General features: G+C 68.1%; 143 protein-coding genes, 6 tRNA genes and 9 pseudogenes (1 of these 158 cut by a window edge). 98 read left to right on the plus strand and 60 right to left on the minus strand.

Translation table 11 applies throughout. The annotated features are described in order from the left end of the window. Together CBM2586_RS05650 and CBM2586_RS05655 are read right to left on the minus strand one after the other, a co-directional pair. Nucleotides 1-501, minus strand: the beginning of a protein-coding gene (locus CBM2586_RS05650; RefSeq protein WP_115662492.1) for an Hsp33 family molecular chaperone HslO. Its footprint begins 501 nt before the window's first position; the window shows 501 of its 1,002 coding nt (coding positions 1-501); the start codon lies at nucleotides 499-501; its stop codon lies beyond the left edge, outside the window. Between the two features lie 36 nt (nucleotides 502-537). Further along, nucleotides 538-1,062, minus strand: a complete 525-nt coding sequence (locus CBM2586_RS05655; protein ID WP_018006882.1) for a gamma carbonic anhydrase family protein — start codon at nucleotides 1,060-1,062, stop codon at nucleotides 538-540. 131 nt (nucleotides 1,063-1,193) lie between these two features. On the opposite strand from CBM2586_RS05655, the gene CBM2586_RS05660 reads away from it, so the two are divergent. Continuing rightward, the gene (locus tag CBM2586_RS05660) at nucleotides 1,194-2,075 is read left to right on the plus strand and encodes a ferritin-like domain-containing protein (RefSeq protein ID WP_115686997.1); all 882 of its coding nucleotides are present in this window, start codon (nucleotides 1,194-1,196) and stop codon (nucleotides 2,073-2,075) included. Here CBM2586_RS05660 and CBM2586_RS05665 read toward each other — a convergent pair. After that, nucleotides 2,072-3,811, minus strand: a complete 1,740-nt coding sequence (locus CBM2586_RS05665; RefSeq protein WP_115686998.1) for an acyl-CoA synthetase — start codon at nucleotides 3,809-3,811, stop codon at nucleotides 2,072-2,074. The genes CBM2586_RS05660 and CBM2586_RS05665 overlap by 4 nt on opposite strands. Before the next feature lie 153 nt (nucleotides 3,812-3,964). Between CBM2586_RS05665 and CBM2586_RS05670 the strand changes: the two genes are divergently transcribed. Next, nucleotides 3,965-4,864 (plus strand): alpha/beta fold hydrolase, encoded by a 900-nt coding sequence (locus CBM2586_RS05670; protein WP_115686999.1) that lies wholly within the window; start codon nucleotides 3,965-3,967, stop codon nucleotides 4,862-4,864. 27 nt (nucleotides 4,865-4,891) lie between these two features. Here the strand turns inward: CBM2586_RS05670 and CBM2586_RS05675 are convergent, their stop codons facing one another. Next, the gene (locus CBM2586_RS05675; protein ID WP_115662488.1) at nucleotides 4,892-5,977 is read right to left on the minus strand and encodes an NAD(P)/FAD-dependent oxidoreductase; all 1,086 of its coding nucleotides are present in this window, start codon (nucleotides 5,975-5,977) and stop codon (nucleotides 4,892-4,894) included. 168 nt (nucleotides 5,978-6,145) lie between these two features. Here CBM2586_RS05675 and CBM2586_RS05680 point away from each other — a divergent pair, with 168 nt between their 5' ends. The 7 genes from CBM2586_RS05680 to CBM2586_RS05710 all read left to right on the plus strand — a co-directional run bounded on the left by CBM2586_RS05680 (nucleotide 6,146) and on the right by CBM2586_RS05710 (nucleotide 12,185). Next, complete coding sequence (locus CBM2586_RS05680; RefSeq protein WP_115662487.1) at nucleotides 6,146-6,991, plus strand: 3',5'-nucleoside bisphosphate phosphatase; 846 nt, start codon at nucleotides 6,146-6,148, stop codon at nucleotides 6,989-6,991. A gap of 69 nt (nucleotides 6,992-7,060) precedes the next feature. Then, nucleotides 7,061-7,684 (plus strand): L-threonylcarbamoyladenylate synthase, encoded by a 624-nt coding sequence (locus CBM2586_RS05685; protein ID WP_115662486.1) that lies wholly within the window; start codon nucleotides 7,061-7,063, stop codon nucleotides 7,682-7,684. Between the two features lie 76 nt (nucleotides 7,685-7,760). Then, complete coding sequence (locus CBM2586_RS05690; RefSeq protein ID WP_115662485.1) at nucleotides 7,761-8,426, plus strand: site-2 protease family protein; 666 nt, start codon at nucleotides 7,761-7,763, stop codon at nucleotides 8,424-8,426. An 11-nt stretch (nucleotides 8,427-8,437) separates the two neighbouring features. Then, a complete protein-coding gene (locus CBM2586_RS05695) occupies nucleotides 8,438-9,016 on the plus strand; it encodes a class I SAM-dependent methyltransferase (RefSeq protein WP_115662484.1) in 579 nt (192 codons plus the stop codon). A 137-nt stretch (nucleotides 9,017-9,153) separates the two neighbouring features. Further along, nucleotides 9,154-10,038: a 4-hydroxy-tetrahydrodipicolinate synthase gene (gene dapA, locus CBM2586_RS05700; RefSeq protein WP_092313767.1), complete on the plus strand. Its 885-nt coding sequence runs from the start codon at nucleotides 9,154-9,156 to the stop codon at nucleotides 10,036-10,038. A gap of 49 nt (nucleotides 10,039-10,087) precedes the next feature. Then, nucleotides 10,088-11,329, plus strand: a complete 1,242-nt coding sequence (gene bamC / locus CBM2586_RS05705; protein ID WP_115662482.1) for an outer membrane protein assembly factor BamC — start codon at nucleotides 10,088-10,090, stop codon at nucleotides 11,327-11,329. Nucleotides 11,330-11,396: 67 nt separating this feature from the next. After that, nucleotides 11,397-12,185: an MBL fold metallo-hydrolase gene (locus tag CBM2586_RS05710; RefSeq protein WP_115687000.1), complete on the plus strand. Its 789-nt coding sequence runs from the start codon at nucleotides 11,397-11,399 to the stop codon at nucleotides 12,183-12,185. A gap of 88 nt (nucleotides 12,186-12,273) precedes the next feature. Here CBM2586_RS05710 and CBM2586_RS31970 read toward each other — a convergent pair whose 3' ends face one another. Both CBM2586_RS31970 and CBM2586_RS05715 read right to left on the minus strand, forming a co-directional pair. Further along, entirely contained in the window at nucleotides 12,274-12,519 is a 246-nt protein-coding gene (locus CBM2586_RS31970) for a hypothetical protein (RefSeq protein WP_082818866.1), read from the minus strand. A gap of 198 nt (nucleotides 12,520-12,717) precedes the next feature. After that, nucleotides 12,718-13,923 carry a cupin domain-containing protein gene (locus CBM2586_RS05715; protein ID WP_172587062.1) on the minus strand — a complete coding sequence of 402 codons (1,206 nt, stop codon included), beginning with the start codon at nucleotides 13,921-13,923 and terminating at the stop codon, nucleotides 12,718-12,720. Between the two features lie 11 nt (nucleotides 13,924-13,934). Here CBM2586_RS05715 and CBM2586_RS05720 point away from each other — a divergent pair, with 11 nt between their 5' ends. Beyond that, nucleotides 13,935-14,462, plus strand: coding sequence for an FKBP-type peptidyl-prolyl cis-trans isomerase (locus tag CBM2586_RS05720; RefSeq protein WP_025582242.1), 528 nt, complete (start codon nucleotides 13,935-13,937; stop codon nucleotides 14,460-14,462). Nucleotides 14,463-14,528: 66 nt separating this feature from the next. Here the strand turns inward: CBM2586_RS05720 and CBM2586_RS05725 are convergent, their stop codons facing one another. The 6 genes from CBM2586_RS05725 to CBM2586_RS05750 all read right to left on the minus strand — a co-directional run bounded on the left by CBM2586_RS05725 (nucleotide 14,529) and on the right by CBM2586_RS05750 (nucleotide 21,370). Further along, nucleotides 14,529-15,566: a hypothetical protein gene (locus tag CBM2586_RS05725; protein WP_115687002.1), complete on the minus strand. Its 1,038-nt coding sequence runs from the start codon at nucleotides 15,564-15,566 to the stop codon at nucleotides 14,529-14,531. Next, nucleotides 15,563-18,256, minus strand: coding sequence for a DNA mismatch repair protein MutS (mutS, locus tag CBM2586_RS05730; protein ID WP_115662478.1), 2,694 nt, complete (start codon nucleotides 18,254-18,256; stop codon nucleotides 15,563-15,565). Before mutS ends, CBM2586_RS05725 begins: the two co-directional genes overlap by 4 nt. Before the next feature lie 216 nt (nucleotides 18,257-18,472). Beyond that, the gene (locus CBM2586_RS05735) at nucleotides 18,473-18,907 is read right to left on the minus strand and encodes a universal stress protein (protein WP_115687003.1); all 435 of its coding nucleotides are present in this window, start codon (nucleotides 18,905-18,907) and stop codon (nucleotides 18,473-18,475) included. Nucleotides 18,908-18,989: 82 nt separating this feature from the next. After that, entirely contained in the window at nucleotides 18,990-20,099 is a 1,110-nt protein-coding gene (gene ppk2 / locus CBM2586_RS05740) for a polyphosphate kinase 2 (RefSeq protein ID WP_115687004.1), read from the minus strand. Between the two features lie 13 nt (nucleotides 20,100-20,112). Continuing rightward, nucleotides 20,113-20,328 (minus strand): YdcH family protein, encoded by a 216-nt coding sequence (locus tag CBM2586_RS05745; protein ID WP_115662475.1) that lies wholly within the window; start codon nucleotides 20,326-20,328, stop codon nucleotides 20,113-20,115. 220 nt (nucleotides 20,329-20,548) lie between these two features. Further along, complete coding sequence (locus CBM2586_RS05750; protein ID WP_115662474.1) at nucleotides 20,549-21,370, minus strand: inositol monophosphatase family protein; 822 nt, start codon at nucleotides 21,368-21,370, stop codon at nucleotides 20,549-20,551. A 203-nt stretch (nucleotides 21,371-21,573) separates the two neighbouring features. Here CBM2586_RS05750 and CBM2586_RS05755 point away from each other — a divergent pair, with 203 nt between their 5' ends. Both CBM2586_RS05755 and cysE read left to right on the plus strand, forming a co-directional pair. Beyond that, on the plus strand, nucleotides 21,574-22,392 hold the full coding sequence (locus tag CBM2586_RS05755; RefSeq protein ID WP_373424195.1) for an RNA methyltransferase: 819 nt from the start codon (nucleotides 21,574-21,576) through the stop codon (nucleotides 22,390-22,392). A 303-nt stretch (nucleotides 22,393-22,695) separates the two neighbouring features. Continuing rightward, nucleotides 22,696-23,439, plus strand: coding sequence for a serine O-acetyltransferase (gene cysE / locus CBM2586_RS05760; protein WP_092314140.1), 744 nt, complete (start codon nucleotides 22,696-22,698; stop codon nucleotides 23,437-23,439). A gap of 25 nt (nucleotides 23,440-23,464) precedes the next feature. Here cysE and CBM2586_RS05765 read toward each other — a convergent pair whose 3' ends face one another. From CBM2586_RS05765 to CBM2586_RS05780, 4 genes are all read right to left on the minus strand, one after another. Next, the gene (locus tag CBM2586_RS05765; RefSeq protein ID WP_115662472.1) at nucleotides 23,465-24,262 is read right to left on the minus strand and encodes a UDP-2,3-diacylglucosamine diphosphatase; all 798 of its coding nucleotides are present in this window, start codon (nucleotides 24,260-24,262) and stop codon (nucleotides 23,465-23,467) included. Between the two features lie 66 nt (nucleotides 24,263-24,328). Continuing rightward, nucleotides 24,329-24,829: a peptidylprolyl isomerase gene (locus CBM2586_RS05770; protein WP_012352488.1), complete on the minus strand. Its 501-nt coding sequence runs from the start codon at nucleotides 24,827-24,829 to the stop codon at nucleotides 24,329-24,331. A gap of 22 nt (nucleotides 24,830-24,851) precedes the next feature. Next, the gene (locus CBM2586_RS05775; RefSeq protein WP_115687006.1) at nucleotides 24,852-25,436 is read right to left on the minus strand and encodes a peptidylprolyl isomerase; all 585 of its coding nucleotides are present in this window, start codon (nucleotides 25,434-25,436) and stop codon (nucleotides 24,852-24,854) included. Nucleotides 25,437-25,506: 70 nt separating this feature from the next. Then, nucleotides 25,507-26,223: a tetratricopeptide repeat protein gene (locus tag CBM2586_RS05780; protein ID WP_115687007.1), complete on the minus strand. Its 717-nt coding sequence runs from the start codon at nucleotides 26,221-26,223 to the stop codon at nucleotides 25,507-25,509. Between the two features lie 244 nt (nucleotides 26,224-26,467). Between CBM2586_RS05780 and cysS the strand changes: the two genes are divergently transcribed. From cysS to CBM2586_RS05830, 10 genes are all read left to right on the plus strand, one after another. After that, nucleotides 26,468-27,859, plus strand: coding sequence for a cysteine--tRNA ligase (gene cysS / locus CBM2586_RS05785; protein ID WP_115687008.1), 1,392 nt, complete (start codon nucleotides 26,468-26,470; stop codon nucleotides 27,857-27,859). After that, entirely contained in the window at nucleotides 27,856-28,704 is an 849-nt protein-coding gene (locus CBM2586_RS05790) for a DNA-3-methyladenine glycosylase family protein (RefSeq protein ID WP_115662468.1), read from the plus strand. The genes cysS and CBM2586_RS05790 overlap by 4 nt, the downstream gene beginning before the upstream one ends. A 115-nt stretch (nucleotides 28,705-28,819) precedes the next feature. Next, a complete protein-coding gene (locus tag CBM2586_RS05795; protein WP_115662467.1) occupies nucleotides 28,820-29,791 on the plus strand; it encodes an acetyl-CoA carboxylase carboxyltransferase subunit alpha in 972 nt (323 codons plus the stop codon). Next, nucleotides 29,757-31,208: a tRNA lysidine(34) synthetase TilS gene (gene tilS / locus CBM2586_RS05800; protein WP_368667197.1), complete on the plus strand. Its 1,452-nt coding sequence runs from the start codon at nucleotides 29,757-29,759 to the stop codon at nucleotides 31,206-31,208. Before CBM2586_RS05795 ends, tilS begins: the two co-directional genes overlap by 35 nt. A gap of 143 nt (nucleotides 31,209-31,351) precedes the next feature. Beyond that, nucleotides 31,352-32,605 carry an aspartate kinase gene (locus CBM2586_RS05805; RefSeq protein ID WP_092313717.1) on the plus strand — a complete coding sequence of 418 codons (1,254 nt, stop codon included), beginning with the start codon at nucleotides 31,352-31,354 and terminating at the stop codon, nucleotides 32,603-32,605. A 129-nt stretch (nucleotides 32,606-32,734) separates the two neighbouring features. Further along, nucleotides 32,735-32,828 (plus strand) — tRNA-Ser (locus CBM2586_RS05810). A gap of 278 nt (nucleotides 32,829-33,106) precedes the next feature. After that, nucleotides 33,107-34,036, plus strand: a complete 930-nt coding sequence (locus tag CBM2586_RS05815; RefSeq protein ID WP_115663779.1) for an adenylate/guanylate cyclase domain-containing protein — start codon at nucleotides 33,107-33,109, stop codon at nucleotides 34,034-34,036. Between the two features lie 217 nt (nucleotides 34,037-34,253). After that, nucleotides 34,254-37,757 carry a pyruvate carboxylase gene (locus CBM2586_RS05820; RefSeq protein ID WP_115687009.1) on the plus strand — a complete coding sequence of 1,168 codons (3,504 nt, stop codon included), beginning with the start codon at nucleotides 34,254-34,256 and terminating at the stop codon, nucleotides 37,755-37,757. 269 nt (nucleotides 37,758-38,026) lie between these two features. After that, a complete protein-coding gene (locus CBM2586_RS05825) occupies nucleotides 38,027-38,602 on the plus strand; it encodes an acyloxyacyl hydrolase (RefSeq protein ID WP_115662464.1) in 576 nt (191 codons plus the stop codon). Nucleotides 38,603-38,735: 133 nt separating this feature from the next. Then, nucleotides 38,736-39,611 carry a pirin family protein gene (locus CBM2586_RS05830; RefSeq protein WP_115662463.1) on the plus strand — a complete coding sequence of 292 codons (876 nt, stop codon included), beginning with the start codon at nucleotides 38,736-38,738 and terminating at the stop codon, nucleotides 39,609-39,611. Between the two features lie 74 nt (nucleotides 39,612-39,685). On the opposite strand, the gene CBM2586_RS05835 is transcribed toward CBM2586_RS05830, so the two are convergent. Together CBM2586_RS05835 and CBM2586_RS05840 are read right to left on the minus strand one after the other, a co-directional pair. Continuing rightward, the gene (locus CBM2586_RS05835) at nucleotides 39,686-40,084 is read right to left on the minus strand and encodes a Zn-ribbon domain-containing OB-fold protein (protein WP_115662462.1); all 399 of its coding nucleotides are present in this window, start codon (nucleotides 40,082-40,084) and stop codon (nucleotides 39,686-39,688) included. A gap of 17 nt (nucleotides 40,085-40,101) precedes the next feature. Beyond that, entirely contained in the window at nucleotides 40,102-41,268 is a 1,167-nt protein-coding gene (locus tag CBM2586_RS05840; RefSeq protein ID WP_115687010.1) for a thiolase domain-containing protein, read from the minus strand. Between the two features lie 247 nt (nucleotides 41,269-41,515). On the opposite strand from CBM2586_RS05840, the gene CBM2586_RS05845 reads away from it, so the two are divergent. The 8 genes from CBM2586_RS05845 (at nucleotide 41,516) to CBM2586_RS05880 (ending at nucleotide 50,029) form a co-directional block, all read left to right on the plus strand. Next, nucleotides 41,516-42,274 carry an IclR family transcriptional regulator gene (locus CBM2586_RS05845; RefSeq protein ID WP_115687011.1) on the plus strand — a complete coding sequence of 253 codons (759 nt, stop codon included), beginning with the start codon at nucleotides 41,516-41,518 and terminating at the stop codon, nucleotides 42,272-42,274. 147 nt (nucleotides 42,275-42,421) lie between these two features. Further along, nucleotides 42,422-44,035, plus strand: a complete 1,614-nt coding sequence (locus CBM2586_RS05850; RefSeq protein WP_115687012.1) for an ABC transporter substrate-binding protein — start codon at nucleotides 42,422-42,424, stop codon at nucleotides 44,033-44,035. Nucleotides 44,036-44,063: 28 nt separating this feature from the next. Beyond that, the gene (locus tag CBM2586_RS05855) at nucleotides 44,064-45,035 is read left to right on the plus strand and encodes an ABC transporter permease (protein WP_115687013.1); all 972 of its coding nucleotides are present in this window, start codon (nucleotides 44,064-44,066) and stop codon (nucleotides 45,033-45,035) included. Between the two features lie 60 nt (nucleotides 45,036-45,095). Further along, nucleotides 45,096-46,043, plus strand: coding sequence for an ABC transporter permease (locus tag CBM2586_RS05860; RefSeq protein ID WP_115687014.1), 948 nt, complete (start codon nucleotides 45,096-45,098; stop codon nucleotides 46,041-46,043). Nucleotides 46,044-46,053: 10 nt separating this feature from the next. Then, a complete protein-coding gene (locus tag CBM2586_RS05865; RefSeq protein ID WP_115687015.1) occupies nucleotides 46,054-47,016 on the plus strand; it encodes an ABC transporter ATP-binding protein in 963 nt (320 codons plus the stop codon). Continuing rightward, the gene (locus CBM2586_RS05870) at nucleotides 47,013-47,972 is read left to right on the plus strand and encodes an ABC transporter ATP-binding protein (protein WP_115687016.1); all 960 of its coding nucleotides are present in this window, start codon (nucleotides 47,013-47,015) and stop codon (nucleotides 47,970-47,972) included. The genes CBM2586_RS05865 and CBM2586_RS05870 overlap by 4 nt, the downstream gene beginning before the upstream one ends. A 162-nt stretch (nucleotides 47,973-48,134) precedes the next feature. Beyond that, nucleotides 48,135-49,178, plus strand: a complete 1,044-nt coding sequence (locus CBM2586_RS05875; RefSeq protein ID WP_115687017.1) for a porin — start codon at nucleotides 48,135-48,137, stop codon at nucleotides 49,176-49,178. A 2-nt stretch (nucleotides 49,179-49,180) separates the two neighbouring features. Continuing rightward, nucleotides 49,181-50,029, plus strand: coding sequence for an N-formylglutamate amidohydrolase (locus CBM2586_RS05880; protein ID WP_115687018.1), 849 nt, complete (start codon nucleotides 49,181-49,183; stop codon nucleotides 50,027-50,029). A gap of 12 nt (nucleotides 50,030-50,041) precedes the next feature. Here the strand turns inward: CBM2586_RS05880 and CBM2586_RS05885 are convergent, their stop codons facing one another. Genes CBM2586_RS05885 through wrbA form a run of 3 tightly spaced genes read right to left on the minus strand, consistent with a single transcriptional unit; the run spans nucleotide 50,042 to nucleotide 52,486 of the window. Continuing rightward, nucleotides 50,042-51,460 carry an FAD-binding oxidoreductase gene (locus CBM2586_RS05885; protein ID WP_115687019.1) on the minus strand — a complete coding sequence of 473 codons (1,419 nt, stop codon included), beginning with the start codon at nucleotides 51,458-51,460 and terminating at the stop codon, nucleotides 50,042-50,044. 19 nt (nucleotides 51,461-51,479) lie between these two features. After that, the gene (locus CBM2586_RS05890) at nucleotides 51,480-51,887 is read right to left on the minus strand and encodes a DUF2069 domain-containing protein (RefSeq protein WP_115687020.1); all 408 of its coding nucleotides are present in this window, start codon (nucleotides 51,885-51,887) and stop codon (nucleotides 51,480-51,482) included. Further along, nucleotides 51,884-52,486 carry an NAD(P)H:quinone oxidoreductase gene (wrbA, locus tag CBM2586_RS05895; protein ID WP_115662451.1) on the minus strand — a complete coding sequence of 201 codons (603 nt, stop codon included), beginning with the start codon at nucleotides 52,484-52,486 and terminating at the stop codon, nucleotides 51,884-51,886. Before wrbA ends, CBM2586_RS05890 begins: the two co-directional genes overlap by 4 nt. A gap of 182 nt (nucleotides 52,487-52,668) precedes the next feature. On the opposite strand from wrbA, the gene CBM2586_RS05900 reads away from it, so the two are divergent. From CBM2586_RS05900 to CBM2586_RS05915, 4 genes are all read left to right on the plus strand, one after another. Then, the gene (locus CBM2586_RS05900; protein ID WP_115662450.1) at nucleotides 52,669-54,009 is read left to right on the plus strand and encodes a YihY family inner membrane protein; all 1,341 of its coding nucleotides are present in this window, start codon (nucleotides 52,669-52,671) and stop codon (nucleotides 54,007-54,009) included. Nucleotides 54,010-54,234: 225 nt separating this feature from the next. Continuing rightward, entirely contained in the window at nucleotides 54,235-54,885 is a 651-nt protein-coding gene (locus CBM2586_RS05905) for a response regulator transcription factor (RefSeq protein WP_115687021.1), read from the plus strand. Then, entirely contained in the window at nucleotides 54,885-57,842 is a 2,958-nt protein-coding gene (locus tag CBM2586_RS05910) for a hybrid sensor histidine kinase/response regulator (RefSeq protein ID WP_240988080.1), read from the plus strand. Before CBM2586_RS05905 ends, CBM2586_RS05910 begins: the two co-directional genes overlap by 1 nt. A 293-nt stretch (nucleotides 57,843-58,135) precedes the next feature. Then, a complete protein-coding gene (locus CBM2586_RS05915; protein WP_115687022.1) occupies nucleotides 58,136-58,642 on the plus strand; it encodes a glycine zipper family protein in 507 nt (168 codons plus the stop codon). Between the two features lie 77 nt (nucleotides 58,643-58,719). Here CBM2586_RS05915 and CBM2586_RS05920 read toward each other — a convergent pair whose 3' ends face one another. Next, nucleotides 58,720-59,196, minus strand: a complete 477-nt coding sequence (locus tag CBM2586_RS05920; RefSeq protein WP_115687023.1) for a hypothetical protein — start codon at nucleotides 59,194-59,196, stop codon at nucleotides 58,720-58,722. 283 nt (nucleotides 59,197-59,479) lie between these two features. Between CBM2586_RS05920 and CBM2586_RS05925 the strand changes: the two genes are divergently transcribed. From CBM2586_RS05925 to CBM2586_RS05940, 4 genes are read left to right on the plus strand one after another with little or no spacing between them, the layout of a single operon-like run. Then, nucleotides 59,480-59,941, plus strand: a complete 462-nt coding sequence (locus CBM2586_RS05925; RefSeq protein ID WP_115687024.1) for a hypothetical protein — start codon at nucleotides 59,480-59,482, stop codon at nucleotides 59,939-59,941. Nucleotides 59,942-59,998: 57 nt separating this feature from the next. Continuing rightward, nucleotides 59,999-60,424, plus strand: coding sequence for a DUF3302 domain-containing protein (locus tag CBM2586_RS05930; protein WP_231942498.1), 426 nt, complete (start codon nucleotides 59,999-60,001; stop codon nucleotides 60,422-60,424). Further along, entirely contained in the window at nucleotides 60,425-61,603 is a 1,179-nt protein-coding gene (locus tag CBM2586_RS05935) for an HlyD family secretion protein (protein ID WP_115687025.1), read from the plus strand. Nucleotides 61,604-61,613: 10 nt separating this feature from the next. Further along, nucleotides 61,614-63,011: an efflux transporter outer membrane subunit gene (locus tag CBM2586_RS05940; RefSeq protein WP_240987893.1), complete on the plus strand. Its 1,398-nt coding sequence runs from the start codon at nucleotides 61,614-61,616 to the stop codon at nucleotides 63,009-63,011. A 12-nt stretch (nucleotides 63,012-63,023) separates the two neighbouring features. Here the strand turns inward: CBM2586_RS05940 and CBM2586_RS05945 are convergent, their stop codons facing one another. The 3 genes from CBM2586_RS05945 to CBM2586_RS05955 form a co-directional block, all read right to left on the minus strand. Beyond that, a complete protein-coding gene (locus CBM2586_RS05945; RefSeq protein WP_115687027.1) occupies nucleotides 63,024-63,341 on the minus strand; it encodes an Mpo1-like protein in 318 nt (105 codons plus the stop codon). 99 nt (nucleotides 63,342-63,440) lie between these two features. Next, on the minus strand, nucleotides 63,441-64,265 hold the full coding sequence (locus CBM2586_RS05950; RefSeq protein WP_115662442.1) for an alpha/beta fold hydrolase: 825 nt from the start codon (nucleotides 64,263-64,265) through the stop codon (nucleotides 63,441-63,443). Beyond that, nucleotides 64,265-65,581, minus strand: coding sequence for an O-acetylhomoserine aminocarboxypropyltransferase (locus CBM2586_RS05955; RefSeq protein ID WP_115662441.1), 1,317 nt, complete (start codon nucleotides 65,579-65,581; stop codon nucleotides 64,265-64,267). The genes CBM2586_RS05950 and CBM2586_RS05955 overlap by 1 nt, the downstream gene beginning before the upstream one ends. Before the next feature lie 243 nt (nucleotides 65,582-65,824). Between CBM2586_RS05955 and CBM2586_RS05960 the strand changes: the two genes are divergently transcribed. The 5 genes from CBM2586_RS05960 (at nucleotide 65,825) to CBM2586_RS05980 (ending at nucleotide 71,545) form a co-directional block, all read left to right on the plus strand. Continuing rightward, on the plus strand, nucleotides 65,825-66,271 hold the full coding sequence (locus CBM2586_RS05960; protein WP_115662440.1) for a CBS domain-containing protein: 447 nt from the start codon (nucleotides 65,825-65,827) through the stop codon (nucleotides 66,269-66,271). A 151-nt stretch (nucleotides 66,272-66,422) separates the two neighbouring features. After that, entirely contained in the window at nucleotides 66,423-68,321 is a 1,899-nt protein-coding gene (locus tag CBM2586_RS05965; protein ID WP_115687028.1) for an MFS transporter, read from the plus strand. A gap of 21 nt (nucleotides 68,322-68,342) precedes the next feature. Continuing rightward, nucleotides 68,343-69,077 (plus strand): glutathione S-transferase family protein, encoded by a 735-nt coding sequence (locus CBM2586_RS05970; RefSeq protein WP_115662438.1) that lies wholly within the window; start codon nucleotides 68,343-68,345, stop codon nucleotides 69,075-69,077. An 85-nt stretch (nucleotides 69,078-69,162) separates the two neighbouring features. Then, the gene (gene aroC, locus CBM2586_RS05975; RefSeq protein WP_115662437.1) at nucleotides 69,163-70,272 is read left to right on the plus strand and encodes a chorismate synthase; all 1,110 of its coding nucleotides are present in this window, start codon (nucleotides 69,163-69,165) and stop codon (nucleotides 70,270-70,272) included. A gap of 1 nt (nucleotide 70,273) precedes the next feature. Continuing rightward, entirely contained in the window at nucleotides 70,274-71,545 is a 1,272-nt protein-coding gene (locus CBM2586_RS05980; protein ID WP_115662436.1) for an MFS transporter, read from the plus strand. Here CBM2586_RS05980 and CBM2586_RS05985 read toward each other — a convergent pair. Both CBM2586_RS05985 and CBM2586_RS05990 read right to left on the minus strand, forming a co-directional pair. Continuing rightward, nucleotides 71,467-72,573 carry an NAD(P)/FAD-dependent oxidoreductase gene (locus tag CBM2586_RS05985; RefSeq protein ID WP_115687029.1) on the minus strand — a complete coding sequence of 369 codons (1,107 nt, stop codon included), beginning with the start codon at nucleotides 72,571-72,573 and terminating at the stop codon, nucleotides 71,467-71,469. The two genes, CBM2586_RS05980 and CBM2586_RS05985, sit on opposite strands and share 79 nt — an antisense overlap. Before the next feature lie 38 nt (nucleotides 72,574-72,611). Then, on the minus strand, nucleotides 72,612-73,328 hold the full coding sequence (locus CBM2586_RS05990) for a FadR/GntR family transcriptional regulator (RefSeq protein WP_115687030.1): 717 nt from the start codon (nucleotides 73,326-73,328) through the stop codon (nucleotides 72,612-72,614). A gap of 243 nt (nucleotides 73,329-73,571) precedes the next feature. Here CBM2586_RS05990 and CBM2586_RS05995 point away from each other — a divergent pair, with 243 nt between their 5' ends. Beyond that, on the plus strand, nucleotides 73,572-74,459 hold the full coding sequence (locus CBM2586_RS05995; RefSeq protein ID WP_115662433.1) for a flagellar brake protein: 888 nt from the start codon (nucleotides 73,572-73,574) through the stop codon (nucleotides 74,457-74,459). Between the two features lie 627 nt (nucleotides 74,460-75,086). Here CBM2586_RS05995 and CBM2586_RS06005 read toward each other — a convergent pair. Beyond that, nucleotides 75,087-76,775: an electron transfer flavoprotein-ubiquinone oxidoreductase gene (locus CBM2586_RS06005; protein ID WP_115662432.1), complete on the minus strand. Its 1,689-nt coding sequence runs from the start codon at nucleotides 76,773-76,775 to the stop codon at nucleotides 75,087-75,089. A gap of 351 nt (nucleotides 76,776-77,126) precedes the next feature. Between CBM2586_RS06005 and CBM2586_RS06010 the strand changes: the two genes are divergently transcribed. The 5 genes from CBM2586_RS06010 (at nucleotide 77,127) to CBM2586_RS06030 (ending at nucleotide 81,629) form a co-directional block, all read left to right on the plus strand. Continuing rightward, nucleotides 77,127-77,912, plus strand: a complete 786-nt coding sequence (locus CBM2586_RS06010) for an SDR family oxidoreductase (RefSeq protein WP_018006823.1) — start codon at nucleotides 77,127-77,129, stop codon at nucleotides 77,910-77,912. A 265-nt stretch (nucleotides 77,913-78,177) separates the two neighbouring features. Further along, on the plus strand, nucleotides 78,178-78,780 hold the full coding sequence (locus tag CBM2586_RS06015) for a TRAP transporter small permease (protein WP_115687031.1): 603 nt from the start codon (nucleotides 78,178-78,180) through the stop codon (nucleotides 78,778-78,780). Further along, nucleotides 78,777-80,081: a TRAP transporter large permease gene (locus CBM2586_RS06020; RefSeq protein ID WP_172583263.1), complete on the plus strand. Its 1,305-nt coding sequence runs from the start codon at nucleotides 78,777-78,779 to the stop codon at nucleotides 80,079-80,081. Before CBM2586_RS06015 ends, CBM2586_RS06020 begins: the two co-directional genes overlap by 4 nt. A 65-nt stretch (nucleotides 80,082-80,146) precedes the next feature. Further along, nucleotides 80,147-81,175 (plus strand): DctP family TRAP transporter solute-binding subunit, encoded by a 1,029-nt coding sequence (locus tag CBM2586_RS06025; protein ID WP_115687032.1) that lies wholly within the window; start codon nucleotides 80,147-80,149, stop codon nucleotides 81,173-81,175. Nucleotides 81,176-81,227: 52 nt separating this feature from the next. Beyond that, nucleotides 81,228-81,629, plus strand: coding sequence for an acyl-CoA thioesterase (locus tag CBM2586_RS06030; RefSeq protein ID WP_115662429.1), 402 nt, complete (start codon nucleotides 81,228-81,230; stop codon nucleotides 81,627-81,629). Between the two features lie 166 nt (nucleotides 81,630-81,795). Here the strand turns inward: CBM2586_RS06030 and CBM2586_RS06035 are convergent, their stop codons facing one another. Continuing rightward, nucleotides 81,796-82,341: a PAS and helix-turn-helix domain-containing protein gene (locus CBM2586_RS06035; protein WP_115662428.1), complete on the minus strand. Its 546-nt coding sequence runs from the start codon at nucleotides 82,339-82,341 to the stop codon at nucleotides 81,796-81,798. Nucleotides 82,342-82,511: 170 nt separating this feature from the next. Here CBM2586_RS06035 and CBM2586_RS06040 point away from each other — a divergent pair, with 170 nt between their 5' ends. The 3 genes from CBM2586_RS06040 to CBM2586_RS06050 all read left to right on the plus strand — a co-directional run bounded on the left by CBM2586_RS06040 (nucleotide 82,512) and on the right by CBM2586_RS06050 (nucleotide 84,454). Beyond that, nucleotides 82,512-83,213: a CoA transferase subunit A gene (locus tag CBM2586_RS06040; protein ID WP_115662427.1), complete on the plus strand. Its 702-nt coding sequence runs from the start codon at nucleotides 82,512-82,514 to the stop codon at nucleotides 83,211-83,213. Nucleotides 83,214-83,225: 12 nt separating this feature from the next. Then, nucleotides 83,226-83,864 carry a CoA transferase subunit B gene (locus CBM2586_RS06045; protein WP_018006816.1) on the plus strand — a complete coding sequence of 213 codons (639 nt, stop codon included), beginning with the start codon at nucleotides 83,226-83,228 and terminating at the stop codon, nucleotides 83,862-83,864. 209 nt (nucleotides 83,865-84,073) lie between these two features. After that, entirely contained in the window at nucleotides 84,074-84,454 is a 381-nt protein-coding gene (locus CBM2586_RS06050; RefSeq protein ID WP_115687033.1) for a putative zinc-binding protein, read from the plus strand. Between the two features lie 42 nt (nucleotides 84,455-84,496). On the opposite strand, the gene CBM2586_RS06055 is transcribed toward CBM2586_RS06050, so the two are convergent. Beyond that, a complete protein-coding gene (locus tag CBM2586_RS06055) occupies nucleotides 84,497-84,988 on the minus strand; it encodes a DUF411 domain-containing protein (protein ID WP_115662425.1) in 492 nt (163 codons plus the stop codon). Nucleotides 84,989-85,025: 37 nt separating this feature from the next. Continuing rightward, nucleotides 85,026-85,802 (minus strand): 3-hydroxybutyrate dehydrogenase, encoded by a 777-nt coding sequence (locus CBM2586_RS06060; RefSeq protein WP_115662424.1) that lies wholly within the window; start codon nucleotides 85,800-85,802, stop codon nucleotides 85,026-85,028. A 205-nt stretch (nucleotides 85,803-86,007) separates the two neighbouring features. Here CBM2586_RS06060 and CBM2586_RS06065 point away from each other — a divergent pair, with 205 nt between their 5' ends. The 14 genes from CBM2586_RS06065 (at nucleotide 86,008) to CBM2586_RS06130 (ending at nucleotide 98,572) form a co-directional block, all read left to right on the plus strand. Continuing rightward, entirely contained in the window at nucleotides 86,008-86,889 is an 882-nt protein-coding gene (locus CBM2586_RS06065; RefSeq protein WP_115662423.1) for an alpha/beta fold hydrolase, read from the plus strand. 83 nt (nucleotides 86,890-86,972) lie between these two features. After that, nucleotides 86,973-87,335, plus strand: a complete 363-nt coding sequence (locus tag CBM2586_RS06070; RefSeq protein WP_115662422.1) for a RidA family protein — start codon at nucleotides 86,973-86,975, stop codon at nucleotides 87,333-87,335. Nucleotides 87,336-87,350: 15 nt separating this feature from the next. Further along, nucleotides 87,351-89,579 (plus strand): RelA/SpoT family protein, encoded by a 2,229-nt coding sequence (locus CBM2586_RS06075; RefSeq protein WP_115662421.1) that lies wholly within the window; start codon nucleotides 87,351-87,353, stop codon nucleotides 89,577-89,579. Nucleotides 89,580-89,600: 21 nt separating this feature from the next. Further along, nucleotides 89,601-89,677 (plus strand) — tRNA-Val (locus tag CBM2586_RS06080). A gap of 358 nt (nucleotides 89,678-90,035) precedes the next feature. Continuing rightward, nucleotides 90,036-91,943, plus strand: coding sequence for a threonine--tRNA ligase (gene thrS / locus CBM2586_RS06085; protein ID WP_115687034.1), 1,908 nt, complete (start codon nucleotides 90,036-90,038; stop codon nucleotides 91,941-91,943). Between the two features lie 47 nt (nucleotides 91,944-91,990). Then, complete coding sequence (infC, locus tag CBM2586_RS06090) at nucleotides 91,991-92,512, plus strand: translation initiation factor IF-3 (RefSeq protein WP_081479471.1); 522 nt, start codon at nucleotides 91,991-91,993, stop codon at nucleotides 92,510-92,512. A 167-nt stretch (nucleotides 92,513-92,679) separates the two neighbouring features. Then, the gene (gene rpmI, locus CBM2586_RS06095) at nucleotides 92,680-92,877 is read left to right on the plus strand and encodes a 50S ribosomal protein L35 (RefSeq protein ID WP_006575466.1); all 198 of its coding nucleotides are present in this window, start codon (nucleotides 92,680-92,682) and stop codon (nucleotides 92,875-92,877) included. 28 nt (nucleotides 92,878-92,905) lie between these two features. Next, nucleotides 92,906-93,262 (plus strand): 50S ribosomal protein L20, encoded by a 357-nt coding sequence (gene rplT, locus CBM2586_RS06100; protein WP_008650487.1) that lies wholly within the window; start codon nucleotides 92,906-92,908, stop codon nucleotides 93,260-93,262. 250 nt (nucleotides 93,263-93,512) lie between these two features. After that, nucleotides 93,513-94,544 carry a phenylalanine--tRNA ligase subunit alpha gene (gene pheS, locus CBM2586_RS06105; protein ID WP_115687035.1) on the plus strand — a complete coding sequence of 344 codons (1,032 nt, stop codon included), beginning with the start codon at nucleotides 93,513-93,515 and terminating at the stop codon, nucleotides 94,542-94,544. 72 nt (nucleotides 94,545-94,616) lie between these two features. Then, complete coding sequence (gene pheT / locus CBM2586_RS06110) at nucleotides 94,617-97,064, plus strand: phenylalanine--tRNA ligase subunit beta (protein ID WP_115687036.1); 2,448 nt, start codon at nucleotides 94,617-94,619, stop codon at nucleotides 97,062-97,064. Nucleotides 97,065-97,163: 99 nt separating this feature from the next. Then, nucleotides 97,164-97,574, plus strand: a complete 411-nt coding sequence (locus CBM2586_RS06115) for an integration host factor subunit alpha (protein WP_026200608.1) — start codon at nucleotides 97,164-97,166, stop codon at nucleotides 97,572-97,574. 116 nt (nucleotides 97,575-97,690) lie between these two features. After that, a complete protein-coding gene (locus CBM2586_RS06120; RefSeq protein ID WP_115662417.1) occupies nucleotides 97,691-98,116 on the plus strand; it encodes a MerR family transcriptional regulator in 426 nt (141 codons plus the stop codon). A gap of 55 nt (nucleotides 98,117-98,171) precedes the next feature. Then, nucleotides 98,172-98,248 (plus strand) — tRNA-Pro (locus tag CBM2586_RS06125). A gap of 183 nt (nucleotides 98,249-98,431) precedes the next feature. After that, nucleotides 98,432-98,572, plus strand: a complete 141-nt coding sequence (locus CBM2586_RS06130; protein ID WP_165835159.1) for a hypothetical protein — start codon at nucleotides 98,432-98,434, stop codon at nucleotides 98,570-98,572. A gap of 15 nt (nucleotides 98,573-98,587) precedes the next feature. Here CBM2586_RS06130 and CBM2586_RS06135 read toward each other — a convergent pair whose 3' ends face one another. The 3 genes from CBM2586_RS06135 to CBM2586_RS06145 form a co-directional block, all read right to left on the minus strand. After that, entirely contained in the window at nucleotides 98,588-98,812 is a 225-nt protein-coding gene (locus CBM2586_RS06135; protein WP_115662392.1) for a DUF2188 domain-containing protein, read from the minus strand. Between the two features lie 268 nt (nucleotides 98,813-99,080). Further along, the gene (locus tag CBM2586_RS06140) at nucleotides 99,081-99,584 is read right to left on the minus strand and encodes a cupin domain-containing protein (protein ID WP_115662391.1); all 504 of its coding nucleotides are present in this window, start codon (nucleotides 99,582-99,584) and stop codon (nucleotides 99,081-99,083) included. 44 nt (nucleotides 99,585-99,628) lie between these two features. After that, complete coding sequence (locus CBM2586_RS06145) at nucleotides 99,629-99,889, minus strand: hypothetical protein (protein ID WP_112775428.1); 261 nt, start codon at nucleotides 99,887-99,889, stop codon at nucleotides 99,629-99,631. 185 nt (nucleotides 99,890-100,074) lie between these two features. Here CBM2586_RS06145 and CBM2586_RS06150 point away from each other — a divergent pair, with 185 nt between their 5' ends. Continuing rightward, nucleotides 100,075-100,461 carry a hypothetical protein gene (locus CBM2586_RS06150; protein ID WP_115662390.1) on the plus strand — a complete coding sequence of 129 codons (387 nt, stop codon included), beginning with the start codon at nucleotides 100,075-100,077 and terminating at the stop codon, nucleotides 100,459-100,461. Between the two features lie 491 nt (nucleotides 100,462-100,952). Then, complete coding sequence (locus CBM2586_RS06155) at nucleotides 100,953-101,306, plus strand: hypothetical protein (RefSeq protein ID WP_115662388.1); 354 nt, start codon at nucleotides 100,953-100,955, stop codon at nucleotides 101,304-101,306. A gap of 21 nt (nucleotides 101,307-101,327) precedes the next feature. Here the strand turns inward: CBM2586_RS06155 and CBM2586_RS06160 are convergent, their stop codons facing one another. Beyond that, nucleotides 101,328-106,181 carry an NAD-glutamate dehydrogenase gene (locus tag CBM2586_RS06160; RefSeq protein ID WP_115687037.1) on the minus strand — a complete coding sequence of 1,618 codons (4,854 nt, stop codon included), beginning with the start codon at nucleotides 106,179-106,181 and terminating at the stop codon, nucleotides 101,328-101,330. A gap of 178 nt (nucleotides 106,182-106,359) precedes the next feature. After that, nucleotides 106,360-106,911 (minus strand): MarR family transcriptional regulator, encoded by a 552-nt coding sequence (locus CBM2586_RS06165; RefSeq protein WP_115687038.1) that lies wholly within the window; start codon nucleotides 106,909-106,911, stop codon nucleotides 106,360-106,362. A 387-nt stretch (nucleotides 106,912-107,298) separates the two neighbouring features. Here CBM2586_RS06165 and CBM2586_RS06170 point away from each other — a divergent pair, with 387 nt between their 5' ends. Continuing rightward, a complete protein-coding gene (locus CBM2586_RS06170) occupies nucleotides 107,299-108,816 on the plus strand; it encodes an acetyl-CoA hydrolase/transferase family protein (protein WP_115687039.1) in 1,518 nt (505 codons plus the stop codon). Nucleotides 108,817-108,881: 65 nt separating this feature from the next. On the opposite strand, the gene CBM2586_RS06175 is transcribed toward CBM2586_RS06170, so the two are convergent. From CBM2586_RS06175 to CBM2586_RS06185, 3 genes are all read right to left on the minus strand, one after another. Beyond that, nucleotides 108,882-109,241, minus strand: a complete 360-nt coding sequence (locus CBM2586_RS06175; protein ID WP_115662384.1) for a hypothetical protein — start codon at nucleotides 109,239-109,241, stop codon at nucleotides 108,882-108,884. Nucleotides 109,242-109,564: 323 nt separating this feature from the next. Further along, nucleotides 109,565-110,545, minus strand: coding sequence for a tripartite tricarboxylate transporter substrate binding protein BugE (locus CBM2586_RS06180; protein ID WP_115662383.1), 981 nt, complete (start codon nucleotides 110,543-110,545; stop codon nucleotides 109,565-109,567). Nucleotides 110,546-110,885: 340 nt separating this feature from the next. Continuing rightward, a tRNA-Lys gene (locus CBM2586_RS06185) sits at nucleotides 110,886-110,961 on the minus strand. Nucleotides 110,962-111,103: 142 nt separating this feature from the next. Here CBM2586_RS06185 and CBM2586_RS06190 point away from each other — a divergent pair. Both CBM2586_RS06190 and CBM2586_RS06195 read left to right on the plus strand, forming a co-directional pair. Continuing rightward, the gene (locus tag CBM2586_RS06190; protein ID WP_115663772.1) at nucleotides 111,104-112,012 is read left to right on the plus strand and encodes a LysR substrate-binding domain-containing protein; all 909 of its coding nucleotides are present in this window, start codon (nucleotides 111,104-111,106) and stop codon (nucleotides 112,010-112,012) included. A gap of 141 nt (nucleotides 112,013-112,153) precedes the next feature. Then, on the plus strand, nucleotides 112,154-113,542 hold the full coding sequence (locus CBM2586_RS06195) for an 8-oxoguanine deaminase (protein WP_115687040.1): 1,389 nt from the start codon (nucleotides 112,154-112,156) through the stop codon (nucleotides 113,540-113,542). Between the two features lie 126 nt (nucleotides 113,543-113,668). Here CBM2586_RS06195 and CBM2586_RS06200 read toward each other — a convergent pair. Beyond that, nucleotides 113,669-113,744 (minus strand) — tRNA-Lys (locus CBM2586_RS06200). 227 nt (nucleotides 113,745-113,971) lie between these two features. Here CBM2586_RS06200 and CBM2586_RS06205 point away from each other — a divergent pair. Next, nucleotides 113,972-114,235 carry a DUF1488 domain-containing protein gene (locus tag CBM2586_RS06205; RefSeq protein ID WP_018006788.1) on the plus strand — a complete coding sequence of 88 codons (264 nt, stop codon included), beginning with the start codon at nucleotides 113,972-113,974 and terminating at the stop codon, nucleotides 114,233-114,235. 187 nt (nucleotides 114,236-114,422) lie between these two features. On the opposite strand, the gene CBM2586_RS06210 is transcribed toward CBM2586_RS06205, so the two are convergent. The 5 genes from CBM2586_RS06210 to folD all read right to left on the minus strand — a co-directional run bounded on the left by CBM2586_RS06210 (nucleotide 114,423) and on the right by folD (nucleotide 120,754). After that, a complete protein-coding gene (locus tag CBM2586_RS06210) occupies nucleotides 114,423-116,216 on the minus strand; it encodes a SulP family inorganic anion transporter (protein ID WP_115687041.1) in 1,794 nt (597 codons plus the stop codon). Nucleotides 116,217-116,235: 19 nt separating this feature from the next. Next, entirely contained in the window at nucleotides 116,236-116,754 is a 519-nt protein-coding gene (hpaR, locus tag CBM2586_RS06215) for a homoprotocatechuate degradation operon regulator HpaR (protein WP_172583262.1), read from the minus strand. A 109-nt stretch (nucleotides 116,755-116,863) separates the two neighbouring features. Next, entirely contained in the window at nucleotides 116,864-117,694 is an 831-nt protein-coding gene (gene xth / locus CBM2586_RS06220) for an exodeoxyribonuclease III (RefSeq protein WP_172583261.1), read from the minus strand. Beyond that, nucleotides 117,691-119,775: a M3 family metallopeptidase gene (locus CBM2586_RS06225; protein WP_115687042.1), complete on the minus strand. Its 2,085-nt coding sequence runs from the start codon at nucleotides 119,773-119,775 to the stop codon at nucleotides 117,691-117,693. The genes xth and CBM2586_RS06225 overlap by 4 nt, the downstream gene beginning before the upstream one ends. A gap of 127 nt (nucleotides 119,776-119,902) precedes the next feature. Next, entirely contained in the window at nucleotides 119,903-120,754 is an 852-nt protein-coding gene (folD, locus tag CBM2586_RS06230) for a bifunctional methylenetetrahydrofolate dehydrogenase/methenyltetrahydrofolate cyclohydrolase FolD (RefSeq protein ID WP_092313523.1), read from the minus strand. Nucleotides 120,755-120,911: 157 nt separating this feature from the next. On the opposite strand from folD, the gene CBM2586_RS06235 reads away from it, so the two are divergent. Beyond that, on the plus strand, nucleotides 120,912-121,592 hold the full coding sequence (locus CBM2586_RS06235; RefSeq protein WP_115662377.1) for a hypothetical protein: 681 nt from the start codon (nucleotides 120,912-120,914) through the stop codon (nucleotides 121,590-121,592). A 102-nt stretch (nucleotides 121,593-121,694) separates the two neighbouring features. Here CBM2586_RS06235 and CBM2586_RS06240 read toward each other — a convergent pair whose 3' ends face one another. Then, complete coding sequence (locus CBM2586_RS06240) at nucleotides 121,695-122,327, minus strand: response regulator transcription factor (protein ID WP_115662376.1); 633 nt, start codon at nucleotides 122,325-122,327, stop codon at nucleotides 121,695-121,697. 158 nt (nucleotides 122,328-122,485) lie between these two features. Further along, on the minus strand, nucleotides 122,486-125,098 hold the full coding sequence (locus CBM2586_RS06245) for a PAS domain S-box protein (RefSeq protein ID WP_115687043.1): 2,613 nt from the start codon (nucleotides 125,096-125,098) through the stop codon (nucleotides 122,486-122,488). A gap of 424 nt (nucleotides 125,099-125,522) precedes the next feature. On the opposite strand from CBM2586_RS06245, the gene aceE reads away from it, so the two are divergent. From aceE to mdcH, 14 genes are all read left to right on the plus strand, one after another. Next, nucleotides 125,523-128,210: a pyruvate dehydrogenase (acetyl-transferring), homodimeric type gene (gene aceE / locus CBM2586_RS06250; protein WP_115687044.1), complete on the plus strand. Its 2,688-nt coding sequence runs from the start codon at nucleotides 125,523-125,525 to the stop codon at nucleotides 128,208-128,210. A 166-nt stretch (nucleotides 128,211-128,376) separates the two neighbouring features. Continuing rightward, the gene (aceF, locus tag CBM2586_RS06255; RefSeq protein WP_115687045.1) at nucleotides 128,377-130,059 is read left to right on the plus strand and encodes a dihydrolipoyllysine-residue acetyltransferase; all 1,683 of its coding nucleotides are present in this window, start codon (nucleotides 128,377-128,379) and stop codon (nucleotides 130,057-130,059) included. 72 nt (nucleotides 130,060-130,131) lie between these two features. Continuing rightward, nucleotides 130,132-130,794: an MFS transporter gene (locus tag CBM2586_RS06260; protein ID WP_115662373.1), complete on the plus strand. Its 663-nt coding sequence runs from the start codon at nucleotides 130,132-130,134 to the stop codon at nucleotides 130,792-130,794. A 33-nt stretch (nucleotides 130,795-130,827) separates the two neighbouring features. Next, complete coding sequence (gene lpdA, locus CBM2586_RS06265) at nucleotides 130,828-132,612, plus strand: dihydrolipoyl dehydrogenase (RefSeq protein ID WP_115662372.1); 1,785 nt, start codon at nucleotides 130,828-130,830, stop codon at nucleotides 132,610-132,612. A gap of 991 nt (nucleotides 132,613-133,603) precedes the next feature. Then, nucleotides 133,604-135,004: an SLC13 family permease gene (locus tag CBM2586_RS06270; protein WP_115687046.1), complete on the plus strand. Its 1,401-nt coding sequence runs from the start codon at nucleotides 133,604-133,606 to the stop codon at nucleotides 135,002-135,004. A gap of 34 nt (nucleotides 135,005-135,038) precedes the next feature. Then, the gene (gene acs, locus CBM2586_RS06275; RefSeq protein ID WP_115687047.1) at nucleotides 135,039-137,021 is read left to right on the plus strand and encodes an acetate--CoA ligase; all 1,983 of its coding nucleotides are present in this window, start codon (nucleotides 135,039-135,041) and stop codon (nucleotides 137,019-137,021) included. A gap of 62 nt (nucleotides 137,022-137,083) precedes the next feature. Further along, entirely contained in the window at nucleotides 137,084-138,001 is a 918-nt protein-coding gene (locus CBM2586_RS06280; RefSeq protein ID WP_115687048.1) for a LysR family transcriptional regulator, read from the plus strand. A gap of 145 nt (nucleotides 138,002-138,146) precedes the next feature. Continuing rightward, nucleotides 138,147-139,805 carry a malonate decarboxylase subunit alpha gene (gene mdcA, locus CBM2586_RS06285; protein ID WP_115687049.1) on the plus strand — a complete coding sequence of 553 codons (1,659 nt, stop codon included), beginning with the start codon at nucleotides 138,147-138,149 and terminating at the stop codon, nucleotides 139,803-139,805. After that, a complete protein-coding gene (locus CBM2586_RS06290; RefSeq protein WP_115687050.1) occupies nucleotides 139,805-140,773 on the plus strand; it encodes a triphosphoribosyl-dephospho-CoA synthase in 969 nt (322 codons plus the stop codon). Before mdcA ends, CBM2586_RS06290 begins: the two co-directional genes overlap by 1 nt. Then, complete coding sequence (locus tag CBM2586_RS06295) at nucleotides 140,773-141,090, plus strand: malonate decarboxylase subunit delta (protein WP_115662366.1); 318 nt, start codon at nucleotides 140,773-140,775, stop codon at nucleotides 141,088-141,090. Before CBM2586_RS06290 ends, CBM2586_RS06295 begins: the two co-directional genes overlap by 1 nt. Then, nucleotides 141,087-141,938 (plus strand): biotin-independent malonate decarboxylase subunit beta, encoded by an 852-nt coding sequence (locus CBM2586_RS06300; protein ID WP_115687051.1) that lies wholly within the window; start codon nucleotides 141,087-141,089, stop codon nucleotides 141,936-141,938. The genes CBM2586_RS06295 and CBM2586_RS06300 overlap by 4 nt, the downstream gene beginning before the upstream one ends. After that, nucleotides 141,935-142,771 (plus strand): biotin-independent malonate decarboxylase subunit gamma, encoded by an 837-nt coding sequence (mdcE, locus tag CBM2586_RS06305; protein WP_115687052.1) that lies wholly within the window; start codon nucleotides 141,935-141,937, stop codon nucleotides 142,769-142,771. Before CBM2586_RS06300 ends, mdcE begins: the two co-directional genes overlap by 4 nt. Continuing rightward, complete coding sequence (locus tag CBM2586_RS06310) at nucleotides 142,772-143,428, plus strand: malonate decarboxylase holo-ACP synthase (protein ID WP_115687053.1); 657 nt, start codon at nucleotides 142,772-142,774, stop codon at nucleotides 143,426-143,428. It abuts the gene before it with no gap. Next, the gene (mdcH, locus tag CBM2586_RS06315) at nucleotides 143,416-144,345 is read left to right on the plus strand and encodes a malonate decarboxylase subunit epsilon (RefSeq protein ID WP_115662362.1); all 930 of its coding nucleotides are present in this window, start codon (nucleotides 143,416-143,418) and stop codon (nucleotides 144,343-144,345) included. The genes CBM2586_RS06310 and mdcH overlap by 13 nt, the downstream gene beginning before the upstream one ends. Before the next feature lie 365 nt (nucleotides 144,346-144,710). Here mdcH and phaP1 read toward each other — a convergent pair whose 3' ends face one another. Next, complete coding sequence (gene phaP1, locus CBM2586_RS06320) at nucleotides 144,711-145,289, minus strand: TIGR01841 family phasin PhaP1 (protein ID WP_115662361.1); 579 nt, start codon at nucleotides 145,287-145,289, stop codon at nucleotides 144,711-144,713. Between the two features lie 363 nt (nucleotides 145,290-145,652). Between phaP1 and CBM2586_RS06325 the strand changes: the two genes are divergently transcribed. The 5 genes from CBM2586_RS06325 (at nucleotide 145,653) to pbpG (ending at nucleotide 150,281) form a co-directional block, all read left to right on the plus strand. Continuing rightward, nucleotides 145,653-146,585, plus strand: a complete 933-nt coding sequence (locus CBM2586_RS06325) for a histone deacetylase family protein (protein WP_115662360.1) — start codon at nucleotides 145,653-145,655, stop codon at nucleotides 146,583-146,585. Further along, complete coding sequence (locus tag CBM2586_RS06330; protein WP_115687054.1) at nucleotides 146,582-147,508, plus strand: DMT family transporter; 927 nt, start codon at nucleotides 146,582-146,584, stop codon at nucleotides 147,506-147,508. The genes CBM2586_RS06325 and CBM2586_RS06330 overlap by 4 nt, the downstream gene beginning before the upstream one ends. Before the next feature lie 84 nt (nucleotides 147,509-147,592). Further along, on the plus strand, nucleotides 147,593-148,051 hold the full coding sequence (locus CBM2586_RS06335) for an acyl-CoA thioesterase (RefSeq protein ID WP_115662358.1): 459 nt from the start codon (nucleotides 147,593-147,595) through the stop codon (nucleotides 148,049-148,051). Nucleotides 148,052-148,067: 16 nt separating this feature from the next. Next, entirely contained in the window at nucleotides 148,068-148,790 is a 723-nt protein-coding gene (locus CBM2586_RS06340; RefSeq protein WP_115687055.1) for a nitroreductase, read from the plus strand. Nucleotides 148,791-149,063: 273 nt separating this feature from the next. After that, a complete protein-coding gene (gene pbpG / locus CBM2586_RS06345; RefSeq protein ID WP_145987392.1) occupies nucleotides 149,064-150,281 on the plus strand; it encodes a D-alanyl-D-alanine endopeptidase in 1,218 nt (405 codons plus the stop codon). Nucleotides 150,282-150,346: 65 nt separating this feature from the next. Here pbpG and CBM2586_RS06350 read toward each other — a convergent pair. From CBM2586_RS06350 to CBM2586_RS06360, 3 genes and pseudogenes are all read right to left on the minus strand, one after another. Continuing rightward, nucleotides 150,347-151,758 (minus strand): annotated as a pseudogene (locus CBM2586_RS06350) (FAD-binding oxidoreductase). 15 nt (nucleotides 151,759-151,773) lie between these two features. Then, nucleotides 151,774-152,523, minus strand: coding sequence for a FadR/GntR family transcriptional regulator (locus CBM2586_RS06355; RefSeq protein WP_115687056.1), 750 nt, complete (start codon nucleotides 152,521-152,523; stop codon nucleotides 151,774-151,776). Nucleotides 152,524-152,661: 138 nt separating this feature from the next. After that, nucleotides 152,662-153,447 carry an IclR family transcriptional regulator gene (locus CBM2586_RS06360; RefSeq protein ID WP_012352591.1) on the minus strand — a complete coding sequence of 262 codons (786 nt, stop codon included), beginning with the start codon at nucleotides 153,445-153,447 and terminating at the stop codon, nucleotides 152,662-152,664. A gap of 236 nt (nucleotides 153,448-153,683) precedes the next feature. Between CBM2586_RS06360 and CBM2586_RS06365 the strand changes: the two genes are divergently transcribed. Genes CBM2586_RS06365 through CBM2586_RS06375 form a run of 3 tightly spaced genes read left to right on the plus strand, consistent with a single transcriptional unit; the run spans nucleotide 153,684 to nucleotide 156,117 of the window. Then, nucleotides 153,684-154,409, plus strand: a complete 726-nt coding sequence (locus CBM2586_RS06365) for a (Fe-S)-binding protein (protein WP_115687057.1) — start codon at nucleotides 153,684-153,686, stop codon at nucleotides 154,407-154,409. 29 nt (nucleotides 154,410-154,438) lie between these two features. Further along, nucleotides 154,439-155,851, plus strand: a complete 1,413-nt coding sequence (locus tag CBM2586_RS06370) for a LutB/LldF family L-lactate oxidation iron-sulfur protein (protein ID WP_115687058.1) — start codon at nucleotides 154,439-154,441, stop codon at nucleotides 155,849-155,851. Continuing rightward, nucleotides 155,848-156,117 carry a hypothetical protein gene (locus tag CBM2586_RS06375; protein ID WP_115662353.1) on the plus strand — a complete coding sequence of 90 codons (270 nt, stop codon included), beginning with the start codon at nucleotides 155,848-155,850 and terminating at the stop codon, nucleotides 156,115-156,117. Before CBM2586_RS06370 ends, CBM2586_RS06375 begins: the two co-directional genes overlap by 4 nt. Before the next feature lie 46 nt (nucleotides 156,118-156,163). Here CBM2586_RS06375 and CBM2586_RS06380 read toward each other — a convergent pair whose 3' ends face one another. Beyond that, nucleotides 156,164-157,051 carry a LysR substrate-binding domain-containing protein gene (locus CBM2586_RS06380; protein WP_112775453.1) on the minus strand — a complete coding sequence of 296 codons (888 nt, stop codon included), beginning with the start codon at nucleotides 157,049-157,051 and terminating at the stop codon, nucleotides 156,164-156,166. Nucleotides 157,052-157,166: 115 nt separating this feature from the next. On the opposite strand from CBM2586_RS06380, the gene CBM2586_RS06385 reads away from it, so the two are divergent. The 3 genes and pseudogenes from CBM2586_RS06385 to CBM2586_RS06395 all read left to right on the plus strand — a co-directional run bounded on the left by CBM2586_RS06385 (nucleotide 157,167) and on the right by CBM2586_RS06395 (nucleotide 160,072). Then, nucleotides 157,167-158,168, plus strand: a complete 1,002-nt coding sequence (locus CBM2586_RS06385) for an ornithine cyclodeaminase family protein (RefSeq protein ID WP_115662352.1) — start codon at nucleotides 157,167-157,169, stop codon at nucleotides 158,166-158,168. A gap of 46 nt (nucleotides 158,169-158,214) precedes the next feature. Continuing rightward, nucleotides 158,215-159,027, plus strand: coding sequence for a phosphate/phosphite/phosphonate ABC transporter substrate-binding protein (locus CBM2586_RS06390; protein ID WP_346777685.1), 813 nt, complete (start codon nucleotides 158,215-158,217; stop codon nucleotides 159,025-159,027). 71 nt (nucleotides 159,028-159,098) lie between these two features. After that, nucleotides 159,099-160,072: pseudogene (locus CBM2586_RS06395) on the plus strand (tripartite tricarboxylate transporter substrate binding protein). Between the two features lie 216 nt (nucleotides 160,073-160,288). On the opposite strand, the pseudogene CBM2586_RS06400 reads toward CBM2586_RS06395, so the two are convergent. The 8 genes and pseudogenes from CBM2586_RS06400 to CBM2586_RS06435 all read right to left on the minus strand — a co-directional run bounded on the left by CBM2586_RS06400 (nucleotide 160,289) and on the right by CBM2586_RS06435 (nucleotide 167,143). Then, nucleotides 160,289-161,081: pseudogene (locus CBM2586_RS06400) on the minus strand (ABC transporter ATP-binding protein). A 1-nt stretch (nucleotide 161,082) separates the two neighbouring features. After that, a pseudogene (locus CBM2586_RS06405) lies at nucleotides 161,083-161,975 on the minus strand (ABC transporter permease). Between the two features lie 170 nt (nucleotides 161,976-162,145). After that, a pseudogene (locus CBM2586_RS06410) lies at nucleotides 162,146-163,119 on the minus strand (ABC transporter substrate-binding protein). Between the two features lie 424 nt (nucleotides 163,120-163,543). Beyond that, nucleotides 163,544-164,560, minus strand: a pseudogene (locus CBM2586_RS06415) (quinone-dependent dihydroorotate dehydrogenase). Nucleotides 164,561-164,666: 106 nt separating this feature from the next. Continuing rightward, nucleotides 164,667-165,454 (minus strand): annotated as a pseudogene (locus CBM2586_RS06420) (arginyltransferase); the annotation flags it as partial. Continuing rightward, nucleotides 165,451-166,269 (minus strand): annotated as a pseudogene (gene aat / locus CBM2586_RS06425) (leucyl/phenylalanyl-tRNA--protein transferase). The pseudogenes aat and CBM2586_RS06420, both read right to left, overlap by 4 nt. A gap of 259 nt (nucleotides 166,270-166,528) precedes the next feature. Next, nucleotides 166,529-166,885, minus strand: a pseudogene (locus CBM2586_RS32625) (NUDIX hydrolase); the annotation flags it as partial. A 191-nt stretch (nucleotides 166,886-167,076) separates the two neighbouring features. After that, nucleotides 167,077-167,143 (minus strand) — tRNA-Met (locus tag CBM2586_RS06435). Nucleotides 167,144-167,295: the final 152 nt, after the last annotated feature.

Genomic DNA, 167,295 nt, shown 5'->3' on the forward strand with positions numbered 1-167,295 from the left:
GAGCTGCTCCGAGGCCTGCATGTAGTGCTCCAGCACGGCGCTGATCGAGCCCAGCGGGCCGTGCGCGTCGGCCAGCGGCACGATGCCCTGGTACGGCTGCTGGCCCGGCAGCTTGTCCTTCGGGTCCAGCGTGATGGCAAAGCGGCCATGGCCGTGGAGGTTGACCATTTGTGCCAGCGTGGCGTCGTCGGCCAGCTGCGCGCCCTCGGCCAGCTTGGCGGTGGCGCGCATCGACAAGTCGGACAGGCATTCCACCACCAGCATGCGCACCGGGCCGTCGCCGTGCAGCTGCATCACCAGCGCCCCGTTGAATTTCAGGTTGGCCGACAGCAGCGCCGCGGCGGCCATCATCTCGCCCAGCAGCCGGCGCACCGGTGCGGGGTAGCGGTGGCGGCCGAGCACTTCTTGCCAGGTGGCTTCCATGCGCACCAGCTCGCCGCGCACGGGGGCCGCGTCGAACAGGAACTTCTGCAGGGTGTCGGGGGTGGTGGTATCGGTCACAATAATCGGTCGGTTTCGGTAGAGGCGCGGCGGTCGTCAGCCGATCCGCTTGAGCTGTTGCTTGTACAGGGCCTGCCGCGTGGCGTAGGTCTCGGCGTTGCGATACAGGTTGGCGACGTCGGCATCGGTGAGCTGGCGCACCACCTTGGCCGGCGCGCCCAGGATCAGCGAACGGTCGGGGAAGACCTTGCCCTCGGTCACCACGGCGCCGGCGCCTACCAGGCATTCCTTGCCGATCACGGCACGGTTCAGCACCACGGCCTGGATCCCGATCAGCGAGCCTTCGCCCACGGTGCAGCCGTGCAGCATGGCCTGGTGGCCGATCGAGACCTTGTCGCCCAGCGTCAGCGGGCAGCCCGGGTCGGTATGCAGCACCGAACCTTCCTGGATGTTGGTGTCCGCGCCGACCACGATCGGCTCGTTGTCGCCGCGGATCACGACACCGGGCCAGGCGCTGGCGCGGGACTTGAGGGTCACGTTGCCGATGATGGTGGCTTCGGGGGCCACGTAGGCTTCGCTGTCGATACTGGGCTTGACGTCGCCGAGCTGGTAAAGCGCCATGAGGTCTCCTGCACGATTGGCTTTGGTTGAAGTGGGGGTTGCCGCCGGACTTTAAAGGGCCGGCGCGGGGAACCGGGTGGCGCCCAGGCTGCGCGGCTTGCGCGGCAGGCGGGCGCCGGCCAGGCCCTACAATGGCGGCAGACCCGGATTTTACGCCCATGCCAGAAAAAACACTTGCCGCCACGCCGCCTGATCCGTCACCTTCACCACGCCGCCAGGCGCTGGCGGTGCTGTGCCAGACGGAACCGCGCGACAAGGCCGTGGCGGCACGCGCACTTTATCGAAGCGTCATGACGCTGCCCGATGCCGCCCTCGGCGCAGGCGAGGCAATCCACGCCGAGGCCGCCCACGACATCCCCGGCCGGCCGGCACGGCCGGCGCTGGTGGCGCCGCAGCAGGTCGAGCGGCGCCGCTCGCTGCAGACTCCGGCCGGGCGCGCGGCGATGATCCACGCGCTGTGCCATATCGAGTTCAATGCCATCAACCTGGCGCTGGACGCGGCCTGGCGCTTTGCCGGCATGCCGCCCGCGTATTACCGCGACTGGCTGCGCGTGGCCGATGAAGAGGCGTACCACTTCACGCTGCTGGCCGACCACCTCGGCACGCTCGGCGCCGCCTACGGCGATTTCCCGGCCCACAACAGCCTGTGGGAGATGACCGACAAGACCGCCGGCGACGTGCTCGCGCGCATGGCGCTGGTGCCGCGCACGCTCGAGGCGCGCGGGCTCGATGCCTCGCTGCCGGTGCGCGCGCGGCTGGCCGGCGCCGGCGACCATGCCGCCGCGGCCATCATCGACATCATCCTGCGCGACGAAGTCGGCCACGTCGCCATCGGCAACCACTGGTACCGCTGGCTGTGCGCGCAGCGCGGGCTCGATCCTGTTGCCACCTACGCGCAACTGGCCGGGCAGTACCGCGCGCCCAAGCTGCGCGGGCCGTTCAACCTCGAGGCGCGCCGCGCCGCGGGCTTCGACGAAGACGAGCTGGCCTGGCTGGAAGCATCGGCCGGCTAGGCTGACCGGCGCTGTTCGGCGGCGCGTTCCTCTTCCAGCAGCCGCAATACCCGCCGCTGGACCTTGCCGGTGGTGGTCATCGGCAACTGGTCGATGAATTCGATCGCCTTCGGATATTCGTACGGCGCCAGCTGGCCGCGCACATGCGCCTGCAGTTCCGCGACCAGCGCCGCGTCGCCGTCGAACGAACGCGCCACCGACGGCGTCAGCACCACGAAGGCCTTGACCACCGCGCCGCGCTCCGGATCGGGCGACGGCACCACGGCGCAGTTGGACACCGCCGGATGCTTGAGCAGGCAGTTCTCGATCTCGCTCGGCCCGATGCGGTAGCCCGAGGACTTGAACACATCGTCGGCGCGCCCCTGGTACCACAGGTAGCCGTCGGCGTCGACGCGCGCCAGGTCACCAGTGCGGCACCAGCGCAGGCCATCGCGCTCGGCGTACTTGGCCGCGGTGGCGGCTTCGTTCTTCCAGTAGCCGAGGAAGAACACCGGGTCCGGATGCCCGGCGCTGTCGGTGGCGCACACCGCGACCTCGCCGTCCTCGCCCGGCGCGCAGGGCCGGCCTTCGTCATCGATCACCTGCACGCGGTGGCCGGGATAGGGGCGTCCCATCGAACCCGGCCGGGCCGGCCAGCCCAGCCGCTCGTCGTCATTCTGCGCGGTGCAGTTGCCGACGATGTAGTTGATCTCGGTCTGGCCGAACATCTCGTTGACGAGCACGCCGAGCGCGTCGCGGCACCAGCCGAATACGGTCTCGCCGACCGCCTCGCCGGCGCTCATCAGCGCGCGCAGGCGGATGTCGTAGTGCCGGCGCGGCTCGGGGCAGGCCTTCATCATCTGCTTGAGCGCGGTCGGGAACAGGAAGGTGTTGGTGACGGCGTAGCGCTCCAGCAGCTCGAAGGCGCGCTCGGCGGAGAAGCGGCCCTGGTAGCCGACGATCGGCTTGCCGAAATACAGCGCCGGCATCAGCGCATCCCACAGGCCGCCGGTCCAGGCCCAGTCGGCCGGGCTCCAGAACACGTCGTGGTCCTGCGGATACCAGTTCTGCGAACAGACAAAGCCGGTCAGGTTGCCGATCAGCGCGCGGTGCGGGATCAGCGCGCCCTTGGGTGGGCCGGTGGTGCCGCTGGTGTAGATCAGCACCGCGGCTTCGTCGGCCTTGGTCTGCTCGGCGACGAAGGTCGGCAGCTGCGCCGCGAGCAGCTGGTCCCAGTCGTGGTCGCCGCGGCCTCGGGCGTCGCCGGCGGCGATCACGGTGGCCAGCGTCGGGCATTCGGGGCGCGCCGCCAGCAGGTTGTCGATCGAGGTCTCGTCGGCGATCGCCACGCCGGCTTCGCTGTGCGCGATACGGTAGGCCAGCGCCTCCGGCCCGAACAGCATCGACAGCGGCATGGCGATGGCGCCGAGCTGGTAGATCGCCATATGCGCGATCACGGTCTCGATGCGTTGCGGCATCACGATCGCCACGCGCTCGCCGCGCGCCACGCCCAGCGCGCGCAGCGCCGCCGCCAGCCGGTTGGCCTCGGCCTGGATATAGGCAAAGCTATGCGCGTTGCGGCGGCCGTCCTCGTGCTCGGTATAGACCGCGATGCGGTCCATGGTGGCCGGGTCGCGGGCCCAGCGGCCGCAGCAGGCTTCGGCGATGTTGAACTGCGGCGGAATCTCCCAGCGGAAGGATTCATACAGGGCGCGGTAGTCGTCGCGCCGGCTTGCCGGCAAGGCAGCTGCGGCCATTCAGGGTCTCCATTGGGTTAGCGCCGCGCCAGCGGCCCGGCGGCGCTGGCGGCCGCTGCCGCTATAATGCGCGCAAGCGAACGATCGTTCTATTTTGTCGTGGCTTCCTCGCCGACCCCGCGGCGGGCAAGACCCGACACATGGGTGGAGACAATGACAATCAAGGAAACCTCGCGGTCTGAATTTATCACGGTGCGCGGCCTGCGCTACCACGTGCGCCACTGGGGCACCCCCGGCGCGCGCAAGCTGTTCATGCTGCATGGGTGGATGGACGTGGCCGCGTCGTTCCAGTTCCTGGTCGACCACCTGCGCGGCGACTGGCACGTGATCGCGCCCGACTGGCGCGGCTTCGGCGCGACCGACTGGCCCACGCGCTACCCCGGCACGCAGTCGTACTGGTTTGCCGACTACCTCGCCGACCTCGAGGCGCTGCTCGACCACTATGCGCCCGCGGGCCAGGTCGACCTGGTCGGCCACAGCATGGGCGCCAACGTGATCTGCCTGTATGCCGGCATCCGCCCGCAGCGCGTGCGCCGCGTGGTGGACCTGGAAGGCTTCGGCATGACCGCGACGCGGCCGGAGCAGGCGCCCCGGCGCTATGCGCGCTGGCTCGACGAAGTACGCGCAGGCACCGAGCTGAAGACCTACGACAGCCTCGACGGCGTCGCCGCGCGCCTGCAGAAGACCAATCCGCGCCTGCCCGACGAGCGCGCCGCGTTCCTGGCCGCGCACTGGTCGCGCCGCAACGCCGAGGGCCACTGGGAGATCCTGGGCGATCCCGCACACAAGCTGGTCAATCCGATGCTGTACCGGCTCGATGAAGTGATGGCGGTGTGGGAGCAGGTCACCGCGCCGGTATTGCACGTCGAGGCGCGCGCTTCGGAGACGCTGCGCCATATTGCCCACAAGCAGGCCATCGATGAATTCAGGCAGCGCTTCCGCGCTTTCCGCGATTTCCGCGAGGCGGTGGTGGAGGACGCCGGCCACATGCTGCACCACGACCAGCCCGCGGCCGTGGCGGAACTGGTGGAATCGTTCTGCGCCGGCACCTGATACCGGCCCCGAGCGGCAGTTCGGGCGTCAGGCGTGGGTGAGCTTTTCCTTCAGCGCGGCGTTGTTGCTGGTGTGCACGTGCACCAGCGCCTTTTCCGGGAAGGCATAGTGGTAGGCGCGGCGCAATGCCAGCGCGGCCTCGTGGAAGCCTGACAGGATCAGCTTCTGCTTGTTCGGGTAGAACGCGATATCGCCGGCGGCGAAGATGCCGCGGCGCGAGCTTTCGTAGGTAGTGGTGTCGACCAGGATGCGGCCGGCGCGCATATCCAGATCCCACTGCGCGATCGGGCCGGGTTCGGACACCAGGCCGTACAGCGCCACCAGTTCCTCGGCGGGCAGTACGGTGCTGCCGTCGCGGGTCCGCACTTCGACTGCACTGAGCGCGCCGTCCGCGCCCTCGGTGCGCAGTGCGCCCAGCATGCCGACCACGAAATCCATCTCGCCCTCGGTCACCGCGCGGCGCATCTCGGCGACGGTGCCGTCGGCGGCGCGGAAGCCCTCGCGCCGGTGCAGCAGCGTCACGCGCGCGGCCACCTTGCGCAGCGCCAGCGCCCAGTCCAGCGCCGAGTCGCCGCCGCCGGCGACGATCACGCGCTTGCCGGCGAAGTGCGACACGTCGCGCACCGCGTAGTGGACGTGGCGGCCTTCCAGCGCGGGCGCCTCGGGCAGCGATACGCGCTGCGGCGCGAACGCGCCCGCGCCGGCGCAGACCAGCACGGCGGCGACATCGAAGCGCTTGCCGCCGTCGGTCGTCACCAGCAGGCGTTCGTGCCCGGCATGGCCGTCCGGCGCGGCGATTTCGGCGACGCTTTCGGCGCGCTGGCCGAAGTGCATCGGGAAGTCGAACGGGGCGCATTGCTCCAGCAGCCGGTCCACCAGTTCCTGCGCCAGGCAGCCCGGCACGGCGGGAATATCGTAGATCGGCTTCTCGGGATAGAGCTCGGTGCACTGGCCGCCGGCGCGGTCGAGCACATCGATCAGTTCACATTTCAGGCCGAGCACGCCGGCCTGGAACGCGGCGAACAGGCCGACCGGGCCGGCACCGACGATCAGGACATCGGTGGTGGTGACCGTGGCGGTGGCGGAAGCGGTGGCTGGGGTAGCGGTGGACATGGGGCATGGCAGGCACGCCTGGTGCCCGCGAATCGACGATGCAAAGCCCGACTATACCCCGCAGCCAGCGGCTTTCCGCCGACGCCAGCGTTGCCGGCATGGCTTTGCGTGGCCCGCCGGGAGCGGCGCCGCCGCGCAGTCCAGGAGCGACGGGAGTAGAATTGCCCCATGCAAAACGCCCACGCCATCAATGCCGACCTGCATTGCCATTCCACCGTTTCCGACGGCACGCTCGCGCCGCGCGCCGTGGCCCAGCTCGCCCGCGACGCAGGGGTTGCGTTCTGGGCGCTGACCGACCACGACGAGCTGGGCGGGCAGGCCGAGGCACGCGCCGCCGCCGAGGAATTCGGCATGCGCTATGTGCCGGGCGTCGAGATCTCGGTGACCTGGGCCGGACAGACGGTGCATATCGTCGGGCTGCAGATCGATCCGTTCTGTCCGGAACTGATCGATGGACTGACCGAGACCCGCTCGGGCCGCGCGAGGCGGGCGCGCGATATCGCCGATGCGCTGGCCAGGGTGGGCATCGACGGTGCCTATGAAGGGGCCCTGCGGTACGTCGGCAACCCCGACCTGATTTCGCGCACGCATTTCGCACGCTGGCTGGTCGATCAGGGACGTTGCGCCAGCATCGGCGATGTCTTCAGCGAGTACCTGTCGGAGGGCCGCCCGGGCTATGTCGGCCACCGCTGGGCCAGCCTGGCCGAAGCGGTGGGCTGGATCCGCACCGCCGGCGGCATCGCGGTGATGGCGCACCCGGGACGCTACCACTACACCGACACCCAGCACGACGCGCTCTTCGATGAATTCACCGCGCTGGGTGGCGGCGCGGTCGAGGTGGTGACCGGCAGCCATACGCCCGACCAGTACCGACGCTACGCCGAGGTGGCGCGGCACTACGGCTTGCTGGCTTCGCGCGGCACGGACTTCCACGGGCCCGGCGAGGGCCGGGTGGAACTCGGCACGCTGCCGCCGCTGCCGCCTACGGTCACGCCGGTCTGGCACGACTGGTAGGCGCGCCCCTGCCTGGCCGGGGCCTGCCCCGGATGCCGCTCCGTTCCATCCGAATCCGCTCCCTGGCCCATGTCCCAATACTTTGAGATCCATCCGCTCAACCCGCAGTCGCGCCTGCTCAAGCAGGCGGCCCAGATCCTGCAGAAGGGCGGGCTGATCGCGCTGCCGACCGACTCCAGCTACGCGCTCGCCTGCCGGCTCGACGACAAGGCCGCGGTCGAGCGCCTGCGCCGGCTGCGCGGCATCGACGACCGCCACCACCTGACGCTGATGTGCCGCGACCTGTCCGAGCTCGGCAACTTTGCCCGCGTCGACAACCGCCAGTACCGCTGGCTCAAGGGTGCCACGCCGGGCCCGTACGTGTTCATCCTGGAGGCGACCAAGGAAGTGCCGCGGCGGCTGTCGCACCCGGCGCGCAAGACCATCGGCGTGCGCGTGCCCGAGCACGCCATCCCGCTGGCGCTGCTGGGCGAAACCGGCGAGCCGCTGATCTCGGCGACGCTGCAGCTGCCGGGCGACCACGAACCCCTCAACGATCCGGCGCAGATCCGGGCGCGGCTGGAAAAACAGCTCGACCTGGTGGTGGATGGCGGGCCGGCCCCCGCGCAGCCGACCACGGTGATCGACCTGACCGGCGGCGAGCCCGAACTGGTCCGCGCCGGCCGCGGCGACATCGCCCGCTTCGGCCTCTGACACGCGGCGCCGCCGCGCCTTCGGCCGGGTGCATCAGCGTGCGCCCGGGCGCCGGCGGGCCGCTACAATAGCGCTCATGGATTCCTCCCTTATCCAGACCTTCGCGGTCTATGCCCTGCCGGTGCTGTTCGCCATCACGCTGCACGAGGCCTCGCACGGCTACGTGGCCAAGCTGTTCGGCGACAGCACCGCCTATGCGCTCGGGCGCGTCAGCCTGAACCCGATCCGCCATATCGACCCGATCGGCACCATCGCCGTGCCGCTGCTGTTGTACATCATGACCAGCGGCCAGTTCGTGTTCGGCTACGCCAAGCCGGTGCCGGTGGTGTTCGAGCGCCTGCGCAACCCGCGCTGGCATGGCATGTGGGTGGCGCTGGCCGGGCCTGCCAGCAACGTGGTGCAGGCCTTCGTCTGGGTGCTGCTGGCGATCGGCCTGACCTGGGGCGGCGTGCGCGAGCCGTTCTTCGGCGAGATGGCGCTGGCCGGCGTGCGCGTCAACCTGGTGGTGGCGGCCTTCAACCTGTTCCCGGTGCCGCCGCTGGATGGTGGCCGCGTGCTGACCGCGCTGCTGCCGCAGGGCATTGCGCGCGCGGTGTCGCGCATCGAGCCCTACGGCATCTTCGTGGTACTGGCGCTGGTGGCCGCGGGGGTGATCACCACCATCTGGATGACGCCGGTGGTCAATGTGCTGATGTCCCTGATCGAGATGCTGCTGCGCCCGATCGTGCTGTTGCTCAATTGACGGGGACGGCCATGACGCTGTCGCATGCCGGCATTGCCGCCCCGTCCGCCTGGGTCACGCGCTGGGCCCATCTGCTGCGTCCGGGCGCGCGGGTGCTGGACCTGGCCTGCGGCAGCGGCCGCCATGCCGCCTGGCTGGCGGCGCGCGGCCACCGGGTGCTGGCGGTCGACCGGGATGCCGACGCCATCGCCAGCCTGCCCGCCGGCGTGGCCGGGCGCGTGGCCGACCTGGAGCAGGGCGACTGGCCACTGGCCGGCGCGGAGCCGTTCGACGCCATCGTCGTCACCAACTACCTGCACCGGCCGCTGTGGCCACACCTGGCGGCCGCGCTGGCGCCGGGCGGGTGCTGGATCTATGAGACCTTCGCCGCCGGCAACGAGACCGTGGGCAAGCCGTCGCGGCCGGATTTCCTGCTGCGCCCCGGCGAGCTGCTGGAGGTGGCGCGCGCCCATGGGCTACGCGTGGTGGCCTACGAGGACGGCGTGATCGAAGTGCCGAAAACAGCCTTCGTGCAGCGCCTATGTGCGGTGCGCGAGGCGGCGCCGGCGGCCGGTGCGGCCGCGCCGCCACGCTACCGGCTCGATCCCTGAGCCGCGCGCCGCGATGTCGGCGCAAACGGCGCCGCATGCGTTGAAACAGTTGGTATCAACCCCCGTCCGGGCAGCGCTCGAAGCGGCCTGCGGTTCCGGTACAATCCCGTTATTCGCATCCCGAATTCCCTAACGTTATGACACAGATTACCGGCAGCATCGTTGCCATCGTCACCCCGATGCAAGAGGACGGCAGCCTGGACTTCCCGGCCCTGCGCGCACTGGTCGACTGGCACGTTGCCGAAGGCACCGACGCCATCGTGATCGTGGGCACCACTGGTGAGTCCCCGACGGTGACCGTCGAGGAGCACTGCGAACTGATCCGCGTTGCCGTCGAACAGGCCGGCAAGCGCATCCCGATCATCGCCGGGACCGGTGGCAATTCCACCAAGGAAGCCATCGAGCTGACCGCCTTTGCCAAGAAGGTGGGCGCCGATGCCTCGCTGCAGGTCGTGCCGTACTACAACAAGCCGACCCAGGAAGGCATGTACCGGCATTTCCGCACCATCGCCGAGGCGGTGGACCTGCCGGTGCTGCTGTACAACGTCCCCGGCCGCACGGTCGCGGACATGAACAACGAAACCATCCTGCGCCTGGCGCAGGTGCCGGGCATCGTCGGCGTCAAGGAAGCGACCGGCAATATCGACCGTGCCGCGCAGCTGATCAAGGGCGCGCCGGAAGGCTTCGCCATCTACAGCGGCGACGATCCCACCGCGGTGGCGCTGATCCTGCTGGGCGGCCACGGCAATATCTCGGTGACCGCGAACGTGGCGCCGCGCAAGATGCACGAGATGTGCGCGGCGGCACTGAAGGGCGACGTCGTCACCGCGCGCCGCCTGCATATGGAACTGATCGGGCTGAACCAGGCCATGTTCATCGAAGCCAATCCGATCCCGGTCAAGTGGGCGCTCCAGCAGATGGGCAAGATGGCTGGCGGTATCCGCCTGCCGCTGACCCCGCTGTCCGAGGGCAACCACGACTACGTACGCAAGGCACTGGCCGCCGCCGGCCTGCTGGCCTGATTCTTCGCGGCGTCCTGCTGTCCGCCTTACCTACTAGGATTGCGTGTCAATGAAACTGAAGCTTAACCGCCGTGGCGCGACGCAAGTCCGCCGCGCCGCCCTGGTTGTGCCCGTGCTTGCCGCCGGTGTGTTGACCGGCTGCAGCAGCCTCAACGAGGCCATGCAGCCCGACAAGATCGACTACAAGTCGTCGGCGTCGAAGCGTACGCCCACGCTCGACGTGCCGCCCGACCTGACCAAGCTGGAAGGCGACCGCCGTTACTCGGTGCCCGATGCCAACGGCACCTCGACGCTGTCGACCTACAGCCAGGCCACCAAGGTGCGCGAGCAATCGCCGACAGAGAACGTGCTGCCGTCGGCGCAGGGCATCCGCATGGAGCGCGACGGCAACCAGCGCTGGCTGGTGATCAGCAACGGCATGCGCGGCGACCAGTTGTGGCAGCAACTGCGCGGCTTCTGGCAGGAAAGCGGCTTCCTGCTGGTGCAGGACTCGCCCGAGACCGGCATCATGGAAACCGACTGGGCCGAGAACCGCGCCAAGATCCCGCAGGACATCATCCGCAACACCATCGGCAAGGTGTTCGACGGCCTGTACTCGACCTCCGAGCGCGACAAGTTCCGCACCCGCGTCGAGCGCGCGCAGAACGGCACGCTGGAAGTCTTCATCAGCCACCGCGGCGCGCAGGAACAGCTGACCGGCATCGACAAGTCGAGCACGGTGTGGACCCCTCGCCCGGCCGATCCCGAGCTGGAAGCCGAATTCCTGTCGCGCCTGGCGCAGCGCCTGGGCGTGCAGAAGGAGCAGGCCGACCGCATGGCCAAGAACCCGACGCCGGCCGGCAATACGGCCGCGGCGGCGGGCGCTGCCGCCGACACCACGGCCGCCGCCGCGGCCGCCACGACCGGCGCCGAGGGTGCCGCGCCGAACAAGTCGTACCTGGCCCAGGTCAACGGCGCCCCGGCGCTGCAGCTGCCCGAGCCGTTCGACCGCGCCTGGCGCTCGGTGGGCCTGTCGCTGGATCGCGTCAACTTCACCGTCGAGGACCGTGATCGCGCGCAAGGGCTGTACTACGTGCGCTATGTCGACCCGCGCAACACGGTCGACAACCGCGGCTTCTTCTCCAAGCTGTTTACCAAGCCGGACGATCCCAAGACCGCCAAGAAGTACCGCGTTTCGCTCAAGGGCACGGGCAGCGGCACGCTGGTGACGGTGCTCAACGATGCCGGCCAGCCCGAGAACGGCGAAGTCGGCAAGCGCATCCTGTCGCTGCTCGACGAGCAACTGCACTGAGCCGGCGCATGATTGCTGGCTTGCCAGCCGGCCGTCCTGGCCGGTGCCTGGCGGGGAGGGCGCGGCCATGATGCGCTTCGCCTTCCTCGGCAGCGGCAGCGAGGGCAACTCGCTGCTGATCGAATCCCGCGAAGAAACCACCACCACCCGCGTGCTGCTGGACTGCGGCTTCGGCATCCGCGAGACCGCCCGGCGCCTGGAGCGCCTGGGTGTCACGCCGGACCAGCTCGACGCCGTGCTGGTCACGCACGAGCATGGCGACCATGTCGGTTCGGCCTACGCCTTTGCCGCGCGCCATCGCCTGACGGTCTATGCCAGCCACGGTACCTGGCTGGCCACCTCGCACCTGCGCGGCGCCGACGTGGCCGACGTGCGGGTTTGCTGCGCCGACCATGGCTTCGCCATCGGCGGCCTGCAGGTGCTGCCCTACACCGTGCCGCACGATGCGCGCGAGCCGGTGCAGTTCGTGCTGTCGGACGGTCAGGCTCGGCTGGGCGTGCTGACCGATGCGGGGATGGAAACCCCTTACGTGACCTCGCGCCTGGCGGGCGTCGATGCGCTGGTGCTCGAATGCAACCATGACCGCGAGATGCTGCGCAATTCCGTCTATCCGGCCTCGCTCAAACGGCGCATCGGCGGCGACTTCGGCCACCTGGCCAATGAAGTGGCGGCCAGCATCCTGGCGCAGATTGCCCATGACGGGCTGAACCGCGTGGTGGCGGCCCATCTGAGCAAGCAGAACAACACGCGCGCGCTGGCCACCGGCGCGCTGGCGGCGGCGCTGGGCACCCGGCCGAGCGAAGTGCTGGTGGCGGATCAGGACGAAGGTCTGGGGTGGCAGGCGGTGCGCGCCTGAGGCCTGCGGCAACAGGGACCGCGCGAGGGTGCGGCCCAAAAACAAAAACCGGCCCGAAGGCCGGTTTTTTTTATCGGTGAGAAACCGATTACTGCTTGGCGGCCGGAGCCGAAGCGTCAGCAGCCGGAGCCGAAGCGTCGGCAGCCGGGGCCGAAGCCGCGTCAGCAGCCGGAGCGGCCGGGGCCTCAGCAGCCGGAGCCGAAGCTTCAGCAGCAGGAGCGGTAGCAGCCGGAGCAGCCGTGTCAGCGGCCGGGGCGGCAGCTTCTTCCTTCTTGCCGCAAGCAGCGAGAGCAACAGCGGCCAGCAGCGATGCGATCAGGAGAGACTTCTTCATTGTTCGTCCTTTAACTTGTAATAACGAAAAACAGGCGATGAATAATTACCGGTAATTATCGCTCTTGAACTGCAAAATTAGGCCCTCCCGGGTGCCGACATATGCAGTGGTCCACAGTACTAGCCAGCCGACGATTATATCCGCGTTTTCCCGGCTTGTGTAGCGCCGAAATTTGCTGATTCGCAATGTTACGCATTATTACAGCCGCGGCCCCAATTGCAACCATCCTTCCAGGGTCCAGTGATGGAAGGTTTCCATCAGATCGGGCAGGTCGGCACAGGTCCCAACTTCCTGGGCGCTAAGCTGCCGATTATCGGCCAACTTCTTCAGCCACGGCGTCAATTCGGCCGGCGGCTCGTAGGCTTCTCCATTCAGGAAGAAATTGGCCCGGTCGTAAAGCGCAATCGACGCCGGCGCCAGCACCACGCCATGCCGGGACGCCAGTGTCGCATAACGACGCAACGGCATGTCGGCGATCTCTGCAAATTCAACGCCAGGCTTGGGCTCGGACAGATGGCTGCCGAGGAATTCCGACACCATCTGGCTGTTCCATTGCAGTGCCTTGAGCCGTTCCGCCACCGCCCTAGCCATGCCCGCCGGCAATTGCGCGGGGCGCGTCGCGGCGCGCTCGCCGGCATCGGCATAACGGCCGCCGAGATCTTCGTTGTCTTCGACCGTTTCCGACAGCCACGCCAGGAAGTGCCCGGCCAATTCGCGATAGGCGGGCGCGCGGAAACCGATCGAGCAGGTCATGCATTCGCCCTCGGCAATACCATCGTGCGCATATTGCGGCGGCAGGTACAGCATGTCGCCGGGCTCCAGTACCCATTCCTGTTCGGCGCTGAAGTCGGCGAGAATCTTCAGCGGCATGTCGGGAATCAGCGCGAGGCTGGTCTGTGACGAAATGCGCCAGCGACGCCGGCCCGAGACTTGCAGCAGGAACACGTCATACGAGTCGAAGTGGGGGCCCACGCCGCCGCCGTCGGTGGCGTAGCTGATCATCACGTCGTCGAGGCGGGCGTCGGGGACGAAGCGGAAGCGACCCATCAGATCCGCCGCGGCGGCATCGTGCAGGTTGACGCCCTGCACCAGCAGGGTCCACTGACGGGTCTTGACGCCGGGCAGGTTTTCGCGCGCAAATGGACCATGCGCGAGTTTCCAGCGGTTGCGGAAGTGCGTCACCAGGCGCGATTCGACATCGTCGCGATCGGCGAGATCGAAAAGCGCATCGCGCGACACCGGCGGCACAATTCCCGGCACCGCCTGTCGAATGAGCATGGGCTTGCGATGCCAGACATCCCGCATGAATGCAGCAGGCGTCATGCCACCAAGCAGGTCGAGCGGAGTGTCTGGATCGACGGGGCCAGGGGGCAGGGCCTGCGCGTATAATGCGGAATCGTTCATGGAGTCAAGAATTGAAAATCGCTAAGAACACGGTGGTGTCCGTGATGTACAAGCTATCGGACGCGCAGGGCAATCTGATCGAGGAGTCAGATGAAGCCATGGTCTATTTGCACGGCGGCTATGATGGCACGTTCCCCAAGATCGAGGAAGCGCTCGACGGCCATGACACCGGCTTCGAGACCCAGCTGCAGCTGGAACCGGAAGACGCGTTCGGCGACTACGATGCCGACCTGGTGAAGGTCGAGCCGCGCAACCGCTTCCCGGAGCCGCTCGAGGTCGGCATGCAGTTCGAGGGCATGCCCGAGGACGGTGACGAAGAAGACTCCGTCATCTACACCGTGACCGACGTGGCCGAGGACAAGGTCGTGCTGGATGGCAACCATCCGCTGGCCGGCATGGCGCTGCGCTTCTGGCTGAAGGTTTCGGAAGTGCGCGAAGCCACCGCCGAGGAAGTCGAGCATGGCCACGCCCACGGCGCCTCGGGCGTTGAAGTGGTGGACGAAGACGAGGACGACGATACCCCACGCACGCTGCACTGAGCCTTCGCTTGCAGTGCTGTCATCAGGAAGCCGGCCGTTGCCGGCTTCTTTGCTTTGGCGCGCGCGTCAGTTCGGTGCCGGGGCATCCTTCAGCACCACCGCGAACGGCGATGCCGCGGCCGGCGTGATCACCAGCTCGGCCCATTGCGAGATCGAGCTGGCTGGCAGCGACACGCGCGTGAAGTTTTGCATCACCTTGCCGGCCGCGTCGCGCATCGGCTTGTCGATGCCGAAGCCGCTGTCGGCGCCGCTGCCGGCGGCGTGCACCAGCAACACCTGGCCGTTGAAGCGCGCGCTCAGGTCGCGCAGCTGGCGCTTGAATTCCAGGTAGCCATCGCGCGTGCGATGGCGCATGAAGCCGTCGAGCAGCGTGGGCCGTCCCTTCTTCTCCCAGCCGTTGGCGAAATGCGGATCGGCGTGGGCCACCACGACGATGCCATTCATGTCGCGCTGGCGCGCCAGCGAGAACGCACGGGCCAGCCACTGCCGGTTGGCTTCGCGCCGGTCCTCGAACTCGCTGTTGCGGCCGCCTTCGTCGCGGTAGTGGTTGTTGTCGCCCGGCACGTTGAGACCGACGATCAGCACGTCGCCGACACTGATGCGCATGTTCTCGCGGAAGCTGCGGAACAGCGCCTGGTCCGACTGCCGCACCAGCGGCCGCGTCTGCCGTCCGAGCGTGGCGTCCTCCGGAAAGAACAGTTCGCGCAGCCGGCTCAGCCGCTCGACCGGGTCGAAGCTGCCGTTGACCGGCAGCCTGCATTCTGACCAGTCGGTTTCGCCCGGCACATAGATCAGCGGCAGCGGCGACTGGTTCAGCAACTGCTGGCGGCTGCCGAGCACGGCGTCGCTGCATGACTCCGTATCGCCCTTGACGCCGCCGGCATGGATCACCAGGTTCAGCTTGCGCTCGGCGAAGTGGTCGAGCAGCGCCGCCAGATTGGCTTCCGCGGCCGGCCACTGCGGCAGGTCGGCGATGAGCGCGACGCGCACCACCTGCGGCTTGGCCGGTGGCCGCGCCGCCAGCGCCTGCGGTGCGGCAGCCGCCATCGCGGCCAGGCACAGCCCGGGCAGCAGCGTCGGCAGGGCCCGGCGCAGCGCCTTCATGCCGTATCGACCGCCTCGCCCGCCAGCGCCTTGAGCCGGTACAGCGCCTCCAGCGCCGCGCGCGGCGTCAGCGTGTCCGGATCCAGGTCGGCCAGGGCGTCGATCACGGCGGCCTGCTCGGGGGCCAGCGCGGGGGAGGGGGCAGCCATGGCGGCATCGTCGTCGTCCCAGGCCTCGTCGCCGTCGGGCGTCGGCGGCGCGGCGAACAGGTCGAGCTGCGGCGTGGGCGTGGCGTCGGCGGATTGCTGCTCCAGCCAGGCCAGGTGCTTGCGCGCGGCGCGGATCACCGGCTGCGGCACGCCGGCCAGCTGCGCCACCTGCAGGCCGTAGCTCTGGCTGGCCGGGCCGTCCTGCACCGCATGCAGGAACACGATGCCGTCGCCATGCTCGACCGCCGACAGGTGCACGTTGGCCGCCTGCGGGAACTCCTGCGGCAGCTGCGTCAGTTCGAAGTAATGCGTGGCGAACAGGGTATGGCTGCGGTTGTGCGACAGCAGGTGGCGCGCGATCGCCCAGGCCAGCGCCAGGCCGTCGAAGGTCGAGGTGCCGCGGCCGATCTCGTCCATCAGCACCAGCGATGCCGGCGTGGCGTGGTGCAGGATGCCGGCAGCCTCGGTCATTTCGACCATGAAGGTCGAGCGGCCGCCGGCCAGGTCATCGGCGGCCCCGATGCGGGTGAAGATGCGGTCGATCGGCCCGATCACCGCCCGCCGCGCCGGCACATAGGCGCCCACGCAGGCCAGCAGCACGATCAGCGCGGTCTGGCGCATGAAAGTCGATTTACCGCCCATGTTGGGGCCGGTGATCAGCAGCAGCTTGCGGGCCTCGTTGAGCTGGCAGTCGTTGGCGATGAACGCCACCGACTCCGCCGCGAGCTGGCCTTCGACCACCGGATGGCGGCCCTGCACGATGTCGACCACGTTCTCGGCGACGCGCTCCGGCGCTGACCAGTCCAGCGTTTGCGCGCGCTCGGCCAGTGCCGCCAGCACGTCCAGCCGCGCCAGCGCGGCAGCCACGCGCTGCAGCTCGCCGATATGCGGCAGCAGTGCCTGCAGCAGGCCATCGTAGAGCTGCTTCTCGCGGGCCAGCGCGCGGTCCTGCGCCGACAGCGCCTTGTCCTCGAAGGCCTTCAGCTCGGGCGTGATGTAGCGCTCGGCGTTCTTCAGGGTCTGGCGGCGGCGGTAGTCGTCGGGCACCTTGTCGGCCTGGCCGTTGGTGACCTCGATATAGAAGCCGTGCACGCGGTTGAACTCGACGCGCAGGTTGGCAATCCCGGTGCGCGCGCGCTCGCGCGCTTCCAGGTCGATCAGGAACTGCCCGCAGTTCTCGGAGATGTCGCGCAGCTCGTCGAGCTCGGCATCGAAGCCGCGCGCGATCACGCCGCCGTCGCGCACCACGGTGGCGGGCTCTTCGGCCACGGCGCGCACCAGCAGGTCCAGGCAATCCTGCGGCACGGCCAGGTCCTGCAGGGTCTGCACCAGCAGCAGGCTGCCCTGGTCGTCCTGCAGGCAGCCCTGCACTTCAGGCAGTGCGCGCAACGTGTCGCGTAGCGACGACAGGTCGCGCGGACGCGCATTGAGCAGCGCCAGCCGCGAGGTGATGCGCTCGACGTCGGCGAGCCGGCGCAGCGCCGTGCGCAGCGCGTCGGTGCCCTGGTCGATCAGCACGCCGATGGCCTGTTGGCGCGCCTGCGGCACCGCCGCATCGCGCAGCGGGTGGTGCAGCCAGTGGCGCAGCGCGCGGCTGCCCATGGCGGTGCAGCAGGTGTCCAGCAGCGAGAACAGCGTCGGCGACTCGCCGCCGCGCAGGGTTTCAGTCAGTTCCAGGTTGCGCCGCGTGGCGGAGTCCAGTCCGACATACTCGGACTCGCGCTCGACCTTCACGCCCTGCACATGGCGCAGCGACTGGCCCTGTGTGGTGGCGGCGTAGTTCAGCAGCGCGCCGGCAGCGCCCAGCGCGGCGCCCAGCCCGGCACAGCCGAACGGGTCCAGGCTGGCCACGCCCAGTTGCTCGCGCAGCCGGCGCGTGCCGGCGTCCTGGTCGAAATGCCATTCCGGCAGGCGCGTGCGTGCGCACGCCAGCGCGGGCAGTTCGATGCCATCGGCATACAGCAGCTCGGCCGGGCGGATGCGCTCGAGCTCCCGGCCCAGCAGCGCCGCTTCGCATTCCATCAGGCGCAGTTCGCCGCTGGCCAGGTTCAGCCACGCCAGGCCGGTCTTGCTGACGCCGCGGCGCGTGGTCTGCTGGTGCACGGCCATCAGGAAGGTATCGGCCTTGTCGGGCAGCAGCGCGGCGTCGGTCAGCGTGCCGGGGGTGACGATGCGCACCACCTTGCGCTCCACCGGCCCCTTGCTGGTGGCGGGGTCGCCGATCTGCTCGCAGATCGCCACCGACTCGCCCAGCTTCACCAGCCGCGCCAGGTACTGGTCCGCCGAATGGAAGGGGATGCCGGCCATGCGGATCGGCACGCCATTGGACGAGCCGCGCGCGGTCAGCGTGATGTCGAGCAGGCGCGCGGCCTTCTCGGCATCGTCATGAAAGAGTTCATAGAAATCACCCATGCGGTAGAACAGCAGGGTGTCGGGGTGGTCTGCCTTGATGCGCAGGTACTGCTGCATCATGGGGGTATGGCGGCTGCCTGTGGCGTCTGCCTGTGCCTGTTCAGGGTCGGTTTTCTTCTGCAATCCCATTGCCATTTAGCCTGTCTGGCGGTGGGCCTGCGTCGTGCCGCCCGATCCGCGCCGAGCGCTCCTTGCGTGCCCAGGAAAAGCGCCTCCGCGGGGGCGGGCCGGGCGCTGGTCCGGCGGCCTGTGGCCGCGGCACGAAGGGGCGTTTTCGAATATGGGCGATATGGTACAGCACGGTGCTGCCGCCGCAGGCCCGCAGACCGCTGCGCCGGCCGCGGATCAGCGGAACACCAGCACCGGGATGTCGCTATGGGTCAGCACTTTCTGCGTTTCACTGCCCAGCAGCAGGCCGCTGAGTCCGCGGCGGCCATGCGAGGCCATGAAGATGACATCGCAGCCCAGGTCCCGGGCGGCATGGATGATGCCCTGGTACGGCGCCGAAGCGCTGGAGACGTGGCCGGTACAAGGTACCCCGGCCAGCGCTGCAGCGGATTCGACCTTGGCCAGTTCCCGGCGCGCCCCGGCTTCCACGCGCTGCTGGTAGGCGTCGCGCTTTTCGTGCGAGCTGTCGCTGGTCAGCACATAGGGATAGCTCTCCACGCACATGTACGGCGTGAGCCGTGCCCCCGCGGTGCGGGCGAACTGGATGGCGGCGGAGACGGCCTGGTGCGAAAGCTCCGAGCCGTCGACCGGGAGCAGGATGTGCTTGAACATGGGGTCCTTTTCTGTTGTGTGAGGCAAGGGCGCGAAGCGAAGCGGACGCCAGCGGGTAGCATCCTGCGCTTCGGCGCCGCGTTCAGTTGGCCAGCGCGCGGCCGACGATCAGCGGATCCGGCTGGCCGATCGCGGTGGTGTCCCGGTTGGCATAGGGAAAGCGCGCCAGGATGTAGCGCAGCGCATTGAGCCGCGCGCGCTTCTTGCAATCGGAGCGGATCACCGTCCAGGGCGCATCGGCGGTATCGGTATGCGCGAACATCGCTTCCTTTGCGCGGGTGTACTCGTCCCATTTGTCGAGCGAGGCGACATCGACCGGGCTGAGCTTCCATTGCTTGAGCGGGTGGATTTCGCGCTCGCGGAAGCGCCGGCGCTGCTCCTTCTGGCTGACCGAGAACCAGAACTTGAACAGGTGGATGCCGCTGCGCACCAGGTGCCGCTCGAAATCCGGCGCCTGCTGCAGGAAGTCCTGGTATTCGCGCGTGGAGCAAAAGCCCATCACGTGCTCGACGCCGGCCCGGTTGTACCAGGAGCGGTCGAACAGCACGATCTCGCCCGCGCAGGGCAGGTGCTGTACGTAGCGCTGGAAGTACCATTGCCCGCGTTCGGCGTCGGTGGGTTTTTCCAGCGCCACCACGCGCGCGCCGCGCGGGTTCATGTGTTCCATGAACCGTTTGATGGTGCCGCCCTTGCCGGCGGCGTCGCGGCCTTCGAACAGGATCACCACGCGCTGGCCGGTCTCGCGCACCCAGGCCTGGAACTTGAGCAGCTCCACCTGCAGGCGGTACTTCTGCTTCTCGTAATTGCGGCGCGACATCAGGTTCTGGTACGGGTACGCGCCTTCGCGCCAACTGGCGGACAGCTCATCGTCCGGGTGGCGCTGGCGGCCGGCCTGCCATGCGGCCGGGTCGCCCTCGAGGATCAGGCTGCGCAGCTGCGCGGCCTCGTCCGGCGCCAGGCCGTCGAGCAGCGTGCGCACGGCGCCAAGCATGCCGGTGCCATCGCCGGCCCGGCTGGCCAGGATGTCCTGCATGCCGCTTGCCGCCAGTTGCACCGCGGCTTCGACGGCGCTGTCGACTTCATTGCGCTGCGCCGAGAGTGCCGAGCGGGTGGGCAGCACATCGCCCCTGGCGGTGGCGCGGGGCCGTGTTGCGGTGGGGCTACGGGCCGGCCGGAGTTCGCGATCGGTCATCTGCGCGTCTCCGTCAGGCGGTGGTCCGACGCAGGATCTGGTAGAGCTGGTCCTTGAGCAGCAGCTTCTCTTTTTTCAGCCGCTCGATCTCGAAGGTGGAAGCCGGCACCAGGCCGGCTTCCATGTTGTGGATTTCCTGGTCGAGCGAATTATGGCGGTGGAACAGCCGCGCAAAGTGGGCGTCATGCGTTTTCAGGGCAGTGATCTGGTCGCGGTACTCGGGAAACATGCTGGCTCTCCTGTGGCTGGATCCGCGCGCACATGGCGTGGCGCATGGATTCATTCTGGTGAGCGCGGGGCGGCACGGCCTTGACCAGGATCATGGCTCGCCGGGGAATGAGACAAGGCCGCAATGCGCGACGCACGGCCGTGCGACGCCGGAAAACAAACGCCCGCCGGGGTGCGGCGGGCGTGCTTTCTGGGATGGCCGCTCAGGCCATGTGCCAGCGTCAGACGGCGCCGGGCTTGACGTTGTCCAGCGAGTACGGCGACAGCAGACGCACCATCTGGGCAAAGGCCTTGGGGTTGCCGGCCAGCACTTCGCCTTGTTCCAGCTGGCGCGGCTCGCCGGCGTAGTTGCCGACCAGGCCGCCCGATTCGGTGATCAGCAGCATGCCGGCGGCCATGTCCCACGGCTGCAGGCCGCGTTCGAAAAAGCCGTCGAGGCGACCGCAGGCGACGTAGGCCAGATCCAGCGCGGCGGCGCCCGGGCGGCGCAGGCCGGCGCAGCTGCGCGTCATCAGCGCGAAGATCTCGAGGTACTCTTCCACCCCTTCCAGGTCGCGGAAGGGGAAGCCGGTCCCGATCAGGCAGTCGGCCAGCTTGTCGCGACGGGTGACGCGGATGCGGCGGTTGTTAAGGAAGGCGCCGGCGCCCTTGGTGGCGGTGAACAGTTCGTCGCGGGTCGGGTCGTAGACCACCGCCTGCACCGGCGTGCCGCGGTGCAGCTGGGCGATCGAAACCGCGTATTGCGGAAAGCCGTGGATGAAGTTGGTGGTGCCGTCGAGCGGATCGATGACCCAGGTGTACTCGTGGGTGGCTTCTTCTTCGGTCCAGGACTGGCCGGACTCTTCCGCTAGAATGCCGTGTTCCGGGTAGGCGGTGCGCAGGACCTCGATGATCGCGGCTTCGGCGGCGCGGTCCACCTCGGTAACGAAATCGTTGTGTTGCTTGCGCGAGACGCGCACCAGATCGACGTCGAGCGACGCGCGGTTGATGATGGATCCCGCCTTGCGGGCCGCCTTGATGGCGATATTGAGCATCGGATGCATGAATCTCTCCAGGCCGGCCACGACCGCGCGGCGGGGCGCCAAAGCGCCGCACGCCCGCTCATGGGCAGCTGACAACACAACGGATTGTAGAAGAACGTGGGGCGTCGCCGGCCTTGCTGCAGGACGCTTCGCAAATGTGTCGCGAACGTCTCGCGGGCATGCATAAACCTGGCGCCGCGCCAAAGAAGAACCCCGAATTGTATATGAACCCGGCAATTGATACGAGCCAGCCCGCCACCCCCACGCCAGGCGGGGATAACTTCGGCCGCGTGCGCTTCGTGCTGGTCGAAACCAGCCATCCCGGCAACGTCGGCTCGGTGGCGCGGGCCATCAAGACCATGGGCTTCGGCAGCCTGGTGCTGGTCTCGCCGCGCGAGCCAGAGGTGCTGCGGCATCCCGATGCCGTCGCCATGGCCAGCGGCGCCGACGACGTGCTGGCCGCCGCCGTGATTGTCGGCCAGTTCGACGCAGCCCTGGCCGGAGCCGCGCTGACCGTTGCCATGACCGCGCGCCTGCGCGAGTTCGGCCCACCGCGGCTGCTGCCGCGCGCCGCCGCCGCACGTGCGCGCCAGACGCTGTCGGGCAGCGGTGGCGTCGCCTTTGTGTTCGGCAACGAGCGCTATGGCCTGCCCAACGAGGTGGTGGAGCGCTGCAACGCCGTGACCCATATCCCCGCCAATCCCGCCTATGCCTCGCTGAACCTGGCGCAGGCAGTGCAGCTGGTCGCCTACGAGATGCGGCTGGCGCTGCTGGAGGCCGCCCCGGACGCGGGCGCCAATATCGGCTATGCTGGCGAGCCGGCCACGGCCGAACAGGTCGAGGCCATGTTCGGGCACCTGCAGAGCGGGCTGGAGGCGATCGGCTTTCTCGATCCGTCCAATCCGCGCAAGCTGATGACCCGGCTGCGCCGTCTGCTGGCGCGCAGCGGCCTCGAGCGCGAGGAAGTGAACATCCTGCGCGGCATCGCCAAGCACATGCTGATTGCCGCGCAGAACCAGTCGGGCCCGCAGGCCGACCGGTGACAGGAGCAAAGGACTGTGGCAGCAACCCCTAGCAATGCGATGTGGGACCGGAACGGTGCATGCCGAGGCGGCGTGGCCAGGCGTCCTGCCGCCGCGGGTGGGCGTATGCCTGGTCGATGTTGATCACAGCATCGCAGCAATGTCCCTGGCGGATCAGGGGCCAAACGCCGGCACCGCAAGGCGGGCCGGCAAATCCCTTACACTCCTGATCCTCTGCACCGGCCCCCGACCGCGCCGGCGACCCCGCCCCGGGCCCTGGCCCGCGTGTCGTGGCGCACGTCGCGGCACCACGACACGACCAAGATGTTCTCTCGCCTGAAGGAAGATATCGACACCATCATGCTGCGCGATCCCGCCGCGCGCAGCCGCCTGGAGGTCCTGACCTGCTATCCGGGCCTGCATGCCGTACTGCTGCACCGGCTGGCGCACGCGTGCTGGCGCGCGGGCTGGCACTGGCTGGGCCGCTGGATTTCGCACTGGTCGCGCTTTTTCACCGGCATCGAGATCCATCCGGCAGCGACGCTGGGCCGGCGCGTGTTCATCGACCACGGCATGGGCGTGGTCATCGGCGAGACCGCGCAGATCGGCGACGACTGCACCATCTACCAGGGCGTGACGCTGGGCGGCACGTCGCTGTACAAGGGCCAGAAGCGGCATCCGACCCTCGGCGTCGGCGTGGTGGTCAGCGCTGGCGCCAAGGTGCTGGGTGGATTCGAGGTGGGCGACGGCGCGCGCGTGGGCTCCAACGCGGTGGTGCTCAAGCCGGTGCCACCGGGCGCGACCGCGGTCGGCATTCCGGCCCGCATCATCCTGCCGGATGCGCCGTCGGTGCAGCAGGGGGCGAAGCAGGAGTTCTCTGCCTACGGCATCACGCCGAATGCCGACGACCCGGTGTCGCTGGCGCTCAAGAGCCTGATCGACAATGCCGCGCTCCAGCATGACCGCATCGAGGCAGTGCTGGCTGCGCTCGACCGGCTCGGCGAACACCTGGAGAACACGCCGAACGATCCGTTCGATGCCAGCGAGCTGCGCAAGCTGATGAAGTAACGGCGCGCAGCAATGATCGCGCCGGTCAGTCCGTCTGCGGCAGCAGCCGGAAGCCGTCGCGGTCGAGCTGCAGCACCGCCGCGCGCGGGTGCGCGCCGTCCAGGTCCCAGTCGGTCAGCACCCAGCGCACGCCCGCGGCGTCTTCATGGCGGGCAGGGCGATGGGTATGGCCATGGACCAGCAGCGACGCGCCGGCGGCACCGAGCAACTCCGCCGCGGCCGCGGGGGCCACATCACCATAGATCACCGGTACCGCCGCGTCCGCGCTGCGCTGCCGGGCGCGGTTGCCTTCGCTGTCCGCGCGCAGCTTGCGCGCGACCGCCTGGCGCGCCTGCAGCGGCAGCGCCAGGAACACGCGCTGCACCCAGTGCTTGCGGGTCCAGCGGCGAAAGCGGTTGTAGCGTTCATCGTCGATGCACAGCATGTCGCCGTGGCTCAGCACCACGCGCTGGCCGGCGCAATCGATCAATGTGGGGTCGGGCAGCAGCGTGGCGCCGGCGGCGCTGGCGAAGCGCCGGCCCAGCAGGAAGTCGCGGTTGCCGTGCATCAGGTACACCGCCACCCCGCGCGCCGCCAGGGCGCGCAGCGCCAGCGCCACGCGTTGCGCGAACGGCGCCTCGGTTTCTTCGTCGCCGACCCAGAATTCAAAGAAGTCGCCCAGGATGAACAGCGCGCGCGCGTGCGTGGCGGCGCGCTCGAGCGCGCGCTCGAAGGCGGCCAGCGTGCGCGGCATGCCGGGCGTGAGATGCAGGTCTGAAATGAACCACGCCGGCGCCTGTACCTGGAGGGGACCGGCCACCGGCGTGTGGGAGATTGCGGTCATGCGTGGTGTCGGGAGGGAAAGGCCGGCACGCGGGCGCGCACGGGACCGCAATCGGCAGGCATCGGCTTACTCGACCACGACGGCCTTTTCGATCACGACGTCTTCCAGCGGCACGTCCTGGTGGAAGCCCGAGCTGCCGGTGCGCACGCCCTTGATCTGCTCGACCACGTCGGTGCCGTCGACTACCTTGCCGAACACGGCATAGCCGAAGCCCTGCGGGGTCGGCGACGAGAAGTTGAGGAAGTCGTTGTCGACCACGTTGATGAAGAACTGCGCGGTGGCCGAGTGCGGCGCATTGGTGCGCGCCATCGCCACGGTGTAGCGGTCGTTCTTCAGGCCGTTGCCGGCCTCGTTCTCGATCGGGGCGTCGGTGTCCTTCTGCTTCATGCCGGGCTCGAAGCCGCCGCCCTGGATCATGAAGTTCTTGATCACGCGGTGGAAGATGGTGTTGTCGTAGTGGCCCTTGCGGACATACGACAGGAAGTTCTCAACCGTTTTCGGGGCCTTTTCGGCGTCGAGTTCCAGGGTGATCACACCCTTGTTGGTCTGCAGCTGTACCTTGGACATGGCGGTTTCCTCTGTTCGGTAATTATTTGACGACGGTGGCCGACTCGATCACGATCGGCGCGGCCGGCACGTTGCGCATCGGGCCGTAGGCCGTGGTCGGCACGGCCTTGATCTTGTCGATCGTGTCCATGCCTTCCACCACCTTGCCGAAGACGGCATAGCCATTGCCGTCCGGCTGCGGGTAGTCGAGATTCGGATTATCCACCACATTGACGAAGAACTGCGCGGTGGCCGAATCCGGGTTGCTGGTGCGCGCCATGGCAACCGTGCCGACCTTGTTCTTCAGGCCGTTGCGGGCTTCCAGCGGGATCGGCGCGCGCGTGGGCCTTTCCTTCATGTCGCGGTCGAAGCCGCCGCCCTGCACCATGAAGCCGTTGATCACGCGGTGGAAGATGGTGCCACTGTAGAAGCCGCTCTTCACATATTCCAGGAAGTTGGCGACGGTCTTGGGCGCGGCCTCGGGATAGAGCTCGACCGTGAACTTGCCGGCGCTGGTGACGAACTGGACGCGCTCGGCGGCCTTCTGCTGGGCCAGCGCGCTGAACGAAGACAGCGCCAGGGCGCCTGCGGCCAGTCCGGCCAGGAGGATGCGACGGGAACGGATCATGAAGGAAACTCCGGTAAGTCGGGATGGACACGGCCCGGGCGTGCCGCGCCGGGCCTGCGGATGCATGCTGTCAGTTGGCCACGGGGGCGCTGGCAGGCGACTGGCGCCCGCCCGGCGCCGCCTTGCGGCCGGTGGCCGCCGGTGCGGCCGGCTTCGGAGGCGCTGCCACGGCGGAAGCCGGGGACAGCTGGCGCAGGCCGGCACTGGCGCGGGCATCGCCGGGATTGCGGCGCAGGGCTTCGGTGTAGGCCTGCTCGGCCAGGCGGCGGTAGACGTCGCCCAGGTTGGTGTAGCCGACGGCGAAGGCGGGCTTGACCTCGGTGGCGAGCAGCAATTCGGCCTCGGCGCGCTTCAGGTCGCCGCGCTTGGCATAGAGCAGCGCCAGGTTGTTGTGCGGCTCGGGCAGTTCGGGAAAGTCCTGCGCCATCTCGCTGAAGGCCTGGATCGCTTCGTCCTCGCGGCCCGCCTGGGCCAGCGCCCAGGCGCGCTGGAAGCGGGCCTGCGCATTGCGCGGGTTGGCGGCCAGCACGCGGTCGAAGTTTTTGATGGCGTCCTCGTAGCGGCGCGCGTTGGCGGCTTGCTGGGCCTCGCCCATGCCCGGGTCGCTCGACTGGATGCCGCCGACCGGCGAGTTCGGCACCGCCAGCGACAGCGGGCCGTGCTGCGCGGACGCGGGGCCTGCCAGCGCCGCGGCCAGGGCCAGCAGCGGCAGGACGGTGCGAACTCCGCGCCGGCGCACGCGCGCAGCGGAAACGGCGAAAAACGGGGTGGTCAGCGGCAGGCTCATTGAGGACGGGTCCGTTATACTCCGCGGCATTCTAGCAAAGCGGCAAGTGCGGCACGAAGGCGATGCCGCGGCGCGCCCGGTGCGTGATTGCGCGTGCGCCGGCCGGTGAAGCCGCATGCCCGACTCGCGCACCGCCTTCCGGTAAGATATGGGGCGCGACGGCATTGCGCCAGTGGCGGCGTTCGCGGCCCGCGCTGCCTGCCGTGTGGAACCGGCAGTCTCCTCTCACCACTCACTTCGTTTCATGCAGCCTTTGAACATCTACAACACGCTCGCGCGTGAGAAGCAGCCATTCGTGCCAATCGAACCCGGCAAGGTCCGCATGTACGTGTGCGGCATGACCGTGTACGACTACTGCCACGTCGGCCACGCGCGCGTGATGGTGGTGTTCGACATGGTGCACCGGTGGCTGCGCGCTGCCGGCTACGAGGTGACGTATGTGCAGAACATCACCGACATCGATGACAAGATCATCCGCCGCGCGGTCGAGAACGGCGAGACCATCGGCGAGCTGACCACGCGCTTCATCCAGTACATGCACGAAGACGCCGCCGCGCTGGGCGTGATCCGTCCCGACCATGAGCCGCGCGCCACCGACTACGTGCCGCAGATGCTCGACATGATCGGCAAGCTGGAAGCAAAGGGACTGGCCTACCAGGCCAGCGACGGCGACGTGAACTACTCGGTGCGCAAGTTCGATGGCTACGGCAGTCTCTCCGGCAAGTCGCTGGAAGACCTGCGCGCCGGCGAGCGTGTCAGCGCCAACGATGCCAAGCAGGACCCGCTCGACTTCGTCCTGTGGAAATCCGCCAAGGCCAGCGAGCCGCCCGAGAGCAAGTGGGACTCGAAGTGGGGCGCCGGCCGGCCGGGCTGGCACATTGAATGCTCTGCAATGAGCTGCGCGCTGCTGGGCGAGCATTTCGACATCCATGGCGGCGGGGCCGACCTGCAGTTCCCGCACCACGAAAACGAGATCGCGCAGTCCGAAGGCGCCAGCGGCAAGCCCTTCGTCAACCTGTGGATGCACAACGGCTTCGTGCGCATCAACGACGAGAAAATGTCCAAGTCGCTTGGCAATTTTTTCACTATCCGCGAGGTGCTGAAGGCGTACGACGCCGAGGTCGTGCGCTTCTTCATCCTGCGCGCGCACTACCGCAGCCCGCTGAACTACAGCGATGCGCACCTGGACGATGCGCGCCACGCGCTGACGCGCCTGTACACGGCGCTCAAGGACAACCAGCCGGGCGGCTGCGCGGTGGACTGGGACGAGCCGCACGCAAAGCGCTTTGCCGAAGCCATGGGCGACGACTTCAACACGCCGATCGCGATGTCGGTGCTGTTCGACCTGGCCAGCGAGATCAACCGCACCGGCTCGACCGCGGCCGCGCGCCAGCTCAAGGGGCTGGCCGGCACGCTGGGCCTGCTCGAGCGTGACCCGCATACCTTCCTGCAGGGCGGCGGCAAGGCCGACGCTGGCCCGGCGCCGGACGAGATCGAAAAACTGATCGCGGCGCGCAAGGCCGCCAAGGCCGAGCGCAACTTTGCCGAGGCGGACCGCATCCGCGCCCAGCTGCTGGAAGCGGGCATCGTGCTGGAAGACAAGCCGGGCGGTGCCACCGAGTGGAGGCGTGCTTGAACGCTGCCGCGCGCAAGCCCGCCACCGCCACGCCGCCCGCCGCCGCGGGGCGGGCGAAGGCGGCCGGCCCGCGCCCGGCCAAGGCCGGCGCCAGGGAGGCGCCGCTGCCCGACGGCAAGGACAGCAGCAAGGACGCACGGCCCGCGGTGAGGGCCGCGCGCAACGCCAAGGCCGTGCTGCCCGAGGCGCAGGCGGTGCCGCTGCCGGTCGAGACCGTGGTCGACGCGGTGCGCCCCGCCTACTGGGACGAGGCCTGCGCGGACCTGATGAAGCGCGACCGCATCCTGCGCAAGATGATCCCGACCTACGGCCCGGCGCACCTGGTCTCGCGCGGCGACCCGTTCGTCACGCTGGCGCGCGCGGTGGTGGGCCAGCAGATCTCGGTCAAGGCGGCGCAGTCGGTGTGGGAGCGGCTGCACGCGGTCTGCCCGCGGCTGGCGCCGGCGCAGTTCCTGCGCGCCGGTCCCGAGAAACTGGCGGGCTGCGGCGTGTCCAAGCGCAAGGCGGAATACCTGATCGACCTGGCCGGGCATTTCAAGGCCGGCACCGTGCACGTCGCGCAGTGGGCGCAGATGGACGACGAGGCCGTGATCGCCGAGCTGACGCAGATCCGCGGCATCGGGCGCTGGACCGCCGAGATGTTCCTGATGTTCAATCTGATGCGGCCTAACGTGCTGCCGCTTGACGACATCGGCCTGATCAACGCGATTTCCGCCAATTACTTCAGTGGCGAGCCGGTCACGCGCAGCGAGGCGCGCGAGGTGGCGGCCAACTGGGAGCCGTGGCGGACCGTGGCAACCTGGTATATGTGGCGTAGTCTGGACCCGCTGCCTGTGACGTACTAGGCATCGGAACAATAAAAATCAGAGGCAGGTGCATGGCTGGCAACCTGGCAGGCGCTAAGATAGCGGCCAATTTCCGGTAGAATGCGCCCCTTCACAGACAGGTACGTGTGATTTTATGAAAACCACCTTCCTGGATTTTGAGCAGCCCATTGCCGAACTCGAGGCAAAGATCGAAGAACTGCGCTTCGTGCAGGACGATTCGGCTGTCGATATTTCCGAAGAGATTTCGCGGCTGGCCGGCAAGAGCCAGCAGCTGACCAAAGACATCTATGCCAACCTGAGCCCGTGGCAGGTTGCGCAGATCGCCCGCCACCCCCAGCGCCCCTACACGCTGGACTACGTGCGCGAGATCTTTACCGATTTCCACGAACTGCACGGCGACCGCACCTTCGCCGACGACCTGTCGATCATCGGCGGCCTGGCACGCTTCAATGGCCAGTCGTGCATGGTGATCGGCCACCAGAAGGGCCGTGACACGAAAGAGCGCGCCATGCGCAATTTCGGCATGCCCAAGCCCGAGGGCTACCGCAAGGCCAAGCGCCTGATGGAACTGGCCGACAAGTTCGGGCTGCCGATCTTCACCTTCGTCGACACCCCGGGCGCGTTCCCCGGCATCGACGCCGAAGAGCGCGGCCAGTCCGAGGCCATCGGCCACAACCTGTATGTGATGGCCGGCCTGAAGGTGCCGCTGATCGCCACCATCATCGGCGAGGGCGGTTCGGGCGGCGCGCTGGCGATTGCCGTCGGCGACGTGGTGCAGATGCTGCAGTTCGCCACCTACGCGGTGATCTCGCCGGAAGGCTGCGCCTCGATCCTGTGGAAGACCGCCGAGAAGGCGCCGGAAGCCGCCGAGGCGCTGGGCCTGACCGCGCACCGCCTGAAGGCGCTGGGCCTGATCGACAAGATCGTGAGCGAGCCGCTGGGCGGCGCACATCGGGACTACAAGGGCATGGCGGCGCTGCTCAAGCGCTCGCTGGCCGAGTCGCTGCGCCAGTTCCAGGGCATGAGCGTGAAGGAGTTGCAGGCGCGCCGCTACGAGCGCCTGCTGGCCTATGGCAAGTTCAAGGAAACCGGCGCCCAGCAGTGACCCGTCCGCCCGGCTGACCGACAAGGTCGCACAGGCCCTGCAGGCCGGTGCGGCCTTTGTTGTTTCTGGCGGTGCCGCGGCGGCAGCGCCGACGGTGGCGGTGGCGCTGTCGGGCGGGCGCGACTCGGTCGCGCTGCTGCACGCCGCGCGTGCGGCGCTGGCGCAGGCGGGCGACGGCGCGCGCGTGGTGGCGCTGCACGTCCACCACGGCCTGCAGGCCGAGGCCGATGACTGGGACCGCTTCTGCGCCGCGCTGTGCGCGCACTGGCAGGTGGGCTATTTCGTGCGGCGCGTGTCGGTGCGGCCGGCGGCGGGCGAGGGCGTCGAAGCGGCCGCGCGCCGCGCGCGCTATGCCGCGCTGGCGGCGATGTGCGCCGACAGCGGCGCGCGCCTGCTGCTGTTTGCCCACCACCAGGACGACCAGGTCGAGACCGTGCTGCTGCGGCTGTTCCGCGGCGCCGGCGTGGCCGGCATGGCAGGCATGCCGGCGCTGCGCGCGCTGGATCCGCGCAGCGGCGTGACGCTGCTGCGTCCGTGGCTCGACGTGCCCCGCGCGGGCATCGAGGCATACTGCGCCGCCAACGCGCTGCAGTGGGTCGACGATCCATCCAATGCCGACGGCCGCTACGCGCGCAACGCCTTGCGCCAGCATCTGCCGGCGCTGCAGGCGGCGTTTCCGGCGCTGGCGCTCAACGTGGTGCAGGCCGCCGCGCATTTTGCCCAGGCCGGCGCGCTGATCGACCAGCTCGCCGGCACCGCGCTGGCGACGCTGGCGCGTGCCGGCCGCGATGCCGACACCCTGTCCGAACTCGACCTGCCCGGCCTGCGCGCGCTGCCGGCGGCGCAGGCCGATGCGGTGCTGCGCCTGTGGTTGCGCGACCTCGGTGTGCGCGCGCCGTCCACCGCCCGGCTGGCGGCGATGCGGGAACAACTGATTGCACACGCGGGCGGCGAGCCGGCCATCGCCCACGAAGGCCTGGTGCTGCGCCGCTTCCGCGAGCGCGTGCTGGCCTGCGTTCCGCCGCCGGCGGTGGCGCCCGCGCCCGTGCTGCTGGACTGGCGCGGCGAAGCGCGCATCGTCGTGCCCGCCTGGCGCGGCGAGCTCCGGTTTTTCCGCGACGACAGCTTCGGCGTGCCCGAAGCCGTGCTGCGCCAGCCGCTGCGCCTGGCCGCGCGCAGCGGCGGCGAGCGCATCGTGCTGCGCCCAGGCGGCCCGGCGCGGGCGCTGAAGCAGGCCTGCCAGGAAGCCGGCATCCCGGCCTGGCGCCGGGCCTGGCTGCCGCTCCTGTGGGCCGGCGACACGCTGGTGCTGGCCGCCGGCCTGGGCATGCATCGCCGCTGGCCCGAAGCCGCACCGGCACCGCGCTGGCGCGTGGCCTGGCACCCGCAGGCGCCAGTGGCACTGCCGCCGCGCTGACCTTGCCGAAGGGCGGTTCGATGGCGTGCGCCAGCCGCCGGCATCACATCCGGTCCGCGGCAGAATATCCCGTGCGCCTTGCCTGACCGGGCCGCTTCGTGTATTTTCAAGGGCTTTGCATAATCGCTGGCGTCGACAAGAAGATGGCTCTCATCGTTCACAAATACGGCGGCACTTCGATGGGTTCCACGGAACGCATCAAGAATGTCGCCAAGCGCGTGGCCAAGTGGCACCGCGCCGGTCACCGCGTAGTCGTGGTGCCTTCGGCCATGTCGGGCGAGACCAATCGCCTGCTGGGACTCGCCAAGGAAATTTCGCCGCAGCCCAATCCGCGTGAACTGGACATGCTCGCCTCTACCGGCGAACAGGCCAGCGTGGCACTGCTGGCGATCGCCCTGCACGGCGAGGACATCGACGCCGTCAGCTACACCGGCTGGCAGGTTCCGGTGAAGACCGACTCGTCGTACACCAAGGCCCGCATCGAATCGATCGACGACGAGCGCATCCTGGCCGACCTCGACGCCGGCCGCGTGGTCGTGATCACCGGCTTCCAGGGCATCGACGACGACGGCAACATCACCACGCTGGGCCGCGGCGGCTCGGACACCTCGGCCGTGGCCATCGCCGCCGCGATCGAGGCCGACGAGTGCCTGATCTACACCGACGTCGACGGCGTCTACACCACCGACCCGCGCGTGGTCGAGGACGCCCGCCGCCTGGACCAGATCACCTTCGAGGAAATGCTGGAAATGGCCAGCCTCGGCTCCAAGGTGCTGCAGATCCGCTCGGTGGAGTTCGCCGGCAAGTACCGCGTCAAGACCCGCGTGCTGTCGTCGCTGACCGACCCGCTTATGCCGCTCGAGCAGGAAATGCACTCGGGCACGCTGATCACTTTTGAGGAAGAAGACTCCACCATGGAAGCCGCTGTCATCTCCGGCATCGCCTTTGCCCGCGACGAAGCCAAGATCACCGTCCTGGGCGTGCCCGACAAGCCCGGCATCGCCTACCAGATCCTGGGCCCGGTCGCCGACGCCAATATCGACGTCGACATGATCATCCAGAACCAGTCCGTCGACGGCAAGACCGACTTCACCTTCACCGTGCCGCGCGGCGAGTACCAGCGCGCGCTGGCCATCCTGAACGATGGCGTGAAGGCGCACATCGGCGCCGGCAGCGTCTCGGGCGACCCCAAGGTGTCGAAGGTGTCGGTGGTGGGCGTGGGCATGCGCTCGCACGTCGGCATCGCCAGCAAGATGTTCCGCACGCTGTCGGAAGAGGGCATCAACATCCAGATGATCTCCACCTCGGAAATCAAGATCTCGGTGCTGATCGACGAGAAGTACATGGAGCTGGCCGTGCGCGCGCTGCACAAGGCCTTCGAACTGGAACAGGCGTGATCCGTTCGTAAGCTTTTCTGGCGAGGCCGCAAAATTTGTGTTGAGTCATCGATTTTTCATTGACCAACCCTGGTGGCATCGCTAGAATACGCGCTTCGTTGTGTGGCTCCCTCACACAACGCAAGTTTGGGAGACGTGGCCGAGAGGTCGAAGGCACTCCCCTGCTAAGGGAGCATCCGGGCCAAAACCTGGATCGAGGGTTCGAATCCCTCCGTCTCCGCCAATGACAACCGTCCTTGGCGGCGGAACCCCGGAAGATCGCGGTCTTCCGGGGTTTTGTTTTTTGTGCCCACGCAGGGCGCATCCCGCACCAGCGGCCATCCATCCGCGCTGCCTTGCGCCGCTCTCCTCATGCGTGCGCCGGTCTCCTCCCACGCCTTGTCCCGGCTTCATCCAGATTCATATTGAGCATCGGCCTTGCCGGTGCCAGAATTCCCTGCATGCGGGGCGTGGCGCCGGCACCTGGCCGGCTCACTGCGCGGGATGGGCGGACAGATCGGGATGCACATGGACCGGGAACTGCTGCACCAGGCGTCGGAGGGATCGGTACTGTTCGCGGATGTCAGCGGCAGTACGCGGCTCTATGAACGGGCAGGCAACGCGGCCGCCCTTGCCGCGGTCGGCCGTTGCATCGGTGCGATGAAATCCTGTTCCGAGGCCTCGCAAGGCCGGCTGGTCAAGACCATCGGCGACGAGGTCATGGTGCTGTTCCCGTGCGCCGAGCAGGCCTTGCAGGCGGCATTGGACATTCAGCGGGCGGTTGCCGAGCTGCCTCCCGTGGCCGGCTTCACCATGTCGTCGCACATCGGCTTCCACCATGGCCCGATCCTGTCCGACGCCTCCGGCGATGTCTTCGGCGATGCCGTGAACCTGGCCGCGCGGCTGTCCGGCCTTGCCGCGCGCGGCCAGATCATCACCAGCAAGGATGCGGTCGCGGACCTGCCCGCGCCGCTGCGCCAGCTGACGCGCTACCTGTACCCGATCCACGTGCGCGGCAGGGCGCAGCCGGTCGAGTTGTACGAGGCGATCTGGCAGCACGCCACCGACCTGACCCTGGTTGCGGGGTTCAAGGAGCCGCTGTCGCATGCCGCCTTCCTCACCTTGCGCTATCGGGACACCGTGATCGAGATGAACGCTGTCTCGGCGCCGGTCACCATCGGGCGGGACGCCGGCATGACCATCGTGGTGTCGGACCGCCTCGCGTCCCGGTTCCAGGCCATGGCCGAGCCGCGCGCCGGCCGCTATGTGCTGATCGACAGAAGCTCGAACGGCACCCATGTCAGCATGGACGGCGCCGAGCCATTCATTTTGCGCCGCGATGAGGTCACGCTGAGGGGGCATGGCTGGATCGGGTTTGGCCAGTGGACGGGGCCGAGCGCGGAGTGCATCGAGTTCGCCCTGCAGGTGGACAAGACCGGTGCGGCGCGATAGCGGGCATTCGCAGCAAGCGCCGCGGAATTTCAGTTTTGAATTCCATATGGACGTGGCGGGGTTGAAAAACCTCTTGTAAATCAACAAGAGCGGCGGTGGCTCGGTTCTTGCGCCCATCCGGATGCAGGCGCATGCTGGTTCCCGCCTGTCATCCGCCATTCCCGATCATCTGACTTTCCGTTTGCCACCGCGCACGGAGGGCTATTTTCTTGCCGCCATGGACTACCGCCCGATCCAATCCCTGCTGATTGCCAACCGTTCCGAGATCGCGATCCGCGTGATGCGCGCGGCTGCCGAGATGAATGTGCGCACGGTGGCGATCTATTCGAAGGAAGACCGCCTCGCGTTGCATCGCTTCAAGGCCGACGAAAGCTACCTGGTCGGCGAGGGCAAGAAGCCGCTGGCAGCCTATCTCGATATCGACGACATCCTGCGCATTGCGCGCCAGGCCGGGGTCGACGCGATCCATCCCGGCTATGGCTTCCTGTCGGAGAATCCGGAGTTCGCGCAGGCGGTGATCGATGCCGGCATCCGCTGGATCGGCCCGTTGCCGGAGGTGATGCGCAAGCTCGGCAACAAGGTCGCGGCGCGCAACGCGGCGATCGCCGCGGGCGTGCCGGTGATGCCGGCCACCGATCCGTTGCCGCATGACCTGGACGCGTGCAAGCGCCTCGCCGCCGGCATCGGCTATCCGCTGATGCTCAAGGCCAGCTGGGGCGGCGGCGGGCGCGGCATGCGCGTGCTCGAAAGCGAGCAGGACCTGGAGGGCGCGCTGGCCGCGGCGCGGCGCGAGGCGCTGGCGGCGTTCGGCAACGACGAGGTCTACGTCGAGAAGCTGGTGCGCAATGCGCGCCACGTCGAAGTGCAGGTGCTGGGCGATACCCACGGCAGCCTGGTGCACTTGTACGAGCGCGACTGCACCGTGCAGCGGCGCAACCAGAAGGTGGTCGAGCGCGCGCCGGCGCCGTATCTCGACGATGCCGGACGCGGCGCGCTGTGCGAGTCGGCGCTGCGGCTGATGCGCGCGGTTGGCTACACCCATGCCGGCACGGTCGAGTTCCTGATGGATGCCGACTCGGGCCAGTTCTACTTCATCGAAGTCAATCCGCGCATCCAGGTCGAGCACACGGTCACCGAGATGGTCACCGGCATCGATATCGTCAAGGCGCAGATCCGCATCACCGAGAGCGGCCATATCGGCATGACCGAGAACACGCGCGATGCCGACGGCAAGATCGTAGTGCGCGCCGCGGGCGTGCCGGTCCAGCAGGATATCCATCTGAACGGCCACGCGCTGCAGTGCCGGATCACCACCGAGGACCCGGAGAACGGTTTCCTGCCGGACTACGGTCGCCTGACCGCGTATCGCAGCGCCGCGGGCTTCGGCGTGCGGCTCGATGCGGGCACCGCCTATGGCGGCGCGGTGATCACGCCGTACTACGACTCGCTGCTGGTCAAGGTCACCACCTGGGCGCCGACCGCGCCGGAATCGATGCGGCGCATGGACCGCGCGCTGCGCGAGTTCCGCATCCGCGGCGTCGCGTCGAACCTGCAGTTCCTCGAGAACGTCATCAACCATGCCGCGTTCCGTTCGGGCGACGTCACCACGCGCTTTATCGACAAGACCCCCGAACTGCTGGCCTTTGCCAAGCGCCAGGACCGCGCCACCAAGCTGCTGCGCTACCTGGGCGAAGTCAGCGTCAACGGGCACCCGGAGCTGAGCGGGCGCGCGCTGCCGTCGCTGCCGCTGCCCACGCCGGTGTTGCCGGCGATCGACAACAGCGCTGCGCTGCCGTACGGCACGCGCGACCGTCTGCGCGAGCTGGGCGCCGAGAAATTCTCGCGCTGGATGCTGGAGCAGAAGCAGGTGCTGCTGACCGACACCACCATGCGCGACGCGCACCAATCGCTGTTCGCCACGCGCATGCGCACCGCCGACATGCTGCCGATCGCGCCGTTCTATGCGCGCGAGCTGTCGCAGCTGTTCTCGCTGGAGTGCTGGGGCGGCGCTACCTTCGACGTGGCCCTGCGCTTCCTCAAGGAAGACCCGTGGCAACGCCTGGAGCAGCTGCGCGAACGCGTGCCCAACGTGCTGTTCCAGATGCTGCTGCGGGGCTCCAATGCGGTGGGCTACACCAACTATGCCGACAACGTGGTGCGCTTCTTCGTGCGCCAGGCGGCCAGCGCCGGCGTCGATGTGTTCCGCGTGTTCGATTCGCTCAACTGGGTGCGCAATATGCGCGTGGCGATCGATGCGGTGGGCGAGAGTGGCGCGCTGTGCGAGGGCGCGATCTGCTATACCGGCGACCTGTTCGACCCGAAGCGTTCCAAGTACGACCTGAAGTACTACGTCGGCATCGCGCGCGAGCTGCAGCAGGCCGGCGTGCATGTGCTGGGCATCAAGGACATGGCCGGGATCTGCCGGCCGCAGGCGGCCGCGGCGCTGGTCAAGGCGCTCAAGGAAGAGACCGGGCTGCCGGTGCACCTCCACACGCACGACACCAGCGGCATCTCGGCGGCCTCGGCGCTGGCGGCGATCGAGGCCGGCTGCGATGCGGTCGACGGCGCGCTCGACGCGATGAGCGGGCTCACCTCCCAGCCCAACCTGTCGAGCATCGCCGCGGCGCTGGCCGGCAGCGAGCGCGACCCGGGCCTGAGCCTGGAGCGGCTGCACGAAGCCTCGATGTACTGGGAGGGGGTGCGCCGCTACTACGCGCCGTTCGAATCCGAGATCCGCGCCGGCACCGCCGACGTGTACCGCCACGAGATGCCGGGCGGGCAGTACACCAACCTGCGCGAGCAGGCGCGCTCGCTCGGCATCGAGCATCGCTGGACCGAGGTCTCGCGTGCCTACGCCGAGGTCAACCAGATGTTCGGCGATATCGTCAAGGTGACGCCGACCTCCAAGGTGGTCGGCGACCTGGCGCTGATGATGGTGGCCAACGACCTGAGCGCGGCCGATGTGTGCGACCCGGGCAAGGAGATCGCCTTCCCGGAGTCGGTGGTGTCGCTGTTCCGGGGCGAACTGGGCTTCCCGCCCGACGGCTTTCCGGCGGCGCTGTCGCGCAAGGTGCTGCGCGGCGAGCCGCCCGCGCCGTACCGGCCCGGCGACCAGATCGCGCCGGTCGACCTCGATGCGGCCCGCGCCGCCGGCGCGGCCGCGTGCGAGCAGCCGCTCGACGACCGCCAGCTGGCCTCGTACCTGATGTATCCCAAGCAGGCGGCCGAGTACCACGCCCATGTGCGCCAGTACAGCGATACCTCGGTGGTGCCGACGCCGGCCTACCTGTACGGCCTGCAGCCGCAGGAAGAAGTGGCCATCGACATCGAGCCCGGCAAGACCTTGCTGGTGTCGCTGCAGGGCACCCACCCCGATGCCGACGAAGGCAAGATCAAGGTCCAGTTCGAGCTGAACGGGCAATCGCGCACCACGCTGGTCGAACAGCGCAGCACCGCGCAGGCCGCCGCGGCGCGCCAGGGCCGGCCGGTGGCCGAGCCCGATAATCCGCTGCATGTCGCCGCGCCGATGCCGGGGTCGATCGTGACGGTGGCGGTGCAGCCCGGCCAGCGCGTGGCCGCGGGCACCACGCTGCTGGCGCTGGAGGCGATGAAGATGGAGACCCATATCGCCGCGGACCGGGATTGCGAGATCGCCGCGGTGCACGTGAAGGCGGGCGATCGGGTGGCGGCGAAGGACCTGCTGGTGGAACTGAAGGACTGACCTCGGCGGCGTGGCCCGCCGCACCGGTGCGGGCCAACCATGGAACCCCGGAAGACTTCGGTCTTGCCGGGGTTTTTTGTCTGGATGACGCTGCAGCCAGGCGGCCATGCCTGGTCTTCGGGCGCGTCTCGCAACATTGTTCCGGCTTTGGAACGCTGTGTTTGCCTGAAACGGGCTTCTGCAATGTCGAAGCGCTGCTATCGTGTCGAGCCGTGATCAAAACCAAGTGGTGGCGCGTCAAGCTTGCAGGCGCTGCCCGACATAGACGGATGTCAGTGAAGACAAAGACAGTGCCAGGGCGACTGCCGCGCGCGGCCCTGGTGTCGTTGGCGGCTTGCCTGCTGGCGCTGCCGTCCGCCGCCGGCGCCGCGGCATTCTCGATGCAGGCGGGCTATGGGCGCGACAGCCGGCACGGCGTGGAGAAATACGAAGTGTCGGCGCGCTGGGACGAGATCGTGCAGTGGCAGCTGTCGAGCCGGCTGGCGCTGGCGCTGGATGGCGAAGTCAACGTTGCCAGCTGGCGCGCGCTGTCGTCGCGGCCGTCGAGCCAGTTGATGGAGTTCGGCGTGTCGCCGATCTTCCGGCTCAGCTATGCGGGTGAACATGTCACGCCGTTCGTCGAAGCCTCGGTGGGCCTGCGCGTGCTCAGCCACACCGAGATCGCCGGCGGCCATCGCATGGGCTCGGCGTTCCAGTTCTCCGACATGATCGGCGTGGGCCTCGCCTTCGGCAAGGCACAGCGGCTGACGATCGGCTATCGCTTCCAGCACCTGTCCAACGCCGGCATCCAGGAACCCAATCCCGGCACCGACTTCAGCATGGGTTACCTGCGCTACCGTTTCTGACGGCCGGCGGCATCGTTCCAGCCACAGGACGCTGCATCGCAATCCCGCCGCCTACCGCGCGCGGTCGGCGGCACCTATGATCGCTTCATGGATCATTGCCGGCCCTGCGTAGCCGGCATTCTCGGAGATCGACATGAAGCGCATTCTGGGTGTCTACAGCGCACCGCGTCCGCACTGGGTCGGGGATGGTTTCCCGGTGCGCTCGATGTTCTCGTACACCAGCCACGGCAAGCAGCTCAGCCCGTTCCTGCTGCTCGACTACGCCGGACCGGCCGAGTTCACGCCGACGCAGCGTCCGCGCGGCGTGGGCCAGCATCCGCACCGCGGCTTCGAGACCGTGACCATCGTCTACAAGGGCGAGGTCGCGCATCGCGACTCGACCGGGCAGGGCGGGGTCATCGGTCCGGGCGACGTGCAGTGGATGACGGCGGGCGCCGGCATCCTGCATGAAGAGTTCCACTCGCCGGCGTTTACGCAAAGCGGTGGCGCGCTGGAGATGGTGCAGCTGTGGGTCAACCTGCCGGCGCGCGACAAGATGGCCGCGCCGGGCTACCAGGCCATCGTCGACCGCGATATCCCGGCGGTACCGATGCCCGCTGGCGCCGGCACCGTGCGCGTGATCGCCGGCGAGTACGAAGGCAAGCGCGGCCCGGCACGCACCTTTACGCCGATGCACGTGTGGGACATGCGCCTGAACCAGGGTGCCCCCACGCGCGTGGCGCTGCCGGAGGGCTGGCATACCGCGCTGGTGGTGCTGCGCGGCAAGGTCACGGTCAACGCCGAGGCCACCGTGCGCGATGCCGAGATGGTGGTGCTGGATGGCGCCGGCGATGCGGTCAGCATCGAGGCCGGCACCGATGCGGTGGTGCTGCTGCTCAGCGGCGAGCCGATCGACGAGCCCATCGTCGGCCACGGCCCGTTCGTGATGAACACCGAGGCGGAAATCGCCGAGGCGTTCAGCGACTTCAGCAGCGGCCGCTTCGGCAGCATGGCCGCGGGCCGGCAGTAGGCAACCGGCAGCAAAGGGGCCGCGGCAGAGGGCGGCAGGTGGCGGGCGCAACGCCCGCTACCCGCCGCGCCGTCTCAGGCGAGCGTGAAGGTCGGCACCGGTGCGCCGCCGTCGCTGGGCGAGAACCTGACCTGCACCTTCTGGCCGATTCGCACCGTGTCGAGATCGCAGTCGACGATATGGGTCATCATGGTCACGCCTTCTTCCAGCTTCACGTAGGCGATGCAGAACGGGTTGGGGCCGGCACGGCGCGTCACGCTGTAGGTGTAGATGGTGCCGCGGCCGCTGGCCTGCTGCCACGAGGTGGTGCCCATGCAGAACGGGCACAGCACGCGCGGATACCAGTGCGGCTTGCCGCAGTCGTCGCAGACCTTGACCAGCAGCTTGCCCTCGCGCGCGGCCTGCCAGAACGGCAGGTTGTCGGGCTGTTCGTCGGGCGCCTTGTAGACGGCGGGGATGTGTGGGGTCGTCATGTCAGTGCTCCCGCGCTTTATTCACGTTCAAGGATCAGGGTGGCGCTGCCGTGGCGCGAGCCCAGGTAGCCGCCGGTGCCTTGCGCCAGCGCGAGGTTGCAATTGGCGACCTGCACCGCGGGGTGGGCCTCGCCGCGCAGCTGGCGCACGGCTTCGATGACCTTGGTGATGCCGCCGCGGTTGGCCGGGTGGTTGTTGCACAGGCCGCCGCCATCGGTATTGAACGGCAGCTTGCCGACGCCCGAGATCAGGTTGCCGTCGGCGACGAACCTGCCGCCTTCGCCCTTGTTGCAGAAGCCCAGGTCTTCCAGCTGCATCAGCACGGTGATGGTGAAGCTGTCGTAGATCGACGCGTACTTGATATCGGCCGGGGTCACGCCCGCTTCGGCAAACGCCGTGGCGCCCGAGAAGCGCGCGCCGGACCAGCTCAGGTCGACTTCGCCGCCGAGCTGGCCCTTGATGTATTCGCCGGCGCCGCGGATCTTCACCTTGGGCCGCTGCAGCGTCGCGGCGATCTCCGGACGCGCCACCACCAGCGCGCCGCCGCCGTCCGAGACCACGCAGCAGTCCAGCTTGTGCAGCGGATCCGAGATCATCGGCGAGTTCAGCACGTCTTCGACCGTGACCACGTCGCGCAGCATGGCGTGGGGGTTGTGCTGGGCGTGGTGCGACGCCGCCACCTTGACCCAGGCAAGCTGCTCGGCGGTGGTGCCGTACTCGTGCATATGGCGCATCGCCGCCATTGCGTACAGGTTGACCGTGACCGGGCTGAACGGGGCCTCGAACGGCAGGTCGGGCAGGTTGGCGCCCCAGTTGCGCGCCTGCGTGCCGGTGGAGCCTTCCGAGCGCGGCCGGCCCGCCAGCGTGATCAGCGCGACGTTGCACTTGCCGGCGGCGATCGCCTGCGCGGCGTGCGAGACATGGACCAGGTAGGCCGAGCCGCCCGTATCGGTGGAATCGACATGGCGCACCTTCAGGCCGAGGTAATCGACCATGTTGACCGCGCCCAGCCCGGGCGCGTCGCCGGCGCAGAAATAGCCGTCGACATCGGCCAGCGTCAGGCCGGCGTCCTGCAGCGCGCCCTTGGCGCTCTCGGCGTGCAGTTGTGCCACGGTCTTGTCGGGTGCCTTGCGGGTCGGGTGCTCGTAGGCCCCGACGATGTAGGCCTTGCCGTTGATGCTCATCTGATCTCCTTCGGTGCGTCAGGTGGTGCCAGCGCGAGGGCGGGGCGATGCTGGCACGGCGATCCCGAGAGTATTGCGTAGCTTGCCCGCTGCGTTGTATTCGGAAGTGCCGAAGGGTGTATTCGGTGTAGCGGTGCAGGGGGGGACGCTGCCATCCAGGCCTGGCGCGAGGCACTTGCAGCGCGAACGATTGCGACGGCCGCTACAATCTGCGCTGGATATTTCTGAATCTGAACGAAAAGGATCGATGACCTACATCGTTGAAGCGGTGGACGAGGCCCTGGGCCTGCTGATGCTGGTGGCCGAGCACCCATCGCTGGGCGTGACCGAACTGGCACGGCGCGCCGGACTGACCAAGGCGCGCGCGTTCCGGCTGCTGACCACGCTCGAGCACCGCGGCCTGATCGCGCGCGAGTCGCCGGCGGCGGTCTACAAGCTCAGCTACAACGCGCTGCTGGTGGGCAATGCCGCGCGCGAGCAGTTCGACCTGGTCAAGCTGGTGGGCCCGCGTCTGGCGGCGATCGGCGCGGCCTGCGGCGAAAACGTGATCGTGCGCGTGCGCGACGGGCTCGAGTCGGTGTGCGTGACGCGGCACGAGTCGACGCAGTCGGTGCGGGTGCATACCGAGATCGGCAACCGGCGGCCGCTGCATGTGGGGGCCTCCGGCAAGCTGCTGCTGGCGTTCGCCGCACCAGAGGTGGTGGAGGCAGTGCTGGCGCGACAGCTGGAACGCTTCACCGCCAAAACCATCATCGAGCCGCAGGCGCTGCGCGAGGAACTGGCGGCGATCCGTGCCGCCGGCTATGCCGTCTCGGTGGGCGAGCGCGATGCCGACGCCGTCTCCGCCGCCGCGCCGCTGCGCGACCACAGCGGCGCGGCGGTGGCGTCGCTGAGTATTGCCAGCCCGGCCAGCCGCACCACCCGGCAGGCGCTGGACCGCCATGTGGCGATGGTGGTGGCCGAGGCCGCCAACCTGTCGCGGGCACTCGGCTACGCGGGCGGCTGAGCCCGGTACCGCGCGGCCAGCTCGCGCGCACTCCGTCCAGACGGCGCTTCGGCGCCGTTTTTTTTTGCCTGATGCGTGCCGCGGGGGTAAACCCTGCTTATCGGGGGCGGCCTTGATGTCTTATCCTTTGATACGCGGTATCACTGAATGAAACAATGTATCGGGACCGCCGCGGCGCTGCCGGCCGGCGCGCACGCCGCGCAAGCCACGCATGCCACACAGGCCGCCGACCTGCGCATCGGCTACAAGGCCGAGATCAGCGCCGCCGATCCCCATGTGCTCGACCCCGCCGGGCGCAACCTGTGGGGCCATGTCTACGAGACCCTGGTCGGCCTGGACAACACGCTGCGCCCGGTGCCGCTTCTGGCAACCGCCTGGCGCCAGCTGGACGACCGTACCTGGGAATTCCGGCTGCGTGCCGGCGTGCGCTTCAGCAATGGCGAGCCTTTTACCGCCGAGGACGCGCGCTACTCGATCGAGCGCGCCATCAAGCTGCCGGGCGCGCGCACCTTCCGCACCTACCTCAAGTCGGTCGCAGCGGTCGAGGTCACCGGGCCGCTGACGCTGCGCGTGCGCACGCGCTCGCCCAACCCGGTGCTGCCGCAGAACGTGGGCATGGTGGCAATGCTGCCGCGCTCGCTCGGTGCGAACGCGCGCGAGGCCGATTTCGCCCATGGCAGCGCCGCCATCGGCACCGGCCCGTACCGGCTGGTGGCGTGGGAGCATGGGCAGCAGCTGACGCTGTCGCGCAACCCGGGCTACTGGGGCGGGGCGCAGCCGTGGCAGCGGGTGGTGTTCCAGTTCATCCCGAAGGAGCCGGCGCGGGCCTCGGCGCTGCTGTCCGGACTGGTCGACGTGATCGACGCCTCGTCGGCCAGCATTGCCGATGCCTTTGCGCGCACCAATGGCCGCATCCGCATCGTCTCGGCCACCTCGTACATGCTGAACTACCTGCAGCTGGACCAGGCCCGCACGGTCTCGCCTTATGTGCAGGATCACGCCGGCCGGCCGCTGGCGGCCAACCCGTTGCGCGACGTGCGGGTGCGGCAGGCGATCAGCCTGGCAATCGACCGCGACCTGATCGCCGCGCGCGTGACCAAGGGCGATTCGGTGCCGGCCGGGCAGATGGTGCCGCAGGGCTTCTTCGGCTTTGCCCCGGCGGTGGCGGCGCCGCGCGCCGACGTCGAGCGGGCGCACCGGCTGCTGGCGCAGGCCGGCTATCCGCAGGGCTTCCGCCTGACGCTGCATTGCCCCAACGACCGCTACCTGAACGACGCCAAGACCTGCGAAGCGATCGGGCAGATGCTGACCCGCGCCGGCATCCGCACCGAGGTGCGCACGCTGCCGTATTCGGTCTATATCACCCGCGCCACCTCCGGCGGCGCCGGCGGCAAGCCGGAGTTCAGCGCCTTCCTGCTCGGCATCGGCGCGGTCAGCGGCGATTCGCTGGAGCCGCTGGTGGCGGTGGCGCATGCGCAGGACAAGGCCGCCGGGCTGGGCGCCAACAACCGCAGCGGCTATGCCAACGCCGCCGTCGACGCGCTGATCGGGCAGGCCATGCGCACCATGGCACCGGCCCCGCGCGAACTGGCGCAGCAGGGCGCGGCGCAGCGGCTGGCGGCCGACGCCGGCATCGTCCCGCTGCATCACCTGCGCGCCGCCTGGGCCTATCGCGACGGGCTCGCGGTGCAGCCGCGCAGCGACGGCTTCACCTACGCCGGCAACATCCGCCCGGCACCGCCGGCGCTTCCACAACGCTGATCACGCCATCGCATACCGGGCCTTCCCCATGCTTGAAACCTTACTCAAACGCCTGCTGCAGAGCATCGCGGTGCTGTGGACCATGTCGGTGCTCACGTTCTGCGCGGTCAACCTGATCGGCGACCCGGTGCACCTGCTGGTCAGCCCCACCGCCACCGAGCAGGAGATCGCCGAGGCGCGCCATGCGCTCGGCCTCGACCTGCCCGTGGCGCAGCAGTACCTGCGTTTTCTCGCGGGCGCGCTGCGCGGCGACCTCGGTGACTCCTTCGTCTACAACCGGCCCGCGATCGAGCTGATCGTCAGCCGCGTGCCGGCCACGCTGGAGCTGGCGGTGACGGCGCTGCTGCTGTCGCTGGGCATCGGCATCCCGATGGGCGTCTATGCCGGCCTGAAGCCGCACGGCCGGCTGGCGCGGATGCTGATGGCGGCTTCGCTGGGCGGCGTGATCATGCCGACCTTCTGGATCGGCATGATCGGCATCCTGGTGTTCTCGGTGAACCTGGCATGGCTGCCGTCAGGCGGGCGCGGGCCGGTCAGCACCGTGCTGGGCGTGCCGCTGTCGGTGACCAGCTGGGAGGGCATCCGCTTCCTGCTGCTGCCGGCGCTGACCCTGTCGCTGTTCAAGATCTCGCTGGTGGCACGGCTGACCCAGGCCGGCACGCGCGAGGTGGCGGGGCAGGAGTACATCAAGTTTGCCCGCGCCAAGGGTGTAGGCGGCGCGCGGCTGGTGCTGCGCCACGTGGTGCCCAATGTGCTGATCCCGATCGTGACCGTGGTCGGGCTGGAGTTCGGCCACCTGATCGCCTTCTCGGTGGTGACCGAGTCGGTGTTCTCGTGGCCCGGCATGGGCAAGCTGATCATCGATTCGGTGCTGGCGCTGGACCGCCCGGTGGTGGTGGCTTACCTGCTGGTCACGCTGCTGCTGTTCGTGGTGCTGAACCTGGTGGTCGACCTGCTGTACGTGGTGCTCGACCCGCGCCTGCGGCACAAGGCGGCGTAGCCACCGCCGCGTCCGTTCCCCGCTATCGAAGACCGAATACCGAAGACCGAGACTGAACCGATGTCCCTGCCTCTTGCCGAAAACGATGAAGCCGCTCCCGCGCTCCCCACGCTCGTGCCGGCGCCAGCCGCCGCGCCGCCGGCACGGCCTGCGCTGCTGCGGCGCTTCTGCGCCAGCCGCGTCGCCGCCGCCGCGCTGGCATTGCTGCTGGCGCTGCTGCTGGTGGCAGTGCTGGCCCATGCGCTCAGCCCGCAGAACCCCTATGACCTCGCCACGGTGTCGGTGATCGATGCCGAGCTGCCGCCGGGCAGCACCGGCTACGAAGGCCAGGCGCACTACTGGCTGGGCACCGACGGCGCCGGGCGCGACCTGCTCAGCGCCATCTTCTACGGCATCCGCATCAGCGTGGGGGTGGGCGTGATCAGCGCGGTGGTGGCGCTGATGGTGGGCAGCGCGGTGGGGCTGGCCGTGGCCTACTTCGGCGGCGTGGTCGATGCCGCCATCATGCGCGTGGTCGACCTGCAGCTGAGCCTGCCGGCGGTGCTGGTGGCGCTGATCCTGCTGGCGGTGCTGGGGCAGGGCGTCGACAAGACCCTGCTGGCGCTGGTGATCGTGCAATGGGCCTACTTTGCCCGCACCGTGCGCGGCGCGGCGCAGGTGGAGCGGCGCAAGGAGTATGTCGAGGCCGCGCTGGGCCAGGGGCTGCCGGCGCTGCGGGTGATGTTCCGCCATATCCTGCCCAACTGCATGGCGCCGCTGGTGGTGACCGGCACGCTGCAGATCGCGCATGCGATCACGCTCGAGGCCACCATGAGCTTCCTCGGCATCGGCCTGCCGCGCACGCAGCCGTCGCTGGGCATGCTGATCGCCAATGGCTTCGAGTACATGCTGTCGAACAAGTACTGGATCAGCGTGTTCCCGGGCGCGGCCCTGGTGCTGCTGATCGGCTCGATCAACCTGGTGGGCGACCGCCTGCGCCGCGTGCTCAACCCGCGGCTGGAAGCGTAAGGAGCCCGGCATGGCACTACTGGAAGTTGCGGGGCTGAGCACCAGCTTCGGGTTCGCGCACGGCGCCGTCAAGGCGGTCGACGGCGTGTCGTTCACGCTGGAGCCGGGCGAGATCCTGGGGATCGTCGGCGAATCCGGCTCGGGCAAGTCGGTGACGGCGTTCTCGCTGATGAACCTGCTCGATCCGCCCGGGCGCGTCACCGGCGGCTCGGTCCGCTTCAAGGGGCAGGAGCTGCTGGCATGTTCGCCGCGCCAATGGCAGGCGCTGCGCGGCGACCGCATTGCGATGGTGTTCCAGGACCCGATGATGTCGCTCAACCCGGTCATGCGCGTGGGCGACCAGCTCGCCGAGACCGTGCTGGTGCACCACCGCCGCACCCGCGCGCAGGCACAGGCGCAGGCGGTCGATGCGCTGGCGCGGGTCGGCATCCCGGCGCCGCGGGAGCGCATGCGCGCCTATCCGCACGAGCTGTCCGGCGGCATGCGCCAGCGCGTGGCGATCGCCAACGCGCTGATCAACCGGCCCGACCTGATCATTGCCGACGAGCCCACCACCGCGCTCGACGTCACCATCCAGGCGCAGATCCTCTACGAGATGAAGCAGCTGGTGCGCGAGACCGGCGCCGCCGCGGTCTGGATCAGCCACGACCTTGCCGTGGTCAAGGACCTGGTCGACCGCGTCTGCGTGATGTACGCGGGCCGGGTGGTGGAGCAGGGGCCGGTCGCCGAGCTGATCAGGCGGCCGCTGCATCCGTACACGCGCGGCCTGCTCGATTCGCTGCCGACCCCGGCGATGCGCGGCGCCACCCTGCGCGCGATCCCCGGCGCGGCGCCGGCGCTGGCCGCGCTGCCGCCAGGCTGCGCCTTCGCGCCACGCTGCCCGCGCGCGCGTCCCGCGTGCGCCCAGGTTCCGGTCGAAACCACTATGCGCGGCCGCACGCTGCGCTGCTTTTATCCCCTGGAGGCGGCATGACGGTCATGCTCGAAGCGCACCACCTGCAGAAACGCTTTCTGCTCAAGCCCGGCCTGCTCGCGCGCATTGCCGGCAAGCCGGCGCAGGCGGTGCATGCCGTCAACGATGTCTCGCTGCAGGTGCGCCAGGGCGAGGTGCTGGGCGTGGTCGGCGAGTCCGGCTGCGGCAAGTCCACGCTGGGCCGCATGCTGGCCGGCCTGCTGCCGCAGACGGGCGGCGATATCGCGTGGGAGGGGCAGCGCGCCGACATCGCTTCGGCCGCCTATCACCGCGCGGTGCAGATGGTGTTCCAGAATCCGTATGCGTCGCTGAACCCGCGCCTGCGCATCGGCCAGGCCATCACCGAAGGCGCGGTCTACCACGGCCTGATCAAGCGCGCGCGCGCCGCCGCGGCCGCCGGCGAACTGCTGCAGCAGGTGGGGCTCGATCGCGGCTATGCCGAGCGCTATCCGCACGAGTTCTCCGGCGGCCAGCGCCAGCGCGTGGCGATCGCGCGCGCGCTGGCGCTGCGCCCGCGCCTGCTGATCTGCGACGAGGCCGTCTCCGCGCTCGATGTCTCGGTGCAGGCGCAGATCATCAACCTGTTCATGCAACTGCGGCGCGAGCACGCGCTGACCTATGTCTTCATCAGCCACAACCTGGCGGTGGTGGAGCATATGTCGGACCACGTGGTGATCATGTACCTGGGCCGCATCGTCGAAAGCGGCCCCGCGCGCGAGGTATTCGCCGCGCCCAACCATCCCTATACCCGCGCCTTGCTGGCCGACGCGCCGCGCCTGGGCGCCAGTCCGCCCGCGCACCAGCCGATCCGCGGCGAACTGCCCAGCCCGCTGGCGCCGCCGAGTGGCTGCGCCTTTCATCCGCGCTGCCCGCGCGCGAACGCACGCTGCAAGACGCAGGTGCCGCTGCTGCGCGATATCGGCGGACGCCTGTCCGCCTGCCACCTGAATGACTAGATAGCCGCCGCCCGGCGCGGTCTGCTCACGCTTCCGATCGAACGCTTCCATCCCGCCTGCGCGGGATGGGCGGGAGCGTGCGCGCTGCGCGCGCGGAACACGCGGCAGTTGCACCACAGAGGGGGATTTTTGCATGACAGACCACGACACGGGAGCAGCAGCATGAACGGTAGCCACACCTGGCGCGCACTCGCGCGCGCCTGCCTCGGCGGCGCGCTGGCGCTGGCATCGGCCGCGGCCGCGGCCGATGCAGCGGTGACGCTGTATGGCCGCATCGACACCGACATCGAATACCAGAAGGGGCCCGACGGCCGCGCCGCGCAGATGGCGGACAACGCCTCGCGCTGGGGCCTGCGCGGCAGCGAAGAGCTGGGCGGCGGCCTGCGCGCGGCATTCGGCCTGGAGCAGGGCTTCGGCGCCGACAACGGCGTCGCCACCAACCCGCAGTTCCGCAATGCCTTCGTCGGCCTGCAGGGCGGCTTCGGCGCGATCGCGCTGGGCCGGCTCGATTCCGCGACGATCGTGGGCTCGCCGATCTATTCCCAGGTGACGCAGAACATCGACTTCGCCATCCACGATGCGGGCGCCACCGCGATCGGCACCAGGGTGCTGAACGCGCGCAACCGCGTGTCGAATGCGCTGGGTTATATGACGCCGAGCTTCGGCGGCTTCTCGGTGCGCGCGCGCATGAACCTGGCGGGGCCGGATGCGACCACGCCCAATAACCGGCCGCCGGTGCAGGCAGAGGACGATTTCCGCCAGTTCGACCTGGGCCTGAACTACGCCGCCGGGCAGTTCGCGGCGGGCCTGGGCTATTCGCGCGATGGCAAGAGCGGCGGCCTGGTGGCCAACGATTTCCGCGACAAGGTGCAGGCGGTGGCTTCGTACGACTTCATCGTTGTCAACCTCTACGGCATCGTCGGGCGCGACCGCTACGCCGGCACCCCGACCACGCGCACCGACGTGCCGTACTGGTTGGTCGGCTTCTCGGTGCCGTACGGCCCCCACAAGCTCACCGTCAACTACATGCAGCGCGCGGTGCAGCGCGACCCGCAGGGCCGGCTCAGCAAGGTACAGGCCGGCTACGGCTACAGCCTGAGCAAGCGCACCATGCCCTACGTCTTCTTTGACCGCGAGGATCCCAACTCGCACCAGTCCGGCGACACCGTGACCACGGTGGGCGTCGGCATCCAGCACAAATTCTGACCATGACGCTTCCGTATTCGCTGACTGAACCGGCCGGGGCGGCACTGCCGCTGGTGGTGGATTCCCCGCACAGCGGCCTGCTGCATGCCGAGACGCTGCCGCTGGCGGCGCCGCCCGAGGCCCTGCTGTCGGGCTGGGACGCCTATGTCGACCAGCTCTTCGCGCATGCGCCGCGGGTGGGCGGCACCTTGCTGTGCGCGGACTTTCCGCGCTGGCTGGTCGACGTCAACCGCGCCCGCGACGATATCGACCCCGACCTGATCCATGGCGCCATGCCCTACCCGGTGCGCCCCAGCGACAAGTCCGGGCGCGGCATGGGCGTGCTGCGCCGGCTGGCGCTGCCGGGCGTGCCGGTCTACGGCGCGACGCTGTCGCCGCGCATGGCGGAATACCTGCTCAAGACCTACTACGACCCGTACCACGCGGCGCTGTCGGGGCTGCTGGCTCGGCACCATGCGCGCTGGGGCGCGGTTTGGCATCTCGACTGCCATTCGATGAAGTCGCGCGGCAATGCGATGAACGTCGACAACGGCGTCGCGCGGCCCGATTTCGTGCTCAGCAACGGCGACGGCGCGACCTGCTCGGCCGCATTCATCGAACTGGTGGCGGAATGCCTGCGCAGCCTTGGCTACAAGGTGGCCATCAACTGGCCGTACAAGGGCGCGCAGCTGATCCGCGCCTATGCCGAACCGGCGCAGCGGCGCCACAGCCTGCAGATCGAGATCAACCGGGCGCTCTACATGGACGAGGCCACGCTGGCGCAGCATGCGGGCTTCGCCGTGCTGCGCGGCCATCTCGACGCGCTGCTCGGGCACGTCGCGGCCCATATCCACACTGAACTGCGCCGCTGAGCGCAGGCGCGCTCACACCACCTTGCCGGGATTCATCAGCCCGAGCGGATCCAGCGCGCCCTTGATCGCCCGCATCATGGCAAGTTCGACTTCGCTCTTGTAATGCCGGTTTTCCTCGCGCTTGAGCTGGCCCAGGCCGTGCTCGGCCGAGATCGAGCCGTTATGCGAGCGCACGCTGTCGTGCACGATGCGGTTGACCTGGTCCTGGTGCGCGAGGAACTCATCGTGGGCGACGCCTTCGGGCGGCGCCACGTTGTAGTGCAGGTTGCCGTCGCCGAGATGGCCGAAGGTGACCATGCGCGCACCGGGAAAGGCGTTCTGCAGCAGCGCGTCGGTGCACTCGATAAAGTCCGCCACGCGCGATACCGGCACGGCGATGTCGTGCTTGATGTTCTTGCCGTCTGCCACCTGTGCCAGCGGAATATGCTCGCGCAGGTTCCAGAAGTCGTGCGACTGCTGCACCGATTCGGCCACCACCGCATCGGCGACCACGCCGGCGTCGAAGGCGGCCGACATCATGGTCTCGAAGATGCCGCGCGCATGGGCTTCGCTTTCGCTGTCGGACAGCTCCAGCAGCACCAGCTGCGGATGGATGTCGGCGAACGGATAGCGCAGCTGCGGGAAGTGCCGCGTCACCAGCGTCATGCTGAGCGCCGACATCAGCTCGAAGCCGGTCAGCATGGCGCCGGCGTGCGACTGGGCGATGGCCAGCAGCGCCAGCGCGGCGCGCGGGCTGTGCACCGCGGCCAGCGCCGTGACCGACGCGCGCGGCAGCGGGAACAGCTTCATCACCGCGGCGGTGATGATGCCCAGCGTGCCTTCGGCGCCGATGAACAGGTCGCGCAGGTCATAGCCGGTGTTGTCCTTGCGCAGGCCGCGCAGCCCGTGCCAGGTATCGCCCGCGGGCGTCACCACTTCCAGCCCCAGGCACAGCTCGCGCGTGTTGCCGTAGCGCAGCACCGCGGTGCCGCCGGCATTGGTCGACAGGTTGCCGCCGATGGTGCAGCTGCCCTCGGCCGCCAGGCTCAGCGGGAACAGCCGGCCGTGCTCGCGTGCCACCTGCTGCAGCTGCTGCAGTACCACGCCGGCCTCGACCGTGATGGTGTTGTTGAGCGGATCGACCTGGCGGATGCGGTTGAGCCGCTGCAGCGAGATCACCACCTGCGGCGTTCCTTCTACCGGCGTGGCGCCGCCGCACAGGCCGGTGTTGCCGCCCTGCGGCACCATGGCGATCCGGTGCGCGTGGCAGGCGTGGACCACCTCGGCCACTTCCGCGGTGGTGCCGGGGCGCAGCACCGCCAGCGCCTCGCCGCGGTAGCGCTTGCGCCAGTCGGTCAGGTAGGGCGCCTGGTCGGCCGCATCGGTCAGCACGTGCGGCGGGCCCAGCGCGGCGCGGCACAGTGCGAGGAAGGAGTCTTGAGGCGAGGTCATGGCGATGGTTGGACGCGATTCAGGACTTGGGCCCGGCAGCCCTGGCGGCGGCGCGGGCGCGGCGCTTGTACGGGCGCAGGTACAGGATGGTGCTGGCGAAGAACACCAGCGTCAGCGCCACCTCCACCCACGCCAGCGTGGACGAGGGCGCGCGGTCGCTGGTGGCGCGCACGATGCCTTCGGTGAAGAACAGTAGGATCAGCATCGACGACCACTGCATGGTGTAGCGGTTGCGCGTGAGCACGCCGCGCAGCGGCAGCAGCAGCGGCAGGAACTTGAGGATCAGCCATGAGCCGCCCGGCCGCAGCGGCGCCAGCAACCATTCCCAGGCGATGCACAGCGCCAGCAGCGCCAGCAGGCTGCCGACGCTGAGCCGGTACAGCCACGGGCTGTGCAGGGCCTGGTCGCTATCCGCGGCGGGCGTCATGCCTGCGCTCCGGCCAGGCGCAGCGCGGTCTGCGCCAGCCGGCGGCCCATGGCCATGGCCAGCGCCGCCTCGTCTTCGGTGACCGGGCCGCGGTTGTCGCCGTGGGCATGGTGGCTGGGGCCGTAGGGCGTGCCGCCCGAGGCCGTCGTCATCAGGCCCTTTTCGGAATAGGGCAGGCCCAGGATCAGCATGCCGTGGTGCAGCAGCGGCAGCATCATCGACAGCAGCGTGGTCTCCTGCCCGCCGTGCAGGCTGCCGGTGGCGGTGAACACGCAGGCGGGCTTGCCGGCGAGCGCGCCCGACAGCCACTGGGCCACGGTGCCGTCGAGGAAGTACTTCACCGGCGCGGCCATGTTGCCGAAGCGGGTCGGGCTGCCCAGCGCCAGCCCGGCGCATTCCTCCAGGTCGCGCAGTTCGGCATAGGGCGGGCCGTCGGCGGGGATGTCCGGCGCGGTGGCCTCGCATACGGTGGAAACCGGCGGCACCGTGCGCAGGCGGGCCTGGGCGCCGGCGACGCTGTCGACGCCGGTGGCGATCAGTTCGGCGAGCTTGCGGGTGCTGCCGTGGCGGCTGTAATACAGGACGAGGATCTCGGTCATGGAGCGGGACGGCCGGCGTTGAAGGGCAACGATGGGGGATGCGGGAGATGCCGGCAACAATGCGCGTATTATAGATGCGCCCCCCGCGCCATCTCCCGATGGCCCCGCGCTGCACGCGCAACGGGGTCATCCTTGAATCCGACAGACGAACCGACAGACCAGATCCAGGAGGTTGCTTGCGCATGATTGGAGCCCGCGTCGCCCGCCTGCGCCGGGAATGGAACCTGCAAAAGGTGCGTGCCCTGGCGCGCTATGCGCTGCGCCGCGCCGCCGAAGACCGGCTGCCGCAGGTCTCGGCCAGCCTGACCTTCACCACCGTGCTGGCGGTGGTGCCGGTGCTGACCGTGGCCTTCGCGCTGCTGGCCGCGTTCCCGGTGTTCCGCGACTTCCGCAACGCCATCGAGGCATTCCTGTTCCAGAACCTGATTCCCGGCAACGTCAGCGAATCGATCCAGCGCTATCTCGGCATGTTCGCCAAGAGCGCGCGCGGGCTGACCGCGATGGGCCTGGGCGGGCTGATGGTGACCTCGGTGCTGACCATGCTGACCGTGGAAGACGCGCTCAACGCGATCTGGCGCGTCAAGCAGCGCCGCCCGCTGGCGCAGCGGGTGCTGGTGTTCTGGGCGGTGCTGACCTTCGGCCCGGTGCTGATCGGCGCCAGCCTGTCGATCAGTTCCTACCTGATCTCGATCTCGGCCGGCTATGTCGGCACCATGCCGGTGGGGCTGGGCCTGCTGGTGGGCGCGGCGCCGGTGCTGCTGTCGGCGCTGGCCTTTGCCTTCCTGTACACGGCGGTGCCCAACGCCTATGTCGAGTGGCGCGATGCCATCGTGGCCGGGCTGGTCGCGGCGGTGGCGTTCGAGTTCGCCAAGCGTGGCTTCGGCTATTTCATCACCGAGATCCCGGCCTACACCGCGGTCTACGGCACCTTCGCCGCGCTGCCGCTGTTCCTGCTGTGGATCTACCTGAGCTGGCTGGTGACCCTGCTGGGCGCGACCATCGCCGCTAACCTGCCGGTGATCCGGCAGGGTTACTGGCGCCGCCGCAGCTTTGCCGGCAGCGAGTTCTTCGATGCGCTGGGCGTGCTGCTGCTGCTCTACCGCGCCCGCGACGAAGTGCCGCGCAGCGTCGGCGAACTGGACCTGGGGCGCACGCTGCGGGTCGAGGCCGATTACCTGGCCAGCCTGCTCGGCAAGCTCAAGGCCATGCACCTGGTCGGCCGCCTGCAGCAGGAGCGCGGCCAGGCTCACTGGGCGCTGCTGTGCGACCCGTCGCAGGTGACGCTGCGCACGTTGCACGACCGGCTGGTGCTGAACCTGCCGCGGCTGCCGCGCACGGCGCTGGCGCAGCATCTGCGCGGGGCGGATGCGCTCAAGTCGATCCTCGACAATCCGCAGCTGGACCAGACGCTGGAGGCGGTGTTCCGGCAGCAGCCGGTAGACCTGCCGCCGGCGCAGGGGGATGGTGCGGGGCAGCGGCGGACACTGGAGGTGGTGCCGCCCGGGTGGCATGGGCAGGTTTGATTTGGGCCGTGGCGGGGGACCCGGCCATGACCGGCCCGAGCCACGGATGCCGGGCAAACCTGCGGCGATGCCAGCGCCAATGCCATCAGCCAGTCGGTGGTCGATCGAGGTGGGACGATCGGTCAAGTAACTGTCCCGTTTTGTCAAACGGGCGGAAGCGCAAGCGCGTACCATCCTGACCCCTGTATCGAGCACCTCGTCCCATCTCGCCGCATCTCGCCACGCATGCCGCCACGTTCCATCTCCGTCGTGATCGCAGACGATCACCCGGTGATCCAGCTTGCCGTCAAGGCCACCCTGAGCGAGATCCCGACCATGCAGGTGGCTGCGACCTGCTCTTCAGGGAAGGAGCTTTTCGCCGCGCTGGAAACGCTGCAGCCCGACCTGATCGTGACGGATTTCTCGATGGAACGTTCGCAGGGCAATGACGACGGCCTGCGGCTGCTGCACCGGCTCAGGCAGTTGCGGCCCGAGACGCCGATCGTTGTCTTCACGATGCTTACCAATGGCGGCCTGCTCACGCGCATTACCGAGATGGGCGTCGATGCCATTGTCGGCAAGCACGAGGCGCCGGGCATCCTGAGGCAAATCTGCATCGATGTGCTGTCGGGCAAGGGCCAGCGCCTGTCGCCGGCCATCGCGGCGCGCCTTTCCAGCGCGGGCGCGCTGCCTGGGGGCAGTGCAAGCCCGCTGTCTCCCAGGGAAATCGAGGTGGTGCGCATGTTTGCCACCGGCAGCACCGTCACGGAAATCGCCGGCTATCTCCATCGATCCCTGGCCACCGTCGCGACGCAGAAGCGCTCGGCGATGCGCAAGCTGAACGTCACCAGCAATGCGGACCTGGTCACCTACGCGCGCGACAACGGTCTGACCTGATGCCAGGCCCGGAGCAGCCGACGCGGCCAGCGCCAGTGCAGGATGCCGACTCGGTGGCGCGCAACCTGCAGCGGGAACGCCGCGTGTTCTCGATGGTGATACTGCTGCTGGGCCTGCTGGCCATGGCGATCGCCGCGGCCACCGTGCTGGTCCGGCTGAATGGCTCGCTGCGTTCGCAGGAGCAGGTCGCGCGCCTGTATGAGCAGGGTGTGGTCGATGCCGTGCTGGAACGCCGCAGCACCCTGACCGCGACCAACCTGATTCTGGAGCTCCACGCCAATGGCACGTTCCCGCGGCCACGGCACCAGCCCGCCAGTGGCTTGTGCGCACAGGCTGCGCCGTCCGCTGCGCCGGACGATGTTCTGCAGCGCAGCTGCGACCAGGCCGTCAGGACCCTGACCGCGGCCAGCCAGAAGCCGTCGATCGAAATGATCTCGATCGCAAGCGGCGCGACCTACCGCTATGAAGCGCCAGGCGCGCGGCCCGCGCCGGCGCTGATGCCCGCTTCGCTGCTCACCGGGATGGTCCTGCAACGCCTGCAGCGCCGCGATCCGGATCTGCTGCATGCGGCGCGGGAAAAGACCGTGGCCTGGCTGGCATTTCCGGCGCGCGCGCCCGGCGAGGAAGCGGTGGTCGTGGGCGCGTCGCTGGTCGCAACCGGCAACGAACTCTACGCCATCGTGCTGACGCGTATCCCGCTGCAAGACCTGCTGCGCCCTGCCGGGCCCAACGTGTCGATCCCGGAGCCGATCGTCTTCGACAGCCGCGGCATTGCCCTGGTCGACTCAGGCGCAAGGGCCGACGCGCAACGGCTGGACGCCAGGCTGGAGGCAGCTCCGGATGGCCTGTTCCACTGGGTCCGGGGTTATGGCTGGGCGCTGCGCCGCCCGCCGCTGGTGGCGGACTTCGGCCACCTGATCTTTGCGCTGCCGGTCGGCCAGCAGTTTCAGGCAATGCGGGAGGAACTGCTGGTCATCGGCCTGATCACGGCCGTGCTGGTTGCCTCGCTGTTCGCGATGTACCGCTACTGGAACTATCGTTTCCTGACCGCAACCTACGCCGAGGCGGCGCGCGCGCAGCAGATGCTGCATGAGGCCAGGCTTGCGAGCGAGGCGGCGGGCAAGGCCAAGGTGGCCTTCTTTGCCTCGATGAGCCACGAGATACGCACGCCGCTGTCATCGCTGCTGGGCAACATGGAGCTGGTCAGCCTGGGCGCACTGGAGCCGGAACAGCGGGCGCGGGTGAGCGCCATGCAGGTCTCGGCCGAAGGCCTGCTGCAGATCGTCAACGATGTGCTCGATTTTTCCAAGCTCGACGTCGGCGCACTGAGCCTCGCGGAAGAACCCGTATCGGTCACTGAGCTGCTCGGTCGTATTGCGATCTCGCACGCCCCGCTGGCGGCGCAGCGCCAGCTGAGCTTCCTGGCGGTGTATGGCAAGGAGATCCCGGCGCGACTCAGGCTCGACCCGGTGCGCCTGGCCCAGATCATCAACAACCTGCTTGGCAATGCGTTCAAGTTCACCCGCGCCGGCAAGATCGTGCTGCGCGCGCAATGGGTGGACCAGCATCTCGAGATCGTCATCGCCGATACCGGCGTCGGCATACCGGACCAATACAAGGGGCGGCTGTTCCAGCCTTTCTCTCAGGTCGACGACAACCGCCTGGCCCAGGCGCGGGGGACCGGGCTCGGGCTGTCGATCTGCCGGCGCCTGGTGGAGCGGATGAATGGCCGTATCACGCTGGACAGCATCCTCGGGGTCGGTACGCGCGTTACGGTCCGGCTGCCGCTCGGCGTGTGCGGTGAGACCCGGCCCGCGCCGCGATGGCGTTTGCCGCCGAACCGGACGCTGGTGCTGTGCCGTGAGCCGGAGTGCCTGGAAGGGATGCTGAATCATTTCGACTGGGGCACCTGCCTGCCTTCGTCCCGCTCGTCCATCGACACGCCTGTTGACAAGGGCCGATGGGATTGCCTGCTGGTGGCGGAGGCATTGGATCCGGATGAGGTCATGGCGTGGTGGGGCAAGCCGGCCTCGATCGTATGGCTGAAGCCGCTGGGGCCGCTGGTCGCGGTAACGCGGCCGGATGGCGGCCTGGACGTGTCTGCCTATAGCCTGCCCGGCATCTTCGCTGCCGCGCAGGCGGTCATCACCAAGGCCGCGCCACCGCTGCCCCCCGCCGGCCAGTCCGCGCCCGCCCGGCGCGAGGCTCCGGCCGTGCCGCTTGCCGGTCTTTCGGTGCTGGTCGCGGAAGACAACCGGCTGAACCGCAGTCTGCTGCGCGACCAGCTCCAGGTGCTGGGGGCGACCGTAGTCGAAGCCGGCAACGGCAACGAGGCCATGGCAGTGCTGTCGGAGCGGAGCATGGATGCGGTCCTGACGGACATCGACATGCCCGTGATGAATGGATTCGAGCTGCTGCGTGAAATCCAGCGGCGCCATCCGCAGGTTCCGGTCTATGCCGTGAGTGCCAGCGCGCGGCCCGAAGATGTCGCGCAAGGGCGGGCAAGCGGATTTACCGGCTACCTCACCAAGCCGGTGGCACTGGCGGCGCTCGCCTCGGTCCTCGCCGGGGTTGCCGCGCCGGCCGGCAACACGCCTGCGCACGCAGCAGAGGAGGCGGCAGCATGGTCTGGCGACGACGATCTGCCCGACCTGCCGCGGGTCCCGGCCGGGTACGCTGAAGCGTTCCTGGCGCAAACCAGGGCAGACCTGGAAGCGCTCGGCGCGGCGCGTGCGGGCCGGGACGTGCGAAGCCTGGAACGACTGCTGCATCGCGTCGCCGGCACGCTCGCGGTGCTCGGCCGCTCAGGGCTCGGCGAGCTTTGCGAGGAACTGCGCAGTTACGCAGCCGAGGCCGGAGGCTGGGACGATGAGATCGAGCTCCAGTCAGCGGCGATCGCGCACGGCCTCGGCCAGGTGCGCGAGCGCCTGGACGCTGGCGCACCGTCGTCCCGATAGTCCCTGCAGCCCCGGCCTGCCGGTTTTCCAACTCCTTTGATTGCGGCCACGCCCGCGCGAAGTCACCATAGCGCAGGCGGGTGGGCGGGCCTCCACCTTCGGGCACTTGCCTGGGAAAGCCCCGCGAAACCCGTCGTCTGCCTCCTGCACGGTGGGCGGTTTCTACTTGGCCCGGGCGTGACGCTGCAGCGGCGAGCGCTGATCGCAGTGTGCCCGGGCATGAATCCATGCCATCCGGGAACCGCAGCGCAGCGCTGGGACACCCCGGGCCTGGCACCTCAACAGGAGAGTTCATGAGCCTTCGTGCAAATCTAGTCCTTGCCACGTGCACCGCCTGCGTCCTGTTACTGGGCGCGGTACCGGGCACGGCCGGTGTGGCACAGGCGCACGCGGTCTTGCCGAAACCCGTTGCCTATCCGGCCAGGGGGCAGCTGGCGCACCAGCAAGCGATGGATGATGGCGCCTGCTATGGCTGGGCCAGGCAGCAGACCGGCGTGGATCCGTCCAGGATCGCCAGCGCGCCGGTGCCGGTGATCGTGCCGGGCGGTGAGCGCGTGGTGGGCGCCGCGCGCGGCGCGGCTGCCGGTGCCGTGGTGGGAGCGATCGGCGGCGATGCGGGAGACGGCGCCGCAACCGGTGCGGCCGTCGGAGCCGTCGCCGGTGGCATCGCCCATCGGCAGCACCGCCGGCAGGCGGCCGCGCTCAGCGCGCAGATGCAATCCAGCAATGACTGGGCCTTGTCGTCATACTGGCAGGCCTGGACGGCTTGCATGACGGGGCGGGGCTATTCCGTGCAATAGGCTCCCGCTCGCGTGGACCAGGCGGACGCATCCGGTCCGCCTGGTCCATCCGCTCCGCCAGGTACGTGCGGATACGCCTAAAGGACAGCGCAGTCTTCGGCGCTGGCGGCAACGGCCATGTCCACCCCGGCATCGTTGCGCAGGACCACGCACAGGAATGCGCCGGTGGCATGTTCGGGTGCGGGAGCCTCATGCCAAAGCCGCGGCAGGCGTGCCGTGGCGGTGCGCAGCTGACCCTGTTCGAGCGCCGGGCCGGCATCCGCGCCGTCCCTGGCTTCGCGCCAGGTTACCGCGATGGGGCCCGCCGGCTTCGTACCAGGGAAGCAGAAGGATGGGGCCGAGCGTGCGTGGCGCAAGGCGGGGCCGGTCTCGCATCGCCCGGCGCTCACGGCCAGCACGTCATGATCGGTGTGATTGACGGCCACCACCTTCTTCCACGGCCAGGGTTCCTGGAACGGGCTCAAGGTTTCGGCATCGGGAATCGCGCAGCCGCAGAGGGCGCTTGCCGCGGCGATGGCAAGGACGCGCGCGGGAATCGAGGGAACGGCATTCATTGGGGTAGTCAGTGGAGGCAACCTGGTGTTCGCCCGACGGGCGTACGACGGTGGAAGAGGGTAGGGCCGTCGCGGCCGCCGCAGCTATCAAAGGAATTCGAAATGCTGCACGGCCGCCAGCGGCAGTGCCGCCGGTCTCACTTCCCTCGCTTCCCTTCGCTTTCAAATTCCTTTGATAGCCGCGCTCTGCCCTGCCGCGTAAGGTGTGCGCTCTGTCCAGACGTGACCGGCCGTGCCGGCGCGCGTCGACCGTATTTGATCCACTTCGAAGGAAACCCCTGACATGACCAAGCGTTGCATTGCGGCGGTCTCTACAAGCGGCGCGGGAGCGCCTTTCGCAGTCGGCCGGCAAGGGCGCCGCGAAGGGACCGGCGCGGGTGGCCGCGGGCTTGCCAACGTGGTGATCGCGCTGTTGATCGCGGGCGCCGGAGCCTCGTACGGGCAGGCCGCTTCCGGCCCGGGGGCAAGCGGCACCACCGGCCAGCCGAAGGCTTGCGCCGCGGCCGGCCTTGGCGCGGGTTCCGCCATCTGTGCCGGGGCAGCCGATCCCGGCCAGAGCAAGTACAACCTCCTGTACGCAGACGATGCCCCGGCCGGCGAAGGCGTACCGTCGCCCGGCGTTGATGCCGGTAGCTCCGGCGGGAACGGCGCTGCAGGCGGCGTATCCGGGCGGACCGCGGGCCGCGCGCGCGCTGCCGGAGTCGGCGGTGACGCGGCGCAAGCCTGGCCCGCCAGCATCCTGTAGCTCGCAGTCCTGCCTTGCCCGGAGTTCCCGCGGCAACGCGTCACCGCGGGGCTTCGCATGTCGAACACCGAGCCATCGCGCTCCATCCCAAACATTCCGATGAAACTTCGTCAATCCCTGCTGACGGGCGCCTGGCTGCTTGCCATGAGCGAACCCGCCCGCGCCTCCCTGCTGAGTGGAAAAGCGCTCGAGAGCGCGGCCAACGCGATCTCCTGGGTGGTGCTGATACTGGTGCCGCTCGCCGGCCTCTATCTGTTCTGGATGCTCCATGTCTGGCCGGAAAAAGTCGCCCAGCGCAAGCAACACCCGCAGAAGGAGGCGATCCATGCGCTGTGCCTGCTCTCACTGTTCTTCGGTGGCCTGCTATGGCCCATGGCCTGGCTGTGGGCCCACACCAAGCCGGTGTTCTACCGGGCGGCCTACGGCACCGACAAGGCGCCCCAGGACGACGCGGCCAGGTCTGGCGCCGGGGAGCGGAACTGAATGGACGCGCTGCTGCTTGGTATCTATGCGTTGATCGTCTGGCTGATCTTCTTCAAGTTCAAATGGCTGCCGTGGAACACCGCTTCGATGATCGTTGTGTTCACGATTCCGGTGGTCGCCTTGACGCTGCTGGTGCTCACGCTCAACGTGGTGGCCCCTTCCTCGCACGAGGTCAGGGTCGTCGGCAAGGTCCTTCAGGTGGTGCCGCAGGTGCGCGGACGCATTGTCGAGCTTCCCGCCGAGGGCAACCGCAGCTACAAGAAAGGGGATGTGCTGTTGCGCATCGATCCGACCCCCTACCAGGCTTCGGTCAGGCAGCTCGAAGGCCGGCTGATGGCTGACGACGCCGCGCTGGCCGAGGCGCAGGCAAAGGCCCGGCAACTCAGCGAATCCGTGCGCGGCGCGGCCGGCAGGGTCGGCGCCGTGCAGGCCAGGCTGTCGCTGGCGCGGCAGCGGCTCAAGGAACATGAGGCGCTGCTGGCGGCCGGGGCCGGCTCGAAGTTCGACCGCGAAGACGCGCTGGCCCGGCAGCGCGAGCTGGAAGGCGAACTGACCAGCGCGCAAGCCGTCGAGGACGAGGCCAGGCAGAAGCTGTCGGCCACGAGCCAGGGCGAGTTTGCCGCCATTGCCACCGCCCGCGCCAAGCGTGCGGAAACCGAGGTCTTGCTTGAGAACGCCAGATGGGAGCTGGACCAGACCGTGTACCGCGCGCCCGCCGACGGCAAGGTCGTGAACCTGCAGGTGCGCGTCGGCACCATGCTGGTTCCGTTTCCCTTCTCGCCGGCATTCAGCTTCGTCGAGGATGAACAGGAGGTGATCGCGCTCTACAAGCAGAACGAACTTTATAACGTCAAGGCCGGCGATCTCGCCGAGATCTATCTGCCGACCCATCCGGGCGACATCATCAAGGCCAGGGTGGATTCGATCGTCTGGGCGCAGTCACAAGGCCAGTTTGCGCAGGGCGGAATGATCCCGAACACTGGGGCGACGGAAGTCGTGCCGAACCGGTTTGCGGTCAAGCTGGCGCTGCGGGATGAATCGAAGGGCCTGAGCTTGCCGGTCGGCGCGGTCGGCGCGGGGGCCATCTACACCACGCATATGAAGATGTTCCACATCATTCGCATGGTCTTCCTGAGGGTCAGCTCCAAGCTGAACTATCTCGTGTTCAAGCTTCATTAAAGGGAAGTCCGTGTCGTCTCACCTCAAAAAGACTTTGCCGTTATGGCCGGCGCTTGCGCTCGCCATGCTTTCCGGCTGCGCCCTGCAGGCGCCGCCAGCCGGCGTCGAGCTCCAGCGCCAGGCGGTGCCGGCGCTGGAAGGCCAGCGCACGTGGGCGCACACCGCGGTCGCGGGCGATCCCGCGGACGGCTGGCTGGCAACCTTCGACGACGCCGAACTGCAGCGGCTGGTGCAGGAAGCGGTTGCGCACAACAGCGATCTGAGGCTCGCCGCGGTTCGCGTCCAGCAGGCGCAGGCGCTGGTCGCCATCGAAAGCAGCGGCCTGCTGCCGAGCGCGGGGGCGAAGGGCCGGGCCGGCAATTCGGAAACGCAGATCCTCTCCATCGGCGCGAGCTGGGAGATCGATCTGTGGGGGCGCATCCGCGCGCAGTCGCGGGCGGCGCAATCCCAACATGCCGCCACCCTGGCGGACCATGCCTGGGCCCGGCGCGTGGTCGCCGCGGCCACGGCGCGGGCATGGTTCACGCTGATCCGCAACGCCATGCTGGAAGAACGGCAGCGGCAGGCCGCCGCCATCGCCGAGCAGATGGTGCAGGTCACCCGCCAGCGCGTTGCGATCGGCGCGGCGCCCGACACCGAGCTGGTGGAAACGCAAAATTCGCTCCGCACGCGGCTCGATGCGCTCAGCCGGTCGGAGCTGGCCCGCAGCCAGGCTGCGCAAGCCCTGGAACTGCTGCTGGGCCGCTATCCTGCGGGAGCGATCGGCGCGCACGCGACCACGCTGGAACTGCCGGCCGTGCCTGCCGCCGCGCCGGCCGGCCTGCCGGCGGACCTGGTGGATCGCCGCCCGGATCTCACCGCCGCGGCGCAGCGCGTTGCTGCGGCGTTCGACCTGAAGCAGTCGGCCGAGGCCGCGCGCCTGCCGCGCATTTCGATCAGCGCGGCCATTACCGGCATCCGCAGCGATGTCTTCCTGCTCAACGAGACCAGCAGCCCGGTCAAAGGACTGAATGCCTCGTTCTTCGCGCCGATTTTCACCGGCGGAGCACTCAAGGCCAGGGCGGACTACTACAGCGCCGAGCAGAAGGCCGCGCTGATTGCCTATGGCAACAGCGCCCTGCAGGCCCTGGGCGAGGTCGAGGCGGGGTTGCGCGCCGAAGCCAGCCTTGCACAGCGCAGGGAACAACTGCAGGACCGGGTCGAGGCAAGCCAGGACCTGGTGCGGCGGGAACAGGCACGGGTCCGGATCGGCGCCTCGGACCCGCGCCGCCTGCTGGCGGAGCGGCAGGCGCTGCTCACTGCCGAGATGGATCTCATCGGCGCCCATGGCGACCATCTCAACCGGCGTATCGCGCTCTTGCTGGCGTTGGGCGGGGACTGGAGCCAACCGGACCCTGCCAGGGCGTGACGCCACTATCCCTCAGAACGGAATCCGGCCCCGCCAGATATCGGCATACATCACCCAGTCGCCCATCAGGCTGTAGAGCGGATGCCGGAACGTGGCCGGCCGGTTCTTCTCGAAGCCGAAGTGCCCGACCCAGGCGAAGCCATAGCCGGCCACCACCGCGGCGAGCAGCCACCAGGCATTGCCGGTGGCGGCCAGCGCCGCCAGGCACAGCAGCGCCACCGTCGACCCGGCAAAATGCAGGCGCCGGCAGGTGCGGTTCTGGTGCTCGCCGAGGTAGTAGGGGTAGAAGGCCGCGAAATTCTCGAACTCGCGCGCGCGCGCATGGGCCATGGCTGTCTCCGGCAGGTCTGGTCTGCTGCAGTGTAGACCTTCAGCGCCGGGATGTAGCGGCGACGGCCGCCGGCGTGGCCGGCCGTCCGGGGCGCAGCATCAGCCCGCTGCCACCACCTTGCGCGCGAACGCCGCCAGCGCATCGAGCACTTCGTCCGGGCGCTCGCCCATCAGCGCATGGCCGCACGGCACCGTCACCACGCTGGCGCTGCGCATCTTGCCGGCCAGTGCCTGGGCTGCTTTGGGCGAAGTCATCATGTCCTTGCTGCCGGTGACGAACAGCGCCGGACAGGCCGCCGCCGCGGCGGCTTCCTCGCCATGGGCATAGGCGTTGCAGGCCGAGAAGTCATTGTGGAACACATGCGCCTGCGGATTGTTGCGCGACACGCGCTCCATCAGCCGCTGGCTGCCACCGTGCATCCACGCGCCCGGTCCCGGCGACGAGGGCTTGTTGGCGAGGCTGGAGTGCGACCAGGCGTTGACCATGGCGATGGCGTCGCCCTCGCGATTGAGCGAGGCGTCCAGCAGCGCGTCCGACACCTTCATCGGATAAGCCGTGGCCAGCAGGCCGATGCCGCGCACCGCCTGCGGATGCCGCGCCGCGCATTCCAGCGCGATCAGCGAGCCCATGCTGTGGCCGAACACGAAGGCCGGCGCGGTGACGCCGGCGGCCGACACCAGCGCCATGACCCAGTCCGCCATGGCCTCGACCGTGGCCAGCGGCGCGCCCTTGCTGCGGTTGTGGCCGGGCAGGTCCACCGCCAGCACCGAGAAGCCATGGTTGGCGAACCAGCGGGTCTGCAGCGCCCACACGCTGTGGTCGTTCTGCGCGCCATGGACAAAGACCGCGCAGGGCAGGGCCGGATCGAAGGGTTTGCCGCCGGTATAGGCGTAGGCCGGCTGGCCGGCAAGGTTCAGTTCCATCAGGCTTGCCCTCCCTGCTTGCCCGCGCCCATGGCCTTCTCGGCCGCCTTCAGGCCGCGCTTGAGATCGTCGATCAGGTCATCGGCATCCTCCAGGCCGACCGACAGCCGGATCGTGCCTTCGGTGATCCCGGCCGACTGCAACGCGGCCGCGTCCATGCGGAAGTGCGTGGTCGACGCCGGGTGGATCACCAGCGAGCGCGCGTCGCCGACATTGGCCAGGTGCGAGAACAACGCCAGGTTTTCGATAAAGCGCTGGCCGGCGACGCGGTTGCCCTTCAGGTTGAAGCTGAACACCGCGCCGCAGCCGCGCGGCAGCAGGCGCTTGGCCAGTTCGTAGTCGGGGTGGGATTCCAGTTCCGGGTACGACACCGACTCCACCATCGGGTGCGAGACCAGGAACTGCACCACCTTGCGGGTATTGTCGACATGGCGGCTCATGCGCAGCGGCAGGGTCTCCACGCCCTGCAGCAGCTGCCACGCCGCCATCGGGTTCATGCAGGCGCCGAAATCGCGCAGGCCCTCGCGGCGCGCGCGCAGCAGGAACGGCGCCACCGTGCTTTCCTCGGTGAACACCATGTTATGGAAGCCCTGGTACGGCTCGGACAGCTCCGGGAAGCGCCCCGAGGCTTCGAAATCGAAGGTGCCGCCCTCGACCAGCACGCCGCCGATGGTGGTGCCGTGCCCGCCCAGGAACTTGGTGGCCGAGTGGTAGAGCAGGCCGGCGCCATGGTCGAACGGCCGCAGCAGGTAGGGTGTGGTGAAGGTGGAGTCCACCAGCAGCGGGATGCCGTGGTCCTGACCCAGTTGCGCCAGGGTCGGAATGTCGAGCACGTCCAGCCCGGGGTTGCCCAGGGTCTCGCCGAACAGCAGCCGGGTCTCGGGGCGGATGGCGGCGCGCCAGGCGTCTATGTCGCGCGCCTTGACGAAGGTGGTCTCGATGCCGAAGCGGCGCAGCGTGTAGTGCAGCAGGTTGTGCGAGCCGCCGTACAGCGCCGACGACGCCACGATATGCGCGCCCGCGCCCATCAGCGTGGCCACCGCCAGGTGCAGCGCGGCCTGGCCCGAGGCCGTGGCAATGGCGCCGGCGCCGTTCTCGAGCGCGGCGATGCGCTCCTCGAGCACGGCCACGGTGGGATTGGAAATGCGGGAATAGACGTGCCCCGCGCGTTCCATGTTGAACAGCGACGCGGCATGCTCGCTGTCGCGGAACACGAAGGACGTGGTCAGGTGGATGGGGGTGGCGCGGGCCCCGGTGGCGGGGTCGGGCGCGGCGCCGGCGTGCAGCGCCAGCGTGTCGAAGCGGGTTCCGGACATGGTCGGTCGGCCTTGAGTTGTCTCCGGCCAGCATCGTAGCATCGTGCGCCTGCCCACGCGCGCCGCGGCCCGCAAACCGGCCTCCCGCTTTACTTTGGCGACGGGTTTGGGCTAGCATCGGCCAACGGGCAAGGCGCCCGCACACCCTTGGACAGACAACAAAGTGACCGGCATCGTCGCGCCAGCGGCGACGGCGATGCCTTCAGTTCCAGCTCGGACAGAGCGCAGGCAGCGGAGACCATCATGAAAGTCAGCGACATCCTCCAGATCAAGGGCAATACGCTCTATACCGTGACGCCTGACACCTCCTTGCTGGTAGCCGTCCACACCATGGCCGAGCACGATATCGGCTCGCTGGTGGTGATGGAGTACGGCGACCTGGTCGGCATGCTGACCTTCCGCGAGATCATCGAGACCCTGGCCCGCAACCACGGCAACGTCGGCACCACCAGCATCCGCAAGGTGATGGACGATGCGCCGCTGACCTGCACCATGGAAACCGACGTCAACGAGGTCCGCCGGATGATGCTGGAGCGTCACACCCGCTACCTGCCGGTGCTCGACAACCGCACGCTGATGGGCGTGATCTCCTTCTACGACGTCGCCAAGGCCGTGGTCGAGGACCAGAGCTTCGAGAACAAGATGCTCAAGGCCTATATCCGCGACTGGCCGGAAGAGCGCGCCGAGTGATGGCGCCGGGCCGCGCCGGCTGACGCCGCCTGCGGAAATACCCTCGGCTGGCGCCACCCGGCCGCGGCAAGGTGGCGGCAAGGCCGCGGCTGCGGCACACTAGCCGGCGTTCCCATTCCCGTTGGCGGTCGCCCGACCGACCGGCCCATCCATGAGCCAACACAGCCAGTTCCGACTGCTCGGCCTGCGCCGCTTCGCGCCGTTCTTCTGGACCCAGTTCCTGGGGGCGATGAACGACAACGTGTTCAAGGTCGCCTTCACCTCGCTGGTGACCTACCACACGGCGCTGTTCGAGGGCGTCGACGCGCGCAGCGCGGCGTTCCTGATCTCGGCCATCTTTATCGCGCCGTTCGTGCTGTTCTCGGCCACCAGCGGGCAGATCGCCGACAAGCTGGAGAAGTCGCGGCTGATCCGGCTGGTCAAGTCGCTGGAGATCGCCATCATGATGCTGGGCCTGGCCGGCTTTGCCTGGCACAGCGCGCCGCTGCTGTACGCCGGCACCTTCCTGATGGGGCTGCATTCCACGCTGTTCGGGCCGGTCAAGTTTGCCTACCTGCCGCAGCACCTGGACGAGAGCGAGCTGGTCGGCGGCAACGGGCTGGTCGAGATGGGCACCTTCGTCGCGATCCTGATCGGCACGCTGATCGGCGGCGAACTGGCGGGGCTGCAGCAGGGCGGCGCCATGGTCGGGCCGATGTACGTGGGCGCGACCTGCGTGGCCATTGCCGTGGCGGGGCGGCTGGTGTCGGGGCGGATCCCGGCCTCGCCGGCGCCGCAGCCGAACCTGCGCATCAACTGGAACCCGATTTCCGAGACCTGGCGCAACCTGGTGCTGGCGCGCGGCAACCGCACCGTGTTCCTGAGCCTGCTCGGCATCTCGTGGCTGTGGTTCCTCGGCGCCACCTTCCTCACCTCGTTCTTCAGCTATGCCAAGGACGTGCTGGGCGGCGACCAGAACGTGGTGACGCTGCTGCTGGCGGTGTTCTCGCTGGGCATCGGCACCGGATCGCTGCTGTGCGAGCGCCTGTCCGGGCGCCATGTCGAGATCGGCCTGGTGCCGTTCGGCTCGATCGGCATGACCGTGTTCGCGGTCGACCTGTACTTTGCCAGCCAGGGCCAGGCGCCGGCCGCGCTCAGCGGCATCGGCGGCTTCCTGGCGCAGCCGCGGCACTGGCGCGTGCTGGCCGACCTGTTCCTGCTGGCGATGTTCGGCGGCTTCTACAGCGTGCCGCTGTACGCGCTGATCCAGAGCCGCAGCGCGCCCACGCACCGCGCCCGCATCATCGCCGCCAACAACATCCTGAACAGCTTCTTCATGATCGCGGCGTCGCTGCTGGGCGTGGCAATGACGCAGGCGGGCTACAGCATCCCGCAGCTGTTCCTGGTGGTGGGGCTGCTCAATGCGGTGGTGGCGGCCTATATCTACTCGCTGGTGCCGGAATTCCTGCTGCGCTTTATCGCGTGGATCCTGGTCCATACCCTTTATCGCCTGCGCCGCATCAACGCCGAGCGGATCCCCGCCGAAGGTCCGGCGGTGCTGGTGTGCAACCACGTCAGCTTCGCCGACGCGGTGGTGCTGATGGCGTGCAGCCCGCGCCCGGTGCGCTTTTTGATGGACCACAACATCTTCAGGGTGCCGCTGCTGTCGTGGTTCTTCCGCCAGGCGCGCGCGATCCCGATCGCGCCGGCGCACCAGGACCCCGAAATGCTCAGGCGCGCCTACGACACCGTGGCCCAGGCGCTGGACGAGGGCGACCTGGTCTGCATCTTCCCCGAAGGCAAGATCACCGCCACCGGCGACATCAATCCGTTCAGGCAGGGCGTGCAGCAGATCATCCGGCGCACCCCGGTGCCGGTGGTGCCGATGGCGCTGCGCGGGCTGTGGGGCAGCTTCTTCTCGCGCAAGGACGCGCCGGCGATGTCGCGGCCGTTCCGGCGCGGCATCCTGAACCGGCTGGAACTGGTGGTGGGAGAGCCGGTGCCGCCCGAGTCGGCCACGCCGGAAGGCCTGCAGAAGATGGTGCAGGCCCTGCGCGGCGACTGGCGCTAGCCGACGCAAAGGCGATCCGCGATGATTACCCTCTACACCTTCGGTCCCGCCTTCGGGCTGCCCGATGCCAGCCCCTTCGTCACCAAGGCCGAGATGCTGCTCAAGCTGGCCGGCCTGCCGTACACGGCGCGCCCCGGCAGCCTGCGGCGCGCGCCCAAGGGCAAGCTGCCTTACCTGGACGACATGGGCCGGATCGTGGCCGATTCCACCATGATCCGCTGGCATATCGAGAAGACCTACCACATTGATTTCGACGCGGGCCTGGACGCGGCCGGGCGCGGCATCGCCTGGGCCGCCGAGAAGCTGATGGAGGACCATCTCTACTGGGCGGTGGCGCGCGTGCGCTGGCTCGACCAGGCCAATTTCGACAAGGGCCCGGCCCAGTTCTTCCGCGGCGTGCCGGCGCCGGTGCGGGGTCTGGCCGAGCGGCTGGTGCGCTACAAGGTGCGCAAGACGCTGTGGGGGCAGGGCCTGGGCCGGCACAGCGAGGAAGAGCTGGTGGCGCTGGCCAGCAAGGGCGTGACCTCGATCGCCGACATCCTGGGCGACAAGCCCTACCTGATGGGCGAGCGGCCATGCGGGGCCGATGCCACGCTGTTCGCCTTTGCCGGCAGCCTGCTGTGCCCCGTATTCGACACCCCGATCCGCACCGCGGCCGAGGGGCATGCCAACCTGGTGGCCTATATGGAGCGGATGCGCGCCGAGTTCTACCCGGAGCTGGCCGCCGCGCCGGCCGCGCAGGGCGTCGCCGCCTGAGCTGCTGACCGCCGCCGAGGCCCGCCCGAGCCCGGCCATTGGCCTTACAATGGAGGCCGTCCCCAATTCCTGTGCGGTTTCCATCATGTCCGGCAACACCCTTGGCCTGCTTTTCACTGTCACCACCTTCGGCGAATCGCACGGGCCGGCCATCGGCGCGGTGGTGGACGGCTGCCCGCCGGGCCTGGCGCTGACCGAGGCCGATATCCAGGGCGACCTGGACCGCCGCAAGCCCGGCACTTCGCGCCACGTCACCCAGCGCAAGGAACCCGACCAGGTCGAGATCCTGTCGGGCGTGTTCGAGGGCAAGACCACCGGCACCCCGATCTGCCTGCTGATCCGCAACACCGACCAGCGCAGCAAGGACTACGGCAATATCGTCGAGACCTTCCGTCCCGGCCATGCCGACTACACCTACTGGCAGAAGTACGGCATCCGCGACCATCGCGGCGGCGGCCGCTCGTCGGCGCGCCTGACCGCGCCGGTGGTGGCGGCCGGCGCGGTGGCCAAGAAGTGGCTGCGCGAGCAGTACGGCACCGAGATCCGGGGCTATATGTCGCAGCTGGGCGAGATCGCGGTGCCGTTCACCGACTGGTCGCATGTGCCGGAGAACCCGTTCTTCGCCGCCAATGCCGACATCATCCCGGAGCTGGAAACCTATATGGACGCATTGCGCCGCGACGGCGATTCGGTCGGCGCGCGCATCGAGGTGGTGGCCAGCAACGTGCCGGTGGGCCTGGGCGAGCCGCTGTTCGACAAGCTCGACGCCGATATCGCGCACGCGATGATGGGCATCAACGCGGTCAAGGGCGTCGAGCTCGGCGCCGGCTTCGACAGCGTCGCGCAGCGCGGCAGCGTCCATGGCGACGAACTGACCGCCGCGGGCTTCCGCACCAACAACGCCGGCGGCGTGCTGGGCGGCATCTCCACCGGCCAGGACATCACCGTGTCGCTGGCGATCAAGCCGACGTCTTCGATCCGCACCCCGCGCGAATCGATCGACAAGGCCGGCAACGCCGCCACCGTCGAGACCTTCGGCCGCCACGATCCGTGCGTGGGCATCCGCGCCACGCCGATCGCCGAGGCCATGCTGGCGCTGGTGCTGATCGACCACGCGCTGCGCCACCGCGCGCAGTGTGGCGACGTCCGCGTCGAAACGCCGCGCATTCCCGCGCAGGCCGGCCAGACCCGCTGACTTGACGCCGCACCGCGCCGGCGGCCAGAGCGGGGCCGGCGGCCCCGACCATGCCCGCTTCGGGCTGTTCTACCTGGGCTATTACGGCTATGTCGGCCTGATCTCGCCCTACGTCAGCCTGTACTTCGCCGACCGCGGCTTCGATCCGGTGCAGATCGGCGTGCTGATGGCAAGCTTCCAGGTGAGCCGCATCGTCGGCCCCTACCTGTGGGGCTGGCTCTCCGACATGATGCACACGCGCGTGCGCATCCTGCGCGTGAGCGCGTTCACCTCGCTGCTGGCGTTCCTGGTGCTGCCGGGCGTCGGCAGCTACGGCGGCATGATGGCGATGATGCTGACGCTGAGCCTGCTGACCAGCGCGATGTCGCCGCTGGGCGATGCCCTGACCATTTCCACGCTGCGCCGTTACGGCGCCTTCGACCACAGCTACGGCCGCATCCGCATGTTCGGCTCGCTCGGCTTTATCGGCGCGGTGCTGGCCGGCGGGGCGCTGTTCGAGGCGGTCGGCATGCGCGCGTTCCCGTGGGTGGCGAGCGCGGTGCTGGCGATCCTGGCCGGGGTGGTGCTGACCATGCGCGACGCGGCCGACGAGGGCCCGCGCACGACGCCGCCGCGCGCCTTGCCGCTGCTGCGCCGCCCGGACGTGGCCTGGTTCCTGGCGTCGGCCTTCCTGATGATGTTCGCGCACGCCGCGCTCTACGTGTTCTACTCGCTGTGGCTGGAAACGCTGGGCTACAGCAAGCTGGCCATCGGCGCGATGTGGACCATCGGCGTGGTCGCCGAAATCGTCTTCTTCTACTACCAGGGCCTGCTGTTCGCGCGCCTGGCCCTGCGCACCATCCTGGCCGGTACCTTCGTGCTGGCGGCGCTGCGCTTCGGCCTGACCGGCTACCTGGCGCAGTTCGCCTGGCTGATGGCGCTGGTGCAGGTGCTGCATGCGGCGACCTTCGCCGCGCACCACAGCGCCAGCCTGAAGCGCCTGCAGTCATGGTTTGCCGGGCCGCTGCAGGGCCGCGGGCAGGCGCTGTACACCGGCATCTCCTACGGCGTCGGCGGCACGCTCGGCGGCCTGGCGATGGGCTGGACCTGGAATGCGCTGGCGCCGGCGCATACCTTCGGGCTCGCCGCCGTGGCCGCCGTGGCGGGCGCCTTCTGCGCCGTGATGAGCTTCCGCGCGGAAGGCGGCGGCGCGCTTCAGTCCAGCGCCGCGCAGACCCGCTCGGCAATCGCCAGCGACGAGGTCAGCCCCGGCGATTCGATGCCGAACAGGTGAACCAGGCCCGGCACGCCGTGCAGGGCGGGCCCGTCGATGCGGAAATCCGCCGCCGCTTCGTGCGGACCGCTGATCTTGGGGCGGATGCCGGCATAGCCGGGCTGCAGCGCGCCGTCGGCCAGCCCCGGCCAGTAGCGGCGCACCTCGTCATAGAAGCCGTCGGCGTCGGCCGGATCCACGCCGTATTCGATTTCGTCGATCCAGCGCACATTGGGGCCGAAGCGCGCCTGGCCGCCCATGTCGATGGTCAGGTGCACGCCGAGCCCGGCGGCCTCGGGCACGGGATAGATCAGCCGTGAGAACGGCGCGCGCCCGGCCAGCGTGAAATAACAGCCCTTGGCGTAGTACTGCGGCGGGATATGGGCTTCGGGCATGCCGTCGATGCGGCGCGCCAGTTCCGGTGCCGTGAGCCCGGCCGAATTGACCACCGTGCGCGCCAGCAGCGTGGTGGCGCTGCCGTCTTCCGCGCCGATTTCCAGCCGGATGCCGTCCGCCGTGACCGCGCCGCCCAGCACCGGCGACTGCACCGCCAGCATCGCGCCGGCGTTTTCCGCATCGCCCAGCAGCGCCGTCATCAGGCTGTGGCTGTCGACGATGCCGGTCGACGGCGACAGCAGCGCCGCATGGCACTGCAGTTGCGGCTCCAGCGCCTGCGCTTCGGCGCGGTCGAGCAGGCGCAGGTCGTCGACGCCATTGGCGGCGGCCCTGGCGCGGATGCCTTCGAGCGTCGCCACCTGGGCCGCGCTGGTGGCGACGATCAGCTTGCCGCAGCGCTGGTGCGCGACGTGGCGGCTGGCGCAGTAGTCGTACAGCATGGCCTTGCCGCGCACGCACAGCTGCGCCTTGAGCGAGCCGGCCGGATAATAGATGCCGGCATGGATGACTTCGCTGTTGCGCGCGCTGGTGATGGTGCCGAAGGCGTTCTCGGCCTCCAGGATGATGACTTCGCGGCCTTGCAGCGCCAGCGCGCGCGCCACCGCCAGTCCCACCACGCCGGCGCCGATCACGACGCAATCCACTGTTTCCATGGTTGTTCCTTGCTTCAGGGGTCTCGATATATCCGGCTTCAGGCGGGCAGGCCCAGGCGTGCCGCGGCGGCCGTCAGGTGCTGCTGCGCGGCATTGCGTGCGGCCGTGGCGTCGCCTGCGGCAATCGCTTCGGCCAGGGCCGCGTGCTCGTGGTCGGCGGCGCGCGGCACGCCGGTGGCCGCGCTCAGCCGCGCGGTGTTCTCCCACGCGCGCTGGCGCGCGGCCAGCATCTGCTGGCCGACGAAATCCGTCAGGCCGGTGAAGCAGGGGTTGTGCGCGGCTTCGGCAATGGCGTGGTGGAACGCCATGTCGGTCGCGGCGGCGCTGGCCATGTCGCCGCGCCCGTCGGCCTGCGCCTGCATCGCCGCCAGCGCCGCGCGGATCGCCTCGACGTCGGCGCCGGTGCGGCGCTGCGCCGCCATTTCGGCGCAGGCGGTTTCCACCACCCGGCGCAGCTCGAACAGCTGCGCCAGCGTCGGGCCGCCATCGGGCGCGCTGGCCACGCGCCAGGCCTGGCCGCCCGGGGTCTCGGACACATAGGCGCCGGAGCCCTTGCGCGTGACCAGCACGCCGTCGGCCTTCAGCTGGGCAATGGCCTCGCGCACGATCGGGCGGCTGACGCCGAAGGCCTCGGCCAGGGACGCCTCGGCAGGCAGGCGCGCGCCCGCGCCATAGCGGCCGGCAAGGATGTCGTCATGCAAGGTCTGGGCGATACGTGTGGCAAGCGAAGCCGGGCGGAGCAGGAGGGTGTTCATGGCGCTCAATATGTCAGGCTGTCTGACAGCTTTGCGCGATTCTGGCCTTAACTTTGCTGCGCGTCAAGCTTGCACTAGGTATCCGATGCTACACATGCGACCTCGGTATCCATTGCCCGGCACTAAATTTCGCCGCGCGGAGGCCGATAGAAGCCCAATACAGGCGGCGGAGTCAGTGCTTCAGTTCCGCCCAGGGCTCGTCGCGTCCCAGCACGCCCACGCCGGGGCCAACTGCAAACAGCCATGATCCAGCTCACCCCTAACGATCTTCCCGTCGGCCATCCGCTGCCCTGGTCATTGCTCGATGGCGACGGCAATCTCGTGCTCGGCAGCGGCAACATCATTCCCGATGCGCGCGACCTGGCCCTGGTGTTCCGCCACGGCACGGTCTGCCGTGACGATGCCGGCGACGAGGCCGCCGATGAACTGCGCCCGGCCAGCGGGCCGCTCGGCCTGCAGGTCGGCACGCTGCTGCATATCAAGCTGGAGGGCGAGGCCGCCCGTGCGGCCGCGAGCCGGCTGATCGGCTTTATCGAGCAGGGCCTCTTTGTCACCTGGCCGCAACTGGGCGGACGCGACCTGCCGCTGCAGGCCGGTGACGCCGTGATGCTGCGCGGCTTTTCGGGGCACGCCATCCACAGCTTCAACTCGACCATCACCGCGGTGTGCCGCAGCCCGTTCCGTTACCTGGTGCTGTCGGCGCCGGTGCAGCAGCACGCCACGCCGGTGCGCAAGGCCGCGCGCGTGCCGACCCGCCTGGCCGCCTACCTGACCGAACCCGCCGATGACGACGGCATCGACCGCAGCGCGGCGCGGCTGGCGCTGCTGTCCGACCTCAGCACCGGTGGCGCGCTGGTGCAGACCACCAGCCCGGCGCCCGCGCCGGGCAGCCGAGTGCGGCTGCGCTTCAACCTGCGCACCGCATCGCTGGACAGCGAGGTGGTGCTCGACGGCTGGGTCCGCGTCGCGCCAGCCGGTGCGGCCGGCGACGATGCCGACTTTCCCGCGTTCGGGGTAGCCTTCGATGTGCTGGCCGAGCGCGAACTGACGCTGCTGCAGTGCTACATCTACGAACAGCTGCTTTCCAGCACCCGCATGCCGGTGCAGCCCCCGGCGGCGGCGGCCGTTTAGAGGGATTCCGCTAATGTTTTGATTGTCTCCACGGATCGGGCCGTCTTTACTGCTTCCAACATAAAAAGACCCACCACCGAGGAGACCAGATGGAGCACGGCGAACACCACGCGTGCGGGCAATGCACGCCCGCACCACGCGCGCAGCAGCAGTCCCGCAATTCCCGGCGCACCCTGGCAGGCCCCGCCGCGGCGATGGCCGCCGCAGCCATGCTGACGTAGCCGGCACCGCCGCGGCGTTGACCGCCAATGGCGACTACGCGAAGACGCGCTACCCGATCGTGCTGGTCCCCAGCGCCTGCCCATTGCTGATGCCGTTGAACCAGCCGACCGTATCGGTGCCGATGCCGTTGATCAGGTCGAGCACGGTGTCGGCCACTTCGCTGCCGCGGTGCGGGCTGCCGATGGGGTCCGGAGGCCGATGCCGCGGGCAACCAGCGGCAGCAACTGGACACGCTGCCCAGGCAGGCTTTCGATAATCCGAGCGAAGCGCTGCAGGCGGAGGTGGCCGACCAGGCGATGGCAGCGCGGCGGCAGGCACGCTAACGCATGCCGCGGTCGAACAAAAAGAAAACGGCACCGGGAACCCGGTGCCGTTTTCACTTGCCAGCGCGCTTGCGCCGCCGGCTTACATCCCGACGTAGTTCGGGCCGCCGCCGCCTTCCGGCGTCACCCAGACGATGTTCTGGGTCGGGTCCTTGATGTCGCAGGTCTTGCAGTGCACGCAGTTCTGCGCGTTGATCTGCAAGCGCTGCTTGCCCGAGGTCTCGTCCTGCACGAACTCGTACACGCCCGCCGGGCAGTAGCGCGACTCGGGGCCGGCGTACTGGTCCAGGTTGATGTCGACCGGCACACTGGCGTCCTTGAGCGTCAGGTGCGCCGGCTGGTTTTCTTCATGGTTGGTGTTGCTGATGAAGACCGAACTGAGGCGGTCGAAGGTCAGCTTGCCGTCCGGCTTCGGGTACTCGATCCTCTGGCACTCGGCCGCGGGCTTCAGGTACACATGGTCGGGTTTCACGCGGTGGATGGTCCACGGCGGGTTGCGGATGCCCAGCTTGGGCAGCAGCCATTGCTCGATGCCGGTCATCAGCGTGGCGGTGGTGCGGCCCTTCTTGAACCACTGCTTGAAGTTCTTGGCCTGCAGCAGTTCCTTGTACAGCCAGCTCTGCTCGAACGCGGCCGGGTAGGCGCTCAGCTCGTCGTGCTGGCGGCCGCCCTGCAGCGCATCGTAGGCGGCCTCGGCGGCGAGCATGCCGGTCTTGATCGCGGCGTGGCTGCCCTTGATGCGCGAGGCGTTCAGGTAGCCGGCATCGCAGCCGACCAGCGCGCCGCCCGGGAACACGGTCTTGGGCAGCGACAGCAGGCCGCCGGCGGTGATGGCGCGCGCGCCGTACGACAGGCGCTTGCCGCCTTCGAAGTACTGGCGGATTTCCGGATGGGTCTTGAAGCGCTGGAATTCCTCGAACGGCGACAGCCACGGGTTGGTGTAGTCCAGGCCGACCACGAAGCCGACCGCGACCTTGTTGTCTTCCATGTGGTACAGGAACGAGCCGCCGTAGGTGGCCGGATCGAGCGGCCAGCCGGCGGTGTGCACCACCAGGCCGGGCTGGTGCTTGGCCGGGTCGATTTCCCACAACTCCTTCAGGCCGATGCCGTAGCTCTGCGGATCCTTGCCGGCATCGAGCGCGAACCGGGCGATCAGCTGCTTGCCCAGGTGGCCGCGCGCGCCTTCGGCGAAGATGGTGTACTTGGCATGCAGTTCCATGCCGAGCTGGAAGTTCTCGGTGGGCTCGCCTTCCTTGTTGATGCCCATGTTGCCCGTGGCCACGCCCTTGACCGAGCCGTCTTCGTTGTACAGCACCTCGGCGGCGGGGAAGCCCGGGAAGATCTCGACGCCCAGCGCCTCGGCCTGCTGGCCCAGCCAGCGCACGAAGTTCGACAGGCTGACGATGTAGTTGCCTTCGTTGTGGAAACACTCGGGCAGCAGGGCGTTCGGGGTTCCCTTGGAACCGCTTTCGTTCAGGAACAGGAACTTGTCTTCGGTGACCGCCTGGTTCAGCGGCGCACCCAGTTCCTTCCAGTTCGGGATCAGCTCATTCAGGGCGCGCGGGTCCATGATGGCGCCCGACAGGATGTGAGCGCCGGGCTCCGAGCCCTTTTCCAGGACGCACACGTTGACGTCGGCGCCTTTCTCCTGCGCGAGTTGCTTCAGGCGGATGGCCGTGGCCAGGCCTGCGGGGCCGCCGCCGACGATGACCACGTCGTATTCCATGGCTTCGCGCGGGCCGAACTGCTCCAGGAGCTGTTGCTGATCCATTTGTCTCTAACCCTCTGTTTCTTTGCTGCTTGCTGGCAATTGTGGGAAATGCGGTGATCGTTGTGCTGAGAACCCGGCCCGGGCGCGGCGCGTGGGCCACCGGGGGAGCCGCGCGGGCGCGGCGGCGAATCGGCGCCGTGCCGGGATCGGACGGCGCTGGAACGGCGCCCGGACAAGGCCGGATCGCGCGTTTTCCCTCTTTCCCTTTGCGGGCCAAGTTCTTAGAATCTCCGGCATTGTCCGGGACTCGCCACCCACAGGCAAGGATTTTTTTGGAACGGTCGTTCTTTTTTTGATATGCTGCCTTCTGCTCCTGGTCAGGCCGGAGGGGCTCCCGCACAAGAGGTAATCATGGGTTTGTCGATCAATCTGGAAGGCAAGGTGGCGCTGGTGACCGGCGCCTCGAGCGGGCTGGGCTCGCGTTTCGCCACGGTGCTCGCCGCCGCCGGCGCCAAGGTGGTGCTGGCCTCGCGCCGCACCGAGCGGCTCAAGGAGCTGCGCGCCGCGATCGAGGCCGAGGGCGGCAGCGCGCACGTGGTGCGCCTCGACGTGACCGACCCCGACAGTATCCGCGCCGCGGTGGCGCACGCCGAGACCGAAGCCGGTGCCATCGATATCCTGGTCAACAATTCGGGCGTGTCGACCACGCAGAAGCTGACCGAGGTGGCCCCCGAAGACTTCGACTTCGTCTTCGACACCAATACCCGCGGGGCGTTTTTCGTCGCGCAGGAAGTGGCCAAGCGCATGATCGCGCGCGCCAAGGGCGCCGAGCGCAACGGCAGCCCGCTGCCGCAGGCGCGCATCGTCAATATCGCCTCGGTGGCCGGGCTGAAGGTGCTGTCGCAGATCGGCGTCTATTGCATGAGCAAGGCGGCGGTGGTGCACATGACCAAGGCCATGGCGCTGGAATGGGCGCGCCATGGCATCAATTCCAACGCCATCTGCCCCGGCTATATCGACACCGATATCAACCACCACCACTGGGATTCCGACGCCGGGCAGAAGCTGATCCAGATGCTGCCGCGCAAGCGCCTGGGCAAGCCGGAAGATCTCGACGGCCTGTTGCTGCTGCTGGCCTCGGACCAGTCGCAGTTCATCAACGGCGCCGTTATCACTGCCGACGACGGCATGGTCTGAGCGCCGCGCGCTGACACCGGGGCGCAAGTCCCCCGCATCCCGCCCATGCGCCAAAAGCGCCGCGGGATGCCCGGGCGCCTGCCCAGGGCTTATCCGGTCCTCTTGGGCGCGCCGTCGTCAGCACGCGTCATTCTTCAGAAATTTCGCGCGTGGCAGGCCAGTCTTGGCATAATCCGCCATGTCTGCAGATTAAGTCTTTACATACAAAGCGAGAATGCCGCGGTGGCCGCATGGCCCGAGCGGCCCTGGACCGGAGGCCGGGGAGATGGAGCAACAACCAGAGGCACGGCGCAACGCCGTGCCGCAACACGTCGTCGATTCCGCGGTGATCCCGCGGGCCGCCGACGAAGCGCAGGACGCTGAATTCCGGGTATCGCCCCGCATCGAGGACTGGATTGGCGTGATCGTGATGGTGCTGCTGGTCGGCATCACCTTCGCCAACGTGGTGGTCCGCTATTTCACCGACGAGTCGTTCGCCTGGACCGAGGAATTCTCGGTGTTCCTGATGATCGTGCTGGCCCTGGTGGCCGGCAGCGCCGCGGTGGCGCGCGACCGCAATATCCGCATCGAGTTCTTCTTCGAGCGCGGCAGCGTGGCGCGCCAGCGCCGGCTGGCGATCCTGTCGGCGCTGGCGGTGGCGGTGATGTTTATCGCTCTGGCGGTGCTCGGCGCACGCATCACCTGGGACGAATACACTTTCGGCGAGACCTCGCCCGGCATCGGCGTGCCGAGCTGGTGGTACTCGATCTGGCTGCCGGTGCTGTCGGCCGGCATTGCGCTGCGCGCGCTGGCCCTGATGGTGCGCAACGCGCGCGCGCTCAAGGCGCTGCATGCGGCGGGCCAGTCGGCGACGGAGCGTGCGCCATGACGCTGGTTGCCATCATCCTGTTCGTGGTCTTTATCGGCCTGATGCTGCTGGGCGTGCCGATCGGCGTGTCGCTGGGCCTGGGTGGCCTGGTCGCGATCGGCCTGTCGAATCTCGATACGCAGATGTTCGGCCTGCTGGCGGTGCCGCAGAACTTCTACGCGGGCCTGGCCAAGTATCCGCTTCTGGCAATCCCGATGTTCGTGCTGGTGGGCTCGATCTTCGACCGCTCCGGCGTGGCGCAGCGGCTGGTCACCTTTGCCATCGCGGTGGTCGGGCGCGGCCCGGGCATGCTGCCGCTGGTGGCGATCCTGGTGGCGATGTTCCTCGGCGGCATTTCGGGCTCGGGCCCGGCCAACGCGGCCGCGGTCGGCGGCGTGATGATCGCGGCGATGTCGCGCGCGGGCTATCCCGGCTCATACAGCGCGGCGGTGGTCGGCGCGGCCGCGGCCACCGACATCCTGATCCCGCCGTCGGTGGCGTTCATCATCTACAGCGTGCTGGTGCCGGGCGCATCGGTGCCGGCGCTGTTCGCGGCCGGCATGATCCCGGGCGTGCTCGCGGGCATCGCGCTGATCGTGCCGGCGGTGTGGCTGGCGCGCAAGCACAACATGGGCGCCGCCGAGGCCGCGCTGCCGCGTCCGCCGTTCTGGAAGAGCCTGCGCGAAGCCGCGTGGGGCCTGGTGGCGCCGTTCCTGATCCTGGGCGGCATGCGCGCCGGCTGGTTCACGCCGACCGAGGCCGCCGTGGTGGCGGTGGTCTATGGCCTGTTCGTCGGCATGGTGGTGTACCGCAGCATCGGCCTGCGCGACCTGTTCACCATCTTCCAGGAGGCGGGCGAAACCTCTGCCGTGATCCTGCTGGTGGTGGCGCTGGCGGGCATCTTTGCCTATGCCCTGTCGACGCTGGGCGTGATCGATCCGCTGGCGCAGGCGATCGCCACCTCCGGACTGGGCGAGTACGGCGTGCTCGCGCTGATCGTGCTGCTGCTGATGACGGTGGGCATGTTCCTCGACGGCATCTCGATCTTCCTGATCTTCGTGCCGCTGCTGCTGCCGATCGCCAATGCCTTCCACTGGAACCCGGTGTGGTTCGGCGTGGTGCTGACGCTGAAGGTGGCGCTGGGCCAGTTCACGCCGCCGCTGGCCGTGAACCTGATGGTGTCGTGCCGGATCGCGCGCGTGCGCATGGAAGAAACCGTGCCGTGGGTGATCTGGATGCTGCTGGCGATGTTTATCGCCATGCTGATGGTGCTGGCCTATCCGCCGCTGGCGACCTGGCTGCCGGACTACCTCGGCTATTGACCGCTGTCGATGCCGTCTTTGCATTCACCAACAAGAACCTGACGCTTTTCCCCTGAGGAGATGAAATGAAACGTCGTGCCCTGATGCTCGCCACGGCCGCCGCCCTGGCCGCTTCCGCCTTCGCCCCCGCCGGCGCCATGGCCCAGACCTACAAGTCCGAGTACAAGATGTCGCTGGTGCTCGGCCCGGCCTTCCCCTGGGGCAAGGGCGGCGAGATCTGGGCCGACCTGGTCAAGCAGCGCACCAACGGCCGCATCAACATCAAGCTGTACCCCGGCACTTCGCTGGTGGCCGGCGACCAGACCCGCGAATTCTCGGCGATCCGCCAGGGCGTGATCGACATGGCGGTGGGATCGACCATCAACTGGTCGCCGCAGGTCAAGGAACTGAACCTGTTCTCGCTGCCGTTCCTGATGCCCGACTACAAGGCGCTCGACGCGCTGACGCAGGGCGAGGTCGGCAAGTCGATCTTCGCCACGCTGGAGAAGGCCGGCGTGGTGCCGCTGGCCTGGGGCGAGAACGGCTTCCGCGAGGTCTCGAACTCCAAGCGCGAGATCCGCAAGCCGGAAGACCTCAAGGGCATGAAGCTGCGCGTGGTGGGTTCGCCGCTGTATATCGAGACCTTCAACGCGCTGGGCGCCAACCCGACCCAGATGAGCTGGGCCGACGCGCAGCCGGCGATGGCCTCGGGCGCGGTCGACGGGCAGGAGAACCCGCAGTCGGTGTTCGCCGCCGCCAAGCTGTACACGGTCGGCCAGAAGTACGTCACCACCTGGGGCTACGTCGCCGATCCGCTGATCTTCGTGGTCAACAAGCAGATCTGGGAAAGCTGGACCCCGGCCGACCGCGACATCGTCAGGCAGGCCGCGATCGATGCCGGCAAGCAGGAAATCGCGCTGGCCCGCAAGGGCCTGGCCGAGGCCGGCGCGCCCGCGTGGAAGGATATGGAGGCCCACGGCGTCAAGGTCACGCACCTGACCCCGGCCGAGCATGACGCCTTCCGCAAGGCCACCGCCAAGGTCTACGACAAGTGGAAGAAGCAGATCGGCGCCGACCTTGTCACCAAGGCCGAAGGCGCGATCGCCAAGCGCTAAGTCATGAAGCAGGCCCGCCAGCATTGGCGGGCCTGTTGCATTGGAGGCTGAGATGAAGCACGTCTATACCGTGGTCATGCCGATCCGCTGGGGCGACATGGACGCCATGGGCCATGTCAACAACACCGTCTATTTCCAGTACCTGGAGCAGGCGCGCATCGAATGGTTCGCGTCGCTGGGTCGCGGCGGCAAGGATGCGAACGGGCAGGGGCCGGTCATCATCAACGCGCACATGACCTTCCTGAAACAGCTGCGCTATCCGGGCCAGATCGAATGCCGCGTTTATGCGGGGCAATTGGGGCGCACCAGTTTCGAGACGCGCATGGAAATCCGGCGCACCGATCTGCCTGATGTGGTGTGGGCCGAGGGTGGGGCCAAGGTGGTGTGGTGCGATTATGCGGCGGAGAAATCGGTGCCGGTGCCGGCGGAGATCCGGGCGATCATCGAAGGCTGACGAGTTGCAGTGGGCTTTCTCCTCTCTCCCATTTATGGGAGAGGGGCGGGGGAGAGGGCCAGGGCTTATGACGAAGTGACCGCCTTCGGCATTGCGCCCGCCGGCCCTCTCCCCCGGCCCTCTCCCGCAAGCGGGAGCGAGGAGCAAACCGATGGGTTTTGCAGCGTCAGTGGCTCACCAGCCGCTGCACCAGATCCACCGATGTACTCGCCCCATACTTCTTCATCAGCCGCGCGCGATAAATATCCACCGTACGCGGGCTGATCGCCAGCAGCTTGCCGATCTGCTTGCTGGTCTTGCCTTCCACCAGTTGAGCCGCGATCTCGCGCTCGCGCGCGGTCAGTTCGGCCGTCACCTGCCGCTTCTGCGAGAGGTCCTCGAAGGTCCAGATCCCCGCGCCCAGCGGCTGCGCCCGGTCCAGCGCGCGGCCGGTGACGTGGCACCAGAACAGCTCGCCGCCGGCGCGCTTCATGATGCGCTCGTCCGAATACATGCCGCGCTTGCCCATGATCGGCGCGATGCGCGCGCCGGTGCGCTCGAATTCGTCGGCGGTGGGATAGAGCACCTGGAACGACTGGCCCAGCAGCGCCTCGCGCGTGGTGCCGAAGATGCGGCAGACCTCTTCGTTGCAATCCTCGATCACGCGCTCGCGTGACAGCACCAGGCCCACGGGGGCGAGCTGGAAGGCGGTCCGGTAGTCGATGGCGGGCATCTGCTTATGTATTTTTACGTAATGGCGCAGCCGGCTGTGCTTGCGTATGCTGTCGGTCGGACGAGTTGCGGCGCCCGTCGCCGATTGTACCGTTACAATTTCCCTGCGTCGCCCGCCGCACTACCCGCCGGCGGGGAGATCGACAGGGACTACCGAGGAAGGAGCGAAGCATGAACAAGGTCTACGCCAGCGCCGCAGAAGCGCTTGCAGGCGTCGTCCGCGACGGCCAGACGATCGCCGTGGGCGGTTTCGGCCTGTGCGGCATCCCCGAGGCACTGATCGTCGCGCTGCGCGACAGCGGCGCCAAGCAGCTGACCTGCATCTCCAACAACGCCGGCGTCGACGGCTTCGGCCTGGGCCTGCTGCTGGCCACGCGCCAGATCCGCAAGATGATCTCGTCCTACGTGGGCGAGAACAAGGAGTTCGAGCGCCAGTACCTGGCCGGCGAACTGGAGCTGGAATTCACGCCGCAGGGCACGCTGGCGGAAAAGCTGCGCGCCGGCGGCTCCGGCATCCCGGCCTTCTTCACCAAGACCGGGGTCGGCACCATCGTCGCCGAAGGCAAGGAAATCCGCGAATTCGACGGCGAACAGTACGTGATGGAGCGTTCGCTGACCGCCGACGTGGCACTGGTCAAGGCCTGGAAGGCCGACAAGGCCGGCAACCTGGTGTTCCGCCGCACCGCGCGCAACTTCAACCCGATGTGCGCGATGGCGGGCAAGGTCACCGTGGCCGAGGTCGAGCAGATCGTCGAGACCGGCGAACTCGACCCCGACGAGATCCACCTGGCCGGCATCTTCGTGCAGCGCCTGGTGCTCAACGCCAACCCCGAGAAACGCATCGAGCAGCGCACCGTGCGCGCGGCCAGCTAAGGAGACCCCATCATGGCATGGACACGTGACGAAATGGCCGCGCGCGCCGCGGCCGAGCTGCAGGACGGTTTCTACGTCAACCTGGGCATCGGGCTGCCGACGCTGGTGGCCAACTGGGTGCCGGAAGGCATGGAAGTCTGGCTGCAATCCGAGAACGGCCTGCTCGGCATCGGCCCGTTCCCGACCGAGGCCGAGGTCGACGCCGACATGATCAACGCCGGCAAGCAGACCGTGACCACGCTGCCGGGCTCGTCGATCTTCTCGTCGGCCGACTCGTTCGCGATGATCCGCGGCGGCCACATCAACCTGGCCATCCTGGGCGCGATGCAGGTCAGCGAGAAGGGCGACCTGGCCAACTGGATGATCCCCGGCAAGATGGTCAAGGGCATGGGCGGCGCGATGGACCTGGTCGCCGGCGTCGGCCGCGTGGTGGTACTGATGGAACACACCGCCAAGAAGAAGGACGGCACCGAGGACCTCAAGATCCTGAAGCAGTGCAACCTGCCGCTGACCGGCGTGGGGGTGGTCAACCGCATCATCACCGATCTTGGCGTGATCGACGTGACCGCCGACGGCCTCAAGCTGGTGGAGACCGCGCCGGGCGTCAGCCGCGAGGAAATCCAGGCGAAGACCGGGGCGCCGCTGCTGTAAGCCAGCCTTCGGCTGCCATGGCCTGACGAGCCCTGTCGCGCATTGCGCTACAGGGCTTGTTTCATTGGGGCTTGGGCAACCGCCTACGTCGATCGGCTGGGCCGGTAGCTAGCTCTATCGGCGAATGGCCTGGGCTCGCACCAGTCACTATGCTGGCCGCTTCCGGGCAGGGTGTTCCTGCCCATGCAAAGCTCAATGCAAGGTGCGCGATGCCCGCTCCCCCCACCCGATCCCTGCCCCTGGTCTACGCCTGTTCAGGCTGCTCCAGCGTGGCGCAACTGGCCAATGCCTGCGCGGTGCGGCTGGACCGCAGCGGCCGCGCGGAGATGTCGTGCATCAGCGGCGTCGGCGGCGGCGTGCCGGCGCTGACGCGGGTGGCGCGATCGGGCCGGCTGATCCTGGCGCTGGACGGGTGCTCGCTGGCGTGCGTGCAGGCGTGCCTGGCCAACGCGGGCGTGGTGCCGGACCAGCACCTGGTGCTGAACCGGCTGGGCGCGGTCAAGCGCCAGCATGGCGCATGCACCGAGGGCGAGACCGAGGCGGTGTGGCGGGAGGTCGAGGCGGCGCTGGAGCGCCTCGGACAGGGATAGGGCCGTGCCGGATGCGCCGCGGCGCATCCGGCGGGCGGCAGGTCAGGCCGCCGGCTTGTGGTGGCGGCTGAACACCGAGGCCGCGCCGTCGGCCTTGACCAGCAGCACGTCGAACGGATCCTTGCGCGAGCCCTGTTCCATGCCCGGCGAGCCGACCGGCATGCCGGGCACCGCCAGCCCGACGGCCTTGGGCCCGGCCGCCAGCAGCTTGCGGATATCGGCGGCGGGCACATGGCCCTCGATCGCATAGCCGGCGATATGGCCGGTATGGCAGGAGCCGAAGCGCTCGGGCATGCCGAAGCGCTTGCGGTATGCGCCGGTATCCTCGACGTCATGCACCATGACGGTAAAGCCGTTGGCGCGCAGGTGCTTGACCCATTCCTCGCAGCAGCCGCACAGCGGACTCTTGTAGACGTCGATGGCCAGCGGCTTCGCCTGCGCGAAGGCATCGGCCGCGGGGCCCAGCACGCCCACGGCGAGCGTGCCGAGCGCGAGCGCGCCCAGGGTCCCGAGGAAACGTCGTCGTTGCATCATTGCTTGTTGCTCCTTTGTGGCGCCCTGATGGGGCACCTTACTGCGCCACCCAGCCGCCATCCATGTTCCAGATCGCGCCGCGCACCTGGCGGGCGGCTTCGGACGACAGGAACACGGCCAGCGCGCCCAGTTCATCGGGGGTGACGAACTGGCCCGAGGGCTGCTTCTCCAGCACCAGCTCGCGCTTGGCCTGCTCGACCGGGATGCCTTCCTTCTGCGCGCGGGCTTCGACCTGCTTCTGCACCAGCGGCGTCAGCACCCAGCCCGGGCAGATCGCGTTGGCGGTGACGCCGGTCTGCGCGGTTTCCAGGGCGGTCACCTTGGTGAAGCCGACGATGCCGTGCTTGGCGGCGACATAGGCGGACTTCTGCGCCGACGCCACCAGCCCGTGGGTGGAGGCGACGTTGATGATGCGGCCCCAGTTCTTCTGCTTCATGCCGGGCAGCGCCAGCCGCGTGGTGTGGAAGGCCGAGGTCAGGTTGATGGCGATGATCGCGTCCCAGCGCTCGGGCGGGAAGTCCTCGATGGTCGCGACGTGCTGGATGCCGGCGTTGTTGACCAGGATGTCGGCGCCGCCGAAGTCCGCCTGCGCATAGCGCATCATGTCTTCGATCTCGGCCGCCTGGCTCATGTCGGCGCCGTGATAGCCGACGCGGATCCCCTGGCCGGCCTGCACGATCTCGTCCTTTGCGGCGTCGGCGTCACCAAAGCCGTTGACGATGATGTGGGCGCCCTGCGCCGCCAGCGCCTTTGCGATACCGAGCCCGATGCCGCTGGTCGAGCCAGTCACCAGTGCGGTCTTGCCGTTGAGCATGTAAGCCTCCGTCGAGAGAAAGGGGATACCACGGCAGGACAGCCGCCGGATAGGCGGCGCGCGCCGTGGCGGTGCGCGCCCGCGCGCGCGGGCGCGGACACTGTGCTGTGGCATTGTACCCGCTGCGGCGTACAATCCAGCTTTGCTCAACTTCCGGCGGCGGCGCCTCATGGTGCTGTGCGGTCCGGTTTGCCAGGGAGTCCAGATGTCTGCCAGTCCGCGTCTCGGTTTCGTCCAGTGCATCAGTCCGGCGGGCCTGCACCGCATGGCCTACCACGAGTGGGGCGATCCCGCCAATCCGCGCGTGCTGGTGTGCGCGCACGGCCTGACGCGCACCGGGCGCGACTTCGACGCCGTGGCGCGCGCGCTGTGCGGCGACTACCGCGTGGTGTGCCCGGACGTGGTCGGCCGCGGCCGCTCCGAATGGCTGGCCGATGCCAACGGCTACGTGGTGCCGCAGTATGTCGCCGACATGGTCACGCTGATCGCGCGGCTCAATGTCGAGAAGGTGGACTGGTTCGGCACCTCGATGGGCGGCCTGATCGGCATGGGCCTGGCCGGGCTGCCCAAGTCGCCGGTGCGCAAGCTGCTGCTCAATGACGTCGGCCCCCGCATCGCCCCGTCGGCGGTCGAGCGTATCGGCGCCTATCTTGGCCTGCCGGTGCGCTTCAAGACCTTCGAGGAAGGGCTGGCGTACCTGCAGACCATCAGCGCCTCGTTCGGGCGCCACAGCGCCGAGCAGTGGCGCGAGCTCAACGCTGCCGTCCTGAAACCGATGCAGGGCGCCGACGGCCTGGAATGGGGCTTGCATTACGATCCGCAGCTGGCGGTGCCGTTCCGCAAGTCCACGCCCGAGGCCATCGCCGCCGGCGAAGCCGCGCTGTGGCGCAGCTTCGAAGCCATCGAGGCGCCGGTGCTGGTGGTGCGCGGCGCGCAGTCCGACCTGCTGCTGCGCGAGACCGTGGCCGAGATGGTGGCGCGAGGCCAGCATGTGAGCTCGGTGGAAGTGCCCGACGTGGGCCACGCCCCGACCTTTGTCGACCCGGCGCAGATCGCGATCGTGCGCCAGTTCTTTACCGGCGCCTGATCGCGCCCGCTGCCGGCCTGGATTGACGGCCGGGTTGCCGGCGTGTTCGTGATCCGGCTGTTTTTATTGAGTTACGCATTGCCATGAGTCTTCCTGAACTGAAGCGCGCCCACGTGGGCCAGCGCTTGTCCGAATACGCGGTCTACAACGGTGTGGTGTACCTGGCCGGGCAGGTGCCCGAGGTCGATCCCAAGGCCGATATCCGCGGCCAGACGCGCGAGGTGCTGGGCCATATCGACCGCCTGCTGGCCGAGGCCGGCAGCGACAAGACCCGCATCCTGTCGTGCCAGATCTTCCTGACCAACATCGATCTGATCGGCGAGATGAACGAGGTCTGGGACGCCTGGGTGCCGCAAGGCAACACGCCGCCGCGCGCCACCGTCGAAGCCCGCCTGGCCAATCCCGATTACCTGATCGAAGTGGTGGTGACCGCTGCGCTCAACTGATGCAGGCGCTGTGACATGGTGACGTCGACCGACCTGGCTGGCCGGGTCGCGGGTATTCCGGATACCGAGCTGGTCGAGCGCGCGCTGGCGTACGTGCGTGAGCACGGCGCCGGCGTTGCGTTGCCCACCGGCGAGACCGTGCAGTCGCACGCGGAGGGGATGCTGCGCATCCTCGACGGCCTGCGCGTGGACGATTCCGCGCGCGCGGCCGCGTGCCTGTTCGGCCTGGCGGCATTCGTGCCCGACACCGAGGCCGAGATCGAGCCGCGCTTCGGCGAGGAAGTGGCGCGGCTGGTCAATGGCGTGCGGCAGCTGCTGCGCATCGGCGCTATCGCCGGCAATCGCCCCGAGGCGGAGTCGGCCGCGCCGTCGAAGAACGAAGCCCAGGCGCGCCACGAGCAGGTCGAGGCGCTGCGCAAGATGCTGCTGGCGTTTGCCCAGGACATCCGCGTGGTGCTGGTGCGGCTGGCGTCGCGGCTGCAGACGCTGCGCTGGCTGGCCGAGACCAAGCAGGCGCCGCTGCCCGGCGTGGCGCGCGAAACGCTGGACATCTATGCGCCGCTGGCCAACCGCCTCGGTATCTGGCAGATGAAGTGGGAGCTGGAGGACCTGGCCTTCCGCTTCGAACAGCCCGATACCTACAAGCGCATCGCCCGGCTGCTGGATGAGAAGCGCATCGAGCGCGAAGGCTATATTGCCGGCGCGATCGCGCGACTGCAGTCCGAGCTGGCCACCGCGGGCATACGCGCCGAGGTGAGCGGGCGGCCCAAGCATATCTACAGCATCTGGAAAAAGATGCGCGGCAAGGAGCTGGATTTTGCCGACCTGTACGATGTGCGCGCGTTCCGCGTGATCGTCGACGATATCAAGGACTGCTATACGGTGCTGGGTATCGTCCACCATATCTGGCAGCCGATTCCGCGCGAGTTCGACGACTACATCTCGCGGCCCAAGGCCAACGGCTACAAGTCGCTGCACACGGTGGTGATCGGCGACGACGGCCGCGCCTTCGAGGTGCAGATCCGCACCCACGAGATGCACCACTTCGCCGAATACGGCGTGGCCGCGCACTGGCGCTACAAGGAGGCGGGCAGCCGCGGCTATGCCGGGCAGTTTTCCGCCAGCGAACGCTACGACGAGAAGATCGCCTGGCTGCGCCAGCTGCTGGCGTGGAAGGACGACGCCGACCACAGCGTGGCGCACGACGAATCGTGGGAGCAGATCAAGCACGCCGCGATCGACGACCACATTTACGTGCTGACGCCGCAGGCGCGCGTGGTGGCGCTGCCGCAGGGCGCGACCGCGGTGGATTTTGCCTACTACCTGCACAGCGACCTCGGCCACCGCTGCCGCGGCGCGCGCGTGGACGGCACCATGGTGCCGCTGAACACGCCGCTCAAGAACGGCCAGACCGTGGAGATCATCGCGGTCAAGCAGGGCGGGCCGTCGCGCGACTGGCTCAATGCGGACCTGGGCTACCTGGCCAGCAGCCGCGCGCGTGCCAAGGTGCGCGCGTGGTTCAATGCGCTGGATTCGCAGGAAACCATCGCGCAGGGCCGCACGCTGATCGACAAGACCCTGCAGCGCGAAGGCAAGACCGCGGTCAAGCTGGAGGACCTGGCCGCGCGGCTGGGCTTCAAGACCCCCGACGAACTGTTCGCCGCGGTGGCCAAGGATGAGTTCAGCCTGCGCCACGTCGAGCACGCGCTGCGCCACCCGGAGGGCGAAGTCCAGGCGCCGCTGAGCGAGGAGGATGCCGTCACCAAGAAGAGTCGCGCCACCAGCGTGGCGCGCGGCGCCAAGAGCGGTGTGCTGGTGGTGGGCGTCGATTCGCTGATGACGCAGATGTCGCGCTGCTGCAAGCCGGCGCCGCCGGACGAGATCGTTGGCTTCGTCACGCGCGGACGCGGCGTGTCGATCCATCGCCGCAACTGCCATACCTTCCAGCAGCTGTCGGCGCGCGCGCCCGAGCGCGTGATCCAGACCGAGTGGGGTCAGAAGAGCCACGCCGCGGTCTATCCGGTCGACATCCAGGTCGAGGCGATCGACCGGCAGGGCCTGCTGCGCGACATCTCCGAAGTGCTGTCGCGCGAGAAGATCAACGTCACCGGGGTCAAGACGCTGTCGAGCAAGGGCGTGGCGCGCATGCAGTTTACCGCCGAGGTCTCCGAGGCGACGCAGCTGCAGCGGGCACTGCTGATGATCGAAGAGGTGCAGGGGGTGTTGCAGGCGAAAAGAAAGTGATGCTATACTTGCGGCTTCGCTAGGCTCGTAGCTCAGCTGGTTAGAGCACCACCTTGACATGGTGGGGGTCGTTGGTTCGAGTCCAATCGAGCCTACCAACGAATTGCAGTAAAGCAGTAAAAGCAGTGCGGCAAGTCCGATTCAACCCCAAACGGAACGGAAGGGCATCATGGTTATGACACCGCGAACTACTACCGCTGGCAAGCGACAGTAGTCGAGGTGCGCCTTCGGCCCGGTTGGATCGGGTTTGACAAAGAGAAACGCGGCCTTGGCCGCGTTTTTTTTCGTCCGTCGCTTGCCAGCAGCCCTGACAAGCTGCCGCCGTCTCCCGCGCGGCAGGGCGGGGCCGCAAAGAACAGATCGCCAGCGCGCAGGCCTGCGGGCCGGCGCCACAAGATGCAGTTTGATCCGCCCAGGCCGGCGCAAGGCGCCGCCGGCGGAACCTGGAGAGTCGAAATGATCGCAATCACGCTGCCGGACGGGTCCCGCCGCGAGTTTCCCGGCCCGGTAACGGTTGCCGAAGTGGCGCAGAGCATAGGCGCCGGCCTGGCCAAGGCCGCGCTGGCCGGCAAGGTCGACGGCCAGCTGGTCGACACCAGCTACAGGATCGAGCGCGATGCCGAGTTGGCCATCGTCACGGACAAGGATGCCGACGGCGTCGACGTGATCCGCCACTCCACGGCGCACTTGCTGGCCTATGCCGTCAAGGAGCTGTATCCGGACGCGCAGGTGACGATCGGGCCGGTGATCGAGAACGGCTTTTACTACGACTTCGCCTACAAGCGCCCCTTCACGCCGGAAGACCTGGCCGCCATCGAGAAGAAGATGACGGAACTGGCGCGCAAGGACGAAAAGGTCACGCGCGAAGTATGGAACCGTGACGAGGCGGTGGCGCTGTTCGAGTCGATGGGCGAGAAGTACAAGGCCGAGATCATCGGCTCGATCCCGGCCGACCAGGAAATCGGCCTGTATCGCGAAGGCAATTTCGTCGACCTGTGCCGCGGGCCGCACGTGCCGTCGACCGGCAAGCTCAAGGTCTTCAAGCTGATGAAGGTGGCCGGCGCCTACTGGCGCGGCGATGCCAGCAACGAGATGCTCCAGCGCATCTACGGCACGGCCTGGGCGAAAAAGGAAGACCAGGAAGCCTACCTGCACATGCTGGAGGAGGCCGAGAAGCGCGACCACCGCAAGCTGGGCAAGACGCTGGACCTGTTCCACCTGCAGGAAGAGGCGCCCGGCATGGTGTTCTGGCACCCGAAGGGCTGGCAGGTGTGGCAGGCCGTCGAGCAGTACATGCGCGGCCGCCTGACGGACGCCGGTTACGACGAGGTGCGCACGCCGCAGGTGATGGACCGTTCGCTGTGGGAGAAGTCAGGCCACTGGCAGAACTACAAGGAGAACATGTTCGTCACGGAGTCGGAGAAGCGTGACTACGCGATCAAGCCGATGAACTGCCCCGGCCATGTGCAGATCTTCAACCACGGCCTGCGCTCGTACCGCGACCTGCCGCTGCGCCTGGCCGAGTTCGGCGCCTGCCATCGCAACGAGCCATCCGGCGCGCTGCACGGGCTGATGCGAGTGCGCGGCTTTGTGCAGGACGACGCGCATATCTTCTGCACCGAAGAGCAGATCGTTGCCGAGGCCAAGGCCTTCAACGAACTGGCGTTCTCGGTCTACGACGACTTCGGCTTCAAGGACGTGAAGGTCAAGCTGTCGCTGCGCCCCGACCAGCGCGCCGGCTCGGACGAGATCTGGGATCATGCCGAAGAGGGCCTGCGGCTGGCGCTGCGTGCCTGCGGCGTGGAATGGGAAGAACTGCCGGGCGAGGGCGCCTTCTATGGTCCTAAGGTGGAATACCACATCAAGGACGCCATCGGCCGCTCGTGGCAGTGCGGCACGCTGCAGCTGGACCTGGTGCTGCCGGAGCGCCTGGATGCCGAGTACGTCTCCGAGGACAATTCGCGCAAGCGCCCGGTGATGCTCCATCGCGCCATCCTGGGCTCGTTCGAGCGTTTCCTGGGCATCCTGCTCGAAAACCACGCCGGCGCGCTGCCGGCCTGGCTGGCCCCGGAGCAGGTGGTGGTCATGAATATTGCGGATTCGCAGGCAGAATACGCCGAAAGCGTCGTGCAATTGCTGCAAAAACAAGGGTTTAGGGCCAAGGCCGATTTGCGTAACGAGAAAATTACGTATAAAATCCGCGAGCATTCGCTCCAAAAGGTCCCCTACCTGCTGGTAGTGGGCGACAAGGAGCGGGATGCCAATCAAGTGGCCGTGCGTGCCCGTGGCAACGTGGACCTGGGTGTGATGCCCGTCTCCGCGTTTGCTGAGCGTCTGCAACACGACGTCGCCAGCAAAGCCTGAGGGTGGGGAGCACGGCTTGTTTTTTTGTCTTCTTGAGGTAACGCAACATCGCTACGGACAAAGGTCATCGCATCAACCGGGAAATCAGCGCGCCTGAACTGCGCCTGGTAGGGGTTGATAACGAGCAGCTCGGCATCGTCAAGTTCATGGACGCTCTGCGGCTGGCTGAGGACAAGGACTTGGACCTGGTGGAGATCGCCCCCAACGCGACTCCGCCCGTCGCCCGGATCATGGATTACGGGAAGTTCAAGTACGAGGAAGCCAAGCGCGCCCACGAGGCCAAGCTGAAGCAGAAGATCATCCAGGTCAAGGAAGTCAAGTTCCGGCCGGGTACGGATGATGGCGACTACAACGTCAAGCTGCGCAACCTGAAGCGCTTCCTGGAAGATGGCGACAAGACCAAGATCACGCTGCGGTTCCGTGGTCGCGAGATGGCCCACCAGGAAATCGGCGCGCGCATGCTCGAACGCCTGAAGGCGGACCTGGAAGAGATCGGCCAGGTCGAGCAGATGCCGAAGATGGAAGGGCGCCAGATGGTGATGGTGCTCGCCCCCAAGAAGAAGAAGTAATTCCTGCGCGGTGCCGCGGCCGGGATGCCAGTCATCCCGGCGCTGCGTCGTGCGGAAGTCGCGCGGGGTCCGCCAGGGCCAACGCGCAACAACAAGTGGATGCGGGTCTTGCAAGCGTCGGCGTCAGCCGTCCACCTGCATGCATGTCATATGAGCTGGAGTTTTTCATGCCGAAGATGAAGACGAAGAAAAGCGCCTCCAAGCGCTTTACTGCCCGTCCGAACGGTTCGTTCAAGCGTGGCCAGGCCTTCAAGCGTCACATCCTGACCAAGAAGACCACCAAGAACAAGCGTCAACTGCGCGGTACTCAGGACGTCCATGAGACGAACCTGAAGTCGGTGCGCGCGATGATGCCTTACGCATAACCCCTGACGACAACGAAAGGAGAATTACATGCCTCGAGTAAAGCGTGGGGTCACTGCACGGGCCCGTCACAAGAAAGTCATCGACGCTGCCAAGGGTTACCGCGGCCGTCGCAATAATGTCTATCGCATCGCCAAGCAGGCGGTCATGCGTGCTGGCCAGTACGCATACCGCGATCGCCGCAACAAGAAGCGCGTGTTCCGCGCGCTGTGGATTGCGCGTATCAATGCCGCGACGCGTGAGCATGGCATGACCTACAGCGTGTTCATGAACGGCCTGAAGAAGGCCTCGATTGAACTGGACCGCAAGGTGCTGTCGGACATGGCTATTCACGACAAGCCTGCCTTTGCCGCCATCGTCAACCAGGTGAAAGCCACCGTTGCCTGATGCCGGCTGCGGCGGCGCGTGAGCGCCGCCGGGCAAGCGCCGACCGCAAGGTCGACCGCTGACCGCAAGGTCTGCTGAAACGGGGCTCCTCACCGAGCCCCGTTTTTATTTGCGGTTCCGGATGCCGTTTTGCGATTGTTGGCCAGACCGCATCCGGAAACGCATACCGCACGAAGTGCCAACCCACGTCGGGCCGGCCTTGTCGCATGACAGGGTTTCGCCGACGCCAGAACACTCCACGACCGCCGCCATGTCTCAGGATCTGGACCAAATCGTCGCCGACGCCCAGGCCGCTTTCGCCGCCGCCAATGACAACGCCACGCTGGAAAACGAGAAGGCCCGCTTCCTCGGCAAGACCGGCGCGCTGACCGAACTGCTCAAGGGCCTCGGCAAGCTCGACCCGGAGACCCGCAAGACCGAGGGCGCGCGCATCAACCAGGTCAAGCAGCAGGTCGAGGCCGCGCTGCAGGCGCGCCGCCAGGCCCTGGCCGACGCGCTGATGAACGCGCGCCTGGCCGCCGAGGCCATCGACGTCACGCTGCCGGGCCGCGCGGTGGCGCGCGGCAGCCTGCATCCGGTGATGCGCACCTGGGAGCGCGTCGAGCAGATCTTCGGCTCGATCGGCTTCGACGTGGCCGATGGTCCCGAGATCGAGACCGACTGGATGAACTTCACCGCGCTGAACAACCCGGACAACCATCCGGCGCGTTCGATGCAGGACACGTTCTACGTGGATGGCCGCGACAGCGAAGACAAGCTGTTGCTGCTGCGCACGCATACCAGCCCGATGCAGGTGCGCTACGCCAGGATGCACGTGGAGAAGTACGCGGGCAAGGCGATGCCGCCGATCAAGGTGATCTGCCCGGGCCGTACCTATCGCGTCGACAGCGACGCCACCCACTCGCCGATGTTCAACCAGGTCGAAGGGCTGTGGATCGGCGAGGAGGTCAGCTTTGCCGACCTGAAGGGCGTGTACACCGATTTCCTGCGCAAGTTCTTCGAGCGCGATGACATCCAGGTGCGCTTCCGTCCGTCGTACTTCCCGTTCACCGAGCCGTCCGCGGAAATCGACATGGCCTTCGGCAATGGGAAATGGCTGGAAATTTCCGGTTCGGGCCAGGTGCACCCGAATGTGCTGCGCAATATGGGCCTCGATCCCGAGCGCTATATCGGTTTCGCGTTCGGCTCCGGCCTCGAGCGCCTGACTATGCTGCGCTATGGCATCAACGACCTGCGCCTGTTCTTCGAGGGCGACGTGCGCTTCCTGCGCCAGTTCGCCTGAGCGGCCGCTGTTTCCTGGCTGCGCTCAAACTCGTCACCGACTACACAGAATACTTACCGGATCAGAAGCGCCATGCAATTCTCGGAATCCTGGCTTCGCACCTTCGCCAACCCTGAAAAGATCTCCACCGACGCGCTCTCGCACAGCCTGACCATGGCCGGCCTGGAAGTGGAAGAGGTGGGCCCGGTTGCGCCGCCGTTCGACAAGGTGGTGGTCGCGCACGTGCTGTCGACCGAGCGCCATCCCAACGCTGACCGCCTCAACGTATGCCAGGTCGACGCCGGCACCGGCGAGACCCTGCAGATCGTTTGCGGCGCGCCCAACGTCAAGCCCGGCATCAAGGTGCCGTGCGCGCTGGTGGGCGCGGTGCTGCCGCCATCGGAAGACGGCGGCAAGCCATTCGAGATCAAGGTCGGCAAGCTGCGTGGCGTCGACAGCTACGGCATGCTGTGCTCGGCGCGCGAACTGAAGCTGTCCGAGGACCACGGTGGCCTGATGGTGCTGCCGGAAGACGCGCCGGTCGGCCAGAACATCCGCCAATTCCTGGACCTGGACGACCAGGTCTTCGTCATCAAGCTGACGCCGAACAAGGCCGACTGCCTGTCGATCCACGGCGTGGCGCGCGAAGTGTCGGCGCTGACCGGTGCCGCGCTGAACCTGCCCGACATGACGCCGGTGCCGGTGACGATCCAGGACAAGCTGCCGGTCAAGGTGTCGGCACCGGACCTGTGCGGCCGCTTCTCCGGCCGCATCATCCGCGGCGTCAACGCGCGTGCCGCCACCCCGCTGTGGATGGTGCAGCGGCTGGAGCGCTCGGGCCAGCGCAGCGTGTCGGCGCTGGTCGATATCTCGAACTACGTGATGCTGGAGCTGGGCCGTCCGTCGCACGTATTTGACCTGCACAAGATCCACGGTGGGCTGGACGTGCGCTGGGGCCGCAAGGGCGAGCAGATCAAGTTGCTGAACGGCAATACCATCGAGGTCGACGAGCAGGTCGGGGTGATCGCCGATGACAAGGAGATCGAAAGCCTTGCCGGCATCATGGGCGGCGACAGCACCGCGGTCACGCTGGACACCACCGACATCTACCTCGAAGCCGCGTTCTGGTGGCCGGCCGCGATCCAGGGCCGCAGCCGCCGCTACAACTTCTCGACCGACGCCGGGCACCGCTTCGAGCGCGGCGTGGACTACGCCACCACGGTCGAGCATATTGAGCGCATCACCGCGCTGATCCTCGAGATCTGCGGTGGCCAGGCTGGCCCGGTGGACGACCACGTGGTCAACCTGCCGGTGCGCAAGCCGGTCAGCCTGCGCGTGGCGCGGGCCGAGCGCGTGCTCGGCATCGAGCTGTCGCCGGTGGCCATCGCCGACGTGTTCCAGCGCCTGCAGTTGACGTTCACGCGCGCGCAGGGCGCCGCGGGCGAAGTGTTCGAGGTCACGCCGCCGAGCTACCGCTTCGACCTCGAGATCGAGGAAGACCTGATCGAGGAAGTCGCGCGCATCTACGGTTTCGAGCGTATCCCGGCGCGCCCGCCGGTTGCCGAAAGCGAAATGCGCCCGACCAATGAGGCCAGCCGCTCCACCCACGTGGTGCGCCATGCCGTGGCCGCGCGCGACTACCAGGAGGTGGTCAACTTCGCCTTCGTCGAGGAGAAGTGGGAGCGCGACTTCGCTGCCAACGACAAGCCGATCCGCCTGCTGAACCCGATCGCCAGCCAGCTGGCAGTGATGCGTTCGACGCTGATCGGCGGGCTGGTCGACAAGGTGCGCTACAACCTGAACCGCAAGGCCGCGCGCGTGCGCCTGTTCGAAGTGGGCCGCGTGTTCCACCGCGACGCCGGGGTCGAGGATGGCGGTCTCACCGTGGCCGGCTATGACCAGCCGATGATGGCCGCGGGCATCGCCTACGGCCCGGCGTTCGAAGAGCAATGGGGCATCGTCACGCGCAACGTCGACTTCTTCGACGTGAAGGGCGATGTCGAGGCGCTGTTCCATCCGCGCGTGCCGCGCTTCGAGCCGGTCTCGCATCCGGCGCTGCATCCTGGCCGCGCCGCGCGCGTGCTGCTCGACGGCAAGCCCGTGGGCGTGGTTGGCGAACTGCATCCGCGCTGGCTGCAGGAATATGAACTGGCACATGCGCCGGTGCTGTTCGAATTGCAGCTCGACGCGCTGCGCGGCGCCGGCCTGCCGGCGTACACCGAGATCTCCAAGTTCCCGGCCGCCGTGCGTGACCTGGCCGTGGTCGTGAAGCAATCGGTACGCGTGCAGGACCTGCTCGACTCCATGCGCGCCGCGCTGGAAAAACAGGGCTATGGCCGCTTCTGCCAGAGCCTGGTGCTGTTCGACGAGTTCCGTCCCAAGGGCGCTTCCACGGCCATCGGCGCGGACGAGAAAAGCCTTGCGTTCCGGGTGACCTTGCAAGATACTGGGTCGACCCTCCAGGACGAGACCGTCGACAGCGCGGTGCGCTGCATGGTCGACGCGCTGACCGAAGCCTTCCAGGCGCGGCTGCGCGGCTGATCCGTCGCCAGGACCGACGCCAGGACCGACGGAGCACCATAAAAAGGGCGCCCGGGCTTGCCCCGGGCGGATCGCCAGACAGACACTCGAGCGATCGACATGAATGATCGAGACGCGAATTCCATGACCGCTGCAGCACTGGGTGAGATGAGCGACCGGCAGGCATCCTCCCTTGACGATGCAATGCCGGACGCCCGCGCGACCGAAGTTCCCACGCTGACCAAGGCCGAGCTTGCCGAGATGCTGTTCGACCAGGTGGGCCTGAACAAGCGGGAGTCGAAGGACATGGTCGAGGCCTTCTTCGATGTCATCCGCGAAGCGCTGGAGCAGGGCGACAGCGTCAAGCTTTCCGGCTTCGGCAACTTCCAGTTGCGCGACAAGCCGCAGCGGCCCGGCCGCAATCCCAAGACCGGCGAAGTCATCCCGATTACCGCGCGCCGCGTGGTGACGTTCCACGCCAGCCAGAAGCTCAAGGGCCTGGTCGAAGAACGCGCCGGCATCGCCGGCTGACGCGTCACCCGAACGGCGGATTGCTTCCCGAGGCCGGCATCGGTATTCTTCTGGGCGCGCGCGCAACGCGCGCCAACCTCCTGGCCGGCATGGCCTGACGCTCGTCTACACACTGCATGTCGGACAAACCCAGCGACCGCATCGCGTTGCCGCCGATCCCGGCCAAGCGCTACTTCACCATCGGTGAGGTGAGCGAGCTGTGCGCGGTCAAGCCGCACGTGCTGCGCTACTGGGAACAGGAGTTCACGCAGCTCAAGCCGGTCAAGCGCCGCGGCAACCGCCGCTACTACCAGCACCATGAGGTCTTGCTGATCCGCCGCATCCGCGAGCTGCTCTACGAGCAGGGCTTTACCATCAACGGCGCGCGCAATCGCCTCGACGAAGGCCGTCATCACAGCGCGGCCACGCCAACGGCGGTATCGAGGGAAGCGGTCGAGGAAAAAGCGCCGGCATTGTCGGTCGACATCGCCGGCCTGCGCAATGCGCTGGTCGACGTTCAGCATCTGCTGGCACAGCTGCGCGAGATCGCGAAGCACGGATAATTTCCGCGTCAGGAGCTAGTCATACGAGAAATGCTTCTGTTATAATCTTTTGCTTCGGGGCGTAGCGCAGCCTGGTAGCGTACCTGCATGGGGTGCAGGTGGTCGGAGGTTCAAATCCTCTCGCCCCGACCAGACAAGAAACCCGCTTGGCAAATCGCCAAGCGGGTTTTTTTATTTCCGTGTCCCGTGGCGAGCGCGTGCTACTTCGCGCCTGGAACGGGCAGGGTCAGCGCGTGAGCGAAACCATGGCCGTTCTTGATTCAGCCCGTTGCACCTATAGTGGTGGCACAGTGGACTTTCGCGACGGAGGCTGTCATGACCGACAAGGGCAACGGGATCGCCGGCACCACCTGCATCGCACTGGCAGTAGCCGGCCTGGCGCTGACCGCATCGCTGGTGCTTGCTTATTACGCGACCCGCGCGCGTGTGGAGGGGCTGCGAGCCAGCGGCGGCTGACGCGCAGCGGACTGTTCAGCCTTTGATCTCGCGAGGATCGTTGCCAAAGCTGTTGCGCATCCGGATGCGGCCATCGCGGCCGTGGACGAGCAGTTCTGCCTGGAGTTGCCGGGCTTTCTCGGTGCCCGCGGCGATCGCGTCTTCTTGCGTCGCGTAGAGTTGGCGCCCGCCCGCGCCGTCTTCGGATTCAATGGCCCAGCCGTTGTCGAGCGGAACGACGTGGATGTTCTTGGCCGGCATGGCGCACCTCCGTGGTGGAAGATGCCCTAGTCTCCACGCTGCTTCCCGTGGCCGGTATCGGTGGCCGTCTGACAGCGCTGGTGTCTTTTGCGGCGCAGCTTGCATGGTGCGACTTCGATCATGTGACTCGGGGGGTGGAAATCAGAAAAGGCGCCGGGATGCCGGGGTGCTCCGGGCATCGCGCCAGTGCGGCTGCACGTAGACTGCGCCGGCAGTACTGACCAGCCCGCCCGCACCCCGCCGCGGCGGGCTGTTTTTTTGCGCGGCGCTATCGGAGCAGCCGCTGCCACCGCATGTCATGTCCGCGCACGAGCCCGGCAAGCGTCGCCGCGCTGGCCAGTTCGAACTCGCTGAACTGGAAGGCGGGGGCCACGGTACAGCCGACCAGAGCAAAGTCCTCGGCGCCAGTGTCCACGCGTTCGGCGGCAAACCACTGGCCACCCGGCACCAGCGCCTGGAAGGCCGCGCCGGGATGCCGCAGCGGGTCGCCCAGGCGCTGGGTGACGATGGTGCCGTCGACGATGCGGTGCACGTCCAGCGGGGAGCCGGCGTGGTAGTGCCACAGCTCGTCGGAGCGGATGCGGTGCCAGGCGGAATAGTCGCTGCCGCCAAGCATGTAGTGGATCGCGGTGCAGGCTTCGCGCGTGCGCCCGTCCTGGCATGCGACGCGTTCCTCGCTGCGATAGGTTTCGCGGTAGTAGCCGCCTTCCGGATGTGGCCGCAGCTCGAGAGCGCGGATCAGTTGGCGTGCGGTCGGGCTCAGGTCTGGCATGGGGGCATGGCGCGCGGCGCATGGGCGGGATCGGAAGGCATAGCTTAAAGCAGGGCAAAGCGCGCCTGCGCGGGGCCGACCAGCGCGGGGCGGCTCACCGGATAGCGGTGGCGCATGCCTTGCGCCTCGAACGACAGGAAGTCCGGGGTCCAGCGCAGCGACTGCAGCTGGCGCGGCTCGATGCCATCGACCAGGATGGCGCCGGCGTTCACGCAGACGCTGCCGCAGCGCAGCCGCACGGATTCGGTGTCGTCGCCGAAGTAATGGGCTTCAAGCAGGATGGAATCGGACTGGTACAAGGGCATGGCAGTGTCCTGATACTGTATGGATGTACAGTATAGCCGGCGGCATGCCGTTCGGTCATCCTCCCGATTCTCAATTTTGGCCAGCGGTGCGCCGCTCGGTGATCGGCGCCTGGTATAACCTGAAACCGATGACAGCGCCCATGACGCTGTCTTGCCGGGACCGCCGGGTCGCTACAGGAGATGCCATGGCTGGGTGCGGAAGCAAAGCCTGCTGGTTCGGCCTGGGCGTGCTGCTTGGTGCGGCGGCAGGCGGCGCGTTGGCGTGGTCGGCACGCGCGGCCGGCGGCCAGCGCGAGCCGCGTCAGTCCGATGCGCCACTGCTGCCTGCCGATGTCACCGCAGACCAGGTGCTCACCGATGCCGCCACCGATGTGCTCGAGTACCGCGGCTTCGTCATCCACGTGTTCTGCCATGCGCTGGGCATGGGGCGCTTCAAGGCGCTGTGCGATATCTGGGAAGCGGGTGCCGTGGTGCTGGAAGGCGGGGCGCCGCCGACCACGCATGCCACGCCGGACCAGGCGCGGGCCGCGGCGATAGCGTGGGCGCAGCAATGGGTGCAGCGCAATGGTTGAAGCGCGGAGCGATGCCGGCCCACCACCGCAATCGGAGCAATCGGCGCAATCGGCGGCAAATCGACCCGCTGGCGCGCGCCAGGCCTGATAATCGCGTCGGTGCCGGCAGTTCGATTGGCACCATCTTCCAGGAGCATTCATGTTTGTTTGTGGGAACCAGGCTTGCGGCGCCAGCTGGGAGCCGGACGAGGTGCAGATCCGCGATGAAGGGCAGGGACTTGTGTTCCGTTGTCCGCAATGTGGCGCGCGCAACCATGTCGTGGCGCGCACGGCGAAGGATGGCAGCACGAGCTATCGCCAGGTAGCTGCCAGCGCAGCGCAAAAGGCACCCGCGCAGCGGAAGGCGCCGGGGAAGGCACCGGCGCAGGGTCGCGCCAAGCCCGCAGCGCGCTGACCGGTAGCGGCGGCAGGCCATGTTACCCCACCTGTGTGGGGTCAAATTCACATCGATGGCGGCTTAAGCTAGGTTAGGCAGGACCGTTAAACACAACATGGACTTTGCCGACCTTCCCAACGACCCCGCTTCCAATGCCGAGCGCATGGGCTGGGCCAACGCTTCGCCTGAAGTTGTCGCGAAGGTGTTGAACTCGGCGCTGGCGGCGCAGGACCTGTCCGGCTTTGCCGCGCTGCTGTCGGACATCGCGCGCGACCGCGGCCTGAAGGGCGAGCGCACGGCGCACCAGTCGATCTACGACATGCCGTACGCCAGCCTGTTGCCGCGGCAGAAGCACCTGCTGTCCGATGCCTTCGAGCTGCTGATCCTGCTCGGCCTCGAGCTGCGTCCGCGCAGCGCCGATGCCGATGCGGACCTCGGCGCTGACCCTGGCGCTGACACCGACGAGTAAGCCGCCAGGCTGCCGGCGCGGCTAGCTCCGCTCCAGCATGCCGATCTCGCGCACCGCGACCGACAGCATCGACAGGCCCGCCGCCCCCGAGGCGCGCTGGTCCGCCAGCATGCGCGTGAAGCGTTCGAGCGCGCCGTGGCGGCTGGCGCGCCAGGCGTCGATCATCGCTTCCGGCGAGGCCTGATCCCCCGCCTGCGACAGCACGCTGACCGTCAGCGCGCGCTTGAGCCGTCCCAGATCATCCAGCGTGGTGGTGCGTGCCAGCAGGTCCCAGTGCGTGTCCGATGGCAGCGCCAGCGCGCGTTCGCGCAGCCAGCTGAAGCTGAGGTGGCTGTCCAGCGCGAAATAGACCCCCGCGACCAGGTCCAGGCTGCGCTCGCACGCCGCGGCCACTTCCGCGATGTCGAGCGCCGCGGCGGAAATCTCGCTGCCGGCCACGCGCGTGGCCAGCGTCTCGCCCACTCCCGCCTCGGTCAGCGCGCGCGTATGCTCCGCCAGCGCTGCAGCATCCGCCTGCGGCAATAGTTGCGGCAAGCGCGGCCCCAGCCACTGTGCCGCCTGCGCAAAGCGCGCCAGGTCTTCGCTGGCGCTGCTGCCGCTGCGCAGATAGCGGATGAACCACAGGCACGCGCGCTCCAGCAGCAGCGCCACCAGGCCAAACATGCGCGCCTGCTCGGCGTCGGCGACGCGATTGTCGAGCGCGTCGATTTCCTGCCACAGCGCGGTCAGGCCGAACACATCGCGCGCGATCAGGCAGGCGCGCACGATATCGGCGGGTCGCGCATCGGTTTCTTCCATGATCCGGTGCACGAAGGTGGCGCCGATGCGGTTGACCAGCATATTGGTCAGGTGCGTCGACAGGATTTCGCGCCGCAGCGGATGGCGCTGCATGGCCTCGCCATAGCGCTGGCGCAGCGGCACCGGGAAGTAATCGGCAAGCAGGCCGGCGACCAGCGTGTCTTCCGGCAAGTCCGAGCCCAGCAGTTCATCGTACAGCCACATCTTGCTGTAGGCCAGCAGCACCGCGCGCTCGGGCGAGGTCAGGCCTTCGCCGGCCAGCTTGCGCTCGGCAATGTCTTCGTCCGACGGCAGGAATTCCAGCGCGCGGTTGAGCCGCCCGGCACGTTCCAGCCAGCGCACCAGGCGCGCCTCGCCGTCGAGCAGCGCGCCGCTGCTGCGGCCCGCGACCGACAGCGCCTGGGTTTGGTAATAGTTGTCCTGCAGCACCAGCAGGCCGACTTCGTCGGTCATCTCGGCCAGCAGCTTGTTGCGCTGCTTCTCGGTCATCTCGCCGTCGGCAACCACCAGTCCCAGCAGGATCTTGATGTTGACCTCGTGGTCGGAGCAGTCGACGCCGGCCGAGTTGTCGATGGCATCGGTGTTGATGCGGCCGCCCCTGCGCGCGAACTCGATGCGGCCCAGCTGGGTAAAGCCGAGGTTGCCGCCTTCGCCGACTACTTTGCAGCGCAGTTCGTTGCCATTGACGCGCACCGCGTCGTTGGTGCGGTCGCCGGCCTGCAGGTGGGTCTCCTGGCTCGACTTGACGTAGGTGCCGATGCCGCCGTTGTAGAGCAGGTCCACCGGCGCCATCAGGATGGCGTGGATCAGTTCGGCCGGAGAAAGCGCGCTCGCCGTGATGCCGAGTACTGCCTGCACTTGCGGCGACAGCGGGATGGTCTTGGCCGTGCGTGGGTAGATGCCACCGCCAGCGGAAATCAGCGTGGCGTCGTAGTCGGCCCAGCTCGAGCGCGGCAGCCCGAACAGCCGCGCGCGTTCCTGCAGGCTGCGTGCGGGGTCGGGATCGGGATCGAGGAAGACGTGGCGGTGGTCGAACGCGGCCACCAGCCGGATATGCGGCGACAGCAGCATGCCGTTGCCGAACACGTCGCCCGACATGTCGCCGATGCCGGCCACGGTGAAGTCGGTGGACTGGATGTCGACGCCCATCTCGCGGAAATGCCGCTTGACCGATTCCCACGCGCCGCGCGCGGTGATGCCCATTTTCTTGTGGTCATAGCCGACCGAGCCGCCGGAGGCGAAGGCATCGCCCAGCCAGAATCCGTACTCGGCCGAGATCGCATTGGCGAAGTCCGAGAACGTGGCCGTGCCCTTGTCCGCGGCCACCACCAGGTAAGGGTCGTTGTCGTCGTGGCGCACCACCTCGGGCGGCGGCACCAGCTCGCCGCCGACGAGGTTGTCGGTCAGGTCCAGCAGCCCGCGCAGGAAGGTCTGGTAGCAGGCGATGCCTTCGCGCAGGAAGGCGTCGCGGTCGCCGGGGGGCGGCGGACGCTTGACCACGAATCCGCCCTTGGAGCCGACCGGCACGATCACCGTGTTCTTGACCATCTGGGCCTTCATCAGGCCCAGCACTTCGGTGCGGAAGTCCTCGCGCCGGTCCGACCAGCGCAGCCCGCCGCGCGCCACGCGGCCGCCGCGCAAATGCACACCTTCCACGCGCGGCGCGTAGACCCAGATCTCGAACATCGGGCGCGGCTCCGGCAGGCCTGGCACCAGGGCCGGATTGAACTTGAACGACAGGTACGGACGCGGCTGGCCATCCTCGCCGCGATGGAAATAATTGGTGCGCACGGTGGCGTTGATCACGCCAAGGAAGAGCCGCAGGATGCGGTCTTCGTCGAGGTTGGGGACCTTGTCCAGCGCCGTGCCGATGTCGGCCAGCAGCTTGTCGCAGCGCGCCTGGCGCGCGGTGTCGGCGGCGATCTGGCTGAAGGTGTCGAAGCGCGCGACGAACAGCGCCACCAGCATCGCGGCGATGCCGGCGTTGCCGGTCAGCGCGCGTTCGATATAGGCGTCGCTGAAGGTGGAGCCCACCTGGCGCAGGTAGCGCGCGTAGGCGCGCAGGATGGTGACGTCGCGCGCGGCGAGTTCGGCGCGCAGCACCAGGCGGTTGAGGTCGTCGTTCTCGATCTCGCCGTGCCAGGCGCGCGCGAAGGCATCCTCGAACAGCGCCTTGACGCGCGCGATGTCGAACTCCGCCGCGCCGCCGCCATCGGCGATCTCGAGCCCGAAGTCGTGCACCCATAGCGGTGCGCCGCCGTCGGGCTCGATCAGGTAGGGGCGCTCTTCATCGACGCGCACGCCCAGGTGCTCCAGCATCGGCAGGCTCAGCGACAGCGCGATCGGCTCGCCGGCGCGGTAGACCTTGAAGCGGAATGCGCCGGGCGCGGCCTCGATCGGCCGGTACAGGTTCATCGCCATGCCGTTGCCGCGCAGCGCATGCTCCATCAGCTCGATGTCGCGCACCGCGGTGCGGGCCGGATAGTCTTCGCGATAGCCGGCGGGGAACGAGCCGCCATAGCGCTGCAGCAGCCGGTTGCCTTGCTCTTCGCCGTGGCTTTCGTGCAGCGCCTCGGCGAGGTCGTCCTGCCAGCGGCGGCTGGCATGAACGATGCGCGCCTCCAGCTCCTGCGTGTCGACCTTGGGCATGGTGCCGGGCTCGCCGCGCACGGTCAGCTGGATACGCGCCAGCGGCGATTCCGACAGCAACGGCGTGAACTCGCAGCTGGTGCCGTGGAAGGCGGCGGTCAGCAGCTTCTGGATCTTCTGGCGCAGGTCGGTGTTGTACTTGTCGCGCGGCACGAACACCAGGCACGAGACAAAACGGTCGAAGCGGTCGCGCCGCACGAACAGCCGCGTGCGCTGGTGTTCCTGCAGCCGCAGGATGCCGGTGGTGATGTCGAACAGCTCGTCCTCGGTCGCCTGGAACAGTTCGTCGCGCGGATATTGCTCCAGGATGGTGACCAGCGACTTGTACAGGTGGCCCTTGGCGAGGAAGCCGGCGCGCGCCAGGATGTTGGCGCATTTGCGCCGCACCAGCGGAATCTCGGCGATCGGCGCCATGTAGGCGGTCGAGGTGTAGAGGCCGACGAAGCGCCGCTCGCCGAACAGCTGGCCGTTTTCGTCGAGCAGCTTGACGCCGACGTAGTCGAGATAGCCGGGGCGGTGCACGGTGGCGCGCGAATTGGCCTTGGTCACGAAGATCGGCGAACTGCCTTCGATGATCGCGGTGGCCGCCGCGGGCAGCGGGGTCAGGTCTTCGGCATCGGGCTCGCGCAGGCTTTCGCGCAGGATGCCGGCGCCGGAGCCGGCCACGCCGCGCAGGAAGTAGCGCCCGTCGCGCGCCACCAGCTGGTAGTCGCGCTGTCCTAGAAACGAGAAATGGTTGTCCATCATCCATTCCAGGAAGGCGCGCGCCTCGACGCTTTCCGGCGCGGCCGCGTCCGGCGCCTGTGCCATCGCGCCGATGGTGGCGCGCGTGATGTCGCACATCCTGGGCCAGTCTTCCACCGCGGCGCGCACGTCGACAAGCACTTGCGAGATGCCGTTGCGCAAGGCGTCTAGGCGCGACGATTCGCCCGTGCGGTCGATCTCGAAATGGATGAAGGACTCCAGGCGCGAGCTGTCGCCGGCCTCGCCGGCGCCGCCGGGGGCGATCCGCTCGATGCCGGTGCCGCCGCGCCAGACCCGGAACACCGGGTGGATGGCCGAATGCAGCGCCAGGCCCTGGCGGTTGATCTCCATGGTCACGGAGTCGACCAGGAACGGCATGTCGTCGTTGACGATCTCGACCACGGTGTGGTCGGAGTGCCAGCCGTGCTCTTCCAGGTTGGGGTTGTAGACGCGGATGCGGGCGCTGCCGGGGGTGAACTTCTGCGCCGTCTGCCAGTGCGCCATCACGGCGCCGTACAGGTCGGCCACTTCCCGCCGCAGCAGGTCTTCGGCGTCGGCCTGGTCGTAATAATGCAGCAGGAACGGCTCGACCACGCTGAACATCGCCGCCGGCAGCCGCCCGCGCGCGAAGTTGGCCAGTTCGTCCAGCAGGTGCGCGACCTTGTCTTCGTTCTCCTGCGGCATGTTCCCCTCCTCGCGGTGTCGATGGGTCGCCGGGGCATGTGCCGGGGCATGCTCATACTTTAGGAAAAATCCGAGTGCCCGGCGCAACAAAGTGGCGGGTAGCGGCGCTGGCGGGGGAAGGGAGACCGGCCGGGTCCCGGCGGCAATCCGCGGGACCGGCCTGGCAGAGATCAGGAGATCAGAAGCGCGCGGCGAGGCCGGGGCTGGAGGCGGGGCGATGCGCCACCGGCGGCAGGCCGGGGCAAGGCAGCGGCTGCGTGTGCCGTTCCTGGCGAGGGGCTTCGGCGACGACCCTGGCCTGGCGCGAGGTGTGGCCGTCCAGTGTCGCTTTCATCCGGTCCAGCAGGCTGGCCAGCGCGGCACGTTCCTGCGAATTGAAGGCCGCCACCGAGACGCTGTGCAGCGCGCTCAGGGCCTGCGCGGTGCGTTGTACCCGCGCGGTGGCGCCTTCCGCGAGGCGGGGTGCCAGCGTCGCGGTGTATTCGATCCAGCCGTCGCGGCGCAGTTCGTCGAGCATGGTCTCCGATTGTGCCGCGTCGAGCGGCATCGGACCGGCCAGCGGCAAGCCGCGCTTGAAGGCACCCTGGCGGATGGCCCGCAGCAGCAGCCACTGGGAATAGTTTAGGCCCGAGGCGCGCAGGGTCTGGTCCAACGCACCTTGCCAGGCGGTGACTGCATCAATCAGGGCAAGGACAACCGGCTCGCTGGGTTCGAGGGGTCTTGGCTGCATGAATGGCGTCTCCTGTTGTGGTTTGCCGCCACCGCAATGCACAGGCACCCGCGCGGGATGCAAGGGGCCGGAGCATGGCCGGCCCGGGCGGCACGGCCGCCGCAGCCTCTGGAGCGGGCTGGGTCGACCGAACGGCGAGACTACCAGAAACTTTTGCCAGATTTGTGACACTGCGGGAATGTCCTGAGCCGGTACCGCCCGATTGTGCCCGCGGCTGCGCCCGCCAGCTGCCATATTATGAAAAAAGCGACTTGAGTGGATGACTTTAAATCATCACTGGAATGAGCAGGGCTGGCTAAACTGCCTGGCGGAGACCCCGCACCAGCCACCAGGCCAGCACGGGGCGAACGGCGCAGGCACGTGCCGGCCGTCAGACCGGAGATCAAGATGTACAAGGAACGCATTCGCCTGGCCAGGCTGCATGACAAGGTAGTCGCGGCCGACGAAGCCGCCGCGCTGATCCGCGACGGCATGACGGTAGGCATGAGCGGATTCACGCGCGCGGGCGACTGCAAGGAAGTGCCGTTCGCGCTGGCGCGGCGCGCGGCCACCGAGCCGCTGCGCATCACCCTGATGACCGGCGCCTCGCTCGGCAACGACATCGACCGGGTGCTGGCCGAGGCCGACGTGATCGCCCGCCGCCTGCCATTCCAGTCCGATGCCACGCTGCGCCGCAAGATCAATGCCGGCGAAGTGATGTTCATCGACCAGCATCTGTCCGAGACCGTCGAGCAACTGCGCTCGGGCCAGATCGCGCCGGTCGACGTCGCGGTGGTGGAAGCGGTGGCGATCACCGAGCAGGGCGGCATCATCCCCAGCACCTCGGTGGGCAACTCGGCCAGCTTCGCCATGCTGGCGCGCAAGGTGATCGTCGAGATCAACCTGAACATGCCGCTGGAGCTGGAAGGGCTGCACGACATCTATTTCCCGGTGCAGCGTCCATACCGCCAGCCGATCCCGCTGATCGCGCCCGCGCAGCGCATCGGCCTGCCGTATATCCCGATCGATCCCGAGAAGATTGCGGCCATTGTCATCACCGCCAAGGATGATAGCCCGTCCAACGCGCTGCCGCCGGATGCCGACACCAGCCACATCGCCGGCCACCTCAATGAATTCCTGCTGCGCGAAGTGCGCGCCGGGCGGCTGTCGCCGTCGCTGCAGCCGCTGCAGGCCGGCATCGGCACCATCGCCAACGCGGTGCTGCACGGGATGGTCGAGTCGCCGTTCCGCGACCTGCAGATGTATTCCGAAGTGCTGCAGGACAGCACCATCGAGCTGCTCGATGCGGGGCGCCTGGCCTTCGCCTCGGCCTCGTCGGTGACGCTGACGCGCGAGGTGTACCGGCGCTTCCTGTCCAACCTGGAGCGCTACCGTTCGCGTCTGCTGCTGCGGCCGCAGGAAATCAGCAACCATCCGGAAATCCTGCGCCGGCTGGGGCTGATCACCATCAACACGGCGCTCGAGTGCGATATCTACGGCAATGTCAACTCGACCCACGTGGGCGGCACGCACATGATGAACGGCATCGGCGGTTCGGGCGACTTTGCCCGCAATGCGCACCTGTCGGTGTTCGTGACCAAGTCGGTGGCCAAGGGCGGCGATATCTCCAGCATCGTGCCGATGGTGGCGCACGTCGACCATACCGAGCACGACGTCGACATCATCGTCACCGAGCACGGCCTGGCCGACCTGCGCGGCCTGGCCCCACGCGAGCGCGCGCGCGCCGTCATCGCCAACTGCGCCGCCCCGCAATACCGCGACCTGCTGGGCGACTACTTCCGCCGCGCCTGCGCGCATGGCGGCCAGACCCCGCACCTGGTGGAAGAGGCGCTGTCCTGGCATGCCGCCTTCCGTGACCGCGGCACCATGCAGCCGGCGCGGCCGGCACCGGCGCTGGCCGCCTGAGCCCGGGCGATCCCGAAACGAAAACAGCCCGCGCAGGCGGGCTGTCAGGCCGGGCCAGGACGGCGTTATTGCCCCTTGGTGCCCTGGCTGGCGGGCGCCTTGACGCCGTCGGTGTAGGGGTCGGCCTTGCCGGTCTTGGCGCCGTCGGTGTAAGGATCGAACTTGCCGGACTTGGCGCCATCCGTATTCGGGTCGAACTTCTTGTCCGAGCTGGTCAGGTCCGACTTGGTCGACTGCCTGGCGCCGTCGGTGTAGGGGTCGAACTTGCCGGATTTGGCCGGATTCTGGTTCGGGCCGGCTTTCTTGGTGTGGCCGCCGCTGTAGAGATCGCCGCCGTCGGTGTAGTTTTTCTGTGCATGCGCCTGGGTCGCGCCGAGCGCGGCCAGGGCTGCGACGATCAGGGTCGGAATGGACTTCTTCAGCATCTTGTAATCCTCGCGAATGACGGTCGCGCAGCGCCTGCGCGAAACCGGTTTTGGGGCCGGACGTTGGCCGGTCGACTGCCGGCGCGTGTGGCGGAGCACCCGATAAATGTACCGAGTCGGCGCGTGTCCGCAAAGTGAAAGTTTCTTCCAGACGTATTGAAGGTTACCGACACGGTGCGCGTACTGTGCGGGATCAAACGTCGCAGGAATAGGACGAATCCGAGTGTCGCGCGGCGCATGCCGAGGCCGCGCGCATAAAAAAACCGGCTGTTCGTGGCAGCCGGTTTTCTGGGCACCGGGACGGCCGATGCCATCCGACCGGCTTATTCCAGCGTGATGTTCTGGTCGCGCGCGATCTTCTTGCGCAGGTCCAGCTCGCGCTTGATCTGGGCGGCGTATTGCGCCGGCGTGTTGCCATCGGTGTAGGCCCCGCTGTCGGCCAGGCGGCGCTTGACGTTGGGATCCTGCAGTGCCTTGACCGCGGCGTCGTGCACGCGGGTGATGATCGCCGCCGGCGTGCCGGCCGGGGCCACCAGCCCGTACCAGGCCATGTTGTTCATGTCCTTCATGCCGGCTTCGGCAAAGGTGGGCACGTCGGGCAGGCCCTCGACCCGCTTGGGCGCCGCCACCGCCAGGGCGCGCAGCTTGCCGGCCTGGATGTGCGGCATCGACGACGGCAGGTTGTCGAACTGCGCGTTGACCTGGCCGGCCAGCGTGTCGTTCAGCGCCGGGCCCGATCCGCGGTACGGGATGTGGACCATGTCGGTCTGGGTGATGTCCTTGAACAGTTCCCCGTCCAGGTGCGAGATGCTGCCCTTGCCGGCCGAGGCGTAGCTGTACTTGCCCGGGTTGGCCTTCAGCATCGCGACGAATTCCTTCAGGCTCTTGGCCGGAACCTTCGGATTCACCGTCAGCACGTTGGGCACGTTGACCAGATTGGTGATCGGCGCGAAGTCCTTGAGCGGATCGTACGGATTCTTGGGGTTGGTGGCCGGGTTGGTCGCCATGGTGCTGACCGTGGCGATGCCCAGCGTGTAGCCGTCCGGCGCCGACTTGGCCAGCGCGTCGGCACCGATGGCGCCGCCGCCGCCGCCGCGGTTTTCCACCACCACCGGCTGGCCCAGTTCACGGCCCAGGCCGTCGGACACCGCCCGCGCCACGATATCGGTGGTGCCGCCGGCGGCGAACGGCACGATCAGGCGGATCGGCTTGGCAGGGTAGGACTGGGCGTGCGCCAGGCCGGCGTGGGCCAGGCCAAGGGCCGCGATGCATGCGGCTGCGCCGGCGTTAAGGACTGCTTTCAAGGAGGGCCTCCATTCTTCTTTCACTGATTCGCCAGCCAGGCTGCAGGCGTGTCCGCGGATCGGCTAAGGATCGCGCGCCCGCGCTGTCAGTCTGTCCCGGGCTGGCATGACCGGGCCGTGCCGGGATGCGGTACGGCCGGCGCCATGCGATAGTTCCGCGATACGGAACTATGTTCCACAATGGCGCGGGAGCGATTCAACCGGGAAAGCGCCTGCAGGGGAATTGGTGAGAACCCGCGTATCAAGCCTCGGGCTGCGCTGCCGATCGCGCGTGCGTGGCCGGGAGGCAAGCGCCAAAGCAAAAAGCCGGAAGCAAGGCTTCCGGCTTTTCTGAATTCGCTGGTGGGGCGTGAGTGACTCGAACACTCGACCTACGGATTAAGAGTCCGCTGCTCTACCAACTGAGCTAACGCCCCAACGAAGAGAAAGATTGTAGCAAGGTATCGGATGCGGCGCAATAGCCTTTGCGGCATTTTTTACGATGCCAGGCCGCTACAATGCCAGGCCGCCGTCATGCGCGTCGGCGCTCGCCACCGCATCCACCTTTTTGCCAGATCCATGCACGCCAGAGTCCTGCGCTATCTCGACGAGGTCGTCCGCCGCGGCTCCATCCGCAAGGCGGCCGAGCATCTGCACGTGGCGCCGACCGCGGTCAACCGGCAGATCCTGGACCTGGAGGCGGAACTGGGCGCGCCGATGTTCGAGCGCATCAACAAGCGCCTGCGGCTGACGCCGCTGGGCGAGATGGTGCTGGCCCACGTGCGCCAGACCCTGCGCGAGCACGAGGCGCTGCGCGAGCGTATCGAGGACTTCAAGGGCGCGCGCCGGGGCGAGGTCACGGTGGCGGTGACGGCGGGCCTGGCGGGCTCGCTGATGCCTTCGCTGGTGCATGATTTCCGCCAGCGCTATCCGGGCATCGTGGTGCGCGTCAATGACCTGCCGGTGGCCGATATCGTGGCGGCGGTGGAGCAGGGCGACGCCGACCTCGGGCTGGGCTATGACCTGCCGGAACTGCCGGCCTTCCGCGCGCTGGCCAGCAGCGACTGGCAGATCGGCGCGGTGGTGCTGCCTGACCATGCGCTGGCGGCACGGCCCTCGGTGCTGCTGAGCGAATGTGTCGGCTATCCGCTGATCCTGCCGGCGCCGTCGCTGTCGATCCGCGGCATCCTCGATGCGGCCTTTGCGCGTAATGCGATCGAGGTGTCGCCGGTGGCGGAGTCGACCTCGACCGTGCTGATCCGGCAGCTGGTGCTGCTGGGTACCGGCATCGCGCTGCTCAACCCGCTCGACGTGATGGAGGAGCGCGCGCGCCAGGCGCTGGTGTACGTGCCCTTGCGTGATCGCCACCTGCAGGGTCAGACGCTGACGCTGGTGGCGCGCGCCGGCGGCCAGCTCGGCGCCGCGGCGGGGCTGATGGCCGAGCGCATCGGCGACGCGCTGGCGACGCTGTTCGCGCAGGCCCGCTGAGCCGGGTTGCTGGCAGCTGTCCACTTTTTGTGGACAGGCTGCTCGGAATTCTATGCTTGGGAGGCGGCAACACGCCGCCGTAGACTTGGCGGCAGATCGCACTGCCCCCAATCCCATCCGCTTCCAAAGAGGAATTCCGCCATGACCCTGATTGCCCTCAATGCCGACGTCCTGGTGACCATGGACGCGCAGCGCCGCGAGATCCGCGACGGCGCGCTGGTCGCCGAGGGCCCCGCCGTGCAATGGGTCGGCCCTACCGCCGAGTTGCCGCCGCAGTACCGGCGCATGGTCGACGACGGCAGCGCGCAGGTGCTCGACATGCGCGGCCGCGTGGTCACGCCCGGGCTGGTCAACACGCACCACCACATGTACCAGAGCCTGACGCGCGCGGTGCCGGCGGCGCAGGATGCCGAGCTGTTCTCGTGGCTGACCAACCTGTACATGCTGTGGTCGCACCTGACGCCGGAAATGATCGCGGTGTCGACCAAGACCGCGATGGCTGAGCTGATGCTGTCTGGCTGCACCACCACCAGCGACCACCTCTACCTGTTCCCCAACGGTTCGCGGCTGGATGACTCGATCGCCGCGGCGCAGGAGATGGGCATGCGCTTCCATGCCGCGCGCGGCTCGATGAGCGTGGGCCGCAGCAAGGGCGGGCTGCCGCCGGACGTGGTGGTCGAAGAAGAGGCTGCGATCCTGCGCGACAGCCGGCGGCTGGTGGAGCAGTACCACGACAGCGCGCGCCACGCGATGCTGCGCGTGGTGCTGGCGCCGTGCTCGCCATTCTCGGTATCGCGCGACCTGATGCGCGAATCGGCGGTGATGGCGCGGCACTACGGCGTGTCGCTGCATACGCACCTGGCCGAGAACGACAACGACATCGCCTATTCGCGCGAGAAATTCGGCCTGACGCCAGCGCAGTATGCCGAGGACCTCGGCTGGGTCGGCCACGACGTGTGGCACGCGCACTGCGTCAAGCTGGACCACGAGGGCATCGCGCTGTTCGCGCGGACCGGCACCGGGGTGGCGCATTGCCCGTGCTCTAACATGCGGCTGGCATCGGGCATCGCGCCGGTGCGTGCCATGCGCGACGCCGGCGTGCCGGTGGGGTTGGGCGTGGACGGCAGCGCGTCGAACGACGGCGCGCATATGCTGGGCGAGGCGCGCCAGGCGCTGCTGCTGCAAAGGGTCGGCTACGGTCCGGCCGCGATGAGCGCGCGCGAGGCACTGGAAATCGCTACGCTGGGCGGCGCGCGCGTGCTCAACCGCGACGATATCGGCGCGCTGGCGCCGGGCATGTCGGCGGACTTCATCGCCTTCGACCTGTCGTCGGTCGGGTTTGCCGGCGCTGGCCACGACCCGGTGGCGGCCCTTGTGTTCTGCACGCCGGCCAATGTCGCGAGCAGCGTGATCAATGGCAGGGAAGTGGTGCGTGACGGCGAGCTGCTGACGGCCGACCTGCCCGCGGTACTGCTGCGCCATCGCGCGCTGGCGCGCACGCTGTTCGAGCGAGCCAGCCTCGGCGCGTGACGAAGTGCCGTTGCGGCACGGGCGCTGGACTGTGCCACAACGGACCAGCGCGGCCGGGGTCGCCCAAGGCAAACGCCAAAGCAAAAGGCCGGAAGCATCGCTGCTTCCGGCCTTTCTTGTATTCGCTGGTGGGGCGTGAGTGACTCGAACACTCGACCTACGGATTAAGAGTCCGCTGCTCTACCAACTGAGCTAACGCCCCAACGAAGAACGAGATTCTAGCATGATTTCCGGCGCTGTCAATTGCCTGACACGATTGCCATGGCAAGGCTGCGCGAACGTGCAGGCGCGCGAAGGGCTCGGCCGACGGAACCGAACGGCGGTCGCCGTGGTCTTCCGAATGAATCCGATTGCACAGGGTTCTACCCATACGATTTTGCCGGAGCCATGTTAGGATGTTTCTCCACTTGCATATGGAGGGCTGCACCGATGGATATCAAATTCCAAGAGCAAGAGCGCTACGACATCAATAACGAAGGCTTGTTGTTCCAGGCACTTGTCAATGGCGAGAAGGTGACTTGCGTGGTGACACGCGAAGCACTGTGGGAAGGTTTCAGCGCCGACCAGGTGTTGTCACTGGAAGAAGCATTCCGCGCCGGCCGCGAAACCATCGAACGCGCCGCCGTGGTGCTGATCGAGCAGGGCGCACCGCAGCCTATCGTCGTCAAGCGCGCCCACGTGGCGCCAATCTGATGCGGATGGATGCCCCGGCCCGCCCCAGGCAAGCCGCGGGCGCCCATCTGCAATCAGGTAACAGAGCATAGGCCGTCCGGCCTTGCTTGCCAGCCGGCGCCGCCGGCCCAGGCAGTCCCCAGTTTCTTCCGCTTTTCTTTTTTTGCCGCCGTGAGCGTGGCGAAGCGCGCCTGTGCAGGCGCTCCGTTTACGGCCGCGCGGATGCCGCCGGCGCCGCCGTGGCGCCGGGCCGCGACGCGCATTCCTCGAAGATGCGCACCGTGCAGCGGGCGCAGACTTCCGGCGACAGCTGACCGATGATGGTGTGCAGCGCCTGCCGCTTGGTCGGAAACACATGGTCGGCGCCGAGCTTGTCGGTAAAGCCGGTCTGGGCCCAGGTCTGCAGTACCTGCGTGCGGGGACGGTGGAAGTACAGGTCGCCGCCGAGCGCGCGGCGCTCGCTCAGTTCGTATTCCCACATTTCCGCGCCGGCGAGGTCGATGAAATTCATGCTCTTGGTCATCGCCAGCAGGTGGGTCTGGCCGGCATTGACGGTGCGCAGCCAGTGCAGGCGGTCGGTCACGTATTGCACCGCGCCGAAGTAGATCGCACCCTCCATGCGCAGCAGCTTGAGCTGTGGGCATTCCGGCTGCGGCCGGCGCAGCTCGTCCAGCGGCGTGAAGCGCCGGCCGGGGTCGTCGGCATCCGGCACCAGGCTGCGCACGGCGGGCCGCGAGGTGCGGTACAGGTAGGCCACCAGCGACAGCACGGTGCCGAGCAGCACTGCCATTTCGAGCCGGATCACCAGCGTGGCGGCAAAGGTGCCGATGGCGATCGCGAACTCGGTACGGCTGAGCGTGAAGATGCGGCGCAGCCGCGCGATGTCGAGCAGGCCCCACGCCACCAGCAGCAGCATCGCCGCGATCGCCGCCATCGGGATCTGCGCCAGCAGCGGCGCGCTGACCGCGACCAGCGCCACCAGCCACAGCGCCGAGAACACGCTCGCCAGCGGCGTGCGCGCGCCGGCCTCGAAATTGGGCACCGAACGGTTGAGCGAGCCGCAGGAGATATAGCCGGAGAAGAAGCCCCCCGCGATATTCGACAGGCCCTGGCCGATGAATTCGCGGTTGGCGTCGATATGCTGGCCCGAGCGCAGCGCCACCGCCTTGGCGATCGAGATCGACTGGCCCAGCGCGACGATGGTCAGCGCCGCGGCGATGCCGAGCAGGTCGGGCAGCTTGCGCCAGTCGACCTCCGGCACCTGGAAGTGGGGCAGCGCCGACGGAATCGGCCCGACCACGTTGACGTGGTGGCCGCCGGCCTGGTTCAGCAGCAGCGCCACGCCATAGCCGGCGAGCAGGCCCAGCAGCAAGAACGGCAGGCGCCGCCACAGCCGCTTGCACAAGAGCGTCACCGCCAGCGTGACCGCGCCGACCATGGTCGCGTCCCAGTTGATGGCCTCGGCATGCTCGAACAGGTGGCGCAGCACGCCGAAGGCGCTGGTGCCGGTCGGCACCGACAGGCCGAACAGATCCTTCAGCGCATACAGGCCGATCAGCGTCGCCGCGCCGCAGGTAAAGCCGAGCAGCACCGACGGCGAAATAAAGTTGGCCAGCGAGCCCAGCCGCAGCGTGCCCACCGCCAGCTGCATCACGCCCACCACGATGGTCACCGCCAGCGCCAGGCCGATATAAGCCGGGCTGCCCGCGAACGCGAGCGGGCTCAGCATCGCGAACAGCGCCAGCGAGTTGGCGTTGGTCGGCCCCGACATGACGTGCCAGCTGGAACCGAACAGCGCCGCCACGATGCACGGCACCACCGCGCTGTAGATGCCGTACTGCGGCGGCAGGCCGGCCAGCGTGGCGAACGCCACCCCCTGCGGCAATACCAGCACGGCGCCGAGCAGCCCCGCCACCAGGTCGGCGCGCAGCGTGGTCGGGCCGACGCGCTGGCTCCATGGGAACAGGCGTGGCAGCAGCGATGCGGTGGTCGGCGCGGGCATTGGCAAGGAATGGGGCGGGCTAGCCGGCTGCGCCGCCGCGTCCGGACGGCGGCAAGGCAGCGGCGGCTGGCGCGGTGGATTGAGGTGCGGCCGGCTGCGGGCCCAGGCTGGCCAGCATGGCGTCGAGCGCGCGGTAGACCTCGGCCAGACGCTCGGCCCCGAGCTGCTGAGCGAGCTGCTGGTAGCGGGCGTCGATCAGCGGCTCCATCCCGGCGATGACATCGTGCGCGGCGGCGGTCAGGCTGACCAACTGGCGGCGCTGGTCGGTGGCCGAGCGCGTGCGTGCCACCAGCCCGGCGTCTTCCATGCCGGCCAGCATGCGCGTCAGGCTCGGGCTCAGGATCAGGCAGGCCTCGGCAAGCTGGTTGGGCTCCATCGGCCCGCGCTCGTTGAGCGTGCGCAGCACGCGCCATTGCTGCTCGGTCACGCCGAACTGCCGCAGGATCGGCCGGAAGCCGGCCAGCAACGCTTCGCGCGCTTGCAGCAGCAGGTGAGGGAGATTGCGATGGCGAAACATGGCCTGGCCGGAAGGGCTCATGCCCGCAGTGTAGCGGGCACGGCAGCGCGCGGCGAGCGGGGCTTGCCCGGGCTTGCCTGAACCCGCGCCACGCGCCAGCGCGGCCGGCGCGCGCGCAGGGCGGCGCGGCTCAGCCGCAATGCAGGGTCGCCACCACCGGCGTGTGGTCGGACGGCTGTTCCCACGTGCGCGGCACCCGGTCGATCACGCAGGCGGTGCACTGCCCGGCCAGCGTCGGCGACAGCAGGATATGGTCGATGCGCAGCCCGGCATTGCGCCGGAACGCCAGCATGCGGTAATCCCACCACGAGAATGCCTTGTCCGGCTGCTCGAACTTGCGGAACGCATCGGCCAGGCCCAGTTCGAGCAGCGCGGCAAAGGCGGCGCGCTCCGGCGGCGAGACCAGGTTCTGGCCCTCCCACTTGGCCGGGTCGTGCACGTCGCGGTCCTCCGGCGCGATATTGAAGTCGCCCAGCAGCGCCAGCCGCGGGTGGCGCGCCATTTCGTCGCGCAGCCACGCGGTCATCGCGTCGAGCCATTGCAGCTTGTAGGCGAACTTGTCCGAGTCGGGCGCCTGCCCGTTGGGGAAATAGGCGCAGACCAGGCGCAGGTCGCCATAGGTGGCGGCGATCACGCGTTGCTGCGCGTCCTCGAAGCCGGGGATGTTGCGCACCACGTCGACGGGACCCGGCATGCTCGCGTCGCGCGCCAGGATGGCGACGCCGTTGTAGGTCTTCTGGCCGGTGTAGACGCTGTGGAAACCGGCGTTCTCCAGTTCGGCCAGCGGGTACTTGTCGTCGGGCAGCTTCAGTTCCTGCAGGCACAGCGCGTCGATCGGCGCGCCGGCCTGGTCCTGTTCGGCCAGCCATTGCAGCACCTGCGGCAGGCGTACCTTGAGCGAATTGACGTTCCAGCTGGCGATGCGCAGCGGGCCCTGGCCCGGCAGTCCCAGCGCGCTCATGCCGCCATCCCGCCGTGGCGCAGCAGCGCGTCGATCTGCGGCGCGCGGCCGCGGAACGCCACGAACGAGTCCATCGCGGGGCGGCTGCCGCCCACCGACAGGATCTCGCGCTGGTAGCGCGCGCCGGTTTCGCTGTCGAGCACCGTGCCGGACAGCTGCGCGGCCTCTTCGAACGCCGCGTAGACATCGGCCGACAGCACTTCGGCCCACTTGTAGCTGTAATAGCCCGCGGCATAGCCGCCGGCGAAGATATGGCTGAAGGTATTCGGCCAGCGCGACAGCGGATGCTGCGGCACCACGTGGACGCGGTCGTTGATCTGGCGCGACAGCTCCAGCACCGAGGTGGCGCCCGCGGGGTCGAAGTCGGTATGCAGGTGCATGTCGAACGACGAGAACACGATCTGGCGCAGCGTCATCATGCCGTTCTGGAAGTTCTTTGCCGCCAGCATGCGGTCGAACAGCGCGCGCGGCAGCGGCGCGCCGGTGTCGACGTGCTGCGTCATGCCGGTCAGCACTTCGTACTCCCAGCAGAAGTTCTCCATGAACTGCGACGGCAGCTCCACCGCGTCCCACTCCACGCCGTTGATGCCCGACACGCCCAGCTCGCCCACCTGCGTCAGCATGTGGTGCAGGCCGTGGCCGAACTCGTGGAACAGGGTGATGACCTCATCGTGCGTGAACAGCGCGGGCTTGTCGCCGACCGGTGCCGAGAAATTGCAGGTGAGGTAGGCCACCGGGGTCTGCACGCCGCCGTGCTCGAGCACCTTGCGGCCGCGCGCGTCGTCCATCCACGCGCCGCCGCGCTTGCCTTCGCGCGCGTACAGGTCGATGTAGAACTGCGCCAGCAGCGTGCCGTCGGCGGTGCTGACGCGGAAGAAGCGCGCGTCCGGGTGCCAGGTCTGCGCCTGCTCGGGCTCGATGCGCACCGAAAACAGCTTCTGCACCACGCCGAACAGGCCCTCGAGCACCTTGGCTTCCGGGAAATACTGCTTGACCTCGTGTTCGGAGAACGCATAGCGCTGCTGGCGCAGCTTCTCCGAGGCATAGGCCACGTCCCACGGCGCCAGTTCCGGCAGGCCCAGCTCGGCCGCGGCAAAGGCCTTCAGCTCGGTCCAGTCCTGCTCGGCGTAGGGACGCGCCTTGACCGCCAGTTCGTCGAGGAACTTGAGTACCTCGGCGGGCGACTCGGCCATCTTCGGCACCAGCGAGACTTCGCCATAGCACTGGTAGCCCAGCATCTGCGCCTCTTCGCGGCGCAGCGCCAGCTGCTCGCGCATATTGGCGGTGTTGTCCCAGTCGGCCTGGCCCTGGCCGTGCTGCGGCCCGAGCTCGGACGCGCGCGTGACGTTGGCCTCGTACAGGGTCTGGCGCAGCCCGCGGTCGTCGGCGTATTGCAGCACCGGGAAATAGGAGGGGAAGTGCAGCGTGAACTTCCAGCCGGCCTTGCCATCCTTCTGCGCGGCATGGCGGGCGGCTTCACGGGCATCGTCGGGCAGGCCGGCCAGGCGCGCCTCGTCCTCGACGATCAGCGCGTAGGCGTTGGTCGCGTCCAGCACGTGGTCGGAGAAGGCCTTGGACAGCTGGGCCTGCTGCTCCTGGATCTCGGCAAAGCGCGGCTTCTTGTCCTCGGGCAGTTCGGCGCCGCCCAGGCGGAAGCCGCGCAGCTCGTTCTCGATCAGCTGGTGGCGCGCCGCGCTCATGCCGGCGAACTCGGGGCTGGCCGCCAGCGCCTTGTACTTGTCGTACAGCGCCAGGCTCTGGCCCAGCGAAGACCAGAACTCGGTGATGCGCGGCAGGTTCTCGGCATGCGCCTGGCGCAGCTCGGGCGTGTCGGCGACGGCGCTGAGGTGGCTGACCACGCCCCAGGCGCGGCCCAGCGGCTCGGTGGCAGCTTCCAGCGCCTGCACGGCGTTGGCCCAGTCGGCGGGCGTGGCGGGATCCTCGGCGCGGGCGACCGCCTGTTGCGCGCGCTCCAGCAGCACGTCGAGCGCGGGGCTGATGTGCTCGGGCCGGATCTCGGCAAAGCGGGGCAGGTCGGAAAAGTCCAGCAGCGGGTTGGTGGCGTTGGCGGCGTGGTCCATGGCGTGTTCTCGGTTGGCTGCTCGGTTGGCTGGTCTTGGTCAGGCAATATTCCCGCAGATGGGGCCGGGGCGGCGGATTTTCCAGTGCCCCGGGTGGCGCATCCTGCGCCGCCGGCAAGGCGCGGGCTCAGCCCGCGGCGCGCTCGGCGGCCTCCAGCGTATTGATCAGCAGCATGGTGATGGTCATCGGCCCCACGCCGCCCGGCACCGGCGTGATGTAGCCGGCAACTTCGCGCACGCCGGCGAAGTCGACATCGCCGCACAGCTTGCCGTGGTCATCGCGGTTCATGCCGACATCGATCACCACCGCGCCGGGCTTGACCATGTCGGCGGTGATCAGGTTGCGCTTGCCGACCGCGGCCACCACCACGTCGGCGTCGCGGGTGTGGGCGCCGATATCGCGGGTCTTGCTGTTGCAGATGGTGACGGTGGCGCCGGCCTGCAGCAGCAGCATCGCCATCGGCTTGCCGACGATGTTGGAGGCGCCGACCACCACGGCACGCGCGCCGCGCAGCGGGTACTGGATCGATTCCAGCATCTTCATGCAGCCGTAAGGCGTGCACGGGCGGAACAGCGGGGCGCCGGTCATCAGCGCGCCGGCGTTGGCGACGTGGAAGCCGTCGACGTCCTTTTCCGGTGCGATCGCTTCCAGCACCTTGTGGCTGTCGATGTGCCTGGGCAGCGGCAACTGCACCAGGATGCCGTGGATGCGGGGATCGCGGTTGAGGGCGTCGATGCGGGCCAGCAGGTCGGCCTCGGACAGGTCGGCCGGATAGCGGTCCAGCGACGAATGGAAGCCGTTGTCCTCGCACGCCTTGACCTTGTTGCGCACGTAGACCTGGCTGGCCGGGTCTTCGCCCACCAGCACCACGGCCAGGCCGGGCTGGTGGCCGCGCTCGGTCAGGCGGGCGGCGCGCTGGGCGGCTTCGGAGCGGATTTGCTTGGCAAGGGCGTTGCCGTCGATCAGTTGGGCAGGCATGGAGGCAGGGCGGGATGATGGCGAGAAGGTGGCGGCGCCGGCCCGCGCTGGCGCGCGGCAGGGCCAAAGGCGGAATTATAAGGGTTGCGCGAGGCGTGTCGCACGGAGCTTGACCGCCGGCAGCCCTCGCGCCCCCGGCCACTGGTAGCATCGGCACATGCCTACCGCGCTCGCCTCGACCTGGTCCACTCCGCTGCTGGTGCTGCTGTCCGTATCCGCGCTGCTATGGGCGCTGACGCGCCGGCCCTGGCGGCTGTTGCGCCGCGATGCCCTGCAGAACGCCTGGCTCGGCGCGATGCTGCTGGTGGCGCTGCTGTGGACGGTGCGCGCGACGCTGGCCGGCGGCATGGTGATCCAGCTGCTCGGCGCCACGCTGATGGTGACGCTGTTCGGGCTGCCGCTGGCGCTGCTGTCGCTGTTTGCCGCGGACGTGGTCTCGCTGCTGGGGCTGGAGTACCTGGCCGGGCACGGCTGGAGCCAGTTCGACTGGGCCGCGCTATGGGTGCGCTATGTCTGGCTGGCGCTGCTGCCGGCGCTGCTCTCGGCGGGCCTGCAGGCGGCGATGCGGCGCCTGCTGCCGCGCCACCCGTTCATCTTTATCCTGGGGCACGGCTATTTCACCGCGGGGCTGGCCGCGCTCGGGGCGGGCGCGGCGCAAGCGGGGTGGCGCTACCTGACGGTGCCGGGGCAGTCCCTGAGCCTTGCGGATGCGCTGCTCGGGGCCGTCATCCTGGCCTTTGGCGAGGCCTTTCTCACCGGCATGCTGGTCGCGGTCTTTGTGGTCTATCGGCCACAATGGGTGGTGACATTCCGCGACGAGGATTACCTCGGGCGTTGAGCGGTGTGTAGCCGGGCGTGGGGACGGGCTTGCGGACGGGGCGGGGCGAGTCGCAGGTGCGGCCCAGGGCCGCACCGGACCGGATAGGCAGGCGCGGGCCGCTCAGCTGTTGCGCGACAGCGCCAGGCGCAGCAGGTCGGCGACGGTGTTGACGTTGAGCTTTTCCATGATGTTGGCGCGGTGCGCCTCCACGGTCTTGATGGAAATGCCCAGGTCGTCGGCGATCTGCTTGTTCAGGCGGCCGGCCACGATGCGCTCGAGCACCTGCTGTTCGCGCGTGGTCAGCTTGCCCAGCAGGTCCTTGGCGGCGCGTTGCTCGCGCGCGGTGGAGTGGTCGGTGCGGGCCTTCTGCAGCATGCGCTCGACCAGCGCGCGCAGCTCGGACTCGTCGAAGGGCTTCTCGATAAAGTCGATCGCGCCGCGCTTCATGGTCGACACCGCCATCGGCACGTCGCCGTGGCCAGTGATGAAGACGATGGGGATGTCGATCTGCTCGGCGATCATGCGCTCCTGCAGTTCGGGCCCGCTCATGCCGGGCATGCGCACGTCCAGGATCAGGCAGGACACCTGGCTGGCATCATAGGCGGCGAGGAACTGCTCGGCGCTGGTGAAGCTGCGCACCTGATAGCCATTGCCCTCCAGCAGCCAGGTCAGCGAGTCGCGCATGGCCTCATCGTCGTCGACGATGAACACGGTCTCGCCGCGGTGGGGCGTGGGGTTTGGCGTTGCGGTCATGTAGTCTCCTCGGGACAACAATTCATTGCTGCGAAGTGTAACCGGCAGCGGCCCTCTGTGGCGAGACAGGCCCCCACGTCGGAGGGGAAGCGGGGCGGCCGGCGCCAGGCATCCGATGATGCGCAAGGGTGCGCGCGGCCCGCGCGCGCCGGCTCTGGTTATTCGGCCAGGGTTTCGGCCAGCGCCGACTGCAGCGGCAGCATGATCTTGAATGTACAGCCAATGCCGTCGACATTGTTCTCGACCCACAGCCGGCCCTGGTGCGACTCGATGATGGAGCGGCAGATGTTCAGCCCCATGCCCATGCCGTCGGACTTGGTGCTGAAGAAGGGCTCGAACAGCCGTTCCTTGGTGGCTTCGTCGACGCCCGGGCCCTGGTCGATCACGTCGATATGGACGTTGTCGCCGATCTCGCCCGATTCGACCCGCGCGTGCAGCCGCACCACGCCGCCGGCGCGCAGCGCCGGCAGCCCGGCCATGGCCTCGACCGCGTTCTTGAGCAGGTTTACCAGCACTTGCTCGATCAGCACCGGATCGACATAGACCGTCAGCGGTGGCGCCGGCAGGCGGGTCAGGATGGTGACGCGGCGGCGCGTGGCCTCCAGGTCGGCCAGGCCCACCGCGTCGGCGACGATGTCGTGCAGCGCGGCCTCGCGCCGCTGCGGCTGGCTGCGTTTCACGAAGCCGCGGATGCGGCTGATGATGGTGCCGGCCCGCACCGCCTGCGCCGAGGTCTTCTCCAGCACCGGGATCAGGTCCTCGGGCGTGCTGCGCCCCGAATGCAGCCGGGCCACCGCGCCCATGCAGTAGTTGTTGATCGCCGCCAGCGGCTGGTTCAGTTCGTGCGCCAGCGACGACGCCATCTCGCCCATGGTGGTCAGGCGGCTGGTGAACTGCAGGCGCTCTTCATGCTGGCGCGCCATTTCCTCGGCGGCCTTGCGCACCGTGATGTCGGTGGCGATCTGCATCTGCGCCAGGTGGCCGTCGACCCACTGGATATAGCGGCGGCGCACTTCGAACCATTTCTGCATGTCGGGCACGAACACTTCGCGCGCATCCGACGCGTACGGCATCAGTTCCGATGCCGGCAGGCCGGCGTAGGCATCGACATAGTCGGTGTTGTCGCTCGAGACCTGGTCCTTGTCGAGCTCGTCGCCGGCCAGCTTGACGTGGCCCTCGGCCTCCCAGCCGAACAGCTGGCGATAGTAGCGGTTGGCGAACAGCAGCTCGGCCTTGTCGGTGGCCAGCACCGACACCGCGGCATCCAGGCTCTCCAGCACCGTGGTGAAGCGGTCGTGCGCGGCGGCCAGTTCCTCGCGCGCGCGCTTGGGCTCGGTAATGTCCGTCATCGAGCTCATCCAGCCCGTATGGCGGCCGCGGCTGTCGACCAGCGGCGACACGTACATGCGTGCATAGAAGCTGCTGCCGTCACGGCGCATCACGCGCATCTCGTAGCCGCCGGCGGGCGACTTGCCCTGCAGCGTCAGGTCGATCTGCTTCTGCATCTCCTGCTGGTCGTTGGGCGGCCAGTAGGGGAAGGGCGGCAGGCGCCCGACGAGGTCGTTTTCCTGCCAGCCGGTCATGCGGCAGAAGGCCGGGTTGACGTAGGTGATGCGGCCGTTCAGGTCGAGCGCGCGCAGGCCGATCAGCATCGAGTTTTCCATCGCGCGCCGGAACGAGGTCTCGGCCAGCAGCGCGCGCTGCGCCTCGGAGCGGCGGCTGGTGTGCCGCCACATGCTCCACAGGCTCCACAGCAGGAAGCACGACAGTCCCACCACCAGCCACAGCAGCATGTTGTTGGGCAGGTTCGATGCCGGCGGATAGGCATCGGCGCGCAGCGACAGCGAATGGCCCGGCGGGTCGAGCAGCACCTCGTACGACAGCGCGTTGCCCGGCACCGGGCGCAGCGAGGTGCTGGCGCGGGTCTGGTTGTTCTTGTCGATCAGCGAGAAGCGGTAGCGCTCGGTCAGCTCGGGCGGCAGCAGGTGGGTCAGGATGCCGTTGATCGAATACAGCGCACCGAGCGTGCCGAGGAACTCGTTGTCGCGCACGATCGGCACTTCCATCAGCATGAAGCTGTCGCCGCGCTCGTTGACCAGCGGGCGCGAGTAGACCACGCGCTGGGTCTCGCGCGCGGCGTCAAAGGTGTCGAGCACTTCGGGTTCGAGCGGCTGGTCCTGGTTCTCGCGCAGGCGGCTGGCGAACTCGGAGGTCGACGGCAGCGACCAGCGCCCGCGCTTGGTGGCGTCGAGCCAGTTGATGAAGACGATCTCGGGGTTCTCGCGCAGGATTTCCTGCGCCGCGGTGCGGTAGGCGCCTTGCTCCAGCTGCGCGGCGGCGATGTCGCGCGCGAGCGAGGCCAGCTGGTCCTGGTTGCTCAGCAGCGACAGGCGCACGCGCTGCTGCGCCCAGGCCGCGTCGCGGTACAGCGCATCGCGCTGCTGCTGGCGCTCGGTCTCGTGCAGCGACCACAGGATCACGCCCATGGCCACGGTGAAGAGCACAATGGCTACCAGCGGGATGAACATGAACCAGCTGGTGGCGACCAGGTTGCGCCAGCGCAGCCACCACAGGCCGCGCGGCGGCGCCACCAGGACGCCGTCGTCAGGACCCAGCGCCTCGATCGGCCCCAGGCCGGCCGCCGGCGAAGGCGCATGGGGGACATGCGCGGACTCGCCGCCCGTGGCCTTGGCTGTACCCGACGCATCGGAGGGAAGCATGGCGGCACGCAGGCTGCGGAAAAGACGATCGAGGTGGTTGGAAAACGGCATGGGAGGGATTGACGGCTGACCGGCCAGTGTACCGAGATTATTGCGGTGCGTCGCTTGGGGAAAGCGCCAATGAAATCCCGACGCCGTGCCTCCGCGGCGGCAGGGTGCAGGCACGGGGCTGGCGGGTTCGGCTGTGCTTCTTGGTGCGCTGCCGCATAATTCCACATTATAAAAAACGATATCGCAATTTGAAAATTTCCCTTGTGCTCGACATTGGGCTTCCATAGAATCGGTCCGACCCAAGAATGCGGGCGGTAGCCATGCGCCTGCCGCGCGGAGAAACCGGAACAGGTTTCCCGGCGGCGGCCCCGATGCAAGGCGGCAATGGCGCCGATCTCCGCAAGTCGGTGCGAGTCATACGTTGAGTCGTGTCCGGCGCTGCCAGCGCGGATGCGGAAGCCAAGAATTCACCCAGGAGACAGTCATGTCCGCCGTACCAGAGCAGATCCTCGGCGCCTCGAGCGCCAACGACGCCGATCCCCAGGAAACCCATGAATGGCTCGACGCCCTGCAGGGCGTGCTGGCCGCGGAAGGTCCGGCGCGCGCCGCCTTCCTGATCGACAAGCAGATCGAATACGCCCGCGTCAATGGCGTGACCCAGCCGTTCCACGCCGAGACCCAGTACATCAACACCATCCCGGTCGAGCAGCAGGCGCGCATCCCCGGCGACCAGGACATCGAGCACCGGATCCGCTCGTACACCCGCTGGAACGCCATGGCGATGGTGCTGCGCGCCAACAAGCACACCAATGTCGGCGGACATATCTCGTCGTTTGCCTCGGCGGCCACGCTGTACGACGTCGGCTACAACCACTTCTGGCGCGCCCCCTCGGAACAGAGCGGCGGCGACCTGGTCTTCGTGCAGGGCCACTCGGCTCCGGGCGTGTACTCGCGCGCCTTCCTGCTTGGCCGCCTGAGCCAGGACCAGCTCGACAACTTCCGCCAGGAAGTCGATGGCAAGGGCATCTCGTCGTACCCGCACCCGTGGCTGATGCCGGATTTCTGGCAGTTCCCGACGGTGTCGATGGGCCTGGGCCCGATCATGGCCATCTACCAGGCCCGCTTCATGAAGTACCTGGACAGCCGCGGCCTGGCCAAGGCCGGTGACCGCAAGGTGTGGGCCTTCCTGGGCGACGGCGAGACCGATGAGCCGGAATCGCTGGGCGCGATCGGCATGGCCGGCCGCGAGAAGCTCGACAACCTGGTCTTCGTCATCAACTGCAACCTGCAGCGCCTGGACGGCCCGGTGCGCGGCAACGGCAAGATCATCCAGGAACTGGAGTCCGAGTTCCGCGGCGCCGGCTGGAACGTGATCAAGGTGGTGTGGGGCAGCAAGTGGGATGCGCTGCTGGCGCGCGACACCAAGGGCCTGCTGATGAAACGCATGATGGATTGCGTGGACGGCGAGTACCAGACCATGAAGGCCAAGGACGGCGCCTACGTGCGCGAGCACTTCTTCAACACGCCCGAGCTGAAGGCGATGGTCGCCGACTGGTCCGACGAGGACATCTGGCGCCTGAACCGCGGCGGCCACGACCCGCACAAGATCTACGCCGCCTACAAGGCCGCGAGCGAGCACAAGGGCCAGCCCACGCTGATCCTGGCCAAGACCATCAAGGGCTATGGCATGGGCGACGCCGGCCAGGCCATGAACGTCGCGCACCAGCAGAAGAAGATGCCGGTCGACGCGATCCGCAAGTTCCGCGACCAGTTCAATATCCCGGTCGCCGACGACAAGCTGGAAGAAGTGCCGTACATCACCTTCGAGGAAGGCTCGAAGGAACTGGAATACATGCGCCAGGCGCGCATGAACCTGGGCGGCTACCTGCCGGCCCGCCGCCAGAAGGCCGAAGCGCTGGCGGTGCCCGAGCTGAAGGCGTTCGAGGCGCTGCTCAAGGCCACCGGCGAGGGCCGCGAAGTGTCCACCACCATGGCCTTCGTGCGGATCCTGAACACGCTGCTGAAGGACAAGCAGATCGGCAAGCACGTGGTGCCGATCGTCCCGGACGAGTCGCGCACCTTCGGCATGGAAGGCCTGTTCCGCCAGGTCGGCATCTGGAACCAGGAAGGCCAGAAGTACGTGCCGGAAGACCATGACCAGCTGATGTTCTACAAGGAATCGCAGACTGGCCAGGTGCTGCAGGAAGGCATCAACGAAGCCGGCGCCATGTGCGACTGGATCGCCGCCGCCACGTCGTACTCGACCCACGGCGTGCAGATGATCCCGTTCTACATCTATTACTCGATGTTCGGCATCCAGCGCATCGGCGACCTGTGCTGGGCCGCCGCCGACATGCGCTCGCGCGGCTTCCTGCTGGGCGGCACTGCCGGCCGCACCACGCTGAACGGCGAAGGCCTGCAGCATGAAGACGGCCATTCGCACGTGTTCCACGCGGTCATCCCCAACTGCATCTCGTACGACCCGACCTTCCAGTACGAACTGGCGGTGATCATGCAGGACGGCCTGCGCCGCATGTATGCCGAGCAGGAAGACGTCTACTACTACCTGACGGTGATGAACGAGAACTACGAGCATCCGGAAATGCCGGCTGGCGTAGAGCGGGACATCGTCAAGGGCATGTACCAGTTCCGCAAGGGTGTCGAGAACAGCAACGCGCCGCGCGTGCAGCTGCTGGGCTCGGGCACGATCTTCCGCGAGGTGATCGCCGCCGCCGACCTGCTGAAGAAGGACTGGGGCGTCGAGTCCGACCTGTGGGGCTGCCCGAGCTTCACCGAGCTGGCGCGCGACGGCCAGGCCGCCGAGCGCTTCAACCTGCTGCACCCGGCCGAGACCCAGCGCGAAGCCTTTGTCACGCAGAAGCTCAAGTCGGCGCGCGGTCCGGTGATTGCCTCGACCGACTACGTGCGCACCTTCGCCGAGCAGATCCGTCCGTATGTGCCGCGCCGCTACGTGGTGCTGGGCACCGACGGCTTCGGCCGCTCGGACACGCGCGAGAAGCTGCGCCACTTCTTCGAAGTGGACCGCTACTGGGTCACGCTGGCCGCGCTCAAGGCGCTGGCCGACGAGGGCGCGATCGGGCGCGACAAGGTCGCCGAGGCCATCAAGAAGTACAACCTCGACCCGAACAAGCCCAACCCGATGTCGGTCTGATCCGGCAGCCTGCACCCACCCCCGCAGTACGGCAGCGCCGTGGCACGGGCGCCCGGGCATAGTCCCGATGGCGCCTTGCGGCACGGCGGCGTGACAGAAGCGGGCGGCGAAGGTAATCTCGCCGCTTGCGGACGTCGCGCGTGCCGGCCTGCCCAGGAGACACTGAATGAGTCAAGCGATTGAAATCAAGGTGCCGGATATCGGCGACTATGACGCCGTTCCCGTCATTGAAGTGCATGTAAAACCCGGCGACAGCATCAACGCGGAAGACGCGCTGGTGACGCTGGAGTCGGACAAGGCCACCATGGACGTGCCCTCGCCGCAGGCCGGCGTGGTCAAGGACGTCAAGATCAAGGTGGGCGACAACGTCGCCGAAGGCTCGGTACTGGTGATGCTGGAACCGGCCGGCCAGGCCGCTGCCGCACCCGCGCCCGCACCGGCTGCTGCTCCGGCTCCCGCTCCCGCTGCGGCACCTGCCGCGGCCGCGCCGGCCCCTGCGCCCGCGCCGGCTCCCGCCGCGGCGCCGGCCGGCGCTGGTGGCACCATCGAAGTCAAGGTGCCGGATATCGGCGACTATGACGCCGTGCCCGTGATCGAAGTCCACGTCAAGCCGGGCGACACCATCAGCGCGGAAGACGCGGTGGTGACGCTGGAATCGGACAAGGCCACCATGGACGTGCCCTCGCCGCAGGGCGGCGTGGTCAAGGAAGTCAAGGTCAAGGTCGGCGACAACGTGTCGGAAGGCACGCTGCTGCTGATCCTGGAAGGCGCCGCGGCAGCCGCGGCCGCACCGGCCGCTGCGGCCGCGGCGCCGGCACCGGCTGCCAGCGCGCCCGCCCCGGCGCCGGCTCCGGCGGCCGCGCCTGCGCCCGTGCCGGCCGCCGCTGCTGCGGCGGCTGCGCCGGCCGCCGCCGGCGCAACCGGCAAGGCCGCCCACGCCAGTCCCTCGGTGCGCAAGTTCGCGCGCGAGCTGGGCGTCGATGTCTCGCGCGTGCCCGGCACCGGCCCCAAGGGCCGCATCACCCAGGAAGACGTGCAGAACTACGTCAAGGGCGTGATGACCGGCCAGGCCGCCGCGCCGGCACAGGCTGCCGCCGCCGGCGCCGGTGGTGGCGAGCTGGGCCTGCTGCCGTGGCCGAAGGTCGATTTCACCCGCTTCGGCGAAGTCGAAAGCAAGGCGCTGTCGCGCATCAAGAAGATCTCGGGTGCCAACCTGCACCGCAACTGGGTCATGATCCCGCACGTCACCAACCATGACGAAGCGGACATCACCGAGCTCGAGGCCTTCCGCGTCCAGCTGAACAAGGAAAACGAGAAGGCCGGCATCAAGGTGACCATGCTGGCGTTCATGATCAAGGCCACGGTCGCGGCGCTGAAGAAGTTCCCGAACTTCAATGCCTCGCTCGACGGCGACAACCTGGTGCTGAAGAAGTACTTCAACATCGGCTTCGCCGCGGATACCCCGAACGGCCTGGTCGTGCCGGTGATCAAGGACGCCGACAAGAAGGGCGTGCTCGAGATCAGCCAGGAAATGAGCGAGCTGGCCAAGCTGGCGCGCGAGGGCAAGCTCAAGCCCGACCAGATGCAGGGCGGCTGCTTCTCGATCTCGTCGCTGGGCGGCATCGGCGGCACGTACTTCACGCCGATCATCAATGCGCCCGAAGTGGCGATCATGGGCGTGTGCAAGTCGTACCTGAAGCCGGTGTGGGACGGCAAGCAGTTCGCGCCGCGCCTGACGCTGCCGCTGTCGCTGTCGTGGGACCATCGCGTCATCGACGGTGCCGAGGCCGCGCGCTTCAACACCTACTTCGCGCAACTGCTGGCGGACTTCCGCCGCATCCTGCTCTAAGCGGGGTGGCGCCGCGCGGGCAGGGCGATTGCCCGGGCCGCGCGGCGCGCCACGCGCAACCGGGAGCAAGCCATGACTACCTGTGTTGTCGTCAGGAAGGGCGCCGAGGTGGCGATCGCGGCGGACGCGCTCGTGACCTTCGGCGATACGCGCCTGTCGCGCGCGTACGAGCGCAACCAGAAAGTGTTTCCGGTGGGCGACGGCTTTATCGCGCTGGCCGGGACCACCGCGCACTTCCCGGTGATGCGCACGCTGCTGGCGGGGCTCGGCGACGAGTGCCGGCTGGGCTCGCGCGACGACGTCTTCCGCACCTTCCTGAAGGTGCACGAGAAGCTGAAGTCGGACTACTTCGTCAACACCAAGGAAGACGATGACGACCCCTACGAGTCGTCGCAGATCGTATGCCTGATCGCCAATCCGGCGGGCATCTTCGGCGTCTACTCGTATCGCGAGGTGTTTTCGTTCGATCGCTTCTGGGGCATCGGCTCTGGCCGCAACTACGCGCTGGGCGCGATGCACGCGGTCTATGACCGGCCGGACCTTGGCGCGGGCGAAATCGCGCGCATCGGCGTCGATGCCGGCGTGGAATTCGACAAGAGTTCGGCGGGGCCGATCGAGGTGCATACCGTGCGGCTGCACGAGCAGGACGCCGCGGCGGCACCGGACGAGGACGATGGCGCGGGCGGCAATCCGGCGACCGGCAACGCAGCAACCAACAACGATGGCGCGCCCTGAGGCCGAGAGGCGGGCGCGCATAGAGGAGCAAACATGAGTGTGATCGAAGTCAAGGTGCCGGATATCGGCGATTTCGACGCGGTGGAAGTGATCGAGGTGCTGGTCAAGGCCGGCGACACGGTCGAGGTGGAACAGTCCCTGATCGTGCTGGAATCCGACAAGGCCAGCATGGACGTGCCGTCGTCGGCTGCCGGCAAGGTGGTCGACGTCAAGGTCAAGGTCGGCGACAAGGTGGGCCAGGGCGCGGTGATCTGCACCATCGAGGCCCAGGCAGGCGCGGCCGCTGCGCCTGCCCCCGCACCGGCCCCGGCGCCCGCGCAAGCCCCGGCGCCGGCCCCCGCGGCGGCGCCGGCTCCCGCCGCCGCCAGCCACGCGGGCGGTGCCGATATCCAGTGCGAGATGCTGGTGCTGGGGGCCGGTCCCGGCGGCTACTCGGCCGCCTTCCGCGCCGCCGACCTGGGCATGAATACCGTGCTGGTGGAGCGCTACGGCACCCTCGGCGGGGTCTGCCTGAACGTGGGCTGCATCCCGTCCAAGGCGCTGCTGCACAACGCCGCGGTGATCGACGAAGCCAAGGCGCTGGCCGCCCACGGCATCCTGTTCGGCGAAGCCAAGATCGACCTGGACGGCCTGCGCCACTACAAGAACCAGGTGGTCGGCAAGCTGACCGGCGGCCTGGCCGGCATGGCCAAGGCGCGCAAGGTGCAGGTGGTGCGCGGGGTCGGCAATTTCCTCGACCCGCATCACCTTGAAGTGGAACTGACCGAAGGCGAAGGCAAGCAGACCACCGGCAAGAAGACCGTGATCCGCTTCGACAAGGCCATCATTGCCGCCGGCAGCCAGGCGGTGAAGCTGCCCTTCATTCCGGAAGACCCGCGCATCGTCGACTCGACCGGCGCGCTGGAGTTGCCGGAAGTGCCCAACAAGATGCTGGTGATCGGCGGCGGCATCATCGGCCTGGAAATGGCCACGGTGTACAGCACGCTGGGCGCCGACATCGATGTCGTCGAAATGCTGCCGGGCCTGATGAACGGTGCCGACCGCGACCTGGTCAAGGTCTGGGAAAAGAAGAACAAGGACCGCTTCGGCAAGGTGATGCTGAACACCAAAACGGTCGCGGTGGAAGCCAGGCCGGATGGCATCTACGTCAGGTTCGAGGGCGAGCAGGCGCCGGCCGAGGCGCAGCGCTATGATCTGGTGCTGGTGTCGGTGGGCCGTTCGCCCAACGGCAAGCGCATCAGCGCCGAGAAGGCCGGCGTTGCCGTGACCGAGCGTGGCTTTATCGACGTCGACAAGCAGATGCGCACCAACGTGCCGCATATCTACGCGATCGGCGATATCGTCGGACAGCCGATGCTGGCGCACAAGGCCGTGCACGAAGCCCACGTGGCCGCGGAAGCCGCGCATGGCGAGAAGGCGTTCTTCGACGCCAAGCAGATTCCGTCGGTGGCCTTCACCGATCCGGAAGTGGCGTGGGCCGGCCTGACCGAGGACGAGTGCAAGGCCAGGGGCATCAAGTACAGCAAGGGCGTGTTCCCCTGGGCGGCTTCGGGCCGCGCCATCGCCAACGGCCGCGACGAGGGCTTCACCAAGCTGATCTTCGACGAGGAAACGCATCGCGTGATCGGCGGCGGCATCGTCGGCACGCATGCCGGCGACCTGATCAGCGAAGTGTGCCTGGCGATCGAGATGGGCGCCGACGCGGTGGATATCGGCAAGACCATCCATCCGCACCCGACGCTGGGCGAGTCGATCGGCATGGCGGCGGAGATCTACGAAGGCACGTGCACGGACGTGCCGCCCCCGCGCAAGCGTTGATTCCGGCTTGGCGCAGCGGCTCAATGGCTTGCGCTTCTGAGCCGCTGGGCGCCGGCGCTCGGTTCAGTGTGGAAAGCGGCCGAGCATCGCTCGCGGACCACGAACGGCCATAGCTTGCGCCCCTGGCATGGCGCAAGTCGACCTGCTCGTCCGCCCGTGCGGACGAGCTGCGTCGCGCAATGAGCCGGATACACGCGCGCGCGAGCCTGAAAGATGATGCGATCAGCGCAATCATCGGGCGATTCAGCGTTTCTTCACAGAGGGACGCGATGGCTGCACGTCGCGGCAGCGTCATAACACGCGGCGAAGGCTGGAACTGACTTCCTCGAAGCCGTTGCGCAGATCGCACGCGAAAGTGCGCCTTCATCCTGGCCGAGTCGGTGCTCCGACTCCAGTGGCTACCATCCTCGCTCATCCTCGCTCGGGGAAGCTCGATAGTCTCGAGGTCGTCGATTCGATAGTTGATCGCCGTGTCGGGGGGGGGGCAGCTCCCGTGCTCGACAGGTCATTTTCTCCGACAGCTCTTCTCGCACTCGCGCCCGCACGGCATTTGCCGCACCTGGCGTTCCACAACTCCGGACTCCCGGGTTCGAAGTTGCCCTGCTGGCACTTTCATGGTTCAGCGGGCGAAACAGTGCGTTCGGCCTCCATGGCCATGCAACCGTCCTTGTGCTGGCCGTCCCGCGGCGCGCGAGCGCCTGCTTTCCGCTTTCCGTAAGAGTCAGCTCGGCCGCTTAATTGATGGCCTGGCCTGTCCGCCATATCGTTCAGCCAAATCAACAAGTCGATACTGGCGCCGCACGGGGCATTGCCCGTGCCGGTTTCCGTGCAGCCTGACCATCAAGGAGACAAGACACATGGCCTATCCCTTCCACACGTTGCCGTAGCGGCAGATCCGAATCGCCGGCAGCCGGCCCCTGCGCTGCCGGGTTCCCCTGACTTCCTTGCCAGTCGGCGTGCGCAGACGCGCGCGAGCCGCCATGGAGCCGTTATGTCGTCACACGCCATTTCCATCTCGGTGCTGGGCCTGATGTTTATCATCGCCACGGTATTGCCAATCAACATGGGCGCACTTGCCTTTGTCGGTGCCTTCCTGGTCGGCACGCTGGTCGCGGCCATGCCGGCCAAGGCTATCCTTGCCGGTTTCCCCGTCGACCTGTTCCTGACCCTGGTCGGCATCACCTACCTGTTCGCCGTGGCGCAGAACAACGGCACCATCGACTGGCTGGTGCGGCTCGCGGTGCGCGCCGTGGGCGGCAGGATCGCCGCCATTCCATGGATCATGTTCATGATCGCGGCGCTGCTGACGTCGGTCGGCGCGGTCAGCCCGGCGGCGGTGGCCATCATCGCGCCGATTGCGCTGGGCTTCGCCGCGCGCTATGGCATCAACCCGCTGCTGATGGGCCTGATGGTCATCCACGGCGCGCAGGGTGGCGGCTTCTCGCCGATCAGCATCTATGGCGGCATCACCAACAAGATCGTGCAGAAGGCCGGGCTGCCGCTCAATGAGATGGCGACGGCATTCGCCAGCCTGGGCGTGAACCTGGCCGTGGCCGCCGGTCTCTTCGTTGCGCTGGGCGGGCTGCGCCTGATGCGGCAGTCGGCACCGGCGGCGGCACAGCCGGTCGCCGGCGGCGTGCTGGCCATGGGGGCGCCGTTCGGCGCGCGCACCGTGCCGGCACAGGGGGCGCAGATCTACGGCGATGCGGAAGCCGAGGCCGGCATGGAAGAGCAGAAGACGATGGCGCGCGACCGCGCTGCGCTGCTCGGCAGCGAACCGGAAGCCGCCGCCGAAGCCCCTGCCGGGCTCTACCAGTACCTGACCGTGGCCGGCCTGGCCGCGCTGGCGGTGCTGACGCTCTATTTCAAGCTCGATATCGGCTTTGTCTCGCTGACCATCGCGCTGCTGCTCACGCTGATGGCGCCGGAACTGCAGAAGCGCGCGCTGAGCCAGGTGTCGTGGCCCGAGATCATGCTGATCGTCGGCGTCAGCACCTTCGTCGGGGTGATGGACAAGATGGGCACCATCGACTTCGTCGGCCACAGCGTCGCCGGCCTGACGTCCCCGCTGATGGCCGCGCTGCTGCTGTGCGTGGTGGGCGCGGTGGTGTCGGCCTTCGCCTCGTCGACTGCCGTGCTGGGTTCGCTGATCCCGCTGGCGGTGCCGTTCCTGCAGCAGGGCTCGGACGTGAGCGCCATCGGCTTTATCGCCGCGATGGCCGTGTCCTCCACCATCGTCGACGTCAGCCCGTTCTCGACCAATGGCGCGCTGGTGCTCGCCAACGCGCAGGGCGTGGACCGGCAGGCCTTCTTCCGCACGCTGCTGATCTATGGCGCGCTGGTCACCGTGATCGCGCCGGTGGTGTTGTGGCTCGTCTTCGTCGTGCTGTGAGTGTTTTCCTGTTGCCGCTACCTGACTCCTGACCATGAAACTGCTTGAATCCGTCATGCCCGCCCAGCAGGGCATCTGGCCGGCGCGAACCCCGGCCCGGCCGGCCGCCATTCCCAGCATGGACGCCTACCGCGCCCTGTGCGACGAGGCCGAGCGGGACTACGAGGGCTTCTGGGCCCGCCACGCCCGCGAGCTGCTGCACTGGAACAAGCCCTTCACCAAGGTGCTGGACGAGAGCAATGCGCCGTTCTACAAGTGGTTCGAGGACGGCCAGCTCAATGCCTCCTACAACTGCCTGGACCGCAACCTGCAGAACGGCAACGCCGACAAGGTCGCGATCGTGTTCGAGGCCGATGACGGCGCCGTCAGCCGCGTCACCTACCGCGAGCTGCATGCGAAGGTGTGCCGGCTGGCCAATGGCCTGAAGACGCTTGGCATCAAAAAGGGCGACCGCGTGGTGATCTACATGCCGATGTCGGTCGAGGGCGTGGTCGCGATGCAGGCCTGCGCGCGCCTGGGCGCCACGCACTCGGTGGTGTTCGGCGGCTTCTCGGCCAAGTCGCTGCAGGAGCGGCTGGTCGACGTGGGCGCGGTGGCGCTGATCACCGCCGACGAGCAGATGCGCGGCGGCAAGGCGCTGCCGCTGAAGGCCATCGCCGACGACGCGCTGGCGCTGGGCGGCTGCGAGGCCGTCAGGAACGTGATCGTCTACCGCCGCACCGGCGGCAATGTCGGCTGGACCGAGGGCCGCGACCGCTGGCTCGACGAGGTCTGCGCCAACCAGCCCGATACCTGCGAGGCCGAGCCGGTCGGCGCCGAGCACCCGCTGTTCGTGCTCTATACCTCCGGCTCCACCGGCAAGCCCAAGGGCGTGCAGCACAGCACCGGCGGCTACCTGCTGTGGGCGCTGATGACGATGAAGTGGACCTTCGACATCAAGCCCGACGACCTGTTCTGGTGTACCGCCGACATCGGCTGGGTCACCGGCCACACCTATATCGCCTACGGCCCGCTGGCCGCCGGCGCCACCCAGGTGGTATTCGAGGGCGTGCCGACCTATCCGAACGCCGGCCGCTTCTGGGACATGATCGCGCGCCACCAGGTCAGCATCTTCTACACCGCGCCGACCGCGATCCGCTCGCTGATCAAGGCGGCCGAGGCCGACGAGAAGATCCACCCGAAGCAATACGACCTGTCCAGCCTGCGCCTGCTCGGCACCGTGGGCGAGCCGATCAACCCGGAGGCGTGGATGTGGTACTACAAGAACGTCGGCAATGAGAACTGCCCGATCGTCGACACCTTCTGGCAGACCGAGACCGGCGGCCACATGATCACGCCGCTGCCGGGCGCGACGCCGCTGGTGCCGGGCTCGTGCACGCTGCCGCTGCCGGGCATCATGGCCGCCATCGTCGACGAGACCGGCCATGACGTGCCCAACGGCAACGGCGGCATCCTGGTGGTCAAGCGCCCATGGCCGGCGATGATCCGCACCATCTGGGGCGATCCGGAGCGCTTTAAAAAGAGTTATTTCCCCGAGGAACTGGGCGGCAAGCTCTACCTGGCTGGCGATGGCTCGATCCGCGACAAGGACACCGGCTACTTCACCATCATGGGCCGCATCGACGACGTGCTGAACGTGTCGGGCCACCGCATGGGCACGATGGAGATCGAGTCGGCGCTGGTGGCCAACCCGCTGGTGGCCGAGGCCGCGGTGGTGGGGCGCCCCGACGACATGACCGGCGAGGCGATCTGCGCCTTCGTCGTGCTCAAGCGCGCGCGCCCGAGCGGCGACGAGGCCGTCAAGATCGCCACCGAACTGCGCAACTGGGTCGGCAAGGAGATCGGCCCGATCGCCAAGCCCAGGGACATCCGCTTTGGCGACAACCTGCCCAAGACGCGCTCGGGCAAGATCATGCGGCGCCTGCTGCGGTCGCTGGCCAAGGGCGAAGAGATTACGCAGGACACCTCGACGCTGGAGAACCCGGCGATCCTCGAGCAGCTTGGCCAGTCGAGTTAGCGGTGCGCACTCGCCGCCACGCGGCTAAGATAGGAGCCTGCCCCCCAACCACAGCCTGAGCCATGAGAATCCGCATCGGCGAAGAGATCACCTTCCGCAAGCTCGAAGCCCTGCTGGCGTTCATGGAATCGGGCAACCTGGCCAAGGCGGCCGAGATCCTCGATACCAGCACGGTCAGCGTGCACCGCGCGCTGCATTCGCTGGAAGAGGGCACCAGTTGCGCGCTGTTCCGCCACGAGGGCCGCAACCTGATCCCGACCGACGCCGCCCATGTGCTGGCGGATACGGCAAGGGAAGTGCTCAAGGCCATGGCCGACGGCATCCGCGCCACGCGCGAGGCCGCCGGCTTTTCGGCCGACCACGTCAAGATCGGGTCGCTCTATTCGCTGACGGTCCAGACCGTGCCCAAGATCGTGATCGGCCTGAAGCTGCGGCGCCCGGAACTGCAGACCGAGCTGGTGCTGGGATCGAATGCGGACCTGCTGCAAAAGCTCAAGCAGGGCTCGATCGACGCCGCGCTGATGGCCGTGCCCGACCCCGACCCGGAGATCGAGTCGATCCCGCTGTTCGAGGACGATATCTTTTTTGCGGCGCCGGCCGATTCGCCCTATGCCTCGATGCCCGCGGTGGACCTGCGTGCCTGCCGGGACGAGCCGTTCGTCACCCTGAGCGAGGGTTTCGTCACCTACAGCGGCTTTGTCGAGGCGTTCCGCATCGCCGAATTCACGCCCAATGTGGTGATGAAGGTCGGCGATATCTTTTCGCTGATGAACCTGGTGGGCGGCGGCATCGGCTATACGCTGCTGCCGGGCCGGGTAAAAGGCGTGTATTCGCGCAATGTGGCCTTCGTGCCGCTGGCCGGCGAGTACGACATCAAGCAGACCATCGCCCTGAACTTCCTGCGCCGCCGCGAGCGGGATCCCAACCTGCTGGCGCTGGCCGCGGCGTGCCGCATGGCGATGCGCGACGCTGACCAGTAAGGGCACGGAGCGGCTTTTCGCCCGCGCCCTGGTCTCCCCTGGTCTCGCTTCCGGCCAGCGTAACGGTTCATTTCCCGGCGTGATTGTTTGCCGGACGGCGCCTGTTTAAGGTGGAGCCATCAGACAGACGCCAGCCGGAGACGCGATGACCAACACCAGCACGGGCCGCCAATGGAATACCCGCAGGGAAGCCAAGGCGCGCCGCAAGCAGAACGCCGCCGCCATTGCCGATGGCAAGGTGGTGCCGACCAGCGACATCGTCGCCTTCCTGGAGGCCGTGCTGGCCTGCGGCGACCGCGTCGTGCTGGAGGGCAACAACCAGAAGCAGGCTGACTTCCTGTCGCGCTCGCTGGCGCAGGTCGATCCCGCGCGCGTGAGTGCGCTGCACATGATCATTCCGAGCGTCAGCCGGGTCGAGCACCTGGACCTGTTCGAGCGCGGCATCGCGCGCAAGCTGGATTTCTCGTACGCGGGGGCGCAGAGCATCCGCATCTCGCAGTTCCTGGAGGACGGGCAGCTCGAAGTGGGCGCGATCCATACCTATATCGAGCTGTATTCGCGGCTGTACGTCGACCTGGTGCCCAATGTGGTGCTGATCGCCGGCTACAAGGCCGATCGCCAGGGCAACCTCTACACCGGCCCGAGTACTGAAGATACGCCGGCACTGGTCGAGGCCGCGGCCTTCCGCGACGGGCTGGTGATCGCGCAGGTCAACGAGATCGTCGACGATCCCGCGGGCCTGCCGCGCGTCGACGTGCCGGGCTCCTGGATCGACTACGTGGTGCAGGCGGACCAGCCTTTCTTCTGCGAACCGCTGTTCACGCGCGACCCGCGGCTGATCAAGCCGGTCCACGTGCTGATGGCGATGATGGCGATCCGCGGCATCTACGAGCGCCACCAGGTGCAGTCGCTGAACCATGGCATCGGCTTCAACACCGCGGCGATCGAGCTGATCCTGCCGACCTACGGCGAGTCGCTCGGGCTCAAGGGCAAGATCTGCAAGTACTGGACCCTCAACCCGCATCCGACGCTGATCCCGGCGATCGAAACCGGCTGGGTCGAAAGCGTGCACAGCTTCGGCAGCGAGCTGGGCATGGAAGGCTATGTCGCCGCGCGCCCGGACGTTTTCTTTACCGGCGCGGACGGCTCGATGCGCTCGAACCGGGCCTTCTGCCAGCTTGCCGGCCAGTACGCGGTGGACCTGTTCATCGGCTCGACGCTGCAGATCGACGGCGACGGCCATTCGTCCACGGTGACGCGCGGGCGCCTGTCCGGCTTCGGCGGCGCGCCCAATATGGGCCACCAGCCGGGCGGGCGCCGGCACCCGACGCCGGCGTGGCTGGACCTGATCGAAACCGACGATCCGCTCGCGCGCGGCCGCAAGCTGGTGGTGCAGATGGTCGAGACCTTCCAGGCGGGCGGCAAGCCGACCTTCGTCGAATCGATGGATGCGGTCGAGGTCGCGCGCGAAAGCGGCATGCCGCTGGCGCCGGTGATGATCTACGGCGACGACGTCACGCACGTGCTGACCGAAGAAGGCATCGCCTACCTGTACAAGGCGCAATCGCTGGAACAGCGGCGCCGCATGATTGCCGCCGTGGCGGGCGTCACGCCCATCGGCCTGAAGCACGATCCCGCCACCACGCGCCGGATGCGCAGCGACGGCCTGATCGCGTTGCCGGAAGACCTGGGCGTGCAGCGCAGCCTGGCGACGCGCAGCCTGCTTGCGGCCAAAAGCATGGCCGACCTGGTCGACTGGTCCGGCGGGCTGTACGAGCCGCCGGCACGCTTCCGGAGCTGGTGATGGCAGGCGCCACCGCAAGGATCCTGCAAGTGCAGGCCCCGCAGACCCCCTACGCGCCCGGGCAGCGCCCGGCGGCCTCCGCCCAGGCCGAGGCGCTGGCGGGACTGGCCGTCAGCGCCATCGCCGAGGAAGCGCGGCTCTCGCCCAAGCCCGGCCTGGTCGACAGCCGCGGCAACGGGGCCCATGCCGACCTGACCTTGCCGCTGATGCTGCGCTCGGCGCACGCGCTGGGGCCGTCGTTCGCGGCCATGGCCGATGCCGGGCTACAGGCACCGCACGTGGGCTATGGCCTGCGCGAACAGCTGGGCGCGCTCGGCCGCGAGGCCGAGGCCGTGATGCTGTCCGCCACCGGCGGCGTCAACACGCATCGCGGCGCGATCTGGTGCATCGGCCTGCTGGTCGGGGCCGCGGCGCACGCGAGCACTGCCGGGCTGGGTGCCGGTGCCGGGAGCATCAGCGCCACGGCCGGCGCCATTGCCTCACTGGCGGACCGGCACCGGCCGGTGCTCACCGGCAACAAGGGCGAGCTCGCCTGCCTGGCCTACGGGGTAGGCGGCGCGCGGGCGCAGGCGCGCGCCGGCTTCCCGCACGTGACACGGCTGGCGCTGCCGGCGCTGCGGCGCAGCCGCGCGCGTGGCGAGCCGGAATCGACGGCGCGCCTGAACGCGCTGCTCGCGCTGATGAGCGAGCTGGACGACACCTGCGTGCTGGCCAGGTCGGGGCGGCCCGGGCTGGACTTCATGCAGGCCGGCGCCAGGGCGGTGCTGTCGGCAGGCGGCGCGGGCACGGTCGCCGGGCGGCGCCACCTGCGCAGCCTCGACGCCGGCATGCTGGCCAGGCGGGCTTCGCCGGGCGGCGCGGCGGACCTGCTGGCCGCGACGATTTTCCTCGACCGGCTGTCACAGGATCGGACTGCCGGCGTGACGGCGGCGAAAACGGCCGAGAAAAGCGGCTTCAGGGGACTCTGATGGAACAACTGCGATTTGAATTCCCGGCGGGACAGCCGGCCACCGTACGCGTACTGGTCGGCGTGGTGGGCTCGGGCGACCTCGAGGTCGTGGTCGAGCCCGGCCAGGGCGGCAAGACCACGGTGGAGGTCACCACCTCGGTCAATGGCTACGGCCGCGTCTGGGATGCGCAGCTCTCGCGCGTCTTCGCCGCCGAGCCGCGCGCGGCGATGCATATCCGCATCCACGATTTCGGCGCGACGCCGGGCGTGGTCGGCATGCGCCTGGCGGAAGCGTTTGAAGCGCTGGGCGATCCGCAACAAGGAGACGGCGCATGAACACGGCGGAACTGCTGGCGCGCAACAGCTTTATCGAACTCGGCGCACGCGAGCGCGCGCGTGCATTGCTCGACCCGGGCACCTTCCGCGAACTGGCGGGCCCGTTCGATGGCCTGCAGTCGCCGTGGCTGCCGCCGCAAGGCGTGGTGCCGCAGAGCGATGACGGCGTGGTGGTGGCCAAGGGCCGCATCGACCAGATGCCGGTGGTGGTGCTGGCGATCGAAGGCGCCTTCCAGGGCGGCAGCATGGGCGAGGTCGGCGGCGCCAAGATCGCCGGGGCGCTGGAGCTGGCGGCCGAGGACAACCGGCGCGGCGAACCGACCCGCGCGGTGCTGCTGCTGGAAACCGGCGGCGTGCGCCTGCAGGAGGCCAATCTTGGCCTGGCCGCGATTGCCGAGATCCATGCCGCGATCGTCGACCTGCGCCGGTACCAGCCGGTGGTCGGCGTGATCGCGGGGCAGGTGGGCTGCTTTGGCGGCATGTCGATCGCGGCCGGCCTGTGCAGCGCGCTGGTGATGACGCAGGAAGGGCGGCTGGGTCTGAACGGCCCGGCCGTGATCGAGCAGGAAGCGGGCATCGCCGAGTACGACTCGCGCGACCGGCCCTTTATCTGGAGCTTTACCGGCGGCACGCAGCGCGTTGCCACCGGCTTCGCCGATGCGTATGTCGACGACGATTGCGACGCGATGCGCGCGCAGGTGGCCGCGCTGCTGCGCGAGCCGGTCCCCGCCAGCCATCGTAGCGAGCAAGTCACGCAGTACCTGGCCGCGCTGCAGGCGTACGACGCCAGCACCCAACCCACGCCCGCGCAGGTGCAGGCGCTGTTTCAACGGGGGACCGACGCATGAACGCACCACTTCATCCCGCTGCCGCGCGCGAAGCCAGCCGCGGCGAACGCTGGCTGCAGGCGCTGGCGCCGACGGCGTCGCGCCAGCCGGGCTATCCGGACTCCGTGCAGGTGGCCGACGGCGAACTGGCCGGCACCGCGGTGCGCTGGATCGCGCTGGTGCCCGATGCCGGCAGCCGCTTCCCGCGCGCGCGCAACGGCGAAGCCGGGCTGCTCGAGGGCTGGTCGCTGGCGCGCGCGGTACGCGAGGCGATCGAGGCGGACCGCGTCGCCCCCGCAAAACGCGCTATCGTGGCGATCGTCGACACGCCCAGCCAGGCGTACGGCCGGCGCGAAGAGGCGCTGGGTATCCACCAGGCGCTGGCCGGTGCGGTCGCCGCGTATGCCGAGGCACGCCTCGCCGGACATCCGGTGGTGGCGCTGATCGTCGGGCGCGCCATGTCGGGCGCTTTCCTCGCGCACGGCTACCAGGCCAATCGCATCATCGCGCTCAAGGACCGGGGCGTGCTGGTGCATGCGATGGGCAAGGAGGCGGCCGCCCGCATCACCATGCGCACGGTCGAGGAGCTGGAGGCACTGGCGTCGACGGTGCCGCCGATGGCCTACGACATCGAGAACTTCGCCACGCTGGGCATCCTGTGGCGGCTGATCGAGGTCGAGTCGGCCAGTGCGCCGGTGGCGGCCGATGCGCACCTCGCGCGCGACACCATCCTGTCCGCGCTGGCCGACATCCGCCGCGACCCGACGCAGGGCCTGCAAGGCCGCCTCGGCGGGATCAACCGGAAGGCGTCGGCCGCGGTGCGCGCGTGCCTGTCGCGGCAATGGCAAGCCTGAATGTCGCCACACCCACTCGCCCCGCCGGCGCCGCACGACCTGGTCTGGCTGGATGACCCGGCCAGTGCGCTGGCGCGCGCTGCGCTGCCGGCATGGGTCTCTCTGCCGGCACTGGACGACACGCCGCTGGTCGTGCGGCGCGACCGCCGCCGGCCGGGCGAGATCCCGGTCGGCCTGCGCGGCCGCACGCGCGCGGAGCGCTTCGGCACCTGGATTGCGCCGTCGGCGATCCGCAAGCTTGTCACGCCGATGGAGCTGGCCGCCCGACGCGCCTGGCGGCTGCGCCCGGAACTGATGGCATTGCCTGCAATCCGCTCGCTCGAGGCCATCGCCGACCGGCTCGATGGGGCCGGCATCCACTGGGGCGTGGCCGGCAGCGCGGGCTTCTCGCTCGCCTGCGCGCGCAACGTGCTGCATGCCGACAGCGACCTGGATCTGCTCGTGAACGCGGACCGGTCACTGGCGGCCAGCCATCTCAAACTGCTTGCCGAACTGCAGCGCGCCACGCCGGTCCGCATCGACATCCAGGTCGCGACACCGTACGGCGGCTTTGCGCTGCTGGAACGCCTGCGCAGCGGGGGCAGGGTGCTGCTGAAGACGGATCACGGCCCGTACCTGTGCGACGATCCCTGGCAACCATCGCCATGCAAGTCCTGATCACGTTTCCCGGGCAGGGGACACAGCGCCCCGGCATGCTGAAGCACCTGCCAGCCGATCCGGCAGTGACGGCGGTGCTGGCCGAAGCGGAGGAGGTCTTGCAAGTGCCGGTGGCAGGCATGGATACGGCCGAGCGCCTGCAATCCACGGTCTGGACGCAACTGTGCCTGCTGACTTCAGGGGTGGCCATGGCACGTTGCCTGGCCGCGCACGATGCCAACGCCGATGCCGTGGCCGGACTTTCCATCGGCGCCTATGCCGCCGCGGTGACTGCCGGCGTGCTCTCCTTTGCCGATGCCTTGCGGCTGGTGCGCCTGCGCGGGGAACTGATGGCGCAGGCCTATCCCCGCGGCTATGGCATGACCGCCATCCTGGGGCTCGACCGGAACCGGCTCGCACCGCTGGTGGCGCAGGTGTGCTCGCCGCAACGTCCGGTGTACCTGGCGAACTTCAACGCCCCGACGCAGATCGTGATCGCCGGCAGCGAGGCTGCGATGGCCGAGGTCTCGGCATTGGCGCGCGCCGCCGGCGCGCAGGCGGCCAAGCCGGTGGCGATCCATGTGCCATCTCATTGCGCGCTGCTCGATGCCGCGGCGCATGCGTTGCAACAGGCCATGCAGGACGTGGCGCTGTGCGCGCCCTCGCTGCGCTATTTCAGCGCCAGCAAGGCGCGCGAGTTGCGCGATCCGCGCAGGATCGCCGATGACCTGGCGCTGAACATGGCCACACCGGTGCGGTGGCATGAAACCATGCAGCTGGCCCATGCCAATGGCGCACGGCTGGTGGTGGAAGCGCCGCCGGGCGATGTGCTGACGCGGTTGGCACAGCCGGTCTTTGCCGACGGCATCACCCTGACATGCGACCGGGCACGGCTGGATTCCATCGTGGCGATAGTGAAGCGGCACGCCTTGAACTGACGTAGAACAAGGCAATTCCGCTATTCCGGATTCCCCTTGAACCAGCGCTGCATCGGGAAACTCCGCTTTGCAATTAACCGCCAAGAATCGCCGGCATCGTCGTGGCGGGGCGTGCAGCGGAAAGGGGATAGGGGATAGGGGCAGCCTGGTTAGCAGCAAAAAAAAACCCGACCTGTAGAGGTCGGGTTTAACGATACCTTTGGACAAGGAGACCGCGGTACCGAGGAGACATCGGCAGACAAGGCAGCGCCGGGCCGGTCGGTCATGGCACTCCCTTCGTCGTTGGCAAAGCCCACGGCAACGCGTGGCGATGGGCTTTGCCAACGGACCGGCCGCAGCCGGTCCGGTTTCAGCGCAGGGCGCTATCAGGCAGCAGCGGCCTTCTTCGCCGTGGCCGTGCGGGCCGTGGCGCTGGCTTGCTGGGCAGCCTTGGTGGCAGCCGTGGCGGCGGCCTGGAAGTTGGTTTCAGCGATTTCGACCGCTTGCTTGGTCGCCTTCTGCACCGACTCGTAGGCGTTGTTGGCAGCGGAGATCGCCGACTTCACGATGGCCACGGTCGATTCCGAACCGGCCGGGGCGTTCTTGGCGAAGTTCTCGACCAGGGCCTGGACGTTCTTCGAGCCTTCGGCCAGCTGGGCCTCGGCCACCTTGGCGAATTCGCTCTGGGTTTCCGAAGCGATCTCGTACAGGTGACGGGTGTAGGCCAGGGTCTTTTCGGCGACCGGCTGCACGGCTGCGGCCTGGATCGCCAGCAGTTCCTGTGCGTCCTTGGCCGACAGCGCCTTCTTGGCGTTGTCAACGTTTTCGGCGAAGGTGGTCTTGATGACCTGCAGATTCAGTTCGACGAGCTTTTCGACGCCTTCAAACGCCTTGGTGGTCAGGCCGAACAGCGTTTCGAGGTTAGCCTTTTGTGCTGCTGCGACTTGTTCCGGGGTGAGGATCATTGCTGGTCTCCAGTGGTGAGCTTCAAGGTCAAGCAAATTAAGCCGCCTAGATGTCAGGACCGTGACGGTGTTATACCCGCTTCGGCCAGCCCAGGCGTGTGGGTGGGTCAGGGCGCCCAATCCGTTTTTTTTCGTTTGTGCGCCGCAACAAGCCGTATTGTAGGGGCGGCCGAATCAATGTCAAGGAAATTTTGTGCATCGCACAAAATCCGGCGAGCGGGCTCCGCGGCAAGTGGCGTCGCAGCCATCCGGGCGCCGCCGGCAATGCCCGTGCAGGGGTGCTACCATGCCAGGCTGCCCGCGGTGGCCGGCCGAGGCCGGAACACCAACACGATGTGAACAGAATCGCCCAGGCCTCTTTCCATGCTCGCTTTCTACGCCGACCACTTCGTGCTGCCGCTGCCGCCCGGGCATCGCTTCCCCATGCGCAAGTACAGCATGCTGCGCGACGCGGTGTCGGCCCAGGTACCGGGGCTGCGCCTGTGCGAGGCGCCGCGCGCCGGCGACGATGCGCTGCTGCTGGCGCACACGGCGGAATATGTAGAGGCGGCCTCGGCCGGGACGCTCGACGCGGGGCGCCAGCGCGAGATCGGCTTTCCCTGGTCCGAAGCGATGGTGGAGCGCTCGCGCCGTTCGGCGGGCGCCACCATCGAGGCCTGCCGCAGCGCGCTGCGTGAAGGCATCGCCGTGAACCTGGCGGGCGGCACGCACCACGCATACGCGGACAGGGGTGGCGGTTTCTGCGTCTTCAACGATGCCGCCATCGCCGCCCGCGTATTGCAGCGCGACGGCGTGGCGCGCCGCGTGGCGGTGATCGACCTCGACGTGCATCAGGGCAACGGCACCGCCTCGATCCTGCACGGCGACCCGTCGGTATTCACGCTGTCGCTGCACGGCGAGAAAAACTACCCGTTCCGCAAGGAAGCGAGCGACCTCGACGTCGGCCTGCCGGATGGCTGCGACGACGAGGCCTACGCGCAGGCGCTGCAGGCGGCGCTGGACACGCTGTTCCGCCGCTTCGAGCCGGACCTGCTGATTTACCTGGCCGGCGCGGACCCGCACGAGGGCGATCGGCTCGGGCGGTTGAAACTGACCCTGGCCGGCCTGGCCCGGCGCGACCGCCTGTTGTTCGACGCGGCGCAAGCACGCCAGCTGCCGGTGGCGGTGACCATGGCCGGCGGCTACGGCAACCAGATCGAAGACACCGTTGCCGTCCATGCGCAGACGGTGCGGCTCGCCGCGCAATATCACGCCCTTTACGCGCAAGTTGCGCAACTTGCGCGGCTTGCGTCATGAGCGAGGTGATCGAGCCAGGCTGCACCGGCGCGGCCAACCCGCGCGCCACGCTATGGGTGGCGTCGATGCCGTGGCTGTTCGTGCTGATCTGGAGCACCGGCTTTATCGTCGCCAAATACGGCATGCCGTATGCGGAGCCGATGACCTTCCTGTTCCTGCGCTTTGCCGGCGTGCTGGTGCTGATGGTGCCGTTCGTGCTGCTGGCGCGCGTGCCGCTGCCGCGCGTGACCGGATCGACCGCAACCGACTGGCGCGCGGTGGGGCATATTGCCGTGGCCGGCCTGCTGCTGCAGGCGGGCTATCTCGGCGGAGTATGGGCCGCGATCAGGCTCGGCATGCCGGCCGGCGTGTCGGCGCTGATCGTCGGCATGCAGCCGATCCTGACCGCGCTGATCGCCACGCGCATGGGCGAGCGCATCGGCGCGCGCCAGTGGCTGGGCCTGCTGCTGGGCCTTGCCGGCGTGGCACTGGTGGTGGCCAACAAGCTGGGCACGAGCGGCTTGACGCCGGCCAGCCTCGCGCTGGCTGGCGGCGCGTTGCTCAGCATCACCGTGGGCACGGTCTACCAGCGGCATTTCTGCCCGGTGTTCGACCTGCGCATGGGTTCGGTGATCCAGTTCGCCGCGGCGGCGCTTGCCTGCGTGCCGTTCATGTTGCTGTTCGAGACGCGGGTGGTGCAGTGGACTGCCGCGATGCTGGGCGCGCTGGCGTGGTCGGTGGTGGCGTTGTCGATCGGCGCGATCTCGCTGCTGTTCCTGCTGATCCGCCAGGGTGCGGCCACCAAGGTGTCCAGCCTGATGTACCTGACGCCGCCCACCACGGCGGTGATGGCCTGGTTGCTGTTCGGCGAGCGCTTCCCGCCACTGGCGGCAGCCGGCATGGTGCTGGCCGCGCTGGGTGTCGCGCTTGTCATCCGTCGCTAGTGGCCGCGCGTTCGTATCGCGTAGGCCGCTGGTTCAGAATCTTCGCATTTCGTACTGCTTCGCGTCCTGTCTCCCTCTCGCCCCATGAAACCGCAAGCCGAATCGCGCAGTGCCTATCCGTACTTCCAGCCGATCACCACGCGTTGGATGGACAACGATGTCTATGGCCACGTTAACAACGTTGTCTACTACAGTTATTTTGACACCGTGGTGAATACCTACCTGATCCGGCAGGGCGTGCTCGATGTCACGTCGGGCGAGACCATCGGGCTGGTGATCGAGACGCAGTGCAACTACTTCTCGTCGCTCAGTTTTCCCGAGACCGTGGTCGCGGGTTTACGCGTAGCCAGGCTGGGTACGTCGAGCGTGCGCTATGAGGTGGGCCTGTTCAGCGGCGACAACGAGGTCGCGGCCGCGCAAGGGCATTTCATTCACGTCTATGTCGATCGCGCTACGCGCCGGCCGGTACCGTTGCCGGGCGCGTTGCGCGAAGCGCTGCTGCCCTTGGCAGCGGCGGGCGCGGTGACGGGCGCACGGGAATAGTACGGGGCAACAGGAGATGAACAAGATGTCCCACGAGAAGCTATTCGGCTCGCAGGAGGCCGTGGACTGCGTGGATCGCGCGATCCTGACGCGGCGTTCGGTGCGGGCCTTCCTCGATACGCCCGTGCCGCGCAGCACCGTGGAAGAGATCCTGGCGGTGGCCAGCCGCGCGCCGTCCGGCACCAATACGCAGCCGTGGCGCGTCTATGTGCTGTCGGGCGAGGCCAAGGCGAAGCTGTGCGCCGACGTGCTGGCCGCCTATGAAGACCCCGAGCGCGACAGCAAGTACCGGGAGGAGTACCCGTACTATCCGCGCGAATGGGCCGACCCGTATCTGTCGCGGCGGCGCAAGGTGGGCTGGGACCTGTACGGGCTGCTCGAGATCAGCCGCGAGGACAAGGCGCGCATGCACGAACAGCATGCGCGCAACTTTCGTTTCTTCGATGCGCCGGTGGGCCTCATCTTCACCATCGACCGCATCATGGAGCAGGGCAGCTGGCTCGACTACGGCATGTTCCTGCAAAGCATCATGGTCGCCGCCCGCGCGCGCGGGCTCGATACCTGCCCGCAGGCGGCGTTTGCCCAATTCCACAAGATCATCGCCAGCCACCTGCGGCTGCCGCCAGAAGAAATGGTGGTGTGCGGCATGTCGCTCGGTTTTGCCGATCCGGAGGCCGTCGCAAACCGCCTCACCACGGAACGGGAGCCAGTCAGCGGGTTTGCGCGTTTTCTCTCATAGTGAAATTTGTTTCAGCATGTAACGATGGACGCCGATATCACACAAGACTTTGCGTATTGGCTTCGTCGTTACGAAGGGGTAGCAAGGGGTGAGCCGGACTGCGCTTGGATCGCGCGCACAAGAGTTCGATAGCGTACGTGACGCATCGCGTACTTTTTTCGCAATGCGGAAATGCATGTGAATCGAACTTTAAGGAGCGTCTGTAAGTCTTTAATCTTGCTAACAATTTCTTTATTTCCTACACTAGCGCCATTCCTATGCGCTGAACGAATCATGTTCCGGTCTGATTCCATTTTCTCCAGATTCTTCGGCTCCACACCCTTGTCCGCCGTAGCCGCCGCGGTACTGGTGTCGGTGTCGATGGTCGCGGTGCCCGTGGCCGAAGCGGCCACCAAGGCCGCCTCCACGCAAAAAACAAGCAAAAAGCAGGCAAATTCCGCCAAAACGGAGAAAAAGACCGCTTCAACGCCTGTTGCCAAGAGCGCGCGCAATGCCAAGGTCGCGAAGAGCGAAGCGGGCTCCGCGCGCAAGGTGGTGGTGCTGAAGAAAGGCAAGCGCCACGTCGTGGTGGCGCAGCGCGCGGCCCCGGTGCGGGCTGCGTTTACGCCTTCCAAGCCGTCGCTGGGCGAGGCCATGGGCCTGCGCGACACCGACGACGCCCTGGCCCTGCGCTCCAGCGTCGCGCTGGTGATGGACCAGAACTCCAACGAGGTGCTGTTCCAGAAGAATGCCGGTGCGGTGCTGCCGATTGCATCGATCACCAAGCTCATGACCGCGCTGGTGGTGATGGACTCGCGCCTGCCGATGGACGAGGTGCTGACCATCACCGAGGAAGACCGCGACACCGAGAAGCACAGCAGCTCGCGCCTGCGCTTCGGCACGCAGCTGACGCGCCAGGAACTGCTGCTGCTGGCGCTGATGTCGTCCGAGAACCGCGCGGCTTCGGCGCTGGGCCGCCACTATCCGGGCGGCCTGCCGGCCTTTGTGCAGGCCATGAACCGCAAGGCGCGCGAGCTCGGCATGAACGACAGCCATTTCGTCGATTCCAGCGGCCTGTCGAGCAGCAACGTGTCGAGTGCGACCGACCTGGTGCGCATGGTCAATGCCGCGTACCGGAACCCGACCATCCGCGAGTACTCGACCCAGACCGAGCATGAAGTCAACGTGCTGGGCCGCACCCAGCATTACGTCAGCACCAACCGCCTGGTGCGCGGCGGCAACTGGGAGATCGGCCTGCAGAAGACCGGCTTTATCTCCGAGGCCGGCCAGTGCCTGGTGATGCAGGCGCGGGTGCACGGGCGCAACGTGGTGATGGTGTTCCTGGATTCGTCCGGCAAGCTGTCGCGCTTTGCCGATGCCAACCGGGTCAAGGACTGGCTCGAGCATTCGCCGTCGTCGCCGCAGCGCGGCTTCCCGTCGTCGCCGAACCTGACGCAGGGGCCGGGCGGCGCGCACGCGGTGCTGGCGTCGCAGCAATCGCGCGGCATCTGAGGCCGCACGCCTGCACATAAAAAACGCGCCGCATTGCGGCGCGTTTTGCTTTGGTGGCGGCAGCGTCAGAGCAGCTTGCCGGGGTTCATGATCCCGGCGGGATCGAACACCGCCTTGAGCTCGCGCATCAGCCGCAATTCCAGCGGATCCTTCACCGCCAGGAAGGCATGGCGCTTGAGCTGGCCGATGCCATGTTCGGCGCTGATGCTGCCGCCGTAACGCATCACCTCGTCCAGCACCGCCTCGGTCACGGCATCGCCCCTGGTGGCCGCCCACTCCGTGGGGGCGCCGGCCGGACGCGACAGGTTGTAGTGCAGGTTGCCGTCGCCGAAGTGCCCGAACACGAAGGGGCGGATCGCGGCATCGAGCGCGCGCAGCCGGGCCGCCATCGATTCCATGAAGGCCGGGATCTGCTCGATCGGCAGCGACACGTCGTGCTTGAGATGCGGACCGTCGGCGCGCTGCGCTTCCGAGATCTCCTCGCGCAGCTTCCACAGCGCCTGCAGCTGCGCCAGCGATGCCGAGACGGCGGCATCGAGGCACAGCTCGCGCTCCAGCGCCTCGCCGATGACCCGTTCCAGCAGCGCGTTCAGGGCTGCCTCATCGGTGGTATCGGCCAGTTCCACCAGCACATAGCCCGGATAGCGCTGCGCGAACGGTTCCTGCACGCCTTCCGCATGCGCGAGCACCAGGTCCAGGCAATCACCGGTAAAGAACTCGAAGGCCTGCAGGCGTGCGCCGCATTGCTCGAACAGCAGTTCATAGAGCGCCAGCGACTGCGCGGGGAGGCCACCGCCGCCAGCACCACGCTGCGCGTATCGGTGCGCGGGAACAGGCGCAGCGCCGCCGCGGTGATCACGCCCAGGGTGCCTTCGGAGCCGATCAGCAGCTGCTTCAGGTCATAGCCGGTATTGTCCTTGCGCAGCGTGCGCAGCCCGTGGAAGACCTCGCCGTTGGGCAGGACGGCCTCGACCCCGAGCACCAGCTCGCGCGTCATGCCATAGCGCACCACGTTGACGCCGCCGGCATTGGTGGCCAGGTTGCCGCCGATCTGGCACGAGTCCTCGGCCGCCAGCGACAGCGGCAGCAAGCGGTTGGCGTCCTGGGCGGCACGGCGCAGGTTGCCCAGGATGCAGCCGGCCTCGGCCACCATGGTATTGGCGATGGTGTCGAGCGAGCGCACCGCGTTCATGCGGTCCAGGCTCAGCACCACGTTGTGCGCGTGCGCGTCGGGGGTGGCGCCGCCGCACAGGCCGGTATTGCCGCCGCGTGGCACCACCGGCACCGCGGCCTGCTGGCATAGCGCCAGCGCGCGCGCCACCTCGTCGACGCTACGGGGCCGCAGCACCGCCTGGGCCTGGCCGCGGTAGATGCCGCGCCAGTCGGACAGCCATGGCGCGATGTCGTCGGGGTGGGTCAGCGCGGTGTCGGGGCCGAGGGCTTCGGTGAGCCGCTGGGCAAAGGATCCGTTTTGCATGGTGGTGGTGTCGTCTCAGGAAAGGGATGCGGGGCTGGCGGCGTTCGCCGACGTTGCTGCGTCAGCGCGCGTGCGTAGCGACAACCCCAGGCGGTGGGCGGCGCTTTGCAGGTGCGCCACCGCCGCCGCGCGCGCCGCGCCGGCATCGCCGCGGCGGATGGCCGCGACGATGGCCTCGTGTTCGGCATGCACGGTCTCGGCCAGCCCTGGCTGGCGCAGCGTATTGGCACGCGCGGTGGCGACGGCCTGGTGCAGTTGCAGGTTCAGGTACTGCAGCAGCTGGCGGTAGTACGGGTTGTGCGTGGCGGCGGCGATGCCGATATGGAAAGCCGCGTCGAGATCGGCAGCCGGCTGCGGGTCATAGAGCCGGGCCTGCAGGCGCTGCAGCAGCGCCGTCAGCGCGGCCACGTCGTCATCGGTGCGGCGCACCGCGGCCAGCGCCGCGGCGGCGCCTTCCAGGTCGATGCGCAGGTCGTACAGGTCGGCCAGGTCGCCGGCGGCGAGCTCGGGGTCGCGCGGCAGCTGGAAGCCGGCTGCGCCGGTGCGCGAGCGCACCGTGCAGCCAACGCCCTGGCGCGACTCGACCAAGCCCTGCGAGCGCAGGTGCTCGGTGACTTCACGGATCACGGCGGCGCTGACGCCGTATTGCTCGGCCAGCTGCCGGCCGGTCGGCAGGCGGCTGCCAACGGGGTAGGTGCCGCTTTCGATCTCGGCGCGCAGCTGGCGCGTGACCTGTTCGGTCAGGGTGACGGTGCGGGTACGCATGGCTGTCGATTATAAGGTTTCTGGTTATCTGAAAACATAGGGTAAACGTGGGCGACGCGTCAACGCGAGGCACCAAAGCAAAACGCGCGGACTGCCTTGCAGGCAGCCCGCGCGTTGGCGGCAATGGCTCAGGTGGCGTCAGGCCGCGGCTTCGGTCACATAGCCCATGCCGCGCGAGATCTGCAGGGCGGTGTCCTTCAGGTTCTGCAGCCAGCTGTCCTGCAGCCGGTCGGCCGGCGCCGACAGCGACAGGCCTGCCACCAGCCGGCGCGAGTCGTCGTAGATGCCGGCGGCGATGCAGCGCACCCCCAGTTCCAGCTCTTCGTTGTCGCGGGCATAGCCGTTGGTGCGGACCCAGTTGAGTTCGCGTTCCAGCTTGGCCAGGTCGGTGATCGAAGTGCGCGTGTGGCCGGCCAGCCCGGTGCGGGTGGCGTAATTGCGCACGCGCGCCGATTCGTCGGCGGCCAGGAACAGCTTGCCCACCGAGGTCAGGTGCAGCGGGGCGCGGCCGCCGATGGCGCGCACCACCTGCATGCCCGAGCGCTCGCTGTAGGCGCGCTCGATATAGACGATCTCGTCGCCCTGGCGCACCGACAGGTTGACGGTCTGGCCGGTGACCCGGTGCAGCGCGCGCATTGGCGCCAGCGCCGCGTCACGCACCGACAGGCGCGCCTTGACCAGGTTGCCCAACTCCAGCAGGCGCATGCCGAGTCGGTAGCTGCCGGGGTCGGAGCGGTCGACAAAGCGGCACGCGACCATGTCGTTGAGGATGCGGTGCGCGGTGGAGGGATGCAGGCCGGTGGCCAGCGACAACTCTTTCAGGCTGACCGGATCGGCATGCTGCGCAAGGGCGTCCAGCAGGGTCATCATGCGCTCGATGACCTGGATGGACGTCTTGCCGGGTGACTTGTCTGCGTCGGACATGGTGGAAAACGTAGCAATGTTGCCTTGCGGCATTTTTAAGCGACTGCCCGATTCTATCTCGCATCGTGAAAATTTCAATAGGTGAAATGACATTACGGTAAGAATGCACCCGTGATGCCGCGCCCCGGCGTGCCGTGCATGGCAACGCATTCATGGCGCCGATGAACGCTTTGTGCGCCACCCGCGGCGCCGAACGCGCATAATTGCGGGGTTTCAGGGTCTGGGAGAAGTCAACAATGCGAGTCGGTCTGTTCCACACCTGCCTGGTGGACCTGATGGGCCCGGAGATCGGTTTTTCGGTGCTCAAGCTGCTCGAAGCCGCCGGCTACGAGGTCATGGTGCCCGAGGCGCAGACCTGCTGCGGCCAGCCGGCCTACAACTCGGGGGAGCGCGCGGTGTCGCGCGACCTGGCCGAGAAATTCCTGCGCGAGTTCGAGATGTTCGAGTACATCGTGGTGCCGTCGGGCAGTTGCGGCGGCATGATCCGGCACCACTACGCCGATTTGCTGCGTGACGATCCGGAGCTGAACGGCCGCTACGAGCGCCTGCGCGAACGCGTGTTCGAGCTGACCGACTTCCTCGCCAACGTCGCGCGGATCGAGAGCCTGCCGTCGACTTTCTCGGGCCATGTGACCTACCACGATTCCTGTTCGGGGCTGCGCGAACTGGGGGTCAAGCAGCAGCCGCGCGCGTTGCTGTCGCGCCTGCCCGGCGTGCAGCTGACCGAGATGAAGGACTGCGAGGCCTGCTGTGGTTTCGGCGGCACCTTCTCGGTCAAGTACGGCAATATCTCCACGGCCATCGTCGACGAGAAATGCGCCAATATCCAGGCCACCGGTGCCGATGCCGTGGTGTTGGGCGACCTGGGCTGCATGCTCAATATCGAAGGCCGCCTGCGCCGCACCGGCGACAGCCGCACCCGCGTGCTGCATATCGCGCAGGTGCTGGCGGGCGACGCCTGAGCGCGCCGACACATCAGGAATTCGCCACGATGCAAGTCCACAGCATGGAATTCAAGGCGCGCGCCGGCCAGAAGCTGGCCGACCAGCGCCTGCAGCAGAACCTGAAGAAGCTCTCGACCAAATTCGTCACGGCGCGCGCCGATGCGATCCGCGATATCGATTTCGACGCCACCCGCGAGGCCCTGAAAGAGCGCCGCAACCGCGCGCTGGAAAACCTCGACGTCTGGCTCGCCACGTTTGAAGAGAACGCGACCCGGCGCGGCGCCACCGTGCTGTTCGCCGAAACCACCGCCGACGCCGCCCGGCTGGTCGCCGAAATTGCGCAGAAGCACGGCGTGAAGAAGGTCATCAAGAGCAAGTCGATGGTGACCGAGGAAATGCGCCTGAACCAGGTGCTGGGCGAGATGGGCGTGCAGAGCATCGAGACCGACCTGGGCGAGTACATCCTGCAGATCAACGACTCCGAGCCGCCGTCGCACATCATTGCGCCGGTGGTGCACAAGGACAAGGACGAGATCGCCGACCTGTTCGCGAGGGTCCACCACAAGCCGCGGCTGACCGAGATCCCGGAGATGACGCGCGAGGCGCGCGAAGTGCTGCGCCCGGAATTCCTCAGCGCCGACATGGGCGTCACCGGCGGCAACTTCATCATCGCCGAGACCGGCTCGGTGGCGGTGGTGACCAACGAGGGCAATGAAGGCATGTGCACGGTGATGCCGCGCGTGCATGTCGCGGTGACCGGCATCGAGAAGGTGCTGCCGACACTGGAAGACCTGGCCACGGTGATGCGCCTGCTGCCGCGCTCGGCCACCGGCCAGGCGATTTCCAACTACTTTTCGCTGCTGACCGGGCCGCGCGCCGAGGGCGAGCGCGATGGCCCCGAGCACATGTATTTCGTGCTGGTCGATGGCGGCCGCAGCGGACTGATCGGCGGCGACTTCCAGGAGATGCTGCGCTGCATCCGCTGCGGCGCCTGCATGAACCACTGCCCGGTCTACCAGAAGATCGGCGGCCATGCCTATGGCTGGGTCTATCCCGGCCCGATGGGCAGCGTGCTGACGCCCAGCTACGTTGGCCTGGCCAAGACCGTCGACCTGCCGCAGGCGGCCACCATGTGCGGCGAATGCAATCGCGTCTGCCCGGCGTCGATTCCATTGTCCGACCTGCTGCGCAAGCTGCGCGAAAAACAAATGGAACGCGGCCTGCGGCCATGGCAGGAGCGCTTTGCGCTCAAGGCCTGGGGCTACGTGGCGAAGCGGCCTGAACTCTATGCGCTGAGCGCCCGCATCGGTGCCTGGCTGCTGGGCCGCATGGGCGGCAGCAACGGACTGATCGCCCGCCTGCCGCTGGCGGGCAAGGGCTGGACCGAAACCCGCGACATGCCGGCGCCGTCGGGCCGCACGTTCCGCGAACTCTACAAGGAAAGGAGGGCGCGTTCATGAGCGCCAGGAATTCGGAAGCGCTGGCGCGCATGCGCGCCGCGCTGGAGCAGCACATGGCCGGTGCCAAGCCCGCGCAGGAGCTGGTGCGCGAATGGCGCGAAGCCGGCAGCGCGCTGGCCTTGCCGCCGGTCTACGGCCAGGCCATGGAAGAACTGCTGCGCCGGCTGGAGATGGCGGCGGTGTTCGCGCAGGACAGCTGCTCGTTTTCGAGCACCGCGGTCACCGAGCAGCTGGCGCGGTGGCTGGACAAGGCGGCGACGGCCTGAGGCCGCCACGCCTCACGGCGGCGGTGTTCGCAAGCGCCGCCGCGGCTCAACGCTTCATCATCCCGGTCAGCGTCTCCACGAATTCCAGCGACAGCCGCGACAGCGGCTCGGTCTGCACATGGAAGATCTGCACCGAGGCATTGACCTTGGTGCGGATCGGCACGGCGACGATATTGGGCCAGTTCGCACCAAATACCGTCATGGCATCGACCAGCGCGATACCTGCGCCGGCCTGCGCCAGAGCGCGCGCCACATGGGCCTGCTCCACCTGCACCCGCATGTCGGGCTGGTCGCCATCGTTGCCGAACATCTCGTGCACCAGCAGCGCGAACGGCACTTCCGGGCCATAGCCGATCAGGTCTTCGCCGATCAGGTCAGCGGGGCGCACCCATTTGCGCGTGGCGAGCCGGTGTCCCACCGGCACCAGCGCCACGATCTCGTTCTTCACCAGCAGGCGCGCCTCGAGGTTGGGATGCACCAGCGGCATGTTCGATACCGCCAGATCCACCTGTCCCGATAGCAGCGCGCGCAGCATGTTGCCCGGAATCTGCGTGCGCACCACCACCCGCACCGCCGGATGCGCGGCGCGGAAGCTGGCGATCGCGCGCGGCAGCACGGTCTGACCCAGGTTGGGACTGCAGGTGATGCGCAGGCTGCCGGTGCGATTGGCGGCGAGGTCCTCGGCGATCTCGTTGACGCGCTCGATCCCCTCATAGACCGCATTGACTTCGCCCAGCAGCCGCCGCGCTTCCGGGGTGGGGTAGAGCCGCCCCTTGGTGCGCCGGAACAGCTCGAGGCCGAGCCGCTGTTCGGTGTGCGACATCAGCCGGCTGATGGCCGGTTGCGACACATAGAGCAGCTTCGACGCGCCGCTGATCGAGCCGGTCAGCATCACCGCGCGGAACACCTCGATCTGGCGCAGGTTCATTTTCATGGCATTAACCTGATGTTAAGGCATGCGGACATATAAGCATATGACAGTCAATGGCGCCATACCTAAACTGGACTCCATCGAAACACAACACACTGATCTGGAGAGCGGGGACCCCATGGCTGACATTCTTCTCACCTACCTCAACGGCCGGGATATTGCGCGGCTGAAAATGACCGATGCCGAAATCATCGCTGCGGTGGAGCAGGCACTGGTTGCGCAGGGCAACGGCCAGACCGTGATCGAGCCGCGCGTGCACCTGATGCCGGACCCCGCCTTCAACGGGCACTTCAACGTGCTGCGCGGCTATGTGGCGCCATTGGGGCTGGCCGGCGTCAAGGTCGTCGGCGATTTCGTCGACAACTACAAGCTCGGCCTGCCGTCGGAAATGGCCATGCTGAACCTGTTCGACCCGCGCACCGGCATGCCCGTCGCGGTGATCGACGCCACCTTCATCACCGACGCTCGCACCGGCGCACTGACCGCGATCGGCGCGAAGCACCTGGCCCGCCGCGACAGCAAGGTGCTTGGCCATATCGGGGCGCGCGGCACTTCGTACTGGAATGTGCGCCTGCTCGACAGCCTCTATGACTTCGACGAGATCCGCGTGCACTCGCGCCGCCCGGAAAGCCGCAATGCCTTTGCCGCGCGGCTGGAGCGCGACCTCGGCAAGAAAATCGTGGTGACCGAGGACTGGGAATCGTGCGTGCGCGGTGCCGACATCGTGGTCGAGGCATCGCGGCTGGAGCGCCCGGCGCCGATGCTCAAGACCGAGTGGATCAAGCCCGGCGCCTTCGTCGTGCCCTACGGCACCATGAGCGCGGTCGAGCTGTCGCTGACCGACATCATGACGCGGATGGTGGTGGACGACTGGGGGCAATGCAAGGGCGGCATGTTCGGCTCGCTGCGCGCGCATGTCGAAGCGGGCAAGCTGTCGGAACAGACGCTCTACGGCGAACTGGGCGAGATCGCCGCCGGCCGCAAGCCGGGTCGCCAGAGCGACGACGAGACCAACCTGTTCTGGCACCGAGGCCTGTCGCTGAGCGACATCGCCCTGGGACACGCCCTGCTGGAGAAGGCCGCCGAGTGCGGCCTGGGCCAGAAGCTGGTGTACGCATGATCGCCAACGCCCGCATGTACGCGGTGGCCCCGCAGGCCGAAGCAGCATGGCGCGCATTGCTGGCGTGCGTGTCCGTGCGTGCGGGCGTGGCGTTGCCCTATGCCAGGCATCCGCGCCGGCGCCGGTCAGCGCGCTGTGGGCGCGGCCGGACTGCGGCTGCGTGTTCATGTGCGGCTATCCGTACGCGAGCGCGGCGGTGAGGCCGCAGTTGCTGGCGGCGCCGGTGCCGGCCCTGGCGCGCTACGAAGGGCGGCCGGTCTATTTCACGGAGTTCATCGTGCGCGCCGATGCGCCGGCGCAGTCGCTGGCGCAGACCTTTGGCGGGCGCTTGGCATGCATGTTGCCCGAGTCGAACTCGGGCTATAACGCGCCGCGCCACTACTTGATGCGGCTGGCACCGGCAGGGACGCGGGCGCTGTACCGGCCCGCGGCGATGGCGACGCCGACGCCGCGCGAGGTCATCGATGCCGTGCTTGCCGGCGATGCGGAAGCAGGGGTGATCGACAGCTATGTGATGGACCTGCTGCGCCGCTATGACCCGTCGCTTGCCGCGCAACTGAAGACGCTGGCGCTGACGCCGCCGGCCCCGATTCCGGTGCTGATGGCAGCGGCGGGCGCCGATCGGCAGCAATGCATGCGCGTGCGTGGGGCCTTGCTGGGCCTGCATGACGACGCCGCCGGCACCGAGCTGCTGGCCTCGCTGGGGCTGGCGCGTTTCGTTGCGGTGCAGCCTGCCGACTATGCCTGCCTGCCCGCGATGGCGAATGAAGCCGAGCGGGCGAACTTTGCGCTGACCGATGCGGCCGGCGCGGTGGAGGCGCCATCGCCTGATCACTGCCAATTGGGGAAACCGTCATGAAATCCGCTGTGAATGCCGCTATGAATGCCGCTGTAAAGCCCTTCGTGCATCCTGACATCCGGCGCCTTGCCATGCATTGCCTGTTCGCCTGCGCGGCGGCCTGTGCTACGTGGTTCGGTGCGGCGGGGCCGGCCCATGCCCAGCCGCCGGCCTATCCGGCAAAGCCGGTGCGCCTGATCGTGCCGTTTGCCGCGGGCGGGCCGGCTGACGTGCTGGCGCGCGCGGTCGGAGAGGGCCTTGCCAGGGCCATCGGCCAGAGCGTGCTGGTCGAGAACAAGGCCGGCGCGGCCGGCACCATCGGTGTCGACATGGTGGCCAAGGCCGCGCCGGATGGCTACACCGTCGCGCTGGTGCCGGTCGGCAATATCGCGGTGAATCCCACGCTGATGCCTAACCTGCCGTACAAGCCGTCCGACCTGGCGCCGGTGGCGATGCTCGCCACCGCCGAGAACGTGCTGGTGGTCAACGCGGCCACGCCGGTGAGGTCGCTGGCCGAACTGCTCAAGCTCGCCGCGCACAAGCCGGGCGAGCTGAGCTTCGCCTCGCCCGGCGCCGGCAGCCAGGCGCACCTCGCCGGCGAGCTGCTGCAGCTCGATGCCGGCGTCAAGCTGAACCATGTGCCATACAAGGGCGTAAGCCCCGCCATGACCGATGTTGTCGGCGGCAGGTAACGATGATGTTTGCGCAGCTGTCGGCGGCGCTGCCCTATATCAAGGCTGGCAAGCTGCGCGCCCTCGGCATCGCCAGCGCCAGGCGCTCGACGGTGCTGCCCGAGGTGCCGACGATTGCCGAGCAGGGCTTCCCGAAGTTCGAGGCGGTGTCGTGGTATGCGTTGATGGTGCCGGCGGGTACGCCGCCCGAGGTGGTGCGCAAGCTCAGCCAGCATGCCGACGCGGTGCTGGCCGATGCCGCGCTGAAGGAGAAGCTGGCGACGCTGGGGATGGAAGCGGCGGGCGGCACGCCGCAGCAACTGGCGGCAGCGATCCAGAAGGAAAGCACGCGCTGGGCGGGGGTGATCAAGCAGCGGCGCATCACCATCGATTAGTCGTTTGCCTACTGCGGGTCGGCTCCCCTCTCCCATTTATGGGAGAGGGGCCGGGGCGAGCGAGTGCAACGGCGACAGACTTCACTTCGTTGAGGCGCCGGCCCTCACCCCGACCCTCTCCCGCAAGCGGGAGAGGGAAGTACACAGAGGGAGAGCTTAAGCGCCAATCAGCAAAAAAACGGGAGCCGAAGCTCCCCGTTTTTTTCGCTGGCGCTATCACCCCAGCAGCAGCGCATCATCATCCAGCTGCTCATGCCGCGTCTGCTCGAACATCTTGAGCAGGTCCGGCACATCCAGCCCCTTGCGCTTGTCGCCCGAGACATCCAGCACCACCTGGCCCTGGTGCAGCATGACCGTGCGCTGGCCGTAGTCGAGCGCCTGGCGCATGCTGTGCGTCACCATCATCGTCGTCAGCTTGCTTTCCTCGACGATGCGCGCGGTCAGCTCCAGCACGAACGCGGCGGTCTTGGGGTCGAGTGCGGCGGTGTGCTCGTCCAGCAGCAGGATGCGCGACGGCTGCAGCGACGCCATCAGCAGGCTCACCGCCTGGCGCTGGCCGCCGGAGAGCAGGCCGATGCGGTCGGTGAGGCGGTTTTCCAGGCCCAGGTTGAGCAGGCGCAGCTTGTCGCGGAACAGCTCGCGCGCGGCGCGGTTCAGCGCCGGGCGGAAGCCGCGGCGGCTGCCGCGGGCCATCGCCAGCGCCATGTTTTCCTCGATCGTCAGCGCTTCGCAGGTGCCGGCCATGGGATCCTGGAACACGCGCGCCACCAGGTGGGCGCGGTCCCAGGCGGGCTTGCGCGTGACGTCGCTGTCATCGATGGTGATGCGTCCCGAGTCGACCATCTGGTCGCCGCTGATCGCATTCAAAAAGGTCGACTTGCCGGCGCCGTTGGAGCCGATCACGGCCACGAACTGGCCGCTCGGAATCTCCAGGCTGAGGCCGCGCAGCGCGCGGGTCTCGATCGGGGCCCGGGTTGAAGGTGAGCTTCAGGTCTTGTGCGCGCAGCATCTCAGGCACCTCCGTTCTTGCGGGCAAACAGCTTCTTGCGCGTGGCCGGCAGCACCAGCGCGATCGTTACCAGCGCGGCGGTGACCAGGTTCAGGTCCTGCGCCTTGAGGCCGATGAAGTCGCTGTTCAGTGCCAGTGCGATGAAGAAGCGGTACAGGATGGCGCCCAGCACCACCGCCAGCGTGGTCCAGATCAGCCGGCGTGCCGGCAGGATGGTCTCGCCGATGATCACCGCGGCCAGCCCGATGACGATGGTGCCGATGCCCATCGAGATATCGGAGCCGCCCTGGGTCTGCGCGAACAGCGCGCCGGCCAGCGCCACCAGCGCGTTGGACAGCGCCATGCCGGCCAGCGTGGCGCGGCCGGTGGCGATGCCCTGGGCGCGGGCCATGCGCGGATTGGCGCCGGTGGCGCGCATCGCCAGGCCCAGCTGCGAGCTGAAGACCAGTCCAGGCCGACCTTGGCGACCACCACCACCACGAACAGCAGCAGCGGACGCAGCACGTAGTCGGGCAGCCACTCGGCTGCAGCACGGTGAACAGCGTGGGTTCGGTGATCAGCGGCACGTTGGGGCGGCCCATGATGCGCAGGTTGACCGAGTACAGCGCGATCATCATCAGGATACTGGCGAGCAGGTCCATGATCTTGAGGCGCACGTTGAGCCAGCCGGTGATCCAGCCGGCCAGCGCGCCCGCGGCGATGGCCACCAGCGTCGCCAGGAACGGTCCTGGCCGCCCGCGATCAGCGTCGCGGCCACGGCGCCGCCCAGCGGGAAGCTGCCGTCGACGGTCAGGTCGGGAAAGTTGAGGATGCGGAAGGAAATCAGCACCCCGAGCGCCACCAGGCTGAAGATCAGGCCGATCTCCAGGGCGCCAGAAGGGAAAAGAGGGACATGGGGGAATCCTGTTGCTGGGGCCGGCGTTTGCCGCCGGTTTCGGGGCGGGTCGGCCGGCACGCCCGGTTAGGGCGCCGGCCGCCTCGCCCTGTTATGTCCGGCCGGCCGGGTAGGCCTGGCCGGCGCATCCGCCGCGCTGCGGCGGCGGCATGGCAGGGCGTGGTTGTGCTTACTTGATGACCGTCTTGGCTTCCTTGACCAGCTCCGGCGACAGCGGACGCCTTGCTTGGCGGCCGCGCCGGTGTTGACGAACAGCTCAGGTTGTCGCTGGTCTGCGAGGCAATGGTGCCCGGCTTCTCGCCTTCAGGATGCGCACCACCACCTTGCCGGTCTGGTGGCCCAGGTCGCCGTAGTTGACGCCCAGTGCCGCCACGGCGCCGCGCTTGACGCTGTCGGTATCGGCCGCGACCAGCGGGATCTTGGATTCGTTGGCGACCTTGACCAGGGCCTCGTACGCCGACACCACGTTGTTGTCGGTGTTGGTGTAGATCACGTCGACCTTGCCGATCAGGCTCTTGGCGGCCGGGCCGATGTCCACGGTGCGCGGTGCGGCGGCTTCCTTGAGCGTCAGGCCTTCCTTGGCCAGCAGCGCGCTCAGTTCCTTGACCACCACCACCGAGTTGGCTTCACCCGGGTTGTAGACCATGCCCACGGTCTTGGCCTTGGGCACTACGCGCTTGATCAGTGCGACCTGCTTGTCCAGCGGCAGCTTGTCCGACACGCCGGTGACATTGGTGCCCGACGCCGACCAGCTCTTGACCAGCTGCGCGGCGACCGGATCGGTCACGCCCGAGTACACCACCGGCACCGTCTTGGTGGCGGCCACCACGGCCTGCGCCGACGGCGTGGCGATGGCGACGATGGCATTGGGGTTGTCGCCGACGAACTTGCGGGCGATCTGCGCCGCGGTGCCGGTGTTGCCCTGGGCACTCTGGTATTCCCACTTCAGGCTCTTGTCGGCGTCATAGCCGGCCGCCTTCAGTTCTGCGCGCACGCCGTGCGAATGGCGTCCAGCGCGGGATGGTCGACGATCGACAGCACCTTGACGGTCTGGGCCTGCACGGCGCCGCCGTACAGCAGTGCCAGCGCCACGGCGCCGCCCAGGATGGATTTGGATGCTGCGAGACCCTTGGTGGACTGCATTATGTGTGCTCCCCGAAACTCGGTTCTGGATTGGATACGGCCGCGTATGGTTCGGTCCGCCGTCCTGGACCATGTGCCGCCTGGCGCACGGTGCCGGTCCGGGCGGGCGCGGCGGCTTCCTGCGGCGGGAGGGAGCGTGCGCGGACGCGTCGGATGCGACAGCGATAAGCCTGCGAGGATACCACTTCCCGCGCACGAAATGGACAGTCATCATGCGGATGTGGGGCATTCGATGCTGCGAGACGCCCGCTATCCGCCATCGAGGCGCATTTAATTGCGCAGGAACCGGGATTTGCCTGTGGATTTCCCTGATTGCGGCGGCCGCATCTTCATGCAATTGCGCGCCAGCGCGGCGTCGAGGATTTCCTCGACCCGGCCGGCGCATCGGCCGGGCATAACGCAAGGCCGCGGGCGGCCGGCGGCTTCAGCCGCGCAGCGCCGCGGCGCACTCGCGCACCAGCGCCGGGCCGCGGTAGACCAGGCCGCTGTAGAGCTGCACCAGGCTGGCGCCGGCGTCGGTCTTGGCGCGCGCGTCGGCGCCGCCGAAGATGCCGCCCACGCCGATGATCGGCACCGCGTCGCCGACCACGCCGCGCAGCGCGCGTACCACGCGGGTCGAGGCTTCGAACACCGGCGCCCGGACAGGCCGCCGGCTTCGTCGGCATGCGGCAGGCCCTTGACCGCTTCGCGCGAGATGGTGGTGTTGGTGGCGATCACGCCGTCGATCTGTGGCGCACCAGCGCGTCGCCGATATTGCCGATCTGGTCGGCATCGAGATCCGGCGCGATCTTCAGCGCCAGCGGCACATAGCGCTGGTGCTGGTCGGCCAGGCGCTGCTGCGCGGCCTTCAGCGTCGACAGCAGGCTGTCGAGCTCGCTCGCGCCTGCAGCTGGCGCAGGTTTTGGTGTTGGGCGACGAGATGTTGACCGTCACATAGCTGGCGTGCGGATAGACGCGCTCCAGCAGTACAGGTAGTCGTCGTTGGCGCGCTCGATCGGGGTATCGGCGTTCTTGCGATGTTCAGCCCCAGGCCGCCCTCGGCCTTCCAGCGGACGCCCGCACATTGCGACGAAGGCATCGACGCCGCCGTTGTTGAAGCCCATGCGGTGATCAGCGCATCCGCCTGCGGCAGCCGGAACATGCGCGGGCGCGGGTTGCCGGCTGCGCCCGCGGCGTGACCGTGCCCACCTCGAAAGCCGAAGCCGAGCGCGGCGAGGCCGTCGATGTAGGCACCGTCCTTGTCCGCCGGCGGCCAGCCCGACCGGGTTGGGAAAGCGCACCCCATGACCGTGCGCGGATCGTCGGCGATGCGGTTGCCGATGCAGCCGCCCAGGCCCATGCGGTGCGCGCGCAGCAGGTTGTTCAGCGTGAAATGGTGGGCGTCCTCGGCATCCATCGAGAACAGGGCGGGACGAAACAGGGGGTAGAGCGCGTTGAGCACGTGGGCAGGCGGCCGGCAGGGCGGCGCGGAAGTCGGGACCAGGGCGGCATTGTAGCGGCTGGCCCGCACGCAGGGCGGCCGTGGAGGCGGCCCAGGCCGGGCCGAGGCTAAGGCCGGGTGGCGGGCGGCACCGGCGCGGCGGCTTCCGGGGCCTCGGCGGCGACGTCTCGAACGCATGCCAGTGGTTGCCGGTCAGCACCTGCAGCGGCCGGAAGCGCGCCTTGTACGCCATCTTGCGGCTGTCGGCGATCCAGTAGCCAGGTACAGGTGCGGCAGGCCCAGCGCATGGTGCTGGGGATCTGCCACAGGATGTTGTAGGTGCCGTAGCTGGCGTTGCGCTCGAGCGGGTCGTAGAAGGTGTAGCGACGACAGGCCGTCGTCGAGCACGTCGATCATGCTGACCATGCGCAGGCGCCCGGCCTCGGGCGGGGGCGGATCGCGGAATTCCACCAGGCGCGAGTTGACGCGGCTCTGCAGCAGGAATGCTCGTACTGGTCGCGGCTGTCCTGGTCCATGCCGCCGCGGCGTGGCGCATCGACTGGTACAGCAGGTACAGCGAATAGTGCTCCTCGACATAGGTCAGCGGCGCCACCAGCGCCTGCAGGTGCTGGTGGCGATTCCACGCGCGGCGCTGCGAGCGGTCCGGCGTGAACTGGTCGACCAGCACGCGGCCGGCGTGCGGCGTCGTGGCAATCGTCGCAATACGGCCGGTAGGTGAAGATGCCGCTGCGGCGAAAGCCGCGCGCACAGCCGCGAGTAAACGTCGGCGTTGATCAGGTGCGCCGGCGTGGCCACCTGGGAGCGCGCCATGCGGCCATCGAGATAGCTGCAAGCGTAGGGCGCCGTGGCATAGAACTGCAGCGCGGACAGCGGTAGTTCCTTCAGCTTGCTCATGACTCAGGGGCTCCGGGCGGGACGGGCGTTTGCACGGTGGCCCGCAGCGTCAGCGTCGGCACCCGTGCCAGGAATTCAGGCTGCCGGCGCGGCGGGTGTCCCGGCCAGCGCTCCAGCACCGATTTGTCGAACCGCCACGGACTGATCCCGGCTGTGCCGTTGCCGCGCGCACATGGGCCACGAAGTCGGCGCGGGGGATGGGCGCGCACCAGCGAGGCCAGGTGGTCGGTTTCCTGCTGGCAGTCTATCATCGCCACGCCGTGGTTGCCGAGGAACGCGCACAGCGCCGCCAGCGCGATCTTGGACGCGTCGGTGCGGTGCGCAAACATCGATTCGCCAAAGAACATCCGCCCCAGCGCCACGCCATACAGGCCGCCGACGCGCTCGCCGCGGTACCAGCTTTCGACCGAGTGGGCCAGGCCGTTGCGGTGCAGGGTGCCGTATGCGGCGATGATGGCGTCGGTGATCCAGGTGCCGTCCTGGCCTCGCGCGGCGTGTCGCGCAGGCGCGCATCACCGCCAGGAAGTCGTGGTCGACGCGGATTTCCCAGTCGGCATCGCGCAGCACGCGCCGCAGCGTCTTGCGCAGGTTGGCCGAGACGCGCAACGCCGGCGGCGGCAGCACCATGCGAGGATCGGTGCTCCACCACAGCACCGGCTGGCCGCTCGAATACCACGGGAAGATGCCTGGCGATAGCCAGCAGCAGCCGCTGCGGCGACAGCTCGCGCTGCGGCAAGCAGCCGGGAGCCTCGGAATAGGTCCGAGTGCGTGCTCGACGGGGGAAACGGATCTTGCGGGTCCAGCCAGGAAATCATGCGGCTGCGCCGGAGGGCGGTGTGCGGCAGGCCCGCCGCTCAGGGCGTGACCGTGGCCCGGCTGGTCAGCGGGCGCATGGGCTTGTCGATGTCCAGGCTGTGCAGCCGGAAGCTGCATCCTGCAGCGGCCGGCGGCGCGGTCGGCAAAGAAGCAGCGCAGGGTATGGATCACGGTGGGGAAGGCCAGTTCATCCCAGGGCACATCGGCCTCTGCCACCAGCTTCACTTCCAGGCTCTCCTCGCCGGGCGCGACGTCCAGGTCATCCAGCGTGGCGAGGTAGAACAGGTGCACCTGGTGCACATGCGGCACGTTCAGGATCGAGAACAGCTCGCCCACCTGCACGCGCGCGCCGGCTTCTTCCAGGGTTTCGCGCGAGGCCGCTGGGCGGTGGTCTCGCCGATCTCCATGAAGCCCGCCGCAGGGTCCAGAAGCCGTAGCGCGCTCGATCGCGCGCTTGCACAGCAGGACCTTGTCTTCCGACCGGTGGTGGCCGACCACGTTGCGGGGATTGACGTAGTGGATGGTGCCGCAGTTGTCGCAAACACTGCGCGGGCGGTTGTCGCCGTCAGGCACGCGCAATACGACCGCATGACCACAGTTCGAGCAGAATTTCATGAGGGGCGTCCGGGAGAATGGCGAAAGTGTATCCCCCCGCAGCGCACCGGCGGCCGGAGGAGCGGTGGTGCACCATGGCTCGGCAGGCCGCAAAGGCACGGCCGCGGCGCCGGCTGGCGGCACAAAACAAAAAACCCGCCAGGGGCGGGTTGGTCTGCTGCGACGGCGTCACAGATGCGCATCTGTGCGGTTGGTTGCGGGGCGACTTGAACCTGCGACCTTCGGGTTATGAGCCCGACGAGCTGCCAATGCTCCACCCGCGTCCGTCGAAGAAAAGATTATATGGCATCCGGTTGCGCATTGCAACACCTGTTTAACAAAACCTGTCGGCGCTGCGTATTGCCCGTGCCATAACGATTAGATCGCCGCGGCGGGCGGAGGTTCAGCGGCCCCCGGGATATCGCTTGTGC

Origin of the sequence: Cupriavidus taiwanensis (genome assembly GCF_900250115.1) — a bacterium.
Taxonomy (GTDB): domain Bacteria; phylum Pseudomonadota; class Gammaproteobacteria; order Burkholderiales; family Burkholderiaceae; genus Cupriavidus; species Cupriavidus taiwanensis_B.

Excerpts from the sequence above, each read along its gene's own strand:
- CBM2586_RS05750 (WP_115662474.1), bottom strand. The coding sequence starts at position 21,370 with ATGCATCCGATGCTCAATATCGCCATCAAGGCGGCCCGCAAGGCGGGA.
- mutS (WP_115662478.1), bottom strand. The coding sequence starts at position 18,256 with ATGGGATTGCAGAAGAAAACCGACCCTGAACAGGCACAGGCAGACGCC.
- CBM2586_RS05825 (WP_115662464.1), top strand. The coding sequence starts at position 38,027 with ATGTCAGTGAAGACAAAGACAGTGCCAGGGCGACTGCCGCGCGCGGCC.
- wrbA (WP_115662451.1), bottom strand. The coding sequence starts at position 52,486 with ATGACCGAGATCCTCGTCCTGTATTACAGCCGCCACGGCAGCACCCGC.
- CBM2586_RS05985 (WP_115687029.1), bottom strand. The coding sequence starts at position 72,573 with ATGGAAACAGTGGATTGCGTCGTGATCGGCGCCGGCGTGGTGGGACTG.
- CBM2586_RS05695 (WP_115662484.1), top strand. The coding sequence starts at position 8,438 with ATGACGCTGTCGCATGCCGGCATTGCCGCCCCGTCCGCCTGGGTCACG.
- aceE (WP_115687044.1), top strand. The coding sequence starts at position 125,523 with ATGTCCGCCGTACCAGAGCAGATCCTCGGCGCCTCGAGCGCCAACGAC.
- CBM2586_RS05945 (WP_115687027.1), bottom strand. The coding sequence starts at position 63,341 with ATGGCCCATGCGCGCGCGCGCGAGTTCGAGAATTTCGCGGCCTTCTAC.
- CBM2586_RS06170 (WP_115687039.1), top strand. The coding sequence starts at position 107,299 with ATGTACAAGGAACGCATTCGCCTGGCCAGGCTGCATGACAAGGTAGTC.
- xth (WP_172583261.1), bottom strand. The coding sequence starts at position 117,694 with ATGAGCGCGCTGGGACTGCCGGGCCAGGGCCCGCTGCGCATCGCCAGC.
- CBM2586_RS05755 (WP_373424195.1), top strand. The coding sequence starts at position 21,574 with ATGAACCCGGCAATTGATACGAGCCAGCCCGCCACCCCCACGCCAGGC.
- CBM2586_RS06355 (WP_115687056.1), bottom strand. The coding sequence starts at position 152,523 with ATGCGTACCCGCACCGTCACCCTGACCGAACAGGTCACGCGCCAGCTG.
- CBM2586_RS06295 (WP_115662366.1), top strand. The coding sequence starts at position 140,773 with ATGGAACAACTGCGATTTGAATTCCCGGCGGGACAGCCGGCCACCGTA.
- CBM2586_RS06135 (WP_115662392.1), bottom strand. The coding sequence starts at position 98,812 with ATGCCGGCCAAGAACATCCACGTCGTTCCGCTCGACAACGGCTGGGCC.
- CBM2586_RS06140 (WP_115662391.1), bottom strand. The coding sequence starts at position 99,584 with ATGCCAGACCTGAGCCCGACCGCACGCCAACTGATCCGCGCTCTCGAG.
- CBM2586_RS06060 (WP_115662424.1), bottom strand. The coding sequence starts at position 85,802 with ATGCTCAACGGCAAGACCGCACTGGTGACTGGCTCGACCAGCGGCATC.
- CBM2586_RS05920 (WP_115687023.1), bottom strand. The coding sequence starts at position 59,196 with ATGAATGCCGTTCCCTCGATTCCCGCGCGCGTCCTTGCCATCGCCGCG.
- CBM2586_RS06390 (WP_346777685.1), top strand. The coding sequence starts at position 158,215 with ATGGCGCGCATTGCTGGCGTGCGTGTCCGTGCGTGCGGGCGTGGCGTT.
- CBM2586_RS05965 (WP_115687028.1), top strand. The coding sequence starts at position 66,423 with ATGAGCCAACACAGCCAGTTCCGACTGCTCGGCCTGCGCCGCTTCGCG.
- CBM2586_RS06190 (WP_115663772.1), top strand. The coding sequence starts at position 111,104 with ATGCACGCCAGAGTCCTGCGCTATCTCGACGAGGTCGTCCGCCGCGGC.
- CBM2586_RS05725 (WP_115687002.1), bottom strand. The coding sequence starts at position 15,566 with ATGAAGGCGCTGCGCCGGGCCCTGCCGACGCTGCTGCCCGGGCTGTGC.
- CBM2586_RS06335 (WP_115662358.1), top strand. The coding sequence starts at position 147,593 with ATGAAACCGCAAGCCGAATCGCGCAGTGCCTATCCGTACTTCCAGCCG.
- CBM2586_RS05910 (WP_240988080.1), top strand. The coding sequence starts at position 54,885 with ATGCCAGGCCCGGAGCAGCCGACGCGGCCAGCGCCAGTGCAGGATGCC.
- CBM2586_RS06330 (WP_115687054.1), top strand. The coding sequence starts at position 146,582 with ATGAGCGAGGTGATCGAGCCAGGCTGCACCGGCGCGGCCAACCCGCGC.
- cysE (WP_092314140.1), top strand. The coding sequence starts at position 22,696 with ATGTTCTCTCGCCTGAAGGAAGATATCGACACCATCATGCTGCGCGAT.
- CBM2586_RS05880 (WP_115687018.1), top strand. The coding sequence starts at position 49,181 with ATGACGCTTCCGTATTCGCTGACTGAACCGGCCGGGGCGGCACTGCCG.
- CBM2586_RS05860 (WP_115687014.1), top strand. The coding sequence starts at position 45,096 with ATGTCCCTGCCTCTTGCCGAAAACGATGAAGCCGCTCCCGCGCTCCCC.
- CBM2586_RS06055 (WP_115662425.1), bottom strand. The coding sequence starts at position 84,988 with ATGATGCAACGACGACGTTTCCTCGGGACCCTGGGCGCGCTCGCGCTC.
- CBM2586_RS06115 (WP_026200608.1), top strand. The coding sequence starts at position 97,164 with ATGAATGATCGAGACGCGAATTCCATGACCGCTGCAGCACTGGGTGAG.
- CBM2586_RS06325 (WP_115662360.1), top strand. The coding sequence starts at position 145,653 with ATGCTCGCTTTCTACGCCGACCACTTCGTGCTGCCGCTGCCGCCCGGG.
- CBM2586_RS06370 (WP_115687058.1), top strand. The coding sequence starts at position 154,439 with ATGCAAGTCCACAGCATGGAATTCAAGGCGCGCGCCGGCCAGAAGCTG.
- CBM2586_RS06260 (WP_115662373.1), top strand. The coding sequence starts at position 130,132 with ATGACTACCTGTGTTGTCGTCAGGAAGGGCGCCGAGGTGGCGATCGCG.
- CBM2586_RS05930 (WP_231942498.1), top strand. The coding sequence starts at position 59,999 with ATGTCGAACACCGAGCCATCGCGCTCCATCCCAAACATTCCGATGAAA.
- CBM2586_RS06340 (WP_115687055.1), top strand. The coding sequence starts at position 148,068 with ATGAACAAGATGTCCCACGAGAAGCTATTCGGCTCGCAGGAGGCCGTG.
- CBM2586_RS06160 (WP_115687037.1), bottom strand. The coding sequence starts at position 106,181 with ATGCCGCAGGAGAACGAAGACAAGGTCGCGCACCTGCTGGACGAACTG.
- mdcA (WP_115687049.1), top strand. The coding sequence starts at position 138,147 with ATGACCAACACCAGCACGGGCCGCCAATGGAATACCCGCAGGGAAGCC.
- CBM2586_RS06010 (WP_018006823.1), top strand. The coding sequence starts at position 77,127 with ATGGGTTTGTCGATCAATCTGGAAGGCAAGGTGGCGCTGGTGACCGGC.
- CBM2586_RS06375 (WP_115662353.1), top strand. The coding sequence starts at position 155,848 with ATGAGCGCCAGGAATTCGGAAGCGCTGGCGCGCATGCGCGCCGCGCTG.
- CBM2586_RS06240 (WP_115662376.1), bottom strand. The coding sequence starts at position 122,327 with ATGACCGCAACGCCAAACCCCACGCCCCACCGCGGCGAGACCGTGTTC.
- CBM2586_RS05745 (WP_115662475.1), bottom strand. The coding sequence starts at position 20,328 with ATGTTTCCCGAGTACCGCGACCAGATCACTGCCCTGAAAACGCATGAC.
- CBM2586_RS05950 (WP_115662442.1), bottom strand. The coding sequence starts at position 64,265 with ATGGAACTGAACCTTGCCGGCCAGCCGGCCTACGCCTATACCGGCGGC.
- CBM2586_RS06020 (WP_172583263.1), top strand. The coding sequence starts at position 78,777 with ATGACGCTGGTTGCCATCATCCTGTTCGTGGTCTTTATCGGCCTGATG.
- acs (WP_115687047.1), top strand. The coding sequence starts at position 135,039 with ATGAAACTGCTTGAATCCGTCATGCCCGCCCAGCAGGGCATCTGGCCG.
- CBM2586_RS05970 (WP_115662438.1), top strand. The coding sequence starts at position 68,343 with ATGATTACCCTCTACACCTTCGGTCCCGCCTTCGGGCTGCCCGATGCC.
- CBM2586_RS06030 (WP_115662429.1), top strand. The coding sequence starts at position 81,228 with ATGAAGCACGTCTATACCGTGGTCATGCCGATCCGCTGGGGCGACATG.
- CBM2586_RS06365 (WP_115687057.1), top strand. The coding sequence starts at position 153,684 with ATGCGAGTCGGTCTGTTCCACACCTGCCTGGTGGACCTGATGGGCCCG.
- CBM2586_RS06235 (WP_115662377.1), top strand. The coding sequence starts at position 120,912 with ATGCCTACCGCGCTCGCCTCGACCTGGTCCACTCCGCTGCTGGTGCTG.
- pbpG (WP_145987392.1), top strand. The coding sequence starts at position 149,064 with ATGTTCCGGTCTGATTCCATTTTCTCCAGATTCTTCGGCTCCACACCC.
- CBM2586_RS05840 (WP_115687010.1), bottom strand. The coding sequence starts at position 41,268 with ATGAGCATCAACGGCAAGGCCTACATCGTCGGGGCCTACGAGCACCCG.
- CBM2586_RS06070 (WP_115662422.1), top strand. The coding sequence starts at position 86,973 with ATGAGTCTTCCTGAACTGAAGCGCGCCCACGTGGGCCAGCGCTTGTCC.
- CBM2586_RS06130 (WP_165835159.1), top strand. The coding sequence starts at position 98,432 with ATGACCGACAAGGGCAACGGGATCGCCGGCACCACCTGCATCGCACTG.
- CBM2586_RS06245 (WP_115687043.1), bottom strand. The coding sequence starts at position 125,098 with ATGCCGTTTTCCAACCACCTCGATCGTCTTTTCCGCAGCCTGCGTGCC.
- CBM2586_RS06280 (WP_115687048.1), top strand. The coding sequence starts at position 137,084 with ATGAGAATCCGCATCGGCGAAGAGATCACCTTCCGCAAGCTCGAAGCC.
- ppk2 (WP_115687004.1), bottom strand. The coding sequence starts at position 20,099 with ATGACCGATCGCGAACTCCGGCCGGCCCGTAGCCCCACCGCAACACGG.
- CBM2586_RS05690 (WP_115662485.1), top strand. The coding sequence starts at position 7,761 with ATGGATTCCTCCCTTATCCAGACCTTCGCGGTCTATGCCCTGCCGGTG.
- CBM2586_RS05835 (WP_115662462.1), bottom strand. The coding sequence starts at position 40,084 with ATGACGACCCCACACATCCCCGCCGTCTACAAGGCGCCCGACGAACAG.
- CBM2586_RS05935 (WP_115687025.1), top strand. The coding sequence starts at position 60,425 with ATGGACGCGCTGCTGCTTGGTATCTATGCGTTGATCGTCTGGCTGATC.
- CBM2586_RS06380 (WP_112775453.1), bottom strand. The coding sequence starts at position 157,051 with ATGAAAATGAACCTGCGCCAGATCGAGGTGTTCCGCGCGGTGATGCTG.
- CBM2586_RS06035 (WP_115662428.1), bottom strand. The coding sequence starts at position 82,341 with ATGCCCGCCATCGACTACCGGACCGCCTTCCAGCTCGCCCCCGTGGGC.
- lpdA (WP_115662372.1), top strand. The coding sequence starts at position 130,828 with ATGAGTGTGATCGAAGTCAAGGTGCCGGATATCGGCGATTTCGACGCG.
- CBM2586_RS05765 (WP_115662472.1), bottom strand. The coding sequence starts at position 24,262 with ATGACCGCAATCTCCCACACGCCGGTGGCCGGTCCCCTCCAGGTACAG.
- CBM2586_RS05905 (WP_115687021.1), top strand. The coding sequence starts at position 54,235 with ATGCCGCCACGTTCCATCTCCGTCGTGATCGCAGACGATCACCCGGTG.
- CBM2586_RS05915 (WP_115687022.1), top strand. The coding sequence starts at position 58,136 with ATGAGCCTTCGTGCAAATCTAGTCCTTGCCACGTGCACCGCCTGCGTC.
- CBM2586_RS06155 (WP_115662388.1), top strand. The coding sequence starts at position 100,953 with ATGGACTTTGCCGACCTTCCCAACGACCCCGCTTCCAATGCCGAGCGC.
- CBM2586_RS06165 (WP_115687038.1), bottom strand. The coding sequence starts at position 106,911 with ATGCAGCCAAGACCCCTCGAACCCAGCGAGCCGGTTGTCCTTGCCCTG.
- CBM2586_RS06150 (WP_115662390.1), top strand. The coding sequence starts at position 100,075 with ATGGCTGGGTGCGGAAGCAAAGCCTGCTGGTTCGGCCTGGGCGTGCTG.
- CBM2586_RS05820 (WP_115687009.1), top strand. The coding sequence starts at position 34,254 with ATGGACTACCGCCCGATCCAATCCCTGCTGATTGCCAACCGTTCCGAG.
- CBM2586_RS05870 (WP_115687016.1), top strand. The coding sequence starts at position 47,013 with ATGACGGTCATGCTCGAAGCGCACCACCTGCAGAAACGCTTTCTGCTC.
- CBM2586_RS05780 (WP_115687007.1), bottom strand. The coding sequence starts at position 26,223 with ATGAGCCTGCCGCTGACCACCCCGTTTTTCGCCGTTTCCGCTGCGCGC.
- CBM2586_RS06300 (WP_115687051.1), top strand. The coding sequence starts at position 141,087 with ATGAACACGGCGGAACTGCTGGCGCGCAACAGCTTTATCGAACTCGGC.
- CBM2586_RS06210 (WP_115687041.1), bottom strand. The coding sequence starts at position 116,216 with ATGCCCGCGCCGACCACCGCATCGCTGCTGCCACGCCTGTTCCCATGG.
- cysS (WP_115687008.1), top strand. The coding sequence starts at position 26,468 with ATGCAGCCTTTGAACATCTACAACACGCTCGCGCGTGAGAAGCAGCCA.
- CBM2586_RS05710 (WP_115687000.1), top strand. The coding sequence starts at position 11,397 with ATGATGCGCTTCGCCTTCCTCGGCAGCGGCAGCGAGGGCAACTCGCTG.
- pheS (WP_115687035.1), top strand. The coding sequence starts at position 93,513 with ATGTCTCAGGATCTGGACCAAATCGTCGCCGACGCCCAGGCCGCTTTC.
- CBM2586_RS05865 (WP_115687015.1), top strand. The coding sequence starts at position 46,054 with ATGGCACTACTGGAAGTTGCGGGGCTGAGCACCAGCTTCGGGTTCGCG.
- CBM2586_RS06205 (WP_018006788.1), top strand. The coding sequence starts at position 113,972 with ATGGATATCAAATTCCAAGAGCAAGAGCGCTACGACATCAATAACGAA.
- CBM2586_RS06385 (WP_115662352.1), top strand. The coding sequence starts at position 157,167 with ATGGCTGACATTCTTCTCACCTACCTCAACGGCCGGGATATTGCGCGG.
- CBM2586_RS05875 (WP_115687017.1), top strand. The coding sequence starts at position 48,135 with ATGAACGGTAGCCACACCTGGCGCGCACTCGCGCGCGCCTGCCTCGGC.
- CBM2586_RS06075 (WP_115662421.1), top strand. The coding sequence starts at position 87,351 with ATGGTGACGTCGACCGACCTGGCTGGCCGGGTCGCGGGTATTCCGGAT.
- CBM2586_RS06270 (WP_115687046.1), top strand. The coding sequence starts at position 133,604 with ATGTCGTCACACGCCATTTCCATCTCGGTGCTGGGCCTGATGTTTATC.
- CBM2586_RS05770 (WP_012352488.1), bottom strand. The coding sequence starts at position 24,829 with ATGTCCAAGGTACAGCTGCAGACCAACAAGGGTGTGATCACCCTGGAA.
- CBM2586_RS05885 (WP_115687019.1), bottom strand. The coding sequence starts at position 51,460 with ATGACCTCGCCTCAAGACTCCTTCCTCGCACTGTGCCGCGCCGCGCTG.
- dapA (WP_092313767.1), top strand. The coding sequence starts at position 9,154 with ATGACACAGATTACCGGCAGCATCGTTGCCATCGTCACCCCGATGCAA.
- CBM2586_RS06005 (WP_115662432.1), bottom strand. The coding sequence starts at position 76,775 with ATGGATCAGCAACAGCTCCTGGAGCAGTTCGGCCCGCGCGAAGCCATG.
- aroC (WP_115662437.1), top strand. The coding sequence starts at position 69,163 with ATGTCCGGCAACACCCTTGGCCTGCTTTTCACTGTCACCACCTTCGGC.
- CBM2586_RS05795 (WP_115662467.1), top strand. The coding sequence starts at position 28,820 with ATGAAAACCACCTTCCTGGATTTTGAGCAGCCCATTGCCGAACTCGAG.
- CBM2586_RS05855 (WP_115687013.1), top strand. The coding sequence starts at position 44,064 with ATGCTTGAAACCTTACTCAAACGCCTGCTGCAGAGCATCGCGGTGCTG.
- CBM2586_RS31970 (WP_082818866.1), bottom strand. The coding sequence starts at position 12,519 with ATGAAGAAGTCTCTCCTGATCGCATCGCTGCTGGCCGCTGTTGCTCTC.
- bamC (WP_115662482.1), top strand. The coding sequence starts at position 10,088 with ATGAAACTGAAGCTTAACCGCCGTGGCGCGACGCAAGTCCGCCGCGCC.
- CBM2586_RS06310 (WP_115687053.1), top strand. The coding sequence starts at position 142,772 with ATGTCGCCACACCCACTCGCCCCGCCGGCGCCGCACGACCTGGTCTGG.
- CBM2586_RS05900 (WP_115662450.1), top strand. The coding sequence starts at position 52,669 with ATGATTGGAGCCCGCGTCGCCCGCCTGCGCCGGGAATGGAACCTGCAA.
- CBM2586_RS06040 (WP_115662427.1), top strand. The coding sequence starts at position 82,512 with ATGAACAAGGTCTACGCCAGCGCCGCAGAAGCGCTTGCAGGCGTCGTC.
- CBM2586_RS05890 (WP_115687020.1), bottom strand. The coding sequence starts at position 51,887 with ATGACGCCCGCCGCGGATAGCGACCAGGCCCTGCACAGCCCGTGGCTG.
- CBM2586_RS05675 (WP_115662488.1), bottom strand. The coding sequence starts at position 5,977 with ATGTCCACCGCTACCCCAGCCACCGCTTCCGCCACCGCCACGGTCACC.
- pheT (WP_115687036.1), top strand. The coding sequence starts at position 94,617 with ATGCAATTCTCGGAATCCTGGCTTCGCACCTTCGCCAACCCTGAAAAG.
- CBM2586_RS06225 (WP_115687042.1), bottom strand. The coding sequence starts at position 119,775 with ATGGACCACGCCGCCAACGCCACCAACCCGCTGCTGGACTTTTCCGAC.
- CBM2586_RS05850 (WP_115687012.1), top strand. The coding sequence starts at position 42,422 with ATGAAACAATGTATCGGGACCGCCGCGGCGCTGCCGGCCGGCGCGCAC.
- CBM2586_RS06050 (WP_115687033.1), top strand. The coding sequence starts at position 84,074 with ATGCCCGCTCCCCCCACCCGATCCCTGCCCCTGGTCTACGCCTGTTCA.
- CBM2586_RS05805 (WP_092313717.1), top strand. The coding sequence starts at position 31,352 with ATGGCTCTCATCGTTCACAAATACGGCGGCACTTCGATGGGTTCCACG.
- CBM2586_RS05735 (WP_115687003.1), bottom strand. The coding sequence starts at position 18,907 with ATGTTCAAGCACATCCTGCTCCCGGTCGACGGCTCGGAGCTTTCGCAC.
- CBM2586_RS05925 (WP_115687024.1), top strand. The coding sequence starts at position 59,480 with ATGACCAAGCGTTGCATTGCGGCGGTCTCTACAAGCGGCGCGGGAGCG.
- CBM2586_RS05660 (WP_115686997.1), top strand. The coding sequence starts at position 1,194 with ATGGCGGCAGACCCGGATTTTACGCCCATGCCAGAAAAAACACTTGCC.
- hpaR (WP_172583262.1), bottom strand. The coding sequence starts at position 116,754 with ATGAGCCCTTCCGGCCAGGCCATGTTTCGCCATCGCAATCTCCCTCAC.
- CBM2586_RS06145 (WP_112775428.1), bottom strand. The coding sequence starts at position 99,889 with ATGCCCTTGTACCAGTCCGATTCCATCCTGCTTGAAGCCCATTACTTC.
- CBM2586_RS05670 (WP_115686999.1), top strand. The coding sequence starts at position 3,965 with ATGACAATCAAGGAAACCTCGCGGTCTGAATTTATCACGGTGCGCGGC.
- CBM2586_RS05960 (WP_115662440.1), top strand. The coding sequence starts at position 65,825 with ATGAAAGTCAGCGACATCCTCCAGATCAAGGGCAATACGCTCTATACC.
- CBM2586_RS06175 (WP_115662384.1), bottom strand. The coding sequence starts at position 109,241 with ATGCTGAAGAAGTCCATTCCGACCCTGATCGTCGCAGCCCTGGCCGCG.
- CBM2586_RS05655 (WP_018006882.1), bottom strand. The coding sequence starts at position 1,062 with ATGGCGCTTTACCAGCTCGGCGACGTCAAGCCCAGTATCGACAGCGAA.
- CBM2586_RS05830 (WP_115662463.1), top strand. The coding sequence starts at position 38,736 with ATGAAGCGCATTCTGGGTGTCTACAGCGCACCGCGTCCGCACTGGGTC.
- CBM2586_RS06015 (WP_115687031.1), top strand. The coding sequence starts at position 78,178 with ATGGAGCAACAACCAGAGGCACGGCGCAACGCCGTGCCGCAACACGTC.
- aceF (WP_115687045.1), top strand. The coding sequence starts at position 128,377 with ATGAGTCAAGCGATTGAAATCAAGGTGCCGGATATCGGCGACTATGAC.
- CBM2586_RS05775 (WP_115687006.1), bottom strand. The coding sequence starts at position 25,436 with ATGATCCGTTCCCGTCGCATCCTCCTGGCCGGACTGGCCGCAGGCGCC.
- CBM2586_RS06360 (WP_012352591.1), bottom strand. The coding sequence starts at position 153,447 with ATGTCCGACGCAGACAAGTCACCCGGCAAGACGTCCATCCAGGTCATC.
- CBM2586_RS05845 (WP_115687011.1), top strand. The coding sequence starts at position 41,516 with ATGACCTACATCGTTGAAGCGGTGGACGAGGCCCTGGGCCTGCTGATG.
- rplT (WP_008650487.1), top strand. The coding sequence starts at position 92,906 with ATGCCTCGAGTAAAGCGTGGGGTCACTGCACGGGCCCGTCACAAGAAA.
- phaP1 (WP_115662361.1), bottom strand. The coding sequence starts at position 145,289 with ATGATCCTCACCCCGGAACAAGTCGCAGCAGCACAAAAGGCTAACCTC.
- rpmI (WP_006575466.1), top strand. The coding sequence starts at position 92,680 with ATGCCGAAGATGAAGACGAAGAAAAGCGCCTCCAAGCGCTTTACTGCC.
- CBM2586_RS05955 (WP_115662441.1), bottom strand. The coding sequence starts at position 65,581 with ATGTCCGGAACCCGCTTCGACACGCTGGCGCTGCACGCCGGCGCCGCG.
- CBM2586_RS05995 (WP_115662433.1), top strand. The coding sequence starts at position 73,572 with ATGATCCAGCTCACCCCTAACGATCTTCCCGTCGGCCATCCGCTGCCC.
- CBM2586_RS06120 (WP_115662417.1), top strand. The coding sequence starts at position 97,691 with ATGTCGGACAAACCCAGCGACCGCATCGCGTTGCCGCCGATCCCGGCC.
- CBM2586_RS06045 (WP_018006816.1), top strand. The coding sequence starts at position 83,226 with ATGGCATGGACACGTGACGAAATGGCCGCGCGCGCCGCGGCCGAGCTG.
- CBM2586_RS05685 (WP_115662486.1), top strand. The coding sequence starts at position 7,061 with ATGTCCCAATACTTTGAGATCCATCCGCTCAACCCGCAGTCGCGCCTG.
- folD (WP_092313523.1), bottom strand. The coding sequence starts at position 120,754 with ATGCCTGCCCAACTGATCGACGGCAACGCCCTTGCCAAGCAAATCCGC.
- CBM2586_RS05680 (WP_115662487.1), top strand. The coding sequence starts at position 6,146 with ATGCAAAACGCCCACGCCATCAATGCCGACCTGCATTGCCATTCCACC.
- CBM2586_RS05815 (WP_115663779.1), top strand. The coding sequence starts at position 33,107 with ATGCACATGGACCGGGAACTGCTGCACCAGGCGTCGGAGGGATCGGTA.
- tilS (WP_368667197.1), top strand. The coding sequence starts at position 29,757 with ATGGCAAGTTCAAGGAAACCGGCGCCCAGCAGTGACCCGTCCGCCCGG.
- mdcE (WP_115687052.1), top strand. The coding sequence starts at position 141,935 with ATGAACGCACCACTTCATCCCGCTGCCGCGCGCGAAGCCAGCCGCGGC.
- CBM2586_RS05665 (WP_115686998.1), bottom strand. The coding sequence starts at position 3,811 with ATGGCCGCAGCTGCCTTGCCGGCAAGCCGGCGCGACGACTACCGCGCC.
- CBM2586_RS05715 (WP_172587062.1), bottom strand. The coding sequence starts at position 13,923 with ATGAACGATTCCGCATTATACGCGCAGGCCCTGCCCCCTGGCCCCGTC.
- CBM2586_RS05990 (WP_115687030.1), bottom strand. The coding sequence starts at position 73,328 with ATGAACACCCTCCTGCTCCGCCCGGCTTCGCTTGCCACACGTATCGCC.
- CBM2586_RS06290 (WP_115687050.1), top strand. The coding sequence starts at position 139,805 with ATGGCAGGCGCCACCGCAAGGATCCTGCAAGTGCAGGCCCCGCAGACC.
- CBM2586_RS06025 (WP_115687032.1), top strand. The coding sequence starts at position 80,147 with ATGAAACGTCGTGCCCTGATGCTCGCCACGGCCGCCGCCCTGGCCGCT.
- CBM2586_RS06065 (WP_115662423.1), top strand. The coding sequence starts at position 86,008 with ATGTCTGCCAGTCCGCGTCTCGGTTTCGTCCAGTGCATCAGTCCGGCG.
- CBM2586_RS06195 (WP_115687040.1), top strand. The coding sequence starts at position 112,154 with ATGACCCTGATTGCCCTCAATGCCGACGTCCTGGTGACCATGGACGCG.
- thrS (WP_115687034.1), top strand. The coding sequence starts at position 90,036 with ATGATCGCAATCACGCTGCCGGACGGGTCCCGCCGCGAGTTTCCCGGC.
- mdcH (WP_115662362.1), top strand. The coding sequence starts at position 143,416 with ATGCAAGTCCTGATCACGTTTCCCGGGCAGGGGACACAGCGCCCCGGC.